This window comes from bacterium SCSIO 12741 (assembly GCA_024398055.1).
Classification (GTDB): Bacteria; Bacteroidota; Bacteroidia; order Flavobacteriales_G; family Salibacteraceae; genus SCSIO-12741.
In genome coordinates this window covers 576,715-807,400 of record CP073749.1, presented here as the reverse complement: position 1 = coordinate 807,400, position 230,686 = coordinate 576,715, and the positions used below count along the sequence as shown (strand labels likewise).

179 protein-coding genes, 1 tRNA gene and 1 pseudogene (2 of these 181 running past the window's edge) are annotated in these 230,686 nt (G+C 44.2%); 68 read left to right on the top strand and 113 right to left on the bottom strand.

The annotated features are described in order from the left end of the window. Positions 1–560, top strand: the final stretch of a protein-coding gene (locus KFE98_03410; GenBank protein ID UTW63217.1) for an outer membrane beta-barrel protein. The gene continues 676 nt to the left of window position 1, outside the view; 560 of the gene's 1,236 nt are visible here — the last part of the coding sequence; its start codon lies beyond the left edge, outside the window; it ends in the stop codon at positions 558–560. A 17-nt stretch (positions 561–577) separates the two neighbouring features. On the opposite strand, the gene KFE98_03405 is transcribed toward KFE98_03410, so the two are convergent. Genes KFE98_03405 through KFE98_03385 form a run of 5 tightly spaced genes read right to left on the bottom strand, consistent with a single transcriptional unit; the run spans position 578 to position 5,642 of the window. Further along, complete coding sequence (locus tag KFE98_03405; protein UTW63216.1) at positions 578–1,342, bottom strand: TerC family protein; 765 nt, start codon at positions 1,340–1,342, stop codon at positions 578–580. A 19-nt stretch (positions 1,343–1,361) separates the two neighbouring features. Continuing rightward, positions 1,362–1,694 carry a YbaB/EbfC family nucleoid-associated protein gene (locus KFE98_03400; protein ID UTW63215.1) on the bottom strand — a complete coding sequence of 111 codons (333 nt, stop codon included), beginning with the start codon at positions 1,692–1,694 and terminating at the stop codon, positions 1,362–1,364. 6 nt (positions 1,695–1,700) lie between these two features. Beyond that, a complete protein-coding gene (gene scpA / locus KFE98_03395; protein UTW63214.1) occupies positions 1,701–3,836 on the bottom strand; it encodes a methylmalonyl-CoA mutase in 2,136 nt (711 codons plus the stop codon). Next, entirely contained in the window at positions 3,833–5,272 is a 1,440-nt protein-coding gene (locus tag KFE98_03390) for a methylmalonyl-CoA mutase subunit beta (protein UTW63213.1), read from the bottom strand. Before KFE98_03390 ends, scpA begins: the two co-directional genes overlap by 4 nt. 55 nt (positions 5,273–5,327) lie before the next feature. Next, a complete protein-coding gene (locus KFE98_03385) occupies positions 5,328–5,642 on the bottom strand; it encodes a septum formation initiator family protein (protein ID UTW63212.1) in 315 nt (104 codons plus the stop codon). Between the two features lie 136 nt (positions 5,643–5,778). Here KFE98_03385 and KFE98_03380 point away from each other — a divergent pair, with 136 nt between their 5' ends. Next, the gene (locus KFE98_03380) at positions 5,779–6,411 is read left to right on the top strand and encodes a Crp/Fnr family transcriptional regulator (protein ID UTW64630.1); all 633 of its coding nucleotides are present in this window, start codon (positions 5,779–5,781) and stop codon (positions 6,409–6,411) included. A gap of 53 nt (positions 6,412–6,464) precedes the next feature. Here the strand turns inward: KFE98_03380 and KFE98_03375 are convergent, their stop codons facing one another. Then, complete coding sequence (locus KFE98_03375; GenBank protein UTW63211.1) at positions 6,465–8,510, bottom strand: T9SS type A sorting domain-containing protein; 2,046 nt, start codon at positions 8,508–8,510, stop codon at positions 6,465–6,467. A 75-nt stretch (positions 8,511–8,585) separates the two neighbouring features. Continuing rightward, positions 8,586–9,236, bottom strand: coding sequence for a hypothetical protein (locus KFE98_03370; protein UTW63210.1), 651 nt, complete (start codon positions 9,234–9,236; stop codon positions 8,586–8,588). Positions 9,237–9,641: 405 nt separating this feature from the next. Here KFE98_03370 and KFE98_03365 point away from each other — a divergent pair, with 405 nt between their 5' ends. Further along, positions 9,642–9,857 (top strand): DUF2892 domain-containing protein, encoded by a 216-nt coding sequence (locus KFE98_03365; protein UTW63209.1) that lies wholly within the window; start codon positions 9,642–9,644, stop codon positions 9,855–9,857. A 366-nt stretch (positions 9,858–10,223) separates the two neighbouring features. On the opposite strand, the gene pruA is transcribed toward KFE98_03365, so the two are convergent. The 5 genes from pruA to KFE98_03340 form a co-directional block, all read right to left on the bottom strand. Further along, positions 10,224–11,849 carry an L-glutamate gamma-semialdehyde dehydrogenase gene (gene pruA, locus KFE98_03360; GenBank protein ID UTW63208.1) on the bottom strand — a complete coding sequence of 542 codons (1,626 nt, stop codon included), beginning with the start codon at positions 11,847–11,849 and terminating at the stop codon, positions 10,224–10,226. A 97-nt stretch (positions 11,850–11,946) separates the two neighbouring features. Then, positions 11,947–12,333, bottom strand: a complete 387-nt coding sequence (apaG, locus tag KFE98_03355; protein UTW63207.1) for a Co2+/Mg2+ efflux protein ApaG — start codon at positions 12,331–12,333, stop codon at positions 11,947–11,949. Between the two features lie 45 nt (positions 12,334–12,378). Further along, positions 12,379–13,698, bottom strand: coding sequence for a DUF5103 domain-containing protein (locus KFE98_03350; protein ID UTW63206.1), 1,320 nt, complete (start codon positions 13,696–13,698; stop codon positions 12,379–12,381). 110 nt (positions 13,699–13,808) lie between these two features. After that, positions 13,809–14,441 carry a peroxiredoxin gene (locus KFE98_03345; protein UTW63205.1) on the bottom strand — a complete coding sequence of 211 codons (633 nt, stop codon included), beginning with the start codon at positions 14,439–14,441 and terminating at the stop codon, positions 13,809–13,811. Positions 14,442–14,611: 170 nt separating this feature from the next. Beyond that, positions 14,612–15,130, bottom strand: coding sequence for a hypothetical protein (locus tag KFE98_03340; protein UTW63204.1), 519 nt, complete (start codon positions 15,128–15,130; stop codon positions 14,612–14,614). A 277-nt stretch (positions 15,131–15,407) separates the two neighbouring features. Here KFE98_03340 and KFE98_03335 point away from each other — a divergent pair, with 277 nt between their 5' ends. Beyond that, on the top strand, positions 15,408–15,983 hold the full coding sequence (locus KFE98_03335) for a hypothetical protein (GenBank protein UTW63203.1): 576 nt from the start codon (positions 15,408–15,410) through the stop codon (positions 15,981–15,983). Between the two features lie 400 nt (positions 15,984–16,383). Further along, positions 16,384–19,299, top strand: a complete 2,916-nt coding sequence (locus KFE98_03330; protein UTW63202.1) for a T9SS type A sorting domain-containing protein — start codon at positions 16,384–16,386, stop codon at positions 19,297–19,299. A gap of 306 nt (positions 19,300–19,605) precedes the next feature. Here the strand turns inward: KFE98_03330 and KFE98_03325 are convergent, their stop codons facing one another. The 5 genes from KFE98_03325 to KFE98_03305 all read right to left on the bottom strand — a co-directional run bounded on the left by KFE98_03325 (position 19,606) and on the right by KFE98_03305 (position 22,817). Then, the gene (locus KFE98_03325) at positions 19,606–20,436 is read right to left on the bottom strand and encodes an NAD(P)H-binding protein (GenBank protein ID UTW63201.1); all 831 of its coding nucleotides are present in this window, start codon (positions 20,434–20,436) and stop codon (positions 19,606–19,608) included. A gap of 52 nt (positions 20,437–20,488) precedes the next feature. Continuing rightward, on the bottom strand, positions 20,489–20,983 hold the full coding sequence (locus KFE98_03320; GenBank protein ID UTW63200.1) for a DUF1772 domain-containing protein: 495 nt from the start codon (positions 20,981–20,983) through the stop codon (positions 20,489–20,491). 3 nt (positions 20,984–20,986) lie between these two features. Then, complete coding sequence (locus tag KFE98_03315; GenBank protein ID UTW63199.1) at positions 20,987–21,337, bottom strand: hypothetical protein; 351 nt, start codon at positions 21,335–21,337, stop codon at positions 20,987–20,989. A 95-nt stretch (positions 21,338–21,432) separates the two neighbouring features. After that, positions 21,433–22,287, bottom strand: a complete 855-nt coding sequence (locus KFE98_03310; protein ID UTW63198.1) for a helix-turn-helix transcriptional regulator — start codon at positions 22,285–22,287, stop codon at positions 21,433–21,435. A 125-nt stretch (positions 22,288–22,412) separates the two neighbouring features. Further along, a complete protein-coding gene (locus tag KFE98_03305; protein ID UTW63197.1) occupies positions 22,413–22,817 on the bottom strand; it encodes a hypothetical protein in 405 nt (134 codons plus the stop codon). 345 nt (positions 22,818–23,162) lie between these two features. On the opposite strand from KFE98_03305, the gene KFE98_03300 reads away from it, so the two are divergent. Genes KFE98_03300 through KFE98_03290 form a run of 3 tightly spaced genes read left to right on the top strand, consistent with a single transcriptional unit; the run spans position 23,163 to position 27,043 of the window. Continuing rightward, positions 23,163–25,595 carry a TonB-dependent receptor gene (locus KFE98_03300; protein ID UTW63196.1) on the top strand — a complete coding sequence of 811 codons (2,433 nt, stop codon included), beginning with the start codon at positions 23,163–23,165 and terminating at the stop codon, positions 25,593–25,595. A 50-nt stretch (positions 25,596–25,645) separates the two neighbouring features. Next, positions 25,646–26,374, top strand: a complete 729-nt coding sequence (locus KFE98_03295) for a DUF2490 domain-containing protein (GenBank protein UTW63195.1) — start codon at positions 25,646–25,648, stop codon at positions 26,372–26,374. 39 nt (positions 26,375–26,413) lie between these two features. Beyond that, positions 26,414–27,043 carry a Crp/Fnr family transcriptional regulator gene (locus tag KFE98_03290; protein ID UTW63194.1) on the top strand — a complete coding sequence of 210 codons (630 nt, stop codon included), beginning with the start codon at positions 26,414–26,416 and terminating at the stop codon, positions 27,041–27,043. Between the two features lie 196 nt (positions 27,044–27,239). Here KFE98_03290 and KFE98_03285 read toward each other — a convergent pair whose 3' ends face one another. From KFE98_03285 to KFE98_03270, 4 genes are all read right to left on the bottom strand, one after another. Then, positions 27,240–28,040 (bottom strand): hypothetical protein, encoded by an 801-nt coding sequence (locus KFE98_03285; GenBank protein UTW63193.1) that lies wholly within the window; start codon positions 28,038–28,040, stop codon positions 27,240–27,242. A gap of 3 nt (positions 28,041–28,043) precedes the next feature. Beyond that, positions 28,044–28,535: a hypothetical protein gene (locus KFE98_03280; GenBank protein UTW64629.1), complete on the bottom strand. Its 492-nt coding sequence runs from the start codon at positions 28,533–28,535 to the stop codon at positions 28,044–28,046. 97 nt (positions 28,536–28,632) lie between these two features. Further along, on the bottom strand, positions 28,633–29,055 hold the full coding sequence (locus KFE98_03275) for a hypothetical protein (GenBank protein ID UTW63192.1): 423 nt from the start codon (positions 29,053–29,055) through the stop codon (positions 28,633–28,635). Positions 29,056–29,060: 5 nt separating this feature from the next. Next, on the bottom strand, positions 29,061–29,528 hold the full coding sequence (locus KFE98_03270; GenBank protein ID UTW63191.1) for a hypothetical protein: 468 nt from the start codon (positions 29,526–29,528) through the stop codon (positions 29,061–29,063). A gap of 147 nt (positions 29,529–29,675) precedes the next feature. On the opposite strand from KFE98_03270, the gene KFE98_03265 reads away from it, so the two are divergent. Both KFE98_03265 and KFE98_03260 read left to right on the top strand, forming a co-directional pair. Then, positions 29,676–30,191 carry a hypothetical protein gene (locus KFE98_03265; protein ID UTW63190.1) on the top strand — a complete coding sequence of 172 codons (516 nt, stop codon included), beginning with the start codon at positions 29,676–29,678 and terminating at the stop codon, positions 30,189–30,191. A 170-nt stretch (positions 30,192–30,361) separates the two neighbouring features. Then, positions 30,362–31,114 carry a hypothetical protein gene (locus KFE98_03260; protein UTW63189.1) on the top strand — a complete coding sequence of 251 codons (753 nt, stop codon included), beginning with the start codon at positions 30,362–30,364 and terminating at the stop codon, positions 31,112–31,114. Here the strand turns inward: KFE98_03260 and KFE98_03255 are convergent. Genes KFE98_03255 through KFE98_03245 form a run of 3 tightly spaced genes read right to left on the bottom strand, consistent with a single transcriptional unit; the run spans position 31,089 to position 34,767 of the window. After that, positions 31,089–31,838: a response regulator transcription factor gene (locus KFE98_03255; GenBank protein UTW63188.1), complete on the bottom strand. Its 750-nt coding sequence runs from the start codon at positions 31,836–31,838 to the stop codon at positions 31,089–31,091. The two genes, KFE98_03260 and KFE98_03255, sit on opposite strands and share 26 nt — an antisense overlap. 41 nt (positions 31,839–31,879) lie before the next feature. Then, positions 31,880–32,635, bottom strand: a complete 756-nt coding sequence (locus KFE98_03250; GenBank protein ID UTW63187.1) for a histidine kinase — start codon at positions 32,633–32,635, stop codon at positions 31,880–31,882. Next, positions 32,635–34,767: a hypothetical protein gene (locus KFE98_03245; GenBank protein ID UTW63186.1), complete on the bottom strand. Its 2,133-nt coding sequence runs from the start codon at positions 34,765–34,767 to the stop codon at positions 32,635–32,637. Before KFE98_03245 ends, KFE98_03250 begins: the two co-directional genes overlap by 1 nt. Before the next feature lie 220 nt (positions 34,768–34,987). Between KFE98_03245 and KFE98_03240 the strand changes: the two genes are divergently transcribed. From KFE98_03240 to KFE98_03210, 7 genes are all read left to right on the top strand, one after another. Continuing rightward, entirely contained in the window at positions 34,988–35,632 is a 645-nt protein-coding gene (locus KFE98_03240) for a YceI family protein (protein UTW63185.1), read from the top strand. A 117-nt stretch (positions 35,633–35,749) separates the two neighbouring features. Beyond that, complete coding sequence (locus tag KFE98_03235; GenBank protein ID UTW63184.1) at positions 35,750–36,865, top strand: T9SS type A sorting domain-containing protein; 1,116 nt, start codon at positions 35,750–35,752, stop codon at positions 36,863–36,865. A 240-nt stretch (positions 36,866–37,105) separates the two neighbouring features. Further along, positions 37,106–37,438 carry a hypothetical protein gene (locus tag KFE98_03230; protein UTW63183.1) on the top strand — a complete coding sequence of 111 codons (333 nt, stop codon included), beginning with the start codon at positions 37,106–37,108 and terminating at the stop codon, positions 37,436–37,438. Positions 37,439–37,440: 2 nt separating this feature from the next. Further along, positions 37,441–39,228, top strand: coding sequence for a hypothetical protein (locus tag KFE98_03225; protein UTW63182.1), 1,788 nt, complete (start codon positions 37,441–37,443; stop codon positions 39,226–39,228). Continuing rightward, complete coding sequence (locus KFE98_03220) at positions 39,218–39,853, top strand: response regulator transcription factor (GenBank protein ID UTW63181.1); 636 nt, start codon at positions 39,218–39,220, stop codon at positions 39,851–39,853. The genes KFE98_03225 and KFE98_03220 overlap by 11 nt, the downstream gene beginning before the upstream one ends. A 243-nt stretch (positions 39,854–40,096) precedes the next feature. After that, on the top strand, positions 40,097–40,606 hold the full coding sequence (locus tag KFE98_03215; protein UTW63180.1) for a GNAT family N-acetyltransferase: 510 nt from the start codon (positions 40,097–40,099) through the stop codon (positions 40,604–40,606). Beyond that, positions 40,572–41,333: a hypothetical protein gene (locus tag KFE98_03210; GenBank protein ID UTW63179.1), complete on the top strand. Its 762-nt coding sequence runs from the start codon at positions 40,572–40,574 to the stop codon at positions 41,331–41,333. The genes KFE98_03215 and KFE98_03210 overlap by 35 nt, the downstream gene beginning before the upstream one ends. On the opposite strand, the gene KFE98_03205 is transcribed toward KFE98_03210, so the two are convergent. Further along, a complete protein-coding gene (locus tag KFE98_03205; protein UTW63178.1) occupies positions 41,269–41,604 on the bottom strand; it encodes a hypothetical protein in 336 nt (111 codons plus the stop codon). The genes KFE98_03210 and KFE98_03205 overlap by 65 nt on opposite strands. A gap of 126 nt (positions 41,605–41,730) precedes the next feature. Between KFE98_03205 and KFE98_03200 the strand changes: the two genes are divergently transcribed. Together KFE98_03200 and KFE98_03195 are read left to right on the top strand one after the other, a co-directional pair. Then, a complete protein-coding gene (locus tag KFE98_03200; protein UTW63177.1) occupies positions 41,731–42,531 on the top strand; it encodes a hypothetical protein in 801 nt (266 codons plus the stop codon). A gap of 43 nt (positions 42,532–42,574) precedes the next feature. Next, on the top strand, positions 42,575–43,504 hold the full coding sequence (locus KFE98_03195) for a hypothetical protein (GenBank protein ID UTW63176.1): 930 nt from the start codon (positions 42,575–42,577) through the stop codon (positions 43,502–43,504). A 29-nt stretch (positions 43,505–43,533) separates the two neighbouring features. On the opposite strand, the gene KFE98_03190 is transcribed toward KFE98_03195, so the two are convergent. After that, positions 43,534–47,568 (bottom strand): T9SS type A sorting domain-containing protein, encoded by a 4,035-nt coding sequence (locus tag KFE98_03190; GenBank protein UTW63175.1) that lies wholly within the window; start codon positions 47,566–47,568, stop codon positions 43,534–43,536. A 291-nt stretch (positions 47,569–47,859) separates the two neighbouring features. Between KFE98_03190 and KFE98_03185 the strand changes: the two genes are divergently transcribed. Beyond that, entirely contained in the window at positions 47,860–48,468 is a 609-nt protein-coding gene (locus tag KFE98_03185; protein UTW63174.1) for a hypothetical protein, read from the top strand. A gap of 178 nt (positions 48,469–48,646) precedes the next feature. Here the strand turns inward: KFE98_03185 and KFE98_03180 are convergent, their stop codons facing one another. The 10 genes from KFE98_03180 to chrA all read right to left on the bottom strand — a co-directional run bounded on the left by KFE98_03180 (position 48,647) and on the right by chrA (position 63,485). After that, positions 48,647–49,594 carry an alpha/beta hydrolase gene (locus tag KFE98_03180; protein ID UTW63173.1) on the bottom strand — a complete coding sequence of 316 codons (948 nt, stop codon included), beginning with the start codon at positions 49,592–49,594 and terminating at the stop codon, positions 48,647–48,649. A gap of 126 nt (positions 49,595–49,720) precedes the next feature. Then, positions 49,721–50,011: a hypothetical protein gene (locus tag KFE98_03175; GenBank protein ID UTW63172.1), complete on the bottom strand. Its 291-nt coding sequence runs from the start codon at positions 50,009–50,011 to the stop codon at positions 49,721–49,723. Between the two features lie 110 nt (positions 50,012–50,121). After that, positions 50,122–51,228, bottom strand: a complete 1,107-nt coding sequence (locus tag KFE98_03170; protein ID UTW63171.1) for a putative porin — start codon at positions 51,226–51,228, stop codon at positions 50,122–50,124. 168 nt (positions 51,229–51,396) lie between these two features. Continuing rightward, positions 51,397–53,709: a hypothetical protein gene (locus tag KFE98_03165; GenBank protein UTW63170.1), complete on the bottom strand. Its 2,313-nt coding sequence runs from the start codon at positions 53,707–53,709 to the stop codon at positions 51,397–51,399. A 241-nt stretch (positions 53,710–53,950) separates the two neighbouring features. Beyond that, positions 53,951–56,362, bottom strand: a complete 2,412-nt coding sequence (locus KFE98_03160; protein ID UTW63169.1) for a hypothetical protein — start codon at positions 56,360–56,362, stop codon at positions 53,951–53,953. Positions 56,363–56,577: 215 nt separating this feature from the next. After that, a complete protein-coding gene (locus KFE98_03155) occupies positions 56,578–57,693 on the bottom strand; it encodes a c-type cytochrome (protein ID UTW63168.1) in 1,116 nt (371 codons plus the stop codon). A gap of 2 nt (positions 57,694–57,695) precedes the next feature. Continuing rightward, positions 57,696–58,724 (bottom strand): c-type cytochrome, encoded by a 1,029-nt coding sequence (locus tag KFE98_03150; protein ID UTW64628.1) that lies wholly within the window; start codon positions 58,722–58,724, stop codon positions 57,696–57,698. Positions 58,725–58,752: 28 nt separating this feature from the next. Next, positions 58,753–59,724 carry a T9SS type A sorting domain-containing protein gene (locus KFE98_03145; protein UTW63167.1) on the bottom strand — a complete coding sequence of 324 codons (972 nt, stop codon included), beginning with the start codon at positions 59,722–59,724 and terminating at the stop codon, positions 58,753–58,755. A gap of 604 nt (positions 59,725–60,328) precedes the next feature. Next, on the bottom strand, positions 60,329–62,206 hold the full coding sequence (locus KFE98_03140; protein ID UTW63166.1) for a multicopper oxidase domain-containing protein: 1,878 nt from the start codon (positions 62,204–62,206) through the stop codon (positions 60,329–60,331). A 163-nt stretch (positions 62,207–62,369) separates the two neighbouring features. Further along, the gene (gene chrA / locus KFE98_03135) at positions 62,370–63,485 is read right to left on the bottom strand and encodes a chromate efflux transporter (protein ID UTW63165.1); all 1,116 of its coding nucleotides are present in this window, start codon (positions 63,483–63,485) and stop codon (positions 62,370–62,372) included. Positions 63,486–63,596: 111 nt separating this feature from the next. Here chrA and KFE98_03130 point away from each other — a divergent pair, with 111 nt between their 5' ends. From KFE98_03130 to KFE98_03115, 4 genes are all read left to right on the top strand, one after another. Further along, positions 63,597–64,436, top strand: a complete 840-nt coding sequence (locus KFE98_03130; protein ID UTW63164.1) for a hypothetical protein — start codon at positions 63,597–63,599, stop codon at positions 64,434–64,436. A 165-nt stretch (positions 64,437–64,601) separates the two neighbouring features. After that, a complete protein-coding gene (locus KFE98_03125) occupies positions 64,602–64,994 on the top strand; it encodes a hypothetical protein (GenBank protein UTW63163.1) in 393 nt (130 codons plus the stop codon). Positions 64,995–65,119: 125 nt separating this feature from the next. Beyond that, positions 65,120–67,456 (top strand): TonB-dependent receptor, encoded by a 2,337-nt coding sequence (locus KFE98_03120; protein ID UTW63162.1) that lies wholly within the window; start codon positions 65,120–65,122, stop codon positions 67,454–67,456. After that, a complete protein-coding gene (locus KFE98_03115; GenBank protein UTW63161.1) occupies positions 67,456–68,037 on the top strand; it encodes a hypothetical protein in 582 nt (193 codons plus the stop codon). The genes KFE98_03120 and KFE98_03115 overlap by 1 nt, the downstream gene beginning before the upstream one ends. Position 68,038: 1 nt before the next feature. On the opposite strand, the gene KFE98_03110 is transcribed toward KFE98_03115, so the two are convergent. Genes KFE98_03110 through KFE98_03095 form a run of 4 tightly spaced genes read right to left on the bottom strand, consistent with a single transcriptional unit; the run spans position 68,039 to position 69,971 of the window. Continuing rightward, positions 68,039–68,482 carry an SRPBCC domain-containing protein gene (locus tag KFE98_03110; GenBank protein UTW63160.1) on the bottom strand — a complete coding sequence of 148 codons (444 nt, stop codon included), beginning with the start codon at positions 68,480–68,482 and terminating at the stop codon, positions 68,039–68,041. A 55-nt stretch (positions 68,483–68,537) separates the two neighbouring features. Next, positions 68,538–69,257, bottom strand: coding sequence for a YafY family transcriptional regulator (locus KFE98_03105; protein ID UTW63159.1), 720 nt, complete (start codon positions 69,255–69,257; stop codon positions 68,538–68,540). Continuing rightward, complete coding sequence (locus KFE98_03100) at positions 69,254–69,634, bottom strand: nuclear transport factor 2 family protein (protein ID UTW63158.1); 381 nt, start codon at positions 69,632–69,634, stop codon at positions 69,254–69,256. The genes KFE98_03105 and KFE98_03100 overlap by 4 nt, the downstream gene beginning before the upstream one ends. After that, entirely contained in the window at positions 69,627–69,971 is a 345-nt protein-coding gene (locus KFE98_03095) for a hypothetical protein (GenBank protein UTW63157.1), read from the bottom strand. Before KFE98_03095 ends, KFE98_03100 begins: the two co-directional genes overlap by 8 nt. A gap of 81 nt (positions 69,972–70,052) precedes the next feature. Between KFE98_03095 and KFE98_03090 the strand changes: the two genes are divergently transcribed. Continuing rightward, positions 70,053–70,403 carry a hypothetical protein gene (locus KFE98_03090; protein ID UTW63156.1) on the top strand — a complete coding sequence of 117 codons (351 nt, stop codon included), beginning with the start codon at positions 70,053–70,055 and terminating at the stop codon, positions 70,401–70,403. Positions 70,404–70,497: 94 nt separating this feature from the next. On the opposite strand, the gene KFE98_03085 is transcribed toward KFE98_03090, so the two are convergent. From KFE98_03085 to KFE98_03045, 9 genes and pseudogenes are all read right to left on the bottom strand, one after another. Continuing rightward, positions 70,498–76,356: a VCBS repeat-containing protein gene (locus KFE98_03085; GenBank protein ID UTW63155.1), complete on the bottom strand. Its 5,859-nt coding sequence runs from the start codon at positions 76,354–76,356 to the stop codon at positions 70,498–70,500. Positions 76,357–76,623: 267 nt separating this feature from the next. Further along, positions 76,624–77,349, bottom strand: coding sequence for a response regulator (locus tag KFE98_03080; protein UTW64627.1), 726 nt, complete (start codon positions 77,347–77,349; stop codon positions 76,624–76,626). Between the two features lie 116 nt (positions 77,350–77,465). After that, complete coding sequence (locus KFE98_03075) at positions 77,466–79,421, bottom strand: sensor histidine kinase (GenBank protein UTW63154.1); 1,956 nt, start codon at positions 79,419–79,421, stop codon at positions 77,466–77,468. A 247-nt stretch (positions 79,422–79,668) separates the two neighbouring features. Next, positions 79,669–84,885, bottom strand: a complete 5,217-nt coding sequence (locus tag KFE98_03070) for a choice-of-anchor D domain-containing protein (GenBank protein ID UTW63153.1) — start codon at positions 84,883–84,885, stop codon at positions 79,669–79,671. Between the two features lie 115 nt (positions 84,886–85,000). Then, a complete protein-coding gene (locus tag KFE98_03065; GenBank protein ID UTW63152.1) occupies positions 85,001–89,023 on the bottom strand; it encodes a response regulator in 4,023 nt (1,340 codons plus the stop codon). A 269-nt stretch (positions 89,024–89,292) separates the two neighbouring features. After that, a complete protein-coding gene (locus KFE98_03060) occupies positions 89,293–90,027 on the bottom strand; it encodes a hypothetical protein (protein UTW63151.1) in 735 nt (244 codons plus the stop codon). Further along, positions 90,014–90,360, bottom strand: a pseudogene (locus KFE98_03055) (PadR family transcriptional regulator). The gene KFE98_03060 and the pseudogene KFE98_03055 overlap by 14 nt, the downstream one beginning before the upstream one ends. Before the next feature lie 384 nt (positions 90,361–90,744). After that, positions 90,745–91,377 carry a hypothetical protein gene (locus KFE98_03050; GenBank protein ID UTW63150.1) on the bottom strand — a complete coding sequence of 211 codons (633 nt, stop codon included), beginning with the start codon at positions 91,375–91,377 and terminating at the stop codon, positions 90,745–90,747. Then, complete coding sequence (locus KFE98_03045) at positions 91,352–92,188, bottom strand: metallophosphoesterase (GenBank protein UTW63149.1); 837 nt, start codon at positions 92,186–92,188, stop codon at positions 91,352–91,354. Before KFE98_03045 ends, KFE98_03050 begins: the two co-directional genes overlap by 26 nt. A gap of 211 nt (positions 92,189–92,399) precedes the next feature. On the opposite strand from KFE98_03045, the gene KFE98_03040 reads away from it, so the two are divergent. After that, positions 92,400–93,467: a Cj0069 family protein gene (locus KFE98_03040; GenBank protein ID UTW63148.1), complete on the top strand. Its 1,068-nt coding sequence runs from the start codon at positions 92,400–92,402 to the stop codon at positions 93,465–93,467. 112 nt (positions 93,468–93,579) lie between these two features. Here the strand turns inward: KFE98_03040 and KFE98_03035 are convergent, their stop codons facing one another. From KFE98_03035 to KFE98_03025, 3 genes are all read right to left on the bottom strand, one after another. Next, a complete protein-coding gene (locus KFE98_03035) occupies positions 93,580–95,763 on the bottom strand; it encodes a T9SS type A sorting domain-containing protein (protein UTW63147.1) in 2,184 nt (727 codons plus the stop codon). An 89-nt stretch (positions 95,764–95,852) separates the two neighbouring features. Continuing rightward, positions 95,853–96,602, bottom strand: a complete 750-nt coding sequence (locus KFE98_03030; GenBank protein ID UTW63146.1) for a response regulator — start codon at positions 96,600–96,602, stop codon at positions 95,853–95,855. Positions 96,603–96,740: 138 nt separating this feature from the next. After that, positions 96,741–98,726, bottom strand: coding sequence for a histidine kinase (locus KFE98_03025; GenBank protein ID UTW63145.1), 1,986 nt, complete (start codon positions 98,724–98,726; stop codon positions 96,741–96,743). Between the two features lie 209 nt (positions 98,727–98,935). Here KFE98_03025 and KFE98_03020 point away from each other — a divergent pair, with 209 nt between their 5' ends. The 10 genes from KFE98_03020 (at position 98,936) to KFE98_02975 (ending at position 113,596) form a co-directional block, all read left to right on the top strand. Then, a complete protein-coding gene (locus tag KFE98_03020; protein UTW63144.1) occupies positions 98,936–99,913 on the top strand; it encodes a hypothetical protein in 978 nt (325 codons plus the stop codon). A gap of 47 nt (positions 99,914–99,960) precedes the next feature. After that, positions 99,961–101,856 (top strand): histidine kinase, encoded by a 1,896-nt coding sequence (locus KFE98_03015; protein ID UTW63143.1) that lies wholly within the window; start codon positions 99,961–99,963, stop codon positions 101,854–101,856. Next, the gene (locus KFE98_03010; GenBank protein UTW63142.1) at positions 101,843–102,613 is read left to right on the top strand and encodes a response regulator transcription factor; all 771 of its coding nucleotides are present in this window, start codon (positions 101,843–101,845) and stop codon (positions 102,611–102,613) included. The genes KFE98_03015 and KFE98_03010 overlap by 14 nt, the downstream gene beginning before the upstream one ends. A gap of 397 nt (positions 102,614–103,010) precedes the next feature. Then, positions 103,011–104,036 carry a hypothetical protein gene (locus tag KFE98_03005; protein ID UTW63141.1) on the top strand — a complete coding sequence of 342 codons (1,026 nt, stop codon included), beginning with the start codon at positions 103,011–103,013 and terminating at the stop codon, positions 104,034–104,036. Positions 104,037–104,110: 74 nt separating this feature from the next. Then, positions 104,111–106,162 (top strand): trypsin-like serine protease, encoded by a 2,052-nt coding sequence (locus KFE98_03000; GenBank protein ID UTW63140.1) that lies wholly within the window; start codon positions 104,111–104,113, stop codon positions 106,160–106,162. Positions 106,163–106,578: 416 nt separating this feature from the next. Then, positions 106,579–107,604: a hypothetical protein gene (locus KFE98_02995; protein ID UTW63139.1), complete on the top strand. Its 1,026-nt coding sequence runs from the start codon at positions 106,579–106,581 to the stop codon at positions 107,602–107,604. A 74-nt stretch (positions 107,605–107,678) separates the two neighbouring features. Then, on the top strand, positions 107,679–109,733 hold the full coding sequence (locus tag KFE98_02990; GenBank protein UTW63138.1) for a T9SS type A sorting domain-containing protein: 2,055 nt from the start codon (positions 107,679–107,681) through the stop codon (positions 109,731–109,733). 617 nt (positions 109,734–110,350) lie between these two features. Further along, positions 110,351–111,406, top strand: coding sequence for a hypothetical protein (locus tag KFE98_02985; GenBank protein UTW63137.1), 1,056 nt, complete (start codon positions 110,351–110,353; stop codon positions 111,404–111,406). Positions 111,407–111,426: 20 nt separating this feature from the next. Continuing rightward, on the top strand, positions 111,427–111,960 hold the full coding sequence (locus KFE98_02980) for a hypothetical protein (protein UTW63136.1): 534 nt from the start codon (positions 111,427–111,429) through the stop codon (positions 111,958–111,960). A 25-nt stretch (positions 111,961–111,985) separates the two neighbouring features. Next, positions 111,986–113,596, top strand: a complete 1,611-nt coding sequence (locus KFE98_02975) for a T9SS type A sorting domain-containing protein (GenBank protein ID UTW63135.1) — start codon at positions 111,986–111,988, stop codon at positions 113,594–113,596. 47 nt (positions 113,597–113,643) lie between these two features. Here KFE98_02975 and KFE98_02970 read toward each other — a convergent pair whose 3' ends face one another. Together KFE98_02970 and KFE98_02965 are read right to left on the bottom strand one after the other, a co-directional pair. After that, positions 113,644–114,831 carry an FAD-dependent oxidoreductase gene (locus KFE98_02970; protein UTW63134.1) on the bottom strand — a complete coding sequence of 396 codons (1,188 nt, stop codon included), beginning with the start codon at positions 114,829–114,831 and terminating at the stop codon, positions 113,644–113,646. Further along, positions 114,828–115,442, bottom strand: coding sequence for a hypothetical protein (locus KFE98_02965; GenBank protein ID UTW63133.1), 615 nt, complete (start codon positions 115,440–115,442; stop codon positions 114,828–114,830). The genes KFE98_02970 and KFE98_02965 overlap by 4 nt, the downstream gene beginning before the upstream one ends. A gap of 180 nt (positions 115,443–115,622) precedes the next feature. On the opposite strand from KFE98_02965, the gene KFE98_02960 reads away from it, so the two are divergent. Next, the gene (locus KFE98_02960) at positions 115,623–116,720 is read left to right on the top strand and encodes a hypothetical protein (GenBank protein UTW63132.1); all 1,098 of its coding nucleotides are present in this window, start codon (positions 115,623–115,625) and stop codon (positions 116,718–116,720) included. A 10-nt stretch (positions 116,721–116,730) separates the two neighbouring features. After that, positions 116,731–118,419, top strand: a complete 1,689-nt coding sequence (locus KFE98_02955; GenBank protein ID UTW63131.1) for a T9SS type A sorting domain-containing protein — start codon at positions 116,731–116,733, stop codon at positions 118,417–118,419. A 55-nt stretch (positions 118,420–118,474) separates the two neighbouring features. Here the strand turns inward: KFE98_02955 and KFE98_02950 are convergent, their stop codons facing one another. Then, positions 118,475–118,951 carry a DinB family protein gene (locus KFE98_02950; GenBank protein UTW63130.1) on the bottom strand — a complete coding sequence of 159 codons (477 nt, stop codon included), beginning with the start codon at positions 118,949–118,951 and terminating at the stop codon, positions 118,475–118,477. 110 nt (positions 118,952–119,061) lie between these two features. Between KFE98_02950 and KFE98_02945 the strand changes: the two genes are divergently transcribed. Beyond that, positions 119,062–120,072 carry a hypothetical protein gene (locus KFE98_02945; protein UTW63129.1) on the top strand — a complete coding sequence of 337 codons (1,011 nt, stop codon included), beginning with the start codon at positions 119,062–119,064 and terminating at the stop codon, positions 120,070–120,072. Between the two features lie 145 nt (positions 120,073–120,217). Then, on the top strand, positions 120,218–123,676 hold the full coding sequence (locus tag KFE98_02940; GenBank protein UTW63128.1) for a T9SS type A sorting domain-containing protein: 3,459 nt from the start codon (positions 120,218–120,220) through the stop codon (positions 123,674–123,676). A 3-nt stretch (positions 123,677–123,679) separates the two neighbouring features. On the opposite strand, the gene KFE98_02935 is transcribed toward KFE98_02940, so the two are convergent. After that, positions 123,680–124,480 (bottom strand): energy transducer TonB, encoded by an 801-nt coding sequence (locus tag KFE98_02935; protein ID UTW63127.1) that lies wholly within the window; start codon positions 124,478–124,480, stop codon positions 123,680–123,682. A 176-nt stretch (positions 124,481–124,656) separates the two neighbouring features. Between KFE98_02935 and KFE98_02930 the strand changes: the two genes are divergently transcribed. Further along, entirely contained in the window at positions 124,657–125,556 is a 900-nt protein-coding gene (locus KFE98_02930) for a winged helix-turn-helix transcriptional regulator (protein ID UTW63126.1), read from the top strand. Positions 125,557–125,718: 162 nt separating this feature from the next. Beyond that, the gene (locus KFE98_02925; GenBank protein UTW63125.1) at positions 125,719–126,078 is read left to right on the top strand and encodes a DUF3307 domain-containing protein; all 360 of its coding nucleotides are present in this window, start codon (positions 125,719–125,721) and stop codon (positions 126,076–126,078) included. A gap of 4 nt (positions 126,079–126,082) precedes the next feature. Here KFE98_02925 and nhaA read toward each other — a convergent pair whose 3' ends face one another. The 5 genes from nhaA to KFE98_02900 form a co-directional block, all read right to left on the bottom strand. Beyond that, positions 126,083–127,852 carry a Na+/H+ antiporter NhaA gene (gene nhaA, locus KFE98_02920; protein UTW63124.1) on the bottom strand — a complete coding sequence of 590 codons (1,770 nt, stop codon included), beginning with the start codon at positions 127,850–127,852 and terminating at the stop codon, positions 126,083–126,085. A 182-nt stretch (positions 127,853–128,034) separates the two neighbouring features. Next, positions 128,035–129,126, bottom strand: coding sequence for a DUF1624 domain-containing protein (locus KFE98_02915; protein ID UTW63123.1), 1,092 nt, complete (start codon positions 129,124–129,126; stop codon positions 128,035–128,037). Between the two features lie 16 nt (positions 129,127–129,142). After that, positions 129,143–129,589 carry a peptide-methionine (R)-S-oxide reductase MsrB gene (gene msrB, locus KFE98_02910; protein ID UTW63122.1) on the bottom strand — a complete coding sequence of 149 codons (447 nt, stop codon included), beginning with the start codon at positions 129,587–129,589 and terminating at the stop codon, positions 129,143–129,145. 62 nt (positions 129,590–129,651) lie between these two features. Next, a complete protein-coding gene (locus KFE98_02905; protein UTW63121.1) occupies positions 129,652–131,151 on the bottom strand; it encodes a hypothetical protein in 1,500 nt (499 codons plus the stop codon). 61 nt (positions 131,152–131,212) lie between these two features. Beyond that, the gene (locus KFE98_02900; GenBank protein UTW63120.1) at positions 131,213–131,752 is read right to left on the bottom strand and encodes a YiiD C-terminal domain-containing protein; all 540 of its coding nucleotides are present in this window, start codon (positions 131,750–131,752) and stop codon (positions 131,213–131,215) included. 94 nt (positions 131,753–131,846) lie between these two features. On the opposite strand from KFE98_02900, the gene KFE98_02895 reads away from it, so the two are divergent. Continuing rightward, positions 131,847–132,689, top strand: a complete 843-nt coding sequence (locus KFE98_02895) for a helix-turn-helix transcriptional regulator (GenBank protein ID UTW63119.1) — start codon at positions 131,847–131,849, stop codon at positions 132,687–132,689. Between the two features lie 113 nt (positions 132,690–132,802). Continuing rightward, on the top strand, positions 132,803–133,333 hold the full coding sequence (locus KFE98_02890) for a carboxymuconolactone decarboxylase family protein (GenBank protein UTW64626.1): 531 nt from the start codon (positions 132,803–132,805) through the stop codon (positions 133,331–133,333). A 171-nt stretch (positions 133,334–133,504) separates the two neighbouring features. Here the strand turns inward: KFE98_02890 and KFE98_02885 are convergent, their stop codons facing one another. Beyond that, entirely contained in the window at positions 133,505–135,379 is a 1,875-nt protein-coding gene (locus KFE98_02885) for a hypothetical protein (protein ID UTW63118.1), read from the bottom strand. 167 nt (positions 135,380–135,546) lie between these two features. On the opposite strand from KFE98_02885, the gene KFE98_02880 reads away from it, so the two are divergent. Beyond that, positions 135,547–138,543 carry a histidine kinase gene (locus tag KFE98_02880; protein UTW63117.1) on the top strand — a complete coding sequence of 999 codons (2,997 nt, stop codon included), beginning with the start codon at positions 135,547–135,549 and terminating at the stop codon, positions 138,541–138,543. Continuing rightward, complete coding sequence (locus KFE98_02875; GenBank protein UTW63116.1) at positions 138,524–139,258, top strand: response regulator transcription factor; 735 nt, start codon at positions 138,524–138,526, stop codon at positions 139,256–139,258. The genes KFE98_02880 and KFE98_02875 overlap by 20 nt, the downstream gene beginning before the upstream one ends. Before the next feature lie 393 nt (positions 139,259–139,651). Here KFE98_02875 and KFE98_02870 read toward each other — a convergent pair whose 3' ends face one another. The 6 genes from KFE98_02870 to KFE98_02845 form a co-directional block, all read right to left on the bottom strand. Further along, on the bottom strand, positions 139,652–140,341 hold the full coding sequence (locus tag KFE98_02870; GenBank protein ID UTW63115.1) for a two pore domain potassium channel family protein: 690 nt from the start codon (positions 140,339–140,341) through the stop codon (positions 139,652–139,654). Positions 140,342–140,343: 2 nt separating this feature from the next. Continuing rightward, positions 140,344–143,451, bottom strand: a complete 3,108-nt coding sequence (locus KFE98_02865) for an efflux RND transporter permease subunit (GenBank protein ID UTW63114.1) — start codon at positions 143,449–143,451, stop codon at positions 140,344–140,346. Between the two features lie 13 nt (positions 143,452–143,464). Continuing rightward, a complete protein-coding gene (locus KFE98_02860; protein UTW63113.1) occupies positions 143,465–144,550 on the bottom strand; it encodes an efflux RND transporter periplasmic adaptor subunit in 1,086 nt (361 codons plus the stop codon). 68 nt (positions 144,551–144,618) lie between these two features. Beyond that, positions 144,619–146,982, bottom strand: coding sequence for a TolC family protein (locus KFE98_02855; GenBank protein ID UTW63112.1), 2,364 nt, complete (start codon positions 146,980–146,982; stop codon positions 144,619–144,621). A gap of 411 nt (positions 146,983–147,393) precedes the next feature. Beyond that, positions 147,394–149,868, bottom strand: coding sequence for a hypothetical protein (locus tag KFE98_02850; protein ID UTW63111.1), 2,475 nt, complete (start codon positions 149,866–149,868; stop codon positions 147,394–147,396). Between the two features lie 293 nt (positions 149,869–150,161). After that, positions 150,162–152,321 (bottom strand): M3 family metallopeptidase, encoded by a 2,160-nt coding sequence (locus KFE98_02845; GenBank protein ID UTW63110.1) that lies wholly within the window; start codon positions 152,319–152,321, stop codon positions 150,162–150,164. A 223-nt stretch (positions 152,322–152,544) separates the two neighbouring features. On the opposite strand from KFE98_02845, the gene KFE98_02840 reads away from it, so the two are divergent. The 4 genes from KFE98_02840 to KFE98_02825 all read left to right on the top strand — a co-directional run bounded on the left by KFE98_02840 (position 152,545) and on the right by KFE98_02825 (position 161,128). Next, positions 152,545–153,579, top strand: a complete 1,035-nt coding sequence (locus KFE98_02840; GenBank protein UTW63109.1) for a hypothetical protein — start codon at positions 152,545–152,547, stop codon at positions 153,577–153,579. Positions 153,580–153,772: 193 nt separating this feature from the next. After that, complete coding sequence (locus KFE98_02835; protein UTW63108.1) at positions 153,773–155,815, top strand: hypothetical protein; 2,043 nt, start codon at positions 153,773–153,775, stop codon at positions 155,813–155,815. Positions 155,816–155,907: 92 nt separating this feature from the next. Then, the gene (locus KFE98_02830; protein ID UTW63107.1) at positions 155,908–160,434 is read left to right on the top strand and encodes a T9SS type A sorting domain-containing protein; all 4,527 of its coding nucleotides are present in this window, start codon (positions 155,908–155,910) and stop codon (positions 160,432–160,434) included. 199 nt (positions 160,435–160,633) lie between these two features. Further along, entirely contained in the window at positions 160,634–161,128 is a 495-nt protein-coding gene (locus tag KFE98_02825; protein ID UTW63106.1) for a rhodanese-like domain-containing protein, read from the top strand. A 96-nt stretch (positions 161,129–161,224) separates the two neighbouring features. Here KFE98_02825 and KFE98_02820 read toward each other — a convergent pair whose 3' ends face one another. Continuing rightward, the gene (locus tag KFE98_02820; GenBank protein UTW63105.1) at positions 161,225–162,046 is read right to left on the bottom strand and encodes a hypothetical protein; all 822 of its coding nucleotides are present in this window, start codon (positions 162,044–162,046) and stop codon (positions 161,225–161,227) included. Positions 162,047–162,216: 170 nt separating this feature from the next. On the opposite strand from KFE98_02820, the gene nrfH reads away from it, so the two are divergent. The 4 genes from nrfH (at position 162,217) to KFE98_02800 (ending at position 168,145) form a co-directional block, all read left to right on the top strand. Then, complete coding sequence (gene nrfH / locus KFE98_02815) at positions 162,217–162,813, top strand: cytochrome c nitrite reductase small subunit (protein UTW63104.1); 597 nt, start codon at positions 162,217–162,219, stop codon at positions 162,811–162,813. A gap of 9 nt (positions 162,814–162,822) precedes the next feature. Next, positions 162,823–164,313: an ammonia-forming cytochrome c nitrite reductase gene (nrfA, locus tag KFE98_02810; protein UTW63103.1), complete on the top strand. Its 1,491-nt coding sequence runs from the start codon at positions 162,823–162,825 to the stop codon at positions 164,311–164,313. Positions 164,314–164,410: 97 nt separating this feature from the next. Then, positions 164,411–167,482 (top strand): cytochrome c biogenesis protein CcsA, encoded by a 3,072-nt coding sequence (gene ccsA / locus KFE98_02805; GenBank protein ID UTW64625.1) that lies wholly within the window; start codon positions 164,411–164,413, stop codon positions 167,480–167,482. Between the two features lie 156 nt (positions 167,483–167,638). Then, positions 167,639–168,145 carry a hypothetical protein gene (locus tag KFE98_02800; protein UTW63102.1) on the top strand — a complete coding sequence of 169 codons (507 nt, stop codon included), beginning with the start codon at positions 167,639–167,641 and terminating at the stop codon, positions 168,143–168,145. Between the two features lie 80 nt (positions 168,146–168,225). Here the strand turns inward: KFE98_02800 and KFE98_02795 are convergent, their stop codons facing one another. From KFE98_02795 to KFE98_02770, 6 genes are all read right to left on the bottom strand, one after another. After that, the gene (locus KFE98_02795) at positions 168,226–169,245 is read right to left on the bottom strand and encodes a DUF4405 domain-containing protein (GenBank protein ID UTW63101.1); all 1,020 of its coding nucleotides are present in this window, start codon (positions 169,243–169,245) and stop codon (positions 168,226–168,228) included. Positions 169,246–169,437: 192 nt separating this feature from the next. Beyond that, a complete protein-coding gene (locus KFE98_02790; GenBank protein UTW63100.1) occupies positions 169,438–169,908 on the bottom strand; it encodes a hypothetical protein in 471 nt (156 codons plus the stop codon). Between the two features lie 64 nt (positions 169,909–169,972). Then, a complete protein-coding gene (locus tag KFE98_02785) occupies positions 169,973–170,527 on the bottom strand; it encodes a sigma-70 family RNA polymerase sigma factor (protein ID UTW63099.1) in 555 nt (184 codons plus the stop codon). A gap of 251 nt (positions 170,528–170,778) precedes the next feature. Then, positions 170,779–171,891, bottom strand: a complete 1,113-nt coding sequence (locus tag KFE98_02780; protein UTW63098.1) for an MFS transporter — start codon at positions 171,889–171,891, stop codon at positions 170,779–170,781. 105 nt (positions 171,892–171,996) lie between these two features. Continuing rightward, positions 171,997–173,349 carry an NAD(P)-binding domain-containing protein gene (locus KFE98_02775; protein UTW63097.1) on the bottom strand — a complete coding sequence of 451 codons (1,353 nt, stop codon included), beginning with the start codon at positions 173,347–173,349 and terminating at the stop codon, positions 171,997–171,999. A gap of 50 nt (positions 173,350–173,399) precedes the next feature. Further along, complete coding sequence (locus KFE98_02770) at positions 173,400–173,789, bottom strand: PspC domain-containing protein (GenBank protein UTW63096.1); 390 nt, start codon at positions 173,787–173,789, stop codon at positions 173,400–173,402. A 42-nt stretch (positions 173,790–173,831) separates the two neighbouring features. On the opposite strand from KFE98_02770, the gene KFE98_02765 reads away from it, so the two are divergent. Continuing rightward, positions 173,832–173,981 carry a hypothetical protein gene (locus tag KFE98_02765; GenBank protein UTW63095.1) on the top strand — a complete coding sequence of 50 codons (150 nt, stop codon included), beginning with the start codon at positions 173,832–173,834 and terminating at the stop codon, positions 173,979–173,981. Positions 173,982–174,049: 68 nt separating this feature from the next. Here the strand turns inward: KFE98_02765 and KFE98_02760 are convergent, their stop codons facing one another. Both KFE98_02760 and KFE98_02755 read right to left on the bottom strand, forming a co-directional pair. Next, complete coding sequence (locus KFE98_02760; GenBank protein UTW63094.1) at positions 174,050–174,613, bottom strand: hypothetical protein; 564 nt, start codon at positions 174,611–174,613, stop codon at positions 174,050–174,052. 374 nt (positions 174,614–174,987) lie between these two features. Then, a complete protein-coding gene (locus KFE98_02755; GenBank protein ID UTW63093.1) occupies positions 174,988–175,551 on the bottom strand; it encodes a hypothetical protein in 564 nt (187 codons plus the stop codon). Between the two features lie 155 nt (positions 175,552–175,706). On the opposite strand from KFE98_02755, the gene KFE98_02750 reads away from it, so the two are divergent. Next, complete coding sequence (locus KFE98_02750; GenBank protein ID UTW63092.1) at positions 175,707–176,117, top strand: hypothetical protein; 411 nt, start codon at positions 175,707–175,709, stop codon at positions 176,115–176,117. 14 nt (positions 176,118–176,131) lie between these two features. On the opposite strand, the gene KFE98_02745 is transcribed toward KFE98_02750, so the two are convergent. The 3 genes from KFE98_02745 to KFE98_02735 all read right to left on the bottom strand — a co-directional run bounded on the left by KFE98_02745 (position 176,132) and on the right by KFE98_02735 (position 177,821). Then, on the bottom strand, positions 176,132–176,479 hold the full coding sequence (locus KFE98_02745) for a hypothetical protein (GenBank protein ID UTW63091.1): 348 nt from the start codon (positions 176,477–176,479) through the stop codon (positions 176,132–176,134). A 447-nt stretch (positions 176,480–176,926) separates the two neighbouring features. Next, the gene (locus tag KFE98_02740; protein ID UTW63090.1) at positions 176,927–177,286 is read right to left on the bottom strand and encodes a hypothetical protein; all 360 of its coding nucleotides are present in this window, start codon (positions 177,284–177,286) and stop codon (positions 176,927–176,929) included. Positions 177,287–177,389: 103 nt separating this feature from the next. Next, positions 177,390–177,821 (bottom strand): helix-turn-helix transcriptional regulator, encoded by a 432-nt coding sequence (locus KFE98_02735; GenBank protein UTW63089.1) that lies wholly within the window; start codon positions 177,819–177,821, stop codon positions 177,390–177,392. Positions 177,822–177,917: 96 nt separating this feature from the next. Between KFE98_02735 and KFE98_02730 the strand changes: the two genes are divergently transcribed. Beyond that, entirely contained in the window at positions 177,918–178,397 is a 480-nt protein-coding gene (locus KFE98_02730) for a nuclear transport factor 2 family protein (GenBank protein ID UTW63088.1), read from the top strand. Between the two features lie 50 nt (positions 178,398–178,447). Further along, a complete protein-coding gene (locus tag KFE98_02725; GenBank protein UTW63087.1) occupies positions 178,448–178,975 on the top strand; it encodes a hypothetical protein in 528 nt (175 codons plus the stop codon). 73 nt (positions 178,976–179,048) lie between these two features. On the opposite strand, the gene KFE98_02720 is transcribed toward KFE98_02725, so the two are convergent. From KFE98_02720 to KFE98_02710, 3 genes are all read right to left on the bottom strand, one after another. Beyond that, on the bottom strand, positions 179,049–179,426 hold the full coding sequence (locus KFE98_02720; protein UTW63086.1) for a DUF1428 domain-containing protein: 378 nt from the start codon (positions 179,424–179,426) through the stop codon (positions 179,049–179,051). Between the two features lie 93 nt (positions 179,427–179,519). Then, on the bottom strand, positions 179,520–180,812 hold the full coding sequence (locus tag KFE98_02715; GenBank protein UTW63085.1) for a hypothetical protein: 1,293 nt from the start codon (positions 180,810–180,812) through the stop codon (positions 179,520–179,522). 143 nt (positions 180,813–180,955) lie between these two features. After that, positions 180,956–181,447, bottom strand: coding sequence for a hypothetical protein (locus KFE98_02710; GenBank protein UTW63084.1), 492 nt, complete (start codon positions 181,445–181,447; stop codon positions 180,956–180,958). 369 nt (positions 181,448–181,816) lie between these two features. Between KFE98_02710 and KFE98_02705 the strand changes: the two genes are divergently transcribed. Next, a complete protein-coding gene (locus tag KFE98_02705) occupies positions 181,817–182,383 on the top strand; it encodes a TetR family transcriptional regulator C-terminal domain-containing protein (GenBank protein UTW63083.1) in 567 nt (188 codons plus the stop codon). 191 nt (positions 182,384–182,574) lie between these two features. Next, positions 182,575–183,309: an SDR family oxidoreductase gene (locus KFE98_02700; GenBank protein ID UTW63082.1), complete on the top strand. Its 735-nt coding sequence runs from the start codon at positions 182,575–182,577 to the stop codon at positions 183,307–183,309. Between the two features lie 279 nt (positions 183,310–183,588). Here KFE98_02700 and KFE98_02695 read toward each other — a convergent pair whose 3' ends face one another. The 27 genes from KFE98_02695 to KFE98_02565 form a co-directional block, all read right to left on the bottom strand. Next, positions 183,589–184,959, bottom strand: coding sequence for a T9SS type A sorting domain-containing protein (locus KFE98_02695; GenBank protein ID UTW63081.1), 1,371 nt, complete (start codon positions 184,957–184,959; stop codon positions 183,589–183,591). Between the two features lie 231 nt (positions 184,960–185,190). After that, entirely contained in the window at positions 185,191–185,712 is a 522-nt protein-coding gene (locus KFE98_02690; protein UTW63080.1) for a TlpA family protein disulfide reductase, read from the bottom strand. Positions 185,713–185,795: 83 nt separating this feature from the next. Then, positions 185,796–186,209, bottom strand: coding sequence for a hypothetical protein (locus KFE98_02685; GenBank protein UTW63079.1), 414 nt, complete (start codon positions 186,207–186,209; stop codon positions 185,796–185,798). 117 nt (positions 186,210–186,326) lie between these two features. After that, on the bottom strand, positions 186,327–188,090 hold the full coding sequence (locus KFE98_02680; protein UTW63078.1) for an efflux RND transporter periplasmic adaptor subunit: 1,764 nt from the start codon (positions 188,088–188,090) through the stop codon (positions 186,327–186,329). Position 188,091: 1 nt separating this feature from the next. Then, on the bottom strand, positions 188,092–189,327 hold the full coding sequence (locus tag KFE98_02675; GenBank protein UTW63077.1) for a TolC family protein: 1,236 nt from the start codon (positions 189,325–189,327) through the stop codon (positions 188,092–188,094). After that, positions 189,324–193,124 (bottom strand): efflux RND transporter permease subunit, encoded by a 3,801-nt coding sequence (locus KFE98_02670; protein UTW63076.1) that lies wholly within the window; start codon positions 193,122–193,124, stop codon positions 189,324–189,326. Before KFE98_02670 ends, KFE98_02675 begins: the two co-directional genes overlap by 4 nt. Before the next feature lie 99 nt (positions 193,125–193,223). After that, the gene (locus tag KFE98_02665; protein UTW63075.1) at positions 193,224–193,643 is read right to left on the bottom strand and encodes a hypothetical protein; all 420 of its coding nucleotides are present in this window, start codon (positions 193,641–193,643) and stop codon (positions 193,224–193,226) included. A gap of 129 nt (positions 193,644–193,772) precedes the next feature. After that, positions 193,773–194,501 carry a cation transporter gene (locus KFE98_02660; GenBank protein UTW63074.1) on the bottom strand — a complete coding sequence of 243 codons (729 nt, stop codon included), beginning with the start codon at positions 194,499–194,501 and terminating at the stop codon, positions 193,773–193,775. A 72-nt stretch (positions 194,502–194,573) separates the two neighbouring features. Beyond that, positions 194,574–195,140, bottom strand: coding sequence for a helix-turn-helix transcriptional regulator (locus KFE98_02655; GenBank protein UTW64624.1), 567 nt, complete (start codon positions 195,138–195,140; stop codon positions 194,574–194,576). Between the two features lie 118 nt (positions 195,141–195,258). Continuing rightward, positions 195,259–195,780, bottom strand: coding sequence for a DinB family protein (locus tag KFE98_02650; protein UTW63073.1), 522 nt, complete (start codon positions 195,778–195,780; stop codon positions 195,259–195,261). Between the two features lie 643 nt (positions 195,781–196,423). Next, on the bottom strand, positions 196,424–197,308 hold the full coding sequence (locus KFE98_02645; GenBank protein UTW63072.1) for an NAD(P)H-binding protein: 885 nt from the start codon (positions 197,306–197,308) through the stop codon (positions 196,424–196,426). Between the two features lie 10 nt (positions 197,309–197,318). Beyond that, a complete protein-coding gene (locus KFE98_02640; protein UTW64623.1) occupies positions 197,319–197,633 on the bottom strand; it encodes a multidrug efflux SMR transporter in 315 nt (104 codons plus the stop codon). 75 nt (positions 197,634–197,708) lie between these two features. Beyond that, positions 197,709–198,275 carry a Crp/Fnr family transcriptional regulator gene (locus KFE98_02635; GenBank protein UTW63071.1) on the bottom strand — a complete coding sequence of 189 codons (567 nt, stop codon included), beginning with the start codon at positions 198,273–198,275 and terminating at the stop codon, positions 197,709–197,711. A 197-nt stretch (positions 198,276–198,472) separates the two neighbouring features. Then, positions 198,473–198,850 (bottom strand): cupin domain-containing protein, encoded by a 378-nt coding sequence (locus tag KFE98_02630; GenBank protein UTW63070.1) that lies wholly within the window; start codon positions 198,848–198,850, stop codon positions 198,473–198,475. Beyond that, a complete protein-coding gene (locus tag KFE98_02625) occupies positions 198,847–199,320 on the bottom strand; it encodes a GNAT family N-acetyltransferase (protein ID UTW63069.1) in 474 nt (157 codons plus the stop codon). The genes KFE98_02630 and KFE98_02625 overlap by 4 nt, the downstream gene beginning before the upstream one ends. A gap of 28 nt (positions 199,321–199,348) precedes the next feature. Further along, the gene (locus KFE98_02620; GenBank protein UTW63068.1) at positions 199,349–199,876 is read right to left on the bottom strand and encodes a MarR family transcriptional regulator; all 528 of its coding nucleotides are present in this window, start codon (positions 199,874–199,876) and stop codon (positions 199,349–199,351) included. A gap of 171 nt (positions 199,877–200,047) precedes the next feature. After that, positions 200,048–201,454: a sugar MFS transporter gene (locus KFE98_02615; protein UTW63067.1), complete on the bottom strand. Its 1,407-nt coding sequence runs from the start codon at positions 201,452–201,454 to the stop codon at positions 200,048–200,050. Positions 201,455–201,464: 10 nt separating this feature from the next. Next, positions 201,465–203,780: a GH92 family glycosyl hydrolase gene (locus KFE98_02610; protein ID UTW63066.1), complete on the bottom strand. Its 2,316-nt coding sequence runs from the start codon at positions 203,778–203,780 to the stop codon at positions 201,465–201,467. Positions 203,781–204,086: 306 nt separating this feature from the next. Further along, positions 204,087–207,611 carry a T9SS type A sorting domain-containing protein gene (locus KFE98_02605; protein UTW63065.1) on the bottom strand — a complete coding sequence of 1,175 codons (3,525 nt, stop codon included), beginning with the start codon at positions 207,609–207,611 and terminating at the stop codon, positions 204,087–204,089. Between the two features lie 540 nt (positions 207,612–208,151). Next, positions 208,152–208,769, bottom strand: coding sequence for a hypothetical protein (locus KFE98_02600; protein UTW63064.1), 618 nt, complete (start codon positions 208,767–208,769; stop codon positions 208,152–208,154). Positions 208,770–209,085: 316 nt separating this feature from the next. Then, a complete protein-coding gene (locus KFE98_02595; protein ID UTW63063.1) occupies positions 209,086–209,460 on the bottom strand; it encodes a DUF2200 domain-containing protein in 375 nt (124 codons plus the stop codon). Positions 209,461–209,929: 469 nt separating this feature from the next. Further along, positions 209,930–210,943: a hypothetical protein gene (locus KFE98_02590; protein UTW63062.1), complete on the bottom strand. Its 1,014-nt coding sequence runs from the start codon at positions 210,941–210,943 to the stop codon at positions 209,930–209,932. A 419-nt stretch (positions 210,944–211,362) separates the two neighbouring features. Then, positions 211,363–214,911 carry a T9SS type A sorting domain-containing protein gene (locus KFE98_02585; protein UTW63061.1) on the bottom strand — a complete coding sequence of 1,183 codons (3,549 nt, stop codon included), beginning with the start codon at positions 214,909–214,911 and terminating at the stop codon, positions 211,363–211,365. A gap of 497 nt (positions 214,912–215,408) precedes the next feature. Then, positions 215,409–216,011, bottom strand: coding sequence for a hypothetical protein (locus tag KFE98_02580; GenBank protein UTW63060.1), 603 nt, complete (start codon positions 216,009–216,011; stop codon positions 215,409–215,411). A 157-nt stretch (positions 216,012–216,168) separates the two neighbouring features. Further along, positions 216,169–217,629, bottom strand: a complete 1,461-nt coding sequence (locus KFE98_02575; protein UTW63059.1) for a PKD domain-containing protein — start codon at positions 217,627–217,629, stop codon at positions 216,169–216,171. Between the two features lie 24 nt (positions 217,630–217,653). Beyond that, positions 217,654–218,805 carry a hypothetical protein gene (locus KFE98_02570; protein ID UTW63058.1) on the bottom strand — a complete coding sequence of 384 codons (1,152 nt, stop codon included), beginning with the start codon at positions 218,803–218,805 and terminating at the stop codon, positions 217,654–217,656. Between the two features lie 392 nt (positions 218,806–219,197). Continuing rightward, the gene (locus tag KFE98_02565; protein UTW63057.1) at positions 219,198–219,629 is read right to left on the bottom strand and encodes a hypothetical protein; all 432 of its coding nucleotides are present in this window, start codon (positions 219,627–219,629) and stop codon (positions 219,198–219,200) included. Between the two features lie 542 nt (positions 219,630–220,171). Between KFE98_02565 and KFE98_02560 the strand changes: the two genes are divergently transcribed. From KFE98_02560 to KFE98_02545, 4 genes are read left to right on the top strand one after another with little or no spacing between them, the layout of a single operon-like run. Next, positions 220,172–221,317, top strand: a complete 1,146-nt coding sequence (locus tag KFE98_02560) for a hypothetical protein (GenBank protein UTW63056.1) — start codon at positions 220,172–220,174, stop codon at positions 221,315–221,317. Next, a complete protein-coding gene (locus tag KFE98_02555) occupies positions 221,314–221,874 on the top strand; it encodes a hypothetical protein (GenBank protein ID UTW63055.1) in 561 nt (186 codons plus the stop codon). Before KFE98_02560 ends, KFE98_02555 begins: the two co-directional genes overlap by 4 nt. Before the next feature lie 3 nt (positions 221,875–221,877). Further along, a complete protein-coding gene (locus tag KFE98_02550) occupies positions 221,878–223,686 on the top strand; it encodes a gliding motility-associated C-terminal domain-containing protein (GenBank protein UTW63054.1) in 1,809 nt (602 codons plus the stop codon). Then, entirely contained in the window at positions 223,683–224,915 is a 1,233-nt protein-coding gene (locus tag KFE98_02545; protein UTW63053.1) for a T9SS type A sorting domain-containing protein, read from the top strand. Before KFE98_02550 ends, KFE98_02545 begins: the two co-directional genes overlap by 4 nt. A 237-nt stretch (positions 224,916–225,152) precedes the next feature. On the opposite strand, the gene KFE98_02540 is transcribed toward KFE98_02545, so the two are convergent. The 3 genes from KFE98_02540 to KFE98_02530 all read right to left on the bottom strand — a co-directional run bounded on the left by KFE98_02540 (position 225,153) and on the right by KFE98_02530 (position 227,861). Then, positions 225,153–225,227, bottom strand: a tRNA-Pro gene (locus KFE98_02540). A 35-nt stretch (positions 225,228–225,262) separates the two neighbouring features. Beyond that, positions 225,263–227,404, bottom strand: a complete 2,142-nt coding sequence (locus KFE98_02535; GenBank protein UTW63052.1) for a DPP IV N-terminal domain-containing protein — start codon at positions 227,402–227,404, stop codon at positions 225,263–225,265. Positions 227,405–227,441: 37 nt separating this feature from the next. Next, a complete protein-coding gene (locus tag KFE98_02530) occupies positions 227,442–227,861 on the bottom strand; it encodes a response regulator (GenBank protein UTW63051.1) in 420 nt (139 codons plus the stop codon). A 282-nt stretch (positions 227,862–228,143) separates the two neighbouring features. Here KFE98_02530 and hpt point away from each other — a divergent pair, with 282 nt between their 5' ends. The 4 genes in view from hpt to KFE98_02510 are tightly spaced (at most 21 nt apart) and all read left to right on the top strand, a layout consistent with a single transcriptional unit that may run on beyond the window. After that, positions 228,144–228,680 (top strand): hypoxanthine phosphoribosyltransferase, encoded by a 537-nt coding sequence (gene hpt / locus KFE98_02525; GenBank protein ID UTW63050.1) that lies wholly within the window; start codon positions 228,144–228,146, stop codon positions 228,678–228,680. Between the two features lie 13 nt (positions 228,681–228,693). Beyond that, entirely contained in the window at positions 228,694–229,260 is a 567-nt protein-coding gene (locus KFE98_02520; protein UTW63049.1) for an adenylate kinase, read from the top strand. A 21-nt stretch (positions 229,261–229,281) separates the two neighbouring features. Further along, positions 229,282–230,286, top strand: coding sequence for a GTPase ObgE (gene obgE, locus KFE98_02515; GenBank protein UTW64622.1), 1,005 nt, complete (start codon positions 229,282–229,284; stop codon positions 230,284–230,286). Next, a protein-coding gene (locus KFE98_02510; GenBank protein UTW63048.1) for a phosphatase PAP2 family protein crosses the window boundary here: on the top strand, positions 230,279–230,686 show its 5' portion. The gene runs 177 nt beyond the window's last position; 408 of the gene's 585 nt are visible here — the first part of the coding sequence; its start codon is at positions 230,279–230,281; its stop codon lies beyond the right edge, outside the window. The genes obgE and KFE98_02510 overlap by 8 nt, the downstream gene beginning before the upstream one ends.

The following is a 230,686-nucleotide window of genomic DNA, read 5'->3' as shown; positions in this document are numbered from 1 at the left end:
GAAATTTTGAAGTGGAAACAGGAATTCATTACCACCGTTGGACAGGTGTTTCAACTACGGTGGTGGAAAACGTATTTCGTAATGAAATAACCCATACCGAGTGGGTAGAGGTGAATGGAGGTAGTGATCCTTCCAGCGATCCAACATCTTCTTATTCGCCCAGAAAAAGCACTCAAACATTATACTCCCAAAGAGACGATACGGTTCGTACCGAGTTCTCTCAGAGTTTTGTGGAAATTCCTCTTATTCTTCGTTACGGCTTTGGTAATGGCAATTGGAAGCTTTATTTCTCCACTGGATTGTCAGCCAATTTGGTTAATCGCCACAAGTTGAATTTGTATAGCCACGATCAAGAGAGAAGCATGAACAAAACTGTGGTTTCTCCCATTGGACAGGTTAATGCACTTTTGGGGGCAAATCTGGATTACGAACTATCTCCAGGAGTTAAGTTGAGATTGGAACCTCAATTGCGTTATGGCCTACGTTCATTCGATTCCACTCTAAACAAGCAGACAACCCACTTCATGGGTATTCGTGCCGGTTTAATCTACCGCTTCTAAAAGCTGCGCTCAGTTTTCTATTGAGTCTTATTAGGATCTTTCCACTTCCTCTTGAGGGCAACCTTTTCCCGGCTTCTTTTTCGAATCTGCATATTCATCACCTCAACAATTAGGGAGAAGAATACCGCAAAATAGATGTATCCCTTGGGGACATGAACTCCACCTGCATCCAGAACCAGCATAAAACCGATAAGGATCAAAAAGGACAAGGCCAGTACCTCCAGCGTCGGGTGCTTGCTGATAAAGTTGCCAATCTTTCCGGCGAACGTCATCATAATGATCAGAGCAATAACCACCGCAGTAATCATAATGGCAATTTGTTGAGTAAGCCCAACAGCTGTCAGAATGGAGTCAAAAGAAAATATGATATCCATGGCCACTACCTGAAGGATTACCGAAGGCACCGATACCGCTTTGCCCGAACTTTCCGTGCTTTCGTGTTCAATGCCTTCCATTTTGTGGTGAATTTCACTGGTACTCTTAGCAATCAGAAAGAGGCCACCTGCAAGTAGGATCAAATCCCGCCCGCTCACAGCATGATCGAATACGGCAAATAGAGGTTCTGAAAACCCAATGATCCAGGTAATACCAAAGAGCAATCCAATACGGAAGAACAAGGCCAGAAATAGACCTGTATTCCGTGTTCGTGCCCGCTTCTCTTCAGGAAGTTTGTTGGCTAATATGGATATGAAAATGATATTGTCTACCCCCAGCACAATTTCGAGAAAGGTGAGGGTAAGCAAGGCAATGTAAGTGTCCGGGTTGGAAAGTAGTTCGAGCATTGGTTTTTAAGGAATAAGTCTATTTGAACAAGTCCTTCATTCCGGGCATTCCGGGAATGTTGGGCATGGCGTCTTGGGCCACAGCAGCCATTTCTGCTTCGTACACGTTTTTGGCTTTTTGCAAAGCCTTATTCGTAGCATTGATCACGTGATCGGCCAGTTCTTCCGGATCCATTTCGCGAATTTCATCCGAAAATTGCACGTCTTTAATCTCGCTATTGGCTGTAGAAATAACCGTTACTATACTTTGCGATTTACCTTCCACGTAAACCGTGTTCATGCGTTGTTTGGTTTCCTCAGCTTTTGCTTTGGCCTCTTCCAACTTCTCTTTAAATCCTCCTAATCCAAACATGTCTTCTTATTTATACGCTTCAATCAACAATTCAAGAATTTCTTTAGCCGCCAAAGGAATTCGAGTTCCAGGGCCAAATACACCGGCTACTCCGGCTTCAAAAAGGTGGTCGTAGTCAGGGGGAGGAATCACTCCTCCGGCAATGACCAAAATATCCTCTCGTCCGTGTTTTTTCAGTTCATCAATCACCTGAGGAACCAGGGTTTTGTGTCCGCCAGCCAAACTGGATACTCCCAGAATGTGTACGTCATTTTCAAGAGCCTGACGAGCGGCTTCTTCAGGAGTTTGGAAAAGAGGTCCAATGTCCACATCAAATCCGATATCGGCAAAAGAGGTGGCAATTACCTTAGCTCCACGATCGTGTCCATCCTGACCCATTTTAGCAACCATGATTCGAGGTCGACGACCATCTAATTCGGCAAATTCATCCGCCTTATTTCGAGCTTCTATAAAATCTTTGTCTTGCATGGCTTCGGCATAATAAACTCCAGATACGGACTGAGTAACGGCTTTGTATCGACCAAAGGAAACCTCCATAGCGTCAGATATTTCACCCAGAGAAGCACGCTCACGAGCACAGATAACGGCTTGAGCGAGCAAGTTGCCCTCTCCGGTTTCTGCCATTCGGGTCAATTCCTTCAAGGCGGCTTGAACCGCTTCTTCATTTCTTTCGGCCCGCATTTTTTCCAACCGCTCCACTTGAGACTGACGCACTTTGGTGTTGTCTACCTCCAGAATGTCAATGTCTGATTGTTCCTCGGTTTGGTATTGATTCACTCCCACAATTACGTCTTGGCGGGAGTCGATACGAGCTTGTTTGCGGGCAGCTGCCTCCTCAATTCTGAGCTTGGGTAGTCCTGTTTCGATGGCTTTGGCCATTCCGCCCAGCCCTTCAATTTCCTGAATGTGTTCCCAGGCTTTTTGGACCAAATCCTGAGTCAAGGACTCCACATAAGCCGATCCAGCCCACGGATCGATTGTACGGCAAATGCCGGTTTCCTTTTGTAGGTAAATCTGAGTATTTCGTGCAATTCTTGCTGAGAAATCAGTAGGCAGTGCAATCGCCTCATCCAGTGCGTTGGTATGCAAAGATTGTGTTCCTCCCAATCCTGCAGCCATAGCTTCAATAGCCGTACGACCCACGTTGTTAAAGGGATCCTGTTCTGTCAAACTCCAACCCGAAGTTTGGCAATGTGTTCTCAGAGCCATCGACTTTGGGTTCTCAGGGTTGAACTGTTTGATCAACTTTGCCCAAAGCATACGAGCAGCGCGCATTTTGGCAATTTCCATAAAGTGGTTCATGCCAATTGCCCAGAAAAAGGAAAGACGAGGAGCAAAGTCATCGATCTTCAACCCGGCTGCGATTCCGGATCTTACATATTCTAATCCATCGGCCAGGGTATAGGCCAGCTCAATATCACAGGTGGCGCCCGCTTCTTGCATGTGGTAACCCGAAATACTTATCGAGTTAAACCGCGGCATGTGCTGGGAGGTGTACTTAAAAATATCGGAGATGATGCGCATCGATGGGGCTGGTGGATAGATGTAGGTGTTGCGCACCATAAATTCTTTCAAAATATCGTTTTGGATGGTTCCCGAAAGTTGCTCGGGAGAAACACCTTGCTCTTCTGCCGTAACTATGTAAAAAGCCATAATCGGAATAACAGCTCCGTTCATGGTCATCGATACAGACATTTTATCCAGGGGAATCTGATCGAAGAGGATCTTCATATCCAAAACCGAGTCAATGGCTACACCGGCCATTCCTACATCTCCCACAACACGGGGGTGGTCAGAATCGTATCCTCGGTGCGTGGCCAGGTCGAAGGCTACAGAAAGCCCTTTTTGCCCGGCTGCCAGGTTTCGGCGGTAAAAAGCATTGGATTCTTCAGCTGTACTAAATCCGGCGTACTGACGGATGGTCCAGGGACGTGAAGCGTACATGCTGGAATAAGGACCTCTCAGGTATGGGGCTAATCCGGCAACGAAACCAGTGTGTTCCACCTTTTCCAAATCCGATTCGTCGTACCGGCTTTTTACTGCAATTCCTTCCGGAGTATTCCAGTTCTCGTTCTTTCCTTCTGGCGATTGTTGGGCGTCCTGATCCGTCCAATCGATTTGGCTAAAATCCTTTCTAATCATTCCGCACTGTTTAATTCATCCGACAATCGTTGCATTTCTTTTTCTCCCACCAATCGAATGGACTGGAGCGGGGTAAAGGCTGGCTCTATAGGTTCATCTGTGAATTCAGTCTCCTGAATCTCATCAATCATCTTTTCCTGATCGTTGGGGTAGAGGTTTACTCCTAATACGGGCCATTCATCACTGTCGGCTTTAGCGATCTTTTCCTGGGCCTGGGTGTGGATTTTTTCCTGCAATTGCCCCGATTCAATCAGGGAGATGATTCCTCCCTGAGCTTCCATTTCTTGAAATTGTTTCCAGGCTTCTTGGGCCAGTTCGCGGGTCAAGTGTTCCAGGTAGTAGGATCCTGATGCGGGATCGGTTACCTTACCCAGGTGAGCTTCTTCCTGCATAAGCAGTTGTGTGTTCCGGGCAATTCTTCGGGCAAAATGATCGCCTTCTTTCCAGGCGGTATTAAAGGGTAGAATTCGCAGTAAATCAGCGCCACCTAAGATGGCAGACATAGCCTGTGTGGTTCCACGAAGCATGTTGTTGTAGGGATCGTACACTGTACTGAAAAATTGCGAAGTAACGGCCTGTATATGTCCTGTAAAAGCTTTTGGATCATAGGCTTGAACCAATCGGTTCCAAAGCATTCTCATGGCTCTAAACTTGGCCAACTCTTTGAAGTAGTCCGTTCCGCTGGCCAGTCGTATCGAAATGTGATTGGCGGCTTGAGACGCTTCCAATCCAGATTCTGTAAGCACCAACAAATATTCATGGCAGGTAGCTAAGGATGCAGCTAATTCGGTAGCCGCATCGGCACCAGCGTTGTGGTATAATTCTCCCCTTACGGTGGCCACCCGAAGTTTAGGGAAAGTGGTAATCAAGGAATCTTCGGTTTCCAGGATACTCACCAGGTCTTGTCCGGAACTCTGTTGCCAGTTTCCATTTTCAAGGGCTACTCCAATGGGGTCGTTTTCCAAATGCATGGAAAATTGTTCCCGAGCTTCAGCTGGAAGTACCGCCTGGAGGTGCTCACCTAATTGAAGTGATTTTTGGGGAGCCGCAAAGCCTAAATGAACGTATTGCGGCAGAATGTCTTTTAAGGCGCCTTCCCAGTCCGATTTCTTTTCGCTGGAGAACGCAAAGGTGATGCTATTCGCTCCATGAGAAAGGGCATCCAAAGCCTGGCGATTGGCTTCTTCCGGATTACCTTCTTGCACCTGAATTTGTTCATTGATCATCCAGGGAGTGATCGAATCGCGTTCCGGAATATTCGGCTGGGTCCAATCCTTTCGATCAGAGGCGTGCCAGACCGGATCAAGCTGATCTCCTTCCAGGTCTTGATGTTGTAATGATTCGTAGGGTTTTCCTTTGAGGTCTTTTTGAATTTTCGCTACCCAATCTTCTTTGGATACGGGTGGAAATTCATGAAAGAAACGGTCCTTATTCATAGAGCATTTTCTGGAGCTCCAAAAGTAAATAATTGGCGGGTAATCGAGGCTTAGCCTATTCCTCTTCGACGATTACGAAGATTTCCTCGTTGTCCATTTTCATTAGGTACTTTTCCCGGGCGAATTTTTCGAGGTTTTCATCGTTGGTCAACAGATCGTTAAGATCTTCCCGGGTTTCTTCAATTTGTACCTTAAAGTAGGCTTTGTTGTCTTCCAGTTCTTCAAGCTCCATACGCAACTGAGCCTGGCTGATGAGGTCGTTTTGATCAAAAAACAACATGTAGAAGAAAAAGATCACCGCCGTCAGGGTATATTTATTCCTGATCCAACGCGGGCATTTGTTCCACAATTCTTTGACCTTTTTGATCATGGTTACAAAACTACCCAGGGTGGAGGAAAAATCGACCGATGGTTGAATGAGTTTTCCAACACTGCCGGGTTAACAAGGATGAATTTACCAGCATAGCACCGTCGGATTTGATACTTTTACGTTTTTGCGACGACGTATGATACCCTTTGAAAAGACCCTATCGTTTCTCGGCCCGGATTTGATTGATCAACTAAAAGACAAGGCGGTTATTCAAGAGTTCCCGGCTGAAACAGAAATCTTAAGAGAGAGCCAATATGTGAAGGTGCTGCCCATTGTACTGGAAGGTTTAGTCAAGGTGTTTTCCAGGTTTGATGATCGGGAGTTGCTGCTCTACTACATCGAGCCGGCTCAGAGCTGCGTCATGTCTTTTTCGGCCAGCTTAAAAAATGAACCCAGCCGGGTTTTTGCAGTAACCGAAGAGCCAACTAAATTACTCTTGCTTCCCGTAGATGTGTTGCCGGGTTGGTTGAAGAGCTATCCTTCCCTCAATCAATTGTTCTATGAGCAATACAACTTGCGGTATGCTGAATTGCTGGATACTATTCACCATGTCCTTTTCCACAAAATGGATCAGCGGCTTTACGATTATTTGCTGGCCAAGTCCAAAGTGACCGGACAGGATGTTTTAAAAATGTCGCATGTGCAAATGGCTCAAGAATTGGGTACTGCTCGGGAGGTAATTACCCGGGTAATTAAAAAACTGGAATCGGAGGGAAAGGTGAGCCAGTCCAAACAAGGAATTGCTGTTCATCTTGTTTCTAACCCATAAAAAAAGGCGCCCCCAATCGAGAGCGCCTTTTCCGCTGAGTTATCTAATTAAGCTTATTGACGGGCAATTCCCACTTGTTGAATCACAACCCCTTGTTGGGTGATGATGTGAACAACATGGAAACTGGTCTCAGTCTCAATGATAACAGGATACTGCTGTTGTCCTTCCAAAGCCTCCAGGATTTGGATCAGAATGCCGTTGCTTGAATAGATTTCAATCCGCTCCAGATCGGTACCGTCATAGTCGATTGTATAGGTAGTAGCCGCCGGATTTGGGAAGATACTCACCCGATCTTCGAGTTCAATCGGTTCGTAGGAAACGGGTTCTTCCAGTTCGTAATCAAAGTACTCAAACTCTCCATCGTCCAATTCTTGGGGAAGATCTTCTTCGAGTTGTAGCACTTCACCTTCGTAGGCGTTCACGTCTTCTCCGATAGATGGAGCGGTTTTATAAGCCCCTTCACTTCTTCCGCATTCAGGTTCACAACCTCCCACGTGGGCCAGAAAGTGACTCCGTGCCTCGGCGTGAAATCCAGGTTTTAAAATGACTCGGGTTCCAGCATCAAACTCTACATAAGTGTTGGGCTGAATCTCTACATTTTGAGAAGCCGTGATGCTTCCGGACGTTACATAAACTCCATTGTATCGACGTGGTGCGGTTCCCGCATAGTTTAGGAAAGTCACGTTGGCACTGGTGTGCAAATCATGGGCATTGGTGAAATTGTAATTGGGCACACAAGGATCAAACCCGCTCATGGATTTGATGTAGTGCTTGTAAGAACCGCTGTGGTCTCCGTTCGGATTCAAAATCCAGGATAAACCGTAGTGGTGCCAGCTGCGGTGGAAGCGACCGTAGTACTTTTTCTCGCAGGCTTTGTCTTCCTGTCCACCTGACAATTGACCAATCAATTGTTTGTTGCCCTGGAATAAAGGAGATCCTGAAGAGCCACCTTCTAGACCTCCCTGGTCGATCTTTACACGCCAGGTGTATCTCCAGTCGCCGCCAATTTTTACGTAGCGCTTCCGAAGTTTTTTGTTGAAGGTCATCATCTTTTTAATGTCTCCATTCGGATGGTGAATTCCAGCTCCCCAAGTAGGGTTGTCGTTCGATCCGGAGAACTCGTCGTTGGTCCAGCCGGCATAGAAAACGTTGTAGTCCTTGGGAATGTCATCCGTTAATCGAAGAATGGCATAGTCCGATTTGTGGTTGTCATTCAAAAGCACAGAACCCGAAACGGTTTCGGTGATGGGGCCATTGATGTTGTTGCAATTAGGGCTTTCGTAATTGAACATGTAAATAGTCAGCTCGTTTCGAATTCCATCATCAATACAATGATGTGCAGTAAGTGCGTACGGAAATCCATCGGCGCGTTCATTGGTAACCAATGCTCCCGAGCAAATCCAGGTATCCCCATTGTTGTCGGTCATACACATTTTGAAAACCGATCTTTTCTCATCGCACCAGTAGCTGTATTGAGGACAGTTTACGTTCTCAGGACGAATACATCCCAGGGAACTGTTCAAGGAACCCCAACCGGGCACGCCAACCACATCATCTTTAAAGATATAGCCCAGTCTTTCCAGGGATACTTTAGGGGCATTACCCGTGAGCTTCAGGTAAATTCGATCGCTTGAAATTGGGATAAAACCCAAGGCATACACGCCCTTATCCTGGTTGTGACGGAAATTGAAGGTTTTCACAAATTCACTTTCCGTACCATTTCCGGTTACAATCGAAAGTTGATCAGACCCTTGCAGATCAAACTCTTCAAAATAGAGGATGACCACTGAATAGAGTTCGGGATTTTCCAAATCGATGGCCAAAAGGCGATAGCTTTCACCGGTTTGTTCGTCGAACTGAACTTCGTAGTTATCAAAATTGAAAGCCAGATCCACCGAAGATCCTACCAGAGGTTTGGAGGCATCTTGAACGATTCGTTGGCGGAAGGCATCTACGTCTTGTGCAGGCACTTGAAAAGCCCGTTGAGGAGCCAGTCGTTCCGTTTGTTGGACCAATGCCTGATTCGCATTGGATTGAGCCTGGATATCCATCCAGAATAGGCTGCTAACGAATAGCAGCAGAAGTAATTTCGCTTTCATGGTTTTAGGTGTTTGTTAAGAAATGAATGATGGCCAATGGATCTCGGCCATAAGTCAGGATCTAAAACCTGGATATTACTTCTGGTTCTTTTTCAACTCATCAATTTGCTCTTGAAGCTGAAGAATGTAAAGAGTAAGCTCTTCGATTTTTTCCATTTGCAGGCGAACCATTTCACCTACTTCCATTCCTTCTCCAACTTCTTCGGCGGAAGGAACATTGGGTAGGTGCTGGTTTTCATCGATGTAAGTGCGCAAGTCAGACAAGGTCATCAATTCGTACTTGTCTTCAAACACATAGTCAGGAAACTGATTGGCTAACAATACTTCAACTTCGGTTGCGAATACTTTTCCATTTCCCATTACGCGGAACGTTTCAAAGTGATTACCTGGGGTGGCTGTATTTCTAACTACAATGGCCTTTAAATTATCGGAGCTGGCATTCTTTTGAAGCATACCATCCGTTTTGAAAGACAAAGAGTTGTTCCAATCCCAGCTTCCTGAAATTTTGTGGGCAAAAATCAAGGCGTCTGCATTGGGTACCCAGTTTTGAGTGTGGATGATGTGCTTCTGAGTTCCGCCCAGAATAATTCCACCACCGCGGATATCCAAATCAGCTTGAGGGCTGGTCGTTCCGATTCCAACATTACCCGAAGACGGAAAAGTGTTTTGAGCATAAGAGAAGTTGAATGCCGCAAGAGCAATAGCAAAGGTTAATAGGGTTTTCATAAGTAATAAGATTGTAAGGGTTAAAAATTGAATTGTTTTCGTTTAGGTTTTTGATGTTAAGGGTATCTCAAATCTAGCGAAATCGGGCACCAGATAAACCAACCAAAATCAGCTGCTGAAAGGATTTATCCCCGCAGTAAATAATCCATTTCCAGCGACCTGAATTACTTTCCTCAGGACTCCATTTTTATTCCCTACCCGTTTTTTGAATCCGATTTTTTTGAGGTTCTAATGACTGGTGGTGACCGCGGTCACTGCACAGCCCTTCTGGGCCCCATAGCTTTGTTTCATGTTCCAAAAAAAGGTCACCCGGTTTTTGTTCGCTTGCTTTACTTGCCTGGCGTTAGTTACCCTGATGACTTTTTTAGGACATCAATTGTGGACTAATAGTTAAACCGAATAAGAATGAAAAAGAATATGGGAACAGCAGATCGAGTGATCCGGGTGATCATCGCTGCAGTAGCCGCTGTCTTGTACTTTATGGAGTTGGTGCCGCCTATGGTAGGTATCGTATTGATGGTTTTGGGTGGAGTATTTCTGCTAACGAGCTTGGTTAGTTTTTGCCCCTTGTATACCCTTTTTGGAATCAAAACCTGTTCTGTAGCTCCTCAGAAAAAATAGGGCGTCAAAAGTTTAAGTAGGGAGAGAGATCAGATACTTGATATCTGATAACCCCGATGGGTGAAGCGGCCTCGGCAAGAAGGCCGCTTTTTTTTGGCCCAAACTATTCCGATTTCCACTTTAGCTGAGAATTCATACCTTTAATCATCAATTAACAAAGGCATAGTCTATGTCATACCTTGGATCGAGCGATGGAGATGACCTTTCGGAAGTCTCTTTTCCAAAATGACAATGAAAAGAATTGAATCAACAGTTGGTTCTACTGATATGGCTTGTTGCGGGGAGTGGGAACACCCACCTTCAATCAGCATTAAACAAAAAAGCCCCGAAATTAGATCGGGGCTTTTTTTATTCAGTTATATCAACTTATCCTAAGAAAGGGTAGCGGTAATCTGTTGGAGGAACAAAGGTCTCCTTGATCGTTCTTGGAGATACCCAACGAAGCAGGTTCATGTAAGCTCCCGCTTTGTCATTGGTTCCAGATCCACGAGCTCCACCGAAAGGCTGTTGTCCAACTACAGCTCCGGTAGGCTTGTCATTAATGTAGAAGTTACCAGCAGCATTAACCAGCTTTTTGGTAGCCAAATCAATCGCGTAACGATCCGTAGCCATAATAGCTCCGGTCAAAGCGTATTCAGAAGTGTTGTCCAACACGTCCAAAGTAGCTTCAAAGTCAGCATCTTCGTAAGTGTAAATGGTTACCACTGGACCAAAGATCTCTTCACACATGGTTCTGAACTTTGGGTTATCAGTAACTACTACAGTGGGTTCAATAAAGTACCCTGTAGATTTATCGTAACCACCACCAGCAACGATTTCAGCGTCATCCGCAGCTTTAATGTAGTCGATGTACCCGCTGATTTTGTCAAAGGCACGCTCATCGATCACGGCGTTCACGAAGTTGCTAAAGTCATCTGGGGTTCCCATTTTAAAGGAATTTACATCCTGCTTAACTCGCTCAATTACATCAGCGGCCAAAGATTTTGGCAGGTAAACACGAGATGCAGCAGAACATTTTTGCCCTTGGAATTCGAATGCTCCACGAGAGATAGCGGTAGCTACTTCAGCAACAGGAGCTGATGGGTGAACCATGATGAAGTCTTTACCACCAGTTTCACCTACGATACGTGGGTAAGAGCGGTAAGTTTCCAGGTTGTTTCCGATTTCCTTCCAAAGGTGACGGAATACTCCGGTAGATCCGGTAAAGTGAAGGCCTGCAAAATCGCGGTGTTTAAATACGATATCGCCAGCGGTAGGACCGTCTACAGTAACCATATTGATTACTCCAGCTGGAAGTCCAGCAGCTTCGAAAAGCTCCATAATTACCTGAGCAGAGTAGATCTGGCTATCAGCAGGCTTCCATACCACAGTGTTACCCATCATGGCAGGAGCTGCAGGCAAGTTTGCAGCAATGGAAGTAAAGTTAAATGGAGTGATGGCAAATACGAATCCTTCCAACGGACGGTACTCCAAGCGGTTCCACATGCCCGGTTGAGACTCAGGTTGCTCAGCATACACTTGTTGCATATACAAAGCGTTGAACTTAAAGAAGTCGATCAACTCACAGGCCGCGTCGATCTCGGCTTGCATGGCATTTTTCGACTGAGCCAACATCGTGGCAGCATTCATTCTATCGCGGAAAGGTCCGGCCAAAAGGTCAGCAGCCTTAAGGAAAATCGCAGCACGGTGTTCCCATGATAGGGCAGCCCATTCTTCGCGAGCAGCCAAAGCAGCATCAATGGCTTTTTCAACGTGGCTGGCATCACCCATATTCGCCGTTCCCAACGTGTGAGCGTGCTCATGAGGAGGGCTAAGGGTCAATTTATTATCGGTATATACTTTTTCAGATCCAATGTACATGGGCACATCTACCTGGCTGTTGTACAGCTCCTGGTAAGTGGCCAACAATGATTCTTTCTCAGGCGAACCTGGAGCATAACCCTTTACCGGCTCGTTGTCGGGGAAGGGGATGTTGTAAATTCCTTTTGGCATCTTCTTTCGATTTAAATATGCTTGTAAAAACGCCTGCAAATTTAGGTAAAAATGAGGGGGGAATGGCTTGCCGGGATCGGCAAAAAGAGTTAAATGCTTAGTTCAGTTTATTGGGCAGTATTAGCTCAAATCTGGGGATGTTTACTTCCATCAAGTGCTGGTATTCTTCCTTGCGAAAAAGGTAGGAGCCTTCCATCCATCCCATGCTGCTGTGTAAGTCGCAGTAGGATTGGTAACGATAGCATTCGCCCGGAGTCAAAATGGGTTGTTCACCAATAACCCCATTGCCACGAACTTCCCGCTTGGGAAACAAACTGTCGTAAATGATCCAATGGCGTTTTAAAAGCTGAACTGAAAAATCGTTGTGGTTAGTAATACTGATATCGTAGGCAAACAGAAATTGCCCCGATTCGGGCTCACTGTTTTTCTCCAGGTAATAGGACTTAACGTCTACCTTAATTCCTGATGTTGTTAACGAAATCACAATTACTTTTTAACGATGATGCTACCGTAAATATACGGATTAATATCAGTCTTTCTTGATAACGTCAACGGGAAAAATTACTGTTTTCAGACCGACTAAACGGTCGAATTCGTCTCCCGGACGGCGGTGATACACCAAAACGGTGTATTCATTTTTGGTTTCAGAAAAACTTCCTTCTACTGGGCGAAGATCCCCGACTTTGTCTCCCCCTTTTTTAACGGAGTGAAACAGCCAATTGTAAAAACCCTGCTTGAGGTACAACGGTCTTTCATAACGTTTTTTGACTTCATTGTACCGCATTTTATAGCGATCACCGTGCTCATAATCAGATAGTCCGCCAAAAATGTAGTAGTCTGTATTCGGAGTAGGATAGTCTTGTAACAAATAGAAATAGACCATGGCATAATCGGCATCGAGGTGCGAACCAGCTTCATGCTCCGTTTGCCCAATGATTTGATTGCCAAAAATGTTCTGCCGGGAATTGATCACCGTATGCTGAATACGGGGTTTTACCTTATCCATGAAGATGTGAATGGTATCCGGTCGCTTAATGGATCCTTCGACGTTTTCGGAGCGCAGATTAAAATTTCGAATGTCGAAAAAGCGGTACTCATTTCCCGCAAAAAAGGTGTTCTCTTCCTCGTAATCATAGCGTAATCGATCAGCTTCTATGAAAATGGGTTTGAGATCGGTAATGGCATTGTCCCAGCGTTGGTTTTGGAGGATCACTAAATGCACATCCTGCGAAGGATTGTAAATAGGATAACCCGGGTGGTCGATAATTACATCTACTTCCTGTTTTTGAAAACGCAGGGCCGGATCAAATGCTTTACCCACATTTACCTGCAGTCTAACCCGGTCTTCTACCACCATAAACCTCCGCGTTATCATCATTTTCGTTGGGTCACCATCGCGGTATACCTGAATGATGTAGTTGCCCGAAGCTTTGATTTGCATTTCCTCATTCGGGAAGGTGATTCTGTAATGGATGTAGCGTTGGTTCATCGCCCGTGAAAACTCGTATTGGTTGTCGTAGCCTTCTTCCATGCCATCGGCATATTCCCAAAAATCCACATCGCTGGTTTCCCAATTCGCATCGCAATGGATTATCCGGTAATTGATGTCGCGAACCTCCATGCTGAAGTCGTCAAAAAGGAGGCTTAAGGTTTCTCTTCTGCCCAGGCGAATGATGGGGTCGTTGAGGTAACCGTTGTTTCTCACCAATTGAACGGTGTGGATATCGTCGTCGTATACCCGGTTGCGGTTTTCAGGTCTTGGAGCAGATACATAATCAGGCACTTCGTCCTGGGCCATTCCGGCGGGTTGAATACTCAGAAAAACAAGTACGAGTAGCAGGTAGCGCATGGATCAAAAATACAGTTATACGGGAAGCGTCTGAATAAATTGTGCCAAATAAAAAAGCGGCTGTCCCAGGTATGGAACAAACCGCTTTCCTTATGTGTTTATTTCAACTCTTAGTGAGCAGCCAAATAATCAGCAACTCCTTCGTGAGTGTCTTTCATAGCGTCGTCACCCTGGTTCCAGTCAGCAGGACAAACTTCACCGTTTTCTTCGAAGTGCAACAAAGCATCAACCATACGAAGAGCTTCACCAACGCTTCTTCCTAATGGGAAGTTGTTTACTACTTGGTGCTGAACAACTCCGTTTTTGTCGATTAAGAACAATCCACGGAAAGCGATCATTGGTCCAGTAGCGATCAAGTTACCTTGCTCATCCAAATCGTAGTCTCCGGCCAAAACACCGTAGTTAGCAGAAATGGTTTTTGTAGTATCGGCAACGATAGGGTAGTTTACACCTTGAATACCACCTTGGCTTTTGGGCATTTGCAACCATCCCCAGTGAGACTCAGCAGTGTCAGTAGAGCAAGCTACTACTTCAACACCACGTTGCTTAAACTGATCCAAAGCAGCGTTAAAAGCGTGCAATTCGGTAGGACAAACGAAGGTGAAATCTTTTGGGTAGAAAAAGAACAAAACGTGGCTTTTTCCAATGTATTGATCCAGAGAAAAGTCATTGATCACTTCTCCACCGTTAGCTACAGCGGTCTCTGAAAATGAGGGAGCTTTTTTTCCAACTAAAACTGACATAATTATCTTGTTTTTGAATTTAAGATGTGTGCAATATTTCCCGGCAAAAGTAAACTTTACCAGACCGGCAAAAATAAAGGCTTTTCGAAATTATTGTTAACTCCTTGGGAGACAATTTTTGGAGGAGATGGTTTAGCTTAAAAATGGGCGTCGAAAAGATATATTTTGGTTCATCGGGTTAACCGCTTCCATTCCTGATAATCTTGCTTGTTCCGAATTTTTCGATCCTCCTTTTTAGCCTGAAGAATTTTCACGTCCTGCCGGTTAACTCTTTTTTTGATGAAATCATCCAGCTCAACTCCTGAAAGTACTAAAACTCGACCGCGTTTGGAGTCGAGTAAAATATAGTTTCTACTTTGGCATGGCCAGAGTTGAAGATCATAGGGTTTAAGTACAAATCGATCCAGCCTTAGCACGTCCTGCCTGATGATGCCAGCCAGGTTATTCCCGGTTCCCTTCAAACTGGTTTCCCATTTAATCTTTCCATTGTCCTTCACACAACGAACAACGGTGTCTGCTCTTGAATAGATAATGGTATGACCGTTAGTCAAAGACATGGAAAAGCTGTCTCTCGGTGCGCAGGCACCAAAAATCCGTTCAAAGGGGTTAGACTTTTTAGTGCTATCGGTTTGGCCATAAACGGTAGGAAGGTAGGAGAGTAGCATGAATAACAGGAGGGTACGAATCACGGTCGATTTTTGGAGTAAACGAAGCCGAGACTTTTGAATTGTATGGGATTTGTTTTTTCGGCGGTACTGAATGAGGATTACTCACTTCGCTCATGAGCCAGGCACATTAAGGCTTTTCGATATTAGGGTAAACTCCTTGTCGGACAGTTTTAGATGGAGATAGTATAGAGCGAAATTCTCGATTTTATCAAAGGATTGTGCCGTTGATCTTTCGAAGGATTTGGTATTGAAAAAAGGGAGGTAAATTCGTTGATGACTTTCCAGAAATTTCCCTGCCTTGATTGATACCATCCAATTAAAAAATGGAGAAACTCGCTCCCGCCAAGTCGTTTGGGTAATCAAGATTTGCATGGTCTTCATCCTGATTTTTGGTCCTTGGGTATTTCTATCGAATCAACTTCTTGCCTTCGTGATTTTCGTGGCAATCGTTCTTTTGGGAGCCTTAACTTATTCTCATCACACCACCTTCTATTTGTCCAAAGGAAGAATGGAGTTAAAACCCATCGTTTTTTGGGTGGTTCCGTTTGGTAAAACCCAAAGGTGGACCAAGTCCGACATGGATTCTGTGGTTTTGTCTGATAATGTGGTTAAGGGAAGGGTAGTCTCTCCACTAAATTCGTGGAATGGAGGAAATACCTACCGCAAAAGTTATGATCAGTATGGAATTTATCTGCGCTCCAGCAAATTGAAAAAAGTGATTTTGATTCAGACCTATTTCGATTATTCTCAAGCCTTGGAACTTACCCAAAAAATTGCCAAACGCTGGGAGTGTGAATTAGTCGATCGCTATGCCATTAAGATGGAAGCAGGGCGAGTAGCGAGGATGAAACGGAGAGCTGCTGGGAGGAGGTAAATCATCCTGAGCTGTGAGTTTCGAAAGAACCTTGCCCCCTCTCTTGGGCAATATGAGACTACAATAGGTTGATCCCAAACCACAAATCCCAAAAATTGAAAGGATAGTTTAGCCATTCCTGATATTTGACCGAATTGGACCATGACCAAGTTCAAATTCAATAGTACCAAATTCTTCAGTACTACTACCGGATTCAAATCAGGTGTTTTATCCTAACCTATGGGCATTCACTTTTGGTTTGGGTATGAGCCGAAAAACCCATAGAAGAAGTAGGCACTTAACTTAAACTTATCGATCGATGAAAAAAATCTTTTTATTAGTCTGGGTTGGATTCCTGATGGGGCCAATTCAGGCACAAATTAGTTTACAAGGAGGGTACGGAAATCATCTTGTCTTAGACATGGCGGGGACGTACACAAATGCTGGTATTGGGACCGTCAATCCAGACCCCGCCGACCAATGGACCGCTGTTGAATCTATGTCTGGTGGAGGGAATATTGAAGGTGGAATATGGAATTACGATACCTTAATCATTCGCGGGCCTTCCTGGCAGACCTTTATTCGGATCAATGGCGATAGCACATATACCAATGTTTGGGATATAGAACAGGCCGCTTCTGGAGATGTTTATTTTGTGGGTGAGGTTTTGGATTCTATCATATTTAATCCTTCAAAAAAGTACAGATATGCCAATGAAGGTTTACTGCTGGTTAAGCTTAATTCTTCGGGAGTATATCAATGGCATAAATACTTACCCCTGGCAGAAGGGTATGATTTGGAGTTGGACCCTAGCGACAATCCCGTAGTTGTTGGGCGAAGAGCCTCAGACGCCCTTTTAATGAATAAGTACAATCCAAGTGGAACTCTCATTGCTCAATTATCCGCTACGAGTGGAGGTTCAGGTTTTGGGGAAGGTCATGGAATTGCGCTAAGCGGATCTCATTTTTATGTGACTGGAACCTTTTTGGATTCATTAAAAATGGGAAATAAAGTGGTTTATAGTTCCAGCCAGGCGATGTTCATGGCCAAGGTAAAAGCAGATTTGAGCGGTGTTGAATGGCTTGATGAAAGTTACTTTCCTGGCTCTGCCTGCATAGGGTATGACGTCGAAATTGATGGCTGTGGTTACCCTGTAGGAGCAGGTACCTACCGTTCTGGAAGGTTTACAGGCAAGCTATGGCTGTACCGCTACCACCCGGATGGAACCTATTTGGGCAGTTATACATTTAATGGAGGCGCAGAACATGTTGAAGCCTATGCGATGGAAATTACGGGAACAAATACATTTAACATTGGAGGCCAGTTTCATGACACCATGGTTGGCCCTCTGAATAGTATTAACCCGATTGACACCAATCTTTTGGGCTTTACAGCAACAATTGATACTTGTATGCTTTCTGCAATGGTTCAGGCTGAGAGCTATTCCACTTCTTGGAGTTCTGCGCCTATCAATCTTTCCGGGTTTCCTTCTGGAGGTACTTTTTCAGGTGTGGGTGTAACCGGTACTCAATTCGATCCTAATGTAGCAGGACCAGGTGATCACGTGATCTATTATTCCGTTTCGGACTGCCATTGCTCCGCTTTAGATTCCATCACCATTCATGTTGATTGTTATCCCAATGATCAATTCATTGAATACATGAATATCCACCAGCACAATACCCAAAATTACCCTCATTTTAGAAGAAAGGAATCAGACTACTTTGTGGATTCAATTCCAGATCGGGAAACAGGTCTTCCTACTCCGGTTCAACGAGTAATTACCGTTGCGACGAGCCAGGATAATAGCGGTGACATTTATGTGTCTTTGGCCGCCGACTCAGGACGTGTAATTTGGACTAATCGATATGGTGGTTCCAATCAAGATCGTGGTACTTCAGTGAAAAAATGTGCGGACGGTTATATTGTTAGTGGTACTACCCTAAGCTACGGAAGTACAAAGAAAAAACCATTCTTGCTTCGTTTAAATCGTGATGGCTCTGTGAAGTGGTTTCAGGTTTATGAAATCAGCAACCATGTCTTGAGTACTAATGCTGTTGAACTGAACAATGGAGATATTGCCATGGTTGGTTTTTACAACGGCCATGAGTATTCAGGTCAGGTACATGATTTCTTTACTCTTGTAGCTGATAGCACAGGCTCACTATTAGCTTTTCGTCAGTTAGGTAAAGCCACAAGAAACTGGGAATACATGCGTGATGTCGAGCCAACATCAGATGGTGGATTTGTGATCGTTGGAAATACCGGACACAATTATGACTACCATGCTGGTTTGGTCATTAAAATGGACAATAGCTACAATGTTCAATGGGCTCATAAGTTCAGACGAACCTTAGCCGGAGGTGTTTATAACCTCAATGGACCTTCATCCGAAAGAAGTAATACTTTTTTCACAGCGATTAAGGAGACTGCGAGTGGAGAGTTCATTGTTGTTGGTCGCACGAGTGATCACACTGGTTCTGGAACTAATGCCACTTTTCGTCATGGATTAATCGTAAGACTAAGCTCAACTGGAAACTTGATCAACCATCTAATGGTAGCCAAGGATGTATCTGAAATGATGTTGTTGCACAACTTGACCATAAATGATCGAGGTGAAACCGTTGTTACCGGTAAGACTCGTTTGAGCTCTTCAGGATTGGAACGTACTCATTTATTCGCTTTAGATCCACTGTGGAGCTCTTTGGTTTTCTCGGTAGAGTACGATATGGATGCAAAAAACGTAGGGTTAGGCGTGTGGCAATCTCCTGATAGAGGATATACCATAACCGGACTAACTGGGGCCACTGGATCAACCCGTAAGCCTTTTGTCATTAATTCTGATTCCGTTGGTACATCTCAAACTCAAACATTATGCGATGTACCGCTGACCATTCACATGTATCAAGATCCGATTGAGGAGAGTATTTACAATTGGGAGGAAAATAACCCGGATGTGTCCGAATCAGGATACAGCATTGGCAAAACTGATCTTTGCGTACAACTGTTCGATTGTAGTGCGACCGGAGTTCCTACTGGTCGTGAAAAAGTTTCCGCTGATGATGATGAGTGGTTGGACGTGGTTTATGGCTCAGGTGATGAATTACAAAAAGACCCGATTCAGGTTTATCCGAATCCAGCTACCAATCAAGTTTCATTTACCAGACCTGTCCTGGACGTGAAAATTTTGGACCTTTCAGGACGTATCATCTTGGATGCCCCTGGACTTCAGGCTAATCAGTTGTCGCTTGGTGAACTTACGCCAGGTACTTATTTGATAAGCTGGAAAGAAAATGAAGGAAGTTTGTTTGAAACTACTCCTTTAATTATCGAGTAATCTAAAATCAAAAACATGATGAGAAAGCGGACTTCGGTCCGCTTTTTTACTTTTTAGGGTAAGGATGTTGTGAATTGCACTACCCAAGTGGACCTACTATGGAAAACAAGCAAACCCCTCCCCGAAAAATATCGGAAAGGGGCTTTCCCACAGGCAGAGTCAATAGCGGAAAAAGGTTCGAAGGCCATTTCGGACGGCATAAAAAAGAAGCTTCTTAAGAGATTTGGGAATGTTCACTTCCAGAATGGGCCTTACGCGAAATGCTGATTCTGTTCTTGAGGAAACCATTGCTCGATCCATAGTTACTTAGGCAACGGTCCAAACTCCGGTTTGGGCAGTCCTCTGGACATATTGGCTAAAATCGATCGCCGGGCGACCAAGAACCTTTTCCACATCCTGGGTGATTTCTGAGTTTTTAGGATTCCCCAGCACTTCACGAAAGAGGTATTCAATCAACCAGATAAAATCTTCGGGTAGCTGAGCTTGGCGCATTCCTTCTCCATATTCTTCCACGGTAATTGGCACAAAGGTGATGGCTCGATTGCTGGCCTCGGCGATTTCGTAGATGGCCTCTTTAAAGGTTAGTGATCGAGGTCCGGTCAGTTGATAGATTTTTCCACTATGTGTTTCTTCCAAGAGTGCTTTGACCGCAACTTCGGCAATATCATCGGCGTCTACAAAGGGAATTTGAACTTCGGACTGAGGGAGGGCAACGAAACCATCCAAAATGGGATCTACCAAAAAGCTTTCACTAAAATTCTGGTTAAACCAGCTGGCCCTCACGATCGTATAATCCAATCCCGAGTGGATAACAACTTGTTCGCAAAGTTCGGCTTCGCGCTCTCCTTTTCCAGAGAGTAAAACTAATTTTTGAATACCCGTTTTTTGGGCTTCTTTGACCAATTGCTCAATCGCTTGAAGGGCTCCCGGCACGGCCAGGTCGGGTTGATAGGTGATGTATACCTGGTCCATTCCTTCCAAGGCATGAGTCCATTCTTCGGGTTGATGCCAATCAAATGAAGGTTGGTTGCTTCGGGAACCAATGCGCACATTATGTCCTTTTTGAGTTAACAAATCGACGATTCTGCGCCCGGTTTTTCCGGTTCCACCAAGTACTAAGATGTTCTCTGTTTTCATGTCTCTATTTTTTAAGTATTAATGATTTTGATCGTAAGGCGATCGGGTTGTTTTATTTCAGATTGAAGCTGCCCATAAGCAGCAGAATAAGTGAGGCGATAGAGCTTAGGGTGCGTATCCAATGCCAGCGGTTCCAGGGCTCTTCAAAGGTCTTTCTGAGCTGGGCCAGCTCTTGTTTACTCATCACTTCCAGAATGCTCCTGTCGAGGATTTCGTTGAGCGGGACATTTTTCGAAACAGTGACCACGCTTACACCTATGAAGAAAACCAAGGCGGCGATCAAAAAGGACCAAAAGGTGATGGGGCTGGTGTTCCTAAACCAATAGGCGTTTAGAAAGAGAAGAATGACTGGGCCAAAAAAAACGAGTATAAAACTGGGATTGATAATCGCCCGGTTCATGGCCTGAAAAGATTTTAGAAAAGTGTGATCATCAAGACTTCCAATTCCTGGGGTTATAGCATTTGACCAGGTGTAGCATAAGCCGGCTGTTAATCCGGTTAGAATGATGCCAAGCAATAAGCTGAGGGTTTTGAATGAGAGTTCCATGTTTTAAAATTTGGGAGTGGAGTTGATCCACGTTAGTAAATCGTCGTATTCGCTTTGAGTAAGCTTGATGCGGTTTCCACGAGGCATTCTCCTTTTTTCAAATACCTGCTCATAAATGTCCTGGGCCCAAGGGGACATGTTATCGGGAGTAAATACTCGCTTTTTGTTTTGCCTGCGGTGGCACACGTTGCACTTGGTATCCAGGATTTGGAAGGCACGTTCCTTATAGGTCAGTGGTAAAGAAAAATCGTAATGATCCTTCTGAGTGGAAGGCCCAGAGGGTTGTTGAAAGGTAACGGGGCCTTTTCCAACTAAGAGCCCTATACTTAAGAGAATGGTTCCAATTGCCATCATCGCGTTTTCGTTTTAAAAATTTGATGAAGCAAAGGTCAAGCGGTCCGTCTTGAATCATTTATTCGAGCGGAAGAACGATTTGTTCCAAAAGTGCACTACTTGATTTGGCTGGGTCGGTATCCGAATTTTTTGGAGAAAGCGTTGGAGAAGGAACTCAGGCTATCATAACCCACTTGCCAGGCGGCCTCCTGTACGGTTGCTTTTTGTTCGCTGATGAGTTTGTGGGCTGTGGACAGTCTTTCGTTGTGGAGGTATTTAAAAACAGGCTCTCCAAATACCGCTTTAAATTCCTTTTTGAGTTTGGACGTGTTGAGCCCAATTTGTCGGGAAAGTTCAGAAAGAGATGGCGGGTTGTCCAGGTTAGCAAGCAAAATATCCCGGGCCTCATTGAGCTTATCACGATGATCGGTTTGAGCCCTGGAATCATGCATCAACGCCAACTGCCCAAAGAAGTGGGAGAGTAGCGCCGTAATCTGGCTTCTGAAAAACATCATTTTGGTTTTTCCGGAATACTGGTTGGCAAACAAGGCATCCAGAATACGCTGCATTTCCGGAGTCATGAAAAAGCTCGGCCCTTCTACATAATGATCCTTGGGCTGCACCAATTCCTGGAGCAATTCTTTAAAGATTTCTCCTTCCTGATTCGGTAGTTTGTCCAAGTGTCGCAAGGCCGTTGCGATTACAATACACTCCAAATTTTTGTGCTCAGAAATGGTGTGTTCGAAACTTACCTGATCATCCGCATAGAAAGAAAGAGCCAGCCCCTTGGTGTGTTTAAAGTTCTTGGTTTTCTGCCCATACTTTACAGCCAGATCCACATTCCCCGATCCGTAAAAGGCAACGGCAATGAGTGGTTCTTCAAAGCCACAGATATCCACTTCCACAGTATTGGCCTGCGCTTCTTCTACCAGAATGATAAAATCGTTGATATGGATGTAATCGCGTGTCAAAGCAGTAAGGGAGGGTAAAATTAAGGTTAATTGAAATTCAGCATGACGGCAGCAATCTTTAAAGCATAAAAAAAGGGGCATTGCCCCTTCCCCAGTGTAGGTCACTGGAATGATGATGGTTCATCTTAGTAGCAAGGCGAGATGCTCGTTGCACAAGCCGCTTGATGCCAAACCACATACCAGTTTGTACCCACGTAATTAAAACTGGCTCCGGAACTTGCTGCACAAGAACCGCCCACAGTTTCACAAGCATTGGTGGGGCAAGAAGAATAGTTACTCACGTAATTACTCCAGGGTCCTGTGAAAGTAGTTCTCAGGCGATATTTGGATTGCGTACCAATATTGACTGAACTGGTGGAACAAGAATTAACCGACCCGGTTAAGGTTCCAAGTACATTACAATTGGCATCCAGGATGTCGAGCTCATACCCAACGGTACAGTTGCTCATGTTGCGAACGTTTACAATGGTTTGACTAACGGCGGTGTACCCAAAGGACACCAGGGCAAGCAGCATAACAAGCTTTTTCATAGTTGAAAAGGTTTAGAAAGATTAATAAAAGTGAAGGACTCAACCAAGACTTACAGGCTGAATCCAGGAGAGAATTCAATCCCACATGTAGGGTGTGGCTTTGAGCCATGATGTGGATTTTGTTTAAGGTTTGTTGATAGATTTTAAAATCATCTAATCAAGATTTGAAGGTAGTGATAATTTTTGAATTTCATTGTAAGTCAGTTATTTAAGTTTGTTTTGTTCGATGGGTAGGCCATTCATGGATTACTTGATTAACTTTCCCTATTGAGAATTTTGTGGATGCTTGTTTGAACCTTATTGGTATCGGTTGGTTCTTTCCATGAAAACCTAAAGAGACGAAAAATGATGCTTTTTGCTCGCTTGAGTTGGATAATGTTTATTGTTCTGGGAATCTCCGGAGTGCTGCAGGCTGGTGATGCCGGTACCGGAGGTGTTCGTGGTGTACTCACGGATGATATCAGCAATGAACCCCTACCCTTTGCCAACATCATCATTGATGGTACTACCAAGGGAACGACGACCAACATCAACGGAGAGTACCTAATTGAAGGCATTCAACCGGGGTTCATTCGATTAAAAGTATCGGTGTTGGGATACCGTTCTGTCATTAGTCCGGATATCCAGATCTTTTCAGGTCGAACGGTCAATTTTGACATCAAGATGGAAAAGACCGCCCAGCAGATGAAGGAAGTGGTGGTAGAAGCGAACCCCTTTAATCGAACGGAAGAAAGCCCACTTTCGATGCAGACGATTGGGGTAACGGAGATTGAACGGGCCGCAGGGGCGAACCGGGATGTATCCAAGGTGATTCAGTCTTTTCCGGGTGTGGCCTCAACGCCCGCTTTTCGAAACGATATTATTATTCGGGGTGGTGCTCCCAATGAGAACCGGTTTTACCTGGATGAAATTGAAGTGCCAAACATCAATCACTTTCAAACGCAAGGTGCTTCGGGCGGACCGGTAGGTATTATCAACGTAAACCTGATTCGAGAAGTGGATTTTCAGTCGGGAGCTTTTCCGGCAAGTCGGGGCAACATGATGAGTTCTTTACTAACCTTCAAGCAATTGGACGGTAATGCGGATAAACTTCGGGGTAAGGTTACCCTGGGTTCTTCGGATTTGGGTCTTACGCTCGACGGCCCCCTAAGCAAGAAAATGACCTTCGTGTTTTCGGTCAGGCAATCCTACCTTCAGTTTCTATTTAGTGCCCTGGATTTACCTTTTCTACCTACCTATTACGATTACCAAACCAAGCTGAAATACAAAATCAACCAGAAGAATGAAATCTCCCTGGTGAGCATAGGAGCTCTGGATAAGTTCAAACTAAACACCGATGCAAACGAAACCCGCCAGCAACAATATATTCTGGCCAATATTCCAGTTAATGAGCAATGGAATTACGCTATAGGAGCGGTGTACAAGCATTTTGGTGCAAACAGTTTTCAAACGATCGTAGTGAGTCGGAATATGCTCAACAATGAATCGACCAAATACCAGGACAACGACGACAGTAGTGAAGACAACCTAATCCTTAATTACCGTTCGCAGGAAATCGAAAACAAATTCCGCTTTGAAAATACTACTCGACTCAATGGCTGGAAATTGTCCTATGGCGTAAACTATGAATACGCTAAGTACAACAACAGCACCTACAACCGGGTGGTGATTCCTGGAAGTGGGTTAGGCCCTTCACGGGTAGATACGGTAGATTTTCAGTCGAATTTGGAAATGAATAAATATGGTGCCTTCGTTCAGGTAAGTAAGCGATTATTGGAAAGTAGATTGCGTATTTCAGCTGGAATTAGAGTGGATGGAAACGACTACAGCAGTGCCATGGAAAATCCATTGGAACAGTTTTCTCCACGAGCCAGTGCTTCTTTTGATTTGACAACGAACTGGTCCATCAACTTGGCAGCAGGACGATTCTACCAGCTTCCAGCCTATACCATATTGGGTTATCGCCAGGGCAACGAATTCATCAATCAGTCCACCGGATTAAAATACATCTATGCCGATCATTTGAATGGTGGAGTAGAGTGGAGGCCTCGCAAAACGGCCAAAATCACGGTAGAAGGTTTTTACAAAAAATACAACCAATATCCGCTTTCCGTGAACAAAGGAATTAGCCTGGCCAATATCGGAGCTGACTTTGGCGTAGTGGGTAACGAACGGGTGATTTCTACCTCAGAAGGCCGGGCATACGGAATTGAAGTATTGGCCCAGCAGAAGTTGTATAAAGGATTTTACGGTATTCTTTCCTACACCTGGGTGAGAAGCGAGTTTACCAATGCCGGAGGAGCTTACGCTCCATCTTCGTGGGACTCGGAGCATTTGGTGAGCTTGACAGCCGGAAAGAAGTTCAAAAAGAAATGGGAAGCTGGTGCCCGTTGGAGATACGTTCACGGACGACCTTATACGCCTTACAAGTTTCCCGAATCCTCTCTACGGGTAAACTACGATATCAATCCATCCGGTGTATTGGATTACCAGCAAATCAACTCGCAGCGTTTGGCTTCGTTCAATCAATTGGACATTCGGGTAGACAAGACCTTCAACTTCAAAAAATGGTCCTTAAACCTTTACCTGGACATTCAAAATATTCTCAACTTCCAAGCCGAAGATCAGGACTTCCTTTATCCAAGGCAGGATGATAACGGAAACTTCATTGTACTCAATCCTGATGACCCTTACGAGCAACAGGTCTATGATATGGAGCAAGTTCCTAACACCACCGGAACTGTATTGCCCACCATCGGTGTGATTCTCGAGTTTTAACAGCAATTTGGATTTTTCGTACCTATTTTTGCGGTCAAACAGACTTGAAAATGGGGATTAAAAACTGGCATAAGGGCATCATTACCCTGGCTCTAATTGCGTTTGGAATACAAGGATGGTCTCAGAAATCCGATCTGGGAGCTTGGTACATGTACATGGGAGATCAGCGCATCCAGGGAAGATGGCATTGGTGGAATGAAGTACAGTACCGGGATTATCAAATGATGGGCGACATTGAACAGCTCCTGCTGAGAACGGCTATTAGCTACGATCTTTCCGAAAACAACAACGCCCTTTCTTTGGGATACGGATATATTCACTCGGAAAATTACACCGATCCTATGCGAGAAATAAAGGATCAGAAATCCAAGGATGATGAACACCGAATCTACCAGCAGTTTTTTACCAAGCAAAAGTTTGGACGCTTCTACCTGAATCACCGGTTTCGCTTTGAGCAGCGATTTATCAATGCCCAGAGTACCTTGAAATATCGGTTGCGTTACTTCCTTCAGTTCAGAGCGGCTATCACCAAGCCTAAACTTGAAAAAGGATGCCTCTATTTTTCGGCTTACAATGAAATTTTTGTGACCTCTCCATCTTTTGAAATGGATCGGATGCGGACCTATACGGCTGCTGGATATCAATTGACTCCCAACCTCAAGTTGGAGGCTGGAGTGATGTACCAAAATGTGATTCAGGATCGGGGAAGAACTCAACTTCAAGTCTTGCTAATCAATAGCCTGCCCTTCAAAAAGAAGAGCAAGGATTCGACGAAATAGCGCATTTTTGTTTCCAGATCGAAATTCAGCCTGGAAACCATGCTCGATACCCAAGAAATATTTCGAAAGGCGCAGTTCATTTTAGAGCCCGATCTTCGGGAAGAAGTGGTTGCACAAGGAAAAGTGTTGTCGTTTGAAAAGGGAGAAACCATTGTTCGAGAAGGGCAATACGTAAAGGTTCTACCCATTGTTTTGACCGGACAAATTCGAGTGTTTCAGTCGCGCGAGGATCGAGAAATATTGCTCTATTATGTGCGTCCCGGGGAAACCTGTATGATGTCGCTATCAGCTTGTTTTTTTAATCACGAGAGTCCTTCTCAAGCCGTAGCTTCTTCAAAGGTTGAAATTCTTGCTATTCCGACCAATTTTATAACCGAATGGCAGCGCAAATATCCCTCCTGGAACAAGTTTGTGATTCAAACCTTTCGTAACCGTTACGACGAATTGCTGGACGCTTTTGAAAGCGTTGCCTTTAGCCATGTCGACAAACGGGTAATGAACTACTTAAGAACTCAGCAAGAGGAAAAAGGGGAGTCTATGATTCCCATTTCACACCAGCAGTTGGCCAATGAAATCGGAACCACCCGGGTGGTTGTTTCGCGTATCCTGAAACAGTTTGAAATGAATGGCCGGGTAAAATTGCACCGGGCAGCCATCGAGCTTCTGTAACTTTTTTCATCTCTGTATCATTTGATACCGTGATCTGATCTGTTGAGATCAGACCTTTGTTGCATGTCCTGTTTAGCTCAATGGTATGGATGATTCTGGTATTGAGATCCCGTTGGTCAAAAAGATATTCGTCGGGAACTTGTAGGGTTTGAGGGAGTCTTCTATTTTTTGAAGGCTCCCTTTCGTTTGTCTCTTTTTAGCCGCATCCTCCGCAGCCGCCACAACCTCCACATCCGGAACAGGCACTGCAACCGCCTCCTACACTGGCTCCGCCGTCATAAAAGGCAGCTGAGTTATAAGCTTCATCAAATGTACTGTCGTGAGCACTAAAGGCCAACCAGCCAGCACAATCATTAACATAGGCGTGCTTTCTTCGACCGAATTCGGCAATAAAATGTTCGTCGATTTCTTTCAGTAGGTCTATATCTACATTTTCAAGAAGGAAAACATGACCATGAATAGCCGTAATAATCTCCATGGCCTTTTTCTCATCATCACGAATGGCTTCAGGGAGCTCTTTCTCTAATCGGGCGAGGGTGGACTTGATTTCGGCCTGTACCTTTTGTCCTTCCTCAGAAAGCTTGATCGAGGCAAACATCTTGTGGAAGAAGCCTCTTTTAAAGTACCTATCAAGGTTGGATGATTTAAGGACATAGTTTTGGATATACCTTTGGCCTCCTTCCGAATTCTGGACCCCCATGGTAATGAGGTTGCGAATCAAAATTTTCAAGGTTTTGCTTTTAGCATAAGGGCTCAGAAAGATCATTTCATGAGGTTGAGCCTCATAATTCTCAAAATTGACCCCTCTAATCACGTAGTCGTGGATTCTGACCTTGGAGCGTGGGTGGCTGCTCTGTCTTCTTTCCATTTTGGTTTGCAAAACCTTTTTGAGCAATAAATCCATGAAGGTGTATTTCATGAGGTGCTTCAGCTTGGTATCCTTGGTGTTAAGAATCAAGTGAGTCTCGGCAGGGGTTAGTTTTGAGAGTATCTCCATTGGTTATTTGAATTTTGGTTTGGGAATCACCCAATTTCTATGCCGGTTTACCCGGGTAAAACGAAGTTCGCCAAATCGCACTTCACTTCGTGGCCAAATGTCTTCTGGGTAAGGTTCTTCGAACACTTGCTGGTAAAAGCGTTTGGTTTCCCCATACCAATCTTTGAACTTGTCTTTTTCTTGCTGACCGCCTTTGGTGGGGCCGTGATGAATATCCCGGTTCAAGGTGTTTTTACACAAATCAATCCAGTAGGAATGGGTGTATAACAAATGCAGGTGCCAAACCTGATCCACTTGATCAGAAGGAGTGAGTGGGTGCTTGGCAATACAAATCAGGAAGAGGAATTTCTTGTATTCGTGAATGGTGCGAACCGAGTATTCCATACTCCAATCGTTTTCCCGGGCTAATCGATCCGTAAAGGTGAAATCCGATTCGATATCATCGATTTCGAAATCCTGAATTCTGGTCCACAATAGGTGCTGTTCCTCGGTCATGAATGGTTCTGAAAAACTTCGTTGATCAGTTACGAAAATCATTCAAAATGCCGAATTGTAAGAAGTAAACTTGAAAAAAATTTGGGCTAACCTTGATTTAGTAATGACTTGGAAAGAATTTTAACTCCGTGATTTCCAGTTCTACTCCTTGCTCTTTGTCCAAGTTTAGGTTCCCAATTTGCGATTGGAGTATAGAGATAAAGTCTGGTCCGGTCTGTAGGTAGATATCGATCAAGGTGTCCGTTTCTGTTTTCATAATCTGAATTACCCGTCCCCTTATTTGATAGTGCTGGTCGATTCTTCGGATGTAGGAGTCTTTGTCCTGAAAACCTTCAATAAGCTTTAGGCTTAGCAGTCGATCGTAGTTTAATTCAACCAGGAGGTTTTCTATTCCAATCTGTTTTTCGAGATCCTCTTTTTCATTCCACACATGAGCCTTAAATCGCTCGGTTCCGTGCGTCAATTCAGCATAGGCAAACTGGTCTTTTTGATCGAGTATTTTGTGGATGGTTATTCCCATTCGTTTTAGCCTTGATGATCGAGGAATCGCCGTATGATGGTTTTTAATTCTTCATTACCAAATTTCTCTACCGTGTTTAGGGAGTCTTGGGATAACAATTTCGGATCTCCTCCACTTTCCAAAATCCACTTAACCATCGAGTTGTTTTTGGTATTCGTTGCCGTCATAACAGCAGTATTCAAGATCATTCCGTTTTCGGTGTTCAGGTCAACTCCTTTGGAAATGGAATACATTAAGCCGTCAATCTCATCGTTGTGCACTGCATAATAAACTCCGTTGTGATTTCCCCAGCTTATATCAGCTCCCATTGAAATTAGTTGTTCGCACGTTTCAATCCGGGAATAGGCCAAGGCGTTGCAAAGGGCCATATCCATTTCTTCCTGAGTATAAGTTTCACTAAGAACTTCTAACAACTTTTTGGTGCTGCCCTCTCCGGCAAGCCTTTCAATTTGATAGGTTCTGGATTCATTCATGGTTTGGCTATTTCCTTCGCCAACAATGATAGAGAATTACTGGTGATTCGAGGCTTCCTTAAATAGGGCATTGATATTCTTGCATCGAGAGTTAATCAATCAGCAAATTTTATTGAACTTTCCAATCCCTAAGCAATACTTCTAAATATGACTGACAAAACCACCGCTCTGAAGAAACGGATCCGAATCTGGACCTGGATATTTATCTTTTTTCTAGTACTAAGTGGGGTAACTGCCATTCCTGTAAAATGGGAAATGGACCTGCTACTCAGCATTTTTAACCCCACTACTTTTTCGGCTTCCTTTTGGATGCCTTTGCACGAGTTTTTAGCTGAAGTATCTGAGGGCATCAACCATGCTGATGAGCACTACCAGTTTCTATTCTATGGTTTTGATTGGTTGGCCTTTGGGCATATTGTTATTGCCATTGCATTTTATGGCCTCATCAAGGATCCGGTGCGCAACAAGTGGTTGATTCAATTCGGTATGATTGCCTGTGTACTCATTGTGCCAACGGCCTTTTTCTTAGGCGGGATGCGGGGAATCCCCTTTTTCTGGAAATTGGTGGATTGTTCTTTCGGATTGTTCGGAATAATCCCTCTTTGGATGGTCGGAAAATGGATCAATAAGCTCGAAATTTGGGAAGGTCAAGAGGCCAATTAAAGCCGGATTTGGGGTGCTTTATTAGGCTGTACTTGGCTCATTTTCTGAAGGTTTTCCAATATTCATTGAGGATATCTTGTTCTAAAGATAGTTTAGGAATGAACTTTTTTAATCTTTCTTCGTAGAAACCCTGACCCATTGAGGGTAATGTGCTTATAGGGAGGAAGATTATGAAAACACTAGTACTAGTGCTGTTGTGTCTATGCGTGCAAGTCACCATGGCGCAGAATCCAATCAACCAAATGTTTAAAGACATGCCTGAGGGCGAACACAAACTCCGATACAAGAATGGAACGGTTCGGAGCAAGTGGGTCATCAAAAACGGCAATCTCGACGGGGCCTATCTCGATTATTTCAAAAATGGAGAATTGCGGAGCGAAACGCTATTCAAGGATGGTAAACTTCACGGAGCCAATTATGTATACGATAAAAATGGCCGTGTAAAAATCGAAGAATACCACCGCAACGATACCCTGGTTTATTACAAGGAATACACCTACTACAAGTCGGGAACCGTACGCTCAAAGTTGACCCTGTACAACCACTCGGAAAACTACACGAATCTATCGGTACATACCAGTGACTCCAAACCCGGCAGCCTACGGTTCGATCCGAATAAAGCGTTTACCGAGGGCAACAACTCGGGTAGTTATGTGGAATATTACGAATCTGGAGAAATTCGATTGCGTGAAATTCTATTGGATCGTTACGTGCAGGAAAAGTCGGTGGAATATTACCGCAATGGCCAGGTATTTCGCGACAAGGAATACAAAGATGGAAAGCAGCATGGTGCCAGCCATGTGTACGACGAAAAAGGTCAACTAATTCGAGTGGAGAATTGGGAGAATGGCCGAAAAATAAGTACTTCCAAATCGGATGAAGGAACCAATGCCCAACTTAAACCGAGGGGAAATATCGGGTAAGAATATCCTGAACCAGTTTACGTCTCGATCTTGAAACGGGAACATTTGGGTTTCCAACTACCTCTAACGTTCCGCCGTCAATGCGTTTGTACCCCCGCACAAAGGAAAGGTGCACGATATGACTTTGGTGACAGCGGATAAATCTATCCTTCGGTAGGATCTCTTCAAAAGACTTAATGGTTTTGCTAATCAGTAGTGGATTCTCGCCATCCAAATGAATGTGGGTGTAGTTATCTTCCGATTCGAGTCGGATGATTTTGTTCAATTCAATGAAACTAATGCCCTGCGAAGTAGAGACACCAATTTTATCAAATTCCCCTTTTCTACGCGACTCCAAAAGACTTTCGTAGGCCTGGTCTGAAGGCGCTGTTTTTAGATCACCGGCCTTCTTTACGGCCTGAATGAGATCGTCTGGATTAATGGGTTTCATGATATAGTCTAAGGCGTTTATCCGAATCGCCTGAATCGCATATTGGTCAAAAGCCGTAACAAAAACCGTTTGAAAGTTCCGCACTTTCAATTTCTGCAGCAGATCAAACCCGGAATGACCACCCAGATCAATATCCAGAAAGACCAATTCTGGTTTTTGGGTGGAGATAAGATCCAAAGATTCGGGGAGGTTCGAGGCCATTCCTACGATCTTTATTTCCGGACAAAAGAGTTGGAGCATTTGATGAAGAGCTTCTCGAGCTTCCTGTTCATCATCCACAATTACAGTGCGCAAGGGTAGAGTTTAATTAGGGTTAATGAGCTATGGCTAAACCACTAAGTTAATTGATTAGCGGGAATTTCTGAAATGAAAATAGACAAAAGCGTTCCGGGTCGAGGGCTATTCGGCTCCAATTCCCGAATTTCTAAATGAAAACGGGTTTTGTATACCTTTTCCATCAGCTTGAGCCGTTGCTGTACCACTTCAAGGCTATGGCGATGTTTGTCCTTGGTTTCTCTGGATTCCTGAAAGGTGAGGCTTTTGCTCTTGTTGAGAAAACCAACGCCGTTGTCTCGGATCTGAATCTCGATACCCTGGTCTTTTGGGTGAACTTTGATGACCACTTTGCCGGATTCGTGACCGGGTAGAATTCCGTGCCAAATGGCATTTTCCACCAAAGGCTGGAGAAAGAGGGAGGGAACCAAATGCTCAAAAGTATCCACTGCCGGGTCAATTTCGATAGAGTATTCGATGCGGTCTTTTAACCTGATTTTTTCCAGGTTGAGGTACTGCCTTATCGCATCCAGTTCATCTTCCAGGGATATAACAGAAACGGCCGAATTGTTGAAAATAGTTCGCATCAGCTTTCCAAAATTACTGAGGTAAATGAGGCCCGTTTTCAAATCCTTTTTGGCAATTTGAGCAGAAGCAGAATTTAAGGCGTTGTTCACAAAATGCGGATTGAGTTGCGTGCCCAAGGAGCGAAACTCCAATTCCATGAGCGAGGTTTTTAGGTTGCTTAAGTTCCTTTTTCTTCGGTAGTTTAAATAAACACCGCCCGACATGAGGGCACCTGCAAGGAGAACCATCATTAGAATAAAAGGCAGAGACTTCCAAAAGGGGGAGGAATGGTGAAGGTTCGGAGAATGCTTCCTCTTTCTTCCCATTCACCACTGCTGTTGAGGGTTTGAATTTTGAGGATGTAGGTGCCTGGTGCTAACGAAGGAAAACGCAAATCGGGAGTTTGTGTTTCCGTCCAGGGTTCAGGTGGTTCAGATTCTTCATACAACCTGTATCGATACCAGGTTTTAGGACCATTGATCAGGTTGTAGGCATTAACCGAAAGTTCCAGGGAGTTGGCTTTGGGATGCGGATTATTGATCAAGGTTTGAAGCGATTGTTCGCCTCGTTGATCCATGCGCAGCGGGTAAACTATTTCGGGATCCTGGAGCAAGGATGTCGGGAAGTAATAAAGGCTTTGATCGGTTCGAAAAAGAATGAGTTCGCCTTTTTCGAAGATGGAATTGACCCGCATGGGGGAAAGTCCAAATTGGTAAAAAAGCCGTTTTATTTTTCGAGTCGGTCTGGCAAAGTCCTCGATCAGGTACAAGCCGCTGGCTCCGGCGATGAGAAGTTGGTTGGAGATGATTTCAAGATCGAAACAAGCCTCCGGATGATCTCCATCATTTAAGAAGAACTGATCAATAAGTTCCAACTGGTGAAATAGCAAAACTCCATTTCGTTTGGTTACCACTACCACCGAATCTTTACCAATCTCTTTGATGCCCCGTGCATCGATTTCAGAGAAGCCATTTAATCGACCGATATTGACCAAGCCGGTACTGTCATTGGGCTGAAACTTTAGGTTTCTAAAGTTGGTAGCGAAGAAGGTTCCCTGGTCCATTTTTAGCCGAATGCGGGTTGAGTTTACCTTGTTGGATCTGGGGACCGTGCTTAACGAAAAAGTTACGTCTTTGGCTAACCTTCGTTGAGGCTTTCCGTCTACCATGTCCCAGAAGTATTCATTGGCTCTGGGCATTTGATCAATCATTTCAAAGCGATCTTCACGAATGGCATAAAGATGTTTTTCCGGTCCATAAAGGTTGATAAAATAGGTAGAGTCCACTGGGATGTGGACCCGAATGTACTGTTCTTGATAGAAGTTCTTTTTGTAGATTAATTGACCGTCTTCTTTTGCATAGAGCACGATATGGCCGCCTTGCTGACATACAAAGTGGCGCTTGCCCTGGGAAATGATGGCATTTATTCCAGCAGAAAATTCAGGGGATTTATTGACCCTTAAATCGGGTGAATAAAACAAACCTCTTCTCAGTGAGCAATACCAGAAACCTCCATGCGGGTCTCGTGTAACTCCGGTGATGAAATCGTCTGGGGTGAGCTGGCGGCCTTGGAAGGATTCAGACGAGGACAATGAAACTTGCCACAATCCATGATCTTCGGTACATACGAAAAGATCGTTGGAGTCTTGATAATAGCCCATGGTTGGAGTGAAGGGAGGGTAGAGCGTATCGATATCCAGGGTTTGTGGATCTATGATGGCAATGCCCCGTTTAAAGAAAGTCCAGATTTTTCCTTCATGGCGAACATGGAAGAGAGCCTTGATTAAAACGTCGTTGATGATCTTTGGAGAGGGCATGTTGCCTAAATCAGTATGCTGCCGGTCAACGATTCGCTTAAGGAAAAGTGCTCGCTCCTTTTGGGATAATCGAAGCAATTTTTTAGGGTCGTTGGCTCGAAAAACGGGACCTAAGGTGATTTGCCAATCTCCTTCTTCCGGAACGATTCGAGCAGAGATGTTACGGGTCTGCATCCAAAAGGTATCCCGCTCCACATGAAAGGTTAAAGCCACCATCCCTTTCAACTTTTGACTGAGCTCGTCAGAGAAGGGCATTTCATGAAACTGATCACTCGACCTTTCGTATCGATACACCCGGTTGTGGTAGTTAAAGAGATAAAGGTTGCTATCTGCTGACTCATATCCTCCAAGAATTACCGGTATGGGTTGAGAATCAATCGAGCGATACCGGTGAAATTTTTGACCATCAAAACGAACCAAACCGTTGTCTGAGGCGATCCAAATATGACCGTGATAATCTGAATGAACCCAGTAACATTCGTTGCTCAAGAGACCATTTTCGGTGGTATAGTGGGCGCTTTGGAGGAAGAAGCGGTAATCCGTTTGAGCACCAAGTGACAGGCTCAAAAGACTTGATAGCAATAGGGTTAAAAGATGGATCCTGGTTAGAGGCAGTTGCACGAATACAAAATACACAATTTGGGGCTATCTTTTTTTGCCCCTGTAAGACCAATTATGAGCGGATTCTTAAAATAAATTGATGTAGGTACATCTTTTTTAGTCAAAATGGGCTGCTATGTCCACTAATTCTGGTAATTTGGTTGATTCATTCGAAAAATTATACACAATGAAACGCATCACATTTATGGCAGCGGCTTTGAGCCTGGGAGTTTTTATGAGCTCCTGTGGTGGAGGAGAAGCCCCAAAGCAACCTGAAACTCCAGAAACTCAAGCTCCGGAAGCTTCGGCACCGGCAGAAAAGATGACCCATTCGATTGACCTGGCTACCAGTGTTGTCAACTGGGAAGGTACCATGATGGGTATGTACAGTCACTCGGGAACGATTAACTTGACAGAAGGCTCACTGGTGACCGAAGGAAACAACATTACAGGCGGTTCTTTTACCGTAGACATGGCCTCCATGGCGGCAACGGATGAGAACTACGATGCCTCTAAGGACCAAACTCCTGAGAAATTGGTAGGACACTTGTCTTCTCCTGATTTCTTTGATGTGGCCAATAACCCAACAGCAAGCTTCGAGATTACCGGAGCCAATGAAGGAAATACCGAAATCATGGGAACCTTAACGATTCGCGGTAAGTCCAATGCAGCGACCGTAAAGGACGTAGTATTCAATGCTGAAAACGGTACGGCTACAGGAAGCCTTACGTTCAATCGTAAAGACTATGACGTTATGTTCGACATGCCTGTTCAAGAAATGGTATTGTCAGACGATGTTGTTCTCAACATTCAATTGGCTGTAGCGAAGTAAGATTCGATATCACCAAAAAAGTAAAACCCTCGTTGGCCAAAGTACTGTGCTGACGAGGGTTTCTTTTTTTATTTCGGACTAAAACCGGTACTTTTAATCCAATCAAAAAGCTCGAATATGAAAAAGTGGCTACTCCTTTTAACCTCCGTTTTGTTAACTACCACAACCTTCGCACAAATAACCCTCACGATTGATCACATTGCCAAATTGGGCGATTACGTCTACATGGCTGAAGATACCACCCATGGTAGCTCATTGAGCTTGGGGAGTGCGGCTGGAAATCAGGTATGGGACTTTACCTCATTGGAGAGTCAGGAATTGGATACGGCCCTTCTACAATCGCCTTCTACTGCACCTTTGTCTTCCCATTTTCCAACGGCCACTTTTGTTCTGAACGATCTGGAAGATAGCAGTCATATTTTCTTTAAGCGATCGGCTGTGGGGCTGGATGTTGTGGGAATTGTGGAATATGAAAATGGAGCTCCACAGTTACCCGAAGTGAACTACGCCTTTCGGTTCATGCAATTTCCGGTAACCTTTGGCTCTACTTTCGAGTCTGATATTAATGCCGGTGCCCAAATCGAATTTCTCGGGGTAGACCCGGATAGCCTTGGGCCACATCCCCGAATTGATTCCATTCGAAACAAGATTTTTATCAAGGTCAAAAACGAGATTGATGCCTGGGGAGACCTTAAATTACCACAGGGAACTTTTCCGGCTTTGAGGCAAAGAACCGTTACGGTAACCAAGGTGTCCAGCGATGCTTACATGAACGGGTCCTGGCAACCTTTTACTCCCTTGATTCTGGCCTTTACCGATTCGGTTAACTACGATACCAGTGAGGTTACTTTTCGCTGGTGGAGCAGCAATGCCGCGGCCAACTTTATGTGTGCTGAAGTTACCCTCGACTCCAATGAATTGCCCGAGGACTTTGTGAATTTTCTAGTAGCTCCTCCCGCCAATGAATTAGGTACGGCGGAATCGATTTCATCTCGGGGTATTGAGGTGTTTCCTAATCCTGTATCCGATCAATTGACCATTTCTTCCCAGAGTCACTCGGTGCAGCAGATTCAACTGATTAGTACATCCGGTGAACTGGTGTTGATCCAGAAAACGGAGGCGGGCCAAATTCAGGTCAACGTTTCAGAAGTGCCTGATGGGGTCTATTTGCTCCTGCTTCAAGGACATGCTGACCAGCCGATGGTCATGCGTAAAGTGCAGATACGGCATTAATTTTTTCTCTTGCTCGAATCGAATTATGCTTCGGGCAAGCAGCCTTCATACTTCAATAAAAATAGCTGAATTCGATCCGGATTGGGATTCAATGGTTTAGGGGGAATTCCCCTAAAGACTCCTTGCATTTGCTTCAATAATATTGACCCGAGTTCTCAAATTATCATTTCTCCGGTTGAAATTAATCCTTGAGTAGCCTATTTTCGGGGCACTCAGTAAACAATTAACAATAAGCATAACATGAGTTATTACGAACCCACATTTGATTTCACTCAATCTCCGGAAATCAACATTGAAATCGAACACGAAGGAGATCATCTTAATTCACACCCATGGGTAATGGGAGCACCCGATGAGGAATCGGCTACAGGCTCTGACTATCACTTAACCATTACGGTCAATAGTGCAGGTCCGAATACACCTCCTTACCCAGACTTATCGGTGGAGTGTCCTACTTTTTCTCAGGCATCTGCCGGCCAAACCATAACTATTCATGTTGTTGTAGAAGGGCATCCGTCCGGACCGATTCATAAGAAGTCCACTTCGGCTGTTCCAACAGGTGCAGGAGGCTAATTTTGCGGTACCTTTTTTTCTTCTCAACCTTATGCTTATTCGGGTTTCTGGGTGCGTGTCGATCAGATCATTTTGATTCTGAATCGGGCAACGCATCCCAGTTGCTTGATAGTGCTGAATACTACAAACAGATTCAGCCGGCCAAAGCAATCAGACTGGCTCATCAAGCCCGTCCACTGGCGACCAATGATTCTTTAAAATGCCTGACATGGGTTCGGCTCGGGCAAGCTCATGGAGAAATGGGCAAAAAGGACAGTGCCAGTCATTACTACGAAATTTTCTTTAAAAACTGCGGGAGTCGATACCCCAGCCTGGAGGGTCGATTGAGGATTAACCTGGCCAATCAAATGATGGCTTCCGGTCAACGCGATGGTGCCCGGGGAAATCTGGAAATGGCCTTGACTTTAGCCCAGCAAAACAGGGATACGATCCTGCTATTAGAAACTTGGCAATCGAAGGCAAGTTTGGCTTTTGGTGCAAAGGATTCAGCGGCCCTGATGGAGTCAATAACAGCGGTTCGCGATTTGGCGCTACGTTCGGGTCAACAAAAGTTTTTGGCTGCGGCGTGGGTTACCTATGGAGCCTTTTTTGATCAATTTGGGCAAGCCGATAGTTCCTTGAGGTACAACCAAAAGGCCTATCAACTGAGCCTTGAAATAGCGGATACTTTTTACCTGATGTACGCTGCACTTAATTCGGGGTCGGCCTGGCACGGCCTGGGAAATTACGACAGCGCACTTTACTACTATAGCCAAGCTGAAAACTGGGCCAAACGATTGCCCAATGCTCAAATGGTATATCAGTCCCAAGTTAGTCTTTCGTACCTCGCTTACGATTACAACAAACACCAGGAAGCCTTCGAGCGATTGGATTACGCCACCGATTACCGGGATAGTATTCAGCAGGCATTTTATACCGAACAATTGGCCGAACTTCAGGTACGCTATGAGTCGGAGAGAAACCGGGCCAGGGTAGTGGAGTTGGAAAGCGAAAAACGAATTCACCGAACCCAGCGCAATTTGGGTATTGGTTTAGCGGTGTTGGGCTTGGCGGTGTCCACCTTGTTGTTGCTGTATTTCCGCCAGCGACACCGTTCAAGAGAGCTGGCCGCTCAAAAGGAAATTGAACGCCTGGAGAAGGAAAAGGAAGTGTATTCTTTGCAAAGCATGTTATTTGCCCAGGAAGAAGAACGTCGCCGTATTGCCCGAGACCTTCACGACAGTGTTGGAGCCTTATTGAGCATTGCCCGGGTACAGGTGCACAAGGTGGAAGAGGAAATCCGAAAACTGACCGAACTCGATTTGATTGGCAATACCGAAGAGATTTTAACCAAGGCCGGGAAAGAAGTTAGAGCCGTAGCGCACAACATGATGCCAGGCGTACTCATCGAGCTGGGATTGTATGAAGCCGTAGCCGATTTCGTGGATAAACAACGCAAAGTGATGGATGCCAAAATTCACTTTCCATCGGTTGAGTTCGACGAGCGATTTTCGAACGAAATTGAAGTGATGACCTATCGAATTGTTCAGGAGCTCTTTCACAATTCCAACAAGCATGCCCTGGCGCAAACTATTACCTTAAAACTGGATTTGACCGAATCGCATCTTTTGCTGGATTACAAGGACGATGGAGTGGGCTTTCCGAAAGATTGGTTTCAATCGGAACATAGACTTGGGCTTAGCAGTATTCGAAGCCGGGTGAAATTTGTGCAGGGAGAAGTTCAGCTCCAGACTTCGCCGGGTCATGGAGTACATTACCACATTCAAATACCCTTAAAGAATGACCATTAATCTGCTATTGTGCGACGACCATCCTATTTTTAGGCAAGGCATACGAAATGTGCTGGCCAATGAACCGGAGGTAACTATTTTGGGTGAGGCTTCCAATGGAAAAGAGTGCCTGGAGTTATTGGAGATCTTGCAGCCTGACATTGTTTTGATGGATATTCGAATGCCTGAAATGAATGGTATACTCTGCACCCAAAAGATCAAAGAACGTTACCCGGATGTCAAGATCATCGCCATGACCCAGTTCGATGAAATTCGTCTGGTAAAGCAAATGATGAAATACGGAGCCAGTGGTTATGTTTTGAAGAGTAGTACCCACTCTGAATTGCTCAAAGCTTTTCGAGAGGTGCTAAAGGGCAAAAAATACCTTACCCCGGAAATTGAAAATGAGTTAGCAGGCTTAACCCTGGATCAGGAACCGGATGAATTGTTTCCCGGTCTGTCTGAACGGGAACATGAAATCGTGCGTTTGATCTGCTTTGAGATGAGCAACAAACAGATTGCCGCGAAACTCTCCATTAGCGATAAGACCGTAGAGAATCACAGATCTCGAATTTTCCGCAAAATCGGAGTTAACAACCTGGCCGGATTGGTGCGCTGGGCAGTTAACAACGGATATGACCGATAAAGAACCGAATACCGAATACCGAATGAGAAACACCAGTTTCCTTGCCACACGGGCCAAATTCAAATTACAATCCATGACTTAGAAAATAGGCATCTACCTTCGCTTTTAGGGTTATACCGACATTCGTCTTATACCAGGTTTGGCGAATGTAAGCGACCGGCCCCCAGGGGTGCGGTCGCGTTCTTGAAGTTAGCGGGAAAAACTTATTTTAGGATGGATTTTGAGCCATTGAAACCACAAAAGATGAATGAACCTCAGTTTTTCCCAACTTCCATCCCCATTCTTCACTCGGGAGAATTAACGATGAGGGAGCTGAACCTGGAAGAGGTAGACCAGTTTTATGAGCTTTCGCTTTATCGTAATCCAGAGTATAACCTGGAGCAAGCCGGGGAATTGATCAAAACGATTCAGGAGAACTTTCAAAATCGTGAAGCTCTGAATTGGGGGATGTACCTTGGAGAGGAATTGATAGGTACTTGCGGCTACTACCGAGGATTTGCCAACAATCAGGGAGAAATTGGATTTGTGATTAGAAAGAAATTCCGACGTCAAGGCTGGACACTGAAGGCCGCAAAACGGGCCATCCAATACGGATTTGAAGATTTGCGACTGGATCTCATAACGGCTTATGTAAGAGATGATAATTTTCCTTCTCAGCAATTGATTGCCCAATTGGGATTTGAACGAACAGAAGAAAAACCAGAAGACCATAGGAGGTATGAGTTACCTAAGAATCGCTTCTTTCAAGGCTAATAAGGGAATGGGATTTGGCCTTCCAGGTAAAGGGATGGCTCTAAATCAAAAAGATAACCTAACTTTCTACCTGCGTATGGGTACTTCCGTCCATATTCGATTACTGAAAAAAGTCCAGAAAAAAGCAGAAGGCGGGCTCTTGACTCGCTTGATACTCATTCTTTTGGTCCTTGTTCTATTTCCACTATTGGTTGTGGCAGGCATACTTGTGGGCGTATACCTCATTGTTCATTCCATAATTTCCATTGGACTCTATCGAACAATGAACGCTCGTAGAAATACGCGATCTTCTCCCATTTGGAACTCTTGGCTCAGCGGAAAGAGGTTTCAATTGCATCGGAGATTTGAGGCCGAAATTCAGTATGGTCCATCGTATTATGAACTCAAGGCAGAGCCCAAAATTGGAGCTTTGCAATCTGGATTTTATGGCGATTGGCACTTTCCTTTCCGTCAGGGTTACCTGATGCAGAAATGGGATTCGATTTACGAAACCACCGCGCAACTTATCTACCTAAATCTGGAAACGGGCGAAATAGAAGTACTGTTGGATCAGGTTCCATCATACGACTGGGAGGCAGAGAGGACCACAAAAGGCACCGTCCAACTTCGATTTGATTCCGGTGCCGAGTTATTGGTTTTTACGATTGATGAACAGTATCAATCTATTTTGAAACCTGACACATGGTCACCAAGTAGCGGGTCACCAGTTCCTGATCGGCAGCGGTAAGCTTTTCTTCCTTTTTATTCACTTTTTTGGACATGCGTGGCACAATTTCATTCCATTGCTCAGCGCTGCGTGCCGAAGGTTTTTTCAAGGCATGGCATTTTCCACAATTGGCTTGATAAAGGCTCATCCCCTTTTTCAAATCCTCAAGCGTAGTGCCTGGATTTGAGCTAGCGATTCGGTCTACATCAGCTTGAGTAGGAGTAAAAACTTTGGCAGAGAAACAGCTTCCCAGAATAACGGGAGCGAGAAGGAGAACAACTAATTTTTTCATGCGACACTTTTTTCGGACTATTTGCCTCCGAAAATTAAAACAATTCCGGCGATTCAATGGTTAATTTTGAGCCAATGGTGGGATTGTGACATTCCTCTGAAAAGAAACTCTTTTACCTTTAATCACATGAAAAAAGGAACCCTTTTAAGCCTCTTGTTGGTCACCCTGGTTGTTTTCTTAGTCGGGTATAAAGAACCTACAAAAGTTCCTGTAAAATGGCATTGGGAACATGATTTTACGGCTGAGGAGAAAAACAGATTAATGGATTGGGTGCTTGAAACTCACGAGGCCGTAAAAAAGAGGATTGGAGTTTATCCATTTACCATGCAAGTGCATTTCTACCGAAGGGACGATTCTTCCGAGCCTGTTCCCTGGGCCAATACCTGGCGATGGCCTGGACAGCAGCTCCACTTTCATGTAGACACCCGATACTCTCAAAAGGAATTCTTGGAAGACTGGACGGCTCCACATGAAATAAGCCACCTCGCTATCCCTTATTTAGGTGAAAAAGATGCTTGGTTTGCCGAAGGATTTGCCTCATTCATGCAGTATCAGGTGATGGAAGAAATGAAAATTCTGAACTCAGAGCAGGTGTTGGAGAAATACAAGGCTAAGATGGAAATGATGCGCTCCTATTACCAGGTGGATGAAACCATGGCCACCCGGGCCCAGGAATTAAGGGAGCAAAAGAATTTTCCGGCCATGTACTGGGGCGGTTGTAGTTTGTTTCTCAAATGGGATGCGCGGCTTCAGCAAGAAAAGGGTATCCGGTTTACCGAACTCTTTGAAACCTACCTAAATTGCTGCCGGCAAAAGGATTCGAACCGGGATGACGTGGTGGCTTCACTCGATCAAATATCGGGTACAACCATTGGTTCCGAATTGATCCATCAATACACTCAAATGCCGGCCAAAGAGGTGATGTAGCTCCTGGGCTTTGATTAGTTTTGAAGCCCGAAAACAACACGTCATGACCCTCCCAAAAATGTTTAGATCCACCGTCTTTACTGGATTTTTTGCCCTTGTTCTCCTGGCCGGATGTGGTAATCTGGAAGCCCAGAGGCCTCGTGTTCAGGTAGTAGCGACTGACATTCAGGAAAAATCGTTTAGCGGGAAAATTGCTTCTTACCCCATTACGATGCACCTCCAGTTTGAAGAACTATCTCCGGAGGACTGGAATATCTACTCCGTTTCTGGCTGGTATTACTACGATCGGGTAAAAACCAAAATTCCTCTGTGTGGTATTTACAATGGAAACCTTACGCTTTATGTTTTTTCCGATTCGTTGAAATGGGATACGGTTTTGAATTTTATCGATCCCGTAAAGATGCGCTTTTGGGAAAGTGTAGGCAGACTTCGCTCCTTGGAGGGATATGACGAGAAAATGGAGATTGAAGAGCTAACCAGTGGTTCCATCGAAGGTGTTTGGAAGAATGGAGAAAAGGAGTTGAAAATTGGACTCGAAGGTGAAGATCTGTCCGTTTCCTACACCGAAAATAAATTGAACCTCTACTCCAATGTGGTTTTTGATTTAAATCAGATCAGGCCCTGGTTTTGGAACTATAAACTCGAAGCCTATTCACCGGAGCAAAAACAAGTGCTGTTGAGTTTTGAATACCCCTCTCGTTCACACGTAATGGGACGTTGTGGTGCAGGCCAGGAAAAGGGTTTTTTAAGGCTTAAATTGGATCCTGAAGGTAAGCTTCTGGAGGACGAGGAGATAGCTACCGAAAGTTGCCTGGAAGGGATACTTTTTGATGAATTGGAATCAACTGATGATGCTCAACGAATTTTTTCCGTCTATCAGCATTATCCAGAAGAAAAAGAGGGGAGACTTACCCTTAACCTAAAGCAGGCTTCTTGGCAATTTTCTCCCCTCGAAGTTTCTGATGCTGAGTAGCAGTGCTACTTATTCATCCTGAATAGATTTTAATGCTGTACGCTAATTCGGTGGACAGCTTGACCTCTGCTTTCGCGAAGTATCAATAGGTACATGCCGGACTCAACTTCTGGCAGGGAAAGTGGAATGTGCTGCAATTGAGCACCCTCTTCCCAATTTAGAGTTTGAACGACTTTACCATTCAGATCGGTAATGGTCAGCACGACCGGACCGGACAAACCTTCCGTTTGCAGGGTAAAGTTTCCATCATTCGGATTTGGATAGTATTGAATGGTGGAAACATCAGCCAGTTTTTCATCCACGCTTAGGCAATTGGCGCTGTAGTTGATCATAACCGTATCGCTACGCATACAACCCGACAGGCTATCTTCCACAGTCACCACGATTTGACCATCACCTTGATCGGGAGCAACGAATTCAGTTCCTGAAGAACCATCATTTTGCCAGCGAATGATCGTTGAGTTCCCGGGAGCGGTCAAAGTAACCTTTTCATCGCCGCAAATATCCTGGTCAGCACCGAGGTCAACCTTAGGATAGGGGCCAACTTTGATGTCCCAAGAGCAGGTTCGTGAATTTCCGGAGGCATCGGTTATCACATACGTGTTGGTGGTAACCCCTTTGGGATATAAATGACCAATTCCTAAACCGGAAGTCTGAGTAATGGTAAAGCTACAGTTGTCCGAACCTTTGAAAATAGGATACACGTAGTTGTTGCCATTGTCATCGTTTCTACAGATCATGGTGTCGGATGGGCAAAAGTCGAATTGTGGAGTGATGGTATCCAACACGGTGATGTTTAAGGTATCCGTTCCTCGATTTCCAGAACTATCAAACACATCAAATGCCACTCGGTTTAGTCCTGTATCCTGGCAGGAAAAATTCATTTTACTCAGGGTGCGATTGGCTACCCCACAATTGTCAAATGAACCATTGTCCACATCGGCAATCGTAATGGACGATTTTCCCGTTTGATCCAGGTACAATGTTTTATCCAGTCCCATGGCCGTTGGATGGGTGATGTCCTTAACCAGCAGTTGGAAGTTCTGCCAATCTGTACAACCGTTGGCATGAGTGATAGTGACCAGATAAATTCCGGGTCCTTGTCCACTTACCGTGCTATCGGTTCCGCCATGGCCCCAAGAGTAAGTAAAGGGTCTTGTTCCACCTGAAAGGTTCATCCGAATGTATCCCGTTTTATCACCGTTGCATTCAGGGTGGAATATCGAATCGATACCCACTACCAATTGGGCCGGCTCATAAACAGAGGCTGAGTCAATGGCTTCACAGCCCAAACTATCGGTTACCGTTACCAGGTAATTGTTACCAGCAAGTTTGTTGAGAGAAGCTGTTTGTCCACCATTCGACCAGGCATAGCTATAGGAGCCGGTGCCTCCACTTCCTGAGGCGCTTACTTCTCCATCTTTAGCACCAGAACAGGAAACGTTTTTAACCACACTGGCTGTTGCCACCAAGGGGCTGGGTTGAGTAATAGATATGGAGTCCACCAAGGTACATCCCTCATTATCTGTGATGGTCAATACATAGGTGCCTGCACTCAAGCTATCAATGGTTTTAACCGAGTCACCATGACTCCAGGAATAAGCATAACTTCCGGCAAAGGGCGTAACGATTCCCGTGTTTTTGGTTCCTTTTGTAGTGGCCACACAGCTCCAATCATTACTGTTGTTTTGGTCTTCTGATCCTATACGAGTCATTCCGGTAGCACAAGAGGAGTTAATTCCAGCTCCTACCCAGGCGCCTGAATTACTTACACTTTTTCCTCCGATATTAATGGAGAAATTGGCAATACTCGTTGAGTCCCATCCCCAGAATAAGGCATCCAATATTTTACCTGTGGAATCGATAATAATCGCCCAGGAATTGCTTCCCGGATTCCAAAGTAAATTGTTGCCCCAGTACTTTCCACCTGTGGTTACATCTTCGCGGTAGTCGATAGCCCCGGAGGCCATGGTTCCACTTAACTTCCAGGTGGTTGTGTTTACTGTGGAAATATTGGTGTAGTTATTACTCACAACCACTTCAATTCCGGTGAGATCAATGGTGCTTTTTCCCACGTTGGAAATTTCAATGTAATCTGGAGAATCGGAGCTTGCTTCAGTAATCAATAGAGTGCCACCAGATCCTGCAGTTCCTCCCGATGGATCGGCAGAAATTTGGCCATTGCTGAATCCATTACAGGTGATGATGGAATCGATGGTAAACGTATTTTGAATAGCCGTGGGCTGCGTGATCGATATGGTGTCTGAAAGGGTACATCCGTTGGCATCGGTAACAGTAACAGAATGCGTACCCGCCGCCAGGCCATTGGCGAAGCTACTGGTATCATTATTCGACCAGAGGTAGCTGTGTGTGCCGGTTCCGCCCGAAGAGTTGGCTGATGCTACTCCATCGCTGGTTCCAAAGCAGCTGGCAGCTGAGTCTTCTTTGAGTGAGAGTAGAATGGGATCTGGCTCGGTGATTTTTACAGAGTCCCATTCCGGACAAACGGTATTGTCATTAACGGTAACGTAATAAGTTCCTGCGGCCAATCCGCTCACACTTTGGGAGGTATCTCCGGTAGACCATTTGTAGCTGTAGGAACCTACACCACCAGAAGCCTGTATGGTAGCTTTTCCATTTTGATTCCCGAAGCAGCCTGTTACGTTGCTATCCGCATTCACATTTACCGTAAATCCGGCAGGTTGAGTAATGGTAATGGTATCGCTTGAGGTACATCCATTGGTGTCCGTTACGGTTACCATGTACTGTCCGGTATCCAGATTAACCAAATTGGCAATCTTAATTCCGTTGCTCCAGGAGTAGGTATAAATCCCTGAACCACCGGTTCCACTGGCGGAGGCTCCTCCATCCGCAAATCCTTTACACGAAACATTGGAATCCACTTGAGCTGTTGCTACCAAACCTGACGCCGGGCCTGTAATGGTTACGCTGGATGTATCGGAACATCCAAGGGTATCAGAAACGGTTACGGTATAGGTTCCGGCAGCCACATTGAATAGGGACCCGGAACTGTCTCCGTTGCTCCAGGAATAGGCATAGGTCAATGCTCCGGTAAATGGCGTGGTTATTCCGGTATTCTTGGTTCCTTTTGTTCCCGTTTTACATTTCCAGTCTGAAACGTCGTCGTGGTCTTCGCTTCCTTCTCGGGTAAAGGCGTTGTTACAGGCAGGATTAACTGCAAATCCTTTTCCTGACCAGGCATAGTTTCCAGAGTTATTGACGGTTTTCCCAGATACGGTAATCGAAAAGTTGGCAATACTGGCTGAATCCCAACCCCAGAAAATGGCATCGAGAATTTTTCCAGTAGAGTCAATGATAATTGCCCAGGAGTTGCTCGGGTTGTTCCAGAAGAGGTTGTTACCCCAGTAGTGAGTGGTTCCGACGTCTTCACGGTATTGAATATTACCCGAAGCCATGGTGCCGGTCAGGTTCCAAGTGGTGGTGTTAGCAGTGCCGATAGCCGTATAGCTGTCACTCACAACTACTTTCATGCCTGTAACGTCAACCGTGGAACTACTCACATTCATGATCTCAATGTAATCGGGAGTTCCAGCATTGATCTCAGTTATCAAAATTGGACTGGTTGGTGCGGAAGCAGCGCTTCCGCCGGTGGCCGATACGGAGGCCTGTCCGGTTAACTCACCAAAACAATCGACATGGGCATTAACGGCTGCGGTTGCCACAAGGGCAGTTGGCTCTGTAATGACAACGGAGTCAACAACAGAACAACTGGCACTATCGGTAATGGTTACGTAATAGGTGCCAGCGGCCACACCGGTGATAGAAGCAGTATTGGCCGAATTACTCCAGGCATAAGTATAAGGTGTAGTACCTCCGCTTGGAGAAGCGGTGGCTCCTCCGTCGATAGAACCCTTACAGGTAACACTGGAATCCATGACCATGGAAACCGTAAGGCTACATGCTGGGGCTGGAGAAGGAGCGAATTCAAAATTTGAATTTGGAGAGAGGGTAATTCCTGCAGATACAGGGTTTACATAAATCAGAATAAGTAGGGGTATGAGCAGGGTTGAAACCCAGGTCAACCTGCCTTGTTTTGGCTCGTTTTTTTTTGTTTGGTATGTGGGGAATTTGAGCGTGTAGAAGTTTACCATAGGCTTTGTTTTTTTAGGGGTTTGAGGGGGTAAATAATTTTCTATCAGAAAGATAGTAAAAATTAAGCTTGCCTATACGTTTGGATTATTTGCCCCATATATCGGTAAATAGAGAGCTGTTTTGAGTGTATGAAAGGATATATTTTCGGGCCTTTTTAAACTTCTCCTGAATCCTTTTTTTAGGCTGCACGTACACTTTAATTCACCCCTAAATTCTAAACCATGAAGTCTTCGATCTCCGCAATGTCGTTCGTTGGGTTTCTTCTCGTAGCGGTTGCTTTTATTGGCTGCCAATCGGGACCCACAGCAGAAAAATCACAAAAAGCAGAAGCTTACTATGAGCAAGTAGCAAACATGACCTTTCAGGTAAACCAACAGTGCTATCAAATGCTTCAGGTATTTAGCCAGGTTACGGACATGCCTCCGGAAGAAAGGGAAGATGGAATTGAATTGTGTCGGGTAGAAATTGAAGAACTATCCCTGCTTACCGAAGAAGCTATGCAGAAGCTCGAGAAGATGGAAGAGTTCGATGAGGACGTTCGTCTGAGAGATAGCCAAATTGAAAGATTGAAGTTCTTAAATCAAATCAGCGATCAGGAATTTGAACGCTTCGTAACTCTTATGGCGGAGGACGCAAGCCCGGAGGTTAAGAAGCAAGTTATGTCGCTTCTCTTCGAATTCATGGAAGACATGATCGATATGGAAACGATGAGTGTTAAAACCTACCAGAAATTTGCCAAGAAGTACGATATCGAAAGAGACCCCAATGAGAAGTTAGATCTTCTTCACGCTGGAGCTTTTTTGGGAACGAACAAGTTTATTGCTGAATAGTGGTCTAATCTCCAACTTAGAGTTCAGAAAGCTATCGGAACGATCGCTGACGGTAGTTTTCAATCATCAATCATCAATCATCAATCATCAATCATCAATCTCGAATCTCGAATCTTGAATCTTCAAGATAGGAATGTGTTTGGGACATGATGGAAATTGAATGTTCAAGATTGAAGATTCAAGATTGAAAACTCAAATAACGTTTTTCAATAAAGTCAACAATCCAGGTTTGTGCCTGACCTCTTTGATGATTTGAGGCACCGATGAAGGCGTGGTTGGTTCCATCGAGCAGGTGCATTTCGTTAGGTACGCCCAAAGAGTCGAGTCTGATTTTAAGGTTGGTGGATTGATCAACGGGAACTACCTGATCTTTTTTTCCATGAATCATTAGGGTAGGCGGGGCGTCTTCCTCCACATAGTAGTAAGGCGAATACAAATTCATGATTTCCTTCGCCCGATCTGGATCGGTTTTGGGATCGAAGCCAAAAAGGCGGGTACTTAAGTCCAGTGACCGTTGAAGTTTAGGAGGAAGTTTCTTGAGCAGTTTATTCAGGTTGTCGAGGGTTTGCATGTGGTACAAGCCATTCAGGTTGTTCGGTCCGTAAACATCCACGAGGTATTGAATCTTAAACGAATGGGTGGAAGCTTGAAAGACTTCAGGTGAAATGTAAGCAACCACCATAGCCAAATGAGCCCCGGCCGATTCGCCAAATACGCCTACATTGTTGAGGTCCAAATGGTATTTGTCCGCATTTTGCTCCAGCCAAGTCAGCGCTTCATAGGCATCCAGGATACAATTCGGAAAGGGGGAATTACCATTTCTGGCGAGGGTGTAATTGGGGCTTACAATAGCATAACCTTTTTCCCGCAGCTCATTTACCGCTCGGTTATATCGACTGAAGTTGATTGATTCTTTGGCTCCCGTAATCCAGGCTCCTCCGTGGTAAAAGACAATGACGGGATGTCGAACATGGACTTTTTTAGTAGGCTGGTAGAAATCAAGCGTAAAGCCCGATTTAAAGGATACATTTCGAATAACATCACCGCTAAAAAGTGGAGCTTGGGTATAAAGGAAGTAGGCGGTAACGGCAATGAATAAAAGGGTAAGTGCGATAAAGAATCCCATGATATTTGGAAGTGCTCTTGTTAAGCTACTCCTATCAAAAATAAACTAACCAAGCCTAAGCACCAGCTTTGATTGGGTTAAGTTTTCCTTTTGACCTAACTCAATTGAAGACTCTTTTTTGTGGACTTATGGGATATGCTTTAACCAATTACGGTATGCATCCAGCAATTGGTCCCAATCTTCCATGGGTTGTAGTTTTCCGTTTTCCCAGAGAAAGTAAAGAACAACCTTTTCCCACTGAAGCTGATCGTTTAATCGGGTTTCGTTGCGGCGGAAGTAGGCCTTTGAGCTTTTGCTTTTGGAATGAACTAAATGAAGCTTTCCACGCCGTTTTATCCACTCAAAATCACCTTCTTCAAATCCGGCTTCCCGAATCAGTTGCTTTAAATCTTTGGATTCTTTTTGAAGGACCCGCATGGCCTAAAATTAAGATCTTCTGAATAAATTATCCGTCCTTAAAAAATCTGAATCCGCTTGGAGGAAAAACAAACCCTTTTGGGATTTAGAAGCTATTGATCCCCGAACCGCTATATCTTGATATCTATATCAAAACGTATGCGTTGGTTTGTTTCAAGATGGGTGCCGTAGGGCACCAGTTGGTTGACCCAATAATACTTGGTGGTTAGTTTTAGTCGTTCGTTCACCATGTACGAAACGGTAGATTCTATGCCCTGGTAGTTGGTCAAACGACCATCCGGTGAGCCGTAGGCTGAATAATCCCATCGGGCCCAATCGTTTTGAGCCATAATATCCACGATGGAATATTGTTCCAAACGGGCATAGGTAACTTGAATCAACCAATCTTTTTTGTGTTTTACTTTTCCGTAGATCAATCCAATAACGAACCCTGATTTCTGGTCGGAGAGGGTATTAGGTATGGAGTCGTAGCCCTGGTAATCTTCGAAATTGTAATAACCGTCAACTGTGAGTTTGAGCGGAATTTTTTTCAGAGGTTGAACAATTCCGCCTAAGTGTGCTATTCGGTAGTTTAACCTGTAGGTTTCAAATCCATCTGGAATATTGGGCATATCGTTGAAATAGTAAAACCCTGGATATAGAGCCCAGCGGTCGTTCCGGCCTTGTACAAGAAGTTGGGCGCCCTGCAGGTAATTATCCTGATCCAGAGATCGTCCACTGGCCGATATGAGAAAGTGCCCCAAGTTCAATCCCAGTTTGCCTACAGGGGTTTTCTTGAGTTTTTTGTGGTAACCGAGAAAGACACCTTCGGGAAACACATTATCACTCCAAAACAACTCGTTTTGTTTTTCAAAAGGAAAGGTGTTTTTTCCAGCCCAAACTTCGAGTCCGTACCTCTTAAACGAAAGGTAGGCTTTTTCAAATCCGATGGGAAGGGTTCCGAATTCCTTGTATGATTCACCTAAGGTTAGTTGCGGGTCCTGCTGTTTGTTGGGGGCGCCGGTTCTGAGCCGTGCACCGAAGGAAAGGTATTTACTATGGTGAAAGGTAAATCCTGCTCGAAGACGGTAACGCAATCGGGTGCGATCGGGTCGATAGCTGCCATCTGACTTCCGCGAATCCCAATCCTGTTCTACCCTAAATCGAAAATCGGCTTCAAATTTCAATTTGGACTTCCAGCTGATGGTGTCCTGGCCTGAAAGAACTTGGGGGAGCACCAGTGCAAAAAACAATATTGCATGGCTCAGAATTCTGTGTAAACCTGAAAACTTTGAATAGACCAACTGATTTTCCCGTATGATAGGAAAACAATATTAGCCCTAAAGGCGGTAAGGTAAAATGATGTTTATCAGTTAAAAAGCTAACTATTAGGCCTCTTTCAGCGGTTATCGAACGACCACTGGAAGGTAATGGGGAGACTCGTTGTCGGTGACCATGGTGGCGACATAAATTCCCGTAGGAAGGGTGTGGGGTAGAACAAAGGACACTTCTCCGGGTTCCACCTGAAGAGAAGGGTCATGCGACAAATCTATTGCCCTTCCCGACTGATCATGAAGTACAAGGCTCCTTATTTGGGGATAATCAGATCCGGAGAACTGAATAGTCAATTCCTCTCCAGCGGCTAATGGATTAGGGAAGGCGGTCAAGATTTTTGGAGTGGGTAGTTCGTAGTTAACCGCCTCCAGGGGATAATGCGTTTCCTTTCCGTCTTCATCTACTTGTGTCAACCGGTAATAGCTGATACCTGTCCAGGGCTCTTCGTCGATAAAGGTGTATTCGTATTGACCATTGTGGGTTCCTTGTCCCTGAATTTCTCCGACCCAGGTAAACTCACCATCGCCAGTTGTTTTTTCCAGGGTAAAATAGTCGTTGTTAATCTCGGTTTGAGTAATCCAGATGAGTTCTACCCATTCGTTTTCCTGATCCAATAAGGCTTTGAAGCTGGTGAGCTCAACAGGAAGTGGAGTCTGGGTAATGTTAATAGATCCAATGGTAAAGTGCTCAGCATCATCGATATCAATGCCCGTCCATTCGTAAATGTTTCCGCTGGTATTGGAAGCTCCTGAAATTACCCCTCCGGTTCCTACTGTTTCGTCATTAAAAAAGCCGTCACCGTCAGTATCTATGAGCAATCTTAGGTCCGAGGTGGTGACTGAGCCTGGTACATCGGTTAGGTCAAATGAAAGGGTTACCGTGCCTACTTCACCCGTTTCGGATACGCGCCAGGTACGTTCAATCCGGGCTTCAATTCCAGTGGGTAGATCTGTTTCAGAGTCCGCATTGAAGGTAGTGTTGTCATGCCCCCAAACGAAGAATTCACCATTTCCCAAATTACTTGCGTTTCGAACCCGAACAACCCCCGTTCCTTGAGCATCCAAATGGTTGGAGCCATCGCTGGCCTGGCCGATTCCCGCTACATCAAAATCGAAATTACCATTCGCCACGTTGTCTCCATCGTAAATGTCTGTTGGAATGTCGATACCACCATACTTGGCGCTGAGGTAATTGTCAATGAGTATGATCTGCATTTCATTCAAGTCTTGACTAAACAGAATAACCTCAAAAAAGTCACCACTGGCTTCATCGGTTGTGGTGCTGTTTTTTCCTAATCGATCGTAGGGGATTCCTGCGGCTGAAGAACCTATGGCCAGGGTTTCTGTATCGTCATTAACCCGAATGTCCATATTGGAAGAGCTTCCATCCTTGTGAAAGGAATAAATGGAATTGCTTCCAAATGGGCTGCTTATGGAAGTCGTGTAGTCGGCCACGCCATATCGGGTGAAACCAACCACTCCAGAATTGGACCATTGCTCGGTGCGAAGAGAGTAAGACCCGTTGTCAAAAGTTAGGTGACTGGCACTAACATTGGTGGTGTTGTGCGCAAAAAAGGCGCTCCCATCTGAGTAGGAACCCGAGGACGCTCCATTTAGGTATTGAGCCGTTCCGGCTGATGCGTTGAAGTTTACCGCATTGTAGGTTCCACTTGTGCTGTAGGTTGGGCGGTTTGACCCTGTATTGGTGTAGTTGTTTCCATTTCCGCTGTGATCGGTCCAGGTAGAGACATTGGATCCGTTGGAAGGGTTGTCGCTTTGATCACCATCTGCATCCAGGTCATCTGCTTTTAACCAAACTTCCAGGGCATCACTTCCATCTGTGCTTCCGACGCCACCAGGACCATCAGGGCCCAAGGAAGCAGTTCCGGTAACCACAATATTGTCAAAGATGCACCGCTCACCACCTCCGTTGTTAAACAGGGTAACCGTAATGGTTAATGAACTCCCGGAAAGGGCGGCAATGGTATTGGTTGCTGAATTGAAATTTCCATCCCCATTCCCGTCGCCAAACTCAACATTTCCAGATCCCACATTGTAAAAGGTTTCAATCTGGTCGGAAGAACCATCGTCACAGTTTACCTCAGCGAGGTCAATGGAAATAGATACGTTAGAATAGCCAGAGATGTCAATGGATTCGGATGTCCAGGTCATGGTTGCATCCGTATTTCGTCCACTCATCGATAACGATCCAGATATGGCGTTGTCGCTTTCTACACGCCACCAGTTGGAAGGAGATCCACTTTTGGTCCAATCCGCACCTGCAGGGGAATTGTTATCCTGGGCTGAGGCGTCATTGTCGCTGTAGCCTGTTTCAAAATTTACGCTCCAAATGGTAGTTTGACTGTACAGGGAAGTGCAGGGCATGGCTAAAAAACCGATTGCGATCAACCAAGTTAAAGGCGATCGCCAAAAACCCAATGGATTTGCTGCATTACTCATATCCTCTCCTATCTCTGTTCAACTGGTCCCACTGGAGATTTCCGGTGTTTCGCCGGACCGTTTTAAGATGAGGACAAAAATAAGGGCTGATAAGGTATGCGTGCAGATAATTCCTGTAAACAACAGAAATCTGCGATTATTGACTGAAACATTGACTCTGGAGGGGCTATCGAACGACCAAGGGGATGTAATGCACATATTGCTGGGCGGTAATTAGGGTGGTAACATAAACGCCTGAAGGTAAATTTGACGGGAGATTAATGGACAACTCACCCGGATTGAGTTGCAGGGAAGGGTCCTGACTCAGGTCTACCACTTTACCAGCTTGGTCATGAATTTTGATTTCCAGAAGGTCTGGATGATCGAGGGTAGAAAATTGAATATGTAAGCGCTCTCCAGCAGACAGGGGATTGGGGAATGCTGTAAGCACTTCAGGCGTTGGTAATTCATAATCCACGGCCTCTAAGGGATAGTGGGCTTGTTTTCCATCTTCATCCACTTGAGTCAGACGGTAGTAGGTCGTTCCGGTCCAGGGTTCGTAGTCATAGAATTCGTAGGTGTGCGATTCCGATGTGGTTCCTTGCCCTGTAATTTCTCCAACCCTGGCAAACTCTCCATCTCCTTCTGTTTTTTCCAGAATGAAGTGACTGTTGTTGATTTCGGATTGGGTTACCCAGTTCAATCGAATGACCTCCTCTTCGGGAATAGCCTGAGCTTGAAAATGGGTCAGCTCTATGGGGAGTGGGGTTTGAGAATAGTTAATCGTTCCGATGGTAAATCGCTCGTTGTTGTCAATATCGATTCCGGTCCATTCATAGATGCTGCCACTGGTATTGCTTGCTCCAGATACCACTCCACCGCCTCCTTCTGTTTCATCACTAAAAACGCCGTCATTGTCCCTGTCGATAAGTAATCGAAGGTCAGAAGTGGTTTTGGTTCCCGGCACGCTGGACAAATCGAAGGATATAGTTAAGGTTCCCACTTCACCGGTTTCACTCGCTCTCCAGGTGCGCACAATTCGGGCTTCAATTCCGGTCGGGAGATCCGTTTCTGCGTCAGAATCCAATTCGCCATTATCGTGCCCCCAAATGAAATACTCTCCATTGGCCAACCCCGATGGGTTTCTGACTCTTACAATGCCGGTTCCCTGACCATCCTGATGACTCGTTCCATCACTGGCTTGACCAATCCCGGCCACATCAAAATCATAGCCGCTGTTGTCTTCATCGTAGAGGTCGTTTGCATCCATACTAAACCCATACTTGGCGGCCATAGCATTGTGAATAAGCAGGCGTTGAATCTGGTTTATGGGAGTGCTAAAAATGATGATTTCGGCTACAGAGGCATTGGCATTTCTGCCGGTCGTGCTCTCTTCGTTACAGATGTATAGGCTGTTAGAATTGGTTTGTGGCGTTCGGGTTTCGGAATCGGTTTCGGTTAAGTCTCCATTGATGTAAAACTGAAAATTGCTCTGATCATAATCCAATTGGTAAACCCCATAGCTCGAGGTAGACATGGTTTCGCCGGATTCGGAATCTGTGCTCCTGGCTGAGGTGGTGTACTTGACAGGATAGTGGAAGTTTCCTGTAGAAGGAAAGTTGGTGAGGAATTCGTAGTTCTCATCCGCATCGTCTCCCTTCACCACAAAGGCATTGTAATTCTTATGGGTATTGACAATTCCTACCACAATAATCGTCCAGGTGGTCAAATCCAGGCTGGTGGCATCCGAAGCGGTTAAATAGTCATTGCTACCATCAAAGGTGATAGAGGGATGAGAATTTACGGCACTACTCGAATAGGAAGGCCTATTGGCACTGGCGGGAGGGGTAGCGTTGTTTCCATAACCGGATTGATCGCTCCACTGGGTTACAGCGCTTCCACTTAAACTTACCCCTTGATTGGCATCCAACCATAAGCTCAAACTTCCGCTCCCATCTGTATCGCCTACACCACCTGGGCCATCACCACCCAATTCTGATACTCCAGTGACTACAATGTTGTCGAAAATGCAGCGTTCGCCACCGCCATTGTTGAAGAGGGTGACTGTGATCGTAAGTGAACTTCCGGAAAGACCCGCAATGGTATTGGTGGCATTGTTAAAATTACCGTCTCCGTTGCCATCGCCAAATTCCACATTGCCGGAACCCACGTTGTAGAAAGTTTCTATTTGGTCAGAGGAACCATCGTCGCAGTTAATTTCTTTGATGTCGATGGAAATGGATACGTTAGAAAAGCCGGAAATATCAATGGATTCTGAAGTCCAGGTCATGGTAGCATCGGTGTTTCTGCCACTCATCGAAAGTGATCCAGCTAATACGTTGTCGCTTTCAACACGCCACCAGTTAGAAGGAGATCCACTTTTGGTCCAATCTGCTCCGGAAGGCGAATTATTGTCCTGGGCTGAAGCGTCATTATCGCTATAACCTGTTTCAAAATCTACACTCCAGATAGTGGTTTGGCTGCTTCCCTCAATAGATCCAAAGCAAAGCATTCCAAACACAAGAAGCTGAGTACATACGTTAATTGGTTTTCCCCATCGGAAGGAATGGGGAAGTTTCCTGACCCCTTCGCGTACCATGACAAAAGATTATTAATCCATATCGCAATCTCTCTAAGGTAGTAAAGGTTAATGAGTTATATGCTTTAATCTCCTTGACTAACCAAATTAACGGACGAAATAATCGAGGATGATAGGAATGAATAGAATCGCACTTAAAAAATGATACGATTCAATGAGAATTGGTTAAAGGAAAAAGAAAAGGTTCCCATTTCTGAGAACCCTTTCCAAGGAGGTTATAAAGGATTGTTAGGATCGCTGTATTCCGATTTCGAAATAAACTCCTGATCCGTTAGTGTTTTCATAAAAGCCACGAGATCAGCTTTGTCCTGTGGACTGAGCATAAGTCCGGTGGCAATGGTATTTTGAATTCCACCATCCAAAGTTGACGATTGTTTGACTCCACTGTTATAATGATCTACAGCCTGCTCGAGGGTGGCAAACCGTCCGTCATGCATGTAGGGAGGGGTGAGATCGATATTGCGGAGAGAAGGAACTTTGAACTTCGCACGATCACTAGCCAGTCCGGTTACCTTTTCCAATCCCAAATCCACAAACTCAGCGTCGCTGTCGAGGCCGTTGTTCATGAATTGGTCGTTGGTGAAATTGGGGCCGGAGTGGCAATGGGCACAATCGGCTCCGGATTGATCCGGAAAGAATTGATTGAACTCATCAAAGAACAATTTACGGCCTCTTTCTTCGCTATCGGTCAGTGTGGCTGATCCTGCCAGGTATTGATCGTATTTGCTATTCATGGAAACCAGGGTAAACATGTATTGCTCCAAGGCAAGACTGATTTTTTCGGAAGTTACTTCCTCGCTTCCAAAGGCCCTTTTGAACTGATCCTGGTAGGTTTTAACCGAAGAAACTTTGGCAACTACATTGGCCAGGGTTTCATTCATTTCCAGAGGATCCTGAATCGGAAGTAAAGCCTGGTCGCGAAGCCGTGGAGCTCGTCCATCCCAAAAGAAGCCATTCTTATGCCAGGCCAGATTAAAAACGGCCATGGCTTGTCGTCCACCTTCCAGTCCAGCGGTTCCCACGCTAAATTTTCGGATGTCGGAAAAGGCGTCCTCTTGTTTGTGGCAAGAGGCACAGGAAAGGGTAAGGTCGTTAGACAATCTTTTGTCGAAAAACAATAACCTGCCCAGGTAAACCTTAGCCTTAGTCAAAGAATTATCTGCTGGAATTTGGGGATCAGGAAAGCTTCCATAGTTCAGCACATAGGCTGTGGTGTCCCATTTTACCTCGGTTACGGTTTCGGTTTCCGGTTCGTCCTTTTTACACGACGCGATAACTACCGCGGCAAGCAAGGGGAGAAGGCCGAGTTTTATATAAGATGTGAGTTTCATTTTTAATCTTGATTTAGAGCGGTAAAGGGATTCGTGAAATGGGGATTATTCACAAACTCCTCGTCCGTAAGGGTCCTTAAAAAGGAAACCAAATCCTGTTGTTCTTTTGGGCTCAGATCCAAGGGGCGAATCAGCGGATGACGATTCGGGTGATTTTTTCCTCCTGCTGAATAATGAGCGACCACTGATTCGAGGTCAGGCATTGAACCATCGTGCATGTAGGGAGCAGTTAAGGCTACGTTTCTCAGCGTAGGTACCTTAAATGTTGCCCGGTCTGACTCCAGGTTAGTGAGCCTTTTTCGTCCACTATCGGCGTAGTGCAGATAGAGACCATTATTCGTGATTTCGTAGGAAGTAAAGTTGAATCCGCTATGGCAACTTGAACACTGGGTACGTTCTGAGAAAAACAACTCCATTCCTCTGCGTTCAGACCGAGAAAGTAAGGAGGAATTTCCACTCAGAAGAAATTGATCGTAGCGACTATTTCCACTGACCAGGGTTCGTTCAAAACAAGCAATAGCACGGGAAATAACATAAGGATCAGGATTGCGATTGTAAGCCAGTTTACTCATTCTTTGATAAGTAGAATCGCGGTACAACCGTTCTGCGATGAGCACAATGTTGAAGTCGAACTCGTTGTGTTCCTGAATAGGAACCAGAATTTGGGTTTCTAAAGTTTTTACACCACCATCTCGGGTAAAGTAGGGGTGATAAGCTACATTGGTTAATGTGGGAGCGTTTCTCACGCCAGGTGCTGATTCAACACCTGGGCTGAGTGCAACGGTATCGCTAAAGGCATGGCCCGCATGGTGACAGGATCCACAGCTAATGGAACTATCTCTGGACAAGACAGGATCATAAAACAACCGTCTTCCCAGTTTCCATCTTTCAGGAGTGTGTGCGTTGTCTTCGGGATAGGATACGGGAGGAAAACCGATGGGAAGTTTGGGCCGAAAGGCTTTTTCTTCGTTCGATGGCAATCCGGATGCACCCAACAATAGAGTCAGCAACAATCCTGAAAGCAAATACATGACTTGCCTTCGCATGATTAATACGGGATTACTCGTTAGATACTACCCAGCGCTGAACCTGAAGGGGCTTGCCTTCTTGAATGACAGAAATAAAGTAGACACCAGAACCTACCTCAGGAAGATTCATTCCGGTACTTCCAGACTCGATAATCTGCGTTGAAATCATTCGCCCAGAGGCGTCTTGTAGCTGAATCTGAACAGTAGAAGTAAGAGGCTGCTCCCAGCGAATGGAAGATTCACCACTTTTACCAGGATTAGGGTATACTACCATTTTGTTTTCAGCTTGATTTTCCTCCAATCCAGTAATCGGTGCTGAATATGCGGAGAAAACGTTATCGGCAAAATCCCTTAGAAAAGGAATGGCCTCTCCAAAATTGCTATGTAAAATCTTACCTGAAGAAACATCCACGGTTTTAAACGCTTTCAAATAATCCGCTGCAACATCGATGGATAAGGTTCCATTCTCTGCAGAGCGATCCATCGGAATAACGATTTGGTGATAATTGGCATCACCCAAAGCATGGATCTCATAAATCTGAGATAGACCAGCACCGGTTTTTCCTTCCATCACAACAAAGCGATAACCCGAACTCCATCCCCAATGCATAGACGGGTTTTTAGGAGCCAAGGGGTGGTCAATAGAATACTTCAAAGGGTCGTCGTGATTGGCAACAGAATCCACTCCGATGTAAAATCGTACTTCTTCCAGATCAGTCACTGGAAAACTCCCGAGATTGTGAATCTGGCGAGATTTTACATTTTCTAAAAGGTAGATGTCTTTAACCCGGGTAACCTGACCGCCGTCGTGCACCAGATCTATTTCGGCCACGTAAAATTCGAGGCGATTGAAGTTCAATTCATAGTTTGCAGCCGTAGTTGCCGATTGATCGATGGCAAAGGGATCGTCTCCCAAAAAGTGATGAAACTCAAAGTTGACTTGAGTTTGTGCAAAGGCCGAAAAGGAGGCCAGAGAAATAAGTGTAAATAGTATTTTTTTCATAATTCTTCTTGTTTGGAATTTAATAAGGTTGCCGCAGCAGAGGGTGGTTTTGGTTGATGGTAGATATTCCTAAAGAAGAAAAACCTGGATCCGGGATAGAAGTCTATCCAAAAGCCAAGGAGGGGAATTGCCCGAACTCCAAAGTGGAGAAGGGCAAAAAGTGGATTGTAACGTTAAATTCAGAATAGGAGTTATTTCCACCTGCAAGGGGGAAGCTCCCAATTCAATTGACTATGATATTCAAAATCATTAATCAGGTGTGCTTGTTTATTGTGGCAACACCTTGCTCTTGAAACCTGTTCTTTTTCCGGGTTTGCCTTCGGGGAAAGAGCTGGGTCCATTTTACAACAGGCCTCGGCCTCTCCGTAAAAGGCAAAGCTTTTCACCTTGGACTGACAAAAATGAACATCCAAGGCTGCTCCAAGAGAAATTAGAACAAAGTAGATGGACAATGCCCAAGAAGCAATACGGATGACTCTGGTTTTAAGCACATTCAAAAATAGCGAAATCCACCCGAAATTTAAAATTCATGGAAAATGGGGGTATTGGCCATAAAAAAAGCCCGGAATTTCCGGGCTTTTCGGCTATTGATTAAAATAGAGTTCTATTCTTCAATCATCAGCAGCTTTTCGGTAGCCAAGCCTTCGGCCGTATCCCATTCAATGAGATAGTAACCGGCATTCAATTGCTCAGTACCTATCGAAATTGCACCACTAAACGCGGGCAAACTTTTTTGGGTGATCAAACGCCCATTGAGATCATAAATTTTTAGAGTACTCCGTTCCTTGCTCGCTCCCTCAAGGTAAAACTGGTTTCTAGCAGGGTTTGGAAATAAAGTCATCGTTCGCATAGGTTTTACTTCTGGAACATTATCGGGTTCTGCACAGTGTCCCTGATCGGTAACGACGAATTGAGCCATCATTCCTCCGCCTTCTTTGTCTTCATGGGTGAGGATGTGGCAATGGTACATGTAGGCAAGATGGTGAGTGATTTTGTTTGGATAGTCATCAAACTTGGCCAGGAAACGCATTTTCCAGTTCGGATGGATCAGTACATCATCCTTAGGACCGTTAAGTCCGCGTTCCGCCAAATCAATGGAGGTGCCCATGGAGTCTACACTCAATACCCGGAAAAAGATTTTGTGAATGTGGAAGGGGTGGGATACAGTGGTTTTGTTGTGAATCTCCCAGATTTCCTTGGCTCCCACACAAACGGTATCGTTGATGGAGTCCATTTTGTAGGTGACACCGTTGATGGTAAATCCATTGCCACCGTATTTCTTTTTCTGGCCTACAAAGTCTTTTTTACGCCATCTTGAAACCCCTATGGTATCCTTGAGGCCTGGATCCCAATCAGTGGTGAAGGTGGAGAAGTTGTCCACTGGAGTATATCCCGGAGGATCAGCAATAATTTTGATTTTTAGGTTAAGTGAAAATTTGGTTGGATCACTGCTCCCTTGGCGAGTACTCCCGATAATGGAAGTGTCCATCCACATGTTCATATTTCTTAACCAAAGGGAATCACCTGCCTGGTAGCCTTTCAAATCCAATAAAACCTCAATACGTTCTCCGGGTCCGGTAAGCATCGTCTTAAAGGTGTCGGGTTTCATGACATATCCACCATCCGTTGCGATCAGTGTAAAGTCAATCATATCTGACATTTGGGTACTGCTAAAGGAATCCGAAAAGGCGACTTGAAATCCTTTACGCGTGGATCCATTAAGTATTCTCAGACGGACTAAATGGGCCGGTAATTCTACAACCGGATAAGCCAGTCCATTGACCAATCCATAGGGACGTTTGGCTTTGTTGGTATCCACATGCCAGGTGTTGTTGCTGGTATCCTCAATAAAACCCTGGTCACCCAAAACTAAGGGGTAGTCGTCCACACCGTAGGTCCTGGGTAAAGTTGGTCCAATAGGATCACTGGCCTGTTTTGAAATGATCAATCCTGACATGCCAAACTGCACCTGAGGGTAGGTGTTGTCGTGAATGTGTGGGTGATACCACATGGTAGCTGCACTGTCTAGGTCTACAAAGCTGGGTTTCCAGGTAGAGTCTGTGTGAATGGGTTGATGAGGCCCGCCGTCCCATTTGGCCGGAACTTCAGCACCATGCCAGTGAGCCGTGGTAGATTGAGGCAGTTTATTGGTCACATGAATGTTGGTCATTTGACCGGTGTGCCAAACCAAGGTAGGCCCTAAGTAAGTAATGGTTGTATCGCCCTTGGGGTTAAAACACCAGGTTTCGATTCCGTTTTGATTAGAAGTCCCATTAAGCATGTGATCCGAGGTATCGGCCGGATTAAATTTATGGGTAGTGTGTTTTCGGGCTTCGATTTCGATGGTCCCATTTGCCCCGTCAATCAGAGTAGGGGCCTGAATAAGATTTTGATACTTCTGAGATTGGGCAAAGGATCCGAGGAGCAAGAAGCAGAACATGATTGTGAGTAATGCCCGAATGGATAAATAACTGTTTTTCATAGTTATAAGTATTGGGCGTTTGCACGGAAAAGAGAAACATTTTCCAGAATGGGATGCAATCGCAGTTAAATAGATATCGTGATACTCAAATTTAGCCGAACATCAAGTCATTGTCAATGCGTACAAATACTTGAATTCGAGAATAATTGACTAACGCTTGGGTTTACCCGATAAAAGAAAGTCCCCAGCCCAATAGAGCCCCACCCAAAACAACGAAGGCACTGTTCAATTTTTTGTAGCCAAATACTACACCGGCACTTACTAAGGCGATAGCAATGGTGCGCCAATCGGTGAGGGTTTCTTTTCCCATCTCGATGCAAACGGCCACAATGACGGCCACAGCAGCTGCGTTGACGGCATCCAGAAAAGCGGATAGCCATTTAAGCTGGCGCATCTTTTTGATAAGTGGATTGAGCATGGCTACAAATACAAAGGAGGGAAGGAATATTCCAAGGGTAGCGGCCAGAGCACCAGTAAATCCATTGAGCTGGTAACCAATAAAAGTGGCAGTAGAAAGAACGGGCCCTGGGGTAAACTGGCCTACAGCCACCGAGTCGATGAGCTGTTGTCGGGTTAACCAACCTTGAGAGACTAATTCAGCATCCAGGTAAGCGAAAAGTACATAGCCACTTCCGTACAAAAGAGCGCCCACCTTCAGAAAGGTCCAGAAAACGGAGAGACTTCCAATTTGACCGACGGACACTAAAGCAATAGGGAAAATACCTACGACTTTGTCACTTTTCTGCCGAGCCAAAAAGATCAGAACTCCTAAAAGGCCACAACCAAACAAGGCCGCAATTTCATTGACCCCAAGTAAACAGACCACCAGAGTTAACCCGCCCAGTAGATAGAGCTGAGTAGATTTTAAGGCCTTTTTGCCCAGTCGATATACTGCCGAAAGAATAATGGCGATGACGGCGGGCTTGATTCCGTAAATGAAGGGCTCCACAGCTGGCAGCTCTCCATATTCACCATAGAGCCAAGCAAAGATCAGGGTAATCGTTACGGCTGGAAAGATGAAACAAAATCCGGCTACGATCAATCCAGGCCAACCCGCTTTTTCATGACCGCAATGCATGGTCATTTCTGTGGAATTGGGTCCGGGAATCAAATTGGTAGCTCCCATCAAATCCAGAAAGTGTTCATGGCTCATCCACTTTCTTTTTTCAACCACTTCTTTTTCCATCATGGCGATGTGAGCAGCAGGGCCACCAAAGGCTATACTACCCAATTTGAAGAAGAGACCGGCGATTTCCTGTAAGTCCTTGATACGTGACAAAACGGTAATTTTGAAAGGTGAAATTAGATCATTTTTGAGCGTGATCAAAACGGTTTTTCAGGTAAGGCAATTCTAAGTTCAGGAATTCGTTTTGTCTTTAAAATCAAGGAGATGAGCCGCCATTTAATTTTACTATCCGTTCTGTCCATCACGTTGAATTCTTGTGCCCAATCAAATTCAGAGAATGACATCATCGTGGATTCGAATACCGCACTCCCTTCCCCAAAAACAAGGGAGGAGACAGAAAACAACCTGGAAGTATATGAAGAAGAGGAATACGTTTTTGACTTTTCGCCTTACCACATCCAAACTCATCCTGATTCGAGTATTTCGTATCAGACGGTGCTTAATCATCTGTCTGCTAAACGTAATGACTTGGTTCAATCGGGGCTTACCGGCGATTCTCTTTATGAGCAGGCCGGGCACTTGTTTACAGAGTCTCTGATAAACCAGATTATTCCCTATTGGTATGGTACCAAGTGGGATTTTGAAGGACACACCAATACGCCGGGAGAAGGTCAAGTAGCTTGTGGTTACTTTGTCTCCACGACCTTGAGGCATGCTCAGATTCAGATTAATCGCTACCGATTGGCTCAACAGCATGGATTAAACGAAGCCAAGTCCTTGCAACCTGAAGAAAAACTCATCGATTTGAATTCGGAAGAAGGAAACTGGGGCCCTGTTGAAGAAATTGTTGATTCCTTGAGCCGCTTACCGGAAGGGCTCTATTTCGTAGGCTTGGACAACCACGTGGGGTATCTGCTTCACCGGGAAAAAGGCTTGTTTTTTCTTCATTCCAGTTACATGGATCCGGTGGCCGTGGTGATAGAACCCCTTAATGACTCAGAAGCCTTTTGGGCCTCAAATCGCTGGGTATTGGCCGATATTACCCATAATCGTTTTCTGATGGAGAAGTGGCTAAAGCAAGAAACAATCTCTGTGGTAAGGTAGGAGGGGGATTGCCAGAATCGCTGCGCTTTGAGTTTGAGAAGCGAGCTGGATGACTATTTGGAGAGGTAAGGTTAGTAGGCTATTGATCCCCGACTTTCGGATGGTTAACTCGCCGTTTGGGAAAGCATCGGTAGCACCCTTTTTAAAAAGCACTACTTTTGCCACATGAATTCGAGGATTCAATCCCTGATTGCGTTTGGGTTCTCCTTTTTGCTGGTTTTTTCAGCCATTCCGTTTACCGGGCTGCACGACCACGAAGAGGAGCATGACCATCATTGCCATATTGATCATGGCGATCAGGAGGAGGATCTTTGTCACATTGCCCTGTATCATCCCGATGAGTCGGTAGGTGATTGCAACCACGAAGCTCACTATTCGGCAGAAGAACTCGAATGTGAATGGTGCCAATTGGACCTTCAGCTTCTTTCTCTGTATGATCTTGATGGAGATCAGAAAGGGCTTTCGCTCGAAGTTGGAGAGTCGGGCTTTTCTTACTTGTCACACCACCCATTTTATACTTCATCCAATAAGCACATTCGGGGTCCCCCCATTTGTTGAGAGTCCACTTCATACGGTAGATGATGGGAAGGTCTCTCCCTTTTAGGGCTTCTTCACCCGTTGCCGGCATCTACTGAATTCCATATACATACCCATTTTCGGTTCGTCCGAAAAAGATTTAATCCATGCAAAAATTGGTATTGGCAGTTCTGCTGTCAACGGTTTTTGGGTTAGGGTTATGGGGACAGGGATCTTGTGAACATGTGCTTCAAGGAGCCGTGAGCGAAGATGCCGAGCAGGCCCCCATACCATTTGCAGGAATTCTTTTGGTGGAAACCTCTCGTGGAACTGTTTCAGATTCCCTGGGTCGGTTTGAGCTAACGAATATTTGCCCGGGACAATACACCTTGGTGGTTTCGCACCTCGGTTGTGAACCCGATACCCAATTCATACAAGTTTTTGGTGATCTCCGCATCGAGGTCAAGCTGGCGCATAATCACCAGTGGTTAGATGGGTATGCTTTGGTGGAAGAGAGGGAGCAGGAGTTATCCACGCTGCCTCAGCAGACTTTGTCTGAACGAGAAATGCAGGAATCCATGGGGCAATCCTTGGGTGAGGGATTGCAGAAATTGACTGGAGTAACGAGTCTTTCTACCGGAAACTCCATTCAGAAACCCGTGATTCATGGACTTCATAGCAATCGAGTATTGATTTTGAACAATGGTATACGCCAGGAAGGTCAGCAATGGGGGAGCGAGCATGCCCCTGAGGTTGACCCATTGGCCAACGAACGCATCTCAGTTATCAAAGGAGCTGCTGCCGTTCGCTATGGTTCAGATGCGATTGCCGGAGCTGTTATTTTGGAGCCCGCCGCGTTGCGAACTTCTCCAGGTATTGACGGAAAGATTCATCTGGCTGGATTTAGCAATGGTCGCCAAGGTGTGGTTTCTGGAGTATTGGATGGTCAGTTTGCCCAAATTCAGGGATTGAGCTGGCGTATTCAAGGAACAGCCAAGAAGAGCGGAAACGTTCATACTCCCGATGATCACTTGGAAAATACCGGGTTTGAAGAACTCGACTTTTCCTGGGCCGTAGGGTGGAAAAGAAAGAGGTTTTATGCGGATGTATTCTACAGTCAGTTTAACACGAAGCTGGGCATTTTCAAAGGGTCCCACTTGGGGAATATGACCGATTTGAGAAAAGCTTTTGAGGCGGGTAGGCCAGTGGATACGGTAGGATTTTCTTACGAGATCAGTGCACCTTATCAGCAAGTTGAGCACGAGTTGTTCAAAGCTCGTGCTGGTTTGCAAACCGGAGAACATCATGGAGTTGAGGTGATCTACGGGCGGCAATACAACCGTCGTAGAGAATACGATAGTCATGGCCTATTTGGTAGGTCAAAGGATGCACCTGCTCTTGAATTGGAATTGACAACACATACCCTGGAAGGGCTTTGGAATCATCATAATGAAGGACCTTGGCGCGGAAAAATTGGGGGAAGCGTTCTTTCTCAGGACAATACCTATGGCGGTCGGTTCTTTATCCCCAACTACAAAAAAGAGGGTTTTGGCTTCTTTTGGTTGGAGCGATTGGTTCCGGATAGCTCGGTGATTGAATGGGAACTTGGTATTCGCTACGACTACCAGCGTCAAGCTGTTTATGTACCCCAAGATCGTCAGTTTCGCAGAGTTAATCACCAGTTTTCACAGTTTTCAGGAAACCTCGGGGCACTTATCAAGGCTGGTAAAAAACTCAGAGTTCGGGTGAATACAGGTTCTGCCTGGAGGCCCCCTCAAGTGAATGAGATGTACAGCAATGGACTGCATCATGGAGCTGCAGCTGTGGAATTTGGAGATAGTACCTTGACATCAGAGACCGCCTATTTCCTCACCGTGAGTAATGAATACAAAACCGGTAAACTTCGGGTAGACTGGGATCTATACAGCTATTATTTCGATGGCTTTATCTACAGCAAACCTGAGCCCAGTCCGGTTTTGACCATTCGTGGAGCTTTTCCTGCATTTCGATACACTCAGGTTGATGCCTGGCTTATGGGCAGCGACTTGCAATTAATCTATAATCTTCCCTTCAACCTGGAGTATCGGGGCAAGGCCTCCTTGCTACGTGCCTGGGAAGTGGGACGTGATTTCTTGAATGGTATGCCTGCCGATAGGATGGAGCATACCCTCGAGTATTCTTTTAAAAACAACAGCCGGATCAGGGATGCTTATGTATCGCTTGGCGTGCTGCATGTATTCAAACAATCGAGGATTCCGCCAAACAGCGATTTTGTGGAACCTCCTGAGGCCTACACCTTGCTCAATGCTCAGCTGGGTTTGGCCTTGTATTTCGGAGATTATCCGATTCAACTGGGCGTCGGGGTTAAGAACCTGCTCAATACCCGATACCGCGATTATTTAAACCGGTTTCGCTACTACAGCGATGACCTTGGGACACAAGTTTCCTTTCGGATAACTGTGCCCTTTACACTATTAAAAAACGATACAAAAACACATCAGTAATGAACTCAAAAATTTGGTTTTACAGTTTTACTTTATTGGCCTTAGTCGGCGCTTTTTCAGCTTGTAAAAAAGATGAGGAAGAACCCGAACCAGAGACCACCCATACTCACGTACATGAAGAAGAGGTAATCACAACTGTGGAATTACATCTTACCAAATCGGACAGCACGGCCAAGGAATCAGAGTTTACTTGGTCGGATGCAGATGGTCCTGGTGGAAACGAGCCCTCCATTGATACCGTATTCCTGGATTCCAGCTCGGTTTACAAAAGTGACCTTCACTTCGGAGATGAGTCGGACGGGCATGGACATGCGCACGACGTTACCCATGAGTTGGAAGAAGAAGCCGATGAGCACTTGATATGCTTTGATCCTATGGATAAATTGGCCCAGTCTCTTCAAGTTACTCGTACCGATAGCGATGGAAAATACGAGGTTGGATTAAAATCTGAATGGAAAACCTCAGGAGCTTCCACCGGAAAAATTAAGATTACGCTAAAGCATCAGCCAGGAGTTAAGGACGGAAGTTGTTCTCCAGGTGAAACCGATATCGAAATCGAATTTCCAGTAGTCATCAAGTAATTCAGACCAAGGCGGTATTTTCTGCCGTTTCCTTGAGTTTTTTAATAACCATTTGCCATCCTTCATCAATGTGCTGAAGACGTTTCACATTGCCGTCGAAAGTTTCATTGATGATGGTAAAGCTGGTAGCCGTGCCCCGTGCTGCCAGCTTATAGGTAACATGGATATAGTTCTCCGGACGGTCTTCTAGGCCGTAGAACGGATCGAAGGTGGAGTATTGAAGATGGGTGAAAGGTTGGATTTCGAGTATCTCTCCTTTCTGGTAGGCATTATAACCCTGATAAATTCCTTCCCATTCAATGCTACCTCCTTTGATCCATTCTGAAGTTACCGCACAATTAAACATGTATTGACGGGTGTACTCCGATTGGGTGAGTACCTGCCAAAGTTGCTCCTGAGAGCATTCAATGATTTCTTCGATTTGAATTTGCTTAGCGTCTTGCATCGTCTATTTTTTTAGGTGGAAAACAAAAATGCAATGGCTCTATGACAACCCTGTGTCAGGGGGTGGCTTGCTGCTTCAAATAAACTTCTCTGTAGTAATATTCAAAGGTGAAATTTCGGTCTTCAAAGGTTTCTTTGAGCACCTGAAGGTTCTGCATGCGGTCCAGTCTAAACTCCCGAAACTGCTCACGTAACCTGCACCAGGCAATTAAAATCCACTTTTCATTGGTGTGGTAAAGGGCCTGAGGCTCAATCAGTCGTTTGGTACGCTCATCTTTGCTTCCTGAGTGATAATCGATTTGAATCAGGTTAAAATCGGTTATGGATTTCTGAATTTCCGCCAGCCAGCTGCTGTTGGTTTCGTTGCGGTAGTTTTGAACGAAGGCTACCCTTTCTGACAGGAGTTCCGTTTTTTCCTTTCTCCCTTCCTTTAATGTGGCTTTGATTTTGGTAATGGCATTCTGGTAATTCTCCACCAGCGATCGATCCCGATTTCTTCCAATGATTTTTTCGGCCGTAATCAAGGCGTTGGCCTCGTCTTCGGTAAACAGGATCGGAGGTATGGAATAACCTGATGCCAGTGAATATCCTTTTCCTTCCTCTACAAAGATGGGTACGCCCGAGGCTTCCAGAGCTTTAATGTCTCGATAGGCCGTTCGAACGCTAATGTCAAATTTGTGGGCAATTTCTGTAGCCGTCACCAATCGCTTGGATTGAAGAAGGGTAAGAATCGCCGTTAAGCGTGACAGTCGAGGAAGATTTTCGGTATCTATCATGGAGCTGGCTGCTTTTGAACCGCGGCACCGGCCACTACCTGCCAGCCCTTATCCGTGTGTTTCCAAACTCTCTCATAACGAAAGCGGGCATCAATTGGAAATCCCGAATAATCGCCTTTGATGTATTGATCCACCACTACGATGGCCAGGTCATCAATCCAGGTAAATTGAGGATTCTCGTGTGTCAATTGATCAAAGGTCATCACTCCATCAGCATGGCTTTTCAGGTCATCTTCCTTACCAAGCGTGTCTCCTGACGGAATGGTGAATTTTAGATCCGGGTGAAGCAATTGGTCCAGGTCCTTCACCTGGCTATTTCTCATGGCTTCGAGTAGTTTTTCTTCGGCTTGCACTAAGGCTTGTTGATTTTCATTCATTTTTTTGTGGGATTAGGGGGAGCGACATTACAAAATGGAAACCTTCTTCCAGGTATTGAGCAATCACTTCGGGCTCAGAAAAAAGCGATTCGGGAACGTGAACATAGTCGCGCATAACAGCTCCGTAAGATCTAAACTCCGCCGTTTGGTATTTCTCCCGGAATGCTTTTTGAGTTTCCTTCGGTAGTCGAATTCCGATTTCACCAGCCTTGTTCAATTGAGAAAACATGTACCCATTCGCAGAGGTATAGGGAACCGTTTTTCCCTTGCGGTCGAAGAGGGGAGATAGGTCAATGATACGATCGTACAGTGCGAGCCTTTCCTTCCAGGTATCCATGATGATGTATTTGCAATGGATCAAACTTAGTGAAAGTGTTAGAAAAAAATCAGGATATTTAGGTAGCGGAAAATGAATGCTATGCAAGGTCAAGTCAATATATGTTTTTCTGGCCCGGATCCCGTAGGGCTGATTTTTGGATTGGTTTTGATTTTATTGGCGGTTATTTGGTATACCAAAAGAAAGAGCCTTAAAGAACACTCCCGGGTTGATTCTATATTTCCTGAAACAGATGTTTTGGGGATGGATAAGCCTGGTTCCATAGCTCAAGATGAGGAAATGCGACCTCGTAAATCTCCTTTCAATTGGGCTTTTATGCTTTTGGTTATTCTGATTGCCGTTGCTTTTTGGTTGCTCCTATTTAACCAACCTACCCGGGTGATACCCGGAAGTTATCCTTCAGATACCGAACTTAACGAAACGAAGGAATAGGGACCAAAAAATAAGCCCGGTAGCGGACCTATCCATCCAACTACCGGGCTCTCTCTCCAAAAAAAACTCTTGGATACCTAAGGGTGTCTTAGGCTTATCGAATCATAACTCGAACAATTGCCTGTCTACCTGCATTATTCAGGTGGATCATGTAAGACCCTTGAGGCATGTCGGTCATGTCCATTGTATAATTCTGGCTTGCATTAGCTTCAAACTCGCCGTTTCTTACCATTCTACCCGATAGAGAGTAGATAGTCCAGCTAACGTTTTCAGTTACGTTTTCATCCAATTGAATGGTGAAGATTCCATTCGATGGGTTTGGATAAACTTGAATCTCAGAAGCAGTCATGTACTCTTCTGTAGAAGCAGGCCATAGGCTAACATGAACGGTATCACTTGTGCTACATCCGTTGCTGTCCATTACGATCAACGAAACTGTATCGATAGTCGTGATGGTTGTAGAAGAAGTAGTATCTCCATTACTCCACAAGTAAGTAGCGAAAGTGTCAGGAGCCTGAATGAATACAGAAGAAACCTCTACATCGATATCTGGACCCAAGTCAAGAACTGGAAGTTCGTGAATGTAACCCATCATATCCTGAGCAGTTGCAACACATCCATTGTCATCAGTAACGGTTACAGAGATAGCTCCTTCAGGCAAAGAAGTAGCTTGATCACCACCTTGTCCGTCTGACCATAAGTAAGTGTAGTTAGGAGTTCCTCCTTGAGCAGAAGCATAAGCTATACCCATAGAATCTCCTTTACACAAGTTCAATTTCAAAGAGTCGATCGTAGCGATCAAATCTGCAGGCTCTGTAATAGTTATAGAATCTTCATCCATACAACCCAAAGAATCAGTTACGATCAAGTAATAGGTACCGGCACCTTTGCCCATTAGGGAAGAAGTAGTATCTCCACTATCCCAGTCATAGCTGTAAGGCTGAGTACCACCTTGCGTTGTGGAAGAAGCAGTTCCGTCAGTTAAACCGAAACAAGAAACATCAGCCGTAACCATGGCACTTACCTGAAGTGAATCTGGCTCAGTGATATCCAAGGTATCCATATCCACACATCCGTTGGCATCGGTCACAGTCACCATGTAAGTTCCCATAGGTACACCGTTCAATACGCTATCGGCATCGTTGTTAGACCAAGCGTAAGAGTAACCCGGAGTTCCACCCATGGCAGAGGCAGTAGCGCCACCATCACTTAGTCCGAAACAAGTTACATTGGAATCAACCATCGTAGAGGCTACCAATACAGTTGGCTGTGTAATGGTGATCATGGTAGTATCGGTACATCCGTTAGCATCAATTACCACGGCTCTGTAGAGTCCGCTGGTCAATTGGCTAATAGAAGCTGTTTGGTCACCGTTAGACCAGTTCCAGCTGTAGTTCATGGTACCACCCATAGCTGATGCAGTAGCACCACCATTGGCCAATCCGTTACAAGTAACGTTAGAGTCAACTACAGCCGCAATGATTAATGAATCTGGTTCAGTAATCGTGATAGAGGCAGAGTCAGTACATCCATTGGCATCGGTAGCGGTTACCGCATAGAAGCCAGCTGCAACTCCTGTAATGGTTGCCGTATTAGCCGAATTTGACCAGTTCCAGGTGATGGTTCCAGTTCCACCGGTAGTTGAAGCCGTGGCTCCACCATCCATCAGGTTTTTACAAGAAACGTTGGAATCTAATACGGTTGATGCAACAAGAGTCATAGGCTCAGTTACGGTAGCAGAGTCAACCAGGGTACATCCGTTAGCATCGGTAATGGTAACGTAGTACTTAGCAGCAGTTACTCCTGTAATAGAAGCGTTTGTTGCACTGTTTGACCAAGCGTAAGAATAGTTTGTTGTTCCTCCGGATGGTGAGGTTGAGGCGCCACCATTCGAGAATCCATTACAAGTTACATTAGAATCCACAACTGTGCTTGTGGTTAGGGCAGCAGGTTCAGAAACGTTCGAAGAAGCTGTGTCTGTACATCCCTTATCATCGGTTACCGTAACGGTATACTTACCAGCAGTCACACCAGTGATAGAAGAATTGGTAGCCGAATTTGACCAGCCGTAGTTGTAGTTCGCTGTTCCACCTTGAACGGTAGCGGTAACACCTCCATTGGAATATCCAAAGCAAGTCACGTTGGAGTCAATCGCAGTAGTTACGGTCAAACTATCAGGCTCAGAAATGGTAGCCGAAGAGGTATCTGTACATCCGTTCGCATCAGTAGCAGTTACGTTATACTTTCCAGCTGCCACATTAGTCAATGCTGCCATGGAGGTAGAATTTGACCAACTCCAGGTAATCGTTCCTGTTCCTCCTGTGCTGCTTGCCGTAGCACCGCCGTTAGTAAGGCCTTTACAAGTTACGTTGGAATCTACTGTAGTAGAAACGGTCAATAGGGTAGGCTCTGTAATCGTAATCATATCAGTACCTGTACATCCATTGGCATCCGTAACGGTAACCGTATAATTCGTGGCTTGCAGGCCATTAATTGCGGCAGTAGTATCTCCATTGGACCAGGCATACTTGTATGCACCAGTTCCACCGGTAGCGCTAACAGAGGCACCACCATCGGTTAAACCGAAGCAGGAAATGTTAGAATCTACAATAGCTGTGGCAACCACAGTGGCCGGAGTAGTAATGGTTACTGATGCCGTATCGGTACATCCGTTGGCATCTGTAGCGGTTACTTTATAGGTTCCAGCTACTACTCCAGTAATGGAAGCGTTTGTAGCAGAATTGCTCCAGGCGTAAGAGTAGTTCGCAGTTCCACCAGAGGCAGATGCAGTGGCACCACCATTGGAGAAGCCAAAACAGCTAACGTTTGAGTCAACCACTGTGATAGCATTTAAAACAGCCGGTTGAGTAATCATAGCTGATGCGGTATCGGTACATCCGTTGGCATCGGTTACGGTTACTTTATAGGTTCCGGCAACTACTCCCGTAATGGAAGCGTTTGTGGCAGAATTGCTCCAGGCGTAGGAGTAGTTCATTGTTCCACCAGTAGCTGAAGCAGAAGCTCCACCATCTGAGAAGGTGTTACAAGAAATGTTAGAATCAACTACAGCAATAGCATTCAATGCAGCAGGTTGAGTAATCATGGCTGATGCGGTATCAGTACATCCGTTTCCATCGGTTACGGTTACTTTATAGGTTCCGGCAACTACTCCTGTAATAGAAGCCATAGTGCCAGCGTTGCTCCATGCGTATGAATAGTTCGGTGTACCACCCGTAGCTGAAGCAGAAGCTCCACCATCTGAGAAGGTGTTACATGAAATGTTTGAATCAACCACAGCTACGGCTACCAACTGAGTCGGCTCAGTTATGGTAACAGAAGAAGTATCAATACATCCATTGTCATCAGTGATCGTTACTTTATAAGTTCCAGCAACCACTCCAGTGATGGAAGCGTTTGTTGCTGCATTACTCCAAACATAGTTATAGGGAAGCGCTCCACCCGTAGCAGAAGCAGTCGCTCCACCGTCAGCGAAGGCATTACAGGAGGCATTAGAATCTACCACGGAGGCAGCAACGATAGTTGTGGGAGCAACAATAGTTGCTGAAGCGGTATCAGTACATCCGTTTGCATCGGTTACGGTTACCTTGTAGGTTCCTGCAACTACTCCCGTAATGGAAGCGTTTGTGGCAGAATTGCTCCAAGCATAGTTGTATGCCATTGTTCCACCAGTAGCGGAAGCCGTGGCGCCACCATCAAAGGAGCCAAAGCAGGTAACGTTAGAATCAACGATAGCAGCTGCGTTCAATACAGCAGGTTGAGTAATAGTAGCAGATGCAGTATCGGTACAACCGTTGGCATCGGTTACGGTTACCTTATAGGTTCCGGCTGTAACTCCGGTAATGGAAGCGTTTGTAGCAGAATTGCTCCAGGCATAGGAGTAGTTCATCGTTCCTCCAGTAGCAGAAGCGGAAGCTCCACCATCGGATAAGGCGTTACAGGAAATATTTGAATCAATAACTGCAGCAGCATTCAATACAGCAGGTTGAGTAATCATAGCTGATGCGGTATCGGTACATCCGTTAGCATCAGTTACGGTTACTTTATAATTTCCAGCTACAACTCCGGTAATGGAAGCGTTTGTAGCAGCATTGCTCCAGGCGTAGGAGTAGTTCATGGTTCCACCGGTAGCGGAAGCAGAAGCTCCACCATCTGAGAAGGTGTTACATGAAATGTTTGAATCAACCACAGTTGCAGCAACCAATTGAGCAGGTTCTGTAATGGATACGGAAGAAGTATCTGTACATCCATTCGCATCCGTGATCGTTACTTTATAGGTTCCAGCAATTACCCCAGTAATCGAGGCGTTGGTAGCAGCATTGCTCCAAGCATAGCCATAAGCACCTGTTCCTCCGGTAGCTGAAGCACTGGCTCCACCATCTGAGAATCCATTACAAGTTGTATTTGAATCCACTACCGTGGCAGCAGTAAGAGCTGTTGGAGCGGTTATCGTCACTGATGCCGTATCGGTACATCCGTTTGCATCTGTAATGGTTACTGTGTATTTACCGCCAATAACTCCAGTAATAGAAGCATTGGTAGCGGAATTACTCCAAGCGTAGTTATAGCTTGTCGTTCCACCCGTGGCAGAAGCAGAAGCTCCACCATCGGAGAATCCGAAACAAGTAACATTAGAATCAACCACGGTGGCTGCAGAAAGAACTGCTGGTTCTGTTAAGGTAACAGAAGCCGAATCAGTAGTTAATGAATCGGTAATGGTTACAGTATAGGTACCAGCACCAAGACCAGTAATGGTGGCTACGGTATCACCGGTAGACCAAGCGTATGAAATCTTACCTGTACCATCGGTAGCTACAGCTGTTAAACCAGCGTCGGTATCCGCGTTACAGCTTACTGTAGAGTCAGTGGTAATGGATGCCGAAACTCCAGTAACTAAAGAAACACCTTTAAACCAGTGAAACGATACTGGCGTAAATGGACTCACAAAAAGGTCCATTTCACCATCGTTGTTAAAGTCTCCAATGGTATGTGCCGAGAATTGACCGAAATCCACTCCGGCTATTCCTACAGGTGGGCTTTGAAGAGTCAAAGAATCAAAATCAGGTGCGGTAGCCGTTCCTTCATTTTCTACGGTCCACATAATACCACCGTCATCAATTACGGTGAGATCTAAGTCACCATCTCCATCCATATCGAAGAAGTTTGGAGTGGGAACAAGCATGTTAGGGTAGAACCAACCATGTAGTGGGTTGCCCGGAGCATTTTTAAAATGGCGTACAAAAGTTGGGTTTGTTGCAGTTCCCGTATTCTCGAAGAAGGCAGAGGAGTCCGATCCTAATATCTGAAGATCGAGGTCACCATCGGCATCGATATCCACAAAGGTGGGATTGGCAAATTCAGCACATTGCTGGTTTTCTAATCCAGGCATGGTATCCTGGGTGAAAACCGGAGCAAACTTGGTTCCAATGTTTCGGAAGAAGTGCAGGTCATCCAGCTTTTGGGTCGCATTGTAGGTGGATCCACCGTATTGCCAGCGAGAACCAATCAACATATCCAGGTCGCCATCACCATCAATATCCGCCAAAGTAGGGCGGAGCTGGTTAATGTTTTGACCCTTACCAATCTTAATGGTATCTGTAGAGGCCAGAGAACGTCTTCCCCAGTGTGGCTTGGTGGAAGTACCCACATTTTTATAAAAGAAAATTTGACCTTGCTGGTTGGCGATCATAAAGTCGATCAAGCCATCAGCATCCAAATCCCCAGCAGTGGGGCAGGCAAGTCTGTTTTGAATTCCAAAAGGAAAGTTAGGTCCCATGGTATCTAGCCCGGCAGTGTCTGTACCACCTGCGACGAGGGAGGAATATCCCACATCCCATTTAAAGTCATAGGTTATCTGAGCCTTTATGGGGACCCACGATAAGAAAATAAAACCTATGACCAGTGCGGCAATAAGTGTGTAACGTGTTGTGTTCATTTGTATTACGGTGTTTTTGTTTAGAGAGTTTAGCGCGAAATTAGAAGGGGGTGAAGGGGTAAAAAAATAAATGTTATGTACAGGTATCAGCCTGTTCTGGAGTTACCCTTCGATGTTATAAATGATTTCGGGCAGTTTGATTAATAATTAGATTTAAGATTAAGCTTTGTTGTTCATGCTTAAGACGAGAAAATCGAGGTAAGTGTTTCAAAATACAAGGCTTAATTTTCGATTGGAGTGAAATTCTTTCCTTAATTACCGGTAAGTCTATCCGCGGTTTAGCCTTTGTAAAAGGTCATCTCGTTGTTTTTTACCAATGGGTAATTCCTCTCCGTTGATAACCACATTGTTGTGATTAACGGCTTCCAGGTATTCGAGGTTGACAATACAACTTCGGTGGGTTCGGAAGAATGATGGGCTTAGCTTATTTATATAGGTGTTGAGCCCTCCCCGAACACTTTGCTTTTTGTCATTTTTTAAATAGATGTCTAAGTATACATGGTCGCTTCTTAAATACAGAATGTCGCAAAAGTTGATCCTTGAAAATACACGGTTGTCCTTGATAAATAGGGCATCCTTGATGATCAAACTTTCTGGATCTAAAAACTTTTCCTGACTCTTGGAAAAATTATAGAGAGCCAATTCAATGGAAGTGTATAGTTCGTCTTTACTAAAGGGTTTTACCAAATAAGCCAGCGGCTCCACTTTTTTGGCTTCGTCCAAGGTTAGCTTATCGGTATTGGAAGACAAAAAGATAAAAGGGAAGTGGTAGTTTTCATTGATATGATTGGCAATGTCTACACCACTTTTTTGCCCGGCCAGACGGATATCCAAGATGGCGATGTCGGGTTGAACGGTTTCCAACAATTCTACCGCTTCGGTATAGGTATTGGCAGGTTCGAATACCTCGTACCCCAAATCTTCTAAGGTGTCTTGGATGTCTTGAGCAATAATTGCCTCATCCTCAACGACTAATACGCGTACTTTACTCATACCAATTCGGCTCAAAATTAGTCCATAGTTCATCCGATCGAAGTATTTGTGTCGATCCTGTTATGAAGTATATGGAATCTGTTGTCAACTGTTGTTTTCTTGATATTTAGTAAAGGTCATTGAACTTGGCGGCGCATATCGCTATCCTTGAACAGGACCTTAAATGCGCTTCCGGCTTCGTAGGTGTATTGAACGCTTCCCTGAAGCTGCTTAGATAAACTTCGTACCAGCCTCAGACCCAGGCTTTTTGCTTTTTGAGGGTCAAAGTTCTTTGATAACCCTTTACCCGAATCTTTTACCTTCAGAAGGTAGGAGTCATTGGAGTGTTTTTCGATTCTAACTTCCAGATTTTTAGAATCTTCGGTCATGCCATATTTAAAAGCATTGGTGACCAATTCATTTACAATAAGCCCCAATGGGATAGCGGTATCAATGTCAAAACTGATGGACGGAATGTCTACCTTAACCTGGGCCTTGTGTTCGTGGTCATACATGGCTGCAATCTCAGTTACCAGCTTGTTGATGTACTCATCAAAATAGATGAGTAGGTCGTCGTTTTGGTAGAGCCGTTGATGAATCAAGGCCATCGACTTGACCCGGTTTTTTCCTTCTTCGGCCAACTCACGAGCTCGATCATCTTCAATTCCACGACTCTGCAATTCCAGCAAGCTGGAAACCATTTGAAAGTTGTTTTTCACCCGGTGGTGTACCTCTTTTAATAGAAGGGCTTTTTCCTCCTCACGTTTGGCAATGGCATCCTTTTGTTGGCTAATCTCTTCATTCTTGGAACGGAGGAGCCGGTTTTGTTTTTGCTGGCGAACAAATAGCCATATCGTCAAAAGCAACAATCCTGCAATCAAAGCGGCAATAATACTGTAGAGATTGGCTTTCTGTTTTTCAAGAGCCACTTCGTGTTCCTTCTCTATGCGAACCTGATTGATTTCATTTTCAGACAAAGCCTTGGACATTTCTTCGCCGTACATCTCCTGAGTAAGCTGGATGCTGAGATCCTTGAAGTAAATTCCCTTTTCAATCGATCCATGGGCGATCAGAAGCCTTGAAAGCTCCTGGACCATGTGGTATTGATCATTCAGGTTATGAGCCTTCTTACTGATCTTAAAAGATTCATCAGCAAATTCTTCCAGGCTACTATGCCCCATTTTTTCCAGTAGATTGTTTACCTCAGGAGAACCCGGAGGAAAACGAGCTACATATTTAGCGTAAAGGGTATAGCTGTCAGGTCTTATTCGAGGATGATTGTATAGGATATCCAGCAAGTCCAGTACGTCGCCATCAGGGTCTCCGGCATAAATCAAGGCATCTACCAAATGAATCACGTTGGCATGGAAGTACTGACTCTTGGATTTCATGGCCTGATCCATTTCAAAACACTTACGGCTAATGTCGATATACCCTTGAAGGTCGCCTTCTAGCATTATGAAATCGCAGAGGTGATATTGACAAGCGATGATCAAATTGGTGTCTTTAATCCCAATCGCTCTTTGGGTGTTCTCTTCACAGAGAAGTTTCCCTTTTTCAATATCCTTTTGGATAAGAGCCGATACGATTTGATGAATGTTGTACTTAATGATTCCGTGCGTATACCCTTCATCCGATTCATCAAATTGGTTGAGGTAATTCAGGATCTTCTCATTTTCAATATTGGCCTGCTTAAGATTGGCGCTATTGCGAAAACTTTGGGTATAATAAAACTGGATGTCAATCCAATCAATATTAATCGACTCCTTAGAAGAAGGTACCTTTAGCTTCGATTGAATAAAACTGTCCAGGCTTGAAGTTTGAATGTAGGCTCGGGTGCTCATTTTGGTAACGAAGCTATGAAAGGGTTCATAGTCGAGTTCTTCGTTAACCGCCAGCTCTCGCAGCGATTTTTGGTAATCACTTGCCTGGTTTAGGTCCCAATCTTCTGTATAAATCCGGGCGGAATCAAACCGTTGAGTGATCAGAAGTTGTTCCACTCGCATTTGCTCGAGGGAGTCAATTTGGGCATGAATAAATAAGGGAAAAACAGTTATAAAGGTTAGGCTTAGAAAAACACGAAATAATTTCATAAGCTATACGCTCGCACCAAGCGATGATCGTTTCAAATTGGAATAATTGATCCTGTTTGTTTTTCGAAATCTCTCCTTATTTCGAATCCAACAGGGAGCGAAAATAGCTAAAGCTTAACGATCAGAAAAGGACGAAGGTCAGCTCCCGATGAATTAATTCTTTTATCGGTAGAATGCTTTTAGGAGAATTGAAAGCAAAAAAAAAGCCCGGATAATTCCGGGCTTTCCAATCAGTTTGTCTAACATGTTAGCGGTTAAGAATAATTCGCTCAAACTGATTTTGATAACGAATAAAGTAAAGACCATTACCTAGCTCACTAAGGTCTATTACCTCTTCGTTAGCCTCAGGCTGAACCCACATAACCTGTTTGCCATTCAGGTTGTAGACGGTGATGGGCTCGCCTATTTGAGGGATTTCCGAAAAGAATAAAGTTATTCTTCCCGTTGTTGGATTAGGAAACAATTTAAAGTTGTTGGAGGTTCGCACCTCATTTTCCAGTCCTACGTAATTGATGGATAAACAGTCGCTTGTATCCGCACATCCATTTTGAGTGATTTCTACAGCATAGTCTCCATTGCTAATAACGGTGTACGATTGTCCTGTCGCTCCGGCAATGGGGTTAAAGCCGGCACCGCAAGTCATCCATTGGTAGGAGGCACCGCTCAATTGAGCTTCAAGCGATAGGTCATTTTGAGTTACGGTTACGTTCACTGTGTCAATAATCAGTTCCAGTGTAACGATCGAGTCACAACCCGCTTGATTCATTACTGTATCGATATAGGTTCCCGATTGGGTATAGGTTTGACCATTGAGCGCCCAGATATAGCTCAGGCAGGAGGTGTCCTTTACGGTAGCAAGACTCTTTTTCAAAATGGTCAGGTTCAGGGTCAATACCGAATCGCATCCAAGAGAAGTGCTCAGGGTGTCCGTGTAAGATCCGCTTGACGTGTAAGTCATTCCCGTTTGTGCCCAGGTGTACTCCTCACAGGAAGAAACTGATACCGATGATCCGACAGAAGGATTAATGGTCAGGTTCAAAGTAATGATGGAGTCACATTTATTAGCATTTACCACAGTATCCGAATAATTACCCGATACAGTATAAGTCATGTTGTTCTGAGCCCAGGTATACGAGTCACATGTGGTGACTGACACAGAAGAAGCGGTGGACTTATTAATGGTCAGATTAAGGGTAATAATCGAATCACAATTTGCCGCATTCATAATGGTGTCATTGTATGACCCGGAAGCGGTGTATGTCATGCTATTCTGCACCCAAGTGTAGGTATCACAAGCAGTCACTGCCAAGGACGAAGAAGTTGACTTATTGATGGTCAAATTCAAAGTAATGATGGAATCGCAGTTCACCGAGTTCATCACGGTGTCTTTGTAGGCTCCTGATGCAGTGTAAGTCATGCTGTTCTGCGCCCAGGTATAAGTGTCACAAGCAGTCACTGCCAAGGACGAAGAAGTTGACTTATTGATGGTCAAATTCAAAGTAATAATGGAATCACAGTTCACCGAGTTCATCACGGTGTCTTTGTAGGCTCCTGATGCAGTATACGTCATGTTATTCTGCGACCAAGTGTAAGTATCACAAGCGGTCACTGCCAAGGACGAAGAAGTTGACTTATTGATGGTCAAATTCAAAGTGATAATGGAATCACAGTTCACCGAGTTCATCACGGTGTCTTTGTAGGCACCGGAGGCGGTGTAAGTCATGCTGTTCTGCGCCCAGGTATAGGTGTCACAAGCAGTAACCGCCAGGGAAGAAGAAGTTGACTTATTGATGGTCAAATTCAAAGTGATAATAGAATCACAGTTCACCGAGTTCATCACGGTGTCTTTGTAGGCTCCTGATGCAGTGTAAGTCATGCTGTTCTGCGCCCAGGTATAAGTGTCACAAGCAGTCACTGCCAGGGAAGAAGAAGTTGACTTATTGATGGTCAAATTCAAGGTGATAATAGAATCACAGTTCACCGAGTTCATCACGGTGTCTTTGTAGGCACCGGAGGCGGTGTAAGTCATGCTGTTCTGAGCCCAGGTGTAGGTGTCACAAGCAGTAACAGCCAGAGACGAAGAAGTTGACTTGTTGATGGTCAAATTCAAGGTGATAATAGAGTCACAATTCACAGAATTCATCACCGTGTCTTTGTAAGCACCAGAAGCGGTGTAAGTCATGCTGTTCTGCGCCCAGGTGTAGGTATCACAAGCAGTCACGGCCACGGAGGAAGAAGTTGACTTATTGATGGTCAAATTCAAGGTGATAATAGAGTCACAATTCACAGAATTCATCACCGTGTCTTTGTAAGCTCCTGATGCAGTGTAAGTCATGCTGTTCTGTGCCCAAGTGTAGGTATCACAAGCCGTCGCCGCCAGAGAAGAAGAAGTTGACTTATTGATGGTCAAATTCAAAGTGATAATAGAGTCACAATTCATCGAGTTCATCACGGTGTCTTTGTAAGCTCCTGATGAAGTGTAAGTCATGCTGTTCTGTGCCCAAGTGTAGGTATCACAAGCCGTCGCTGCCAGAGACGAAGAAGTTGACTTGTTGATGGTCAAATTCAAGGTGATAATAGAGTCACAATTCACAGAATTCATCACCGTGTCTTTGTAAGCACCAGAAGCGGTATAAGTCATGCTGTTCTGAGCCCAGGTGTAGGTGTCACAGGCAGTGACTGCGAGTGAAGATGAGCTGGGTTGGTTAATGGTTAGGTTCAAGGTGATAATCGAATCGCAACCGTTCGAGGCTTGCAGGGTGTCTTTGTAGATCCCACTTTGAGTATAACTGATTCCGGTGGAAGGCCAGGTGTAGGAAACACACTTTTCCAAGGTGTCTGCACTGGCCAGTAGACTGGGCTGCGTGATTATTCCCGAAATGGTGTCGATACAGGCGTTGGCATCGCTTACCGTTACCTTATAAGAACCTGCTGCTACTCCGGTAATGCTGGCAGAGGTGGCACCATTGCTCCAGGCATAGGAGTATCCAGCTGTTCCTCCGGTAGCCGAAGCCGTAAGTCCACCGTCCAATTCACCATAGCAGCTCACATTGCTATCTACCACAAGGGTGGCTGTGAGTTTGGATGGCTCTGTGATAATAATCGAATCAATAAGGGTCTGCGTATGAGCAGAACTTACCCCATTGTTATCGGTTACGGTTACCCAGTATTTTCCGGCAACTACATTGTTAGCGGTAGCTGTTGTGGATCCATTGCTCCAGGCATAGGTGTACGGCGGTATCCCACCGTTAACGGTGGCCATGATGCTTCCGTTTGAGTTTCCATTACACAAAATTGCTTGGCTAATAGTAAGGCTTGTTGAAAGAGGTACAGCACAAGGTCCTGCTACATGGGTAATAGCTCCGGTTACAAAATTGGATGAGCTTCCAGTCAAACTTGCATTTTGGAATGTTCCATCGTTGTTTTTGGTTGACTGATCGACCAGCGATGCTCCTGCGTTGTTACCATTCGGAATTCCTTGGTTAAAATTGTAATAAGCGACCAATCCAGTTTCTGAACCGGATAGCTCGCAGTTCCGAGAATTTAGAATGGCAGTGTCTGGGCGGGCCACGGACCAAAGTCGTACCTCATCCATGTCGCCTCTATAATTGAGGCCTACACTTCCATTGTCTCTTGCACCAATCAATACAGGGGATGAAGAGTTGAATATGGATCCGCTTACGGTTTGACTATTAAGGTCTTTAACTCCATTGATAAAGACTTCCATCTTTGTACTGTCAAATCGAAAGACAACGTGATTCCAGAAGCCCAAGTTGACTGAGCTTGCCGAGTTAAAGTAGGTTTCACTATTACCATTATTGGAAACGGATAGCTCCAATTTTCCGCTAGAAAGAAGAAGCAGAGCCCAACTCCGGTTAGATGCTCCATTTCCAAACTTGGTCAGAATTCCAGAGGTCTGAGCACCATCAGGTTTGATCCAGGCTTCTACCGTAAAGGCATGGGAGAAATCAAGGGTAGTATCATCGGCTATTTCTATATAATCATTGCCTCCATCAAAATTAAACCCGCTATGTGATCCTTGCCCTTGAATGCTGAAAGTATAAGGATTAGCATCGGTGGACGAATTAGGAATGTTAACCGTCACTTTGAAGGTTCCGAGTGCATTGGGCTTAAATCGAATCGAAAAGCTTGTGGAGTCTCCAGCATTTACAGTTGAGGCTGGAGCTTGGGCAATGGAAAATAGATTCGCATGCGATCCTGTCAGGGTGATAGGACTTGAAAAATTGAGTGTACCGCTTCCGTTGTTAATGAGGGTAAAGGTTTGAGTTAGGGAATCACCTACACTAACAGGCCCCAGGTCCGTTTTATCCGTGGGAGTTGGGGTGGTGTCCCCCAGAGTAATCCATTGGTTATTGCCCTTGATCAAAAGGCTACAGCTTGATCCCATGGTGATGCTTTTGGAAACTGAGCATCCATAGGCATCCGTAACTGTGATAGAATTGGTGCCATAAAGCAACTTGGAAGAACTGGCAGAAGTATCTCCATTGTCCCATAAGTAAGAGTAGGAAATGTTTCCTTTGGAGGCCGTTGCTGTAGCTGAACCACCTGTTCCCATGCAAGAGGTTTCGCTATTTTTTGTAATGAGCGCCGCCAGTTTACACACAACAAATTGATAGGTTTCATCAACTGTGGGTAGAGTTGAAGTGAGTGGAACATCAGGTCCTGTGTGGATGTATGTTTTGAAGTAAAGATCGGCCGATGCTAAGATCGAGGATTGGTACAAATAACCACCAGGATAATTGGCTCCTACTTGAGCCGAGAAAGCAGTTGAATTGGTCGGGGCATTAGGGAAATTAAATCGCATGGTATATTTTGAACCTGCAGATACCACAGCTGGGCTGGAGAAGGTGTAAGTCTTTTCAGAATGAGATTGATCCACAGAAATGACCTGACTTGCAATGACGGTTCCGCCATATCCTTCACCGGTAATTAATTCCATCGTGCCGTTTCCATTGTAGGTGTGACCAATACCGGTTCTAACGACGATGTCGACTAACTTACCCGATGTGGCTGGTATAAAACTTTGACCGAAAACCTTGGAATCGGTGATTTGAATTTTGGCTAAGGATTGTTGATCGAGCTGCAGGTTCCCCTGGATAATGTTGTTGCTTCCGGAGCCATCTACTCCTTTTATATCCAAGCCTAATGTACCCGAAGAAGTATCCGTCGTTTTTACGTCTACCAGATAGGATGTTCCTCCGACATATTTAACGGAGTTGATTTTTGATTTGGCAGCAATTCCACCATTCAAAGAAAGGTCACCGGTATCTAATTGAAGAGCCCGGTGGCTAAAGGTGATGTTGAATTGAAAGTTGGAGTCTAAGGTGTTTTGGGTTGATGGAGAGTTGCGTGTAATTGTGTTGACTTTAAACTGAGCATTGCTCCATTGAAAAACAAACAATAGAGATAGCGCCAGCAGGCCTCTTAAAACCATACCATTCATGTTGAGCTAGATTAATTTTTGGGCAAACCTACGGGCCTCTGCGACCAATGGATTTACCTATTTGGTCAATCTATTGTACAGAATGGTCAAATCGATGAAGTGCCCATAAACAGGGCTATTGGAAGGATGTTGGGGACTTGCCAAAACGTTCTTTAAAGGCACGATTGAAGTAGGATGCGCTGTTAAATCCAGAGGCGTAGGCAACCTCTGCAATACTTCCCGCCTGTTGTTCAATGAGCTGCATCGCAAGCTTTAATCTACGCTCCTTTAAATAGGCTTGAGGAGAGCAATTGTAGTATTCCTTAACGCTCCGTTGAAAGGTTGATCGACTCATCGCAAAATCGCCAAGTACATCTGAAAAACTGAAGGTGGAATTGTGCATCTCATCATCAACCAATTGTTCGAATTGAATCTCAAATTCGCTGCGTTCATCCTTTTTTTCGTTTTCCGGATTTGATGCCAGAAGTAACTTGGCTTGAAGCTTTTTCCGATTGGAGAGAATACCTTGAATACGGTAGCGTAATTCCTGACCATTAAATGGCTTGGCCAAATAACCTTCTGCCCCTTGTTTCCACGCTTCCATTCTCACCGGATCGGCACCACGGGCGGTCAACATTAGTACGGCTATAAACTCGGTTCGCTTGTCATTTTTCAATCGGCTGAGTAGGGTAATTCCATCCATTACCGGCATCATGATGTCTGAAACGATCACATCGGGGGAATGCTCGATGGCCAATTGAAAAGCTTCCTCGCCATGGCTCGCTTCCAGAATCCGGTATTCGTGAACCAACGATCGTTTAACGAGTTGACGAATATCCTGGTGATCATCCACCACCAACACCAAGGGCCACTCTTCTTTATTAAGCGTTGGAGTTTCGGTTTGTTCTTCTTCTCGAGTTTTAATCCCAGGGACTGTCCATGTCCAGGATTCAGCTTTGGGATTGACTTTAAAGGGGAGTTTAAAGCTAAATTTAGCGCCTCCTTGTGGTACATTTTCTACACTCACGGATCCGCCCAGCCATTGCGCAAATTCCTTAACCAGAGCCAGTCCAATTCCACTTCCCTGGGTATTCGATTCGGATGGGTTACCGGATTTGTAGAAGCGCTCAAATACATGTTGCAAGTCTTCTTCCCGTACACCTTGACCAGAGTCGACAATTTCAAAATACAGTTGATCTTTAACCCCTTCTAACGAAAGGGTAATGCTTCCACCTGATGGAGTGAATTTGAGAGCATTGGAAAGAAGGTTGGCCACCATCTTTTCCATCAATTCTGGATCACTACTGCCCACCAGAGAATCTGCCGAATGTGGGAAGTGGATTTGAATGTTTTTCTGTTCAATCCAGTTGCTATAGGTCTCAAGCAAGTTGGAAACCAATAGGTGGGCATCGAAGGTCTTTTCCTGTACTTCGATTTTTCCATCCTCCGATCGGGCGATATCGAGCAGCTGTGTGATAAGCTGATTGAGTCTATCGCTGTTCTTGTCAATGAGTTCCAAGTCTCTTTTCCATTGATCCGGGGCCTTGTCTGGTGCGCTTTGGAGCAATTCTTCTACGGGCCCTTTGATGAGGGTTAGAGGCGTCTTCAACTCATGGGAAACATTGGCGAAGAATACAGTTCGGGCTTTATTCACTTTCTCCAGCTCGGTGGATTGTTTAGCCAGTTTGGACAGGGCCTTTTCGGTAAGCTCTTTTTCGTGATTCAGGTCCTTAGTACGCTCGTCAACCAAAAGGCTCAATTTCTCTTCCCGTCGGCGGGATTGTCGCAGCCTTTGGGTGACATAAAGAACAACTGCTGCAGCCAGGACAAATAACAGGAGGATCTGAAACCACAGCTCTTCGTACAAATAGGATTTCAGTCTGATCTGAGTTTCAGCCTGATCATGACTCAGAATACCTTGGCTATTTCGAGCCCTTACCTGAAATGTATATTCCCCCGGAGCAAGTCTTGTGTATCGGGCAAATCGGCTGATACCGGCAGATTGCCAGGAGGTGTCATAACCTAATAGGCGGTATTCAAATCGAATGAGTTCAGGAGCAAAAAAATGGGGGGCGGTAAAATCAAACTTGAGATCCCGGTATTCTTTCGGAATTTCCATCTGGGTAGCTGCCGGCAGGAAAGTGTCTCCGTATGATACCAGGGAAAGATGAATGTGGTTTATGGGGGGCTCGGGCTTAAGCTGTTGGGTAGGGAAAATCGCAACCCCCTTCATCGTCGGGTAGAGTAAAGTTTGGTCGGCCAGCTGGATACTGGCGGGCTGAAAACCACCATTGGTTTCGGAATTTCCCATCCCGTGAGATTGATTGAAAACCTGGCAAACCACTTGATCTTGTTGGGCCTGAGCTACGGCTAAGAGATCCTGCCGTAAAACACGAAACACGCCTTGGTTACAGCTGATCCAAAAGTACCCTTGCTCATCTTCGTTAAGGGTGGAGATGAGGTTGTCGTAAAGCCCGTTTTGTTGATTGATGGTTCTGAATTTTCCATCGAGAAAAACAGCCAATCCTTGACCATAGGTACCCACCCAAAGAAGACCTTTAGAATCTTCAAAAACACTTCGGATGGAGAGGGATGGTAATCCTTCGTTCAATCCCAGGGTTGTGTTTCCTTGGAAATCAATCTTTTTTAATCCATCGCCCTGAGTCGCCAAATAAAGGATTCCTTCTTGGGTCAGCAGTATTTGGGTGATTCGGGATTGGGTAGATGACTCGGGAATTAGGGTGGTCCATACACTGGCTTTGTACTGAAGCAGCCCTCCTTGGTCGGTTCCAACCAAAAGCCGATCATGGTTGGTATCGTAGAAAAGAGAGAGGATTACCTGGCTGTATTTTTCCCAGCCTTCCACGACTTGAAAGGCTTCACCTTTTCCTGGATTTCCTCGCAATAGTCCATTGCCATAGGTGCCAATCCAAAGGTTACCACCGCCATCCGACGCAATCGACCAGACATCCTCTTTGGGGCCACCCAGATTTTCGGACCATTCGGTTAAGCGATTTTCCTCTGACGACCATTGGTAAAGAGATCCTGAATTTGTTCCAATCCAAATGCTGCCTTTTTGATCCCGATGAATGGCCAGAATTTTTTCATCCTTCAACCCCAACCGAGCGTCGAGCGATTGTACCGGTTTCTTTCTCAGTTGGATGAGTCCATGTCCATTGAATCCAATCCACAGATTTTCATTTTGATCCACATACAAACAGGAGATATCACTGCCCACTGTTCCAAGGGGAATTTGTCGGGGCTCGGCTCCAGGGTGATCCAGCAGATACAATCCTCCTTCTCGGGTGGCATACCAGATGTTTTGACCTTTTCCGGAAGCCAACTGGCCCGATAAAAGCATTTCATCTCCGGAAAAAGAAAGAAGAGGTTTTACTTTCCCCCGGTCGAATTGAAATAGGCCATTTTGGTTGGCGAGAAGGGGAATGCCCTTTTCTGATATGGCTATTCCTAAACCATCAAAAGGGTGCTCGCTTCCAGCAATGACTTTGGGTTTGCCTAAAGGGCTTTCCAACTTGAATAGTCCCTTTGCAGTGTACATCCAGATGGTTCCTTTCGGATCCTGAATCGTATGTTCGATCAGGGTTTGGGAGCAAATTTCATGAGGAACAAATTCCACCTGATCACCGGAAATAAGGGCCATTCCATTGCCTTGTACTACCGCTGCGATCGAGCCATCAGGAGTTGCAAAAATGTCTGGGATTCCTTTTCCAGGAAGGCCTTCTGCCAGAGATAGGTGGGTGAGCTTGTCGTCTTTTAACCGGTAAATCCCATTGTTTTCTGTCCCTATCCAAAGTGTTCCCTCAGCATCTTCAAAAAGACTGATAATACGCTCATGATCCAATTCTCCAAACGTGATGTGTTCGAAGCGGACGCCATCAAATCGGGCCAAACCGCCATAGGTACCTACCCAGATGTAACCGTCTTGAGTTTGAACAAGGGCATTGACTGAGTTTTGGGGGAGACCATCTTCAGAATTCCAATGTTGAACTGTAAAATGATCCTGGTTTAAAAGTTCGTTTAGGGATTGGCCTTTCAGGGAGGCGGCTAAGCTCAATAATAGAGCAATAACCACTCCGTAGAGTAACCGTTTAAAGGTTGGAAAATGTACGTTTCTTACAATGAAATAATGGACGCTCAATTTCCCTGAATTTAGGCACCGAAGGTAAGGATCGAATGTCCTTTGACCAATAGGTGTTTTCCTTCAACAACAATTTTTTTTCAGTGCACCGGTCCCAGCAAGGGCAGGGATTTAAGAATCTGGTTTTGAGGGGGTGTTGGCTCGGGGTGATGTTGGATTCGATGAGGGGTTGTGGAGAACTTGGCTGGTGGGGCATTGAAACGCAAAAAGCCCACTCCTAAGAGCAGGCTAATTGGGGAATAAAATTCCTTCGCAACAACCTTTGTTTTTTAATGGGTCATTTCTTGAGTCGTTGAGGTGGGCTGATCAGCATGATGGTGAGCGTTAACCCGAAGGTTGCTCAAGCCCCACACCACAACAATGCCCGCGATTATGAGCATGGATTTGGACAAGGCAAACAGTTTGTTTTCCGCCAATCGATAGGCTTGTACTGTGTAAATGGGCATGAAGACCAGGGCCACCAGACCCACTCCGCTCCAAAGAAGGATGGAGGCAAACGGCCAATGCATGATTTTGAACAACACGCCGAGGCTGATGACCAATCCGGCCGCATAGCCAATTAGGTTGATCCAGGTTTCTGAACTCGATCCGGTGGATGAGATCGCCAAATAACCCAATAAGGGAAAAACAACGAGGGCAGAACCCGTAATGCCGAGAACCAGCATAATGTTGGCGCCCGGAAAATGGAGAATCTTAAAAAGAACTCCCAGAATCACCAGTAAGGAGGTGATTAAACCTATAATTCCAATGGTTTTTTTCATGGTATTTAGTTTTGAGTTTATCAAGTACAATGTGGTTTCCTGGATGATTTTGAGTTGGTTTAATCCAAATCGGTCGAGAGCGGTGTCCAATCCTTGTTGAAAGGATCTTCCGTCATCCATTTGTTCTTCTACCAGGCAACAGACGTGATCCAACAGGTCGTTGCGGAGTTCGTCATAGGATACTCCGTTTTCAACCAGAATGTCGTTGATCATATCGACCCGGTGATCGCTAAGCCAGCCCATGTTGTGTAGATGGTCCTTCAACCAGAATTTTCATGGTCTGCATAAAATCCAAAAACTCATCCACCATCTCCGCGGCCTGGGTTTTCCCTTCGGGCGAGAGGCGGTAGTATTTCCGTACACGCTTACCGATGTTTTCCGTTTCGGTGATTAATATACCCTGAGCCTCCAGTTTATGAAGCATGGGATATAAAGCCCCTCGGTTAATTGAATTTTATCTTGGCTTAGTTCTTTAACCCGTTGGGTGATTTCGTAGCCGTACATCCGACCACCGTCTTTCAGCAGACTTACGATCACCGTTTTTAGGGTTCCTTTGATGAGTTCTTTTGAATACATAGGGCAAATATACATAACTTTTCAATACATAAGAAAATTAGGTATTAAAATTGAAGAATTCGAAATACAGTTATATCGACATAGAAAAACCACCACTGCGTGTATAACGTGTGCTGATGGTTATGGAAAATATGGATATAGAAACTGTTACGCGTTGCAAACGCGCACCAGTTTATGATTGATTATGGGGGATATAGATATAGAAACTGTTACGCGCTGCAAACACGCACCAGTTTATTGAAAATTGAAACTGAGGATTGAAATTGAAGATTGATTATGGAGGATATAGACATGGAAACTGTTACGCGTTGTAAACGCGCACCAGTTTATACGAACAGGAATCCGCACTCGCCCTCAAAACTCGAACCTGGCAAAGCCACCTTTCTACTTCATGAACTGGTATTTCAGTCCAAAACTGACGTTAAAGAGGGTATGTCTCGGAATGGTTTCCCGGTTGCCTGACCAGCTGAAGAGCAACAGATCATAAGTCCCTAATTCGCTGTATAAGGTGAATAGGTGGTCATTTTTCATTTCGTAGGTCAATTGACCCGTCCAGAACCAACCCATGCGAGGTAAATTGTTGAACCAGTAATAGCCTTTAGGATATTGATCACGATCACTGTATTTGGTGTATTGATTCCCGAAAGGTTGATTCACCCACATCCCAATTCCCAAAGGATACAATTTAAGATCATCCTTTTTAAATGCCCATTTACGAGAATAGTGGGAGTACTTCAAAGTCACCGACCAAATGTCTACGTTACCCAGGTATTCCGGTAAATAGCCGACCAGTAGATCGAGTTCACCATTTTGCTTTTTAAAGAAAGTTCGCCCAACTCCTGCACTGAAAAAGCCAATCCCTCCGGCATATTGGAGGACTGCTTTATCCACAATGCGAATCGGTTTCTTTTCCTTTTTTGCTGTCTCTTCCTGACCTTTCACTTCCATGGAAAAGGCCGTCATTAGGACCAGAAGGAAGGCCGATAGTGCCTTAATAAGGAATTTGTTGATAGTCATAACCTCTGTCCCAGATTTTTACGATTACAAAACTTCTTTTTTCGGTGGAGTAGCTGTTGATGTAGCGCACTTGTGAATCAGGGAACTTTCCTTCCCGAAAGCCGTGCAGGTGTCCGTTGAGGGTAACCAGTACTTTCTTGCTCGAATCGAGGGTGTGCAAATACGGTTCTACCAGATCGGGATCAAAGTCCGGAGCGTCGGGCGGAACGTGAGAAACGATAATAGCCTGCTCCTCATCCTTCATTTCACTTAGTTCTTTGCGCAGCCAGGAAATATTGGGCACCCGTCCATTAAAACCGAACTCCCGGCTATTGGTATTGATCATGATGAACTTGTTTCCCTTGAAGGTGAAACTGTAGTCAAGCGCTCCATACATCTCTTCATAAACCGTTTTTCCATTGTATACCAGATCGTGGTTTCCAATAACGGTTAAGTAGGGCATGCTCAATTCCGCAAAGAGATCATGCATCAATTCAAACTCGTATTCTATACCAAAGTCAGAAAGGTCGCCTGATACGATGACCATGTCCAATTCTGGGTAGCCATTGATCACGTCTACGAAGTCATCCGTTTCGTCGTAAAAGCGCTGTGTATCTCCAATGAGTGCAAAACGCAATGTATCCGAATCGGGATTGGCGAGTAGCCTGTCGAGATTAATTTTTGTGAGATTTGTTTCGTCGGGAGAGGCTTCGTACGGATGATATTCGATACATGAAACCAAAAAAATGATGAGAAACGTGAGAGAGGCTGCCAGACGGTAGAATTTACCGGGTCCCCTTCCGTTCAAAGATGCATTTGTCAAACCTGTCATGTTAAGTCTGTTAAATTCCTGCCCTTGAACTGGTTGCAAATGTAAGATACGGTTTTTCGACCGGACTAACACAATTCACCGATTTTATAAATTTTAACAAGTCCTACTTAAGGCATATCAGAAGCTGATGAAGATCATTTTTTGCTGAATAAACGGTCAGTTTTTAGTCGGTTTTTCAGCTCTAATTTTAAGGTAATAAAATGATCCATTCATGAAAAAACACGTTGTAATATTCGAGGCACGAGGTGGCTCGGATAAGGGAAAGTACGGCTACAGAAATGACTCAAGGCCGATTATTGATTCGCTCAAAAGAAGAGGGTGGAGCGCAGAGATTATTTTCTACCGGGATGAAGACCGTGGAGAGATCTATCGCCACACCATTGAGAAGGCCGATGCCTACATCAGTCGTGTAAATCCAGGAAATTTGCCCGATGAGGTGGGGTACTTCCAAATGCTTCGCGAATTGGTAGGACATGGGGTAGAAGGATTGCCTCATCCAGATGCCATGACGGCCTATGGAGCTAAGAACTCGGTAGAAAAAATGAAGGGGACCGATATTGTGCCTGATGACGTTTTTACCTACTACGATTTCGATACGCTCAAAGAGAAATTTCCAAAGAGCTTGAGCAACGGCGTTCGTGTGCTAAAACAGAATCGCGGATCTACCGGAGAAGGAATCTGGCGAGTTGAAGTATTGGACCGCGATCAATATAACGGAACCATCCCATTAGACGCCAAATTGAAGCTAACCGAAGCTCGAGACAACCACACCGAAGAAAAATCACTGCAAGAGTTTTTAGAGTATTGCATTCGCTACCTCGAAGGAACGAATGGAATGCTGCTTGATATGCCCTTTTTGGAGCGCATTAAAGAAGGCGAGATTCGCGTACTGATGCTTCGTGACAATGTGGTGAATATCGTCCACAAAAAACCAGCGGATACCAAGGATGCTTTTTCCGCTACCTTGTTTTCCGGGGCCAAGTACCGCTACGATCAGCCGGAGCAATGGCCAGATTTGGTAAAATCCATCAAAGGTTCCCTCAAAACCATCCAACAACGATTGGGTAACTACGATCTGCCTCTGATTTGGACAGCAGACTTTATTCTGGATACCGATAAAGAATCCGGAACCGATAAATACGTACTTGGAGAGATCAACGCCTCCTGCGTAGGGTTTACAACCCACCTTGAACTAAGCGAGGACATTGCCGATGAAGTACTGGCCTTGCTCGATGCGGAAGAAGTGGTGAACGACCGCTGGGCCGCATTTAACCGATAACCAACCTTGTCAAGTAGGAGAGAGGGCTCGCCATAGGCGGGCCCTTTTTTTTGAGCAAAAAAAAGCCAGATCAAAAGAGACCTGGCTTCAAAAGGACGGTATGAGGGCGCTATCATTCCTTCACGATTCTAACCGCCGTCCTGTGATTTTGGTGGGATATCATTAGAAAATAGAGGCCAGCTGGGAACTCACTTAAATCAAGTAAGGTGGTTTGAGGTTGAACCTTTAAGATCTGTTCACCGGTAATGCTAACCACTTCCAATTGCTCAATATCGTTTCCATTGGATTCAATTCGAAGCATTCCCGTTGTGGGGTTAGGGTAAACCCGAAGGGATGATTCTGATTCAACAGCGGAGAACATACCATTGACTTTGAAATAGTAATCTGGAGTAGTTTTAGAACAGCCCAGGGTATCGGAAAGGGTAACGCTGTAATTACCGGTTTCAGTTGCCACATAAAGACTGTCGGTAGCTCCGCTGATGGCTGAGCCGTTTAAATGCCATTGGTAGCCGCTGTAGCCGCTTGGAGCATACAGACTATCCTCGTTTCCGTTGATTGCAAGGGTGGGCCAGCTACCGCACCAATCAAAGGTCTTGTAAGCTGTACACGCCTGAGGATTATTCGGATCCCAGGAAGCTACTTTGTAAGTCCCGTTTTGAGTCGGTGTGTAGCTGCTTGAGCTTGCCCCGTTAATTATCTTATCGTCCAGGTACCATTGGTAGGCACCGGCACCGGTTGCTACCAGACTGTCTCCTTGTGCCGTGATGGTAATGGTAACGGATCCACAGAAATCTCCTTGAACCAGGCCACCGCAACCGGCATTGTCTTTTATCAGAACAGCATAGGTTCCATCGGCAGATGGAGAATAGGTATTACCCGTTGCTCCAGGTATTGGTTGCGGCGGATTGGAGTTGAGGTCATACCACAGGTAGGATGCGTATCCAGCAGAAACTTCTAGGGAGCTTCCCTTTTGTGTCATAGTGAGCCCGGTTAGTTCGCCTTGAATTTCACTGTGACCCACATCATAGGTGATTCCCTTAGGTCGAACATTCCCGTAAAAATCTTTGGCCAGGTAGGTCAACACGTGCTGAGGAGCGTAATTCTGCCGGTCGTTGGTTGGTGAACCGCAGGATGTAATTTGGAAATCTTTTTTGGCGGTATCGGTAAAGGTGGGGTAGAGGTTGTAGGTACTTCCCGCTGAATAGCCAAAATCTGCTCTTAAATCAGTTGTTTTGATGGTGTCTTGCCCCTCGATCAAGTTGTTGTAGAACTGAAGGGATTTCACGTCGTTTGCCTTCGACATGGTGCTGTAAAACTTGATTGGTCCAGCTTGGTTGTTCCAGAAAATGTTTCCGACTACCTCCAGCTCAACCTCGGCGTAATTACTCCAGCTGGCATCAGCACCGCGGGCATAACGAATAACCGTTGAATTAGCGGGCAGTTTGTTGTTTACAAAACTGTTTTGATAGAAGTAAAAGTCTTTATCAGACTGGGCCTTCGAAAGGCTATAGGCATAACTGGTCGCATCAATTAGAGCGGCAGAAGATCCACCCAGCACATGGTTGTTGTGAAAGAGGTTGTTGGTAAGTCCAACGGTTGTTGTATGAGTGAGCGCTGTGGCGAGAGTACCAAAAAGGGAATTGACCACGCCATTGTCATGAAACTCGCAACGATCGATGTATATCCAACCGTTACTTCCTGTCCGTCGAAAATAGGCAACGACTGCGTTGTTTGCCCCAGAATTGTAACGGAAAACGCACTCAGAAATGGTATATGGTCCACTTCCTTCAGCGTATACAGCGCCGCCATTAGTACTCATGTGTGAGCCACCGGAGGCATTGGCATTTCCTCCTTCAATGATCAGGCTGTAGAGGCCGCCACCTACCAGTTTAACTACCGTATAGGAGTTATCTGATCGATCCTGGGTATTGGGATGGGTTGAAGCATGATTGTCGTTTCCGCTTAAATCTCCGCTCAAAATGGTTGGATTGGCTTTCAGGTCTCGCTGGTTTTTGTTGGTCTCCGTTCCCGCAAATCCACCATACATGGGAGCGTTCACGTTGAAGGAGGAGTTGCGGTTTTGCCCGTCTCCAGGTTTATAGGTTCCGGCAGCTATCCAGATTTCGTTGTGAAAAACTACATCGTAATTGGCCAAGGCCGTATCGAGGTTTGTAAAGGCGTTTTGCCAGGAACTACCGTCGTTGTTTCCCGTAGCCGAGGCATCTACAAAAAGTTGGGCCTGTAGGTACCCTGAGGTACAAATCAGGAGTCCCATAGCAAGTAATAATCGTTTCATAGCTCAGAGAGTTTTTAAATTCAAACTCAAGATTCGCTAGAAACCAGAAGGTGAATTGAGTCAAACTGCTGAATCGGCGGTTTGGACTGCTAAAGCAAATTGACGATCTCCAGAAACTCGTCCTTTTTCTCCTTGGAAATCGAAACCATGTGGTCGTTATCCATCACGATGTAATTGCCATCGCGTCGTACATACTGTTTGATGTGGCGAATATTGATCAAATAGGAGCGGTGTGTACGGTAGAAATAGGGTTCGTTTTCGAGGAGATCAACGAAGTATTTCAAAGGTTTACTCACCATTTGACCGCCGGAGTTGGTGGTGAAGACCCGGGTGTACATTCCATCGGCCTCCATGCAGATGATATTCTCAAATTCCACAAACAATACCCCGTCAGAAATTGGGAGGCCAATCTTGGAAAAACGGGTGGCCTCAAAAGCGGACTTCAACTCTTCAATCTGGCGGGATACCCCTTCTTTTTTGAGGACGTCCTTCACCTTGGCCACGGCCTCCTTTACCTGATTAGGCCGAAGTGGTTTAAGCAGGTAATCCACCGCATTCATTTGAAAGGCTTTGACCGCATGCTCACTGTAGGCCGTGGTAAACACGATGTGAAAGTTGATGTCTTCCGGCTCGAAAAAGTCCAGGATTTGAGTCCCCGAATAGGCCGGCATTTCTATATCCAGAAAAACCACATCTGGGTGAAACGTATTGATGAGTTTGATTCCTCCAGGTAAATCTTCGGCCTCTTTGAGTTCTTCGATTTCAGGGCAGTATTCTCCCAAAATGGTGCTAAGTAAACTGCGGGCTTTTTTTTCGTCGTCTATGATGAGGGCTTTCATGATGTGAGTAAGTTCCGATAAGTACCGAAAGAGGCCGGGTGAGTAATAGCGTGCATTTTATCCTTATTTATTCTGACTAAGTAAGTCCTTGCTCAAACAAGATTAAGAATTGTATTGCTGAAAGTAGCTTTTTGATTGCTAAAGCGGAATGATTAGTTCTACTTGTGTGCCTTCTCCATTTTCACCATCTGTGATGTTCACGGTTATCGGTTTTTTACGGCTTTGATTCATCAAATCAATTCGATTTTGGTTAGCCGAGGTGGCAAATGATCGATGGGTTTTGTTTCGTTTTTGATTAATCTCTTCGGCGGCTTTGCGTCCTATTCCGTTGTCTTGAATGAGGCATCTAAGTTGTTCCCCTTGCTGAGTAAAGGAAAGATTGAGCTTCCGGTTTTCTTTTTTGTGGAGTAGCCCATGTTTAATGGCATTTTCCAGGTAGGGTTGAATCAACATAGGCGGAATTCGAATAGCCGATGGGTCGATGTTGGGATCCACAGTAAGGCTATAATTTAAGGTGTCTTCAAATCGCACCTTCTCCAGAGTCAGGTATAATTCTGCCGCCTTTACTTCATCTTCCAGGGTGATGGTTTTTTCCCGACTGTGATCCAGATAGAGTCGCATGAGATCCGCAAATTGGCCCAGGTAGTCACTGGCCAACTCCTTTTGATTGAGGATAATAAACTCCTGGATAGAATTAAAGGCATTAAACAAAAAGTGAGGATTCATCTGGGCTCGTAGCGCGGTGAGTTCGGCTTGGTTGACCTGGCGCTCCAATTTGAGTTTGTTTTCCGTCTCTCGCAATTGCACAGTAACCAGTTCTACTTTACGCCGTTGTTGGATTTGGTACACAATGATTCCTGCCAAAATCAGCAGGAGGGAAAAGATGATGACCGATCCTATGAGCAAGTTTCTGTTTTGGGTCGCTTTTTCAGCTTCCAGTAGTTTTTCTTGTTTGAGCTTTTCTGTGCCATAGCGGGTTTCCAGCTCTCCAATAATTTCTTGTTTGCTTTGGTTATACAGGCTGTCTTTTACTTGAGAAAACTGCTTGAGGTAGAGCAGGGCTTGCTCATGATTACCCGTTTTTTCATAGAGCGTGGCCAAGTGCCTTAGGTTGTCTTTTTGTTGAAATGGATTACCTGTTGCTGAAACCCAAGCCGCCGCTGAATCCAGGGCGATCCGGGCGCTGTCAAATTGGGACCGGGCAAGAAACACTTCTCCAAGGCCGTGGTAGGCACGAATCATTCCCTCGGTGTTGTTAATCGATCGGGCGATTGTGATTTCTTGATTCAGGTAGAACTGAGCTTGGTCGATATCCTCTCGATCGGCATAAATTCGGTAAAGGTTATGGTAGATATAGAGTAATCCTACTTGGTCGCCCATACGCTCCTTCATGTCTCGGGCTTTCAATCCATAAAAAAGCGCACTATCGGGTTGGTTGAGGGCCGTGAAGAAAGCGGTAAGGTTGGTATAAACTACGCTGTTACACGGAATTTCCCGTTTGCCAAGTTGCCCACAGGATTTTAGGCATTTTCGCGTTACATCAAGTGCGTTTTGGTAATCTTTTTGAATCTCGTAAATGCTCGCCAGCCCGAGGTAACAGGACACCAGTCCATCAGACATTTTGTTTTCTTCAAAGTACTTAATCGTTTCAAAATACGCCTTGGCCGCTTCGTCGTAATTCCCTCGCTTTTTCTGAACATCGGCAATCTCAATCAAGGTACCCTGGTAGGGTAACCGATTCGTCAATTTGGAGGCCAGCCCCAAGGCTTTATGCAGGTAGGCAAGTGCTGAGTCGGGCTGTGTTTTGTACTTGAAATACATACCCATTTCGCGGTTAAAAACGACCTGTAGTAAGGTGTCATTTTTCTGCTCAGCCAGCGCCAGGCCTTCGGTCGAGAGTTCCTTGTGCCGATCCGGATTTCGTTTACGGTAGTGCTTCACCAACTCCTTCATTTTGATCATTCGTGCACTATCCGAAGTAAGTTCGACAAGTTCTTTTTCCAATTCCTCCAGCTTCCCTTGGGCGTTAGTGTTAATGGAGAATAGGAGGGCGGGAATCAATCCAAATAAGACCCACCTGAGTGACCGGATCGGGATCCATCCTTTTATAAGCTCATAGTCCATAAGAAGGAGTTTGAAGTTTGAAGTAAAAGAAGATAATATTTTACCGAAAATCAAAGCTGAACTTCTAAAGCCTTTGGACTTTCTTGACCACTTTAACCACCTTGCGAAATCCTGAATTTGCCCGGGAAAAGATCCAATAGAACCAAACTCGATACTGATTTTGGTCATTAATTATGTGGGAGAAACCAACTAATCTTGAAGGAAGAGAAATGGTAGGGAGAAAGATTACTTTTTACATCACCTGGATTGTGGCCTTGTTTACCTGGCAAGGGATTCAATCTCAGGAGTTAACCTATTCCCATTTTCAAGTTAAAGATGGCCTGCCTTCTTCCGAAATTTATCAATCGATCCAAGATGAAAGAGGCTATATGTGGTTTGCCTCCGATCGCGGATTGATTCGCTATGATGGCTATGACTTTCAGATTCTTACCACAGATGATGGTTTGGGCAGTGATGTGATTTTCGGTTTTCACAAAGATCACGATCAGCGAATTTGGATGTACACTTATTCGGGCGGAATCGCGTACTTACAAGGAGATACTTTGGTAGTACCTGATTTCAATGATTCGCTCATTGAGGTTTTAGGAACAGCGATAATTGGATCGATGTACGTAGACCTGAAAGGACATATTTGGATGTCTTCTACACGTCAGCGGGAAATCTATCATATCTACCCATCCGGCCAAATAGAAAAAAAGGAACCTCAATCCAATGACTCCTATACCCACATAACGACCATCGATTCCCTGGGCTTTATTTATGGCTACGGTGGGAGTTTTCCCATGGAAAAGAAACATCAGTACGTCAGCATAATCTCCGCTACGGATCAATGGAAAGTGGAGCTGCCCAATATTGGAGGGCATAGACGTGCGGGAGCTTCTGTTGTTAAAACGAAGGAGGCCTACTACCTTACTCATTATAAAAAACTGGTAAAAATTGAAGGGAATAATGCGGTGGAATATACCTCCCTTCCCCAATTGACTACCATGAGTCTGTTTGAAGATTCTGATCAGGACGTTTGGATAGGTGTTTTTGGAGAAGGTGTCTTCCGATATCAGGACGGAAATCTAAAAGCTCAACCGGATCATTTCTTGGTAAAGAATTCAGTCTCCTCTATTTATGAAGACTCAGAAGGGGGATGTGGTTTACCACCTTGGATGCCGGGATTTTTTACCAGAGCGGCTTGAATGTCTATTCTAAACCATTGAGTGAGTCTCATCCGTCTGACCCAATTATGGCGGTTTTTGCGGATGACGATCAATTGTACTATGGAACCAAGGATGGACGATTGTACACCTACAACAAGGCGAATGACCGGTTGGATTTGATCCTGGAGACCGGAAGTGAAGTTCAGTTTATTGAGAAATCCCGAGAAACACTATTGGCAGGGATAAAGTGGGTGCCCGGAGCTAATCAAAAAAGGGTGGATTCCATTTTTTTGCTCACCGCCTGGGATGCCTGGAGTGAAACCGGCAAGGATTCGATATGGTTGTATGGCCAAAAGAAAGGATGGGAGGAGAACCTCTATCCCATAGCGTTTATAGATCGCTATGAGGGTCATTACTACCGGCAAATTGAATCTATTTTGGAGTGGAATAATGTCCTGTATGCCGGTGGTCGAGAAGGACTTTATCAGTTGCCCAAACCCGGGTTAAACGATTGGAGTTTTATAGAGAGCTTCAACGCCTATTGGATTGTAGATATGACCGCCGCAGACAAGTATCTTTTCTGTGCGACCAAAGGGCATGGAGTAGTGGTGTTTGATGGCGAAAACAGCTGGACGATTTCCACGCAGGATGGACTTCCCCTCAATCACATTGAAACCATTTTGACGGAAAACGATAGTGTCATTTGGTTGGGCTGTAAGCGTGGCTTAGTTCGGATGTCCTGGTCAGATACTCCAAAAGAGGTTGAGCTGGTTTCCATTGATTCTAAAGATGGTTTGATATCCAATGAGGTCAATGATTTGTCCATTTCTGGAAAAACACTTTGGGTAGGAACCCACACGGGCTTGAGCTTCTTCCAAACGGATATCGATTTTTCCATCAAGGCGGCACCTGAAATATACCTGGAGCAGTTAATCGTTAATGACTCGGTTTGCTCTTTGGAAAGCCATCCTGTTTTCAAAAGTGATTCTCGGGTTTTTGATTTTCATTTTACCGGACTGAGTTTTCGAAGTGCTCAACAGATGAACTATCTGTACCGGCTAAAGGGCTTTGACGAAGACTGGAATGAAACCACCAACCGTTCTGTTCGATACATGCTTCCCGGAGGTCAATATACCTTCGAAGTATGGGCACAGAATAGCAGCGGTAATTGGAGTGATAAAGCGGTAAGCTATTCCTTTGAAGTATTGCTCCCGGTGTGGCAACGACCCTGGTTCATTGCCTTAGTTGTCCTGTTCATTATGGGAAGTGCGTGGATTTTGTTTCGGTGGCGTATCCGAATTTTGAGGCGGCAGAATCAATTGGAATTACAAATGGCCCGATCTCAACATGCGGCCCTTACTGCTCAACTTAAACCGCATTTTATTTTTAACGCCCTCAATTCCATCCACAATTTCATCCGTAAAAACGACAAGGAATCATCCAGTAAATACCTGACCCTTTTTTCCAAACTCATCCGACAGATTCTGGTCAATTCCAATCAAACCGTGGTTAGCCTAAAGGAGGAAATGGACCTGCTGGAAAAGTACCTGGAAATTGAGCAATTGCGGTTTAAAGATCGCATGACCTACGAAATTGTAATTGACCCCGACATTCAACTTGAAGAGGTTCGGATCCCCACTCAACTTATTCAGCCCTATGTGGAAAATGCCATTTGGCACGGCATTATGAATAAGGAAGGGAAGGGACATATCCAGCTGCGCCTCACCTTAAAAGGGAAGGAATTACACTGCCAGGTTGAAGACAACGGTGTTGGGCGCCAAGCGTCTGAATCTATGAAATCGAATTTGATTACCCACAAATCCACCGGAATGGATTCGGGCCAACAGCGCTTGGAGCTTATCCGATCCATTCTAAAACGCCCGGCCAGTGTGGAAGTGGAAGATTTGGTCAACGACAAGAATGAACCTTTAGGAACTCGAATAATTATCATTTTACCCCTTATAAGCCATGACAGCAACTAAGCTTTTTCGCACCTTAATTGTAGATGACGAACCCGATGCAGTAGAAGTATTGGAAAGTATGATTCAGGAAGTTTCTCACGAACTGGAAATCGTGGGACGAGCCCATTCCATCAAAGAAGCGGAAGCGCTTTTGCGTACCCTTGAAGTGGATCTCGTATTTCTCGATATTCAAATGCCTGGTGGAACCGGATTTGATTTGCTTAAAAGGGTCCAGGATCTTCACTTCCATACCGTTTTTGTGAGTGCCTATGCCAATCATGCCATCGATGCGATAAAGTTTCATGCCTTGGCCTATATCCTGAAGCCCGTTGCAGCAGAAGATTTGAAAGAAGCGCTTCAACGAGTAAAGGATGAAGCCCTGAATCAAATGATCGTGAAGTACGACGCACTGCTCCAAAACCTCGAACAATCACCCACCCGAAAGATTGCCATCCCTACAGGTAAAGGCTATCGCTACTTTGAGGCCAACGATATCATTCGGGTAGAAGCCAGTAAAAACTATTCTAACGTATTTACTACCGATTCGGAGACACCCATTCTGGTTTCGAAAAACCTCAAGCAGTTTGAAAACTTTCTGTCCAATTATGGTTTTCTCAGAATTCACCATGGTCACCTGATCAACCCCTTTCATGTGAAGGAATACGTTCGCCAGGAAGGAGGCTCCGTTCAGCTGTCAGATGGGCTTACTGTCTATATAGGGCAGAGCTACCGCCAGCAGGTGCTTGATCGGCTGAGTAATCTATCGCATCGGATGTGATAGTACGCTAATCGCTTAGTTTCCAGACCAACCACTTCAGTAGAGTATAGGGCTTTCGCTCGAAATCGATTCTATTGAAATCCCCGCTTTTGAAGAAATACGGCCAAATTCTGCTTTGGTACAAAAGAATTAGGGAATGGTACAAAACCAGAAAATCCTCTGAATTCCCCCTCTTACATTTGATCTCAAGGTTGGATTTTGAAGACTGCGTGCAGCGATGCTCGCGATCAAAATTTCATCCTATTCGACCAGTGAAGGCCTACTAACTGAATAGATCAAAAACTAAACGTGTCATTACAAAACGCATGCTTCTGGAGAGTTTAACTCCCATTCAACCCTTTGGCTCTTTTTACAAGGGCTGCTAACACTAATTCTTAACTATTAAAAGCTAAAAGCTATGAAAATCAAACATTTATTGGGTGCCGCTTTGGTGCTCGGATTGACCACCGAAGTAATGGCTCAGACCAATGGAGTAGGAGTGCAGATGAATAACACGCCAACTATGTTTAATCTGCCCAGCCAGGCACTGGGTGTGATGAAACTGACCCATCAAGGAACAAATCCAGTGAGCGTGCCTGCAGGAGTACAGACTCCGCCATACAAATCACCAGACAACTTGATTTTGGATTGGGCACCAACCGTGGCCAGTACCCATCGATTTAACCGGATTGTTTTCCGCGATATCAACAGCAATGCAAATGCCAACGGATTCCAATCTTCCTTAATCGGATATGGTAGCCAATATTCGGTTACAGGAAATACGGATCGGGTGAATGATCTGGGTTTTCATTCCCACCTATCCGGCGGTCAGGATTTCTTCTTTAATAATTTCAAAATCGGAATCAATACCTATAATCCAGACGCCAACATACATATCAAAGGTTCAGGACAAGCCATTGAATTGGAGGCTGACAACAGTCTATCGTCTAATTCCCAATTTACCGACATTGTGTTCTCCAATCCATCTACACCAAACTCAAATCGTGATTGGGTAATTCGTTCTACCGGACCGAACCACACCACACATCCCAACTACCTGGAATTCTGGTCACCAGAGCATAGCAACTCCCGGGTGTATTTTGCCAACACCAAAGTGGGCATTGGAACCACCAAAATGGGATCTGGACCTTACCAGCTTTTTGTAGCCGGAGGAATTCGTACCGAAGAAGTAAAAGTAGACCTGGCTTCCACCTGGCCTGATTATGTATTCGATACAGATTACGACTTGAAAGATCTCTCTGAAGTGAAAGATTTCATTCAAGAGAATCATCACCTGCCCAATGTACCTTCAGCAGAAGAGATGGAAGATGGGATCGAACTGGGAGAAATGGTTCGCTTGCAGATGGAGAAGATTGAAGAGCTTACGATTTATATGATTCAACTCCAGGAGGAGATTCAGGAATTGAAAAAAGAGAAGCAGTAATTATCGGGTTTTAGATCCTGTTAAAATGGTTGGAAAAACCGGCCATTATTTACTTACACAAAAACGCTAAAACCATGAAAACGAAATTACTCTTGCTGCTCTTTATGGGCAGTATACCCTGGATGACTATCCAGGCTCAAACGGGGGGAGATGGTATCCTCACCGATCAGGTAAAACGATTAGAACCACAAGCCGTATTTACATTCCCAGAACAAGATGTGGAAGCTTTTCGGCGGTTGATTGCTGAAGATGAGACTGGAAGTTTAATCGGAAACTCAGCCGAGCTAACCATCAATATGGACAATTATGAAGTTCAAGTGGATGAAAAGACCGGAGAAGTCTATCGATTGATAGCCATTGATGTGGAGCGGCCAGAGCTCTATTCAGCTATAACCCTATACTTCAAGGAGCTTGATTTACAAGGGGCTGACAAGGTATCCATTGTTACTGGAAACGGCGGCGAAGGAGCATTCATTAAGACCCTCGATCGCAAATACAATAAGGATAAAGGAGCCTATGCATTAGGATTCATTCCTATTTCTACAGAACGCATCTTCCTAAAAGTTACTGGAAAGACCCCTAAGGTATCTCTCGAAGGAGTAGGTTACTTCTTTAGAACCACAGCCGTAGGAATTCCAGGTTGGGGAAGCTTGAACTCTTCCATCGAATGCATTCGTTCAGAAAATGTAAACTGTCCTGAATACAGCTATTGGTGCGATGAAAAGCGATCCGTCTTTAAGATGTGTATGACCCATCAAGATGGACGTACCTTCATTTGCAGCGGTGCTTTGGTGGTGAATGAAAGATACGATGGAGCTCCTCTGGCGCTCACAGCAGATCATTGCGTGGAGAACAAAAGAAATGAGCTGACCATTTACATGTTCAACTATGAAAGCCCGGATTGTAGTAATCAACACGGTCCTATTACCCAAACTGTTTCCGGTTCGGAACTTCTGGCTCATCATGAAAAATCCGATTATGCCATTCTGCGTTTAACCGATGATATTCCCAAGGAATACAATGTGTTCTATGCCGGTTGGACCAATAATCAATTTTCCGGAACGAATGATAATCCAACCTGGGGCGTAGGTATTCATCATCCGAGTGGTGACATCAAGAAGGTGGTTTCCTTTGATGAAAAACTTCGCAAGAAATATGTGCGAATCGGCAATCCAAAGCGCTATACCTGGAGAGTAAAACACTCTAAAGGAGGAATAGAAGGCGGTTCATCAGGGTCTCCTTTATTTCAAGGCAACAAAGAGTTGATCGGACAACTCTCTGGAGGTGCAATAGGCGAAGAGTGCGTAAAAAGCTACTATGGAAGATTTCACCGTAGCTGGCATCATTACGGATTGTCTTTTGTATTGAATCCTAACGGAGATCATACCGGATCCTCTAAGCACTACATCGAAAGCATGGTTGGATATGACCCTTGTGTACCCAACTACGCCTTTACTGATGCAACCGATTTACACACCAGTGCCAATGTAGATTTTCAAAACTATTCTGGAACGGCTCCTCGGCGATACAATGGAGTGTATGTAACCTCAGGAGGAATTTTAGCTTCTCAGAATGTTCAAATTCAATCCAGTACTTATGTCGAATTTGATGCGGGAACCACGATTCAGCTAAAACCCGGTTTTCACGCCAAAACGGGAAGTGATTTTTTCGCTCATATCGATGGTTGTAAACCAGAATGTGGAAGGCCCTACGGACAGTACAAATCAGAACCGGTAGACAACGACAATGCCTACGACGGCGTTGGAATTTTTGAAGGTGAAGTGTTGGTTCTTGAAGAAGATCCACCCGAAGAGTTGGATGACGGAGAGCATGAATACTTCGACTATGATATTGAAGAAGAACCTGAAGGTGAGTTAGAACTCATTACCGATCAGGTACACATCTTCCCTAATCCTGCTGCTATCGACTATGAGGTTGAATATTCAGGGGATGATTTAGAGAAGATTCAGGTTTATTCTGCAACGGGTATCTTGCTTTATGAAATGGAAGCCCGGGAAGGACAGAACCTGTACAAGGTTCATATTGAAGAAGAAACTTCCTTTCATGTAGTTCATGTAATCACTCAACGAGGTGTGATCGTGAAGCAAGTGGGAATTGCTCAATAACCAACCTGATCCACATTGGATTGGTAAAAGGTGCCCGAAACTTTCGGGTGCCTTTTTAAACTTTTTCTTGGGGATAAGGCCCTCTAAATCCTGAAATTTTAAGCTTTTGTTTCGATGAGTTACCCCTCGTGGGTGATTGCCATGAGGAATTCCCAAAATCAAGATAATACGATCAGAATCCTTCTTGGTACAAAAGATATGGGGGATGGTACAAAATCCTGAAATCGGCGAAATGGGCCATTTAGTTTTGGTATTGGAAGAAAAAAGGGAAGGTGAAATTTAAGACTTCAATAAACCATCCCGAGCAGCCTTTAATAGAAATAGAACTTCATGTTTGAATGCTATGTGTAATGGCATAAAGTGCTTGTTTCTATGGGTTTGCGATTAGTTAAAACTAAAATTAAACATTCAGGATTATGAAAATCAAACATTTATTGGGTGCCGCTTTGGTACTCGGATTGACCACCGAAGTAATGGCTCAGACCAATGGAGTAGGAGTGCAGATGAATAACACGCCAACTATGTTTAATCTGCCCAGCCAGGCACTGGGTGTGATGAAACTGACCCATCAGGGAACAAATCCAATGAGCGTGCCTGCAGGAGTACAGACTCCGCCATACAAATCACCAGACAACTTGATTTTGGATTGGGCACCAACCGTGGCCAGTTCACATCGATTCAACCGAATTGTTTTCCGCGATATCAACAGCAATGCAAATGCCAACGGATTCCAATCTTCCTTAATCGGATATGGTAGCCAATATTCGGTTACAGGAAATACGGATCGGGTGAATGACCTGGGTTTTCATTCCCACCTATCCGGCGGTCAGGATTTCTTCTTTAATAATTTCAAAATCGGAATCAATACCTATAATCCAGACGCCAACATACATATCAAAGGTTCAGGACAAGCCATTGAATTGGAGGCAGACAACAGTCTATCGTCTAATTCCCAATTTACCGACATTGTGTTCTCCAATCCATCTACGCCAAACTCAAATCGTGATTGGGTTATTCGTTCTACCGGACCGAACCACACCACACATCCTAACTACCTGGAATTCTGGTCACCTGAGCATAGCAACTCCCGGGTGTATTTTGCCAACACCAAAGTGGGCATTGGAACCACCAAAATGGCATCCGGACCTTACCAGTTATTTGTAGCCGGAGGTATTCGTACCGAAGAAGTAAAAGTAGACCTGGCTTCCACTTGGCCTGATTATGTCTTCGATACAGATTACGACTTGAAAGACCTCTCTGAAGTGAAAGATTTCATTCAAGAGAATCATCACCTGCCCAATGTACCTTCAGCAGAAGAGATGGAAGAAGGAATCGAACTGGGAGAAATGGTTCGCTTGCAGATGGAGAAGATTGAAGAGCTTACGATTTATATGATTCAACTCCAGGAAGAGATTCAGGAATTGAAAAAAGAGAAGCAGTAATTATCGGGTTTTAGATCCTGTTAAAGTGGTTGGAAAAACCGGCCATTATTTACTTACACAAAAACGCTAAAACCATGAAAACGAAATTACTCTTGCTGCTGTTCCTCGGCAGTATACCCTGGGTTGTCACCCAGGCACAGAATGGAGGAGAAGGAATCCTCGTAGATCACGTACAAAGCTTAGAATCTCAAGCTACCCACGTACTTCCGGAGCAAGACCTGGATGCTTTTAGGAATATGGTGGTTCAAAACCCCGGCGTATCCTATGCAGGAAGGTCGGCTGAAATGGTGATCAACTTTGATAATTACGACATCCGAACCGATGAGCATACAGGCGAAAAATACCGCCTGGTATCCTTGAATTTGGAACGTAACGATCGATATTCGGCGGTCATATTGTATTTCGAAAATTTCGATTTACAAGGATCGGACAAGTTTTCCATCGTTACCGGAGCGGACAATGAGAATGGTTATACAAGAACCTATAGCCGTAGAAACAATCAGAATAAGGGAGCTTATGCCTCCGGTTTTATTCCAGTGACTACAGAAACGGTTTATATGAAGCTTTCAGGAAGTTCCTCCAAAGTGACGGTTTCTAATGTTGGTTATATCTACAAGAGCGCTGCCGTTGGAGTGCCAGGGTATTCCGGGTTAAACAATTCCAGGGATTGTATTCGTTCAGAGAATATTAACTGCCCTGAATATAGTGAATGGTGTGATCCCAAAAGGTCTGTTTTTAAAATGTGTATGGTTGATGCAAACGGAACAATGTTTTATGCAAGTGGAGCTTTAATAAACAACGAACGAAAAGATGGAGCTCCCTTGGCCTTGACGGCTGCACACAACATTCGTAAAATAGAAAATGAAAAGACCATTTTTATGTTCAACTACGAGAGCCCCAATTGTAGCAATTTGGAAGGTATTCTAAATCATACGGTTCAAGGATCGGTGGTGCTCGATAGTGCTTGGAAAACGGATTACGCGGCCCTCAGAATTACGGAAGATATTCCAAAAGAATACAATGTTTTCTATGCCGGTTGGAATAATGATACCTACTCAGGAGGAGGAAACAATCCTTTAGAAGGCGCGGCTATTACTCATCCCCTAGGTGACATAAAAAAAATAACCACTTTCAAAAAAAGATTGAAAAAGAAAACTAGACCCTTCCCAAATGGGCAAAAGGTTTGGAAGATGAAGGTAGACAAGGGAGGAGCTCAGGATGGCTCGTCCGGAGGGCCATTATTTACCAGTAACAAAAGAATTGTAGGTCAAGTTAAAGGGCCAGACCAAAAAGTCAATGATCCGTGGTGCAAGGCGCATCTTTACGGAAGGTTCTATGTGAGTTGGCATAAATACGGTCTATCCTGGATTCTCAATCCCAACGGAACTCACAGTGGAGATACCAAGTTTTACCTTAAGTATATGGATGGCCATGATCCCTGTGTTCCAAACTACTACTTTACTGACGCTACAGATCTTCATACAAGTGCCAATGTTACCTTCGCTAATTATGCAGGGACCTGGCCTCGTACCTACAATGGAGTATATGTAACCTCGGGTGGAATTGCGGCCTCTCAAAGTGTAGCCATTCAGCCCAATACTTACGTTGAATTTGATGCAGGAACTCAGGTTGAATTGAAGCCTGGGTTTCATGCTAAAACAGGAAGTGAATTCCTGGCTCATGTTGATGGATGTATCCCTCAATGTGGAAGACCTTATGGAGAATATAAAACAGAGCCCATTTCTAACACAGATCCAAACCATGGTGTTGGAATTTTCGAAGGCGAGGAACTGGATTATGATGAAAATTCTCCGGAAGAAATCGACGATACAGAATACGAAGGTTACGAAGATGATTGGGATGAAGAAGGTCCGGAAGAGGCTCCAACGAGCGATATGGTCAATATCTTCCCCAATCCAGCAGCAGTGAACTATACGGTTGAATTCAACGGTGAAAACCTGGAGAGAATTGAAATCTATTCTTCTACCGGAATCCTGCTTCAGGTCATAGAGGCGGAAGAAGGACAAAATCAGTACGCAGTACAGATCGAAGAAACTACAGCCTTCCACGTAGTTCATGTAATTACTCAGCAAGGTGTTATAGTGGAGCAAGTGGGAATTGCTCAATAACCAACCAGGCCCCTATGGGATAGGTATGAAGGCGTCCGAATTTTCGGGCGCCTTTTTTTGTTTTTAAATCAACGGGTAGATTAGCTAAGGGTACAAAAAAAAAGGGTTGTTCCTTGGTTTAGAACAACCCTCAGCGGTGTTGGAAACCTCCTGACTTATTGAGGATTATTTACTTCCCTTATTCCACTGATAATACGGTGATTGAATAGGTGCCTGAGGCGAAATCTGAATACCAGGATTTGAGTCGGAATTCTTTCAATGGCTCTAAGAGGTTTGCCCCGGCGGGCGTGGAAAGCAGTCGCAATAGTAACTCCCCTAATTTGGATTTAAAAGTAAATAGCAGGGAGCAGGAATTGGGTGAAAATGTACGATCCACTCCATTTTTTGTACAAATGCCCTTTTTGATCATACCAATGAGATGGAATTGTACCCAAAACAGAAACCGCCGCGATTCTTTCGCAAAAAAACGACTGCACCTTACGAGCCATTTCCTGTAATTGGCAAATATCCTCAGCGTGCCCATTTTGTTACTTCTACATTCGAGCTTATTAACCGTCCAAATGAGCTACAACTGTAACTCCTTTCGACTTAAATCTCATTAACTAAAACAATAAGCTATGAAAATCAAACATTTACTGGGTGCTGCCTTGGTGCTCGGACTGGGCGTCGAAGCTATGGCACAGACCAATGGAGTAGGAGTGCAATACAACAATACTCCTACCACTTTTAACCTTCCTAACAACGCTGTTGGGGTGATGAAATTGACGCATCGTGGAGCGCCTCCGGGATCCATAAGTCAGTTGCCTCCTCCACTTTTCAATTCTCCGGAAAACGTCATTCTTGATTGGACTCCGGGATTGGGGACAGACTACCGTTTTAATCGCATCGTATTCCGTGATATTGATAATGGTAACATAAATGGAACTCAAACCACCATGGTCGGTTACGGAAGCAGCTACAATAATCCCAGTTATCCTAACCGAAGCAACGACCTTGGATTTCACTCCTACGTTTCGGGCGGGCAAGACTTCTTCTTCGACAACTTTAAGGTTGGTATTAACACCCACACTCCGTCAGCCTACCTTCACATTTTTGGACATGGCCAAGGAATCAAATTAGAGTCCAACAACAATGCGAATCCTAACTCCCAGGCGATGGATATTGTATTTACCAATCCTTCCACTCCAGGAACTCAACGCGACTGGGTGATTCGATCTACAGGACCTAACCATACGACCCATCCAAATTACCTGGAGTTCTGGTCTCCCGAGCACACCAATTCGAGAGTATACTTCGCCAATACCAAGGTGGGCATTGGAACTACCAAAATGGGGTCTGGCCCATACAAGCTTTTTGTAGCGGGAGGTATTCGTACCGAAGAGGTAAAAGTAGATCTGGCTTCGACTTGGCCTGATTACGTTTTCGAAGAAGAATACGAATTGAAAGACCTATCTGAAGTGAAGGAATTCATTGAAGAAAACCACCACTTGCCTAACGTACCGTCGGCCGCCGAAATGGAAGATGGAATTGAATTGGGAGAAATGGTTCGCCTTCAAATGGAAAAAATTGAGGAACTCACCATGTACTTGATAGAGCTTGAAGAGAAAAATGCGGCTTTAGAGGAAAAGGTAGAAGGATTGATGAATAAGTCCAGCACCTCTGGACAAGAGTAAAAGACTCTAAATCGAATGTCATGAGATATATTCTAATAATCCTTTGCTCCCTTCTGTTTATTCAGGGGCAAGCTCAAAATCCCTGGATTTATACTGATGATGGTCCATCCGGACTCTCGTTTGAGACACCAGATTCCATTCATATAATTGACACTCTCAATACCAGGCTGATGGTTGATGAGGTCGATTCACTACTGGCCCTTCAGGTACATGTATTTGATTCAGCCTATTTTGATAGCACGAATGTAATCTTCGATCAACTTCTTGTTGACCAAAACTATGATACGCTCAGAGCCATCGCCAAGCTCATTCTGCTGGCTACCGATAGTGAGACCACAGAGCTGGTTGAGGTCAATACGAATGGGGTTCATGGAATGCAAATTGGAATCAAGTACCTGTCCTTGGCAGCGGATAATCAAATGCATTCCTTCATTCGCTATTACCTCACCCAAGACAATCGCTTTATATCCTTTTCCATTACCGGAGTAGAGAGTGATTTGGTGAGGTTAGTAGCCCATAGGAATCAGTTTTTTGCTTCTATATCCATACAGTAGAAATTACTGATAAAATGAAAGAAACATGAAAAGTTATTTTGCACTAATTCTTCTTTGCTTTTGGGGTGGAAGTCTTCACGCTCAGGGCTGGGGAGAATCTGGATCTTGCAATGTAAATGTGCACGATCCTGGATACTCAAATAATACTCTGTTAAGGTCAAGAGTCGTGAATGCTACTGTAAAATGGGCAGGATGTACCGGTACCTTAATTAACCGCAATACCAGTGATGGGAGTGTGGGTTATTATATTCTAACAGCTGAACATTGTATAGATGGCAAGAATATGAATCTTGAATACGATATCTACTTCAATTATCAGAGTCCCGATGCGTCGAACAATTCTACTGAGCCAAGTAATAGAGGAGTCACCTCCGGACAGTCGACTAATTTTTCTCAAAATAGTCGTCATTACCATCATCGTTCTAAGTTGAGAGTAGTGGGTGATTACAAGTGGGGTGATTTAGCTCTTTTGGAGATTGTGACGCCAGTTCCTCCTCACTTTAACTTTACGTACGCAGGATGGTTATCCAGTAGGTTTTATAATGGGCCATTTACCTCAACTCCGGGTGTAGGTTACCCAACAAGGTATGTAGGGGTTCATCATCCTGAAGGAGATATCAAGAAAATTAGTGGTGTCAACAATATTTTGTGGTTGGAAAACCCCGTAGCTACACATTGTTATACAATCACACGGGTAATTGATGTGCTCTTTGGTTGGATTTGGCAAAGAAGGACTGTGACTACAGTAATTTGTAGGTATGTGGATAACCCCTGGATGGTTGTCCCTAATTTTAGTTACGGAGTAGTTGAGCCAGGCTCTTCAGGGTCAGGGATGTTTAATACCTTCAATCGAGAAATCGGTGTTTTGTCAGGTGGAGCATCTCAATGTGGTTTTCCGTTACTTGAGAGTTATGGTAAACTATATTCAAATTATGGAAACCGTGATATTAGAAGCGCGCTCAATCCAAATTATGACCCTTGGGTAGATTTATTAGGCTTGCCTGATCGCAAGGTTACCTGTTACCACAGTCTAAATCTTCCAGGAGGGGCACCTGGCTCAACAGGATATTACTTCCCTGCAAAAGATTATGGTCCGAACAACAAAGTCCTACTTCGTGCTCAAACGAATATCAACACTACTGAAGATATCATCATTTTTGAGGACGCCGATTATGAGTTTGTCGCTGGAAATGGAATCACTTTAGGAAAAGGGTTTCACGCCAAAAATCAAAGTAATTTTCGAGCGAGCATAGCCCCTTGTACACCTCAAATGAAGAGTACACCTGAACAGCGAGCCATGGATAAATTGGATCAGATCGAATTACCGGAATCCAAGCAATTTGATATAACTCAGTATTTGTCGGATGAGGAGTTAGAAAACTATCAAAAAGCAGAATCAATCCAGGTCTATCCCAATCCTAATAATGGACGATTTCAGCTAAGATTACCCGACAATGGAGTGGGTGAATACCAAATGGAAATCACCTCCTTGGAGGGTAAAAAGGTCATTCAACGTACTTTGGATGGATCTGAATCACACCACGAGGTTAATTTAGAATCCTTCGAATCCGGAGTCTACATTTTACGCGTGCACAATTCGGAAATGATTTGGACGGAAAGAATCATCAAAGAATAAAATGAACAGACATAGCCTGTGTGAAGAGCCCTTCGGGGCTCTTTTTTTTAGGCTGTTTTCAAAACATCTTGAGCGGCGGTAACACCTGAAAATCCAGCTCCATGAACGGTAGACCACTCGTCAGGATGCATGGCTTCTCCAGCGAAATACAGACGATCGCTAATCGAAGAGTTCATTTTTTCAATTCGCTGCCGGTGTCTACTTCCAGCGAAACTGTAGGATCCCTGAATGTAGGGTTCGGCCGACCAATTTTGAACCACGCCACTCAGGTAATATTGACTGGCTTGGCCATCGAATATTTGATCCAACTCAGCCAGAACGGCATCCAGGACTTCCTGAGCAGAATTCAACTCGGTAAAATCGCTCGCAGAATCACCCACATTAAAGAGGGCTAAAACGTGCTCGGGGCTATCCTTTTTAAAGGCTGCGTCGTAATACAATCGTTCACCACCATCTCCAAAAATCATGTCACCCACCGAAACTAAATCCGGGTAAAACTTTTTCGAAAACTTCATGAATACCTTAAGTCCCGGAGGAATCGAAACTTCGTTCATTGCGTTGACCTTTTCTTCCGGAAGGGGAGGGGTGAATCCAATAAACCCCTTTTGAAGGATGGCCAGAGGAACCGTTAATATGACCCGATCGGCGGTATGGGTTATTCCATTTTGATCCACCACTTCGACCAAAGAGGAGCTGTAGTCGATACGAGTAATGGGCGTGTTGTAGGTGATTTTTTTGGCAAATGACGGGACGATATAGTTTTCAAAGAAATCATACCAGGTCGACCGCTTGAATTTGTATTCCCCATAAAAGGTGGCCGCCCAGTTTCTGCGTTGGAGTTTTCCTTTATTCCATTGGTAGTAGGTATTGAGTTTGTAGGGGATCAGGTCTACACTGCCCGGTTTACTTTCATCATCAATGAGTCGGCTAAATACCCGTGGTTTGCTGTGAATCCATTCGGCTCCCAAATCAATGGGAAAATCGGCAAAGTTTTCCAGCTTCTTCACCCGACCACCGTAAATCGATGAAGCTTCGAGGATTTCAAAATTGGCTCCATGACGCTGTAAGGTATAGCCCGCCATCAATCCGGCAGCACCGGCTCCAATAACAATGGTTTTACCCGTAAATTGTACATTGAGTTCATCTTCCTTCCTACAGCCAGCGAGCAGAGTAGGGGCCAGTGTGATACCCACACCCATTAAGGCACATCGTTTTATAAATTCTTCCCGGGTCATGGTGCTTGTAATTTGTATTTAAAACCTCCTTCTAAAAATCCCTGGCTTGTGGCTTCATAGCTTCCTGAAAGCTCTACGCCATAGGTTAGCCCCAGGTAAACCCGCCATCGCCGACCGATTTCATACCCAGCCTCATAGCGAAGAGAGGGAAAGAAAAAATGCCGGGCTTCTCGTTCAATGTTGGATCGCCTTCCTGAAAAGTCCACATCAAAACTCATGACCTCCAGATTGAGCTGATAGCCAAGTCCCGCTGAAAGAGCCGAGTAAAATCCCTTTCCTTCGGTTTGCCGTTCCAATCCACCACGAATTTCGATGAGGTAGTTGGAGTAGTAGCTGGGGCGGGTGTAATGGGCCAGGTGAGGACCACCGAAAAAGGTAGTCCGTTTCGTTTTGGTCACTTCTCCTTTCACCTTTTCCTTGGAAAAGGATTTCAGCTGAAAGTCTAATCCCAGTCGAACTCCAGGGCGAATGACTCCTTGCCCAAAATACCCCAAGGATAGGGTAGGATTTTTTATTTCCAGTTGAGCATGGGCTTGACTGTTAGTTCCGAATAGGGCAAAAAGTATGGCCGATATCGGAAAACAAAACTTGATCAAAGTGGAATAATGCATGACATCTCCGATTAAAAAGTAAAGCTAATAAACCCACTGAATTACCTTGACAAACAATATCAGGTAATTCGCAAGGATTCTAATGTTGTCTGCAAAACGAGCTGATTAATAGGAGTTTATTTCAATACTTTTCAAATGCTTTGAATAGTAAATACCCTTTTTAACCAAAAAAAATAAACCATGAAAATCAAAAGAATTTTAGGCTCAGCCGTACTGATTGGTATCGTTAGTAGTGCATCTGCACAAATGACTGGAACCGGTGTTCAATACAACAATACTCCTGGAGCATTTAGTTTGCCCAGCAATGGAGTAGGAGTCCTTCGACTTACCCATGAAGGAGAAACTCCGGGTGGAGTGAGCAGTCTCCCAGCTCCACTTTACCATTCCACACATAATGCCATTTTGGATTGGAAACCCACGGTAAATCAGCCGTATCGATACAGTCAGATAGCTTTTAGGGATCCTGATCTGATAAGCACTGATAAAATTCAATCCTCTCTTATTTCTTATGGGTCTTTTTATACCGGAACCAATCATGCTTCTAACGACATTGGATTTAAGTCGCATATGGGTTCCGTAGGCGGGCACCATTTCTTTTTGGATGGATTTCGATTAGGAATTAATACATACGACCCTAAAGGGTCCATTCACGTGAACCTTGAGGGTAATGGGTCATCCCAAGCCTTGGTCATTGATGTGGATGTGAGCAATCCTAATGTGAATGCCCATTATGCAGATATCGTATTTCAAAACCCGGATATGCAAACCCATAATCCCGGGGCAGCAACTAATCGGGATTGGATCATTAGATCCATTAGTACGGAACATCAGTCCTACGGGCAAACTTTGGAGTTTTGGGCTCCTGAATTCCAAGAGCCCCGTGTCTATTTTCCAAATGGAAAAGGACCCATTAAAGTGGGTATAGGCGTTGCACCCGGAAGTGCTAATTATCAGATGACCGGAGGGTATCAGCTTTACGTGGCCACAGGTATTCTAACAGAACGACTCAAAGTGGCCACCTTGGGAACTACAGAATGGGCTGACTACGTTTTTGATGAGGAATACGATTTAAGAGATTTGAAAGAAGTGGAAGCTTTTGTTCAGGAAAACCACCATTTGCCTGATGTGCCGTCGGCTGCAGAGGTAGAAGAAAACGGCGTTGACATGGTAGATATGGACGCAACCTTACTGCGAAAAATAGAAGAATTGACCCTATATGTGATTCAACTCAGCAAGGAAAATGAGGAGATGAAGCAACAGCTTGATGCGCTTAAATAAGGAGGCCGCTATGTATAAAGTTTTAATACTTGGGCTGTCCATTTTGAGCTTGAGCATTTCCTTGAATGTTCATGCACAAAATATCTATGGCCCCAATTTGGTGCCGAATGGCAGTTTTGAAAACAGCGCTTCTTGCGGCAGTGTGCCAGGTGATGCTGGAATATTCCTACCCAATTGGATTACTCAGGCTGGAACACCGGACATTTTTAACAACCACTGCTTTTACGATTATGTACGTCCACAGATGAGTGGAGGATTTGATTGTGGCAGAATCAAACCTGTATGTATATATGAGAAGGAACATAACCACCCCTTACCCATCCAAGCCAGGCATATGGAGCAGTTTGCTGGATTGAGGAGCCCGGAGAAAATGTCGGTTGAATTTACCACTCCACTTGAGCCACATACTTGCTATAGAGTTTCTTACTGGATCAGAGATGGCGGGCCCATTATGAATGACAATGGAATAATCATGAGACTGGACCCAGGTCAGGCTCATTGCGATCGAGCCGTATACATAACAGGTCAAAAAAGCCATTTTGGCGTTAAAATTAGCAACGATCCCAATCCCCATGCCGCCGGAGAATTGTTTGTAGTTTCTGAAGTATTGAATTATGCGGATTGGACAATGATGTCATTCCTCTATTGTGCGCAGGGTGGAGAACGATTTCTGCATATGGGGCAATTCAACAGTTCCAGTGCTATGCACCATGACAATACGGGTAGCTACATTTCCCTTTGTGAAGCTTTTCCCAATGCTTCTCAAGCCTATGCCCTATTTGATAATGTTTCGGTTCATAAAGTAGACAATGAGGTCATGTATTTTGAGAACCAAACCATTCATTCCTTTCCTCCACCTTTCAATATTTTCCCGATTTTGATCAGTTCCGGGCGTATTGTAGCTGGGGAATCTGTGGATCCAGGTCAAGTGGATGGGCCTGTACATTTTGTACCGAATACTTCAATCAAAAGGGAGTACATATCTCGAACGGCAGTCCATTTGTTTCCAGGCTTTGAGGCGGATGCCAATTTTGAAGCTTACATCGAGCCTGGATCACTTTGTGGTGAGGAGTGTGCTCCAACCCCATGCGACGAACTTCCCAACCCCTTGGAAGGACTTAGTATCGATTTGTATCTAAATGGAGTCAATGCCAACAACATGACCTTCGATCAGTTATTTGTTGGGGATATTGAAGTTCGGCTTAACGGAATTCCACCTGGTAATGGGATCGCAACCTGGACGGGAACGGCTTCTGCTTCGCCCTGGGTAGACATTGCATTTTCAAACGGAACCTGGGTGGTTCGAAAAGGAGATAATACCTGGGCGGGCGTTTATACGGTTACTTTGACTTATATAATCGACGGCTGTGAGTGGACCATTACCCGAGATATTATTTTCCAAGGTATCCCGAAAACAAGTTCTCAAGATCGAACGCTTACCACCACAGAGAATCGATTGGAATCCTTTGAAATTCGAGTACTGCCAAATCCTCTAGAAAACGAGGGAATAGTCCAAGGATTATTGCAAGGATCGGCTGAGCTCTCGCTCATGGATATGAGTGGTAAGCTGGTCTATGAGTACAAGGGAGAAGTGCATCCTGATTTTAAGTTGAATTTAGAAAATCTGGATAAAGGAACCTACCTGCTCAGAGTGATTCAAAACGGAAAGCAATCTACTTTGAGATTGACCAAAGAATAAGCTAAGTAATAAACTTGCTGAGTAACTAAGCCGTTCCAATCTTGGAGCGGCTTTTTTATTTTTTCTGAGCCTCTAACAACTGTTTTTTTATCAAAGCGATTTGCCCCAAATGATAATGGCTGTGCTCGATAATACCATGAATGTTGCGGTACAAGGTTCCGTATTTGGGATCTGTGAAAGGGGCGTCCCAATCCTCGGCAGGAATCTGCTCTACCAGGGTGGCAAATTCTTCAGCGTCTTTTAAAATTTCTTTTTGAAATGCCTCCCAATCTTCTTGAGAGTGTATCGGAGGATGATCAAAACTGAATTTGTCATGAGCAGTAAGTGGACCTCCTTTAAGCACGGGAAGAACTTCATGAACGAAGTAGCTCAGGTGAAAGCTAAGGGTGGCAATCGTATTAAAAGACCCTACCTGTTCAAGAGCCTGCTTCCAGGTAATTGCTGCCAGGGTGTCTTTCACATTCACAGTGGTCCAGTTACCACCGAAAAATACGCCGCGAAAATGTTGAGCTATTTGAGGTGAAGGATTCATGAATACTTGGTGTTGATGGTCAAATATAGCAAGGATTTGGATAGGGAAATCCCCTATCAATGCTCCCTTCAAAGGGAGTTAGGTTTGAGGGAATCAATACATGAAGCATTATGATGGACTTGGATCTTTACAGTTACGAAATCAAGGAATTTACCCGGGACGAAAATGTGGCCGTCGGGGCCTGGAATTTGGCCAATCACGACGTGGTTCGCTGGGCACGAACGGGGCAAAACGATCAACGATTTGTGGTGGTGCCTGTGGAAGGGACAAACAAAGTACGATTGATTACCCTGCGTGAAGACGTAGGAGAGCGAAGGGCAGTCGCTATTGAGCCCAATGGTGGAGCTATCACCTGGGGCAAAACGGATGATGGATCGGACCTGTTTGAAATGATACAAGTGGGTGATCGGGTGGCCTTTAAAGAGAGTACTCGGGGCGAGTATCTGGATGTGGATTACCGAACCGGACGAATGCAGCGTTGGGAGGGAGATAATGGAAAGCCAAAGGAAAATCAACTCTTTCAACTGACCAATAAGAAACCTTTTCCCTACATGGACGATGAAAGCGAATCGTTTCTCAAAAAACATGCGGGCTTTAGCCGCGATTTGATGAAGGTGATTTGCAATGCCAATCTATCGGAACAGGAGTTGAATCTTCTCGGTAAAATTGATGCGACTCAATTGGGATTGGTTGCTGAGGTGCTCAAGCCCTTGCCATTCTTCAAAAGTTACCTGGCACGTATTCAAAATGGAGGTGATTTAAACTTGACCGCTTCCGAAGCAGCAGCACTTACTCCGGAAAAATCGCAGGAACTGGCGATGATCATTGGTGGTGTAATAGGAATTGTAGTGGCCATTATCGGCGTGATAATCGCCATCATTGGAGCCTTGTTGTTATGGGCATTCGGATTTGGTACGGCAGCGTTAGGACTGGGTATTGTCCTCATTGTTATTGGCGTAATGATCATTGTTTTTTCGGTTGTATTGCGCATTCCGTTTGGAGAAGTGATACGTCAAATTGAAAAGTGGTTTAGTTCATCCACGGCCTCCCTACAATCCGAACGACCTTCCCGGGAAGCAGTGCTGCAAAATGCTTCGAACATCGGGCTGAATTTGACTTAATGCAGTGAACTTCTTCAATAGGGCAGTCCGTCATTGGGCTTGCCCTTTTTGGAGGGGTGCAATGGTTTGGCGGGGTTAAACAATTCGGGGTTTCAACTGTTTTTCATTGTATTTTTGAAGCCTTAATAATTTGACCTAATCCGCTATGAATTCATTGCCAATCAAATCAGGAGTACTGCTTGTTCTCCTTTTTCTGGTTTACTCGGTTCGAGCTCAATTGACCGAACACTATTTTACCGATACCAGCACCGCCAATTCCGGAAGCATTATTTGTTCCATTCATTGCGATCCTTACACCTTGTTGGGTGGTGAAAATGCCAATCCATACCTTCACCAATCATGCATTACCAAGGTAGATTCCAACGGAAATCTGGTTTGGACTACGGGAGATACCGATACCTCAGTCTACAACTTTAGTCAGTATCGGGATGAGGGCATCAAGGAAATGGTATGGAACGATTCGGTGGTGTATGCCTACAATTTGCGTCGTACCAATAATTACTTGCGGGAAATCTGGAAGGTCGATTATCAATCCGGTCAGATTCTGTGGAAAAAGCCCTTCTTTATCAAGGGGTGGAATTTCTCCTTTTTTAAGGAATATGATGCCACCAAATTGTTGATGGGCTATGAAGGATCAGGAAGAAAAGGATTTGCCTTTATCAGCAAATTAACCGGTGATACCCTATCCACTCACCAGTCTAAGGTATCGGGTGACTCCAGGCATTTTGTAGTAGATTCTGCAGGTGATATGTATTCCTGCGTTGGCGATAGCCTTTTCAAAATTTCAGGAGCAAATCCGGATAGCATCATTTGGAGGGTCGGTTATGCTCAGCAAAAGGATTTACGGGAAGGCTTATTTCTTTACCTGGATTCCGCCAATGATCTCTATCTCTATGGAAAAGACAGGTGGTCGCCTGGGCTATTTATGAAAATCAATCCGGCCAATGGAGCAGTGGTACATGACGAGAATATCAACGTGGATTATAATGTAGCCCACTGCATTGACCACAAGGGCGGCTTGGTCTTTTTATTTCGCCATTCTACCGTAGGAGGAAGTACCTACTATTTCAAGTTTTCCCGATTCAACAAATCCACGCTCAAGTTTGATTACCATACTCAATATAGCTTTAAAGGACAAGGAAATCCTGGTGTACGCCATGGCGATGAGCAGGGTCCATTGGATGTGGAAATGGTGGGAGATATGGCCTACATCACCGGATATTACGGAGATGCGAATACCGGACCAGGTTGCTGGGGAAACCTAAAGATGAATACCAATAATGGACAAGTCCTTTGGGAATCGACGATTACTCGGGATACCTCACGTAAAGACCTGACTTCAGATGGCCACGTTATCAATTGGGTTAACGGAAAGTTGCTGGTTTTTGGAGATCTTGAATACACGGCAACAGACTGCTACCATTGCGAGAAAACCTGGGTCACAGCGGCCGAATTGGACACCACAACCGGAGCTCCCTCCAAGGTGAGGAGATTGGGATTAGCCGGAATCGAATACCCGTCATCGGTCATCGAAATCAAGAAAAACGGGAACCATACCTACGTGCTCAAACAAGAAGGAAACCGGGGATTATTAGAGAAGTATGATTTCAATCAAAATCTTCAATTCCGCACCTGGTTAGATAGTTGGCTATTAATGCGCCCTTTAGGTTTTGATTTTATGCCCAATGGAGATGTGCTTATCATGGCTTACGACATTAGGGGAGACTCTAAACCACCTTATATAGATGATAATCCCACCGATTTTATCTTCATGCAAGTGAATGATTCGGGGCAAATTGTAAGGAGCAAAGGGACGAGCCCGAGTTACTACTACGGATTTCCATTTCAGCTCATACCAGATTCCACCACCCCATATATCCTTGTAAAAGGAAGTCACAATGGACCATCCACCGATATGGGGCAACTCTATAACTCAAATTCGATAGGTAAAACCGGCAACATTGGAGGCTATCATGAAAAGCACTCCATCATCAATCAAACCGTTCAATTTAAGGCGGGTACCTTTTATTATTTTTCAGAAAATGAAGTTTTAGAGGTCGTTAATTACAAGTCTACTCGCTACGATTATTTCTCCGCTTTGACTCATTCCAATGAAGTACTGAAAGTATCGCCTCAAGAAATATTGATCACCGGAAAAGATGTGCAAGGTAGAGCCTGTTTGGTATCTTACAACCTGGCTGGAAACAACACCAATTGGATAAGCTATTATGCAGCACAATCCGAAACCTATCGCTTGATTTATAGCCATGATTCCTCGGCCATATTCATGGTGGGAATGTCTCAAAGTCATTTGGACGTTTACAAGGTCAGTGCACAAAATGGGAGCATCATATGGCGTTCGTCGTACACTGGACCTCTGGCTCACAAAGCCGATCTCCCTACATCCTTGGCTGAAGATCCGAAAAGCAAGCAGCTATATGTAGGTGGAATGCAAATGGATACCCTCCAGGGAAAGGATATTACCCATGCCCTAATTCTAACCTTCGATTCGGTGGGAAATCCAATCGATACCCTGGTAAAAAGAGGAAACCTTGGATTGGACAGCAAAGTGAATTGTATAGAGCGATTACCCAATGGCCGAATCTGGGCAGGAGGCGAATTCAATCACAGCTCGGTTGGCAAGGCTGGTGTTCTTTTTGGTAGCCCCAAGTCGAGCTATTTTTTGAAGTCTCACCAGGTAAGCGCTTGCCGATTCTATAAGTTACCAGGAGGAAAATTCATCACTCAATCAGGTGTGTATTTTGATACGCTGTCCAGTTCCGGGGTTGATACGATTCATCAATTTCACCTGACCATTTTGCCCGTCGTTTACACCACCGTTCAAGCGGCCGACTGCAAGTCCTATACTTCGCCAAGTGGAAGACATACCTGGACCGTATCGGGTAACTATAACGATACGCTTCAGGCGGTAAGTGGATGTGATAGTATTCTGAATATTAATTTGACAATCAATACGATTTACCAGGCTCCCTCTCAGAGTATTAAAACCTGTAATTCCTACACCTCGCCCAGCGGAAATTATACCTGGACCACCTCCGGTACCTACAGGGATACTTCTCTGGCTGGACAGTCTTGCGATACAGCCTGGGTGTTTCAGTTGACCATCGATACCTTGGCTACAGGTCAGGTGGTGCAAAATGGGCAAGATCTGGAAACCTCGGTGCCTTATACTACCTACCAGTGGTTGGATTGCAACCAGGGATATGCTCGAATCCAAGGTGAATTGAATAGAACATTCTCACCGGCTCAGTTTGGCAATTATGCTGTGCAAGTGAGCCAGGGAAGTTGTAGAGATACCTTGGCCTGCTTTACCTATGCCTCCAATTCGATAGAAGGTGATAAAGCAGACCCAGATCGTGTACAGGTCTATCCAAATCCAGTTAAAGAATCCTTGACCATAAGCTTTGTTGAAACCCTCATGAGCTTCGAGTTGATGGACGCACAGGGCCGAATGGTTCGGTCAGGTGTCTTGGAAAATAAGGTCTCAACCCTTGATTTTAGTTCGCTTCCGGTGGGTGTATATACCCTTCATCTGCAAGGAAATGGAGAACCTGTTATCAAGCGGATTACTCGGATGGAATAGGGTTTAGCAGCCCTGGTTTCCAACTACAGCAATGAATTGTTGGCTGATGGTATTACCCTTGCCGTCCAAGGCAGGCGACCAGGTAGGGAGGTTTTGCACCAGTTCAATCCAATTTTGATCCCATACCGGGTCACCACTGGTTTGATCCAACTGAACATGGACAACTTTTCCGTTGGGATCAACCTGGAAAGAAACATTTACCACCCATACCGGGACATCCGGATCGGATTCATCCATTTTTTGGTGTTCGTTTTTTAAGTAATCCAATAGCGCTTGGTGTCCGCCCGGAAATTGTGCGGATTGTTCAGGGGCAATGGCCGAATAGTATTTCAGCGTTCGATAATCTGTTTCACCGGTAGCCGCATTAGCCGTGGCATACCCAACACGAATTTCCAAAGATGAATTCATATCGGCGGTCTGAATAAGTTTCAATTGCTCCGGACTCAATTCGATATTGGAGCCAAAAGCCTTAGCCGAATCCTGATTGACCAGGCCTCGAATTTCCACCGATTGGTAATCCTGAATCCAATGGGTCGGGTAATCAGGAATAAGATCTTCCAGGGTTTTGGCCTGCAACAATTCGCTGGGTCGGAGGAACTTTTTTTGGGGGCTGTTTACTTGATAAAAAGCTTTTAAACCACCGGGGGATCTTTGGGATAAAATGGCCTCATGTTTCCATTTCCAGGTGGGAGAAGAAGAGGGGGTACAATTTTTAGTTTCCGGTTCTGGGCTCTGGTTAAATCCTGTTGATAGCAATCCAATTAAGGTAACCAGACTAATAAAAAGAAGAAGAGAAATTCGCATAATTTGATCGTTTTGTCCAAAGCTACCGGAGGAGAAGGCGAAGAAGCGTAAAAGCTCTGTAATTAAAGGTTAGCGAAGTGTAAATTAACGTAAAATGATGTCTTTACCTTCGTAGAGCGCAGAGAATCTCATAGCTTTACTCCATGGTCATTTTTGGGCATTATATAAGAGCTGGTTTGTTCCTCCTGCTAATGGCGGGCGGTCCCTTGCTCCATGCTCGATCCAATGTGGATGAAGGGCGAATTCAGGTGGTTTTAAGAATGGTGGGGCACCAGGTTTTGTTGGCCTCTGGAGATTCATCTTCCCGAATTATGCCCATTGTGAAGGACGGGGATCGATACAAGATTCCGCTGGAATCTGATTTTCATTTTGTGAGCGCCGATTTGGTCAAGGCTATCCGAGAGGTCATGCTGGAAACGGAAATTGCTTCGAGTTACCGAGTGGAGGTGGAGGAATGTGATTCCCGGGCCGTAGTCTACAGCTTCGAAGTAGGATTGCCTGAACAAAAGGAATTGATACCCTGCCAGGCTCGAGAGCATCCTACTGGATGTTACGATTTGATGATTACCCTAATCGGGCCTCCAGAACAGCTTGCACAAACCTCTCCTTTGATCGATCCTTCAGAGCCCGGTGAAACGGAAGAATCTGAATTCGGGTATTTAGGGTGGATCATTGGTTTTTTGATTTTGTCCGTTGGATTGCTTGTTTTGAGAATTAAAGGCAAGGGCCATAGCCCGGAAAATGGCTCTCAATTGTCCACCTCCGCAGCCTTAAATGTGGGCAATTTTTCCTTTAATCCCAGTAGTATGGAGCTGGCATTGGAAGAAAACAAAACCGAATTAACCGGCAAGGAATCCGAATTGCTGCACCTCTTTATCAACCGCCGCAATCAAACGGTGAAGAGGGAAGAAATCCTCAACCGGGTTTGGGGCGATGAGGGCGGTTACGTTGGCCGAACCTTAGATGTATTTGTTTCCCGACTGCGTAAGAAACTGGAGGCCGATCCAAGCATCAAGATCATCAATATTCGCGGTGTGGGTTACAAGCTGGTGGTGGAAGGAATGGGGACAACATGATCCGGAAAAGCTCTTTATCATTGGGCTTTTGGGCGATTCCAGAGTTGGAGATTGCCTGATTGGCAGAAAATTTTGGATAGTTCTTAGTTAAGCTGGCCTTCCGAATTCCGATCCAATTCTTTAGGTACGGACTATCATTCAGTTAATACCTATCTTTTCGACGTGACTTTTAGCATGCTATTGGTGGCCCACTGGGCTGGGGATTTTCTCTTCCAGTCTTCGAATATGGCTTTGAAGAAGAGCTATAGTTTGAAATGGTTATGCCTTCATGTGGCTACCTATTCCACAACCCTTCTGCTTTTCAGCCTCCTGCTTTTGCCTTTTAAACAAGCCATATTCTTTGCACTTGTTAACGGAGCCCTGCATTTAATAACCGACTTTTTTACGAGCAAGCTTGTCCACAAATACCGTGACGAACCTCGCAAGTTTTACCCCATCATAGGGTTCGACCAAATGATCCACATGCAATGCCTTTTCTGGACTTTACACTACCTGGACAACATCATGCAGATTGTGGGCTAAAAGCTTAGGCTTTTTTGGTCACTGCTCTTAGAATAACTAATCCCACCACTGCTGAAATCAAGGAGGCGATAAGAATACTGATTTTGGAAGAAGTCAAAAGATCTCCGGAAAAGGCACTTGAAGCCACCACAATAGACATGGTAAATCCTACTCCGGCCAGGCACGAGGCCCCCATCAACTGAGGCCAGTTTATTTCGGGAGACAACTGAGCAATTTTCAACTTGGATGCCAGCCAGCATGCACCTACAATTCCCAGTGGTTTTCCAATCGCAAGGCCCAATACAACGCCCAGACTAACGGGGGCAAAAAGATCGAGTTTATCCGCCACAATGAGGATTCCGGTATTGAAGAATGCAAACACGGGGAGGATTAGAAAGTTGACCATTTTTTCCAAAGAATGCATCAAATGGTCACTGGGTTCCCGAAGTCGTTCAATGGAGTTTTGAAGTAAGCCAAGGGATGCAAATCCAATGTGTTTTTGGTCGTTTCCGTCGTCGTTTATCTTTTCGAGTTCCTTGTCAAAAACAATGGCTGTTTGACGCGCAATCAAGGACAGATCTGCATTTCTACGTGATGGAATTAGAATGGCCGTGATCACCCCAGCAAGCGTGGCATGGAGTCCACTTTGAAAGATGAGAAACCAAAGTATGAGCCCAAGGCCCACGTAGGCTGTCATGTCGTAAACCTTCTTTTTGTTGAGGTAAAACATCAGAGCAATCACAATCAATGCTCCTAAGAAGGGCATGACGTGGAACCCGTGACCATAGAATAGGGCGATCACGACAATCGCTCCCAAGTCATCCGCTACGGCCAGGGCGGAGATAAATACTTTGAGTGATATAGGCACCCGGGAGCCTAATAAGGCCATGAGTCCCAGGGTAAAGGCAATATCTGTAGCCATGGGAATTCCCCAGCCATTGGCGGTGGGAGTTCCGGTATTCATCAAAAAATAGATAAGGGCAGGAATGGTCATTCCACCTAAAGCTCCAATCACTGGCATGGCGGCTCGTTTCATATCGGATAGTTCCCCATCCAATACCTCCTTTTTAATTTCCAGTCCAATCATTAAAAAGAAAATGGCCATCAAAAAGTCGTTGATCCAAATTTCCAGGTGGAGCATTAGGTCATGTTCTCCGAATGCCAGTCCCATTTTGGTGTGTCGCCAGTGCTCATAGAGGTCGAAAAAACCGAAGTTGACCATGATCAGGGCAGCGGCCGTGGCAATGATCAAGGCGGCAGCGGCTGAAGCACCCCATTGAAAGAAGCTTTCTATGGCCTTGTCAAATTCCTGGCTTCCCCGATTTTCGATGGCTGCAAAGAGGGAGTCATCATCCCAGGCTCCGTTGTAAGGCGATCCGTCGATGGTAATTCCAGGGAAAACCCAAAGGCCACAATGCTTCGAATCTTCAATGTCTTTTTCAATACGAGCTTGAGTCTGCGGATCGTGAAAATCTTTTTCGAATTGGTCCATGTTAAGGCCCACTTCCCGGGCTACTTCAAAGACCTTTTCTTCTGCAAATTTGTTGCTATTTCCAGCCAAAAGCTGGTAAACCTTTTCCGATTTGCTAATCCCTTGAGGTTCGGCGGCGATAACGGCCTTGGCAGCGTTTATTGCGAGGGGGTGCTCATCTAAATCCGGACAATACTTGTACGTCAATTCAACGGAATCTCCGTACTTCTTTAATGAATCTCTAAGCGATTGGGAGGATTCGCCCGAAACCTTGTGTTTCAAATTACGGTAGGCTTCGAGGATGATCTTCTTGTTTCCTGTCATAGATGTGAATCGATAATTTCCGATGCGGTGCTAACGGTGTGTAAAGCAATAAATTTTACGGCTTTCGGCAAGTTAGGAATTAATTAATCCATTTTAAAGAAATGGTGGTGAATTGCTTCCGACTTATTCCTTGTCAAAACCTTTGAAATTCAGAAAACATGAGGTATGGAAGGCTTTGAAGATTAGCCGGTTACTTTCCGCATGAGCGTTTCCAAAGGGCCTCGGCCTTTTTTCATTTTCCAAAGGTGCGATCCAATGACCAGGAAAAGGCTAAAAAGCAGGCTATAACCAAATGCAAATTCGATGGAAAAGGCCTGTTCCAGCTTTCCAGTAACCATCAACAGACCGAGCATGCCCAATACGACATGGGCAAAATAATTGGTCAGAGCTAATTGGCCTCCACTGATAAGCGACCGAATAACCAGAGAATCTGGAAATCGTTTGGCCATGGAAACGCAAAGGGTAATCAGAAAAACGGCCAGGCTGCTTGCAGAAAGCATATAAAATAGGGATGGCGGCATCGGACCGGTAGAGAACAAAAAATCAACGCTTTCGGCATCCATTTCAAGGAAGGGGCCGGCTGTTTTTAAGGCTCCCCATGAAAGAATGGTGAAGAGGACAAAAATGACCAGTGATGACCACCTAAGTTTGGCTACCATGGCCTTGTTATTGAAATCTAATCGGCCGACCCAAACTCCGGTGAGTAGAAATGCAATCCAGGGTATGACTGGGTGAAATCCATTGAAAAATAGGTTTCGAAAGAATCCAGTTGGCGTGAAAAAGTCGGTGTATTCCAAGGTGTTCCAATCCCAGCCCGCTTCGTAGTTTAGGGTAACCAAAAGGATCGGGTAGATTAGAATCAAAAAGAGACTGCTGGCTATAAGGGTAGCTCTGGAAAGAGCTAAAAACAAGACCCCAAAACTGAGGTAAACTCCATAGTAGTGCAGAATGTCGGCCGGCCAAATGACGTAGTAGCTCATTCCCACAACAAACAGAAAGAGTGCCCTTTTCCATAAGATAATACGAACCTGAGCGGCTTTTTCTTTTCCGCCTCGATCCATGGCACCTTTCCACATGAGAGTCATGCCGACACCAGCCAATACGACAAAAAGAGCAGCTGCTTTTCCCGATAGAAGTTCCAGGAGGTGATAGAGACTCTTGTCTGACTCTGAGGGAAGAACCATTACGGTCTTAAAATTGACCAGAACCATTCCAACCAAAGCCAAGCCTCGGGCCAAATCGAATCCGTAAATGCGCTTAGAGTCGGTTTTCAATGTGGTGTTTTTTGAGTTAAGAATCCATTTTGTTTAGAGAGACTGCATTGATGCAGTACCGCAATCCACTCGGCTCAGGACCATCTGGAAAAACATGGCCAAGATGAGCATCACACACATTGCAAGTTACTTCCACGCGAACCATTCCAAAGCTTACATCTTTGTGATGGGCTACATGACTTGGGTCGAGAGGCTGGGTGAATGAAGGCCATCCGGTGCCACTCTGAAATTTCTCTTCCGAGTCAAACAAGGGTGTGTCACAACACTTACAGGCATATTTTCCGGGCTCAAAAAAGTTGCACATATCCGAACTATGGGCCCGTTCGGTTCCCTTTTGACGAGTGACATAGAATTCCTCTTCTGTGAGTTGAGCCCGCCATTCTTCATCCGATTTTTCTACCCGATGTGGAGGTGAGGGATTTCCCTTAGTAGCTGTATGTATGATGTCGTTCCAGTTTAACATAGCCCTGTAATTTGGATTTTGACCAAGTTAGTATTTTGATTTTCCAGGAAAGAGAAGTGCCATCAATTTTTACCCGAATTTGTCGCCGAGCTTTCGTAGGTTTCCAGAAAGCGATCAAACAAAGCTTGCTCCGATTGTGGGGTGCCCGTGTTTTGAGTGCTGAATTGAACACCCTGGATAAACTCGGGATGATATTCCAACGGAAAGTGTTCCATGGCGTTCACCAATTGCTGGATTTGCTCGTCATTGGAACCACCAGCAATAGAGTCCGAACGAAGCAACACCATTCCCATTCCCCAGCCTATACCTTCCACGTATTCGGCCTCATGTTCGCCCTGAATAAGCCCGGCCAGACGCTGTGGATCATGTCCAAATTTGAGCGCCAAAACCCATCCTGCCGCTTTTTCACCGCTTTCCTCAGACTTACTTTGATCAAACAAAAGGAGAGAACCGTAACTGCTTAAACCGATAAACAGCACAAGCCCAATCTGCCTGAGTTTACCTGAATTAAGGCCAAGGGTTACGAAGAGTGCCAACAACGGAAGAATGTAACACAGGTGGCGATAGAGAACATAATGGGTAACTGTGGGTGAATTGTGGTAAAACGGACTTAAGGCATACAAACACAAAAAGAGAAAAACCGCCACCAACAGCCAGGAGGGGACTTGTGGTCTGTTTCCCAATTTTACCGCTCTGAGGTAGGCCATTATTCCCCAACCCATCAGGGCCAACCATACATAGCGAATGGGGCGATATACATTTTCCTGATTGGGCACTACGAGAAGAGAATCGGCCAAAGGACCGTACCAAACTTTGTATAGCTGTTTCCAGGTTTCTGGGTCGCTTAGGGTAAACTCCGTTCCCCGAATACTTCCTGAAGGAATTTGGTCGAGCTGAAATCCGGGATCGGCAAAAGTTCTGACCCCTACATGAATGCCTAAAACGATGCTCAATCCCAATAGGCTCCATAGCGCATTCCGAGACCGCGGAGATCGAAAGAACTCGACCAACACGTACACCGGAATTAAGACGACATTGATGTATGAAAACCACACAGCGAAGCCGAGAAACAGACCTATCGAAAGGTGAGAACGCGGAGTGGAATCGGAGCGATGGATCAAATACATCAGTACAAATGGAAAGAGGGAAGCCAGAGAATGCAGACCATAATTGACCGTACCCCATGGAAGAATGATGGGCAAGGCCAGAATGGTCCAAATTCCAAAAATGAGCGCATCTCGTTGTCCAAATACACGGCGTACGATTAACATTTGAATGAGGCGGGAAAAGAAGTCCAACAGAAAGGCAGAAACCACCAAAGAGGGCAGAGGACTAAACCAACCTAAAAACCGACTGAGAAGAGCAATGAAAACGCTTCCACCTTCGTGCGGATAGTGGATCAATTGGTCGTAAGACCAGCTGCCTTCGTCAATGAGAAGTTGCCAGGCCAATTGATCAGGAGCCTGAGTCCAGGGTTCAAAGAGATATCCAAATACGAATCGGACAACGGATCCTAACAAAACGAGGATAAGCAGCTGGATTGCGGGTGGAATAAATCTCATGAAAGGCGAAAATAATTGATTCTATGGAAGCGACCTGTTCGGTGCGGCCAGAGTATAGTATTTAGGATTTTCGCTTTTTTATTTTGTCCTGGTAATACGACCGTTCTGAAACATAAAGGGTTTTGTTGACCAAAGCATGAGTTTTACCCGCTGAATTCTGAAACCGAACCTGGAGGTCAAAATCGACTTCCTTTTGCTCGGCAACATCCTTTTTTATTTGTTCGATTTGATCCGAATTAAGCAGGAATCGGGCGGTTACTTTCTTTTTAATGGGACGAATGAAATGAATTTCAGCTCGTTTGTCCCACACCACATAATCTTTTCCCAGAATGTGAATCAGCTGGAGCATGTAGATGGGATCGAGAGCGGCATAAATACTTCCTCCGAAAACCGTTCCCACATAATTACGTGTACTCCACTTGAGCCGAAGACTAATGTGAACCTCCATCCAATCCCCAGAGATAAACTCCACCTTGGCACCCGTTCGCCGATAGGCCGGAAAGAGGTTGAACTGAAAGCGCTTCCACCGGGATTTTCGGCTCTCCTTTTTGTCTGTCGAAAACTGTTTCATTCGTTTGGCCCAAGATAAGGGTTTCATCATGGAATCTACCGCTCCATTTGGTTAGAAAAATGAGTAGAGATGACTGCTTGCCGTCATTTTGGGAGGGAGAGCCGTTTCTACATTTGTAGTTAAGATGAAATTATACCACCAAGACGAAAAAGAGGGCGGACTCTTTCAAATGAGCGACTTTACCTGCCCCACCGAAAACATAAGAATGAACACCGAACGGCTGTACCGCATTATTTGGGTACTGGAAGATGGCTGTGAGTTTTTGGTGGATACCCTTCCGGTAAAGGTCAATAAGAACCAGCTTATCTTCTTTACTCCTCATAATCAGGTGGAATTTTTATCTGACGAGCACAAGGTGATTTCTCTTTCATTCAATCGGGAGTTCTATTGCATCAACGACCATGATCACGAAGTATCTTGTTATGGTTTCCTGTTTTATGGTTCTACCAGCGCTCCGGTAGTCACACTCGACGAAGAGCAAGCGGAGAGTTTGCATAACCTAATTCAGGTGTTTCGCGAAGAATTTCATTTTACCGATCACATTCAGGGTGAAATGCTCCGTGTATTGCTCAAGCGATTGCTCATTAAAAGTTCTCGGTTGACCAAGCAGCTTCTAATCAATCCTGAAATCAAAGACAGCCAGTTGGATATTGTTCGTCGATTCAATGTATTGGTTGAAATGCATTTTCGGCAAAAGCATCAGGTAAAGGATTATGCGGATCTCTTGTTCAAATCGCCCAAAACACTGTCCAATCTTTTCGCCCAATACAACAGTCAGTCGCCCTTACAAGTGATCAATCAGCGATTGGTTCTCGAGGCCAAACGACTGTTGGCTCATTCGGATAAGACCGTGGAGGAATTAGCCTTCGAATTGGGATACTCCGATGCTGCCAACTTCTCCCGTTTCTTTAAAAAACATGTCGGCGAAAGCCCAATTTCCTTCCGAAAAAGGCAATTAGTAGCCTGATCGGGAAAAATGTACAAGGACTCGGGAAATCCTGCCATTACCTGGGCGCCATAGCCGCCAGATCTTTGTGTCATCAAAATTTTTAACTCTTAAAACACAAAAAGATGAACACTATAACTAAGATCGAAGTACCAACAAAAAATGAAGTGAGCCCTGAAAGCCAAGTGTTGTTTGATCAACTGGAAAAAGGATTGGGAATGGTTCCTAATTTATATGCCGCCATCGGATATTCCAGCAATGCGTTAGGCAGCATTTTGGCTTTCTCCGCTAATGCCGGTAAGGGAACTTTTTCAGCCAAAGAAATTGAAGCCATCAAATTGGCTACCTCCGATGCCAACGGATGTTTGTACTGTAAGTCAGCGCACACGGCTTTGGCAAAAATGGCTGGATTTAGCCAGGAAGAGACTAATGAATTAAGAAAGGCAACCATTGCAGATCCAAAGCTCAACGCTTTAACCTCTTTGGCCAGAGAAGTAGCCAGCAAGGCTGGAAATGTAGATGCTGAAGTTCGTGAGCGTTTCTTCGAATTAGGCTATGACGAGAAAGCCTTGTTTGATTTTCTCGCTGTAGTTATTGCGGTAACCTTCACCAACTATGCCTACGGATTGTCTCAAGTGCCAGTAGACTTTCCTGAAGTGCACTAAGCATTAAATAGATGATGTAATTATTTGGGAGAGCACCTTTTTGGGTGCTCTTTTTTTGTTTTTCGCCATCTCATTTTTCAGGTGAAATGGGAGGAATGGAGTCGAGTTAAATGGAAAACGGCGGCTCCAAAAATGGAAAACCGCCGCCCACATTTTGATTCAAATATCATTTTAATGGATCCAAATTTTCTGGGTATGATTCGTCTCTTGATTTTTGAAAGAAACGCGAATGAGGTAAATACCGGCTTCAACTTCAGGGACCGTGATCATTCGCCCGGCAACATGGATTTGAACCTCTTTTCCTGTCATATCCAGAAGCTTGATCGATTGAGGACTTGCCTCGGAATCTACTCTGTAATTCCGCTCGTCAATTTGCTTGATGGAAATCGGAGAAGCTTGATTGATTTCTGCCACGTCAAGGCTCTTTTTGAAAGAATTGCTTTGACTGTAGTTATTGCAATCTGAATAATCACCTGTAACTGTAATTAAATTAAAAGGCATCGGGTCGAAGGTGAATTTGTCGTTTCCAGGATATTCTGCAAAGAGATAATCCTTGAGGCATAATGCCGAAACTCGAGCTTCAACCGTGTTGTGGCAAGTAGGGAACTCATCCCGGTAGTAACCATAAATATGAGCCCTTGAATCGTCCGTATTTTGACCAAGACCATCGGCTATGGCGTATTCTACACGACCATTATTGTAGTATGCGCCCGTAACATTTTGAATATCGCGGATTGGATTGGTAGCATCATCGGTATGGATGCTGTTAATGGTCAATGATGGGTTGCCCATGTTGTATGGATCCATTTTGAGTCGTCCAATAGAAGTGGAATTGGGTTGGTTGAAAAAATTACTAGGATCATCCAATCTGAAAGTCAGTTTGAAATAGCCGTTATGATCCATCACCTGGAAACTCTCCATGCTCACACCATTTCTGGCTGAGACGGAATATCCGTTAGGTGTGGTCATAAATGAATTGATGTGTAATACACCGGTTTCGTACGGAAGACCCGATGCATTGAGTTTGTTGAAAGTCAAAATACCATGACCAAATCTATAGGGATTGTAGAGAAGGGCTACCGAGCTTTCATCTGTAAACCAGGATCGCCCTTCTTCAAATTCTTTGGAGTAAATCACTTGTCCTTGAGCGATGAAAAGGGAATTGCTTAATGGTTCGTATTTAAATTCAAATATTCCTGTTCCCAATTGACCTTGGGAATAATTAGGACATCCTACAGAGACCGTAGCATGTGGATTGTATAGTCCAGCGACATAAACCGAATGGCCGGTGAAGGCTTTGTTGACCGCTCTTGGAAGAAAATCTATAGGGAATGTTTTGACCCTTTTAATAGAAATAGCACCATTTGGGTCTACTTCAAAGGCTACCGCAAATGGCTTTCTATCTCCAGGCAAATGTGAAAACTCATATTCGCCGATGGCTAAGTAATGAATTCCATCTTCATCGCATTGTTGCACGCCAATTCCTTTGGAGTTCTGAGGAAATATTTGGTCGAATTTGTCATGATTTTGGGTGAAATTCTTGATGTAGATATCAGCCGCACCAGTCTGCAAATTGTAGGTGCCAATGATCATAGATTGGTTGGCGTTGTTTAGGTGACAAACATATTTTCCGGTGAAAACGAGGAGATCGTCATTATCATATCGGAGGCTGTTTATTTTGAGGTAGCCTTCTGGGCAGTCCCCATAGATGAAAGCCGACGGAATTTCGATTTTGCGGCTAAGTATCAAGTTGCCTGAGGGTTCGAACCCTAAAATCCAGGCTCCGATTTCGGAGGTATTAGTCCAGTCTTTGAATTCATCATGTGAAGAATAAGCCATAAATACCGTTCCTTCGTCATAAATCGAATTACTGTTAGTTTGATTGACCACAATCGCATCGGGAGGAACATCAATTCCACTTTTAAAATTTGATGCTTCTAAATAGGTTGAATATTGCCCGGTAGTTTTGATCTTACTCCAGGGTAGTTGGGCCATGGAGCTCAGTCCAAAGGCCATGATTATTAAGGTTAAAATACGTTGCTTCATCGCGTTTATTTTTAGTTGATGAACCAAGTACGTGCGATTCTCGTGAATATCTTTGTTCCGTTTCAAATTCATTGGATATGAGTTCATATTTGCCGTTTATCCCAAAATACCAACGATATTCTCAAAATCACCGTTAGCCCCTAAAACAACTTAAGCGCAAATCAACTTTGGTTACATCTTTCTTTAAAAACCTGGCAAGCTTTGGTCTTTTGCTGGGTATCGCCCTGACTCTCCCAAATTCAGTTACGGCTCAACAGCCTGTACCTCCTATAATCTTTCCATTAACCGAATATGAGGCTCAGTTTAGTGTCTATGATCTGGTGGTGGATCATCATGGATACACTTATTCCTATGGGCCAATTATTACCCGATTTGATGGAGTTGAAGGGAAGTTAATTCGCCACGAAAACCCCAAAACTCGTGGTGCCTTTTATCGGGGATTTAAAGACTATAATGGAAAACCTTGGGGGTGGAGTCGAGATGGTGAAATCGTCTACATAAAAGATGATGTAATTTACGAATACCCAGTTTCAGAAGAGGTCAAAAAACTTTTTCGGAGAGTAATGGAAAAGGTTTATTTTGACTCGCTCGGCACCCTCTATTTTTCACCTCGATTCGTTGGAATGTATTCACTTACTGCTGAGGGTAATCTTGAACAGCAGGTGAAAATGCACGATAAATTCCGAGGATATATTGTTAGTGAACTTCCCGATGGTAGTGTCATGCAATCTTCCTGTGCGAATGTGGTCACAAAAGGTGAATTAATGGAATTGTGGTTTCGCAATTCCGCTGGAGAAATGACTAAAATTGCCGACCTCAATGATAAAGGACCCCATTTCGGATCCTCGTTGATCGATCATCAAAATGGCATGTACACCATCGCTGTAGGTACCAGGAGTATTCTGCAGTTTACCAAGGATTCACTTATTCGAAGCATTCGCTTTCCTCATAAGGTGCTAAAGTTGTTTCTGGACTCTCGAAAGAATATGTGGATTGGGACGGCCAGCCAAGGTATGTTTAGAACCAATGAACGACTCGAAGGATTTACGCAAATTTATAAAGGAGCTCTGGCCGTAGAGGATGAAAGTGAGGATGGAACGCTATGGGTAAAATCGGGTGACAAGGGATTAGGGTATATCGTCAATCCTCAAATTGACCACTATTCTTCACAGAATGACCATCCCGAAATGGAACTAACCACCATGATGCACGAGGTGAATGATACAGTTTATGAATTAAATAAGAGATCTGTAATTCACAAGTTTTATTCGGATACAATAATCCAAATTCAGCGCCCACCATTTCCTAAAGAGTTAAGAGACAGTACACCCAAAACCGTTTTTTATGACACGAATTCCGGACTTCTCTGGGTTGGCTATAGGGGCTATATTTATTCTTGGGATCGATCAAAATGGAAGGGATATAAAGTTCCCAATAAAGATGGAACTAATGCCAGAGTCATTCAATTTGTTTCATCGGATTCTGGTCAACTCTTTGTTGCCACATTTTCCAAAATATTTGAGTTTAGGAATGACTCCTTGAAATTTATAACCCAAAAATTTGGCAACAAGAAAAGGTATTCCATTCTGTCCATATTTCGAGATGATCAAGGTCGATTTTGGGTAGGATGTGAGGATGGATTGTGGATCTATGAAAACGAACAGTGGACGCCCTTTTCCGCACCGGGATATCCTGAAAATAAGCAGCCCGTCTGGTTTGTATTTCAAGCTCTTAATCGTTTATGGATTCAGACGGGTATTTCCGGGGATTTGCTCTATTTAGAAAAGGATTCCGTTCATGTTATGACCAACTCTTCAGGAGAACCTTTCGCCATAAATGGATGGGGCATGAGGGGGAACCAACTTTGGCTTAGGCTCCCTACGAGGAATGCTTTGGTTCAAGTTCAGGATAGTGTGGGAAGCCTAAGGACACGAGATTATTTTCAACCCGGAGTAGCTTTTCGAGCCGTAATTGATAAGGCATTTACTATCACCTCGGATAAAATTTATAATACCTCTGACATTGGAGTGGTAGTTTTTCCTTTTTCCGAGCTTCATACCTCGATGCCCGAACAAAGTCCATTTATCAGGGAAAGTCAGGTGAATTATACGGCCGTTCCGCAAACCGAATTAACCCAATTGAAATACGATGAAAACTCCATTCAGCTATTTGTTGATCAAATCACCTTGGCTGTTATTAAACCTGAATTTCGATACCGACTTATGGGGTATGATACGGTGTGGAGACAATCCTACAATGGAATAATAAATTTCACCAACCTACCTTCAGGAAGTTTTGAATTTCAGTTTCAATCTAGATTAAATAGGAACGTGTTTTGGGCGAAACCCGAAACATTAGCCATTGAAATCGCTCCTCCATTCTGGGAAAGCTGGTGGTTCAGAGTGAGTGCATTTTTGACTTTCTTGGGTGGTCTTTATTTCTTATTTAGCATAAGGGAGCGGCAGATTAGAGCAAAAGAACGTGAGCGAACACAGGTAGCGGTAGAAGTTTCCAGACTCGAACTCCGTGCCCTGAAAGCTCAGCTCAATCCGCATTTCATTTTTAACAGCCTTTCATCGGTTCAATTCTACCTGGCCAAAAACCAACCCCAGGATGCCCAGAGTTACCTTCATAAATTTTCAATGCTGATGCGAAGGGTTCTCGAAAATTCGGAAAGCAACCAGGTTTCTCTGGCCGAAGAATTAAGCCTAATGGAACAGTATATCGAACTCGAATCGGAGCGGTTTGATGGAGAAAAGATTCAATTCAAAACCACCATTGCTGAATTGGATCCACAAGATATTTGGATACCCCCGGCCCTCTTTCAGCCTTATGTAGAAAATGCCATTTGGCACGGACTTCGACCTAAAAAAGGCACTCGCAGCATCGAGATTCGGGTGAAGCGAGCAGGTGGATTGCTCAAATTGGAGATTGAAGACAACGGTATCGGACGAGATGCGGCCCAAGCACAAAGCAACAAAGCCAATTCGAAGCGTTCATTCGGGATGATGATTGCTTCTCGTCGAATTAAAATTATGAATCAGAATAAAGGATTACCCATAGAGATCGTCGATTTAATGAATATGGAAAACCAGCCGGTGGGTACCTTAGTAAGAATAGAATTGCCCTTCCAAACTAAAAAGAATGATAGCACTGATAGTTGATGATGAACCGAAGGCGGCGGAGTACCTGGAAATACTCCTGGAGCAGCACTGTCCAAAATTGCAGGTGGAAGCCGTTATGCATGAGCCCCTTGGGGTATTGAAGATTTTGAATTCTACTCAAATCGATATCCTCTTTCTCGATATTGAGATGCCTGTATTAAGTGGATTTGAATTACTTGAATTGGTTTCCCGAGATAGATTGCCTCAAGTTATTTTTACCACGGCCCATTTGAATTATGCCCTCCAGGCTTACGACTATTCACCCATCCATTTTTTACTGAAACCTATCGATCCCGAAAAACTAAAACTTGCCGTGGATCGAGCTTTCCAGATGGATCAAAAGGAAAAATACAAGGAGGTAAATGAGCTTTTCCGGCAACTGGGAAGAACGAACGGATCGATCACATTGCCTGATGGAAATGACTACCACGTGGTTCCGCTCGACGACATTCAGCGAATTGAAGGTTCAGGCAGTTATTCCACGTTTTACCTCACCGATGGATCCACCAAAGTAGTGAGTAAGCGAATAAAGGTATTTGTAGATGAACTGGAGCAGGCCGGCTTTTTTCGGCCGCATCAGTCGCATCTGGTTAACCTCAATTATGTAAGAAAATTCTCCCGCTCCGATGGGGGATACCTAACCTTGGAAAATGGCGATCATGTTCCAGTAAGTCATGGAATGAGAAATGCCGTGAAAGAGCGTTTGGGAATGTAGCCGTCTTAGTCTTCAACCTCGTGCAGCCAGGATTCCAACCAACCATTTTTGGCGGCAAACAAAACGAGGCCGATGCTGTTTTTTACATCCAGTTTCTCGAGCAATTCACTTCGGTATCCTTTGATGCGGAACAGTTTCCCCGGTGGGTTTAGGCCTGGTATAATTCAGCCACACCCTGGGGTGCAGGAGGAAAGCGGAAAGAATTTTTAAATGATCAGCCTGAGCAGATTGTTACCTACATGAAGGGGTTGTTTTTGACCATCAAAGAGTAGCGTCCTATCCCAATGGATCTTAAATATGGGAAGAAGGTAACCTACAGAATAATAGGAGCAGATCTTGACTGTCCTGTTTCCCGAGGCGCAATTCGCTGAGGGATAGACGGGGCCTTTTTAGCTAATCTTTATTCCGATAAGGAGAGGTCTTTTGATTCAAATATTTACCCACAATCACCGCCATGATAATAACCAGGTAAAACTGCCCCAGAAAACCTAACAATACAGAGGCTTTTCTACCGGAAGGAGATACCGGAACAATGTCACCATACCCAATCGTCATTTCCGTTATAAAGCTGTAGTACAAAAGCTCTTCGGTAATAGTATCTGGAATTCCATTCAAATAGGTTAATCCTTTGAATGAACCGGGTTCAATCAGTTCGATAAACAGGTTGATGAAGAAACCAATTAAACCCAATGAAATGTAGCCCGTGATTAGTCCAAGAATGGTGCTTGAGTTTACTTCAGGTTGACGCCATACCTGCCGAATAATGACGACGCTTACGTAAGAATAGAAGCAAAAAAACACAACCATTCGAATGCCTTTATCCAAGAGATCGAGTGAGGGTACAAAGAATGAAGTAACCGTTACGATGATCGAAAGGATAAGAGCTAATCCAAACAAGCGCATCGTTGTTTTGGACTTGGATAAAATGACCAGGCCCACGGCAAGATTCAAGTGGAAAAACAAGGGTGCCACCACGGTTTCATACCAATAATGAGGCATGAGCATGGAGCCGAAAATGACCAATGTTAAAGTCGCTAAATACCACTCAAAGCGCCTTTCGTACCAGGTTTCGAGCCAGTTCATTCCTAATCGAGCAGGCTTTTGTTGAAGGTGTAATCCCGGAAATCAACTTTATACAATACACTGTAGAAAGATGGAATGAAAACGAGGGTGATAATGGTACCAAACAATAGACCTACCATGATGGTTACAGCCATTGGTTCCCAGGTTTCACCTCCACCCAGGTAGAGAGGGATTAACCCCAATACAGTGGTAAAAGTAGCCAGGAGAATAGGTCTGAATCGCTGCAAACAAGCGGATACCACAGCATCCTGAGGGCTGCGACCCAATTCATTGATTTCCGTATCCATCCGGTCGATGAGTACAATGGCATTGTTGATCACAATTCCGGCAAGAGAAATAACACCCAGGAAGGCCATAAATCCGAAGGGAACCCCAAAAATCAACAAGCCGAGAACCATACCAATTACACCAAGCGGAATGGTGCAGGCAATCATTATCGTTTTGCGATAGGAGTTGAACTGGATGATCAAAAGCATTAGAATGATGAATCCGGAAAGCGGCAAGTACTTAGCAACTGCCCCCATGTTTTCAGAGGTGTTCTCACTATCACCTCCCAGTTTGTAGTGGTAATCCGGACCCCAATTTTCACTTTCGGTTTCCAGCCAGGGAGTGAGTTCGCTCATAATGGCAGAGGCATTTCCATTGGCCGTAATTTGGCTTGATACCACTACGGTTCGATTCAGATTGAGTCGCTTAACCTTGGAATATTGCCATTGAGGAATCAAAGAAGCGACTTGAGATAGCGGTACACTGCTTCCGGAGTTTTGTGCAAATACGTTGATCGAAGCCAGATCGGATAAGGACAATTCGTTGTTCCCTTCACTCAGCATAATGATAGGGATATTTTTATCCTCTTCGCGGTATTCACCGGCTTGAAATCCATCAAGAACGGTTTGTAGCGAAACGGCAATATCTTGATTGGTTACCCCAGCAGCCTGAGCCTTGTTCGGATCGATGGAAACCACCAGTTTCTTTCCTTTTGGTCCCCAGTCATCTTTGATGTTCTTGGTGCCGGAAATTCCGAATAGCTGAGCTTTAATAGATTGAGATATGGCCGACAACTGATCCGGATCGGGACCAGAAATTTTAATCTCCACAGGAGTTCCGCCACCACCACCGGAGAGCTTACTTACCTTGATTTCCGCATCAGGAAATTCTTCAAAACAATAGGCATCCAATTGCTTGATTAATGAACTATTGACTTCAAATGAGGTCGTGTTCACCAGAATATGCGCATAATTGGAATTGGCCTCTTCGGTAGTGTACCCTAAGTCATAAGAGGATGGTCCTTTACCCAAATAGATTGACCAATCGGTAATTCCTTCAGGTCGGTCAGAAGTTGGGACAAGGTTGTCTTGAATAAACCGTTCGATTTCTAAAACGATTTTTTCCGTTTCCTTCAGATTCGTTCCTTCCGGTAAGTTGATGTCGATGGTGATTAAGTTTCGGTCACTATCCGGGAAAAAGACAAAGCTCAATAAGCCAAATCCATAAAAGGCCAAAAAGAGCATGACAACGATGGAGACCAGAACGGATCTTTTCCAGCCCAGGGCAAAAAGAATCAAGGATTTGTACTGCACCTTGAGCCATTGAATGGCGCGATCGAGCAAGCTGGGTTTAGCATCCGCTGATTTGATTTTCAAAAAGAGGACGCAGAACAAAGACAGGATACTCAGAGAGATAATCCAGGAGCAGAGCAAGGCGATAGAAATAACTACGAAAAGAGGTCCCATGATATCACCCATGGTAGATTCGGCCAGGTAAAAGGACAGGAAGGCTGCGGACGTGGTTAGGGTGGAAATCAGCAGAGGGATGAACAGTTCTGAACACGAATCGATGGCCGCTTGTTTGAGCGGTGTTCCCTTTTCGGCTTTCACCATAATAGATTCGGCCACCACAATTCCATTGTCCACCATCATCCCCAGGGCCATGATCAAAGCAGCCAGTGTAATTTGATTAATTCCTACTCCAATCAATCCCATAATCATTAGGGTGCTGATGGTTACCAAAGGAATCAAACTGGCTATTACGAGACCGGTGCGAATCCCCAGGAAAATCAGCATAACCAATAGGACGATCACAATCGCCTGAATCAGGTTGTTGATGAAGTCGTCTACCTTTTGATCGATGTAGTAATCGATGGATGAGGTTCGGAACAATTCGAGGCCGATAGGCAACTTGCTTTGCCAGCGTTGAACTTCCGCATTTACTTCTTCTCCCAGTTTGATGATGTTGGCTCCTTCCTTCAAGGAAATGTGAAGGGATAGAGCATCTTTACCATTGATTCGAACCAATTGCTCGGCAGGATCAACATATCCTTTCTTAACGGTGGTAACGTCTTCCAAAGCTACCACATCACCTGATCCACCTACGGGAATCAGCATGCCTTTGATATCTTCTACGGAGTTAAAGTTACCTGTAGGTTCCAGAGTAATGCGTTCCTGCTCTACATTGATGATTCCCCCGGAGCTCAAAATGTTGGTCGAAGAGATTTGATTTTTCAGCTGATTAGCAGTCAGACCAGCATTGGTCAAACGGGCTACATCAAATTCAATGAATATCCGTTCTTCCTGCACTCCGTTGATTTCCACCTTGGCAGCATCCGATAGCTTGATCAAGTCGTCGCGAATGGCATCGGCAAATTCTTTCATTTCCGAATAGCTGTAGCCGTCGCTGGTAAGCCCCACGGCAATTCCAAATACTTCGCCCAAACCATCGTCACGAAGTTGAGGTGAAACGTTGGCCGGAAGACCTTGAATCATGCTCAGTTTTCGTCGCAATCGATCCCAAACGGCTTGTAAATCTTGTGGAGCTACTTCCATTCGAAGCTCAACCTGAACCACAGAAAGTCCATTTCGAGAGGTACTGGTTACATCCTTCAATTCGGGGAGCTCCTGAGCTACCTTTTCAATTTTATCCGTTACCAATTCCTCTACCCGTTCCGGACTGGCTCCGGGGAAGGAAGTAACAATGCTCGCTACCCGAATGGTAAAGGGCGGCATACTGTCTCGGGACAAGCCTTGGTACATGGCTATTCCCATAACCACCACTGCAATCATGATACTGAGTACAATGCGGTTTTTGGAGATGGAAAATGCTGTAATATTCATAGCAACCCTCGTATCAGTTAAATTTTACTTTTTGTCCGTCTAAGAGGGTTTGAATACCAGCGGTGGCTATCCAATCGCCATTATTCAGGCCTTTTTTGATTTCAAACCCGGAGTCTGAAATGCGGCCAACTTCTACATAAGTCTTACGTGCGATACCGGTATTGTCTCCATCTTTTTCAATGAGAAAAACAAAGTTTCCGCCGCCATCTTCGCCAACCGTTTTTACCGGAACCATCACTCGATTGCCTTGATCAGCATCGCTTTGCCAATGGAAGGAAACCTGAGCGGCCATTCCCGGGCGAATGGATTGAGAAGGTGTTTCTATGGCAATGTCTACCGGATAGGTAGAGGAGTTTTCGGTGACCACCGGCGACACTTCTAACACCGAACCTTTAAAAGCCTGATCGGGTAGGGAAGAGAAGGTGATGGAAGTTTCCATTCCCACCAGCACTTTATTGATCACATTTTCAGGAATACCCAAGGCCACTTTGATTTGCTCTCCAGCGTTCAATTCGGCAAACACATGCCCAGCCGATACCCGTTCGTTAACCCGTCCGTTGGTACTTGCAATAACGCCATCCTTAGGAGCATAAATGAACCCGTACTTGATCTGTTGTTCTTTAATCTGCTTGTTGCGCAAAGCCAACTGATACTGCGATAGAGCCGATTGATAGTTGTTTTTAGCCGATTGATATTCACTCAGCGAGATACTGTTCTTTTCGTACAAAGACTTGCTTCGGTTCAGCTCCGACTGATTTGTATTTAGAGAGGATTCTGCACTTCTCAATTCCGCCTTCGATTTTTCGAAGTCCAGTTCCGCTTCCACGTTGTCTAACCGGGCAATGAGGTCGCCTTTTTTGACCCGCTGTCCCTTCTTCACATTTACACCAACCAAAACGCCGCCGCTTCGAAAGCTGAGTTCAATTTCATCACCGGCCTTTGCCGTACCACTATACGTTCGGTTGGAACCACCATCACTATTGCCCACCACCAGATAGCGAACCGGTCTGATGATTTCTTCTTTCACCGTTTCTTCTTCCGAACAACCGACCATTAGGAACGACCATCCCATGATTAGTATAAATGCATAAAGTTTCATTGTACTCCTATTTAAATTTCTGATGCTTTTCTTCTTCACCGGTTTAAATGTTGAGATCCTCAACCGGATTAATTATCACTGTTAAACTCTAAAAAACGTTTCTCAAAGGCGTCAATCTGCTCAGGTGGAGCTTGTAGCGAAAAGAACCCTACGGCGTATTCCAGCTGAAGTTGTGATTGTATGTATTCGTATACCGATATGGCATATTCCAGCTTAGCCTGCAAAGCCGATTGCTGAGCATCGATGAGCTGGGTGACGGATACGCTACCTTCTTTGTAGCTGTTTTGAATCAGTTCAAAGTTTTTAAGGGCATTTTCAGAAGAGACCCGACTAAATTCAATTCGACTGGTGGCAGTGAGCATGCTCATTACATTGGATCTCACGGCCAATTCTAAGTTCTGATCCAGGCTTTCCCGAGAGTAGTTGAGCTGTTCCAGCTGTACTTGGCTTTGCTGACGAGCTACCCGTCGCCGATTTCCGGTGTATAGCGGATACTTGAGCGATAAGGCTACCTGCCAAGAGTTGTCATTAAAAGTTTGACCTGGCATGGGTTCAGAACCTGCTCCTCCCCTGTAAAGTCGCTGAGCCGTTTGAGCCTGCAGAGCAACGGTGGGGGTATAGAGCAACCTCTTATTCATTTCGTATTGACGTTGTGAGGCCTGGATGTTCTCCAATATCTGGAGCTTGTTGGGGTTGTAATTCACTGCTTCGGAAACCAGAAAATCCATGGTGAAAAGTAAATCCTGTGGAGAACCAATATTCTGTGAAATTGGACCATCACGAAACTGTTGGAAGAGTTGATCATCGATACCGATATCTACAATATCAAAGTTATCCTCCAGGGAATTGGCCAAAAATGTGTTCAATTTATACTTAGCTACAATAACTCTTGACTCGGCTTCCACTACCCGTTGTTTGGCTGAGGCTACCTCACTTTCCCAACGGTAGATGTCAGCTTTGCTCACCGAACCCAAATCGGCCCGAATCCGTGCCAGCTCCAGGTTAGTAGAAAAATTGGAAAGATTTTCCCGTTCAACCACAAGGCGAGTTTTAGCGGTTAGTACGTTGAAGTATTCTAAGTAGGTATCCAACAAAATTTGAAGAACATCAGCTTCGGTATCATAGAGCTGGGCCTTTTGGATGTATTTCGAAATTTTGATGTTGGCTATTACTTCCTCAGAGTAGATGACTTGATTCAAAGAAAGGTTGGCTTCCACAGATTGCTCCGGAGAATCGGCAAAAGCTATACCTCTTTCCGGATTGACTTGAACCGCGTTGCCTCCTAATTCCAGATTTGGGAGAATATTGGAGCGAGCGGTCTTGATATCAAGATCGGCCAGGGTAATGTCTTGTTGCGTGATTTTGATATCGAAGTTGGCTTGAATAGCTTTCTCCATAATTTGATTCAAGGAATACGTGGGTGCATCACTTGCATCCTGCTGAACCAGATTGGCCACAAAAATGATTTCGAAGGGAGGTGAGAACTCCAACCTTCTGGCCGTTTCCATGTTGAGAAAGAGTTCATTGGTAAAGTTGAGATTCACCTGCATGTCTTCTAAAGGTTCACCACTTAGCCATTCATCCACTCGAATTCCCATTCTACGGATTACTTGGGTAAAGTCGTTTTTATCTGATTTACAGGATAAAATGCCATTGTCCACATGCCATTTGCTGGCCGAAAAGGACGGTATGCCTTTTGCCACGAGATCATCTGCAATTTGTTGGATTTCGGAAGGTAGTTTTCCTTCCAACATGGACAAGTATACCGCATCGGTGTTAGGCGGAATTTGAGTCATGGATTTTTCGATGTCGTCGTTTACGGGAACAATGTGAATTTTGGCATTCAGTTGTTGCTCCAGAGAATCCAATAATTTTTCGCCCTTTTCATGGTCAAAGGTTACTTCTGAGGTTCCGTTAACGAGAACGCTAAGCGTTTTGAATGGGGTGATTTTTTGAAATTCGCCCAAATCACTTTTCACGTTGTTAGCCGCCCAGATATAAGTGAAGTTTTTAACCCCCGAAGCGCCATTTTTGTAAGGAATATTTTGTAGATGTGGATCAATGATTCCGACTCCAATGGTAGGTACTTTAAATTCCGACTCTTGCAGGGCCGCCTGCATACTTAGTCCACCAAAAAGCAAAACCACGTCAGAGTTGCTGGCCAATTTGCGGTAGGCCATTTGAAGGCTGCCCTTGGTACTTATTCCTAAGATGCGAAGATCTGAACTTGAACTCACCTTGTGGCCATATCCAGTGATTTCATCCACTTCTGAAATCACTTGGTCCAATATAGAATCCATGGCAGGGGAGGACTCATACTCGGAAAGTATTCCCATTCGAATTTCCTGAGCGCTGCCTTCAAAGCACAGAATCGATAAGCCAATACTGAATAAGATTAGTTTGGCGGTTGAGCGAAAACGCCGATAGTACATTTCTGAATTTTTTTGATGAGAAATTCACCCAAAGCGAAGTGAATTTGCGTAACCTGTTACTAACAAACTTAACTTTTTTATAGATCAAAATCCAGTCCTTTTTTCCGGAATTGGACCAAAATCTACCCTGAAACGAGTAAAGTGTCAGGCCATTATATGTTTGTGTTTTTTCTTGTTTTTTGCCCCATTCGAGAGTTGTAATAATGGCTATTATCTACTCATTCTAATGGGCGGTTTCTAAAAAAGTTTGCAAGAGTAATTCAAAAAAATGAGTTGCTGATTTGGAGGTAAGGAGGGTATAATAAATTAGGTTAAAAGCATTGATTCCAAATGCTTCCAAAACAAAAGCCCCTCACCGCGGTAGGTTGATGCGATGAGGGGCTGGTTGGTTGTAGGTTGGCGTGGATCAGGCTAATATGTGAGAGCGCCAAAGGATGGGGCCACGGTCGATCCGATAACCCCGCCGGACGAAACCACATAGCCGTATACGCTTGGGGAAATGGAATTCAATAGAATCTGGCAGCCTTCCTTATAGCCAATGGGTTCGGTGGGACCTCCACTCGGAAAGGGATCATCTCTTTTCACGGTTTGGCTGTATTTGGCATTGTAAAGGTATTCGTGTGTTTTGGTAGCATTGGCCGCTGTGCTCATGACTATTCTTTGGTTGTTTCGATCCACGGAAACAATGTAGGCCCCATCTTCGATACCCTCTCCATAGAGTCGCCGGCCGTTGTAGTTGGTCCCGGTGAGCAATAGGCTTAAGGATCCCATGTCTACGTTGGTGATGGTATCGTTTCCAGCCTCCAGGTCGCCCCACATCGGGAGGTAAAAAACGGGGTACTCTACATGATAAATAAACATGGGGCCAGGCTGTAAACCATAGGGTGTACCAGAAATAAAGATGGTGTCCTCCGAAATTTCACTGACAAACCCTAAGGCATGAGTATAAGCGTGACTGGGCATACCCAGAGTAGTCATGTCTGCCGCACTTCCATCAATGGTTCCACTGGTGCCGGATACGCCCGCCAGCAAATTATCTTCCAATCTATATAGACCCGGATCGGAGGCAATGAAGTAGGCTCGGGTTTCATTCGAGTCAATCCAAATATGGCGTTTGTTGCTATCCAGCCGACGGGGGTAAATGTTGTAGAGTTTATCGTCGTTTTTAAAGGTTTGGTCAGCCCAATATTGGTTGTGAATTTCGTCGCCGCCTAACAAGTATTTTTCGCTCAAATGAAAATAACTACCTCCATTGTGTCGACCTCCAATTACCTGACCCTGACCGGTGAGGGCAACGTTGTCGTAGTTGATTTTTAAAGCGCTTTCGGTTCCCCAAGGACCATTCACGATGAGCCCGCCCTGGATGTTTCCACCCACTATGCTCAGGCCTGCTGTATTGAAGCGAAAGGGCATTTGTCGGCTGCCATCCGTATAAAATTCCAAAGCACAATTGGTAAATGTGGCCGTATTCGAACTGTAGAGATGATAAGGAGGAGTGAATATTCCATCGCCATCTTCCGGGTTCATAAACTTAAAGTGGCACTGATTAAAGGAAACATGATTGGCATTGATGTATCCCAGGGAAAAAAGAGATTCGATATACACGTTAGTTGCTCTAACCGGACTTCTGCCGGTTTGAGTCATGTGGATGAACTCCTTGGTAAACCCGGCAATGTTGCAGTTGCTAATGCCTGGAGGAGTGCCTACACCCGTGCCGATAAGTTCACAGTCTACAAATCGATTGATCAAGGTGGAGTAGATGTTATCAATGCTATTGCCCCGAGATTGTGTTTGACCTGCTGCCCAGAAGGTGTGGCAAAATTTAACATGGCAATGTTCGGCTCGAATGTTATCTCCATTCTGAACGCCTGGAGAAGGGTTATTGGCAATGGCTACAAAATGATCTCGGAAAACACAGTTTTTAATGAGCAACATACTGGTTCCTCCTTGTTGGGTATTGTGGTAGCGATTCTCATGACCAGGATATCGATTGGTGCCCGTAATGGCTTGGTGAAAGGGATCGATGGCAATGGCGCAACTGGGTGAATAGCGATTGGTTCGTGCTCCGGCTACCGCACCCCAATCGTTCAAGGTGTTTTCCACCCATTTTTTTAAGCTCATCGATTCGTAGGCCATGGCATCTCCGTAAAACACAATGTTTTCGATCACCGCATTTCGGGCTTCCTGAACTGCTAAGCAAAAACTGGAATCCCTCAACCAGAATACGGTGGAACTGGCTAACTCCTGACTCGCATCATAGGGTGATTGAATACCGGAAATAGTAAATCCTACAAAACTGTATTCGTCTGGATCGCCGTTCGAATCCTTAAGCTCACGTGCCAATACCACGCCTTTGTCCAGGTAAAAGATTCCTGCCCCGGCGTTTACCCGGCTCGAAGCCTGGAGTTGGATGGCCGCATCAATGCATTTTTGGATGGCCTTGCTGTCGTCCAGGTTGTCTCCCGGAATCGCTCCAAAGTCTTCGATGTAGTAACCCTGATCCCGAATTTGAAGGATGGCGTATTTCCCATTGGCGGTTGGGACCACGGCGCAGCTGTCTACCGCAAATCCGTTCAGGCTATCGTTACTCACAACGTAGCTGCCTCCCAGATGGGTGTATAAAATGCTGTTTTCAGCCAGGTTCATGGAGAGGATTTCAGAGGCATCGGTTATGCGATAGGTAGTCACGGTTTTTGGATCGAGCAATTGAATAATTCCATTGGGAGCCACCCCAACAGGGCGTAGGTAGTTTAGGTTGGTATCAGCCAGGTAATCGGTGAGTAAGGTGTCTAAAATGTCAGCTCGGTTGTAGATTCCATGTTGAGCGTGAAGTTGGCTGGCACAGATGCAGAGCAGGGCCAGGATGGTTCGGGTGATTTTTTTCATGGTAAGTCAATGGTTTTGTTATTTGATCGTATGAATTGTTCTTGTCGCATTCCTTTGGGAATACCTGAAGGCGTTTCCAATCAAGAGGCTAACGACAGGGTGAAATTAGGGGAAGGAAAAACCCTAAAATGCCCAACTTTCATACTCTAACCATTTCATTCCATAAGGTTGGCGGAATAATCCATAACAGAAATTGACGAAGGTTTGGTTTCCCTTGAATAAAGGGGGATAAAAACAAAAAGGAGGGTAAGCCGAGGCCCCCTCCTTTTTTAGTTTTTATGGAGTTGTTGTATTTACTTCTCAGGTACTGGGAATCCACGGTCGCGCATCAAAGCCTCAATATTGGCGTCACGCCCTCTAAACAAGCGATACGCTTCAGCTGGATCGATGGAGTTGCGTGGAGCGAATAAGTGGGTAACCATTTTGGCCGCCAAATCTTCATCATAGTATCCGCCAGGAGCTTCCATGAATGCTTCTACAGCATCAGCTGTTAGCACATCGGCCCACATGTAGCCGTAGTAGGCTGTGGCATAACCTTCACCTGAAAATACATGACCAAAATGCGGTGTTCTATGGCGCATCGGCAATTCCTTAGGCATGTTAAGAGCAGTCAACGTTTCACGCTCAAAGGCATCAATATCGATGGTAGCAGGATCGGCCAGGTGAAGTTTCATATCCATCAAGGCAGAGGCCAGGTACTCAGTAGTGGCAAATCCTTGGTTGAAAGTTGATGCATTTTTAATCTTGGCAACCAACTCTGCTGGGATAGGCTCACCCGTTTTGTTGTGAACCAGGTAATTGTTGATCACCTCGTCAGTAGACAACCAGCGTTCCAGTAGTTGGGATTGAAATTCTGTGTAGTCTCTTACTCCGCCATTAAGTGTTGGATACTTCACGTTTGAAGAAAAGAAGTGCAAAGCATGACCAAATTCATGGAAGAAGGTAATGGCATCGTCCCAGGAAACCAAAAGGGCTTCACCCGGAGCAGGTTTTACAAAGTTGGAGTTGTTGGTGGCCAAAACATTTTTCTCACCATCCAGGTTAGAATGACCTCTAAAGGTATTGGCCCATGCACCAGAGCGCTTTCCTTGTCGTGCATAAGGATCGAGGTACCAAAGGCCTACATTTTTACCTGAAGTTTTGTCCGTTACTTCCCAAACTTTTACATCCTCGTGATAAACCGAAACTTGACCATCTGGAACCGGGGTAAACTCGTAGTTAAACAGCCTTCCAGCTACGTAGTGCATGGCTTCGGTAAGTTTATCCAATTGCAGGTACTGTTTTACTTCATCAGAGTTGAGATCGTATTTCGCTTTACGCACTTTTTCAGCATAAAAACGGTAATCCCAGGGTTCAATGGTAATGTTGTCTCCGTTGGCGTCAGCAATGGCTTGCATTTCTTCTACCTCTTCAGCCACACGAGCAATAGCCGCAGGCCAAACAGCTTCCATCAAATTCATGGCATTTTCAGGAGTTTTAGCCATGCGATCTTGTAAGCGCCATTCTGCATAATTTTTATAGCCCAAAAGTTCTACACGTTCGCGACGCAATCTCAAGATTTCAGCAATCAATTCATTGTTGTCGTATTCGTCACCGTTGTCTCCCCGAGAGTAGTAGTTGCTCCACACTTTTTCACGTAGATCTCTTTCGGTAGAGTAAGTAAGGAACGGGTCCATAGAAGAGCGGGTGTTCGTTACCGCATACTTTCCTTCTTGTCCTTTATCTGCGGCAATTTTTGCGGCTGACTTGATATACCCTTCAGGTAGACCACCCAATTGATCCTCGTTTAAAAAGGTCACATAGTTTTCCTCGTCGTGCAATACGTTGTTCGAAAACTTGGTGTACAGTCCAGACAATTCTTTGCTGATTGCTGCATAGCGTGCTTTTTTCTCTTGGTCCAATTCAGCTCCGCTCATCATGAATCCGGTGTAGGTTAAGTCAACCACACGCTGCTGGTCTGCAGGAAGGGGATTTTGCTGAGAGGCATCATAAACGGCCTTAACGCGCTGAAACAGTTTTTCGTTTTGATTGATTTTCGAACGAAACTCCGAAAAGAGGGGAGCCAATTCAGAAGCCACTTCTCTAAATTCAGGCGAAGACATATTGCTTTGGAGAATTCCGTAGTAGGCAAAAGCTCTGTTCAAGGGTTGGCCCGCCCGTTCCATCGCTTCGATGGTGTTTTCAAAAGTTGGAGCTTCCGTGTTGTTGGCGATGGCTTCAATCTCCTTCAGGTTCATGTCCATTCCTTGAACCATGGCTGCTTTTACTTCGCCGACCTTCATTAGATCAAAATTGGGTACTCCGCCATAGGGTCCTGTCCATTCTTTTAATAGTGGGTTTTCGATCATAGGTGCTTCTGTGTTTTCTGCTTTATCCTCTTCCTGTTTGCAGCCAACCATCACAGTTAAGCCTAACATAAACAGAAGAATGGGTTTGATGCTAAGATGTGCCATCTGAATGAATTTAAAAATGAGCGATTAACGCCATTATGTTATTTGCGACGTGCGAATTAACCAAATAACCACCACACATCACTCATTTTCATCACATTTCTAATCCACTCATACATATCACATAGGGATCTTGCCTCTCTTCCGATGGCAATTGGAACTCTTTCAATGATGATCGGAACTCAATTCTACTAACTACTTTTGCCACACTCATTACAAAGTGTCCATGACCCGAATGAAATACACCATTAAACTTCTGATTGCCTTAACTGGATTTGTTCTGGCTTTTGGAACTGGATTTGCGCAAAATTTTTCCCCTCTGTATCCCATCGGCGATGATCCGGATATCAAGTATGTTTCCAGTTACACCTCACAGGAGAAAATTTTGTTCGAAGCCAATCCTACTGTTCGCTACAGTTTTTATAGCACCTTCAGCCGTTATCTCGCTTGTGAGGATAGGATTCATTCCCAAGCCTTATACCTGGCTGCCAGGCCACAACTCAGAATGTATCAGGAAGTTTCCAAACCTGTTAAAACGCCCTCTTATCGGGTGTTTTTGGGAACCCAGCAGTTGTTTCGGCTTAATCAGGGAATGAATAATAAAGTTGTTCAGTTTGTTGGTTTTTCTTTTGAGTCGGGGCATTATTCCAATGGTCAATCCGGATGTGCTTTTTGCGAAGATTACCAGGATCAAACCGAAGAATGCGATAGCATCTACGCAACCTTTGATGATAACACCGATTTATCTGCGTTGCTCAATCGCAAAAATGGGAACTTCTCTACCAATATGTCTGAATTGCTGCTCAATTACCAGTGGCATAAATTGGACTCCACTTTCAGTCCCGTTTATTCGCATTCTGTTGAGTTGGGTTATACGCTCTACCACGATCGGTTTTTGGGTGTGTTTGATTTTGGAGGCTACTCCGATAACGATATTGGAATTTATGGGAGACACCGGTTGATGTTGAATTATGAATTGACCTACAAAAGGCAGCGTAAGTATGCTCCGACCTTTGCTTTCCGTCAAAACATAGAATACATCTTGGATCATCATGTTCAGGTAAATCCCATTCGACTGGTAAGTACGGTTACTTTTTACCCTATTCCAGCATGGAGAACCTTTGGCGTTTTTACCTCCTACATCTATGGTCACGACAACTATAATTTTCGTTTGGTTGATTCAGGACACCAGTTTGCTGTAGGGCTCAGTTGGGATCAATTTGCTCCAGCGAAATTGGGCGGGAAACGGTGTAAGAAATAACGATTACAATCTAACTTATGGTTTGTAAGTGTTTCTTTATGAGGTGATTTGGTGTTGCGGGGAATTCGGCAAATGGAGGGAGGATTCTTGTTAAAATCCATTTGATCTGCTCATGGATTGGTTATATTTGATGGAGAAAGTTTGCTTTCAAACCAAAACCCTAATTAATCAAATAAACCAAAACCACAACTCCATGAATTTTTCCTTGAAGCTATTGGTGCTCGCCTGTTGGTGCGTGCTAATTTCCAGTTCCGTTCATGCTCAATGTGCCTCAAATCTGTTGAGTTATGTGACGAGTGATCAGAAAGATGACTATTTCTCTGGTACAAATTTAACCCTAACCCTAAATGTAGATCTACCTGCCGGTGCTACCGGAGTTACTTATTCCTGTACTTGGACCGCTGTGTCTGGTAGTGGAGGAACTTTCGCCACACCTCCATCCAGTTCTTCTCCAACGGCCTCAATATCCAGTGCTGGTGTGTATCGCGTGTCTGGAACGGTGAATTATAATTCTTGTTCCAGCGTCACATTCAACGATGCGGAGATAACTATTCGCGACGCTTTTGGCAGTTCTGGCCTGACCTATAGTCCCAAGCACTATTGGACCTTCGAGCCGGCTGGGGATATTACCGTAAATAATGCTACCGTTACTATTCCAGCATACAGCAATAATTCCAATGATTTTTGCGAACCAGGAGCCTTTATTCAGGATTATCAAATGGACATTGCTACCATGAACTCCTGTGCAGATCCGGCTAAGAAAAACACCAAGCACAAACTCAAATTGTACAATTCTTACAATGGTAACTATACTACCACGAGCGGTCTGGTGGGCGATGCGGCCGATTTGGATCATTTGGTGAGTGCAGACCTGTTGATTCCCAATACCCAACAAATCAGCCAGGAGTTTTTGGTCAAGTTTGATGCCAGTTATGGTTCAGCCCTGTACTACAGCAACTACTCAAATACCGACTTTAAATATGGTTTTCCTTTGTTGAGAATTACTTCCAGTAGCATCATGTTTGGGGTTTCCTTTTTACGCGGATCTTCCACCACACCTGAATCCAGAACCAAGACCATAGCCTTAACCGGTACCGATCGAAGCGATTGGAACTACTACCTGGATAACGATTGGCACCATATTGCCGTGACCTGCGACTTGGAGAGAGGGCAGGTCAGACTTTTTGTCGATGGTAGTTCACCGGATGGATTTACCCTAAACTACTTTCCAGATCCAGCCAACGATAAAGTGGATTTACACGCCACCAACAATTATTGGCATTCCATTGGAACCTTAGGCAGCGATTTTGGCGAATTGGATGAATATGCTTTTTACGACCAGGCCCTAAGTCCAACGATTGTAGCGAAACACTACCGCCGGGCCATGAATCACAATGAGCACTATTCCTATACCGACGATGTCAAATACAGCCAGGTTCCGGGAACTTATTTATTGAGCTACCTCGAGAGTGACCAGAAGGACGACTACCTGTGCAACTCAGGAAGTGTGACCGTAACCCTTAATGTAGAACTACCGGATGGAGCTACTTCACCCGTATACAGCTGCAAGTGGAATGGAAGTTCCACCATGACCTCATCCACCACACATACCGTCACTTCCGCACAAAATGTTACCGTGGAGGGTACCGTGACCTATACCTTAGGAGGTGCCACCGAAACTCGTTTTTTCAATGAAGCCTTTATCCAGATTCAGAATGGTAATAGCGCATCGGGCGGAACCTTTGCACCCAGTCATTATTGGACCTTTGAACCGGCGGGGAACATCACTGTTAATGGCGCATCCGTTACCATTCCAGCTTCTAATTCCAACACTCCCAATTGTGGTTCGAGCAATCCTATTATAGATTTCCAAACGGACATTGCGACCATGAATAGTTGTGCCACTTCCGGTCAAACCAATACACAACATAACATGGAGCTGTACAATTCGAATAATGAAGGGTATGACCGGGTGAGTGGAGTAGTGGGAAATGCTGCGGATTTGGATCACTTAATTGAGACCCGACTATTCATCCCTCATACTCAACAAATCTCTCAAGAGTTTTTGATCCGTTTCGATCCTCGTTATTATTCCAGTCAATTTTTTAGCGACTTTGGTAATACTCATTTTGATTTCGGTTTCCCAATACTCAAAATGAGTATGGGTAAAATTGAATATGGAGTGTCCTTCATACGGGGAGTTCAACTAACCTGGAAACCCGAACAGAGACTATAGACCTTAATGGAATTGATCGCAGCGATTGGAATTATTACCTGGATGACGAATGGCACCATGTGGTTGTTACTTGCGATCTTTCAAGGGGACGTGTGCGCTTATTCATTGATGGAGTGAGTCCGGAGGAGTTTAGTTTTAGCTACTATCCAGATCCCTGGCAAGATAGAATCGACTTGCATGCATCGAATAATTATTGGCACTCTATTGGTGCAACCCGGGCTTATGGAAGAAATGAATTCGGTCTTTTTGATGAATATGCCTTTTATGACTTTGTGTTGAACCCCACTTTGGTTGCCAAACACCACGATCGGGCCCTGAACCATGGGGAGCACTATTCTTATACCGATGATTTGATATACTGTGGTTCTGGTGCTGATTCAGATCCGGATCAAGGTGACGGGTCCATTTTCGCCAAGTACTTTCCTCCTGGATATGCAGGTTCGGGAATTTCGGGTGCCGGGATTGATTTTCCCATGAAACAGTATGAAGAGAGTCCCTTTCCACGATACCTTCCTGAAAATGAATTGATTCGAAACATTCCTTGGGTTGGAATGCAATACCTGGGAGGAAGTAATGCCAACAACTACCTGAATGGCAATCAAAACCTCCCATTGATGTATGCCGAAGCTGGAAAACTTAATGCCGAGTTAGCCCTTCATTGGAACTATTTTGCTCAAATAGAGCGAGACAATACAGACTGGGCTCCGTTGAAAGATTTCGCTAATGCTCATCCTGATTTACCCATCTGTGACATCATTAACTGGGGGCAGATTCCAGCACCGCAAGTAAATAGAGAAGACTTAGGGAGCGCTTACTACCTAAAGGATCCAACGGGCCAGAATTTCAATTATTTAGACAATAATGGGAATCCTCATGTGCTGTGGGATCCGGCCTCGCCGGCAGGTCAGGTTGAAATGGATGGCATTAATAAAGCCAGTTTGGTCGATCAGCACATGGAGGGACTTCAGCGTCCATTGAACCTATTGAATGAAAATGGAGAAGTTCACCCTTTGGCTACCCGTTGGAGTTGGGATGAACACTACAACGGATTTAATGCCGACCTAAAGAACGAATTCGATGCCTATGGAGGGACCTGGAAACATTTTCAAGGGAAAAAGAAAACCGATTTGAGGGTGGCCTATAGAAATGCCATCTATGCTAATTACCCCGCTTTAAATGATCATAAAACCAAATTTTCCTACTACTCTGTAGATGCCGCTGGCGGTCATTATGTCTATGATTCCTGGGCTTGGAATGAGGTCAAGCAGGTTCAAAGGAATTTTGATGGAAGTAATTTCTATTCCACGCCAGACATATACCCAGCCCGTCCCGAGAAATGGTTTGAGACCTTTGGTGGTATGAACCATGGCATGGATTATTTGGGAATTACGCGTCAAGCCGAAGTGGATCAGGGAGATGTCTTGAGCTCCCCGTACGTATGTGCCGGATGGGGTACCGATCCAACAAACAACCTGGCTCCTGGACCCTGGTTAGGATTATTGAAAGCCATGGGCGTTGCTGGAGCCGAATTCTACTACACCGGTTTTTTCTCGAATGTCCCAGATTATCATACCTCGGTGAACGGAACTCATACAAACCAGGATGCCCGAACCTGGGCCTGGCAGTTGTTGATGCCTTCCTATGCCCAAGCTGTAACCAGTAGATATGAGGATCTGCTGAGGAATGGAACCTTAATGAATGATCCTGATCTTATCGATGGATCAACGGGCATTCCCTTTATCAATATTTTGGGAGGTGGTACCAATGTTTATACAACAGCAAGAAAGGGTTCCAATTCTACAAACGGGTTGACCGAGTATGCTATTTCTACTTCCATTCAACCGCTTTCCAACAGCCAACCGCCTACCAGCAAAACCATGCTTCTGGAAGACTTTGATGGAGGTGTGATGGGAGATATTACTTTGGAGAGCAGAACCCAGGGAAGTACTTACCTTCTTCGCAAGCATGATAATGCCAACCAAGGTTCAACCTATAATCAATGGGTATTAATTCAGCTGGATAAATGGCATGAACCTTATCACCCCCAATGGTGGAGTAGTGACTACGCTTTTGAAGCAGAAGTGGCCGATGAAGTTTGGATGGGAAATAGAGGTCATGTAGATCCCAAGGCCATGACTGTATTGACCCGAATCGTGGACCCGAATACAGGTCAAGAAACCATACCTTCTCAAACGGATATGGATTTCTCCCATTTTGTGTCTTACTATTCCTTCGGCAATACCACCATTCCAGGTGGTGGCGGTTCAGGAGGATCAGGGCAATCGGGTTGCAGTTTTACCAGCGAATTTGGCCCTGCGGAGCAGCATCCACGTCTCAGTTACAAGTTTCGCGTGCAAGCTGATGGAGATTCCTACCGTTTATTTATCAGAGCTCGCTTGAAGCCCGGAACAACGGGTGAAACTGCTGCCAATATTCAATTGGTAGACGAAGGAAGAGAAGAGCAAATTCTTTCCGATTATATCCGTTGTATAACGAGCAACGATTGGGAGTGGTACACCATTGGATTATGCGGTAATGTGGATCTCGATAACCTGGATAAAGGTTATTACTTTCTGGATGTATATCCCAATGATGCAGGGTTTGAAATTGACCAGTTGGTTTTGGATAAAGACAAGGACAGCACCGTGCTGTTAGGGCAGTCTATGGCCTGCTCCAACAATTCGTACCCACATTTAGGAACCACTTCGCTTCCTGAAAATGAGGCCTGCACGACTTCTACGTTTACCCACGCTGTAGCTTGTTCCGGAAAGGCCATTCAGTTCTCCACGTTCATTACGCCAAAACTTCCTTCCTCTTGTGGCCCCGTTGCGAAATATGGCTGGCAGGTTCTTGACGCTTCCAGTACGCTGATTGAATCTGTGGCCTTGGCAGTTGGAAATACAGTACTTCCTCCTTCCGGAGTGCCCAACTCCCTATTTGGGGGTACTCATGAAAGACCATTGATTACTTACCCATCGGCTGGAACTTACACGGTGATCATGGAAGTGGAAATCGGTGGATTGGTCCAATCCATCAGCAAAACCGTTACGGTATATGACAATCCTTCGGTAAGCGTATTGCTTAATGGGGGGACAGGGCCTATAACCGTTTGCGAGGGGCAAAGCGTTCAGTTGAGTTCAACGGTTACGGGTGGAACAGCTGGGTACACTTATTCCTGGTTTCCTTCTCTTACCACTGAATTTCCCAATAAAGCTAACACCACAGCGTATCCGAATGAATACAATGGTGTGGCGAATGGAAGTTCACCATTTAAGCAAAATCAGTACAAGTTGACCGTGACGGATACAAACGGTTGTGTGGGCGAAGACGAAGCTCCGGTTATTACAGTAAACAAACCTTTGCAAGTGACAATTACTTCTCCCACACATGCCAATCTGGAGGTTTGCCATGGTCTAACAGGAGGAAGCACCGCTCCGAACAAAGTGGAGATAACTGCCGACGTTTGCACAACTTCTTGTACCACCAATTATTCGACACCTGTTGGTGCCCTGAGTTATCAATGGGATGTGGGGAATAACCAGATTGCTTCTGGATTCAACTCCCAAACCGCTCAATTGGCCAATCCAAACGGATTGGAAACCAAGGTGTATCAGGTAACCGTAACCGATGTGAATGGATGTAAGGGAGATACACATGCCGTGGTCACTGTTAATCCTTCTACGATATCGGTAGATGTGGGCAATGCGACCAGTTCAGCCCGAATCTCGAGATGTTTGGGTACCACAGGAGTCATTAATTCGGCCACAGAAATCGGTTCGGCAATAAGTTCGAGTGGTGGTTCTGGAACCCTGACGTTATCCTGGTCAGCCGAATCTTTGGGTGCCAATGGAACCACGCCATTTTCGACCAATGCCGGAAACGATGAAGCTGATTTTGGCAACGTGTCAACGGCATTAGAACCCACCTTGTACACCATAACAGCAACCGATGCCAATGGCTGTACTGGAGAAGGACATATTTGGTTAGATGTGATTGAAATAGATCCTCAAATTGAATCTTTTGAAAGGGTTTGTGAGACTAATACGGCTGTTTCGGTTGACCTTGTGGCCACCCCTGATCATGCAGGTTATCTCTACACCTGGTCGAGCCCAAATACGAGCCCGACTCCAACTTTCACCTGTACCACCAATTGCGTGCAAACGGCTGTTAGTTTAGCGGTTCCAACCACTTTTGGTGATTCTACCACCTATGACATCGATCTGCAGGTGACGGAACCCATTCTTTCCTGTAGCGAGACTGTCACCAAGACCATTAAAGTGGTTCATGACAATTGTGCGTCAAGGGGTTCAGAAGAAGTCGAGCCCAATTCAGATCCGGAAGGAGATGAGGTGATTGAAAAGGAATTGGAAAATGGATCATCCATTTTACTCTATCCAAACCCCAACAATGGTGTTTTCCAAATCCAATTTACCGGTGAATTGGAAAACGAGATTTTACAGGTGGTCGTTATGGATCTACAAGGTAAAGTCATTACTCACCGCATAAAAGAAGATCAATCACGTCTTCAATTCGAACTGGATGAACTTCCAAAAGGAGTTTACCTGATTCGGGTATTTAATGAAAATCACAACCTACGGGTAGGTACCGTGATCGATTAGCAATACATGCATATCATAGGGAAAGGCTTGGCATGTTTGTCAGGCCTTTCTTTTTTTGGATTTGACAAATGAAAATGGAAGTTTGGGAGCGTTGCATGCTTGTTTTTTTGCGCTTGGAATCCAAAAACTAACCGTTGTCATTTGTATTAAGCTAATGTTAACTGAACTTTGTTTCAGTGTAAACTAAGCATCTATTACTATGTCTAAAATTATTGCTCTTTTGTTGGTGTTGAGCGCTCATGTAGCATGGGCGCAGCAGGTTGAAAATCGTGAGTTTAATGAGCTTTTGAAAAATGAACTCAGGCACGACGTCCCGGAAATTGATGTGGCTGCCTTAAGCTCTATGCAAGACTATGTACTTATCGATGCTCGATCTATGGAAGAATACCAGGTATCTCATCTGGAAGGCGCTCGTCAAATTGACTTTATCCATTTCGATTTAAACAAGCTCAAGGATGTTCCCAAAGACAGAACCATTGTGGTCTATTGCTCAGTTGGAAGTAGAAGTGAAAAGGTGGCAAAAGTTCTGATCGACAACGGTTATACCAAAACCTTAAATCTCTACGGCGGAATTTTCGAGTGGAGTAATCAAGGTAAACCGATGGTGAATGAAAGCGGTGAGCCTACTCAAGCGATTCACGGTGTGTCTAAAGAATGGGCCAAGTGGATAAGCCAGGGAAAGGTTATTCTATAACAAGAACCTATACAGATATAAACTACAGTCTCTAGGCTGGAACAGGCTGTCTCCTAAGAGATGGCCTTTTTTCTGGTTCTGTGTGAACCTCCAAGATCACTCAAAACGTACGGAGAGTATCAAGTTAGGCCGAATGCCCATTCTGATAATGCTCAAGGGATGAAATGGGAAATAGGTGTCAAACTCCTCCCTTTCTGAAAGGTTCATCCGGTTTCCTTCCTTAAAGTCCTTTTGATAGGGATCTTGCTGGTACAGGTCAAGTATGTCCATCATGCCGGTTTGAGTAATCTGACAAAACGTTTGAACCGATAGGTTATCTCGCATTCCGGTTGGATTCATTTCATGAACCTTTATCTGCAATTGGTAGAGTCTCTCTTCTCCATAATGGGGCATGTTCAAGAAATAGATGTAATCCATTCCCCTACCTTCTTGCCGCGGAACCTTGATTATGCTTTCATAGCCCTCAACTCCATTCGGATTTTTAAACTCTTCACATAGAATGAGTCCTCCGCCTTGCTTGACGGCCAATTCTCGAAGCCAATTTCTGTAAACGCCAATTTGGGATTCCTCCTTTTTCATTTCACCATTTGGTCGCACCATACCGGCCAGTAGAAGGTCACCTTGATGGCTGTGATATTCCATTCGTTCTTCGGTAACCACCTTCTGGTCCCATTTCATATCATTGAACCGAAGACTTCCGAATTTAACCTCATTTAGAGGGAATTCTCGGGAATAGTTTAAGAGTTCCTCCTTTCCTTCATCGTTGAACATACTGGAGAAAAGAGCATTAATGGAATCGTCAAATTTACTTTTCTTTTCCTCGGTCAAAGGAAACAGTTCATCAAAGAGATCTCTCTTAGGTGTTGAAGAAGAGGGCGTTGAAGGTTGGCCTTTCTTTTTGAAAAATTTTCCGAACATAGAGAATTGGATGAGTCAGTATAGGGTTTCAAATATAACCTAGAGGGTTTGTTACCTGAGCAAGTATTTAAGCTTCCTTTTTTCCTGTTTGAAATCATTTTTAAGTCTACCTAAATATCATGAAATGAGTACCTACTAATGGGTAGCAAATACTTAAGTTTGTTAGAGCCATGAATTTTAAGGAATCGCTTCTACCGAACAAAAAATCAAGATGGCGCCCGGTCGCTGTTTTTATCCTATCTGCCGCTATAGGCTTGGGATTGTTTATGGCTCATGAAGCTAAAGTGACCTCCTATTTATCCGATGATCCCCAGGCTTGTGTTAACTGCCATGTGATGACGCCGGCCTTTAATGGTTGGATGCACAGTTCACACCGGGAGTGGGTGAGCTGTAATGGATGCCACGTTCCACAAGACAATTTTTTCAATGCCTATTACTTTAAGGCGAAAGACGGCTTGTACCACGCTTCCATTTTTACCCTGCGAGCAGAGCCAGACGTTATGTTTATGCGAGAGGCTTCTGAAAATGTGGTTCAGGACAATTGCATTCGCTGCCACGTTCAGCAGGTAACCGAGACCAAATACGCTGATTACCTAAAAGATCACACGTCCAATAGAACGGAAAGAAAATGCTGGAGTTGCCACCGTGAAATTCCACATGGTAAAATACAAGGAATGTCAACCGTAAAGTATGACTTAGCTCCCCGCCCAACAGATAAGGTGGAAGCCGTTATTCCGGAATGGTTGCAAAACGAATTGAATAAATAATTAGAATCGATGAGAAACTGGGTATTGTTTATCGTGACAGGTATTGGGGTATTCCTTTTGGGAATCCTTGCATCAAGTATCATCAACCGCAAGGCTGAAGCTCGCTTTGAGTATGTGCCAAAGGTGGAAATTTCGCAAAACGAACCACGCAATGCGGTTTGGGGTGAAAACTACCCCAAGGAATACCAGTCTTACAAGCAGACTCGGGATACTTCGTTTAGCACCTACCAGGGGGGATCTGCCACCCGTGATATGTTGGAAGAAGATCCACGATTGGTCATTCTTTGGGCCGGATACGGTTTTTCCAAAGACTACAACCAGGGTAGGGGACACTCTTATGCCATCGATGATTTGCGTAATTCCCTTCGAACCGGAGGTCCTAAAGGAAAGGGAGATGGACCTATGCCTTCTACTTGCTGGGCGTGTAAAAGTCCGGATGTACCTCGCTTGATGAATGAACATGGTATCGATGAATTCTACCAAGGCAAGTGGGCCGATAAGGGTTCGGAAGTGGTGAATGCCATTGGTTGCGCGGATTGCCACGATCCGGATAACATGAAATTGAGAATTACCCGGCCCGCTCTTATCGAAGCCTTTGAAGCCATGGGTGAAGACATCAATCAGGCGACGCATCAGGAAATGCGGTCTTTGGTATGTGCCCAGTGCCATGTGGAGTACTACTTCAACAAAAAGATTCCTGGAAAAGAGGGGACACCTTACCTCGTGTTCCCCTGGAAAAATGGAATGAGTGTGGAAGATATGGAGGCCTATTACGACGAAATCGAGTTTGCTGACTGGACCCACAAAATCAGTAGAGCACCTATGCTCAAGGCCCAGCACCCAGGTTATGAAACCTACAAAACAGGTATTCATGCAGACCGGGGAGTTTCCTGTGCCGACTGCCACATGCCTTATAAAAGTGAGGGAGGACAAAAATTTACCGATCACCACATTCAGTCTCCTTTGGCCAATGTGGCCAATGCGTGCCAGGTGTGTCACCGAGTGGATCAGGATAATTTATTGGAGAACGTTTATGAGCGTCAACGCAAAGCCAATGAAAATCGCTTAAAGTTGGAAGATCTGTTGGTTAAAGCCCACATCGAAGCCGGTAAGGCTTGGGAATTGGGAGCTACCGAGGAACAAATGGCAGCCATCCTATTAGATATTCGCCACGCTCAATGGCGTTGGGACTATGCCGCAGCTTCTCACGGTGCGTCTTTCCACTCTCCTGTAGAAACCGGTAGGGTTATCGCTGGCGGAATGATTATTGCTCAGGAAGCCCGGGTGAAATTGGCTCGTTTGTTGGCCGAATTAGGACACAATCAAGAAGTGGTAATGCCCGATATTTCCACCAAAGAAAAAGCCCAGGAGTACATTGGACTGGATATGGAAAAACTCCGCGAGGAGAAAAAAGAGTTCAAGCAAAACCTCTTGCCTCAGTGGCTTAAAGAAGCTTCAGAAAGAGAGGCTAAAATGGATACCAAGGCAGCCTCTTTGTAGCCTGATCCGCTCTTGATTTCAATTGGTGAATAGACTCATACGTTTACTCAGTTCTCCCTCATTAGCGCTCTTGCTATTGTTGGTGTTTGCCCTTGCCATGGCGACGGCCACCTTTGTGGAAAATGACTTTGGCACAGCCACAGCCTGGAAATTGATCTACGACAGTTGGTGGTTTGAATGGGTTATGCTTGGGCTGGGTGTTTCCTTCATCTTCAACATTCAGAGGTATCGCCTGTGGCGCAAAGAGAAATGGGCCATTTTACTCTTTCACTTATCCTTCATTTTAATCTTGGTTGGAGCAGCCGTTACCCGGTATTATTCCACAGGCGGAGTCATGCGCATCCGGGAAGGGCAATCCTCACATGTGATCATTTCCAACGACAATTACCTTACCGTACTTATATCGGATGGAACTCAGAGCAAGACCGTTAAAAAGCCCTTGGAATTTTCACCCCTGGGCAATAATCATTTCACCCTTTCTACAGATTGGGATGGGAAGGATATTCAGGTTTCATTCGCCGAGTTTGTAGCCGACGCCGTTCCCCGAGTGAAAGAAGATGCCGAAAATGGAACTTCCCTGATAGAACTTGTGGTTGCTCGTGGTAATGGTAGAGAAACCGTTTACCTCGAAAAAGGAAAGACAGAAAAGTTAGGCTTCAAGCAAGGAGACTTATCCATCGGATTCGAATCCGATGAAAAGGGGAATATCAATCTCACCGAAAGAGGAGATTCCTTGTACATTCAAACGCCTAAATCGCTCGATTTCTTCGTTATGGCCGATCAGTCGGCAGGAAAAATTGCTCAGGACTCCCTACAGCCGCTGAGGTTACGAACCCTTTACCGCAACGGTGACCTCACATTTGTTCCCCTTGCCTACCATACCCAGGCCACCCTGGAATTGGTTAGTGCGTCTATGAAACCCAAAGACAATGACGAGACCAAGGACGATGCCTTAGCCCTTAATGTAAGCTCCGGAGGTAGTACCGAGACGATAACCCTCATGTATCGCAAAGGATTTTTACCGAGTCAACATGAGCTTAAGATTAATGGATTGACCCTTCGTCTTTCTTATGGTTCTGAGGCCATCTTGTTACCTTTTGCCCTCGAGTTGAGAGACTTTCAGCTGGAGCGCTATCCAGGATCAACGAGCCCTTCGTCCTATGCCAGTGAGGTAAGTATTTTGGACGGCGAAAAACGGGAGCCCTACCGCATTTTTATGAATAATGTGCTCGACTACCGAGGCTATCGTTTTTACCAGGCCAGTTACGATTCAGATGAGTTAGGGACTGTACTTTCTGTCAACCAGGATAGACCCGGAACCTATTTGACCTATGCTGGCTATTTTCTTATGGGACTCGGAATGTTCTTCACCCTGTTTGGACGAAACTCTCGTTTTCAATGGCTCAACGCCAAGTTGAAACAAACCACCGAACAACGGCTTGGATTGGTGCTACTCTTTCTATTCCTGGGAGCAGGCTCCTTGCCAGCCACCGAAGTAGACCTCGAGCAAGAACAGAATCTGATTCTACAGCAACAAATCGATCAGCAACATGCCGATCTGTTTGGCCGCCTGATGGTGCAGGATTTAGATGGGCGGATAAAACCCGTAAATACCCTGGCCTCCGAATTTTTGAGGAAGATTTCCCGTAAAACACAATTCAAATTTGAGCACCAAGGCGAAAAGGTTAAGCTCAACGCCAATCAAGTGTTTCTGGCCATGCACGTATATCCTGATTTATGGCGAGACATTTCCATCATTAAGGTGGATCGTGAAAAAGGAGCTGCTTTTCTGGAAGGTATACCCATCAATGAATCGGGCCATGTTGCCTTAACCGGCTTTATAGACGAAGAGGGTGAATATCTTCTGACTGACTTAGTTGAACGTGCGAATCAGAAAAAACCGGCAGAACGAAGTGAATTGGACAAGGAAGTGATCAAAGTAGATGAGCGCTTCAATATTCTATACAATGTATTTGTAGGCAATTACTTGAAAATCTTCCCCAATCAAAACGACGAGAACAATACCTGGTTTAGCTACAGTCAAGAGCTTACCGAATTTCCAGAAGAGGATGCCAAATTTGTAAGAACCATTTTACCGCTTTATTTCCGCGATATCCATGAACGAAAATGGATAGATGCCACCGAAAAGCTTACCTACATCAAAACCTACCAGGAAGTATTGGGAAAGGACATACTACCCAGCAAAAGGCAGGTAGCTGCTGAACTGTGGTACAATGAACTCAATGTCAATTTTTGGCTTTTCCAGGTCTACTTTACCTTGGGTTTCATCTTATTGGTTTTAGCCATTGCCCGCATCTTTACTCAGTCACGTATGGTCAATGCCACATGGGTCGGTTTGATTGGAATCACCTTGATCAGCTTTATCGTGTTTACCGGCAATTTGATATTACGCTGGTACATTGCTGAACATGCTCCCTGGAGCAACGGTTACGAAATGCTCATTTTTGTAACCTGGGTGTTGATGCTTTGTGGCTTGCTCACCTTTCGTAAATCCGATTTTTCATTGCCCTTGGCCACCTTGTTTTCAGGAGCTTTGTTATTCGTTAGCTACCTCGATTGGCTGAATCCAGAGATTACCAATTTGATGCCTGTACTAAAATCGTACTGGTTGAAAATTCACGTAGCCACCATTGTCAGTAGTTACGCTCCTTTAGCGCTTTCGGCCGTGATGGGAATGATGGTTCTGGTGCTGATGATCATACGAACCGAAAAAACAAAAAAGGCCATCAACCTGAGGATTCGGGAACTGAGCTACATCAATGAGATTTCGATGACCATTGGCTTGTTTGTATTGGCCGTAGGAACGTTTTTAGGTGGAGTTTGGGCCAATGAATCCTGGGGGCGCTACTGGGCTTGGGATCCCAAAGAAACCTGGGCCTTGATTAGTATTATCGTTTATGCCATTGTTCTTCACCTCCGATTCGTACCCCGGTTGAATAGCAAGTATGTGCTCAATACTGCCAGTATGTTTGCCTTTTGGTCCATTATTATGACCTCGTTTGGAGTAAACTACTACCTATCTGGACTACACAGCTACGCCGCCGGGGATCCTATGCCCATTCCCAAATTCGTTTATGTACTGGTGGTGATTATGGTGCTTTTGGCGGCTTGGGCTTATTTTAAGGAATACCGAAAATCCAGTTCATAGAATTTTGGACGTGTTTTGCATTTAGCATCCTAAAACTCCCCACCCATTTTTCGAAAAAAAACGGGTAGAATTAACCCATTCTCTAGTCAGTGATAATTACTCTTTTGAGCCATCGCTCGATTCTGGAAATTTGAATAAATCATTCAACTTTTTATTATGAGTAATACCTGTAACGTCAGTTTTAACTACACAAATGGCAATCGGGAAATCGCGGGCATCGTGGTAGCCCATGCAAGCAATCTTACGGCACCGAGCCTCCTTGATCCGGCAGATTTTGAACAAGTTATCGCTGCCAAGAATCTTAATTCAGGACAATCGGCTCAAGGGTTTTCGTCCATCGCGACCGGACTCGATTCCGATTATTGGGCCATTGCCCTGGCTTTTGCCGATGACCCTTCTACTACCTATGTGCTTACTACGATGGATGGCCCCAATCCTATGGTCCCCTTCATTTGTGCCAATGTAAAAGAGGATAGTTCGGGGCCAGCAACATTTAACCTGGATACCACCAAAACAAGTCCTACTGTAGATGGTTTTTTTCATGTGAGTACCAATGAGGTTTCCAATGCTCCTGCCTTGCTTCAGAATTCAACCTTGGTTGATACTATCGACATTATCAATGCAGTAGTAGACATGCTTCAAAATATAGTGTCTAAGGGGTAGAGAAGGTATAGTAAGATTCAATTCCCTAAGTACAAGTTCTACTTGATTGAATAGGCCCTCTTCCCAATGGTGGAGGGCTTTTACTTTTTGGGCTGAACCCCAATCACAATACGCTCAACAATTTCGAGTGCGGTGGTAAGCGTGGAGAGGTCAGGGTTGATTTCACCCGATTGGCCGGATTGATGACCATGGCCAATAAGCTGCATCATTTGATAGGATTTAATCTCCGGATTGACCTGGGCTTCAAAAACCAAAGAAGGTTGCCCCAATTGTCCGGTGCCGCTGTGGTATACTTCGTCATCCGGAAAATCATATTCGGAATAATATTCGTTGTCATCAAAGGCCACATTGATCTCTAAACGAACCACGAACGGACTCGTGTTCTGGGAGGAGGTATGGAGGTTGAAGTTTCCTTGTAAAGTGGCTCCTGTGATCCCGTCGGGTAGGGGTTGATTAGAAGGAGGAACATACATTCCATCGGCGTATTGAACCCCACGCTTGTGCGACCAAACAGGTAAGGCATCCACCCTTCGGTAATCTCCTTCACTATCCAATTCTTCATCAAAGGTTTTAAAGTTGTCCTTGTTGCGACCACCGAAGAAAAGTCCTTTGGCCGTGGCCTTGCTTACGAATAAGGTCTCCAGGAATTGGCCGTTCGTATCTTCCGTCCAAATAACCATTTGAGGATGCCAGTAATGCTCTCCGCGAAGTAGATCAAGGTGAAGCTGTGTTTCGTGGGAAGTATTCATTCGTAGGATATCTCTTTGTTCCGGATCCACTTCCTGTTTACCCTGAGCACGAATTTGGGTGCCCCATTCCATAACTGTTTCGAAAGGTGGGAGAGTCCAGTAAATGGCCGCAACGACCAACGCCAGAATCATTCCTATTCCGTACACCGATTTCTTCTTGAGGTAAGATTTGATGGGACGCAGATTATTGGTCAGGTGAAAAACGGCTGCCAGCAGAAACACGAAGCCAAACCAAGTGTGTAGGCTTTGAATAAAATGGGTATGAGGCCTAAAATACTCGAGGATTCCCGTTATGGCCAATACGGTAAAACTGAGCAGAATAAGTAAGCTTACAATGCTTCTTTTCATCATCACATTAAGAATCTAAGGGTAATTCGATCTTTTGGGAAGACCCACACAGAAATACTCCTGAGCGGAAATGGGGAATTCATCGCTCGGCATTTCCTTCAGGTATTTAGGCTAAAAGGAGATTCTCAGGGGAGAGTAGGAGCGCTCAAAGCGTCAATTTACTCCCCTAAGAAAACTTATGATGTACTGAATCTCTTACGAGAAGTTCTTTTTTAATACTTCGATTCGGCCTTTGAGGTATTGCACCTGTTGGGCTTTTTCTTCAGGCATTTCAAAGGCGTCGACCTTTACCTTCATTTTGCTGCTCAGCTCTTTTTCAACCACCTGTACTTCACGGGCAATAATCTTTAGGCTTTCATCATCAGATTCTCCAACAATGTCGTGGATGGTGTATGAGCGCTCATCAAACTTGGGATCGGTTGATTTTTCCATTTCTGCCTTAAGTGCAATTAAGTCGTCGCGCAAGCTGGTAATAACCTTGGCCTCACCAAATTTGGTTTGAGCTCCTCTACAGTTGGATGGATTACAACCCGAAGTGGATTCGGCTTTCTCTGATTTACTTGATTTTGAGGCACAGCAGGCTTTTTGAGCTTGTGCTCCGTTGGTAAAGAGTAGACCCATGCCCATCAAGGAGGTGGCGATAACTAGTTTTTTGATTGTTTTCATGTGTATGATGTATAGATTTTCTACTTAGACGTAAATAGAGATAATTGATGCAATAGAAACGAAGTTAACAGGAATCTTCAAGACAATTTCTTTTTTCTTCCCAATCGGGATTTTGGGTATGACTCATGATGCTCCCTTTTCCGCCTTGCTTGATGGTGCAGCAGGCCGTAAATACATCCTTGAGCTTTTTTCGGCCTCGTTGAATTTTAGATCTCACCGTGGCGTAGTTCATATCCAACTGAGTGGCGATGTCCTTTTGTGACAAGCCTTCCAATTCAGATAATCTTAGAATTTCCCGGTACTCTTTCGGCAATAGGTCGATGTAGGAGGCCACGCATTTACCCAGCTCAACGATGGATTCGCTTTCGGGTTTTTCTTGGTCATCCGTTACGTCTTCTACCTCTTCGGTAAGTACCTTTTTTTTGCGGTAGAAATCCGTAATGGCATTTTGGGCCACCGAATACAACCAGCTTTTCACGTTCTGGATTTTTTTCAAATCAGAATTGGCCAGCTTGAGAAAAACCTCCTGGGTCAAATCCTGAGCATCTTCCAGATTATTAATCCGTTTGCGGATAAACAGAAACAGCGGGTTGTAGAGTTGTTCTATCTGATGTTCCATATCCATATCAAAGGTAAGCTCTTATTTAATCTACTTGAGAGTTTAGGACTTCATTCCAGCACAAAAAGCCCCTCAATTTGAGGAGCTTCATGCCGTACTTATTATTGCTTAACAACAACCGCCGCCGTTACAGCATCCGGTTCCACAACAATTTTTTCCTGTAGCTTTTATTCTAATTACTCTCATAAAGAATGGTATTTAATCGTTTTCAATAGCTAAGACGAAGGCCTTCGAAAATGATGCAGAAAGGGTCAAAATTTTTTCTTCCACAGCCAATGGGAGGGAATGGATCTCACGAATTGAAAAGATTTTAAAAGCCATGTAGAAAGGCAGAGAATTACCAATGCCGCCAGGCCAAACAGCCCTTGAGGGTTGCTTATTTCCACCAGATATATTCCCAAAAGAGCTCCCATGGCTGCTCCGAGATCCCACCAGGTGCTTATGTTGGAAATGACCTGAAGGGAATTCATGCGTTTGCGGTCCAATTCGAGTGCCACAAGAGGGGAGAAGGTAACGATGATGGAGTTGAACAAAAAAGCGAGGACAATTCCCAATTTAGGTTGGTTAAAAGCCATTAGAAACAAGGCCAAAACACAGATGAGGATAGCCGCTCCGTATAATTTGACCGGATCCATTTTTAGCGCTATAAACCCGCTGAGTAGGGATACTACCACGGCAAACAGTTTCTTTAAGAGCAGATAAAAAGCTACGGCAACCAGGAGTTCGCCCGAGGAGTTAAATCCTGTTCCAAGAATCTGGGCCAGTGAGACCACCATAACTCCATCGATGATAAAAGAGAGTGAAAATACCAGCAGGTTAATTGCACTGGGGTAAAAGGTTCTTTTGGTTTTGATCGTAGTATCCTGATTTTGTAGCGGAAGCATAGGTAAGAAAAAGCTCAAAACGATTCCTATTGAACTAAACAACGCAATGACCCAAATTCCCGGTTCAACTCCCAGTTGATTGACCAATGGCGGACCAAACCAAAAGACGGCCAGGGCTCCGCTGGTTTTAATACTCTGCGCCAAGGCAAAGGTTAAGCCCTTCCGTTGTGTTTCCTGAGCGGCATAATGAAGCGTGGAAATTTGCAGCCCGGAATAACACAGGCCCCAAACCAACCGGGCCAATACGAATAGGATTAACCCTACCTGAAGCCCGTACACCAGGGTGGTCATCACAGCCAACACAGAGCAAAAAATAAGGACCTTTCTCGCACCCACCCTGGCCATGATTATAGCCACTTGGGAATTAGCCACGATTCGCACAAACCGATTAATGGAAAGCAATAGGCCAATAGCGAAAAAGGAAAAGCCCATTTCTTTTCCGTAAATAGGCAGAATGGGATACAAAAGCGCGTCACCCAATCCGGCAAAGGCTGTGACGCTGCTGGAAATTAAAGCCCCCCTAAATGGGAGGCTTTTAGAGAATCTACTGAAAAATACCTTGGAAAGACCTTGCATGTTGCTCGGTTATCCGCAGCATCCACTCACCGTACCTTGGGCTGACCGCTCCATGGACTCCACTTCAACAGGTTCGGGAGCACAACAACTCGAGCCGCTTTTCAGGTTGAGAGAGGAACTACAAACTCCGGTTTGAGGAAGATCAAGTTCCACCCGTTTAGCCCCTTCTTTATCTCCGGACAGATAGGCAACAATCGATCGAACCTGTTCATAGCCGGTGGCCATCAGAAAGGTAGGAGCCCGTCCATAGCTTTTGGATCCTACGATGTAGAAATCTTCTTCCGGATGCCTCAATTCGGCTTCACCATGGGGACGAACGGTGCCACAGCTGTGAATATTTGGATCGATCAATTCGGCGAGATCAGATACCGATTCTAAAGAGGAATCGAGATCCGTTCTGATTTCCCGAATCATGTCCAAATTGGGTCTCGCTCCAGTGTTACTGATGATTTCGTCCACTTCTCCGATTTTTACCAATTCTCCTTTTAATTCGCCCTGAATCTCAATGCCTGTTTCCTGTTCGGAGAGCCTGAGGATGTGGTAGGGGGTATAAATATGAAGGCGTCCGCTATTGACCAAATTCTCAATCCGAATACCGAGGGTACCACGGGCTTGAAGCTCGTCGGCCTCTTGTCCGCCATACACTTGAGAGATGTCTGGTTTACGAAGGATCCAGGAGATTTTTGTTTCCGGATAGAGGTTTTGTACATCGGCCAAATCGAGCAGGGCATTTATGGCTGAATGACCGCCTCCTACCACCACTACATGTTTGTTTTTGTAGCGCTCCAATTCCTGGTGCTTAACATCTGGAATCCCGTAATAAATGTGCTTAGCCAGTTCCTGTTCTCCCTGTGCCATCACACCTCCCGATCCAATAGGATTGGGTTGATTCCAGGTTCCGGAAGAATCGATCACGGCACTGGCTTCGTAATAGTTGACTAAGCCATTTTCCTCCACCTGGATGGAGAAGGGTTTTTCATTTCTTCCCCAGGTTTTCATTTTGTCAAAGCCCTTTCTTCCAATGGACAAAACCTTTGCATTTAACTTGATATGAGGTTTGATGGATGGAAGCTGAGAAAAGGGATGGAAATACTCATCTACTAGTTCTTTTCCGGTGGGTAGGCTTTCGGGATCAGGTTCCAGCCAGTCCGTTTGTAGCAAAAGCTCACGAGCCACCTTATCCAGGTTGTAGCGCCACGGAGAAAAAACACGGACGTGTCCCCAGGACAAAAAATTGCGACCTACCGAATCGCCTGCTTCGAACAATAGGAATGGTATGTCTTTTTTAGTCAGGTGGGCTGCAGCTGCCAATCCGACCGGACCCCCACCAATAATGGCAACGGGTAAATTTGAATTTTGCATTTCTTCTATTTTGATCGCTAAGACGACCTAATTCTGGAATGATGCAATTTTCATTTAACCATTCTCGATCCCAGAAGAAATCCACCGATACCACCTGCGACGGCCCCACAGAGGCTAAAAAAAATGACAACCAGAAAACCTGAACTGTCACCACCAATGGCTATAAGACCTCCCAAATACCCGCAAAAGAATCCCGCGATAATGCCGATAACGGCGGGTATGGCTGTTTTGAAGGATGGTTTTTGGAGTTTGTTGGGTGCTCCATTTTGCTCGGGCAGAGATACCAACAAGACCAAATAAACGAGAACCGGGAAGAAGAAGAACAGGGTAGAGCCAACAAATAGGAGCCGAAGGACAATGACCGGAATATTCCATGTCTCCGAAAGACCCTGGCAAACACCTCCAATCATCTTCTTTTCCGATCTATAGAGCTTGGGCATGCTGAAAGATAGAAAGTTTAAAATACCTTCGGCAAAATAATCATGAATCACGCAGAGGACATTAGCATAGGCCCGGGAAAATGGATCCATTGGATTGAATTTGATGCACAAGCGATTAAGCCCATGGATTTGGATCCTATCCTTGAACCTACCCTAGAATTATGGGAGAATTGGAGGTGGATTGCTCTATGAGTCCGTTAATCAGCATGAACCTCTCAAGGCCACAAGCTCAAAAAAATAGGAGTAAGAATGGCTAATACTTAAGGAACAAAATTCACTTCAAACCGAGCATAGCCAAAAGCAAAATGATTGGTTCCACCATTGCCATCTCCTACCGTTATGGGACTTGAATGATGAATATAATCACCAGGTTTTAGTGTAATACTGGTTACTCCTAAGGCTGTGCAAATTCCAGGATCCAGGGGCATATTATAGGTTCCTGATCCATATACAAACCCTGATGGAGTCAAGTTCGGCATGTGTTGGTAGTAGATATTCATGTAACTTTTTCCATTGGGATCAGTTATTGGCGAGCCGAACCCAACTGGTTCAAAGTCAAATGGAAGATTATTGTCTTTGACTGAATAACATATGGTTGATGACTCCTTCCAACAGGAATCTATCTCGAAATCTCCATAACGAACTCCACCAAGCGTACTGTTTCCAATAGTCGAGGTCCGTAGCGACTTCTCTTGATCATTGGATTCATGAGTAGATTCTTGTTCATGTTGATTTTGAGTTAATTGATTTTCCTTTTTACAGGAGAACGTGATAATGCTAAAAGTCAAGCAAATGGTCGATAAGATAAAAAGAGATTTTTTCATTTTGATTTTTTTATATTGTAAAACTCTGGTTTTCAAATTGATATTTTGCCGCCGAATTCAAAAGCAGATGAACCAAATTCAAAATGGATATACCCTTAATCCTGGTTGCACTTAATAATTTGGAAATAGTTTAGACTACCTTCGGCTAAATAATCATGAATCATGCAGAGGACATTAGCATCGGCCCGGGAAAATGGATCCATTGGATTGAATTTGGTCCACAAGTGATTAAGCCTATGGATTTGGATCCTATCCTTGAACCTACACTGGAATTATAGGAGAATTTGGAGGTGGATTGCTCTATGAGTCCATTAATAAGCATGAACCTCTCAAGGCCACAAGCTCAAAAAAATAGGAGTAAGAATGGCTAATACTTAAGGAACAAAATTCACTTCAAACCGAGCATAGCCAAAAGCAAAATGATTGGTTCCACCATTGCCATCTCCTACCGTTATGGGACTTGAATGATGAATATAATCACCAGGTTTTAGTGTAATACTGGTTACTCCTAAGGCTGTGCAAATTCCAGGATCCAGGGGCATATTATAGGTTCCTGAGCCATAAACAAACCCTGTTGGAGTTAAGTTCGGCATGTGTTGGTAGTAAATATTCATGTAACTTTTTCCATTAGGATCAGTTATGGGCGAGCCGAACCCGACTGGTTCAAAGTCAAATGGAAGATTATTACCCACGATTGTAAGACATGTGGTTGAAGTCTCCTTCCAACAGGTATCTTTCTCGAAATCTCCATAACGAACTCCACCAAGCGTGCTGTTTCCAATAGTCGAGGTCCGTAGCGACTTCTCTTGATCATTGGATTCATGAGTAGATTCCTGTTCATGTTGATTTTGAGTTAATTGATTTTCCTTTTTACAGGAGAACGTGATAATGCTAAAAGTCAAGCAAATGGTCGATAAGATAAAAAGAGATTTTTTCATTTTGATTTTTTTATGTCGTAAAACTCTGGTTTTCAAATGGAAATTTTGCTACCGAATTCAAAAGCAGATGGACCAAATTCAAAATGGATATACCCTGAATCCTGGTCTCACTAAAAAATTTGGAAATAGTTTAGACTACCTTCGGCTAAATAATCATGAATCACGCAGAGGACATTAGCATCGGCCAAGGAAAATGGATCCATTGGATTGGATTTGATGCACAAGCGGTTAAGCCCATGGATTTGGATCCTATCCTTGAACCCACCCTGGAATTGTGGGAGAATTTGGAGGTAGATTGTCTTTCGGCTTGCTGTGGGTTAAATGCTTTTTCCTTTTGGGAGGATGATATTCTCCATGCCCAAAGTCAGACAGGGAATCCTAATTTGAAGCATAATCTTGACGAAACTATTCGGAAGATTGAGTTGATGGAGGTGGAAGTACTGGTGAGTAGTCGCCTAAATCAACTGATCCATAAACAAGTGTTTCTGCAGCTGTTGGAGCACCTATTCATGACTTTGAAGCCAGCAGAAGGAGAGGTTAAAAGTGATTCCGAAAATCTTGGATGACCCAAATTTCTGCACTATTCAAAGGCGTTAGCCAAATTTTGAGCCGATTCCTCAATACCCTTGCGCTGAATTCTTTTCATAAGGCCATTGAAAAGCCTTAGTACTCCCTTGGTTTCGCCGGCTACAATCCAATGTAATTCGCAGTTACCATCTTCGGTGTCGGTGAGGTAAAAGTCCTCCATAAGTGCTGTTGCCATGGGAATGCTTGATCGTAAGAATATAAAGTTGAAACGACTATTTTCTTCCCAGATTAGAAACTTCTCTTCTGCCACGTATTTACCGTTGATTTCAACCGTTCGGGTAGTGCCTTCTTCAAAGGGTAGGGGGAGGTCCAGATCACTTTTGTAATTCCTGTGTGCCACTTTGGCCAATTGTCGGCCTCCTTTAAATACTGGAAGACCTCTTCCTTCGAAGCATTTATCTTTTTGTGACCGTTTAAAATAAACGGTGCGTTCTCCAAAAAATCCAGATCTACCTGGGTCATGTCATGCATTTTCTTGGTGCTGGCAAGATCTATGGCCGCTTGTTTTCTATTTTCCAGTGAATCGTTGGATTGTCCGCTTAAGCTCATACTGATTATTACGAATGGCAAAAAAATTAATGCTCTCATTTTTCAAAATATGGTGAGGTGCAAAGTTGAAAAACAAGGTTCTGAGCAAGTTGAAATTAATTTCAGAAATGCATTGGGGTACCCATATCCGCTTCATTCAAAGGAATTACTGAGGGCATTCTTTAGTTACTGGAAGAATAGATGTAGGCGCCTCTAACCAGGCGGGTAAGAAGAGGGGAAAGATGAAATAGAGGCAGCCTTAGTTTGATTTGCCTCTTCTTTGATCCAGAATTTTCTTCAGGGCTTTGGCGCTGTTGGCCATGTGCGTGTCGGTGAGCCACATACCGAGCTTGGTCCTTCTTAGGTGAATAATCACTTTGGCCTTTTTGTAGGATTCTCCGTCGGGAAACATGGGGACGCCATTCAAAATCCAGGTGACGATTCTCATCCACTTGGCCAATACGGGAAACCAAGTATGATCCAATTGAACGAATTGCAAATCATCGTAAGCATAAAAACCGGAATTCTGTTCGGTCTGTTCGTCGTGTAGGTGAAATCCGTTGTCTAAGAGTTGAAATTCAATCTTGGGACTTTTCTTCAGAACAATGCTTTCAGTCATATCACATTAGATTTCCGGTTAACTCCCTCAAGATACTAATAATTTTAGCGTCTTCTTTGACTGACTTGGTCCCATCCTCCATGAAATTGCACAGGTGGAAAAGCTAGGAACGATTGGCGCTGTAGGTATCGGTTCCGATATGTTCTTGGATCGAATCGATCACTGCATCTCTATCCGTTTCCAGTTTTTGAATGAAAGCCGGACTCACATTTAGGGTGCTATCATATTTCGCCGACCACTTGATTAGCTCAACCAATACCGGAATCAAATCCATTCCCTTAGTGGTGAGTGAATACACCTTTTTGGTCTTTTGTTTTTCATACACTTCGGAGGTAATCAAACCGGCGCTTTCCAGCTTTTTTAATCGATCCGACAGGATGTTGGTCGCTATGCCTTCCTTGGAGTTTAGAAACTCTTTGTAAAATTTTTTCCCCTCAAAAATGAGATCTCGGATGACCAACAATGTCCACTTATCTCCCAGGTATTCAAGCGCATAATTGATGGGGCAATCTGACCTTAATTCTTCTTTTTTCATAAATGCTTGCATTTTGCAAGTAAAAGTACTTACATTTGTTTACTTGCAAAATGCAAGTTAAATAGAATTAACGAAACGGTACTAAAATTTAGAATAATGAAAACCTATCAAGTAGATGTAAGCAAGCTCAGAAAGCCCACATGGAGTGAGGAAGAATATCAAAACGCCCTCATTGTTGGAGACTTTGTACAAAACCTAATGAATGATCACAATTTCGATTACATCAAAAAGAAATACGGATCACATCCTTACAAGCAACACAACCAGAGTATGGTGGACGGATTGAAGGGTGTACTCAAGGTGGTATCCGACTTTGCTAAAAGATATCCGGATTACACCTACGATGTGCGCCACATGTATGTGGATGGTCCTTATGTAACGGTTCATTCACACGCTACCAACAACAAGAAACACCGGGGCAATGCGCAAAAAGGGCTAAACATCATGGACATCTGGAAAGTGGAAGACGGAAAGATCACCGAGCATTGGGATGCTGTTCAACCCATCCATGGATCGATGCGCTTTCTGTTTTGGATGATCGGAGGAAAATTTAGAAACAAAAACACCTTTTTCTAAATCTTATTCGCCCTCAAATCAAAGTAATTACCTCTAAAAACAAGTATAAAATGATCAAATTAGGAGAAGCTTCTGCCGAAGCCATTGTCAATACCAGTATTGAATCTATCAACATTTCTGAATGGCTGTTTAGCCTGAGTTCAGAAGACTATGCCGCTTGTGCCTCGGGTCATCAGGGAGCTGCACAAGGATCGCTCCCTTCCGGGAAAAGAGTATCGATGAACGTGGAACACGTGGCGGGCTATTTCATGGTTCAGCACTACATCGAAACCATTTCTGAAAAGGATCGTGTGCTCACCGTTTCACCCAATACTGTGCTGTGGCTCGATGATGAAAAGTACGTCATTCTACAAATCACCTGGGAACTCAAACTCACCAAAGTGGATGATCATAGCTGTAAACTCACTTGCCTGGTTACCTCTGAAACTGAAAATGAAATGTTCGTTCAGGCTACGCACGAGTTGACCAAAGATTTGGACCCTGCAGAAACTCCATTCCAATTGCACATAAATGAGGAAACGCCACTCTTTGCCAAAGACATGGAGGCAAAGGCCCTGGCTGGAGTGTGGCTCAATTGAAAGACAGTCACAAGAATCAGATGAATTAGGTTAGGTTTGATCTTTAGGAATGATGGTGGGGTTATCTGCAATTTTAGTCCAATTGAACGAGCGGTTTAAACCCACCATAAATCATTCTACTCGCATCAAAAATTAATCTTTTGGGATCGACCAATGGCCCTACCAATTCAGCCATTCTCTGGTCGTTGGGTACTTGCTTGTTAGCCTGGTCCCGAATCTCTTTGGAAGGGAAAACTACCCATCCAAAGATGACGACTTCATTTTCTTTCAAGTCCACCGAATTAGCGAAGGACCTTGTCCCCGTTAAGGTCAAGTCATCACCCTGGTATTCAAAGTAGGCCAGAGCACCATACTCCTTCCAGATTTCGGCCACTTTTTCTGCTACACCTCTGTATTCATCCAAGTGAACTTTAGGGATCGGAAGTACAAAGCCGTCAATATAATTTGTCATAGACTCAATCCTTTTCGTTGCTCGTTCAGATTGCAAAGCAAAACAACGATCAAGATAATAAGAACTGAAGTCTCTACAACCTTCTACGAGCCTTTAGTAATGACTCTTGATGTATTCTAAGGCATTTGCGGTTTCATTGGCCGTTCGCATGGATATAATAGGTTTGGCCGTTTCACCAGCATTCCCAAACCAACCAAAATTACGGACGTTGTAAATATCCGTTGGCAAAAGATCATCTTGTACCAAAGGCTCGCGGCTAAAGGCGTAGTTTAAATCTCCTTTGAGATTCAAGATGGATCTTCGAGTGGACTCGCTATGGCAGCTAATGCAATCGGTATTCAAAACGTTGCAATAAGACGGATTGGCGATAATGTTTGGAATATCCCGGTTTAGAGGAAGCGAGTCTCCGGATATGGCCGGAGCATCGAGCTGAAGGTTCATATGATACAATACCGCGGTACTCACTCCTTGATTATCTATCCAATTTCTATTGGGCCTTTGGATAGGTGGGCCAGCCATATTGAGCGTGTTTTGTGTATTCAATATTTGAAAACTCGGAGCACGGGCCATATCAAAAAAGATCCAGGGTTCGGGACGTGGAGCAAGCCCCATAAAAGCAATTAATTCTAATCGACCTTTGGGCAGATGTTTGTTGAGAAAAGCCTCAATCTTGTCGGCATATCCAGGTACCTTGTATTTCAATCCAGGGTTGACCTGTAAAAGGGTATCGGTATTGAGTTTTCTCATACCTTCCACATATTCCTTGATTTTTACCACGTCATCAAGAATGCTTTTGAATGCGGCCGTGTCTGGCTGAAAGGGCTGTTGACCATTCAAGGTGTAACTAAAAGGAAGATGAGCCGTGAAGTCATGAACAACAACTTGATTGCCCTGTAGGGTAACTGGCTGCACTACGAGCCGTATTTGAGGTATGGTTCCAACGACGTCGATCACTGCTTGGTTGGTGCTTGGTGCGGCCGGGTCAACTCGGAAACCCACAACCTTCCAGTTTTCCCTTTTCAAAAGGGAACTGTCATTCCCATAGACAAAGGTGATTTGCTTAAATTCCGGAGGAGACGGGAAATTGGGAATTTGAAGGCTGTCCCTGGCCATGCTTACCACTTGATTAAATTGATCCTCGGGCCATATCTCTGTGTTTCCAATGGTGGTATTTGCGCTAAGCAACAAGCCCACGTCCTTAGCGTTTTGGGGCACGGGCCAAAGGATGGATATATCGTTTAACGACAGATCCTGAATACCCAAATTACCTGCTGCCGTCGCTTTGTTGCTCATGGGCTTATCGTTACATGCCATGAAAAGAGTACATAGCAATAGGAAGAGGATATAGGGCTGAAAGCGTGATTTATGAATTGAGTAGAATTTCATGATGAATCGTGTTTAGTTCAGGTGGAGATCAAAGGGACGGTCAATTCCCCAGGCCGATACATGGAAGTGCATCAGCACCAGGGTTTATTGACGCTAATTGGAAATCGGTTGGTTTGCCATGGATTTGATTTTAGGCTACTGATCTATCCATTAGGCAAGGAATTTTGAAGGCTTAGAATTTGGTAAACCGTGAGTGTTGGGTAGGCAGAGAATTCGGGTTGGAGCACCCCATCCACAAACGAGCGATCATTTTTTCGAACATAATCTTGAAAATTGGCCAGGTTTTGTGCAACGGGAATCAATCCATCTGGATGATAGGAATAACCGATAAGGGTATCAAAGATATCTCCCAGCTCGTCCGTAAAAGCCTGGATGTATTTATCGAAATCTCCATCGTAAGTGGTGATTACAGAAAGTTGGAGGGGACTTAAGAAAACAAATCGGGCAAAATGAACAGTCCCAATTTTGATTAATGCGTCATTTACTTTTTCTTGAACTTCTGCACTGGCAAGATAATTCTTGGCTTTTAAGGCATACTCAGGAGACTTGAGCTCAAAAACAAAGGTTAGTGGATTTGATACCTGTTGAGTGTCGCTACTGGCAGCAGGGCTTGTTTTAGTTTCATTAGTTGACATGATAGTAGATGTATTAGACCCGGGAACCGATCCGGCTGTTCTTGTTTAACCGTTCAATTCTTCCGGATGAGTCGTTTTTTAGCGTGGATTCTGCTCCACCAATTCAATGCTTGATTTTTCAAAGTTGAAGGAGATTGGGTCCCTACATAAGAGCAGATAGATGGGTTTTGAGGAACGGTTAGAAATACCTGTTTCAATTTTTGATTGGGATAGAAATGTCCGTTTTGTCTCTTTCAGGACTTTATGCGTGATGTTATCGCTCTTTCAAAAACCATTAGACTGATTGGTCTAATATTTTGTTACATTTGTTCCATCGTTAATTTTACATGGAAAAGCATCGATTGATTTTTCGATGGTGAATCTGGAGAAATGACAAAAGACAAAGCCATAGAAGCGGGATTGAAATTATTCTTCCAAAAGGGATATGGTAATGTAGGGTTGACGGAAATCCTCAAAACTGCTGAAATTCCTAAGGGGTCATTTTATCACCATTTTGGAAGTAAGGATGATTTTATCCGGGAAGTATTGGACAAGTATTCCAGCTCGGGCCTGGCTGATTTTAAGGCTCTACTGCTGGAAAACAAGACCAAGACTCCTAAAGAAAGAATCTATCATTTTTACGCCCAAAGAACGGATGAAATAGAAGCCGAAGAATTCAACAAAGGCTGCCTGTTGGGAGATAGTTGCAACCAGGGAGGATTGAGTGAAGACTCCATGAACTTTGTAGATCAGCAGTTGGGGAAATGGCAAATGGTCATTGAATTGTGCCTGGATGAAGCCAAATCTTTAGGTCAGCTGAATGAGCAGGCAGATACCCGAATGTTGGCTGCGGTCATTCAAAATGGATGGGAAGGGGCCTTGCTACGTATGAAGGCATCCAAGAGCCGCCAACCCTTGGATGATTTTTTGGCCAGTATCGATCTACTTGTTCCTTAGTCAGCTGCCTGAAGGACATCATTAGAGATAGCTTGCTTATCACCATTGGACGTAGGGCAGGGAAGGATTTGTTGGAATGATAGAGTATTAAAAGAATTGAAAACAAGAAAAGATTGCGGTCGGTCAATCTTTTTTTTGGACTTAAAACTAAACCGACCGGTCTAATAATAATTCAATATTTTAAAGTAAAAATGAAACTTAAAAACAAAGTCGCAGTCATTACAGGCGGGAACAGTGGAATTGGATTGTCAACTGCTCAGTTGTTTGCGCAGGAAGGGGCCAAAGTCATCATAACTGGAAGACGTAAAGAAGCTTTGGATCAAGCAGTAGCGGGTTTAGGTGAAAATGCGGAAGGCATTGTATCCGACGCTTCGAGCTTGTCAGATATCAAATCCTTGTACGAAACCGTAAAAGGGAAGCACGAAAAGATTGACGTGTTATTCCTCAATGCGGGAATCGGCATTTTTGAACCCCTCGGAACCATTACGGAAGAGGCTTACGATAAGCAATTCAACATTAACGTTAAAGGGCTTTTGTTTAACGTACAGGAAGCCTTGCCACTTTTAAACCCGGGAGCATCGGTAGTGGTTACCTCTTCGGTAGTTGACCAGAAGGGATTTCCTACAACAGCCGTTTATTCCGCGACAAAAGCAGCGGTGCGCAGTTTTATCCGAACCCTGGCAGCTGAATTGGCAGAAAAAGGGATTCGCGTAAACTCCATCGCACCAGGACCTATTGAAACGCCATTTATGGAAAACTCGGACATTTCAGATGAAAGCGTCGCGGGTTTTGTATCCATGGTTCCTCTACAGCGATTGGGTCAGCCGGAAGAAATTGCCAAATCGGCCTTGTACCTGGCCAGTGAGGATTCGTCCTACGTAACCGGTATCGATTTAGTAGTTGATGGTGGAATGGTAAGCGTTTAAGAAGAGGCCTACTATTAAACTTAAGGAACAAATCTTGTCAATCCCGTCTGCCAGTGCGTGGACGGGATTGATTTTTAATACCTAAAACGGATTAGGAGATGAAAAAATGGAGTGCTGAATGAGAAGCATTCTACACCTCTTTTGGTCCAAAAGAAAAGCCCCGTCATTATCCGACGGCAATCGGAAGTTGACAGGGCCTTTGTCCATGTGGATGTCAGGATTAAGCTGGAATCAACTTAGTTTGATACTCACAGGGAGGATTTAAGTAAAAGTTAAAGTCTACTGCTTGATAATCTTACTCCTCGAGATAACGGTATTTTCCTGGCTAATGGTAATTACAAATAAGCCAGACTCTAAGGTGCTAACATCCAGAGTTTGTCGATAATCTAATACCTCTAAGTTCTTTTCAAGGACCGTTTGCCCATTTATATGAGCCACCGTAACGGTTAGATTCTCCAGGGATTGATCAGCTTCAATATTCAAAAAGTCTTGCATAGGTGCAGGATAGATTTTGAATTCCACTTGCTCTGCATTTTCCTGGATTCCGGTATAAGCAAATTGGTTGTGATCCATTCTAACAAATTCCTTGTTAAGCTTATCTACATACCAAATGCGTCCATCCGGACCGATTCTAATGCCCATGATATACTTGTTGGGCACCGTTATTTTACCCAGGAGTGGAAAGCCACTTTTGGTGATGTCGTAAACCAGAATTTCTCCTTTACCATGGTCCGAAACCAATAGGCGATCATCGGTTACATCCAGGCCGCAGAGTAGGGTCGCATCACCACTGGAGATGGTTTCATAAGTCACCCCTTCTACATCCACATTTTCCGCCAACCTTTCAGGTGCCGAGATGCTGGAGGCACCTTTAACCTGGCCTGATGTAATGTCCATTCTCAAAATTTCACCGGTACCGTTGTTGTTGATATAAAGCCATTTTTTGGCTTTGTCCAGAGCCATATGAGAAGGTGTCATTCCGGAACGTTGTAGGACTACTTCCTGATAACGTCTTACCCGGCCATCGTCGTGCCAGGAGTTTCCGGGGCCATGATCAATCGCAAAATCATACATAACCGGATGACGGTATTGTCCATCAAATACCCAGTATTTGTTATCGGTTTCCCAGGCAATCCCCATACAGTGTGGGCTGCCATGAAGCATATCCAGGTGACTCCCGTTTTTTCCAGGTCCCGGATCTTCAGCATAAATGGTTAAATCAGACGACCATAAAGAGGGACCGGTAAACGGTGGTCGTGCACCATTAGAGTGATTCGCATCAAATACTCCCGGCGAACTGCCCCAGGAACCATTGGTGCCAAAAGCCAGAGCTGTAGGTAGAGACATAAAATGCCAGGCGTTTCCGTCCACCTTAAAAATGGCTTTTTGATTAGAACCTCCCACATTTTGATAGGTTACCGTACTCCCTCCGGTGTTTTCGGTACGCATATTAATCACCCACCACTCATCGGGTTGATTTGGGTTGTAATCCAGATCAACGGGACTATCCAAACCATCCGCCTGAACGCCGATTTTGGTAAAGGTTATTCCCTGTGGGTCATTGAGGTAATCATCAATGTGAAAATTTTGCCCCTGAGCGTAACCAAACGCGAAGAGCACTAGTGTACAACAAGTTATTTTTAGATTCATAATGAGTCATTTTCTTCGTTATTAATTAGTTCCAGATCCATTTTGCAAACAGGACATTGCGTAAAGGAATCGTAGGTTTTATCACCCTCACAAAACATCGGACATTGGTAGGTGCCAGCTACAGCATCATGACCATGTGAGTCATTATTGGAATTGAAGGTGAAGGTGCAAGACATCATCGTAATAAGACCGAGCCCCGCCATTGTTTTAAGAATGTAGTTTGACATAGCTTTATTTTTGTGCGAAATGCTCCTCTAATACTCCTGCAATCTTGTCCTCATCTCCGGGATTCATGGAGTTCTGTTGCCAAATGATCCTACGGTCTCCGTTCAAAACAAATAGGTGAGGAGCCGCTGTTACACCAAGCTTTCTTTTAAGGTCAGCATTGGGATCCAGATAAAGCTCATATTCCCACCCATTTCCATTGTAAAGCGGGACCACTTTTTGGGTATTTCTGGAATCATCAACAGAAATGGCTACGATTTTTAATCCATATTGCTCTTGCCAATCGTCGTAGTAATCTTCCATAATGGAGTTCATACCATCCAATGAATGATGACACCAGGTAGCCCAGATAATGACCAGAATAGGTTGCTGATCATTGGTAATTTGATCGGAGGATACCTGGTTTCCTTGGGGATCAAAAATGTCGCAAGATGGAAAAGTAAAAGAGGAGGTCGTTTCTGTTTGGCCCAATGAATAGAGCGACCAAAGCAAAACACCGCATGTATAAATTAGTGATTTTACAATCATAATTAAGATTTGAAATTCATGAATGAATGACCGTCCGGAAAGGAATTCCGACGATCGGTTGTCAAAAAATCAAATGGGCGCGGCTATAGACGAAAGACCTGAATCAGGGAGTAGACCCTGGGCATCAGGTAAGGGGGCGAGGAACCCCAAAATTGAGAAGTTAACTTTCGATAAACGTTAAACAACTCTGGACTCGAAACAAGAAGGGGAAAGGTGGCCGAAACGAAGGAAGCTGGTGGATGAGAGCGAAGCGGGATTCGAACCGTTTCTTCCGCATCAATCAACTGATCAATCTGCTGGCAACACTGATTTTTTATCTTGTTGGACGAGGGGCAAAAGCCATCTGCGGATTCCATTCCGCAATCGGGTGCGCTCTTTTGTATTCCAATGCTTACCAGCTTATCCCCACAATAGTGAGCGCTTATTTTCCAGTTGATCGAGGAGATCAATATCAGGAACGTAAGAACAAAGGAAACGAAAGCTTTTACCCGAGGCATACTTCAAATATAACAGATTTATAACTGTAGGGTTGGTAGATCAAAGGGCACGAATATCTGGCGTTTAACTCCCATTTTGGGTAATCTTCCTGAGGCCGTTTTGTGCCCATTGAAAACTTAAATCTTCTGTTTTACTGATCCGCAGGTAAGCATATCCTGACCGAAATAGGGATTTTTTACATCCTCCCCCTTACTGATCCAAAAAGCACCTTCGTTATTACTGGCCATGGGACAGTATTGAATGTAAAGTGTCTCCTGAAACGGACCGAAAGACTTAACCAACTCTACATATTGATCGGAAAGGAGCTTGAACCCTTGTCGCGTCTGATCCAGGTTTTCTGCACTCGAAACTGTTTTAAGGGCTTTCTCTGCTTGATGATTGTGCTCCATCCAGAGGTTATGCGATTCACCTTTGAACAAATTCATACTAACGCTGCTCATTTGGTTTTGAAGTTTAGCAGAGGTGGATTTCGCTTTCTCAAGATCATCATTTACCAGTGCGTTTTTTAAATCCAGGTAGGCATCGATGAGAGCGCCCAGGGTTTGTTTGGCTCTTTTGTTTATGGCCACAGTCTTGGCATGTTGAGCGGGTTGCTGGGCGGCTTGATCAGACTTTTGGCCATGATTGTGTCCTTGCGAAGTTGGACCACCTGCCGGGTTCATCATACTTGGTTTTCCGGCGAGTTGAGCTGCAGCATCGATACTAAAAGTACCATTTGTGGCAATCTCTTCACCTTCTTCAAGTCCCTCCACAACGATGTAACCATCTCCTAAAGCGGGACCAAGTGTAATTTCCCGCATGGCAAAACTCACTCCGGAAGCCTGATTTTGTTTTACATAAGCTACCGAACGCTCACCCGTCCATAGCACGGCGGATTTGGGTATGATTAGTTCTTCGTTCAGTTCCTTAATGGGACTCTTTGCGATACCCACAGCAAACATGTCAGGTTTGAGTTTCAAGCCTACGTTGATTAGTTCCAACCTCGCGGTAGCAACCCGGGTTTTAGGATTGATTATTGGATCAACGAAAGTGATTTTACCTTCAAAAGATTCACCCGGTAGCGATTGGATACTAAATTGTACTTCGTGCCCTTCTTTTATCCAGGGTAGATCACTTTCGTATATATCAAACAGAACCCAAATTTTGGATAAGTCACCTACTTCGTAGAGAGCCTGGCCTTTCTTGATGTAATCGCCGAGGTTGACTTTTTTGCTCAGAACCACGCCCGATACATCCGCTCGTATTGGAAATTGTTCCTGAGGTTTTCCAGTCCTTAGTATCTCGTCAATTTGTTGATCTGTAAGTTTCCAATTGAGTAGTTTACCTCTGGCGGCCTGGTACAGTTCGGGTTGTTCTGTTTTGATTTTGAAGGCCTCAAAAAGTTCTTCCTGGGCCGTTACCAATTCGGGAGAATAGACAAAGGCTAAAATCTGATCTTTGGAAACCGATTCTCCTGTAAAGCTGACCATGAGTTTTTCAATACGACCCGGAATATGTGTGGATTGAGAGTACACCTTTCGTTCATCCAATTTTACTTTGCCATTCATTCGTACCTCTTTTACCGGTTTTTGCCTGGTTAGAATGGAAGTTTGAATGTTGGCCAATTGCATCGCCGTTGGCGACATCTTAATATCCATTGGATTATCTTGATCCGAGGATTCTGAATTCAATGGAATTAAATCCATTCCACAAATGGGGCATTGGCCCGGTTCGGGTCGCTTTATCTGAGGATGCATGGAGCATGTCCAGGTGGTTGATTCCGAGGATTCCTGGTGTTCATGTACAGGTTGTTCGGTGGTGTTGCCAAAGAGCAACCAGCCTATGAGAATCCCAAGAATGAGGGTTCCTATTGCCGTATAGATTGTGTTTTTATTTTTCATCTCATTCAGATTTTGCCGTTAAATAATCGAGCTTGGCTAAGGCGGTGTAGTAATTCTTCAAAGCCGACGCTTCGGCGATTTGATAATCGAGTAATTCCTGTTGCATCCGGAGGACTTCTTCAAAATCTTCTCCTGTGTGGCTGTAGGAGGTAACTAATAATCTCTGCGCCTGATTGATTTGACGGATTTGTTTTTGATAGAGCGCTATAAGCTGATATGCCTCGTCCAACTCGTACCAGAAAAGCTCATAGGAACTGAGGAGTTGATTTTCAAAATCCTTTTTGGAAGAGGCTATAGCCAATTGAGTAAATTGGGCTTCCTGAATAGCGGCCTTGTACTTACCCCTGAATAGAGGTAGGCTCATGGTTACCATAGGCATCAACGCATCTTTGCCGTTATCGGGAAGGTTAGATTGCCCTTTACCTACAATTACATAATCCAAACCGATACCGAAATTGGGTGAACCCATTTTTCGAGCAACATCTTCCTGAGCTTGTGCTGAAAGCATCTTCAGGTTATAGGCTTCCAACAGCGGGTGTGCCGTGAGCAGGCTATCCCTTCTATAAGCCATTTCCACAGTACGTAGGGATATTGAATCAGGAACAAAAACTGGAAAAGTATCTGCTCTGTTTAACAAGGAGTTGAACCTTGAACGTAAAGGGGCTTGTTTGGCCTGCAGAAGTCTGATTTCCGTATCCGTATTCTCAATCAGTATATCGACACGGATGACGTCTACCATACTTCCTTTATCATTCTTAAATCCTACCGTGGCCAGTTGCTTATAGGTGTGAAGAATCTCCCTGTTTTTCTCTTGCAATCGGAGTGTTCGATTGACTTCATAGAGCGGATACCAGGCTTCCTTTACCTTAAAGTTCAATTCGTTTCTGGCATTTAAGAATTCCTGGTACTTTGATTCTGCCAGGAGGGTAGCCATTTCTCCTTTGGCCCTAAGGGTTCCAAACCAGGGAAACATTTGAGACAAACCTATTTTGGCTTGTTGTGGACCCACCCTTGTTTCAACCGGACTGATGAAATAGCCAAAAGACAACTGGGGATCAGGCAGGGTATTGACTTGGGCAACCCGTTGCATAGCTGCTTCAAATTCGGCATACCTGGCCTTGAGCCCAGGATTATTTTCAGCGGCTAATTTTAAATAATCCTCCAGGGTTTGCGCAGGTAAGACTCCTGATAGGCACACAATCAGGATACTGAGAAAATATTTGCTGAGTGTGATCATGGCGTTTTTTTATTGAGTTTTCGTTCTTCTCTCATGCAGTAGAGTACCGGAACGATGAAATAAGTAATGCAGGCTACGACCATTCCTCCAAAAGCAGGAATCGCCATGGGAATCATGATATCCGCTCCTCTTCCCGTGGAGGTTAGTACCGGGAGAAGCGCAATGATGGTAGTTGTGGAGGTCATAATGGCCGGCTTAATTCGTCGCTGACCAGCTTTAACCACAGCGGAGCGTATTTCAGGAATTGTAGTAGTGGTGTTTTGGGCAATGCTCTGGTCGAGGTAAGTACCCATCAGTACACCGTCATCAGTGGCAATTCCGAATAGTGCAATGAAACCGACCCAAACCGCCACGCTCAGGTTGATCGGATGGATTTGAAACAGGTCCCTCATATTCGTTCCGAATACCGAGAAATTGAGAAACCAACCTTCTCCATATAACCAGAGCATCACAAAGGCACCGCTAAAGGCCATGGCAATACCCGTGAAAATCATAAGTGAAGTACTCACCGATTTAAACTGAAAGTAGAGGATCAAAAAGATGATGGCAAGTACCACGGGTACTATAATGGACAGTCGTTTTTCTGCACGAATCTGATTTTCATAACTCCCGGAAAACCGATAACTCACCCCGGTAGGGACCACCAATTCGCCCTGATCTATTTGGGTTTGAATGTAGCGTTGCGCATCTTCTACAACATCTACCTCCGCATAGCCCTCTTTTTTGTCCAACAAGACGTAGCCGACCAAAAAGGTGTTTTCGCTCCTTATCATCTGTGGGCCTCGGATGTATTCAATATCCACCACCTCAGTTAAAGGGATTTGGGCCCCGGTCGGGGTAGGAAGGAATATCTTCTTAAGTTTTTCAGGATCGTCTCGTAGCTCTCTGGGATAGCGTACCCGAACGGGAAAACGTTCCCGCCCCTCAACAGTAGAAGTGATTTTAGAGCCTCCAATAGCAATTTCAATGGTTTGTTGAACGTCCTCAATGTGAAGTCCATACCTTGCGATCGCCTCTCGATCTATATTGAGATGGATGTAGGGTTTGCCCACAATTCGATCGGCGAAAACAGCCTCTTTTTTGACCGATGGAACTTCCTTTAGGAGCCGTTCAAGCTTCATCCCAAAGTCCTCGATAGATTTTAGATCAGGGCCAAACACCTTAATACCCATTGGCGCTCTCATTCCCGTTTGAAGCATGACCAATCGGGTTTCGATGGGCTGTAGCTTGGGAGCAGAAGTAACGCCGGGAATTTGGGTCACTTTTACAATTTCCTTCCAGATATCATCGGGGCTTTTAATATGAGATCGCCAATTGCGGAAATATTGTCCTGATTCATCGGGGATCAGATCATCTCCTTCTATTCCCTGGTTGAGGGCATCTTCATTGGAAAGAGTGTCTCCCGAAGCCAAAATGAAGAGGTTGTCATCATTTACTTTAAATCGAACTCGACGGCCTTTTTTGTTCAGCTTGTATTCGGGTTTGTAGTTGATAATGTTTTCATACATAGAAATAGGAGCAGGGTCCAGAGCTGATTCAACTCGGCCCATTTTTCCCACGGCCAGCTCCACTTCCGGTATATTGGCCAACAGCATATCCAGTTGCTGAACCACCCGTTTGTTTTGCTCAACACCTGCATGGGGCATAGAGGTAGGCATAAGCAAATAGCTTCCCTCATCCAGGGAAGGCATAAATTCCTTTCCTATTCCCGGAAACGAATGACTCAAACCTGACCATACGGACGTGGACCGGATTGGCACATCCAGCTTGTCAAATCCACGGGCGATAAAACCAAATACTCCATCAAAACCCATCCAAATAACCGAAGCCCATAGAATGACTAAGGTGGGCAGGAGTAGAAACTTCTTTTTGTGGGCCAGGCACCAATTAAGAATTTGGGTATAGTTGTGCTCCAGGAGGTAGAACGCACCCAAAATTCCGGAAACGAGCAGACTAACAAAAAGGAAGTTCCACAATAGAGATTCACCAGCTCCCAAAGGCATCCAATAATTGGCCAATATCCAGGTGATGGCTAGCACAGTAATCAGGGAGTAAAGGTTGCGGGTAACAAAGTTTTGTTTCGGGCTGTATTCTGAAATAAACCAGGCCGTAGCGAACATCATTAGAAATAGACCACCCCAGGTGCTGACCCAAATGGCGATAATTAATCCCCCAGCCAGCAAAAGTGAATTGAGCAGTTTGCCCTTGGCATTTTTTTGAAGTTTGAAACCAAAGATCCAATGTGCCAAGGTGGGTAATATGATCAAGGCTACCACAAGCGAGGCTAACAGAGCAAACGTTTTGGTAAAGGCCAAGGGACGAAATAACTTGCCCTCTGCAGCCTCCATGGCGAATACGGGAATAAAACTTACGATGGTAGTGGTTACCGCAGTCAAAATGGCCGAACTTACTTCGGCAGATGCCTGATAAATGGTATCAATTAGTTTTTGCCCAGGCGGAGATTCTTTGAGGTGTTTGATCACATTTTCGGATAACACAATCCCTAAGTCAACCATCGTTCCTATGGCAATGGCTATACCAGATAAGGCCACGATGTTGGCATCCACCTGAAAGTAGCGCATGGCAATGAAGACCATTAGAACAGCAATTGGCAATAAGCTGGAAATGAGAATCGACGCTCGTAAGTTGAGTACCATAACGATGACGACCAGAATGGTAATAAGGAGCTCCAGGGATAAGGCTTCCTCCAGAGTGCCCAAGGTTTCATGGATGAGCTGAGTACGGTCGTAGAAGGGAACAATGGTCAACTGACTTTCTACTCCATTAGCCAAGGTCTTTTTAGGGAGCCCGGAAGCTATTTCCTGGATCTTTTCTTTTACATTTTCAATGACCATTAAAGGGTTAGAACCGTATCGCGCAACGACTACACCGCCAGCTACTTCTGCACCATCCTTGTCTAACAAACCTCTGCGTGTGGCTGGCCCCAAGGTAACCTTACCGATATCCTGGATGCGAATGGGAACATTTTCGTGGACAGCCACCACCGCTTTTTCCAAATCTTCGACAGACTTAATGTAACCAATGCCTCGAACCAGGTATTCCACTTGATTGATCTCAATGGTTTTGGCTCCCACATCTTTGTTCGACTTTTTAACCGCCATCATTACCTGGTGCAAGGGAATCCCATAAACCTTCAAGGCATCCGGATTAACGTCCACCTGGTATTCCTGAACAAAGCCGCCTATGGAAGCCACTTCTGAAACACCGTCCACGGCATTGAGTGCGTATTTGACATAGAAATCCTGTACGGTCCGGGTTTCGTGTAAATCCCATCCTCCGATAGGGTTGCCATTTTTATCCCGCCCCTCAAGGGTATACCAGTATACCTGGCCCAAGGCGGTTGCGTCCGGACCTAACGAAGGTTGCACGCCCTCCGGGAGTAAGCCGGCCGGCAGCGAGTTTAGTTTTTCCAGAATTCGCGAACGCGACCAGTAGAAATCGATGTCCTCCTGGAAGATGATATAGATGCTGCTAAATCCGAAGATGGAGCTGCTACGAATGGATTTGACTCCGGGAATTCCTAATAGGGAAGTGGTTAGGGGATAACTAATTTGATCTTCAATGTCCTGAGGAGATCGGCCACTCCAAGGGGTAAAAACGATCTGTTGGTTTTCTCCTATATCAGGAATAGCATCCACGGCTACTGGATCGGAAGGGAGCGCTCCGATTTTCCAGCCGAAGGGGGCGGTGATCAGACCCCATCCCACAAAAAAGAGGATGATGATGAGTGTTACTAACTTATTCTCAAGGAAGTAACGGATTACTTTGTTTAACATGACATACCAATACGATGAATAATAATTGGGTTTTGGAACACGATGGTTCCAGTTTCTGCAGCAGGATTGGTGCAGACTATTAGAGAAATGGTATGTATCCTATAGTAGGAAGGACTGAATCAGAACGGGGATGTCCAAATCCAGTAAAGGCGGGAGGTAGTTTAAATAAGCAACTTCCGCCGAATTAGTATACAGGTAGAGGTTGATGTAGCTGATGACAAAGGCAGCAACCCATTTTAGCTGCTCTGGCAATACTTCTTGGGAAGAGGTCTTATAGCTATCTTCAATTCCAAGCTGTAGGTATTGATTTTCGCAACATTTTTTGGATAGGGTTGTCGATGAAAACGGATGATTTTCACAAGAAGACTTTTGTAGGTTCATTCCACAGCTTAAGTCTTCCATTCCAATTGAGATGCTGGCTTTAACCGCCTTTCCGCCGCAATAGTGCGTGGCAAAGGTGATTCCCATTTGAGAAGCCACAAGTATGACGGATAGAAATAAGGCAAGAATTGTTTTCATCTGCTTCGACAACGCTGTATTGCCTGTTTTGTTTTAGCTCTTCTTCAAGAGGACTTATTTTGTCAAAATTAGAGATTTTGAATTTTATCTCCCTCAGCCCGAATGAGTCTACAAGTCGTAAGGTTTTGTTTACATGATGATTAGCATCCAGACTGCCATGCCCACCATGGTTAAATCTTCCACGACAGTAACTGTACTCATGGGAAGGTTGAATACATCACCTAAACAGGCACATTTTATTTTTTGCTTGTTCAAATTGCTTTTTATTACCCCAATACTGCTTATTCCGAGAATGATAGCTGTAGCCAGGTTGGTTTCAAAAGGAAACATATTCGTTAGATACAATAAGCCGAGCACCAACTCGACAAAAGGATAGATATACCCCCAGCCATTCCATTTGGCTGCGACCAGATCATACATTCGGTAAGAATTGGCAAACCCTTCCAAATTCAAAAGCTTGAAAAAGGAAAACACGATAAAAAATCCAGCCATAAAATACCTCATCCAAAGCATTCCCGAGAATTCTTCAAAGGGATATTGAACAACCATGCTGATTCCGGCGACAAACGACACGATCAGAATAAGCGGTTTATAGGTGAGGATAGATTTCTCGGGTAGATCGACCTCTACTTCGTTATGGGCAGGTGGGGCTATTTCTTGAATGGTGTAGCTACCTGCGGTTTGCAATTCATTTTGCAGTTGTTCAACTGGTATTTCTTTCGTTGTGGTAATGACTCCTTGAGGTGTATCCAATTGAACTTGAGCGGAGATAACTCCGGGTATGCGCTCTAGAGATTTTTGAACCTTGGCAACGCAGCCTCCACAGGTCATTCCGGATATGGTATACTGTTTTTGCATAATGATACAAAGGTCCTCACTATGCCGCGGGAAGGTGTTATACTATTCAGAGGGAATGTTGTGGGATTCAGACTAAATCTTGTCCAATGATTGATGGCCAGGCGTTCTTAGATCTTTAAACGCCGTTGGGGTCATTCCGGTTTCCTTTTTGAATTGGGCGGATAAATAAGCTACGCTACTAAAGTTGAGCTGATGAGCAATTTCGTTGAGGGTGAATTCATCGTAGAAAAGAAGCTCTTTTACGCGTTCCATTCGCTGGGTAACCAAGTACCTCTCCAGGGTTTTACCTTCCACAGAAGAAAACAATTTACTGATGGAGGTATAGTTGATATGGAGATGTTCGGTTAGGTAGTCCGAGAGTTTTTGAGATTCCGAATTATCGGCACGAACATAGCTTAAAACCAACCGTTTGATCTGATCGATGAGTTGTGATTTACGATCTTCCAACAGTTCAAATCCTGAATTCATTAATTCAACACGAAAACCTTCTCTCTCCTCTTGGCTTAAGTTTTTTTGCAGCGTAACCTGCCCAAGTTCCACCGAAACATAGGGCAGCTGCAGTTCTTCCATGATTTGAACGACGCGTTGAATGCATCTGGGACACACCATATTCTTAATATGCAAATACACGAAGTTCATGAGAGCAATAGGCTTCCACAAAATTGTGAATTATTCAGTTTATATCGGATTGAAAGTATTTGCTCTCAAGTTCAAGACTTGTCCGTTTTGTTGGAAAGAATGATTTCCGGTTTTCAAATCAAGAGATCAAGGGCATATATCGTTCCTTAATCACTTTGAAATGATGAATTTGATGGGCCGTTATCGTCAAGCCAATGGCAGATAATGGCATTTCATATTCAAAAAATACGCAGTTAGTCTCGAGGATTTCCGAATTAAAGGACCTGAACATCGCCATGGTAGATTGACGAACGATTCGAAGTTCCTCTACTAATTGTTCTATCGGTAGTTCATCCGCATTGGAATGATTGCCCATGATTTCCTGATCATGACCTTCCGGTATGCTTCCTTCTCGGCGGGCAAAGAGTATGGCTCGAAAGCACCAGATTCTTTCCCAGTCAATGAGGTGCTGCAGTATGCGGTTTATAGTCCATTTGTCAGCTTCGTATACTTTCAAACCTATGCGATTAAGTTGGACTAAATCCAGTTCATCAATATGATTCAGGCTTATTTGCAGGGCTTCTTCGAGCGGTGTATCGCCGTTTAACTCCAAAACGTATTTTAAAAACTCAGGGTCCTTTTTTACTTCTTGATTTTTCATGAATAATTCTATTCTAAATGGATTTAAGATTTGTGTGATAGAGGGGCCAAATGGGGCAAGATCAAAACCTCAACACACGATATTATGGATGTAATGAAACAGGTACGGAAGAGTATCCGAACCAAGAAGAATTAGTCGTTGATCCCGATGAGGGGAGACTAATTATTAGACCACTATAAGTTTTAGAATCACTTTCAAAATGAGAATCAATGGTGATTAGTAAAGGTAGCTATTTTTAGAATGGCTCGCCTCCGCTTCAATTTCCAATCCCTTTTATCAAGTGGGATTGGGGGAGCATTCAAGGAATTTTGATGAATGCTCATAGCCTCCAAAAGGGGATCATTTTTTAGATGTATCCGGCAATCGCCAAACCAGCAAACTTTTCGAGAGGTCAGAATCGTTTGACTGGTTTTAGGAAGGATCACATAGGCTGAATCTCCGTGATGGCTTGACTCGGATTTTAAAATCGGTCCATGGACATAGAGGGTGTCCAAAGATTTGTTTTGAAATTCATAGCGGACCATGACCACTTGGTCTCCAATGCATCCGGACAAGACCAAGGCCGCCAAGAATACCGGGAAGAGTTTCATCCTTCTTTTTTCCGATTGGATGCAAAGTTCTGGCCAAAGTTTATAAGGCAGAGTTAGCGCCCATTCTCTAACATTTTGCTCGCCACATCTTCGATGGTGTGACTTGGTTTGCCGAGTACCTTCCAGGTTTTTTCAGAAACTTGTTCTTCCTTTAGTTGCTCTACATAGGTGAGTAGATGTTCCATAAAGGCTTCTTCCTCCCGGCTCGGTAAACCCAAGTGTTTAATGGTTTCCATGGGATATTCTTTCACGGTTACCGATGGATCATAAAGGCTTAAGAATCTTTTGGCTGCTTCCGGAAAACTTAGCCCCTCTAATCCCTGAACGGTAAAGGATTGGTTGTAGGCAAGTTCATTATTTAGAGCATGGTAGATGTTCTCTGCTAAATCCAGGGTATTGGTATAAAACATCGGGTATTTATGATCACCAATGATGGCAAATTCGCCGCCCTGAATGAACACCGGGAAAGAGTCCAGGAAAAAGGATCCATGGAAGTACGTGTAGTTGATTCCTGAGGCTTTTAGGTAATCCATAGCCGGCTTTCGGATCAGGTTGGTTTTGTAGGTTAAGCCTTTCACAGCAAACTCCGGATTGGAAAGATCAATCCCCACAATTTGCATAATGTGCTTGACCCCAAGCTCCTTACTCACGTCGATCACATTCATGATTCCTTCTCTTTCCGTATGAAAGGGAGCATCTACATTCCAGCCCGTCGTGTTCAAGCTTAAATAGACGGTCTCCGCTCCCTGTAGGGCTTCCTTCAAGCTCTCCTTGTTGGCTACGTCTCCGTACACGATTTCTACCTGCTCAGGAAGAAGGTCTTCGGCCTTTTCAATATCCCGGACGACCGCTTTTATGTGTACGCCTTTTTTAATCAATTCCCGGGTTACAGATGAGCCGAGTAATCCAGTGGCTCCGATAATCGTAAGTGTTTTCATTTTCTACAATTTAATGACTCCATTTGATTCCAATAATTCCGATGATGATCAGGCTTAAAAAGAGCAACTTTAATCCGCTTAGCGAATCATCGAATAGCAGGGCTCCCATTAGTATGGTTCCACTGGCTCCGATGCCTGCCCAAACTGCATAGGCCGTTCCGGTTTCTATACTTTGCATGGATTTGAGAAGAAGTCCAAAACTCAAAGCGCCAAACAGGAAAAATCCAACAATACCCTTCCAATTGGTAAAGCCGTTTGAAAGTTTCATAGAGGTGGTGAATCCTACCTCAAATAAACCAGCGAGTACTAAATAAACCCAACTCATCATGGATGTTTTTTAATGACCATGCAAAGGAGGGGATGGAAAATGACTATTCCTTTTACCTATGTTAAAAAACGGTCAGCTCTCCGCTCGTATTCTGCTAAGCGTTACTTGTGAGATGCCCAGGTAGGATGCGATATGCCCCAATTTGACCCGTTGAAGAACGTGAGGGGATTTTTGAATCAGGGCTTTATACCGGCTTTTGGCATCGACGAATTGGGTGGATAAAATCTGTTGTTCCATCTCGATCAGGGCAATTTCGGCCAGGTGTCTACCAAAATTGGCCAGTTCCAAATTGGAGTGATACAAGTCAAACAGCACCGATCGCTGGATCTTAAGAATGGTCGAGTCTTCCAGAAATTCAATGTTTTCAACCGATGGTTTTAGCTCAATAACATTGCTGAGCGATGCGGCCACATCGGCCTCAAATCCGAACCAGAGTGTTACATCCTTACCTTCATCATTGATGTAGAAACTCCTGAGCGCACCTTTTTTGATAAAGTAGATAGAAGAATGTACCTCGCCTTCCCGGATCAGAATTTCTCCCTTTTTCTTTTCCACTTCCTTCATTTCGGAAAAGAGGGTATCACAGGCCACTGGGCTTAGCGAATACTTTTCTGAGAAAATCGTTTTGAATGAAGACATCGGGATTGAGTGATTAATTGTGAGGTTTGAATTGTGTTTCGAATCAAATATCTATTAAGTCTTAATCTTATGGCCCTTCAACCTCAAAAATATCAAGTAAAAGCGTCGCTTAAAGGAACTAAAGTGGAATTTGAAGACTATGATTTTCGATAATAAGATCTTGTTTGGTAGGTGCGCTGATAATGTTCAAACAGCCATCACTTCTCTTCTCCGATGGGATCGATTTCTGCGGTTTCAACCATTAGCATAACTGTTTTTTCAGGGGCTATGGGTTTATGCATAACTCCCTTGCTTATGGTTGTTCCTTCATTCGGATTGAGTTCAATAGTCTTATCCTCTAACTCGATGATTAATTGGCCACTTAGAACAAAGAAAAATTCATCATCATTGTCGTGTTTATGCCAGTGGTATTCACCTTCCACTATTCCAATTCTTACCACACTGTCATTAACCTTAGTTAGTGTCTGGTTAAACCATTTGTCCTTGCAAGTTGATACAATTTTTGGCACATCGATTAATTCGTGATGGTTGTATAACACGTTCATTTGTTGGTTGTAATCGTATTTATTACTCATTTCAATTGTTTTTGGTAAATCAATGTTTGTTTGAATTCTGGTATTAGGTGGTTGAAATTCAATGAGGAATTTCCAACTAATTGCATTCCCATTTTTTCGTAGAACCGGATTGCCTTGCTTTCAGATTTCATGACTTCTAAACTTACCGTTTGAAAGTCGGATTGATAGGTTTTTTCTATCCAACCAAAAAGAGCCTTTCCAATACTCTTACCTTGATGTTTTGGATGAATATAAATTCGTTGTAAACGAATATGTTGTTTAGGAAGCTCTTTCCTGAATTTCAAAATACCTACGATCTCTGAATGATGAGTTATGAAGTAATATGGTGATTCTGAATCTTTAAGTTCAAGGGTGAGGTTTTCCATTGAATAGATTTGGGATAAATACTTCTCGCCCTGATCTGTCCATAAATAACCATAAGTCGAAGGATAGATCTCATTTATTATAGAGATAAGTTTATCCCGATCCATCACTTTGAGAGGTTTTAACTGGATATGATTATTTACGCTTATCATACAGTTCTTTTACCCTAATTATGGTTGACTTTTGAGTCAGTGAGTTTTCTATTTTGGTAAGCTCCTTTAGGAATGTTTTGCTCACATATTGTTGATGGACCTCGGCAATGTCATTCCATATTTGTTTGAGTTTTGGAAGTTGTTTGATGGCTTTGTCAGATAGAGAATAAAGTTGCTTTCGACCATCAGTTGGGGACTTTTGGGCATTTAAGAAATTAGAGCGCACCATTTTTTTGGTAATCTTAATGATCGCCGTGTGTGAGAATGATAAGTGCTCAGCAATTTCAGTAGCTGTTAACTCTTCCTCTCTTTCTAATATCAGTAGAACAAGGTGCCAATTGGGCTCGATCTCAAGGTCTAAATCTTTATAAACCACTTTGCCCATTTTATTGAGATTGTCACTGAGCCTTCTAATTCTCGCTGTATATCCTATTAGATCTAAGCTTTTTATAAAGTCCTCTTCCATTGGTGAATAAGCCTTCCTTTCGTTTATGTTTTGAGCTAATTCCATTCCCCATAAATCATTCCATTTATGAAACTGGTTTCACAAAAGTGTAAAAATAAAATGAAACTGGTTTCGTATTTCAGGGTAATTATTTTGGAACTTGGATTAAAGGTCTAAGTTGGAAAAGCTTCTTGGAAGAGGTAGGTGGTGAGCTTCAGATTACTGCAATATCGAATGCTATCGGACCTTTATTTTATGCCCCTTCAACCCATAAAATATCAGGTAAAAAATACCAATTAGGGGGACAACAAATGAAATCTGAACGCCCTGGTATTCGATGATAAAACTTTGTATTCCAGGAAGGACAGCGCCACCTACAATGGCCATAACGAGTAAGGAGGACCCTTGACTGGTAAGGTTGCCTAAATCCTTAATGGCCAGAGAAAAGATATTGGACCAGCCAATGGAAAAGAACAGACCGGTACCGATCATGGCCCAAAATGCCAACTCACCGCTTCCCCAAATTCCAATGGAAATTAATACAGCGTTGATGGCCGAAAAAAGGACCAGCCCCTTCGCAGGCTTATTAAACGTCAGTAGGAAGGAACCAAAATTGAGTGCAATGAGAACCAAATAGATGGCAATTTGCTCGGGATGAATAGGACTGAAATGAAAAGTTCCGTCGCTATACTTTAAGCTGGTCGCCAGGTAAATAACGGCAAAGGCTCCCAAAGAGGAGAGAAGCATGTATTGGTACTTTTTCGCTTTTGTAAGGGAGCTGTTTAAGGATATTCCCGCCATTAAACGCCCAATCATCAAACCACCCCAAAAGAAGGAAAGGAAATAGCTGGCATCGTCTTCGGCCAACCCGGCAATGTGATCGAGTTTAATGAATTCAACAATCCAGCTTCCAATAGCTACTTCGGACCCTACATAGAAGGCAATTCCAAGAATCCCAAAAACGAGGTGCTTGTGTTTTAACACTCCCAGGCCAGGAGGAATGTTCTCCCTATTTCTAAAGGCAGGCATTTTACTTTTTAGCACCACCAGGGCCAAAAGAATAAAGGCAAGGCCATAGATCAGGTAGGTGTTGGCGATACTTTCTACGGTGAGAGTTCCCTTCGAAAAGACTTTGTAAATCAATATCGTACCTACAATAGGACCTAAGGTGGTTCCCAAGGAATTCAGTCCCTGAGCTTGATTCAATCTACTGGAAGCACTTTCCTTATCTCCCAAAATAGTAGCGTAAGGATTGGCACAGATTTGCAGCATGGTTACTCCTGAGGCCAGGGTAAACAGAGCCAATAAAAAGGCATAATAGGAGTGAATTAATGAAGCCGGGTAAAACAACAAACACCCAATTCCACAAATGAGCAGGCTATAGAACATTCCCTTTTTATACCCAATGGTATTAATGGGATCTCTACCGGTGGAGGAGGACAGGATAAAGTAGATCAGCGAAACGATAAAAAACGCACCAAAAAAGGAAAACTGTACCAGGGCTCTTTGTGGAGCAGTAAGATCAAAAACGCCCTTGAAGGTATTGATCAAAACGTCGTTCATCACGGTAATGAATCCCCACATAAAAAACAGAGAGGAAAGCAGGGAGAAATGTGCCTTGTAGTTGGAAGTCAATTTATTCATGCCCGGAGTTTCAAAGGGTAGCACCCATTTCAAAAATGATTTCACCGCCTTGAACGATGTCGTCATGGCTTAGAAAATTGTTTTCAATCTTCTTTCCGTTCACCGATACACTCTTGACATATACATTCTCTGGGCTTTGGTTTTGGGCTTTAATCGTGAGTGTTTTTCCATTCTCCAAATGAATTTTGGCTTCCTTAACCAATGGGCTACCCAAGGCATATTCAGAAGAACCTGGCGTTACCGGATAAAAACCTAAACTGCTAAAAATATACCAGGCGCTCATTTGTCCCGCATCATCGTTACCACACAATCCGTTAACCGTTGGACCATACATCGTTTGCATGATCATACGTACCCGTGCTTGTGTTTTTGCGGGGTGGCCCGTCCAATTGTATAAGTAGGGAATATGATGCCCAGGTTCATTTCCATGAACATAGTTGCCGATTATGCCGTCGCGGGTAATATCCTCATGCTTTTCAATGTACTTGTCGTCAATTTCCATCGTAAACAGGTCATCCAGCTGCTGAGTCATTCGCTCTTTGCCACCCATCATTGCAACCATGGCATCAACATCCTGAGGTACATACAGACCATAATTCCAGGCATTGCCCTCAATAAATCCCTGGCCATGCGTATCCATGGGGTCAAACTCTTCCCGGAATTCACCATTGGACAACTTGGGACGCATAAACCCGATGGAAGGATCGTAGACATTCTTATAATACCCGGCTCTCTGGGAAAATTGATGGTCTATTTCGGCGTTGCCCAGTTGTTTGGCCATTTGAGCGATACACCAGTCGTTGTAGGAGTACTCCAGCGTTTTGGACACCGATGAATGGCTTAGATCATCAGGTACATATTTGTAATCGATGTATTCTCCCAAACCATCAAAGTAGCGAACCGAAGCTGTATTGACGGAAGCCTGGAGGGCATGCTTTTGATCAAAGTCGCCCACATTTTTGGCCATAGCATCGGCAATGACCGAGGTGGCGTGGTAGCCAATCATACACCAATTTTCGTTGGCATAATGAGACCAGATGGGTAACATATCGTGCACACTCTCATCGTGGTGGGCCAACATGCTTTTTATCATGTCGTTATTACGATTCGGCTGCGTAATGTTAAACAGAGGATGTAAGGCCCGGTAGGTATCCCAAAGCGAAAAAATGCTGTAGTTCTTAAATCCTTTCGATAGATGAATGTTTTGATCCAAACCTCGATACTGCCCATCCACATCTTCGTAAATAATAGGGGAGAGGTTAGTATGGTAAAGAGCCGTGTAGAAGGTGATCTTATCCTCTTCAGTCAAGGTTTCTACCTCGATTTTAGAAAGTTCCTTTTCCCATTTAGCTTCCGTTTCAGCCTTGGTCTTGGCAAAGTCCCAATGAGGAATTTCAGCCTGCAGATTTTTTAGGGCACCCGCTGAACTAACGTTGGATAGGGCAAATTTTAATTGAATAACCTCGCCTTGTTCGGTGTCAAAATTGAAATAGGCACGTAGATTCTTTCCGGCCATTTCAGGGAAATTTTCACCCTGTTTGAAGCGTCGGTAGAAGCCGTCGTATTTTACCTGATCGTACTTTTTATGACCGTAGCTCTTAAACGGCTTGGAGAAGGTAGCAGCAAAAAACACTTTCTTGTCTCTTGCCCAGCCCTTGGTTTGTCGATAGCCCGTGATGGTAGAATCGTTTTCTACGCGAATAAAAGTCCAAACATTTTTGTTGTCGTGGTGATACACGTTGTACACCAAATCCAAAATAATATGCGCATCATTGGATCGAGGAAAAGTGTATCGGTGAAAACCAACCCGATCACTGGCCGTTAGTTCTGCCTGGATGTTGTAGCTCTCAAGGTCCACTTTGTAATAGCCGGGTGAGGCTTCCTCCTTGTCGTGAGAAAATGTGGAGTAAAAACCCTTGTCGCCTTCGCTGGTTTTTAGCGGGTCGAGCACCAATTTACCATGAGTAGGCATGACCAAAAAATCCCCTAAATCCGAGTGACCCGTACCGCTAAAATTGGTGTGCGCGAATCCAATAATAGTCGTGTCGCGATGCTGGTAACCCGCACAGTATTCATAAGTCTCCTTATTGTATTTCCCCTCATCCGTAAACAGGACTTCAAAGTTCGTTTGTGGGCTCAATTGCACCATTCCAAAAGGGGCAGTAGCACCTGGAAAAACATGCCCCATTTTACTCGTTCCAATAAAAGGATTGACGTATTGGGTGTAATTAGTTTTCGATTTTTTAGGAAGAGGTCGTTGCTTTTCACCGTCCTGGCAAGAAGCCATCATGGCGATAAGCGGAAGTAATAGGAATAGTTTTCTCATGTTCTATTTATAGCACCCCTTTATGGATGGAAGCGAGCTTTCGAGGAGTAAAAATAGAAAGTAAAATATTCAGTGTTCGTTTTCTTAGGTTTAATCCTGGTGCGTGTTTAATTGTGTACAGGAAGTGTCTCGATCTCGGAACTCGGATCTGGTCAAGAGAAAAAAGTCCCATCACCATTCCAATAACTACCGAAGGCGACAGGACTTTTCAATTTGGCTGGATAACAGGATATTATTATCAGCTCAAAAGCGAGTAAGAACCTATCCAGATGTTACTTATTTGAGCTTTTCATTTGAAGGGAAATACTATTTAATTACCACCTTTCTTACCCAATTTAAATCTGGCGAATCTTCCACATTTATCTGCACATGATATACTCCTTTAGGAAGGTCATTCATTTGAAAACTCAGGGTATTACCATTTTCGAGTGAATGAAGTTCATTGTAGATTACTTGGCCTTTCATACTCGATAGGGTAATCCGAATGGGAGATTCGAACGATTGATTGGAGAAGTCAATGGTAAATCTTCCATTTGAAGGATTGGGATAGATGCTAAGTCCATTGGATTCTTCCTCATTCTCAACTGTTGCAGTTGGCGAGTAATCCTGGAAAAAGGGCTTACTTCCCGAAGTTTTAAGCTGCTGGTTGGGATCGGTTTTTTGGAGTGCATGCGTTTTCCCATCAACGGCACCGACATAAAAAAGCGTGTTGTCGAAGTAGAATAAACTCGAATTGGCTTTCACTCCACCAAAGCAGTTGTCAGTAGAAATCCGTTTCGTTTTCCAGGTAGTTTCCCAATAGAGCTGATAAATATGATCATCATCACCAATGAAGAAAACCAAATCTTCGTCGTCTGGAACCAATAGATTAGTTCCTGCTTTTACCGTTATTGAGCCCGGGGTTGTTAGCCAATCCACACACCAATAGGGCTGTCCGCAGTTGTAAAAGGCGTTAATCAAACCGTCCTGTCGAATGTAGAAACCAATGGAATTACTTTGCCAAATCCCAACATTAGACCCAGCTCTGATAAATAGATTGGAACTATTGGTCATTTGCTGATTTTGCCAGCCACTGGCGTAGTGAATTTTGTAGATGTTTTTGACGAGCGAAGAGTTCTTTCCAGCATAGTAAATATTAACCGGTGAAGTGGAGGCCACATCAATATCACAATCTTCAATCACCGTTGGAGCATTTGGGGTTAACCAGTCTACGCACCAAAAAGGTTGATTGCAAGAATATAAAGCGGCGACCTTTCCATCTGCTCGAGTAAAATAGAATTGATTTCCTCGCTTTTTGATATTTGTGGTGCCGCTTATGGAGAGATTCGTCTTGTTGGTAAGCTGCTGGTATTGCCAGGAGCCGTTGTCCTGGTACAACCGGTAGAAATTTTTGATACCATTATCAATCCCACAGTAATAGATGGATTTATCGGCTGAGTTGTCGGCGTAGAACCCTGTATTGGCGTAGATGGGAGGTGCTGAAATGTTGATCAGGGTTTGTTGCCAGCCGCTATTTCCAACGCTCGATCTTCCAAACTTTCCGGTTGCTTGATCGGTATAAAACAATCCTGACTGGCTATTGCCATGGAATTCCTGGTCTAGGTTAACTACCGGAGAAATGATACTGGTTTGATTGGCCACATCTTCCCCAAATCCTTTGTGACTGGCGATGTAGGCTACATCCCCATATTCTGAATCCATTATTTGAGTGGGAATGATCAGGTTCAACTCATTGCCGCAGGTTACATATTCTTCAACAATGTTGTGTCGGGTAGGCAGTCCAGTATACGTATCATACCACTCTACGGTATAGGTTCCTGAAACAGGTACATTCACTTTTATGGTTCGGTGGTTGATATCGGTTGACCAAGTTGGCTTATGCGTAGGGTTGAGTCCCGAGGTAAGGTAAGGATCTACATCATTAAAGTATCCATAACCAGGAATTTGACCATTGTGATAATAAGCGCCGAGCAAATGGTGAAATGAGAATGCCTCACTTTGTGTCCAGCCAAAAACTTTGTTCCGTTTGCTATCAGCCAAATAGTAGTTGCTAAGATATTGATCCTTGTAATGATTGGCTGTTTGAACCGAATAATCGAAGGTTTCAATTTCTTTGATAAACTCTGAAACCGGTTTGAACACCTTCATGTGATCAGACGATGGATTGTTAGGATCAGATCGAACTATAAAGTGCCTTCTGTCCCAATGTAATTGAGGGCCCATGTACCCACTAAGTAGAGAGCTCCATAATGTTGAATGTTGCTGAAGAGCACCAGGATCAAAATTTTCATCAAATCTCGACCCTCCATATACTGGAGAGCTTATGTATCCATGGAAATAATTTACTCCATGTTCAGCCATCATGATTGGCTTGGTTGGAAGATAGACTCTGCTGTAACTAATCCTGTCAAAGATTTTAGTTTTTTCATCTACCATGGGCCAGGAAGTAACGTTGTAGTTTCCATGCTGGGCGGGCAGAGGGTAATAGCTAAAGGCAAAGTAATCCGCCATGGCGATAATACTGTTCCTAAATGAGTTTATGTTATCATCATAAGTCGGGGGATTCGAATTCGGCCATTGAGGGGCACTTAACTTGTTATATCCGAAAGTAGTGGTGACTAAATGGTCGTAAACGTCATGGTTTCTGGTAGTAGTCATCATACTACTTTGCCAGTTTACCATTTTTTGACATACCCTTACCATTTCATTATAGAGGGTATTTTGGGGAGTACCTTCTTCCGCAATTCTTCTAGCGACTAAATCTGCCTCGTTGACCATTTCCCAGGCAAACACACTTGTGGAATATCCCCATCGGTCAACGATATATTTAACGAGGTCCGTTTGTACATCCAGAGCGCTTGGGTCATCGAGCATATCCTCTAACTTGGAGCAAGTTCCATAACCACAGTTTCCCCAGAAGTAACAAGAGTTGTTATAGGTGTTTCGACTCCAGTTTGTTTGGCCTAACGTGGTATAATTAAAGCTGAGTTGAACTTTAATTCCTTTTTGCTCAGCTTTTTCAATGATTTTGTCGATTTGGTAGGCTCCTCGTTGTCGAAATTCGTCGTAGAAGAATTGCCCGGCGTCGATATCGTTGTATGGACCATTGAGGCTAATAGCAAAGTTGTTGTCAATAAAAATTCGGCAAAAATTCCCTCCTTCTGCGGCCATTCGATCAAAGAAAACATCATAAAAGTTACTTCCCAGTTCTGAGCAATCCCATTCCGGTGCTCCAGCATTTATTCCGAGCGGAATATACCCGCCTCCCGTTGAAGAGTAGCGCAGCACATTGTTTTCCATTCTCACGAAACCGTTGTTACTACTACTGGAACATTGAAATGTACCACTGCCAACTGTAATTGAAGGAATACTACTAAAGGGAAAAACAAATTGTAATGAGTAGGTCCATGTCCCCATTTTTTCGGGAGTGAAGCGAACTTTCCAGTTTAGTTTTTGCCCGCCAGATGGCGTATTTAAAGTTTGCTTCTGAATATGAGGATAGATCCGAGTGGCTGTTCCGCTATGGCCACAAATAGTTGAATTTTGGGGAGAATTCACAACGGTGAAATCTTCGAACATAAATCCATTAACACTTATAGAATTTCCATTAGGGTCGGTAAACACCGCGTCCAGAATAATGGAGTTCTTATCATAGGGGTTTTTTGAATTTATTTGAGCCCGTTGTGCAGCGGTAAAATGCGAGTGGTTGAGGTCTAATGTTAACTCTACTTTTTCATAGAGTCCTGGTGAATTAGTGTTTTGGGTTATTTGTGACCATCCAGAAATACTGAGGGTCAGGATCAAGGCGAATAGGAACGCAATTTTTCTCATGCTTAAATGGTTTGAGTTTTAGGTATAAATGAGACTAAAATTACCACCTGTCTACGGGGGTGTTCTCGAGGGATTCATATTGCCTAAGTTTAACTTCAAATTCAAGCTATAGTAGTTCAAATTCTCAGGAGGCTGGGCTGGTTCTGGTTAAGATATACCAATAAGTTTTAACTATTATAAGACCATGTTTCTTGGACTGAAGTAGGTAGTTTGAATACTCGTCCACTCTTTGAGAATAGCATTGAAGGCTGCGCAGTAAAATGCACAATTGATGTAGAGCTGATTTGACCATAATGGTAGATTAGCCAGGCACTAAAAAAAAAACACGGATTTTCCCATTTCCCATTTTAGAGGAAATAGGGCTTCGCTGAGAGCGTTTTTGTCTGTCCGATTTCGAGTCTCGTGAGTCGGCCCTCACTAATGAAATGCCTTATTATAGGCAAAGTTGATTCCCTTTGGTCACGAAATCTCCGCACCAAGTTGCAACACCGCCAAACCCATTCCTTCGAACATAGACTAAGTGGATCTTAATATTTAAGATTACATGGCTTCCAAGCCATCCAACTCCCATGATTCAATAATCCTGTCAGCCTCCGATTTGCTAAGGTTGCTTGTGAAAATTGTTTTCGGATCATCCGGGTCGAAGTCATCTGAAAGGCTACAGAGGTGAATATGAGGTTTATGGATATCGATCGTATCCAGGGTACAAAAGAATCCTGTTGTATCTGGAAACTCCTTTGAAATGTACCAGATATTCAATGAAACTTCCGTGCTATCGTCAAGAGGATTTATGAATACATCATTTTCTCCGGCGTAGTAATTGTCCCAAAAGAAGAGATAGTTGGCAAAGAACAGAGATTTAGAAGCGTGATAAGGCTGATCTTTGGCGTAGTTAGCAAAGTCAATTCGGGTGCCTATTTCTGAATTGGTAAGAATCCATTTCCAGTAAAGTCCCGGATGATTTTGAATGTGGGTGAGCCAGTTTTCTGATGTCGTATCCTTGAATGAGTAGAGGAGAGGTATTCCCTGAGCTTCTCTATACGAGTTGAATTGAGCCAAATACTTTTTCTGTTGATTGGCCTCAATCAGGAATGCGGTTCCCACAAGACCTGCATAAAGAATCGCGGCGATCGCTGTGTATTTTACGATTGATTTCAATCTCTGAACTGTTCGAATTTGGTTTTAGATAATCAAACTTAGGACTATTGCGGGTTGTCATTGGATGAGTGCAAATTATGAGCCAAAGCGAGATCTAAATTCACCTTTTCATCACTTCTAATCTAAAATTTAAGATTTAGCCTTAAGATTTAAGATTGAGATTACCCACGGTGATCGCTCATAGAGCTCAGAGTTGAGCCTTAAGATTTAAGATTGTTATCCACCGTCACTATTTTCATTCTCAAACGATCTAGGTTTCGAACCGTTTAGGAGCCTCGTGATTATTGTGGATGCAATTAGTAAGCATCATTACCTACTACTTTTCCTGGCGTAAAATTTTCTCCATTTTTCGACCTCTGGCCAATTCATCGATCAGCTTTTCCATTTGCCTGCATTGTTTATACAATTCAAATTCGTCCTCAATTTCTTCAATCCGATAACCACAAACCACTCCTTTGATCAGGTGTGCATTAGGGTGAATTTTAGCTTTTTGGAAAAAGGCTCTGTAGGTCGTTTTTTTACCAACAAGTGCTTCCAGAGTTTCTTGATCAAAACCAGTAAACCATTTAATCACTCGATCGAGTTCTTCTTTCGTCCGGCCATTTTTCTCCAACCTGTTCAGGTAAAGTGGATAGATAGACGAGAAGACCATATTGGCAATTTTTTCTTCTTTTTCGGCTGTTACTTTCATATTTATCTGATTTTGAATTGAATGATGCTAACTATACGCCAAATCAAATATAGGATTTACCCATTCGAAAACGGTCTTATGTAGATGGTTGGAGGGAATTACAACAACGGGAAACAAGGATATTGGTTATTCCCATCCATCTTGGGAAGTGTTTTGATTTTTATCTAGTAAGGTTACAATAGAAACACAGAATACAATGATTAAAAGGACTAAAGCGAGTGGCTTGTTGATCATATTTCGAAACAAACGGCTAACAAACAGGAATGGATTAGCGATGAATCAAAACCTTGAATGCCATCATCCTTCTCAGTGTAATAGATTCTAAATCGGATCATACTTAAATTAAGAATCCAATTCTCAGGTTGGTAACGGGATTCGTTAATTTTAGGATTTCCTTTAGTCGGAATTTGGAATTAAACTTAGAATCCAAGACTTGGAAAGTGGTTCAAGAGCTTTGTATGGCTCATGTTTAATAGTTATCCATGTCAATGGAGTGTAGGTCAACATCGGGAAATTCATAATTTTTGATGAGCTCACTTTTGGTAAATGTCCTTTCCTTGGGATCTATTAGTTTGCAAAGTAGATGCTCTATTTCATGGAGTTCCTGTAGATCAATACTCTTCAAAAGTTGATGTGTTTTATGAATAGAGTATCTTGACGTGACCGAACCGGATTCTAACCAACCACTATTGAAGTTTAATAGGTTCCTCATTTCTTCTGAGAATCTCATAAAGATTTGAACCAACATTCCGAAACTGCGGATGTCCTTCAACCTTTCGCGTTCCCTTTCCCACCTTAATTTTTCAAACCCGTTCTGACTCACATATCTTTCAATATCCTCGACAATTGGCCGAAAATCTTCCAGAGTTCGATGGTTAAGGAATTTCCGGTTTTTGAAATCTGTCAGCAAGTCATTTCCAATATCGAAAGCCACCATCAATGATTCTAATTCTTTAAATCGATAGAACCTCGGTTTATTATACTTCAGGCTTTTAGCATTCCATTCATTATAGTTGGGAGTCATAGCCTTGAATTCATAGTACTTATCCAAAAAGTCCTTTACTCTAAATTGAGTTTGCTTAATTACGTTTTCCCCAAGGTAAATGCCGAATAATTGATCGTTGGAGTTATTCCAGCTAATCACCATTTTTTGGTTTTCATAGAAATAATAGGTAGACCCAAGTTTATGCTCAATGGCAGAAGCCTCCCCAAATCGTTGCTCTATTCTACTTTTTTTGGTGAGTTTCAATTCTTTTAGAAGCTCTGGTTTAAGAATGAACTCGACAATCACCTTAGGCTCGTTTTCGGAGATTCTGAATGCAACTCCTTTACTGGTGTTTAGCCAGCCGCCGCGAGGATCCTCTGTGATTAATTCTGGTGGTATACTTTCTGACGAATCATTGAGCCCAATTCCCAAAACGGTTATTGAATTGAGATCGAGCTTTGGGTCAGTTAATGGCAAAATATCTTTGAGTAATTCCATTTTTGGTAGGCGTTATTGGAAACGGTTTAAACTTGTTGTGCGGTTCATTTGAGGGGATTTATGATGTTTTGGTCGTGTTTTACTCTTTTCTCGTTTTTCCTATGGCAAAGACATAGTTGGCTAACCAAACATAGGATTATTGTTTAATCTTAGCCTGCGAGGGGTGGCGTTTTTTGGCATTCAGATGTGATAAGAAAAGCGGCTGAAATAGATTTTTTGAAGTTGGTAAATGGGAGAGGTATTTAAAAAAAGAAAATCAGCTTCGAGTTCATTATTCTCGAACTCGAAACTGATTTGTGAGGATGGAAGAGTGTTTTGTAATCCTGAATCAGAAGATAAAGTCAAACTTTTGCTCTCGTCCAATTGGTTCTCATTAGATTGAGGGGGGGAACCTTGCTAAGGTCGAGGAGCATGAGGCATTATTCAATAACCACCTTCCGAACCCAATTCAGGTCTGTAGTATCTTCCACATTTATCTTCACATGATACACCCCTTTTGGCAGATCTTTCATGTGAAAGTCCAAAGTATTTCCATTTTCAAGCGTATGAAGCTCATCATAAAGTACCTGTCCGGTCATACTTGAAAGAGTAACCTGGATAGGAGATTCGTACGATTGAGTGGTAAATTCGATGGTGAATGTTCCGTTTGACGGATTTGGATAGAGGTTAAGATCATGCTGTTCTTCCTCCAGCTCAACGGTTGTAAGGGCCGAATAATCCTGAAAGAAAGGCTGACCACCCGAAGATTTAAGCTGCTGGTTGGGATCGGTTTTTTGGAGTGCATGCGTTTTTCCATCAACGGCGCCGACATAAAAAAGCGTGTTGTCGAAGTAGAATAAACTCGAATTGGCTTTCACTCCACCAAAGCAGTTGTCAGTAGAAATCCGTTTCGTTTTCCAGGTAGTTTCCCAATAGAGCTGATAAATATGATCATCATCACCAATGAAGAATACCAAATCTGCGTCATCTGGAACCAACAGATTGGTTCCTGCTTTTACCGTTATTGAGCCCGGGGTTGTTAGCCAATCCACACACCAATAGGGCTGTCCGCAGTTGTAAAAGGCGTTAATCAAACCGTCCTGTCGAATGTAGAAACCAATGGAGTTGCTTTGCCAAACCCCAACATTAGACCCAGCTCTGATAAATAGATTGGAACTATTGGTTATTTGCTGGTTTTGCCAGCCACTGGAGTAATGAATTTTGTAGATGTTTTTGATGAGTGAAGCAGTCTTCCCGGCATAGTAAATATTAACTGGTGAAGTGGAGGCCACATCAATATCACAATCTTCGATCACCGTTGGAGCATTTGGGGTTAACCAGTTAACGCACCAAAAGGGTTGATTACAAGGATATAAAGCGGCTATCTTTCCATCGGTTCGAGTAAAGTAAAATTGATTTCCTCGCTTTTTGATATTTGTGGTGCCGCTTATGGAGAGATTCGTCTTGTTGGTAAGCTGCTGGTATTGCCAGGAGCCGTTGTTTTGATACAACCGGTAGAAATTTTTGACACCATTATCAATCCCACAGTAATAGATGGATTTATCGGCTGAGTTGTCGGCGTAGAACCCTGTGTTGGCATAGATTGGAGGTGCTGATATGTTGATCAGGGTTTGTTGCCAGCCGCTATTTCCAACGCTGGATCTTCCAAACTTTCCTGTTGCTTGATCGGTATAAAACAATCCTGACTGGCTATTGCCATGGAATTCCTGATTTAGGTTAACTACCGGAGAAATGATACTGGTTTGATTGGCCACATCTTCCCCAAATCCTTTGTGACTGGCGATGTAGGCTACATCCCCATATTCTGAATCCATTATTTGGGTGGGAATGATCAGGTTCAACTCATTGCCGCAGGTTACATATTCTTCAATGATGTTGTGTCGGGTAGGTAGTCCAGTGTACGTATCATACCACTCTACGGTATAGGTTCCTGAAACAGGTACATTCACTTTTATGGTTCGGTGGTTGATATCGGTTGACCAAGTTGGCTTATGTGAAGGGTTGAGTCCCGAGGTAAGGTAGGGGTCTGCTGCACTAAAAGTTCCATTTCCGGATCCCTGACCACCATGATAGTAATCACCGATGAGATTGTGAAAAGCGAATGCCTCACTTTGTGTCCAGCCAAAAACTTTGTTCCGCTTGCTATCAGCCAAATAGTAGTTGCTAAGATATTGATCCTTGTAATGATTGGCTGTTTGAACCGAAAAATCAAGGGTTTCAATTTCTTTGATAAACTCCGAAACGGGTTTGAATACCTTCATGTGATCGGACGATGGATTATTGGGGTTCGAGCGGACAATGAAAGGTTCCTTGTCCCAATGCAATTGACCACCCATAAATCCACTGAGTACAGAGCTCCATAGAGTGGAATGTTGTTGCAGTGCTCCGGGGTCAAAATTGGCATGAAAATTATAGCTAAAAATGGCCGATGATAGTTCATTGTAATGGTAGTTTACTCCATGTTCGGCGATCATTAGAGGTTTATTCGGTAAGTAGGTTCTTAAGGTTCCTACAATGTCATACATCTTTACTTTTTCATCTCGCATGGGCCAAGATGGAACAGAGTAATCTCCATGTGTTCCAGGTGCTGTTTTACTGCCCGGAGAGGTATAAAAGCTAAAGGCAAAATAATCAGCAAGTGCAGCAATGCTGTTGCGAAAGGAGTTGACGTTATCGTTCCAACTTGGCGGATTACCAAAATGTTGGGTACAAGGGCTCAAGTCCTTATTGCCAAAACTTGTTGTGACCATGTGGTCATAGATATCATGGTTTCGTGCTGCTGACATCAATGTACTTTGCCAAGAAACCATTTTAGGTGTAACACGAACCAATGCATTGTAAAGGCCATTGGGAGGCACTCCTAATTTTGCAATGTCATTGGTTACTAAGTCGGCCTCATTTAGCATTTCCCAGGAAAAAACACTTGTTGAGTATCCCCAGCGATCTACGATGTATTTCATTAGATCCACTTGAACATCCAAGGCAATGGGCCTATCCAAGAGGTCTTCAGGTTTGGTACAGTGACCTTTATATGCGCAGTTCGTCGTCTGGGTGAGTCGGCAGTTTGAATTGTAGGCATTGTAGCTCCAAGCACCTGGATTTAAGGTCATATAATTCAAACAGATTTGAATTTTTATTCCTCTTTGCTCAGCCTTTTCGATGATTTTATCCAATTGATAAGCACCCTTTTGTCTAAACTCGTCATAATACACCCGATTTTCAAAATGATTCTTCGGCCCATTTAGAGTCAGGGTAGTTTTGTGGTCAATAAAAATTCGGCAGAAATTACCACCCTCATCCGCTAAACGATCAAAGTAAACATCATAAAAATTGCTTCCTTGATGAGCACAATCCCATTCAGACCAGGTAACCAGATTTAACCCAAGTGGAATAAAGCCGCTTTGATCGGATGAGTACCGGAGAACATTGTTAACCATTCGAACAAATCCCTTATTACTACCACTAATGCATTGAAAAGACCCACTGCCTGCCGGTATGGAAGCACTACTGCTAAATGGAAAAACGAAATTCAGATTATAGGTCCAGGTACCCATTTGTTGTGGTGCAAATCTCACTTTCCAATTGAGTTTTGGCCCACCGGCAGGTTCGGTTAAAGTTTGTTCATCAATATGGGGGAAGTCTCGAATAGAGTTACCGCTAATGTTGCATATAGCAGAACTTTGAGGAGTATTGGTCACCGTAAAGTCTTCATACATAAAACCATTAACAGTTACAGTGTTGCCAGAAGGGTCGGTAAATTGAGCTTCCAGAATGATTGAATTTTTGTCATACGCATTTTTGGAAATTATTAAGGCCTTCTCAGCAGCCGAAAAAGATTGATGATCAAGGTTTAGGGTTAATTCAAACCTCTCGTACTGTTTTGGAGTATTGGTGTTTTCAGTGATTTGTGACCATCCAGAAATACAGAGGATCATGATCACTGCAAATAGGGGCGGAATTTTTCTCATGCTTATATGGTTTGAGTTTTAGGTACTATTGAAAATAAAATTACCACCCGAGTTTGGTGCTATTTAGATGTGATTCATATTGCCTGGATTTAACTTCAAATTCAAGCTATAAGCGTTCAAATTCAAAATTTTTGAAACTTGGATGGCCTACATTTCTTTCAAGAAATAAGGCCTTTGATATGGAAATGAATTAGCTGACCGCGAATCAAAAGTGGAGAAGTTAGAGGTCAAATTTAAGGGGGAATGCCTTTAACCTCAGGGCCAGAACTCATCATCAGACCATTGATTGGGAAACCTTAAGATTTGGTTTTGAGATTCAAGATTGTTTTTAGTTATTGCTTCCGTGCATGATCAGGTTTTCTGTTTCTTTCCACCTCCCACAGCATGATGTGCCAGTAGATTTCAGCAAAAACTATTCGACTAATGAATGGGTCTTCGAAATCTTTTGAATCATAACCCTCTAAGGCTCCCATTGTGGCCGTTGAAATACTGGGACCTCATACAGCTTCGACCGCTTCTATGTAATCCTGAATTCGTTTATCTCTTTTTTGAATGAGTTTCAGGCCTTGAAGATACTTACCATGAATGTTGAGGTACAAAGCGCTGTCAAGATGATTTTGCTGTTTTTCAAGAATCTGGCTATACCTTGCTTCTTGTTGGGAAGCAGCGATGGATGAGTCTTCCTGATCCAAAACAGGAAAAGTTTCCTCTTCTTCCAATTCGATCTTTATGCTTCCGATTGCATCTGGTTCATAAGAATAGTCTTCGTACCCGTATAATCTAATTTCCTTTCTCAGTCCTGAAGTCTCCAAAAGTTCAAGCACTTGCCGATTTTTCTGGGTATTGAATTTCCAATTTGTATCAGGTACAATTCTCTCGTGATTTTGGGTGAGCCTTTTTAAGAATGCTTTGGTTCGTTCACCGTTGGTAGAATGCTCAGTAAAGTTGTCTGCCAGGAACTCATGAAAAGAGTCCATGCCAGCATCCAATGCGGCTGCTTTTTCTTGACCTAAGAATTGATTGTAGGTTTTCAAATCTTCAGATTCTCCAACACAAGAGATGAGGATAAAAAGCGGTAATAGTAAAATTGATTTGTTCAATTTCCGAATGGTTACAATAATTAGTTAGTCAAATATAAGGGTAACCACGGCTTTCTTTGGTTTGTGAGTAAGTGCTTCTTGTGCTAAATAAAAGCCCGTCCAATTTTGGACGGGCTTTTGTGTTGGTCAGGATTTGCGCTGAAAGTGGCAAAAGGTTTTATTCAATCAGTAGCTGTTTGATGTGCCGTTCACCAGTGTCTGAGATGAGAGACAACAAGTAGGAGCCTTTCTCTAAGTCTGAAACATCAAGGGTATATATATCCCGTTCAGGTTGAATGTTAGATACCTTACTAATGATTTGACCACTCATATTAATAATGCTAATGGTTTTAATAGAGATATCCGTTTTAATCGAGACCAATTGATCAGCGGGGTTTGGAAAAACCTGAAAGGTCGATTCCGCTTTAACCCGATCGATTGAATGAAGGGTTTCCGAGGCAGCTCCTCTTTGCTCTTGAGCTTCATCTCCATCATTTTCAGTAGTAGGTTGAATCCCTTGTGCAAGTGGAAACCCATAAGAGAAGATTTCTTGTTCATATTCATGGTTGCAGCAGGTATTGTTGCTTTCGTCGAGATAAAAAATCTTCATTTTTACAGTATAATAACCGGCGGTCAGGTAAGGGTGGGTGACCATCCGTTCGTTTCCTACATGGTATTGTCCATCACCAAAATCCCAAACAACAACATGGTCATCCGTCAGTTGAACCTGGCCGGTACGAATAAAATGACCTAAGTAGTTGTATAAGGCATTCGCTGTGAATTGGTTCTGACCAAGTTGATTACACGGACTGCAATCCTGTGAAGCAACCTCGTGAAGGATATCTCTTGTGAATGAGCAGCATTCTACCCCATTGGTTGCCCAATAACGGATCGAAATGTTGTACAAACCTGGAGAGGTATAATTATGGTCCAGGTTGAGACCCATTGACGAAGTTCCATCTCCCCAGTTGTAATTGGCTCCGATGATGCGATAAGCGCAGTCAGACCAAACGGGCTCAATATTGGGTGTACAGCTACCCTGTACGGCATTACTCACAATTTCGAGGTCCATATTCTCACAGGGTTTGGGTAAATGTTCGACCGTAACTTTTAACTCACCCACATCATCTCCATTTTCTGTACTAGTCTGCCGAAGGCCAAAAAAGCCTCCATTTCCGGTAATGAGGTATTCATAAGAATGATTCAAATTATAGGCTGAGTTAATGGGCTGAGGAAGAAGGGCCCAGGTATTTCCGCCATCAGTTGTATACTCGAATCGGCGATCTCTAATTCGGGAATTATTATCACAGCCGGCCGCATAATTGGCAAAAAAGTATTCAGGGTCCATCGCTACTTTTCCCAGTTGATTGCCAATGGGAAACATGGGATTGGGCTCTGCAGTACTGGCTGAACCCGCATTGGTACAGGCTGGATGAAAATTGCTTACGATGTGTATTCTAAACGTACCTTGTATCGTAATTTTATATTCTTGACAGGATTTCGTGCTAAAGAACATCTGTTCATTGTAAGAATCATTCAAGCTACTGTGCTGATAAGTGTCGTAATAATAGGGGCCACCTTGACCATAGGCTTGGGCAATGCTCAGTAGAAAGAGCATATAGGTAATTAAATATTTCATGGTTTTTGTTTTAGTTGTTTTCGACTATAGAGGCTCGATGATATAGATGATTTGAGAGGTGGTTTTGCTGCAGCATTGTCCGCTAAGTGCATCCATAAAGTGAATGGTCATGCTAGCTTCATACATACCCGTTTCTGGTGGATAGATGTGGGTAACCAATTTGTCTTTTCCGATATAGGTTTGACCATCACCAAAATCCCATTCGATGGTGTAATTATCCGGAAGATTCTGAATACCAGTTCGACTAAATATACCCATATGATTATAGATTACTTGGCCGACAAATCCGCTTGACGAAGTCAGATCGCAAGGGTTGCACGAAGGGTTTTGTTCTTCAACGAAATGGTCGATTTTCCGGGTTGTTCTGCAGCAACTAACACCGTCCGTTAACCAAAATTCAGCCTCTATTAAGTAATTGCCGGGCATGGCATAGAAGTGATTTTGGTCTAACCCTTTTGAGGTAGTGCCATCACCCCAGTCATAGGTCGCCCCGATTAAATGGATTTTATCACATCCAATGGGTGCGGGTGCACTGAACGAAACATCAATATTTGGCGTACAGCTTCCGCTTAAGGCTGAGCTTGTTAGCTCAATGGAAGCGACCTCGCAAGGATCCACAGGTTCTATGGTGACCTTTATATGTCCAAAGTCATCGCCATTTAAGGTGCTCTTCTGATGAATGCCAAATTGCCCTCCGGTACCTACAACCTCATAAATGTAGAAGTGTTGGGGATTGTAATTTGTGCTAATTGGAGTGAGGTCTTGCCAAGTTATTCCTCCATCTAATGTATATTCAAATCGATCATGACGAGTAATTTCGGAATATCTGCAGATCTTGTTGTTTTCGTAATTGGCAAAAAAATACTCTGGATCATGTGTTACCGAGCCCAATAAGTTTCCAATAGGGTACATGGGATGATCTTCGACTTGGCTGGCTGCACCAGAGGTATTACATATATTTTCAAATACTGTTTTATCATGCATTCGAAAAGTGCCTTCTATTGTAATGACGTACTTCTTGCATTCCTCTAGATATATTCCAAATGCATCTTTGGTTATTTGGTTATTGGTAGATGAAGACGTTTGATGAACATCTAAAAAGAACGGGTTCGTCTGAGAATAGCCGATTTGGTAGACTCCTAATAAGGCCAACCATACGAGCAGTATTTTTTTCATGGTTCGTATTTTTTAGTTAAACAGGTTGTAAAATTAGGAGGGGCAAAAACAGATCAGATCCCGGTTTTTATGGGCTGTATAGCATTCTTTGTAAGTTGTTGGAATGATTTTGCTATTTGTAAAGCACAGATTGATTTTAATCTGTGAAATCCACCTTTTCTAAGTTTGAAAACAGGATTTATTCATCGAACCAACCCATTTTTTGGTCCTTTTGGCGGAGAGTCTTTTAAGGCTTTTGCGCACTTGTAGGAGCGAAGCTTTAATCACACTCAGAACTGAAAAAGCCTTGTTGTAAAACCGTGGGGCTTTTGTTGGGTTGGGGGGAGGAATGAGGTAGGATCGTTTTAGGTCGTGTTTAGAAGGTTTGGGAAATGAAAAGTGAAATTATCAAACTAGCAAATCACAAAGAGTTTTCGCATGAAATTCTCAATTACCACCCCATCTTTAGTTGGCTTGAAAACCATAAGAATAATCCAAGCGATATTAAATCCGTAGATTACATAGTAGTTTAACCATGTTGGAGCAAGGTATTTCTTTACATTGAATGCAATGATTTTTCGTGGTTTTAATACGGCTTCGGAGGGCGTTTTGTCACTCAACGAGTTGCTATAGTATTTATGTATCTCATTGTCACTTTGAGCGATCGACTTTGCATCCTCCACGTAGACATGGTTCAATCTTCTTCCTGCTCTATTGAAGAACCACCAAATTATTGAAATGAATATACCACCTAGGCAAACAATCATTTTAAGTGAAAAATTATCAGGAGTTGGATCAGTGAGGAAAAAATGGTAGTAGGAGGCTCCTATCAGAGATGTGTTCATGAAAAAAAGAAAGTGATTTCTCTGCCAAAATAGTTGTGCTTCCGAATGTGCTCTTTCAATCAAAAATTTGATTATTTCATGTTTTTCTTCCATATAAAATCTTGTTTAGTTTAAAATGGTTGTCATTGATTTTGATGTTTTTAGCGAACAATTTAGAGTTTTGTAGCATCTGAACCAATAGGTAATTGTACGTGAATTAGTAGGTCCAGATACTTTATTCCATTGGTCTTTGATTCAACTCGCCGCGAGAAGCTATAGTCTGAAAGGATTTCGAACCACCTAAAATCCTTGGTAGTTAGGTGATCACTTATTTTGAAAGAATAAGGTCAGGATATTGCAGAAAAAAGCCTTGATTTTCAGGATTTCCCATCCTCGATGGAGTGAGGGGATTACTTCATGATACCCAGTTGGGGAAGAGAATAGACCTCATCCAACTGGATGAAAAGAAACCAACCCCTAGTTCCCATCTTTGGTTCAAACCTATGAAGGCCTGTGAATGTATTGATTCAGAGGAGCTTCTATTTTTTTACTCAACACCTTGAATGATGATCAAATCCACCTTATCGCTATTTGCTACCTTGTTGTGCCTTAATCTTTTTGCTCAACAGTGGCAGACGAACGGAAACCACATTTACAACACCAATTTCGGTAATGTCGGGATTGGACTTCAAAACCCATCCGCGTATACACACATTTATGGTTCGATTAACGACTACATGTCCATCGTTGAAACTGATTGTGGCGGCTCAACCGTACTCAAACTCGAATCTTTTAGTGGACTTGATCTTCCCGATCCAGAGCAGCCACCACTGACATCCTGTATTCCTAAGAACGTTTTTGAAACTTGGCATCAAGGTACTGGTGCAAGCAATTTAAGGGTTCGAATAGATGGCTATGGTCGCTTAGGAATTGGGAATAATATTGAGCCTACACAGGATGTAGATGTAGGTGGGTATATTCGAATGCGGGCAGGTGCCGGAGATGGAAAAATCATTGTTGGGTTGGCAGATGGAACCATGACCTGGCAAAGTCCTTCCATGTTTGGGGTAGGATTTTGGGAACCTATGACTGGCAGTTCACCAGGGTTTGGTCACATTCAAAATGTCGATAACGGTGAGGTTCACATTGGTAATCGACCATACAGTTTATTTCTGGATCCTTGGTTAGGTTCCACCGACTACACTTTCTTGGCTAATGAAGGGGACTTAGGAATCATTTTTGGCCCGACGGCTGAGGACGGCGATGGCTCTGAACCGGGACTGGTGATTGGACCCAGAAATCCCGGAAAACCTTGGGGAGGAATGCGTATCGATTGGGATGGAACAGTTGCGATCGGTAATAAAGACGAGACAAAATACACCTACGATCAAACCACTGGACAGAAGTATATGTTGGCCGTGGATGGTCACCTAATCGCCGAATTGGTTAGGGTTAAACTTCATGGTGATTGGCCGGATTTTGTTTTTGCCAAAGACTATGAAAGACTTAGTCTAAGTGAATTAGAAGACTATATTGAAACCAACCAGCATTTACCGGGTATACCCAATTCGGATTGCGTTGAAGAACAAGGAATCGACCTTGGTGAGATGAATCGCTTATTGCTTCAAAAGATTGAAGAATTAACTTTATACATGATTGAGCAAGAAAAGGAGATTGAAGAATTGAAACGTCGTTTTGAAAATCAATGAATAAATCGCTGATCATAGGATTGTTGATGTGCTTTCCTTTCACATTTATGGGTCAGGAAAAAACGGAAGGAAATGAGGTTTTATACAAGAACACCATATCGGTTTCAGTTGGCCTTAAATCGAACCCTTATTCCATAAACTATGAGCGTTTTTTTAGGCTAAAGAATGAAAATTTCTACTTTACAGGAAGTGTAGGTATTGGATACTATTACCACTTTTCTGTTCCTGTTTATGCCCATTTCGGATACGGTAAAAAAGTAGCCGTGGAAGCTTTTTTTGGAACTTCCATAATCATTGATCCTGAATACTCTTCTAAGGCCTTACGTGACGACTACCTGAACAATCCGGATTACAGTTTTGGAGCAGAACCAACTTTTCCAGTGGAGCCTCATTTGGTAGGAGGAGCTGGAGTTCGATTCAATCTCTCGCAAAGACTGTATTTGAAAACTGAGGCAGCCTTATCTTATTCTAGAACACCATCTTATAAGGAATTCCCCAAATGGAAGTATGAATATTCATTTCTATTTGGTGAGGTATCCTTTGGATACAGATTTTAAACCATGAAAAAACTAATACTGATACTTGCAGTATCAATTGGACTTTACAGTCATTCTCAGACTAATTTGGTGCCAAATCCCGGCTTTGAACTTTCGACTACGGGTAGCTCCTGTGAGCCGGCCCTTTTGCCTGCTTCGGATAACTACGAGGCTCAAAAAAACAGATGGAGTAAAGTGTCCTCTTGGGATATGTGCGATCGAAGGGGGTATTGCTCAATAACCTCTCCTGATCGGTATTGCGATGCGAATAATGCACATTCAGGTGCGGGATATTTGTATACCGCGGTGACTGAAAAAGGACAGAAAGAAATTGTTAACTGCATACTTACTTCAAACCTTATTTCCGGAAATGAATACCACTACGAATACTTTGTCAAAACGGGTGGTAGTACGATATCAGCGGCAAATAAAATGATCGGCTTTTTTCTATCCGATAAAAAAGCGCAGCAAACTCGAATTTCCTTTCCAGCATGTGGAACCGCACGATTTAAGACTTTGGTAGAGGGGCAGGGGAATTTTATAGGAGACAACATTACGCTGAATACTACTTGGCAGAAAATTGAAGGAAAGTTTATTGCAAACGAGAACTCACATTGGCTGATAGTTGGAATTTTCAGGGATACTGATAAAGCTGATGAATACAGTATACTTTGGGACGATTTTAAAATTGTTGATCTGGGAGAGCCTCAAGGCTCTTGCCCTCCAGTCAGACACGTACAAAACTTTCATATCGATCATTCAGGCCTTCATCAAGCTGATTCGTTGCTTCGATCAGGATATGCGGTAGGAGCTCCATTTCCAACAACTCCAGGAAATGTTCAAATAAACCCTTGGAACGATGTTACCTTTAAAGCTGGAAAGGAAGTTACCATGGAGCCTGGATTTACAACGCTCTGGGGTACTCGTTATTTGGCTTACATCGCACCATGCAGTGAAAACCCCTGTGTGGCCAATTCAGCAGCGTCAGAAAAGCATTTTGACTTTTGTGGAACCCAAGGAACTGAGGTGCAAATTTCTACTGATTTTCAGCAAAGTGAAAAGAACACCATCAAATGGTCCCCATCCACTGGTTTGAGTTCCACCTCAGTATCGACGGTTAATTTGACCTTACCTTCTACTGGATCTGGAGTATTGATTTACACTGTTGAGGTTACCAATAGCTGTGGAATTATGTCGCAACAGGAGGTAATTGTAAAGTATAATAACACGGGTGCCCCGGCGACAGTTAATCGCTCTAATACAGTGGTTTCTGAATACGAAGCTTCTTTTGATCTGACCTTCCCATCCATTTCTGAATGGGCTGAAATAAACGTTTATGAAAAAGCCAATTCTTCGTTGGTTTGGTCAACCAATAGGATGTATTACGAGGAAAATTATGGGAACACTTTGGCCATGAGTATTCCATTGCACCCGGAAACATCGGTTTGCAATGACTACTGGATTGAAATCAAAACCAAAAATTCATGCAATTCGCATATTGCTATTGATACGCTGGATTGGAATCGAAGTTCATTTTGTCAACCCGATAAACCTCAATTGCTCAATTTTCCAACCGTATTTACACCTGACGGAGATGGACATAATGATGAATACTGTATTGAGGTTTGTGGAGCAGAGACTTATGATTTTGATGTTATAAATCGATTTGGTAACACAGTTTTTGCAGTGACCGGTGTAAAAATAGATTCAAAAAAACCTTGCCTTTGGGATGGAGGGAACATGGTTGCTGGCACATATAATGTAATTTTAGAGATTCACGGCTGTGGCAATTCATTGGCTCCACAGGCGCAAACCATAACCTTAATACGATGATTAAATCAAGAGATATATTCCTGGTTGTTCTTTTCCTGCTGGCTATCAACCAGTCTGTTTTTGGTCAATGGAGAGAAATCAATCAAACTGGGCGGGCCAATTTTGGTTTAGAAATGTTCAGCGCGGACATTGGGTACCTGTCTACGAATTCGGGTCTGTTAAAAACAGAGGATGGCTGGCAGTCTTTCCAACTTTGTTCTAATCCATATGACGTTTGGGCATATGATTTTATTGATGATTTGAGTGGAGTCATTATTTACACCGATGTCGATAAGGTTCAGACTGGATATGGAAGTACTTCAAACAACTGTATATGGAATTATAAGGCGAAGTCAGCTGGTGGAGGTTATACCACGGTGTTTATTTCGGATTCTGGCACGGTGTATTTCAATATAGAAAGCAATCAATTCGTTGCAGGGTCCAATTGGCTATCTAAACTTGACACATTCCAATTGGACAGCACGAATGCCATTCTTGATATACTATTCTATTCCGACAAAGAAGGTATAGTGACTACAGTCTTGACTCATGGTCATGATAGGGGCATTTTAAGAACTAATGATGGAGGAAATTCTTGGTCGAAAGTTTTTCAAATTAATAACGGTCTCATTATGATTAAGAAGGTTGAAGATGTGACCTATATCTGTGGTGATAATGGATTGATTTTGAAATCAAGTGACCAAGGAAGGACTTGGAGCAATATGCCAACACCGTTTCAAGATCATCTGATAGGAATCCAGTTTACTTCGAAGGATACGGGCTTCGTGTATGGAGGTTCATTTGAAGTTGGGAATGAAAATGGGAAGATTTATAGCACTTATGATGCTGGAAGTACCTGGTCGGATATTACTCCAGCCGATGTTGTCCAACCCATTACAGGAGCATATTTTCTATCGGGTAATGAAGGTTATGTTGCCGAAAAAACGGGAAAGATCTACTATACAGAAACTGGAGGTGGTGATTTCCTCGGGACAAAACCTTACGAAGGTCAGGAAGAGTCAATTGCCATTCAAATTTATCCCAATCCAGCAAAAGATGAATTGAATATTGTTTTACCAATCGAAAATTTTGCATCCAATCAACAAGTAATCGTTAGAGATTTGGCAGGTAAAGTTTTAGAGATAAAAAGCTTTGATTCGCCTAAAGGTACTATTGAAACTACGGCTTTGGCTCCGGGTGTATATTTTATCCAGATTGGTTCTGAATACCTGAAGTTTCAGGTGTTGTGATGTTTATTATCATTCGATTAGATGACTCCTGGGCTGACAGGTGAGCTTTTAATCTGTTCGGGAGAGGATTACTTCATGATCCTCAATTGAGGAAGTGTAGACAACCGAAAAGCCTCACTCCTCGCTCCGCTCCTCATTCAGTACTTTTTCGTACAGCCGATACACGATCACTCTCGTGCTGGCTCCTCGCCTCTACGAAAAAGCCCCTCTGCCGAGGGCAGAAGGGCTTTTCGTTTGTCGGGATGAGAGGATTCGAACCTCCGATCTCTGGTCCCCCAGACCAGCACTTTAACCGGACTAAGCTACATCCCGAGTGGGGGGCAAAACTATAAATTCTCTTTCAAAAATTACTGTACTCGATCGAGCTTTTCATCGATATAGCGAATCACCTTGTCCATCAAATGGATACGGTCTTTGCCTCGTACGTTGTGTTTGTGTCCAGGGTAGATGAAGAAGTCTACTTGAACACCATTATCAACCGCACTCTTCAACAGTGCAAACGAGTGTTGAGGTACGACTACATCATCATCCATTCCGTGAATCAGAAGGAGATCGCCTTGTAGGTTTCCGATTTTGTCAATCAAAGAGGCACGAGCATAACCATCGATGTTGGCTTCCGGAATGTCCATGTAGCGCTCGGTATACATTACCTCATAGAAGCTCCAATCGATCACGGGACCGCCTGCTACACCTACTTTAAATATACCTGGAGCCTTAAGCATCAAGCTGGTAGTCATAAATCCACCGTAGCTCCAACCATGAACGGCCATTCGATCTGGATCAATCCAGGATTGTGATTTCAAGAAATCCACACCGCGCAGTTGATCGGCAACTTCCAATTCGCCCAACATACGGAAGGTTTGCTGCTCAAATTCACGACCACGATTTTCAGTTCCTCTTCCGTCAACCGTAAATACTACATAACCTTTTTCGGCCAGGTAGTTCATCCAAAGAGAGGCTCCAGCCCACCAGCGATTGGTTAGCAATTGCACTCCAGGACCGTTGTAAACGTAAACCAGAGAGCGGTATTTTTTGGAAGGGTCAAAGTTGCTTGGCTTAATTATACGGTAGTTCAAAACCGATCCGTCAGCAGCTTCGAGTGTTCCCAGTTCAGGTCTGGCCATGTTGTAATCAGCCATTAGATCTGGAGAGCTGGACAAGGTCTTCAAGGTTTTTCCTTTGGCGTTAATCAGGTTAACATCCATAGGTGTGCTCAAAGACGTAAAGTAGTCAATAAGGTAGGCTCCAGAAGTAGAAAACTTCGAAGTATGTACACCACTTTCTTCAGACAACAGGGTTACCGATCCTTTAAGACTGGCTCGTGCCGGTAATCTGTCCATTCCATTGTTTGCCGTACGGGTAAAAAGAACATTGCCCGATGCATCAAATCCGTGAACATCGGTTACCACCCATTCGCCTTTGGTGATTTGACGAAGCATTTTGCCATCTGTGTTGTACAAGTACAGGTGATTGTATCCATCGCGTTCGCTTTGCCAGATAAACTGCTCAGCGTTGCCAGGAATGAACTCAATGGGGTGTAGGGGCTGAACGTACTTTTCATGTCTTTCTTCAAAAACCGTTTTTTCAAACTCACCGGTGGCCGCATTGTAACGGTTCATTTTCAAGTGATTTTGATCCCGGTTGAGGACTCCGATATACAAGGATTTTCCATCAGGACTCCAGGCGATATTCGTCAAGTACTGTTGTAACGGTTGACCAGTTTTAATCAGTACCTCTCCTTTAGTTTCCCGGTTAAAAATGGAAACAGTAACCTCATGACTCGTTTGTCCGGCCATTGGGTATCTTACGCTGGCGTCTGTTGCAGGAACTTCGTTAATACTCATGAGCGGGTAGAGGGTTACCCGACTTTCGTCTTTGCGGTAAAAAGCCAATTGGCTGCCATCTGGTGACCAAAAGGTTCCTTTGTGAATCCCAAATTCCAAACGGTGCACAGCTTGCCCACAAACAATTCCTTCACCCTCATTGGTAATTTGGTAGGGTTTGTTGGCTTCGGTATAATACAAGTTATTATCCAAGGTGTACGCCAAAGCGGAATGATCTACATTCCAGTCCGCATTCTCTGCATTTTTAGGAATCGCTAAAAGAGACTTTACCGACTTATCGGCGAAGGTGTATTGCATGAGTTGTTGCTGATGAACAAACCAGATGGCCTCTTTAGTATGCTTCATAAGACGGGGGAATCTTTTCAACTCGGCCAATCCGTCCGCCTTTTTCAAATCGTCGAAAGAAAGCAGAGTACTTTCCTCTTTAGAGTTTGCTGCTGCCATTTTTAGCACAGTCACACTATCTTCCAGGGTGATCCAGGAATAATTATCGCTGCCCTCTATCCAATGAAGTTGTTTGGGAGTTTGGGCACGAAAAGTGGTCCATTGACCAATAATGGATTGGTCCAGTGTTAAATCCTTTTTCTGGGCAACAGAGGAAAGTACGCAGGCAAATAGAGCCAACGCCATAACGAAATGTCTCATGGTGTAAAAATTAGGAAGCCAAATGTAAGCGATCCTGCTATTTCTTTTGCAACAGGATGGACTCGATCTTCGAGTTGTTAAGAGGCTTAGGGATAAACTCAGAAACATGAGGATTGTTCCGAGCTCGCTCAGTATCTGTATGATTGATGCTGGAAGACAACATATAAACCTGAGGTTTTTCCTCCGTTTCCGTTTGTCTTTCGCTAAATTCATCCAAAAATGCCCAGCCATCCATGATGGGCATATTGATGTCTACCAATATATGAGAGGGCTGCTCTTCGTCCTCCATACCATTGAGGATTTCAAGAGCTTCCTGTCCGTTCTTAGCCACAACTACCTTGCTGAATTTGCCCGATAGTTCGAGGTTTTTAGACGCAATGAGAATATCAACCTCGTTGTCATCTATTATTAGTACCGTATCTTCCTTCATTCCCAAATCCGTTAAAACTGGTTGCATCGCAGTTATCAGATCTCCTAGGGTCAAACTTATTACCTATACTGTATTTATGGTGTTTAGGATTCAATAACTTATTTCCAACAAATTGTCAATAAGTGATTTGAATCCAAAAGATAACGGTTTTATTTCATCTAAAAGTCTGATAGATAGGGCGTATTGGGAATTTGGCATCAAACGGAGAAGGCTCAAAAAAAAGATGAAAAAAAATATTTTGTTAGCATCTCAAGGCCCTCAATTTCATCCAACCACGCTCAAATAACTACCTTTGTCGCCGGTTAGCCTATGGGAACGGTTTTATTGGGAAATCTTGAGTTTGAACCCTTCATTCCGAAGGAGGAAATTTTGGAAGCCATCACGCTTTTGGCCGAAAAAATTAACCGGGACTACCAGGGCCGTAAAATCTACTTTATAGGTGTGCTAAACGGATCGTTCATGTTCGCTTCGGATTTGCTCAAACAAATCGAAAGAACCTGTGAGATTTCTTTTGTAAAGGTGCGCTCCTATGAGGGGACTCAATCTACCGGAACGATTACGGAAGAATTGGGACTCCAGGAGAGTTTAGAGGGAAAAGATGTCATCGTAATTGAAGACATTGTAGATACTGGAAATACATTGGAATATCTGTATGGAAGGTTCTCTGAATTGCGTCCGGCCTCATTAGAAATAGCCAGTCTTTTCCTCAAACCCGATGCGTATCACAAATCCATTCCGGTAAAATATGTTGGGATGGAAATACCCAATGACTTTATTGTAGGGTATGGTTTGGACTACGAAGGAGAGGGAAGAAACCTGAAGGATCTTTACAAGTTAAAACAGTAATTAAAGTTAAACTATGCTGAATATTGTATTGTTTGGCCCTCCGGGAGCCGGTAAAGGAACACAGTCTGATAAGTTGAAAGAAAAATATGGACTGGTTCATATCTCTACCGGAGATGTTTTTAGAGGGTTGGACCCCAACTCAGATTTGGCAAAACTGGCTAAGAGCTATTCCGACAAAGGAAACTTGGTGCCAGATGAGATTACCATCGATATCCTCGAATCAGAAGTGCAAAAGCATGCGGATATCAAAGGAGTGATTTACGATGGGTTTCCTCGTACCACGGGACAAGCAGAAGCTTTGGATACTTTTCTAAGCAAGAAAGGAACGGAAGTTACGATGATGTTGTCTTTGGTTGTTCCTGAAGAAGAGCTTAAAACTCGTTTGATCAAGCGAGCTGAGATTTCTGGCCGTGCCGATGATGCCGATCCGGAAATCATCCAAAATCGTATTAATACTTATAACAATAGCACTGCTCCTGTTGCTGCTTTTTACGAAAAGCAAGGCAAGTTGCGTGAGATTGATGGCGTTGGTTCTATCGACGAAATCTTCGAGCGTTTGTGCAGTGCCCTTGAAGCCTAAGCCGTGTCATTTAACCGGAAAATCGCATCCTCGAATTTTGTCGACTACGTCAAAATTAACTGCAAATCCGGTAATGGAGGGGCAGGTTCGGCTCACCTGAGACGTGAAAAATACGTTCCCAAAGGTGGACCGGATGGTGGTGATGGTGGCCGTGGCGGTCATATCATTATTCGAGGCAACAAACAACTTTGGACCTTACTTCCCCTAAAGTACCGCAAGCATATTTCTGCTGGTCATGGAGACAATGGTCGCAAGCAACGGTCTACCGGAAAAGACGGCGATGACGTCTATGTTGATGTTCCCTTGGGTACGATAGTCAAGGATCCGGAAACGGAGGAGATTCTTTGCGAAATCACGGACGAAGGCGAAGAGTTTGTTATCGCTCAGGGTGGTCGTGGTGGTCTTGGAAACTGGCACTTTAAAAGTTCGGTCAACCAAACTCCGCGTTATGCGCAGGAAGGAGAAGATGGAGTAGAAGTTTGGCGTATTCTTGAGCTGAAGGTTCTTGCCGATGTAGGTCTTGTGGGTTTCCCCAATGCAGGAAAGTCTACTTTGTTATCCGTATTGAGTGCAGCTAAGCCCGAGATTGCTAATTACGCTTTTACAACCCTGGTGCCCAACTTGGGGATTGTTTCTTACCGCAATCATCGCTCATTCGTGATGGCCGACATTCCTGGAATTATCGAAGGAGCGGCGGAAGGAAAGGGATTAGGGGTTCGGTTTCTACGTCACATCGAACGAAATTCAGCACTTCTGTTTTTGGTGCCGGCCGATGCCGATGATATCAATGCCGAGTACGAAATATTGCTCAACGAACTTCGTAAATACAACCCCGAACTGCTGGATAAACAACGCTTTTTGGCCATCACCAAATCCGATATGCTGGACGACGAACTTCAGGCAGAAATGGCTAAAGAGATCGATGTCGATGCCGAATGGATGTTCATTTCTTCTGTAGCACAAACCGGCTTAGACACGCTGAAGGACAACCTTTGGGCGCTTTTGGATTCTGAAGATCATGATTGAGACCTTGGAACAATGGGATAGGGAGTTGATGCTGTTTTTAAACGGTCTTCACGCCCCCTTTCTTGATTTTCCAATGGAGTTGATATCGGGTGTGGCTACCTGGTTTCCACTTTATGCACTGTTGTTGTATGGGCTCGGGAAAAAGTACGGTTGGTCCAGATGGTGGCTTTGGGTTTTGGCCCCCGTTTTAACGGTAGCTATGACCGACTGGATTTCAGTCAATCTTTTCAAAGAAGTTTTTGAACGCTATCGTCCTTCTCATAATCTCGAGATTCAGGATTTGCTCCATTACGTGGGCGATTACCGCGGTGGCCAATTCGGATTCGTTAGTTCACATGCCACGACGTCTTTTGGAATTGCTACCATCATGACTTGGATGTACCGCAACCGAAAAATTGCT

What these genes read in the sequence shown, in the direction of transcription:
- KFE98_03275 (UTW63192.1), bottom strand. Translation starts at nt 29,055, where the DNA reads ATGGGAATAACCATCCACAAAATACTCGATCAAAAAGACCAGTTTGCC.
- KFE98_02855 (UTW63112.1), bottom strand. Translation starts at nt 146,982, where the DNA reads ATGTACTATCGGCGTTTTCGCTCAACCGCCAAACTAATCTTATTCAGT.
- KFE98_02730 (UTW63088.1), top strand. Translation starts at nt 177,918, where the DNA reads ATGAAAACCTATCAAGTAGATGTAAGCAAGCTCAGAAAGCCCACATGG.
- KFE98_03230 (UTW63183.1), top strand. Translation starts at nt 37,106, where the DNA reads ATGAGTTATTACGAACCCACATTTGATTTCACTCAATCTCCGGAAATC.
- KFE98_02835 (UTW63108.1), top strand. Translation starts at nt 153,773, where the DNA reads ATGAATTTTTCCTTGAAGCTATTGGTGCTCGCCTGTTGGTGCGTGCTA.
- KFE98_03110 (UTW63160.1), bottom strand. Translation starts at nt 68,482, where the DNA reads ATGCAAGACGCTAAGCAAATTCAAATCGAAGAAATCATTGAATGCTCT.
- KFE98_03295 (UTW63195.1), top strand. Translation starts at nt 25,646, where the DNA reads ATGGGGATTAAAAACTGGCATAAGGGCATCATTACCCTGGCTCTAATT.
- pruA (UTW63208.1), bottom strand. Translation starts at nt 11,849, where the DNA reads ATGCCAAAAGGAATTTACAACATCCCCTTCCCCGACAACGAGCCGGTA.
- KFE98_02860 (UTW63113.1), bottom strand. Translation starts at nt 144,550, where the DNA reads ATGAAACTTTATGCATTTATACTAATCATGGGATGGTCGTTCCTAATG.
- KFE98_02995 (UTW63139.1), top strand. Translation starts at nt 106,579, where the DNA reads ATGAAAATCAAACATTTATTGGGTGCCGCTTTGGTACTCGGATTGACC.
- KFE98_02520 (UTW63049.1), top strand. Translation starts at nt 228,694, where the DNA reads ATGCTGAATATTGTATTGTTTGGCCCTCCGGGAGCCGGTAAAGGAACA.
- KFE98_03290 (UTW63194.1), top strand. Translation starts at nt 26,414, where the DNA reads ATGCTCGATACCCAAGAAATATTTCGAAAGGCGCAGTTCATTTTAGAG.
- KFE98_02980 (UTW63136.1), top strand. Translation starts at nt 111,427, where the DNA reads ATGAGATATATTCTAATAATCCTTTGCTCCCTTCTGTTTATTCAGGGG.
- KFE98_03050 (UTW63150.1), bottom strand. Translation starts at nt 91,377, where the DNA reads ATGACTATCAACAAATTCCTTATTAAGGCACTATCGGCCTTCCTTCTG.
- KFE98_02695 (UTW63081.1), bottom strand. Translation starts at nt 184,959, where the DNA reads ATGAATCTAAAAATAACTTGTTGTACACTAGTGCTCTTCGCGTTTGGT.
- KFE98_03280 (UTW64629.1), bottom strand. Translation starts at nt 28,535, where the DNA reads ATGACCGAGGAACAGCACCTATTGTGGACCAGAATTCAGGATTTCGAA.
- KFE98_02620 (UTW63068.1), bottom strand. Translation starts at nt 199,876, where the DNA reads ATGGAATTAGCTCAAAACATAAACGAAAGGAAGGCTTATTCACCAATG.
- KFE98_02690 (UTW63080.1), bottom strand. Translation starts at nt 185,712, where the DNA reads ATGATTGTAAAATCACTAATTTATACATGCGGTGTTTTGCTTTGGTCG.
- KFE98_03085 (UTW63155.1), bottom strand. Translation starts at nt 76,356, where the DNA reads ATGAACACAACACGTTACACACTTATTGCCGCACTGGTCATAGGTTTT.
- KFE98_02905 (UTW63121.1), bottom strand. Translation starts at nt 131,151, where the DNA reads ATGAGATTTATTCCACCCGCAATCCAGCTGCTTATCCTCGTTTTGTTA.
- KFE98_02965 (UTW63133.1), bottom strand. Translation starts at nt 115,442, where the DNA reads ATGCATTATTCCACTTTGATCAAGTTTTGTTTTCCGATATCGGCCATA.
- KFE98_03210 (UTW63179.1), top strand. Translation starts at nt 40,572, where the DNA reads ATGAGTTACCTAAGAATCGCTTCTTTCAAGGCTAATAAGGGAATGGGA.
- KFE98_02625 (UTW63069.1), bottom strand. Translation starts at nt 199,320, where the DNA reads ATGGATCGGGATAAACTTATCTCTATAATAAATGAGATCTATCCTTCG.
- KFE98_02770 (UTW63096.1), bottom strand. Translation starts at nt 173,789, where the DNA reads ATGCCCAAGCTCTATAGATCGGAAAAGAAGATGATTGGAGGTGTTTGC.
- KFE98_02825 (UTW63106.1), top strand. Translation starts at nt 160,634, where the DNA reads ATGTCTAAAATTATTGCTCTTTTGTTGGTGTTGAGCGCTCATGTAGCA.
- KFE98_02640 (UTW64623.1), bottom strand. Translation starts at nt 197,633, where the DNA reads ATGAGTTGGGTTTATTTAGTACTCGCTGGTTTATTTGAGGTAGGATTC.
- KFE98_03010 (UTW63142.1), top strand. Translation starts at nt 101,843, where the DNA reads ATGACAGCAACTAAGCTTTTTCGCACCTTAATTGTAGATGACGAACCC.
- KFE98_02585 (UTW63061.1), bottom strand. Translation starts at nt 214,911, where the DNA reads ATGAGAAAAATTCCGCCCCTATTTGCAGTGATCATGATCCTCTGTATT.
- KFE98_02735 (UTW63089.1), bottom strand. Translation starts at nt 177,821, where the DNA reads ATGAAAAAAGAAGAATTAAGGTCAGATTGCCCCATCAATTATGCGCTT.
- KFE98_02590 (UTW63062.1), bottom strand. Translation starts at nt 210,943, where the DNA reads ATGGAATTACTCAAAGATATTTTGCCATTAACTGACCCAAAGCTCGAT.
- KFE98_03315 (UTW63199.1), bottom strand. Translation starts at nt 21,337, where the DNA reads ATGATGGCAATTGGAACCATTCTCTTAAGTATAGGGCTCTTAGTTGGA.
- KFE98_03300 (UTW63196.1), top strand. Translation starts at nt 23,163, where the DNA reads ATGATGCTTTTTGCTCGCTTGAGTTGGATAATGTTTATTGTTCTGGGA.
- KFE98_03005 (UTW63141.1), top strand. Translation starts at nt 103,011, where the DNA reads ATGAAAATCAAACATTTATTGGGTGCCGCTTTGGTGCTCGGATTGACC.
- KFE98_03200 (UTW63177.1), top strand. Translation starts at nt 41,731, where the DNA reads ATGAAAAAAGGAACCCTTTTAAGCCTCTTGTTGGTCACCCTGGTTGTT.
- KFE98_02710 (UTW63084.1), bottom strand. Translation starts at nt 181,447, where the DNA reads ATGTCAACTAATGAAACTAAAACAAGCCCTGCTGCCAGTAGCGACACT.
- KFE98_03090 (UTW63156.1), top strand. Translation starts at nt 70,053, where the DNA reads ATGCAAGGTCAAGTCAATATATGTTTTTCTGGCCCGGATCCCGTAGGG.
- KFE98_02535 (UTW63052.1), bottom strand. Translation starts at nt 227,404, where the DNA reads ATGAGACATTTCGTTATGGCGTTGGCTCTATTTGCCTGCGTACTTTCC.
- KFE98_03235 (UTW63184.1), top strand. Translation starts at nt 35,750, where the DNA reads ATGAAAAAGTGGCTACTCCTTTTAACCTCCGTTTTGTTAACTACCACA.
- KFE98_02610 (UTW63066.1), bottom strand. Translation starts at nt 203,780, where the DNA reads ATGAGAAAACTATTCCTATTACTTCCGCTTATCGCCATGATGGCTTCT.
- KFE98_03205 (UTW63178.1), bottom strand. Translation starts at nt 41,604, where the DNA reads ATGAAAAAATTAGTTGTTCTCCTTCTCGCTCCCGTTATTCTGGGAAGC.
- KFE98_02605 (UTW63065.1), bottom strand. Translation starts at nt 207,611, where the DNA reads ATGAGAAAAATTGCGTTCCTATTCGCCTTGATCCTGACCCTCAGTATT.
- KFE98_02635 (UTW63071.1), bottom strand. Translation starts at nt 198,275, where the DNA reads ATGTCTTCATTCAAAACGATTTTCTCAGAAAAGTATTCGCTAAGCCCA.
- KFE98_03075 (UTW63154.1), bottom strand. Translation starts at nt 79,421, where the DNA reads ATGAAATTATTTCGTGTTTTTCTAAGCCTAACCTTTATAACTGTTTTT.
- KFE98_02975 (UTW63135.1), top strand. Translation starts at nt 111,986, where the DNA reads ATGAAAAGTTATTTTGCACTAATTCTTCTTTGCTTTTGGGGTGGAAGT.
- KFE98_02530 (UTW63051.1), bottom strand. Translation starts at nt 227,861, where the DNA reads ATGCAACCAGTTTTAACGGATTTGGGAATGAAGGAAGATACGGTACTA.
- KFE98_02870 (UTW63115.1), bottom strand. Translation starts at nt 140,341, where the DNA reads ATGAACTGGCTCGAAACCTGGTACGAAAGGCGCTTTGAGTGGTATTTA.
- KFE98_03385 (UTW63212.1), bottom strand. Translation starts at nt 5,642, where the DNA reads ATGATCAAAAAGGTCAAAGAATTGTGGAACAAATGCCCGCGTTGGATC.
- KFE98_02615 (UTW63067.1), bottom strand. Translation starts at nt 201,454, where the DNA reads ATGAATAAATTGACTTCCAACTACAAGGCACATTTCTCCCTGCTTTCC.
- KFE98_03175 (UTW63172.1), bottom strand. Translation starts at nt 50,011, where the DNA reads ATGCGGGTCCTTCAAAAAGAATCCAAAGATTTAAAGCAACTGATTCGG.
- KFE98_03160 (UTW63169.1), bottom strand. Translation starts at nt 56,362, where the DNA reads ATGGTACGCGAAGGGGTCAGGAAACTTCCCCATTCCTTCCGATGGGGA.
- nrfH (UTW63104.1), top strand. Translation starts at nt 162,217, where the DNA reads ATGAATTTTAAGGAATCGCTTCTACCGAACAAAAAATCAAGATGGCGC.
- KFE98_03350 (UTW63206.1), bottom strand. Translation starts at nt 13,698, where the DNA reads ATGCGCTACCTGCTACTCGTACTTGTTTTTCTGAGTATTCAACCCGCC.
- KFE98_02670 (UTW63076.1), bottom strand. Translation starts at nt 193,124, where the DNA reads ATGTTAAACAAAGTAATCCGTTACTTCCTTGAGAATAAGTTAGTAACA.
- KFE98_02655 (UTW64624.1), bottom strand. Translation starts at nt 195,140, where the DNA reads ATGAACTTCGTGTATTTGCATATTAAGAATATGGTGTGTCCCAGATGC.
- KFE98_03130 (UTW63164.1), top strand. Translation starts at nt 63,597, where the DNA reads ATGAGCCGCCATTTAATTTTACTATCCGTTCTGTCCATCACGTTGAAT.
- KFE98_03040 (UTW63148.1), top strand. Translation starts at nt 92,400, where the DNA reads ATGAAAAAACACGTTGTAATATTCGAGGCACGAGGTGGCTCGGATAAG.
- KFE98_02725 (UTW63087.1), top strand. Translation starts at nt 178,448, where the DNA reads ATGATCAAATTAGGAGAAGCTTCTGCCGAAGCCATTGTCAATACCAGT.
- KFE98_03155 (UTW63168.1), bottom strand. Translation starts at nt 57,693, where the DNA reads ATGAAACTCACATCTTATATAAAACTCGGCCTTCTCCCCTTGCTTGCC.
- KFE98_02705 (UTW63083.1), top strand. Translation starts at nt 181,817, where the DNA reads ATGACAAAAGACAAAGCCATAGAAGCGGGATTGAAATTATTCTTCCAA.
- KFE98_03240 (UTW63185.1), top strand. Translation starts at nt 34,988, where the DNA reads ATGAAACGCATCACATTTATGGCAGCGGCTTTGAGCCTGGGAGTTTTT.
- KFE98_02840 (UTW63109.1), top strand. Translation starts at nt 152,545, where the DNA reads ATGACCCGAATGAAATACACCATTAAACTTCTGATTGCCTTAACTGGA.
- KFE98_02985 (UTW63137.1), top strand. Translation starts at nt 110,351, where the DNA reads ATGAAAATCAAACATTTACTGGGTGCTGCCTTGGTGCTCGGACTGGGC.
- KFE98_02785 (UTW63099.1), bottom strand. Translation starts at nt 170,527, where the DNA reads ATGGAACATCAGATAGAACAACTCTACAACCCGCTGTTTCTGTTTATC.
- KFE98_02545 (UTW63053.1), top strand. Translation starts at nt 223,683, where the DNA reads ATGATTAAATCAAGAGATATATTCCTGGTTGTTCTTTTCCTGCTGGCT.
- KFE98_02720 (UTW63086.1), bottom strand. Translation starts at nt 179,426, where the DNA reads ATGACAAATTATATTGACGGCTTTGTACTTCCGATCCCTAAAGTTCAC.
- KFE98_03345 (UTW63205.1), bottom strand. Translation starts at nt 14,441, where the DNA reads ATGTCAGTTTTAGTTGGAAAAAAAGCTCCCTCATTTTCAGAGACCGCT.
- KFE98_02765 (UTW63095.1), top strand. Translation starts at nt 173,832, where the DNA reads ATGAATCACGCAGAGGACATTAGCATAGGCCCGGGAAAATGGATCCAT.
- KFE98_02665 (UTW63075.1), bottom strand. Translation starts at nt 193,643, where the DNA reads ATGAAAACAATTCTTGCCTTATTTCTATCCGTCATACTTGTGGCTTCT.
- KFE98_03270 (UTW63191.1), bottom strand. Translation starts at nt 29,528, where the DNA reads ATGAATGAATCCAGAACCTATCAAATTGAAAGGCTTGCCGGAGAGGGC.
- KFE98_03375 (UTW63211.1), bottom strand. Translation starts at nt 8,510, where the DNA reads ATGAAAGCGAAATTACTTCTGCTGCTATTCGTTAGCAGCCTATTCTGG.
- KFE98_02960 (UTW63132.1), top strand. Translation starts at nt 115,623, where the DNA reads ATGAAAATCAAAAGAATTTTAGGCTCAGCCGTACTGATTGGTATCGTT.
- KFE98_02570 (UTW63058.1), bottom strand. Translation starts at nt 218,805, where the DNA reads ATGAAAAAAATACTGCTCGTATGGTTGGCCTTATTAGGAGTCTACCAA.
- KFE98_03370 (UTW63210.1), bottom strand. Translation starts at nt 9,236, where the DNA reads ATGAAAACCCTATTAACCTTTGCTATTGCTCTTGCGGCATTCAACTTC.
- KFE98_03220 (UTW63181.1), top strand. Translation starts at nt 39,218, where the DNA reads ATGACCATTAATCTGCTATTGTGCGACGACCATCCTATTTTTAGGCAA.
- KFE98_02680 (UTW63078.1), bottom strand. Translation starts at nt 188,090, where the DNA reads ATGAAAAATAAAAACACAATCTATACGGCAATAGGAACCCTCATTCTT.
- KFE98_02865 (UTW63114.1), bottom strand. Translation starts at nt 143,451, where the DNA reads ATGAATATTACAGCATTTTCCATCTCCAAAAACCGCATTGTACTCAGT.
- KFE98_02700 (UTW63082.1), top strand. Translation starts at nt 182,575, where the DNA reads ATGAAACTTAAAAACAAAGTCGCAGTCATTACAGGCGGGAACAGTGGA.
- KFE98_03015 (UTW63143.1), top strand. Translation starts at nt 99,961, where the DNA reads ATGGCGGTTTTTGCGGATGACGATCAATTGTACTATGGAACCAAGGAT.
- KFE98_02885 (UTW63118.1), bottom strand. Translation starts at nt 135,379, where the DNA reads ATGAAGCAACGTATTTTAACCTTAATAATCATGGCCTTTGGACTGAGC.
- KFE98_02755 (UTW63093.1), bottom strand. Translation starts at nt 175,551, where the DNA reads ATGAAAAAATCTCTTTTTATCTTATCGACCATTTGCTTGACTTTTAGC.
- KFE98_02750 (UTW63092.1), top strand. Translation starts at nt 175,707, where the DNA reads ATGAATCACGCAGAGGACATTAGCATCGGCCAAGGAAAATGGATCCAT.
- KFE98_03000 (UTW63140.1), top strand. Translation starts at nt 104,111, where the DNA reads ATGAAAACGAAATTACTCTTGCTGCTCTTTATGGGCAGTATACCCTGG.
- KFE98_03150 (UTW64628.1), bottom strand. Translation starts at nt 58,724, where the DNA reads ATGTATTTGCTTTCAGGATTGTTGCTGACTCTATTGTTGGGTGCATCC.
- KFE98_02685 (UTW63079.1), bottom strand. Translation starts at nt 186,209, where the DNA reads ATGCCTCGGGTAAAAGCTTTCGTTTCCTTTGTTCTTACGTTCCTGATA.
- KFE98_03285 (UTW63193.1), bottom strand. Translation starts at nt 28,040, where the DNA reads ATGGAGATACTCTCAAAACTAACCCCTGCCGAGACTCACTTGATTCTT.
- KFE98_03305 (UTW63197.1), bottom strand. Translation starts at nt 22,817, where the DNA reads ATGAAAAAGCTTGTTATGCTGCTTGCCCTGGTGTCCTTTGGGTACACC.
- scpA (UTW63214.1), bottom strand. Translation starts at nt 3,836, where the DNA reads ATGATTAGAAAGGATTTTAGCCAAATCGATTGGACGGATCAGGACGCC.
- KFE98_02760 (UTW63094.1), bottom strand. Translation starts at nt 174,613, where the DNA reads ATGAAAAAATCTCTTTTTATCTTATCGACCATTTGCTTGACTTTTAGC.
- KFE98_02550 (UTW63054.1), top strand. Translation starts at nt 221,878, where the DNA reads ATGAAAAAACTAATACTGATACTTGCAGTATCAATTGGACTTTACAGT.
- KFE98_03145 (UTW63167.1), bottom strand. Translation starts at nt 59,724, where the DNA reads ATGAAAAAAATACTATTTACACTTATTTCTCTGGCCTCCTTTTCGGCC.
- KFE98_02875 (UTW63116.1), top strand. Translation starts at nt 138,524, where the DNA reads ATGATAGCACTGATAGTTGATGATGAACCGAAGGCGGCGGAGTACCTG.
- KFE98_03380 (UTW64630.1), top strand. Translation starts at nt 5,779, where the DNA reads ATGATACCCTTTGAAAAGACCCTATCGTTTCTCGGCCCGGATTTGATT.
- nhaA (UTW63124.1), bottom strand. Translation starts at nt 127,852, where the DNA reads ATGACAGGAAACAAGAAGATCATCCTCGAAGCCTACCGTAATTTGAAA.
- KFE98_03095 (UTW63157.1), bottom strand. Translation starts at nt 69,971, where the DNA reads ATGGATACCTGGAAGGAAAGGCTCGCACTGTACGATCGTATCATTGAC.
- KFE98_03025 (UTW63145.1), bottom strand. Translation starts at nt 98,726, where the DNA reads ATGGACTATGAGCTTATAAAAGGATGGATCCCGATCCGGTCACTCAGG.
- KFE98_03265 (UTW63190.1), top strand. Translation starts at nt 29,676, where the DNA reads ATGACTGACAAAACCACCGCTCTGAAGAAACGGATCCGAATCTGGACC.
- KFE98_02895 (UTW63119.1), top strand. Translation starts at nt 131,847, where the DNA reads ATGAAATTATACCACCAAGACGAAAAAGAGGGCGGACTCTTTCAAATG.
- KFE98_02660 (UTW63074.1), bottom strand. Translation starts at nt 194,501, where the DNA reads ATGCAAAAACAGTATACCATATCCGGAATGACCTGTGGAGGCTGCGTT.
- KFE98_03035 (UTW63147.1), bottom strand. Translation starts at nt 95,763, where the DNA reads ATGAAACGATTATTACTTGCTATGGGACTCCTGATTTGTACCTCAGGG.
- KFE98_03125 (UTW63163.1), top strand. Translation starts at nt 64,602, where the DNA reads ATGAATTCGAGGATTCAATCCCTGATTGCGTTTGGGTTCTCCTTTTTG.
- msrB (UTW63122.1), bottom strand. Translation starts at nt 129,589, where the DNA reads ATGTTAAACTGGAACGACATCATACATACAGCTACTAAGGGAAATCCC.
- KFE98_03080 (UTW64627.1), bottom strand. Translation starts at nt 77,349, where the DNA reads ATGAGTAAAGTACGCGTATTAGTCGTTGAGGATGAGGCAATTATTGCT.
- KFE98_03180 (UTW63173.1), bottom strand. Translation starts at nt 49,594, where the DNA reads ATGGGATTCTTTATCGCACTTACCCTTTTATTCATTGCCGTTACCGCC.
- ccsA (UTW64625.1), top strand. Translation starts at nt 164,411, where the DNA reads ATGGCGACGGCCACCTTTGTGGAAAATGACTTTGGCACAGCCACAGCC.
- KFE98_03390 (UTW63213.1), bottom strand. Translation starts at nt 5,272, where the DNA reads ATGAATAAGGACCGTTTCTTTCATGAATTTCCACCCGTATCCAAAGAA.
- KFE98_02595 (UTW63063.1), bottom strand. Translation starts at nt 209,460, where the DNA reads ATGAAAGTAACAGCCGAAAAAGAAGAAAAAATTGCCAATATGGTCTTC.
- KFE98_02560 (UTW63056.1), top strand. Translation starts at nt 220,172, where the DNA reads ATGATGATCAAATCCACCTTATCGCTATTTGCTACCTTGTTGTGCCTT.
- KFE98_02950 (UTW63130.1), bottom strand. Translation starts at nt 118,951, where the DNA reads ATGAATCCTTCACCTCAAATAGCTCAACATTTTCGCGGCGTATTTTTC.
- KFE98_03195 (UTW63176.1), top strand. Translation starts at nt 42,575, where the DNA reads ATGACCCTCCCAAAAATGTTTAGATCCACCGTCTTTACTGGATTTTTT.
- KFE98_03105 (UTW63159.1), bottom strand. Translation starts at nt 69,257, where the DNA reads ATGATAGATACCGAAAATCTTCCTCGACTGTCACGCTTAACGGCGATT.
- KFE98_03405 (UTW63216.1), bottom strand. Translation starts at nt 1,342, where the DNA reads ATGCTCGAACTACTTTCCAACCCGGACACTTACATTGCCTTGCTTACC.
- KFE98_02575 (UTW63059.1), bottom strand. Translation starts at nt 217,629, where the DNA reads ATGAAATATTTAATTACCTATATGCTCTTTCTACTGAGCATTGCCCAA.
- KFE98_03100 (UTW63158.1), bottom strand. Translation starts at nt 69,634, where the DNA reads ATGAATGAAAATCAACAAGCCTTAGTGCAAGCCGAAGAAAAACTACTC.
- KFE98_02740 (UTW63090.1), bottom strand. Translation starts at nt 177,286, where the DNA reads ATGACTGAAAGCATTGTTCTGAAGAAAAGTCCCAAGATTGAATTTCAA.
- KFE98_02990 (UTW63138.1), top strand. Translation starts at nt 107,679, where the DNA reads ATGAAAACGAAATTACTCTTGCTGCTGTTCCTCGGCAGTATACCCTGG.
- KFE98_02675 (UTW63077.1), bottom strand. Translation starts at nt 189,327, where the DNA reads ATGATCACACTCAGCAAATATTTTCTCAGTATCCTGATTGTGTGCCTA.
- KFE98_03115 (UTW63161.1), top strand. Translation starts at nt 67,456, where the DNA reads ATGAACTCAAAAATTTGGTTTTACAGTTTTACTTTATTGGCCTTAGTC.
- KFE98_02555 (UTW63055.1), top strand. Translation starts at nt 221,314, where the DNA reads ATGAATAAATCGCTGATCATAGGATTGTTGATGTGCTTTCCTTTCACA.
- KFE98_03215 (UTW63180.1), top strand. Translation starts at nt 40,097, where the DNA reads ATGAATGAACCTCAGTTTTTCCCAACTTCCATCCCCATTCTTCACTCG.
- KFE98_02945 (UTW63129.1), top strand. Translation starts at nt 119,062, where the DNA reads ATGATGGACTTGGATCTTTACAGTTACGAAATCAAGGAATTTACCCGG.
- nrfA (UTW63103.1), top strand. Translation starts at nt 162,823, where the DNA reads ATGAGAAACTGGGTATTGTTTATCGTGACAGGTATTGGGGTATTCCTT.
- KFE98_02650 (UTW63073.1), bottom strand. Translation starts at nt 195,780, where the DNA reads ATGAAAAATCAAGAAGTAAAAAAGGACCCTGAGTTTTTAAAATACGTT.
- KFE98_03330 (UTW63202.1), top strand. Translation starts at nt 16,384, where the DNA reads ATGGCGGGGACGTACACAAATGCTGGTATTGGGACCGTCAATCCAGAC.
- KFE98_02715 (UTW63085.1), bottom strand. Translation starts at nt 180,812, where the DNA reads ATGAAATTCTACTCAATTCATAAATCACGCTTTCAGCCCTATATCCTC.
- KFE98_02900 (UTW63120.1), bottom strand. Translation starts at nt 131,752, where the DNA reads ATGATGAAACCCTTATCTTGGGCCAAACGAATGAAACAGTTTTCGACA.
- KFE98_03165 (UTW63170.1), bottom strand. Translation starts at nt 53,709, where the DNA reads ATGCCCTGCACTTCCCTGTACAGTCAAACTACCATTTGGAGCGTAAAT.
- KFE98_02935 (UTW63127.1), bottom strand. Translation starts at nt 124,480, where the DNA reads ATGCGAATTTCTCTTCTTCTTTTTATTAGTCTGGTTACCTTAATTGGA.
- KFE98_03260 (UTW63189.1), top strand. Translation starts at nt 30,362, where the DNA reads ATGAAAACACTAGTACTAGTGCTGTTGTGTCTATGCGTGCAAGTCACC.
- KFE98_03045 (UTW63149.1), bottom strand. Translation starts at nt 92,188, where the DNA reads ATGACAGGTTTGACAAATGCATCTTTGAACGGAAGGGGACCCGGTAAA.
- KFE98_03185 (UTW63174.1), top strand. Translation starts at nt 47,860, where the DNA reads ATGAAGTCTTCGATCTCCGCAATGTCGTTCGTTGGGTTTCTTCTCGTA.
- KFE98_03120 (UTW63162.1), top strand. Translation starts at nt 65,120, where the DNA reads ATGCAAAAATTGGTATTGGCAGTTCTGCTGTCAACGGTTTTTGGGTTA.
- KFE98_02790 (UTW63100.1), bottom strand. Translation starts at nt 169,908, where the DNA reads ATGAAAACAATCAAAAAACTAGTTATCGCCACCTCCTTGATGGGCATG.
- KFE98_03030 (UTW63146.1), bottom strand. Translation starts at nt 96,602, where the DNA reads ATGAAAGCCCTCATCATAGACGACGAAAAAAAAGCCCGCAGTTTACTT.
- KFE98_02955 (UTW63131.1), top strand. Translation starts at nt 116,731, where the DNA reads ATGTATAAAGTTTTAATACTTGGGCTGTCCATTTTGAGCTTGAGCATT.
- KFE98_02820 (UTW63105.1), bottom strand. Translation starts at nt 162,046, where the DNA reads ATGTTCGGAAAATTTTTCAAAAAGAAAGGCCAACCTTCAACGCCCTCT.
- KFE98_02970 (UTW63134.1), bottom strand. Translation starts at nt 114,831, where the DNA reads ATGACCCGGGAAGAATTTATAAAACGATGTGCCTTAATGGGTGTGGGT.
- KFE98_03400 (UTW63215.1), bottom strand. Translation starts at nt 1,694, where the DNA reads ATGTTTGGATTAGGAGGATTTAAAGAGAAGTTGGAAGAGGCCAAAGCA.
- KFE98_02795 (UTW63101.1), bottom strand. Translation starts at nt 169,245, where the DNA reads ATGATGAAAAGAAGCATTGTAAGCTTACTTATTCTGCTCAGTTTTACC.
- KFE98_03060 (UTW63151.1), bottom strand. Translation starts at nt 90,027, where the DNA reads ATGGGCTGGCTTAGCGATCACCGGGTCGATATGATCAACGACATTCTG.
- KFE98_02645 (UTW63072.1), bottom strand. Translation starts at nt 197,308, where the DNA reads ATGAAAACACTTACGATTATCGGAGCCACTGGATTACTCGGCTCATCT.
- KFE98_02940 (UTW63128.1), top strand. Translation starts at nt 120,218, where the DNA reads ATGAATTCATTGCCAATCAAATCAGGAGTACTGCTTGTTCTCCTTTTT.
- KFE98_02630 (UTW63070.1), bottom strand. Translation starts at nt 198,850, where the DNA reads ATGAGTAATAAATACGATTACAACCAACAAATGAACGTGTTATACAAC.
- KFE98_03325 (UTW63201.1), bottom strand. Translation starts at nt 20,436, where the DNA reads ATGAAAACAGAGAACATCTTAGTACTTGGTGGAACCGGAAAAACCGGG.
- KFE98_02800 (UTW63102.1), top strand. Translation starts at nt 167,639, where the DNA reads ATGAGTAATACCTGTAACGTCAGTTTTAACTACACAAATGGCAATCGG.
- KFE98_02775 (UTW63097.1), bottom strand. Translation starts at nt 173,349, where the DNA reads ATGCAAAATTCAAATTTACCCGTTGCCATTATTGGTGGGGGTCCGGTC.
- KFE98_03020 (UTW63144.1), top strand. Translation starts at nt 98,936, where the DNA reads ATGGTAGGGAGAAAGATTACTTTTTACATCACCTGGATTGTGGCCTTG.
- KFE98_03365 (UTW63209.1), top strand. Translation starts at nt 9,642, where the DNA reads ATGAAAAAGAATATGGGAACAGCAGATCGAGTGATCCGGGTGATCATC.
- KFE98_02565 (UTW63057.1), bottom strand. Translation starts at nt 219,629, where the DNA reads ATGAACACATCTCTGATAGGAGCCTCCTACTACCATTTTTTCCTCACT.
- KFE98_03070 (UTW63153.1), bottom strand. Translation starts at nt 84,885, where the DNA reads ATGAATGGTATGGTTTTAAGAGGCCTGCTGGCGCTATCTCTATTGTTT.
- hpt (UTW63050.1), top strand. Translation starts at nt 228,144, where the DNA reads ATGGGAACGGTTTTATTGGGAAATCTTGAGTTTGAACCCTTCATTCCG.
- KFE98_03250 (UTW63187.1), bottom strand. Translation starts at nt 32,635, where the DNA reads ATGATGGTTCTCCTTGCAGGTGCCCTCATGTCGGGCGGTGTTTATTTA.
- KFE98_03140 (UTW63166.1), bottom strand. Translation starts at nt 62,206, where the DNA reads ATGAAAAACAGTTATTTATCCATTCGGGCATTACTCACAATCATGTTC.
- KFE98_02850 (UTW63111.1), bottom strand. Translation starts at nt 149,868, where the DNA reads ATGAAAAAAATCACCCGAACCATCCTGGCCCTGCTCTGCATCTGTGCC.
- KFE98_02845 (UTW63110.1), bottom strand. Translation starts at nt 152,321, where the DNA reads ATGGCACATCTTAGCATCAAACCCATTCTTCTGTTTATGTTAGGCTTA.
- KFE98_03320 (UTW63200.1), bottom strand. Translation starts at nt 20,983, where the DNA reads ATGGAACTCTCATTCAAAACCCTCAGCTTATTGCTTGGCATCATTCTA.